The organism is Pseudomonas sp. 203-8 (assembly GCF_020708595.1).
Taxonomy (GTDB): Bacteria; Pseudomonadota; Gammaproteobacteria; order Pseudomonadales; family Pseudomonadaceae; genus Pseudomonas; species Pseudomonas aeruginosa.
This window is the reverse complement of the sequence record NZ_JAJFDF010000005.1, coordinates 1-222,811: the sequence shown is the minus strand read 5'-3', so window position 1 is coordinate 222,811 and position 222,811 is coordinate 1. Positions and strand designations below refer to the sequence as shown.

Annotated in this window: 207 protein-coding genes, 1 other RNA gene and 1 riboswitch (1 of these 209 cut by a window edge); of the genes, 129 read left to right on the top strand and 79 right to left on the bottom strand. The window is 66.3% G+C overall.

Annotation, left to right across the window (positions count from 1 at the left end; all coding sequences use genetic code 11):
• From gatB to gatC, 3 genes are all read right to left on the bottom strand, one after another.
• A protein-coding gene (gene gatB / locus LJF27_RS13660) for an Asp-tRNA(Asn)/Glu-tRNA(Gln) amidotransferase subunit GatB (RefSeq protein ID WP_324256097.1) crosses the window boundary here: on the bottom strand, positions 1-679 show its 5' portion. Its footprint begins 782 nt before the window's first position; 679 of the gene's 1,461 nt are visible here — the first part of the coding sequence; the start codon lies at positions 677-679; its stop codon lies beyond the left edge, outside the window.
• A gap of 91 nt (positions 680-770) precedes the next feature.
• Complete coding sequence (gene gatA / locus LJF27_RS13655) at positions 771-2,225, bottom strand: Asp-tRNA(Asn)/Glu-tRNA(Gln) amidotransferase subunit GatA (RefSeq protein ID WP_003112871.1); 1,455 nt, start codon at positions 2,223-2,225, stop codon at positions 771-773.
• A 12-nt stretch (positions 2,226-2,237) separates the two neighbouring features.
• Positions 2,238-2,528 (bottom strand): Asp-tRNA(Asn)/Glu-tRNA(Gln) amidotransferase subunit GatC, encoded by a 291-nt coding sequence (gene gatC / locus LJF27_RS13650; protein ID WP_003106543.1) that lies wholly within the window; start codon positions 2,526-2,528, stop codon positions 2,238-2,240.
• A 239-nt stretch (positions 2,529-2,767) separates the two neighbouring features.
• Between gatC and mreB the strand changes: the two genes are divergently transcribed.
• The 8 genes from mreB to tldD all read left to right on the top strand — a co-directional run bounded on the left by mreB (position 2,768) and on the right by tldD (position 13,744).
• Complete coding sequence (mreB, locus tag LJF27_RS13645; protein WP_003094393.1) at positions 2,768-3,805, top strand: rod shape-determining protein MreB; 1,038 nt, start codon at positions 2,768-2,770, stop codon at positions 3,803-3,805.
• Positions 3,806-3,836: 31 nt separating this feature from the next.
• Positions 3,837-4,877 carry a rod shape-determining protein MreC gene (mreC, locus tag LJF27_RS13640; protein ID WP_071534955.1) on the top strand — a complete coding sequence of 347 codons (1,041 nt, stop codon included), beginning with the start codon at positions 3,837-3,839 and terminating at the stop codon, positions 4,875-4,877.
• Positions 4,877-5,371: a rod shape-determining protein MreD gene (mreD, locus tag LJF27_RS13635; RefSeq protein ID WP_003094389.1), complete on the top strand. Its 495-nt coding sequence runs from the start codon at positions 4,877-4,879 to the stop codon at positions 5,369-5,371. Before mreC ends, mreD begins: the two co-directional genes overlap by 1 nt.
• A gap of 88 nt (positions 5,372-5,459) precedes the next feature.
• Entirely contained in the window at positions 5,460-6,065 is a 606-nt protein-coding gene (locus LJF27_RS13630; protein WP_003116221.1) for a Maf family protein, read from the top strand.
• Positions 6,066-6,098: 33 nt separating this feature from the next.
• Positions 6,099-7,556: a ribonuclease G gene (rng, locus tag LJF27_RS13625; RefSeq protein WP_003094386.1), complete on the top strand. Its 1,458-nt coding sequence runs from the start codon at positions 6,099-6,101 to the stop codon at positions 7,554-7,556.
• A gap of 14 nt (positions 7,557-7,570) precedes the next feature.
• The gene (locus tag LJF27_RS13620; protein ID WP_023116753.1) at positions 7,571-11,401 is read left to right on the top strand and encodes a YhdP family protein; all 3,831 of its coding nucleotides are present in this window, start codon (positions 7,571-7,573) and stop codon (positions 11,399-11,401) included.
• A 49-nt stretch (positions 11,402-11,450) separates the two neighbouring features.
• Positions 11,451-12,299 (top strand): carbon-nitrogen hydrolase family protein, encoded by an 849-nt coding sequence (locus LJF27_RS13615; protein ID WP_003112739.1) that lies wholly within the window; start codon positions 11,451-11,453, stop codon positions 12,297-12,299.
• Between the two features lie 2 nt (positions 12,300-12,301).
• Entirely contained in the window at positions 12,302-13,744 is a 1,443-nt protein-coding gene (tldD, locus tag LJF27_RS13610) for a metalloprotease TldD (RefSeq protein ID WP_003098866.1), read from the top strand.
• 30 nt (positions 13,745-13,774) lie between these two features.
• On the opposite strand, the gene yjgA is transcribed toward tldD, so the two are convergent.
• Positions 13,775-14,299, bottom strand: a complete 525-nt coding sequence (gene yjgA / locus LJF27_RS13605) for a ribosome biogenesis factor YjgA (protein ID WP_003094378.1) — start codon at positions 14,297-14,299, stop codon at positions 13,775-13,777.
• A 98-nt stretch (positions 14,300-14,397) separates the two neighbouring features.
• On the opposite strand from yjgA, the gene pmbA reads away from it, so the two are divergent.
• The 6 genes from pmbA (at position 14,398) to LJF27_RS13575 (ending at position 19,711) form a co-directional block, all read left to right on the top strand.
• Positions 14,398-15,747, top strand: coding sequence for a metalloprotease PmbA (gene pmbA / locus LJF27_RS13600; protein WP_003110024.1), 1,350 nt, complete (start codon positions 14,398-14,400; stop codon positions 15,745-15,747).
• Between the two features lie 147 nt (positions 15,748-15,894).
• Positions 15,895-16,290: a hypothetical protein gene (locus LJF27_RS13595; RefSeq protein WP_003094374.1), complete on the top strand. Its 396-nt coding sequence runs from the start codon at positions 15,895-15,897 to the stop codon at positions 16,288-16,290.
• The gene (gene fumC / locus LJF27_RS13590) at positions 16,283-17,659 is read left to right on the top strand and encodes a class II fumarate hydratase FumC (protein ID WP_003098863.1); all 1,377 of its coding nucleotides are present in this window, start codon (positions 16,283-16,285) and stop codon (positions 17,657-17,659) included. The genes LJF27_RS13595 and fumC overlap by 8 nt, the downstream gene beginning before the upstream one ends.
• A 27-nt stretch (positions 17,660-17,686) precedes the next feature.
• The gene (locus LJF27_RS13585) at positions 17,687-18,136 is read left to right on the top strand and encodes a hypothetical protein (protein WP_003094369.1); all 450 of its coding nucleotides are present in this window, start codon (positions 17,687-17,689) and stop codon (positions 18,134-18,136) included.
• 12 nt (positions 18,137-18,148) lie between these two features.
• Positions 18,149-18,760, top strand: a complete 612-nt coding sequence (locus LJF27_RS13580) for a superoxide dismutase (protein WP_003098862.1) — start codon at positions 18,149-18,151, stop codon at positions 18,758-18,760.
• 18 nt (positions 18,761-18,778) lie between these two features.
• A complete protein-coding gene (locus tag LJF27_RS13575; protein ID WP_003123303.1) occupies positions 18,779-19,711 on the top strand; it encodes a ZIP family metal transporter in 933 nt (310 codons plus the stop codon).
• Positions 19,712-19,807: 96 nt separating this feature from the next.
• Here LJF27_RS13575 and LJF27_RS13570 read toward each other — a convergent pair whose 3' ends face one another.
• From LJF27_RS13570 to kdsD, 10 genes are all read right to left on the bottom strand, one after another.
• The gene (locus LJF27_RS13570; RefSeq protein ID WP_003094362.1) at positions 19,808-20,080 is read right to left on the bottom strand and encodes an HPr family phosphocarrier protein; all 273 of its coding nucleotides are present in this window, start codon (positions 20,078-20,080) and stop codon (positions 19,808-19,810) included.
• Between the two features lie 29 nt (positions 20,081-20,109).
• Positions 20,110-20,970 (bottom strand): RNase adapter RapZ, encoded by an 861-nt coding sequence (rapZ, locus tag LJF27_RS13565; RefSeq protein ID WP_003094361.1) that lies wholly within the window; start codon positions 20,968-20,970, stop codon positions 20,110-20,112.
• Between the two features lies 1 nt (position 20,971).
• Positions 20,972-21,436: a PTS IIA-like nitrogen regulatory protein PtsN gene (gene ptsN / locus LJF27_RS13560; protein WP_003098853.1), complete on the bottom strand. Its 465-nt coding sequence runs from the start codon at positions 21,434-21,436 to the stop codon at positions 20,972-20,974.
• A gap of 13 nt (positions 21,437-21,449) precedes the next feature.
• Positions 21,450-21,758, bottom strand: a complete 309-nt coding sequence (gene hpf / locus LJF27_RS13555; protein WP_003094359.1) for a ribosome hibernation-promoting factor, HPF/YfiA family — start codon at positions 21,756-21,758, stop codon at positions 21,450-21,452.
• A 77-nt stretch (positions 21,759-21,835) separates the two neighbouring features.
• The gene (locus tag LJF27_RS13550) at positions 21,836-23,329 is read right to left on the bottom strand and encodes an RNA polymerase factor sigma-54 (RefSeq protein WP_003094357.1); all 1,494 of its coding nucleotides are present in this window, start codon (positions 23,327-23,329) and stop codon (positions 21,836-21,838) included.
• A gap of 225 nt (positions 23,330-23,554) precedes the next feature.
• Positions 23,555-24,280 carry an LPS export ABC transporter ATP-binding protein gene (gene lptB, locus LJF27_RS13545; protein ID WP_003094355.1) on the bottom strand — a complete coding sequence of 242 codons (726 nt, stop codon included), beginning with the start codon at positions 24,278-24,280 and terminating at the stop codon, positions 23,555-23,557.
• Positions 24,280-24,807 (bottom strand): lipopolysaccharide transport periplasmic protein LptA, encoded by a 528-nt coding sequence (gene lptA, locus LJF27_RS13540; RefSeq protein WP_003120916.1) that lies wholly within the window; start codon positions 24,805-24,807, stop codon positions 24,280-24,282. Before lptA ends, lptB begins: the two co-directional genes overlap by 1 nt.
• A complete protein-coding gene (lptC, locus tag LJF27_RS13535; protein WP_003094353.1) occupies positions 24,794-25,366 on the bottom strand; it encodes an LPS export ABC transporter periplasmic protein LptC in 573 nt (190 codons plus the stop codon). Before lptC ends, lptA begins: the two co-directional genes overlap by 14 nt.
• A gap of 8 nt (positions 25,367-25,374) precedes the next feature.
• The gene (locus LJF27_RS13530) at positions 25,375-25,914 is read right to left on the bottom strand and encodes a KdsC family phosphatase (protein ID WP_016253872.1); all 540 of its coding nucleotides are present in this window, start codon (positions 25,912-25,914) and stop codon (positions 25,375-25,377) included.
• Positions 25,914-26,894: an arabinose-5-phosphate isomerase KdsD gene (gene kdsD / locus LJF27_RS13525; RefSeq protein WP_003094347.1), complete on the bottom strand. Its 981-nt coding sequence runs from the start codon at positions 26,892-26,894 to the stop codon at positions 25,914-25,916. The genes LJF27_RS13530 and kdsD overlap by 1 nt, the downstream gene beginning before the upstream one ends.
• A gap of 413 nt (positions 26,895-27,307) precedes the next feature.
• Here kdsD and LJF27_RS13520 point away from each other — a divergent pair, with 413 nt between their 5' ends.
• The 10 genes from LJF27_RS13520 to hisC all read left to right on the top strand — a co-directional run bounded on the left by LJF27_RS13520 (position 27,308) and on the right by hisC (position 35,153).
• Positions 27,308-28,117: an ABC transporter ATP-binding protein gene (locus LJF27_RS13520; protein ID WP_003094343.1), complete on the top strand. Its 810-nt coding sequence runs from the start codon at positions 27,308-27,310 to the stop codon at positions 28,115-28,117.
• Entirely contained in the window at positions 28,117-28,914 is a 798-nt protein-coding gene (gene mlaE / locus LJF27_RS13515; protein WP_003094341.1) for a lipid asymmetry maintenance ABC transporter permease subunit MlaE, read from the top strand. The genes LJF27_RS13520 and mlaE overlap by 1 nt, the downstream gene beginning before the upstream one ends.
• The gene (gene mlaD, locus LJF27_RS13510) at positions 28,915-29,388 is read left to right on the top strand and encodes an outer membrane lipid asymmetry maintenance protein MlaD (protein WP_003094339.1); all 474 of its coding nucleotides are present in this window, start codon (positions 28,915-28,917) and stop codon (positions 29,386-29,388) included.
• Positions 29,389-29,399: 11 nt separating this feature from the next.
• A complete protein-coding gene (locus tag LJF27_RS13505) occupies positions 29,400-30,047 on the top strand; it encodes an MlaC/ttg2D family ABC transporter substrate-binding protein (protein ID WP_003094337.1) in 648 nt (215 codons plus the stop codon).
• A complete protein-coding gene (locus tag LJF27_RS13500) occupies positions 30,044-30,352 on the top strand; it encodes an STAS domain-containing protein (protein WP_003094335.1) in 309 nt (102 codons plus the stop codon). Before LJF27_RS13505 ends, LJF27_RS13500 begins: the two co-directional genes overlap by 4 nt.
• Before the next feature lie 116 nt (positions 30,353-30,468).
• Complete coding sequence (locus LJF27_RS13495) at positions 30,469-30,708, top strand: BolA family protein (RefSeq protein WP_003094334.1); 240 nt, start codon at positions 30,469-30,471, stop codon at positions 30,706-30,708.
• 20 nt (positions 30,709-30,728) lie between these two features.
• Positions 30,729-31,994 (top strand): UDP-N-acetylglucosamine 1-carboxyvinyltransferase, encoded by a 1,266-nt coding sequence (murA, locus tag LJF27_RS13490; protein ID WP_003094332.1) that lies wholly within the window; start codon positions 30,729-30,731, stop codon positions 31,992-31,994.
• Positions 31,995-32,011: 17 nt separating this feature from the next.
• On the top strand, positions 32,012-32,647 hold the full coding sequence (gene hisG / locus LJF27_RS13485; protein WP_003098837.1) for an ATP phosphoribosyltransferase: 636 nt from the start codon (positions 32,012-32,014) through the stop codon (positions 32,645-32,647).
• A 125-nt stretch (positions 32,648-32,772) separates the two neighbouring features.
• A complete protein-coding gene (gene hisD, locus LJF27_RS13480) occupies positions 32,773-34,095 on the top strand; it encodes a histidinol dehydrogenase (protein WP_003094326.1) in 1,323 nt (440 codons plus the stop codon).
• Between the two features lie 2 nt (positions 34,096-34,097).
• Positions 34,098-35,153, top strand: a complete 1,056-nt coding sequence (gene hisC / locus LJF27_RS13475; RefSeq protein WP_003098833.1) for a histidinol-phosphate transaminase — start codon at positions 34,098-34,100, stop codon at positions 35,151-35,153.
• A 42-nt stretch (positions 35,154-35,195) separates the two neighbouring features.
• Here hisC and algW read toward each other — a convergent pair whose 3' ends face one another.
• The gene (gene algW, locus LJF27_RS13470) at positions 35,196-36,365 is read right to left on the bottom strand and encodes a Do family serine endopeptidase AlgW (RefSeq protein ID WP_003098831.1); all 1,170 of its coding nucleotides are present in this window, start codon (positions 36,363-36,365) and stop codon (positions 35,196-35,198) included.
• Between the two features lie 116 nt (positions 36,366-36,481).
• Between algW and LJF27_RS13465 the strand changes: the two genes are divergently transcribed.
• Positions 36,482-37,240: a Nif3-like dinuclear metal center hexameric protein gene (locus LJF27_RS13465; protein ID WP_003094318.1), complete on the top strand. Its 759-nt coding sequence runs from the start codon at positions 36,482-36,484 to the stop codon at positions 37,238-37,240.
• Here the strand turns inward: LJF27_RS13465 and mltB are convergent.
• On the bottom strand, positions 37,227-38,330 hold the full coding sequence (gene mltB / locus LJF27_RS13460; RefSeq protein WP_003116214.1) for a lytic murein transglycosylase B: 1,104 nt from the start codon (positions 38,328-38,330) through the stop codon (positions 37,227-37,229). The genes LJF27_RS13465 and mltB overlap by 14 nt on opposite strands.
• A 343-nt stretch (positions 38,331-38,673) precedes the next feature.
• Here mltB and cysD point away from each other — a divergent pair, with 343 nt between their 5' ends.
• Together cysD and cysN are read left to right on the top strand one after the other, a co-directional pair.
• Positions 38,674-39,591, top strand: a complete 918-nt coding sequence (gene cysD / locus LJF27_RS13455; RefSeq protein ID WP_003094311.1) for a sulfate adenylyltransferase subunit CysD — start codon at positions 38,674-38,676, stop codon at positions 39,589-39,591.
• An 11-nt stretch (positions 39,592-39,602) separates the two neighbouring features.
• On the top strand, positions 39,603-41,504 hold the full coding sequence (gene cysN, locus LJF27_RS13450; protein ID WP_023116752.1) for a sulfate adenylyltransferase subunit CysN: 1,902 nt from the start codon (positions 39,603-39,605) through the stop codon (positions 41,502-41,504).
• Positions 41,505-41,577: 73 nt separating this feature from the next.
• On the opposite strand, the gene LJF27_RS13445 is transcribed toward cysN, so the two are convergent.
• Positions 41,578-42,024, bottom strand: a complete 447-nt coding sequence (locus LJF27_RS13445; RefSeq protein WP_003094304.1) for a YhcB family protein — start codon at positions 42,022-42,024, stop codon at positions 41,578-41,580.
• 144 nt (positions 42,025-42,168) lie between these two features.
• Between LJF27_RS13445 and LJF27_RS13440 the strand changes: the two genes are divergently transcribed.
• The 3 genes from LJF27_RS13440 (at position 42,169) to zapE (ending at position 45,401) form a co-directional block, all read left to right on the top strand.
• Positions 42,169-42,798 (top strand): alpha/beta hydrolase, encoded by a 630-nt coding sequence (locus tag LJF27_RS13440; protein ID WP_003098823.1) that lies wholly within the window; start codon positions 42,169-42,171, stop codon positions 42,796-42,798.
• A 67-nt stretch (positions 42,799-42,865) separates the two neighbouring features.
• Complete coding sequence (locus LJF27_RS13435) at positions 42,866-44,212, top strand: tryptophan--tRNA ligase (RefSeq protein WP_003098821.1); 1,347 nt, start codon at positions 42,866-42,868, stop codon at positions 44,210-44,212.
• 94 nt (positions 44,213-44,306) lie between these two features.
• On the top strand, positions 44,307-45,401 hold the full coding sequence (gene zapE, locus LJF27_RS13430; RefSeq protein ID WP_003094297.1) for a cell division protein ZapE: 1,095 nt from the start codon (positions 44,307-44,309) through the stop codon (positions 45,399-45,401).
• Positions 45,402-45,465: 64 nt separating this feature from the next.
• On the opposite strand, the gene LJF27_RS13425 is transcribed toward zapE, so the two are convergent.
• Both LJF27_RS13425 and LJF27_RS13420 read right to left on the bottom strand, forming a co-directional pair.
• On the bottom strand, positions 45,466-46,428 hold the full coding sequence (locus tag LJF27_RS13425) for a hypothetical protein (RefSeq protein ID WP_019726799.1): 963 nt from the start codon (positions 46,426-46,428) through the stop codon (positions 45,466-45,468).
• 158 nt (positions 46,429-46,586) lie between these two features.
• Positions 46,587-47,486: a GlxA family transcriptional regulator gene (locus LJF27_RS13420; protein ID WP_003120906.1), complete on the bottom strand. Its 900-nt coding sequence runs from the start codon at positions 47,484-47,486 to the stop codon at positions 46,587-46,589.
• Between the two features lie 253 nt (positions 47,487-47,739).
• Between LJF27_RS13420 and LJF27_RS13415 the strand changes: the two genes are divergently transcribed.
• On the top strand, positions 47,740-48,885 hold the full coding sequence (locus tag LJF27_RS13415) for an acyl-CoA dehydrogenase family protein (RefSeq protein ID WP_003120905.1): 1,146 nt from the start codon (positions 47,740-47,742) through the stop codon (positions 48,883-48,885).
• Between the two features lie 84 nt (positions 48,886-48,969).
• Here the strand turns inward: LJF27_RS13415 and LJF27_RS13410 are convergent, their stop codons facing one another.
• Positions 48,970-50,007 carry an NADP(H)-dependent aldo-keto reductase gene (locus LJF27_RS13410; RefSeq protein ID WP_003098813.1) on the bottom strand — a complete coding sequence of 346 codons (1,038 nt, stop codon included), beginning with the start codon at positions 50,005-50,007 and terminating at the stop codon, positions 48,970-48,972.
• A 245-nt stretch (positions 50,008-50,252) separates the two neighbouring features.
• On the opposite strand from LJF27_RS13410, the gene rplM reads away from it, so the two are divergent.
• From rplM to LJF27_RS13375, 7 genes are all read left to right on the top strand, one after another.
• Complete coding sequence (rplM, locus tag LJF27_RS13405) at positions 50,253-50,681, top strand: 50S ribosomal protein L13 (RefSeq protein ID WP_003094164.1); 429 nt, start codon at positions 50,253-50,255, stop codon at positions 50,679-50,681.
• Positions 50,682-50,695: 14 nt separating this feature from the next.
• Complete coding sequence (gene rpsI, locus LJF27_RS13400; protein ID WP_003098810.1) at positions 50,696-51,088, top strand: 30S ribosomal protein S9; 393 nt, start codon at positions 50,696-50,698, stop codon at positions 51,086-51,088.
• Positions 51,089-51,337: 249 nt separating this feature from the next.
• Positions 51,338-51,931: a ubiquinol-cytochrome c reductase iron-sulfur subunit gene (gene petA, locus LJF27_RS13395; protein ID WP_003100631.1), complete on the top strand. Its 594-nt coding sequence runs from the start codon at positions 51,338-51,340 to the stop codon at positions 51,929-51,931.
• A complete protein-coding gene (locus LJF27_RS13390) occupies positions 51,931-53,142 on the top strand; it encodes a cytochrome b (protein ID WP_003094159.1) in 1,212 nt (403 codons plus the stop codon). The genes petA and LJF27_RS13390 overlap by 1 nt, the downstream gene beginning before the upstream one ends.
• Positions 53,142-53,924, top strand: coding sequence for a cytochrome c1 (locus tag LJF27_RS13385; protein ID WP_003094157.1), 783 nt, complete (start codon positions 53,142-53,144; stop codon positions 53,922-53,924). Before LJF27_RS13390 ends, LJF27_RS13385 begins: the two co-directional genes overlap by 1 nt.
• Positions 53,925-54,009: 85 nt before the next feature.
• Complete coding sequence (locus LJF27_RS13380; RefSeq protein ID WP_003094155.1) at positions 54,010-54,627, top strand: glutathione S-transferase N-terminal domain-containing protein; 618 nt, start codon at positions 54,010-54,012, stop codon at positions 54,625-54,627.
• A gap of 11 nt (positions 54,628-54,638) precedes the next feature.
• Positions 54,639-55,046 carry a ClpXP protease specificity-enhancing factor gene (locus tag LJF27_RS13375; RefSeq protein ID WP_003094153.1) on the top strand — a complete coding sequence of 136 codons (408 nt, stop codon included), beginning with the start codon at positions 54,639-54,641 and terminating at the stop codon, positions 55,044-55,046.
• Between the two features lie 56 nt (positions 55,047-55,102).
• Here the strand turns inward: LJF27_RS13375 and LJF27_RS13370 are convergent, their stop codons facing one another.
• Genes LJF27_RS13370 through LJF27_RS13355 form a run of 4 tightly spaced genes read right to left on the bottom strand, consistent with a single transcriptional unit; the run spans position 55,103 to position 58,488 of the window.
• Positions 55,103-55,681: a BON domain-containing protein gene (locus LJF27_RS13370; RefSeq protein ID WP_023103498.1), complete on the bottom strand. Its 579-nt coding sequence runs from the start codon at positions 55,679-55,681 to the stop codon at positions 55,103-55,105.
• Positions 55,678-56,271 (bottom strand): phosphoheptose isomerase, encoded by a 594-nt coding sequence (locus LJF27_RS13365; RefSeq protein ID WP_003094149.1) that lies wholly within the window; start codon positions 56,269-56,271, stop codon positions 55,678-55,680. Before LJF27_RS13365 ends, LJF27_RS13370 begins: the two co-directional genes overlap by 4 nt.
• Positions 56,272-56,299: 28 nt before the next feature.
• Positions 56,300-56,677, bottom strand: coding sequence for a YraN family protein (locus LJF27_RS13360; protein ID WP_003110149.1), 378 nt, complete (start codon positions 56,675-56,677; stop codon positions 56,300-56,302).
• Positions 56,674-58,488, bottom strand: coding sequence for a penicillin-binding protein activator (locus tag LJF27_RS13355; RefSeq protein WP_012614522.1), 1,815 nt, complete (start codon positions 58,486-58,488; stop codon positions 56,674-56,676). Before LJF27_RS13355 ends, LJF27_RS13360 begins: the two co-directional genes overlap by 4 nt.
• Before the next feature lie 126 nt (positions 58,489-58,614).
• Between LJF27_RS13355 and rsmI the strand changes: the two genes are divergently transcribed.
• The 18 genes from rsmI to lpxC all read left to right on the top strand — a co-directional run bounded on the left by rsmI (position 58,615) and on the right by lpxC (position 77,921).
• Positions 58,615-59,463: a 16S rRNA (cytidine(1402)-2'-O)-methyltransferase gene (rsmI, locus tag LJF27_RS13350; protein WP_003120901.1), complete on the top strand. Its 849-nt coding sequence runs from the start codon at positions 58,615-58,617 to the stop codon at positions 59,461-59,463.
• A gap of 40 nt (positions 59,464-59,503) precedes the next feature.
• Positions 59,504-59,853, top strand: an RNA gene (gene rnpB, locus LJF27_RS13345) — RNase P RNA component class A.
• A 314-nt stretch (positions 59,854-60,167) separates the two neighbouring features.
• Entirely contained in the window at positions 60,168-60,623 is a 456-nt protein-coding gene (mraZ, locus tag LJF27_RS13340; protein WP_003103101.1) for a division/cell wall cluster transcriptional repressor MraZ, read from the top strand.
• A gap of 2 nt (positions 60,624-60,625) precedes the next feature.
• Positions 60,626-61,567: a 16S rRNA (cytosine(1402)-N(4))-methyltransferase RsmH gene (rsmH, locus tag LJF27_RS13335; RefSeq protein WP_004348010.1), complete on the top strand. Its 942-nt coding sequence runs from the start codon at positions 60,626-60,628 to the stop codon at positions 61,565-61,567.
• A complete protein-coding gene (gene ftsL / locus LJF27_RS13330) occupies positions 61,564-61,857 on the top strand; it encodes a cell division protein FtsL (RefSeq protein ID WP_003094142.1) in 294 nt (97 codons plus the stop codon). The genes rsmH and ftsL overlap by 4 nt, the downstream gene beginning before the upstream one ends.
• On the top strand, positions 61,854-63,593 hold the full coding sequence (ftsI, locus tag LJF27_RS13325; protein ID WP_003094139.1) for a peptidoglycan D,D-transpeptidase FtsI: 1,740 nt from the start codon (positions 61,854-61,856) through the stop codon (positions 63,591-63,593). The genes ftsL and ftsI overlap by 4 nt, the downstream gene beginning before the upstream one ends.
• Positions 63,593-65,056, top strand: coding sequence for a UDP-N-acetylmuramoyl-L-alanyl-D-glutamate--2,6-diaminopimelate ligase (locus LJF27_RS13320; RefSeq protein WP_003094133.1), 1,464 nt, complete (start codon positions 63,593-63,595; stop codon positions 65,054-65,056). The genes ftsI and LJF27_RS13320 overlap by 1 nt, the downstream gene beginning before the upstream one ends.
• A complete protein-coding gene (locus LJF27_RS13315; protein WP_004348012.1) occupies positions 65,049-66,425 on the top strand; it encodes a UDP-N-acetylmuramoyl-tripeptide--D-alanyl-D-alanine ligase in 1,377 nt (458 codons plus the stop codon). Before LJF27_RS13320 ends, LJF27_RS13315 begins: the two co-directional genes overlap by 8 nt.
• Complete coding sequence (mraY, locus tag LJF27_RS13310; RefSeq protein WP_003094129.1) at positions 66,425-67,507, top strand: phospho-N-acetylmuramoyl-pentapeptide-transferase; 1,083 nt, start codon at positions 66,425-66,427, stop codon at positions 67,505-67,507. The genes LJF27_RS13315 and mraY overlap by 1 nt, the downstream gene beginning before the upstream one ends.
• 13 nt (positions 67,508-67,520) lie before the next feature.
• The gene (gene murD / locus LJF27_RS13305; protein ID WP_003103104.1) at positions 67,521-68,867 is read left to right on the top strand and encodes a UDP-N-acetylmuramoyl-L-alanine--D-glutamate ligase; all 1,347 of its coding nucleotides are present in this window, start codon (positions 67,521-67,523) and stop codon (positions 68,865-68,867) included.
• Entirely contained in the window at positions 68,867-70,066 is a 1,200-nt protein-coding gene (gene ftsW, locus LJF27_RS13300) for a putative lipid II flippase FtsW (RefSeq protein ID WP_003094125.1), read from the top strand. The genes murD and ftsW overlap by 1 nt, the downstream gene beginning before the upstream one ends.
• Positions 70,056-71,129, top strand: coding sequence for an undecaprenyldiphospho-muramoylpentapeptide beta-N-acetylglucosaminyltransferase (murG, locus tag LJF27_RS13295; protein ID WP_003103107.1), 1,074 nt, complete (start codon positions 70,056-70,058; stop codon positions 71,127-71,129). The genes ftsW and murG overlap by 11 nt, the downstream gene beginning before the upstream one ends.
• On the top strand, positions 71,122-72,564 hold the full coding sequence (gene murC, locus LJF27_RS13290) for a UDP-N-acetylmuramate--L-alanine ligase (protein WP_023103497.1): 1,443 nt from the start codon (positions 71,122-71,124) through the stop codon (positions 72,562-72,564). The genes murG and murC overlap by 8 nt, the downstream gene beginning before the upstream one ends.
• Positions 72,561-73,520, top strand: coding sequence for a D-alanine--D-alanine ligase (locus LJF27_RS13285; RefSeq protein ID WP_004348014.1), 960 nt, complete (start codon positions 72,561-72,563; stop codon positions 73,518-73,520). The genes murC and LJF27_RS13285 overlap by 4 nt, the downstream gene beginning before the upstream one ends.
• A gap of 3 nt (positions 73,521-73,523) precedes the next feature.
• Positions 73,524-74,387, top strand: coding sequence for a cell division protein FtsQ/DivIB (locus LJF27_RS13280; protein WP_003094118.1), 864 nt, complete (start codon positions 73,524-73,526; stop codon positions 74,385-74,387).
• Between the two features lie 21 nt (positions 74,388-74,408).
• Complete coding sequence (gene ftsA / locus LJF27_RS13275; protein ID WP_003094115.1) at positions 74,409-75,662, top strand: cell division protein FtsA; 1,254 nt, start codon at positions 74,409-74,411, stop codon at positions 75,660-75,662.
• A 50-nt stretch (positions 75,663-75,712) separates the two neighbouring features.
• Complete coding sequence (gene ftsZ, locus LJF27_RS13270) at positions 75,713-76,897, top strand: cell division protein FtsZ (RefSeq protein ID WP_003094113.1); 1,185 nt, start codon at positions 75,713-75,715, stop codon at positions 76,895-76,897.
• A gap of 112 nt (positions 76,898-77,009) precedes the next feature.
• A complete protein-coding gene (gene lpxC, locus LJF27_RS13265) occupies positions 77,010-77,921 on the top strand; it encodes a UDP-3-O-acyl-N-acetylglucosamine deacetylase (RefSeq protein ID WP_003094111.1) in 912 nt (303 codons plus the stop codon).
• Between the two features lie 60 nt (positions 77,922-77,981).
• On the opposite strand, the gene LJF27_RS13260 is transcribed toward lpxC, so the two are convergent.
• On the bottom strand, positions 77,982-78,443 hold the full coding sequence (locus LJF27_RS13260; protein ID WP_023103496.1) for a DciA family protein: 462 nt from the start codon (positions 78,441-78,443) through the stop codon (positions 77,982-77,984).
• 80 nt (positions 78,444-78,523) lie between these two features.
• Between LJF27_RS13260 and LJF27_RS13255 the strand changes: the two genes are divergently transcribed.
• From LJF27_RS13255 to LJF27_RS13235, 5 genes are all read left to right on the top strand, one after another.
• Complete coding sequence (locus LJF27_RS13255) at positions 78,524-79,447, top strand: M23 family metallopeptidase (protein ID WP_003094103.1); 924 nt, start codon at positions 78,524-78,526, stop codon at positions 79,445-79,447.
• A gap of 133 nt (positions 79,448-79,580) precedes the next feature.
• A complete protein-coding gene (secA, locus tag LJF27_RS13250) occupies positions 79,581-82,331 on the top strand; it encodes a preprotein translocase subunit SecA (RefSeq protein ID WP_003112752.1) in 2,751 nt (916 codons plus the stop codon).
• A gap of 146 nt (positions 82,332-82,477) precedes the next feature.
• Entirely contained in the window at positions 82,478-83,695 is a 1,218-nt protein-coding gene (gene argJ / locus LJF27_RS13245) for a bifunctional glutamate N-acetyltransferase/amino-acid acetyltransferase ArgJ (RefSeq protein ID WP_003116204.1), read from the top strand.
• 120 nt (positions 83,696-83,815) lie between these two features.
• Entirely contained in the window at positions 83,816-84,451 is a 636-nt protein-coding gene (locus LJF27_RS13240; RefSeq protein ID WP_003116203.1) for a glutathione S-transferase family protein, read from the top strand.
• Positions 84,452-84,504: 53 nt separating this feature from the next.
• Entirely contained in the window at positions 84,505-85,452 is a 948-nt protein-coding gene (locus tag LJF27_RS13235) for a Nudix family hydrolase (RefSeq protein ID WP_003094090.1), read from the top strand.
• Positions 85,453-85,522: 70 nt separating this feature from the next.
• On the opposite strand, the gene LJF27_RS13230 is transcribed toward LJF27_RS13235, so the two are convergent.
• From LJF27_RS13230 to LJF27_RS13215, 4 genes are read right to left on the bottom strand one after another with little or no spacing between them, the layout of a single operon-like run.
• Positions 85,523-86,101, bottom strand: coding sequence for a cob(I)yrinic acid a,c-diamide adenosyltransferase (locus LJF27_RS13230; RefSeq protein WP_003106516.1), 579 nt, complete (start codon positions 86,099-86,101; stop codon positions 85,523-85,525).
• A gap of 4 nt (positions 86,102-86,105) precedes the next feature.
• Positions 86,106-88,202, bottom strand: coding sequence for a sensor histidine kinase (locus tag LJF27_RS13225; RefSeq protein WP_003106517.1), 2,097 nt, complete (start codon positions 88,200-88,202; stop codon positions 86,106-86,108).
• A gap of 50 nt (positions 88,203-88,252) precedes the next feature.
• Positions 88,253-89,164 (bottom strand): putative 2-dehydropantoate 2-reductase, encoded by a 912-nt coding sequence (locus tag LJF27_RS13220; RefSeq protein WP_003106518.1) that lies wholly within the window; start codon positions 89,162-89,164, stop codon positions 88,253-88,255.
• A 36-nt stretch (positions 89,165-89,200) separates the two neighbouring features.
• The gene (locus LJF27_RS13215; protein ID WP_003106524.1) at positions 89,201-90,301 is read right to left on the bottom strand and encodes a GGDEF domain-containing response regulator; all 1,101 of its coding nucleotides are present in this window, start codon (positions 90,299-90,301) and stop codon (positions 89,201-89,203) included.
• A gap of 103 nt (positions 90,302-90,404) precedes the next feature.
• On the opposite strand from LJF27_RS13215, the gene LJF27_RS13210 reads away from it, so the two are divergent.
• Together LJF27_RS13210 and LJF27_RS13205 are read left to right on the top strand one after the other, a co-directional pair.
• On the top strand, positions 90,405-90,884 hold the full coding sequence (locus tag LJF27_RS13210; RefSeq protein ID WP_003106526.1) for a YajQ family cyclic di-GMP-binding protein: 480 nt from the start codon (positions 90,405-90,407) through the stop codon (positions 90,882-90,884).
• Positions 90,885-91,116: 232 nt separating this feature from the next.
• Positions 91,117-91,953, top strand: a complete 837-nt coding sequence (locus LJF27_RS13205; RefSeq protein WP_003094078.1) for a mechanosensitive ion channel family protein — start codon at positions 91,117-91,119, stop codon at positions 91,951-91,953.
• Positions 91,954-92,008: 55 nt separating this feature from the next.
• Here LJF27_RS13205 and ampG read toward each other — a convergent pair whose 3' ends face one another.
• Both ampG and LJF27_RS13195 read right to left on the bottom strand, forming a co-directional pair.
• Complete coding sequence (ampG, locus tag LJF27_RS13200) at positions 92,009-93,793, bottom strand: MFS transporter AmpG (RefSeq protein WP_003116200.1); 1,785 nt, start codon at positions 93,791-93,793, stop codon at positions 92,009-92,011.
• Positions 93,794-93,835: 42 nt separating this feature from the next.
• A complete protein-coding gene (locus LJF27_RS13195; protein WP_003112757.1) occupies positions 93,836-94,219 on the bottom strand; it encodes an MGMT family protein in 384 nt (127 codons plus the stop codon).
• On the opposite strand from LJF27_RS13195, the gene LJF27_RS13190 reads away from it, so the two are divergent.
• Both LJF27_RS13190 and LJF27_RS13185 read left to right on the top strand, forming a co-directional pair.
• The gene (locus LJF27_RS13190; protein ID WP_003120893.1) at positions 94,218-95,219 is read left to right on the top strand and encodes a DUF481 domain-containing protein; all 1,002 of its coding nucleotides are present in this window, start codon (positions 94,218-94,220) and stop codon (positions 95,217-95,219) included. The two genes, LJF27_RS13195 and LJF27_RS13190, sit on opposite strands and share 2 nt — an antisense overlap.
• Before the next feature lie 114 nt (positions 95,220-95,333).
• Positions 95,334-96,341 (top strand): DUF481 domain-containing protein, encoded by a 1,008-nt coding sequence (locus LJF27_RS13185; RefSeq protein WP_003120892.1) that lies wholly within the window; start codon positions 95,334-95,336, stop codon positions 96,339-96,341.
• 58 nt (positions 96,342-96,399) lie between these two features.
• Here the strand turns inward: LJF27_RS13185 and LJF27_RS13180 are convergent, their stop codons facing one another.
• Positions 96,400-97,158, bottom strand: a complete 759-nt coding sequence (locus LJF27_RS13180) for an SDR family oxidoreductase (protein ID WP_003094072.1) — start codon at positions 97,156-97,158, stop codon at positions 96,400-96,402.
• Between the two features lie 108 nt (positions 97,159-97,266).
• Between LJF27_RS13180 and LJF27_RS13175 the strand changes: the two genes are divergently transcribed.
• The 4 genes from LJF27_RS13175 (at position 97,267) to groL (ending at position 100,722) form a co-directional block, all read left to right on the top strand.
• Positions 97,267-98,001: a HugZ family protein gene (locus LJF27_RS13175; protein WP_003112758.1), complete on the top strand. Its 735-nt coding sequence runs from the start codon at positions 97,267-97,269 to the stop codon at positions 97,999-98,001.
• 68 nt (positions 98,002-98,069) lie between these two features.
• On the top strand, positions 98,070-98,537 hold the full coding sequence (locus LJF27_RS13170) for an FxsA family protein (RefSeq protein WP_003094066.1): 468 nt from the start codon (positions 98,070-98,072) through the stop codon (positions 98,535-98,537).
• 197 nt (positions 98,538-98,734) lie between these two features.
• Complete coding sequence (locus LJF27_RS13165) at positions 98,735-99,028, top strand: co-chaperone GroES (RefSeq protein WP_003094064.1); 294 nt, start codon at positions 98,735-98,737, stop codon at positions 99,026-99,028.
• A 50-nt stretch (positions 99,029-99,078) separates the two neighbouring features.
• A complete protein-coding gene (groL, locus tag LJF27_RS13160) occupies positions 99,079-100,722 on the top strand; it encodes a chaperonin GroEL (protein WP_003094059.1) in 1,644 nt (547 codons plus the stop codon).
• 55 nt (positions 100,723-100,777) lie between these two features.
• Here groL and LJF27_RS13155 read toward each other — a convergent pair whose 3' ends face one another.
• A complete protein-coding gene (locus LJF27_RS13155) occupies positions 100,778-101,464 on the bottom strand; it encodes a ParB-like protein (RefSeq protein WP_003455476.1) in 687 nt (228 codons plus the stop codon).
• A 101-nt stretch (positions 101,465-101,565) separates the two neighbouring features.
• Positions 101,566-101,628, top strand: a riboswitch (Fluoride riboswitch).
• 64 nt (positions 101,629-101,692) lie between these two features.
• Here LJF27_RS13155 and crcB point away from each other — a divergent pair.
• Both crcB and LJF27_RS13145 read left to right on the top strand, forming a co-directional pair.
• The gene (gene crcB / locus LJF27_RS13150) at positions 101,693-102,076 is read left to right on the top strand and encodes a fluoride efflux transporter CrcB (RefSeq protein ID WP_003094051.1); all 384 of its coding nucleotides are present in this window, start codon (positions 101,693-101,695) and stop codon (positions 102,074-102,076) included.
• Between the two features lie 19 nt (positions 102,077-102,095).
• A complete protein-coding gene (locus LJF27_RS13145; RefSeq protein ID WP_003102669.1) occupies positions 102,096-102,425 on the top strand; it encodes a DUF190 domain-containing protein in 330 nt (109 codons plus the stop codon).
• Here the strand turns inward: LJF27_RS13145 and LJF27_RS13140 are convergent.
• A complete protein-coding gene (locus tag LJF27_RS13140; protein WP_003102666.1) occupies positions 102,368-103,162 on the bottom strand; it encodes a phosphatase PAP2 family protein in 795 nt (264 codons plus the stop codon). The two genes, LJF27_RS13145 and LJF27_RS13140, sit on opposite strands and share 58 nt — an antisense overlap.
• Before the next feature lie 216 nt (positions 103,163-103,378).
• Here LJF27_RS13140 and LJF27_RS13135 point away from each other — a divergent pair, with 216 nt between their 5' ends.
• From LJF27_RS13135 to LJF27_RS13115, 5 genes are all read left to right on the top strand, one after another.
• Positions 103,379-104,062, top strand: coding sequence for a response regulator transcription factor (locus tag LJF27_RS13135; protein WP_003094039.1), 684 nt, complete (start codon positions 103,379-103,381; stop codon positions 104,060-104,062).
• Positions 104,052-105,332: a sensor histidine kinase gene (locus LJF27_RS13130; protein WP_003094037.1), complete on the top strand. Its 1,281-nt coding sequence runs from the start codon at positions 104,052-104,054 to the stop codon at positions 105,330-105,332. The genes LJF27_RS13135 and LJF27_RS13130 overlap by 11 nt, the downstream gene beginning before the upstream one ends.
• A gap of 79 nt (positions 105,333-105,411) precedes the next feature.
• The gene (locus LJF27_RS13125) at positions 105,412-106,095 is read left to right on the top strand and encodes a class I SAM-dependent methyltransferase (RefSeq protein WP_003094031.1); all 684 of its coding nucleotides are present in this window, start codon (positions 105,412-105,414) and stop codon (positions 106,093-106,095) included.
• Positions 106,096-106,097: 2 nt separating this feature from the next.
• Positions 106,098-106,802 (top strand): lipopolysaccharide kinase InaA family protein, encoded by a 705-nt coding sequence (locus LJF27_RS13120; RefSeq protein WP_003120889.1) that lies wholly within the window; start codon positions 106,098-106,100, stop codon positions 106,800-106,802.
• Positions 106,799-107,041 carry a hypothetical protein gene (locus LJF27_RS13115; protein ID WP_003102660.1) on the top strand — a complete coding sequence of 81 codons (243 nt, stop codon included), beginning with the start codon at positions 106,799-106,801 and terminating at the stop codon, positions 107,039-107,041. Before LJF27_RS13120 ends, LJF27_RS13115 begins: the two co-directional genes overlap by 4 nt.
• A gap of 124 nt (positions 107,042-107,165) precedes the next feature.
• Here LJF27_RS13115 and pncB read toward each other — a convergent pair whose 3' ends face one another.
• The 7 genes from pncB to LJF27_RS13080 all read right to left on the bottom strand — a co-directional run bounded on the left by pncB (position 107,166) and on the right by LJF27_RS13080 (position 118,011).
• Entirely contained in the window at positions 107,166-108,362 is a 1,197-nt protein-coding gene (gene pncB / locus LJF27_RS13110) for a nicotinate phosphoribosyltransferase (RefSeq protein ID WP_019396388.1), read from the bottom strand.
• Positions 108,363-108,499: 137 nt separating this feature from the next.
• Complete coding sequence (mexW, locus tag LJF27_RS13105) at positions 108,500-111,556, bottom strand: multidrug efflux RND transporter permease subunit MexW (RefSeq protein ID WP_023116751.1); 3,057 nt, start codon at positions 111,554-111,556, stop codon at positions 108,500-108,502.
• Positions 111,557-111,606: 50 nt separating this feature from the next.
• Positions 111,607-112,737, bottom strand: a complete 1,131-nt coding sequence (gene mexV / locus LJF27_RS13100; protein ID WP_003116198.1) for a multidrug efflux RND transporter periplasmic adaptor subunit MexV — start codon at positions 112,735-112,737, stop codon at positions 111,607-111,609.
• A gap of 169 nt (positions 112,738-112,906) precedes the next feature.
• Positions 112,907-114,001, bottom strand: coding sequence for a DUF1513 domain-containing protein (locus LJF27_RS13095; RefSeq protein WP_023103495.1), 1,095 nt, complete (start codon positions 113,999-114,001; stop codon positions 112,907-112,909).
• A gap of 10 nt (positions 114,002-114,011) precedes the next feature.
• Positions 114,012-115,076, bottom strand: coding sequence for an imelysin family protein (locus tag LJF27_RS13090; protein WP_003102644.1), 1,065 nt, complete (start codon positions 115,074-115,076; stop codon positions 114,012-114,014).
• A gap of 9 nt (positions 115,077-115,085) precedes the next feature.
• Positions 115,086-116,507 carry a di-heme oxidoredictase family protein gene (locus LJF27_RS13085; RefSeq protein WP_003102642.1) on the bottom strand — a complete coding sequence of 474 codons (1,422 nt, stop codon included), beginning with the start codon at positions 116,505-116,507 and terminating at the stop codon, positions 115,086-115,088.
• Between the two features lie 163 nt (positions 116,508-116,670).
• Positions 116,671-118,011 carry an imelysin family protein gene (locus tag LJF27_RS13080; protein ID WP_003112765.1) on the bottom strand — a complete coding sequence of 447 codons (1,341 nt, stop codon included), beginning with the start codon at positions 118,009-118,011 and terminating at the stop codon, positions 116,671-116,673.
• Between the two features lie 193 nt (positions 118,012-118,204).
• On the opposite strand from LJF27_RS13080, the gene LJF27_RS13075 reads away from it, so the two are divergent.
• On the top strand, positions 118,205-118,777 hold the full coding sequence (locus LJF27_RS13075) for a LemA family protein (protein WP_003094011.1): 573 nt from the start codon (positions 118,205-118,207) through the stop codon (positions 118,775-118,777).
• A gap of 1 nt (position 118,778) precedes the next feature.
• Positions 118,779-119,681 carry a GIDE domain-containing protein gene (locus tag LJF27_RS13070; RefSeq protein ID WP_003120884.1) on the top strand — a complete coding sequence of 301 codons (903 nt, stop codon included), beginning with the start codon at positions 118,779-118,781 and terminating at the stop codon, positions 119,679-119,681.
• Here LJF27_RS13070 and bifA read toward each other — a convergent pair whose 3' ends face one another.
• The 4 genes from bifA to LJF27_RS13050 form a co-directional block, all read right to left on the bottom strand.
• Positions 119,682-121,745: a cyclic-di-GMP phosphodiesterase BifA gene (gene bifA / locus LJF27_RS13065; RefSeq protein WP_003094007.1), complete on the bottom strand. Its 2,064-nt coding sequence runs from the start codon at positions 121,743-121,745 to the stop codon at positions 119,682-119,684. It lies immediately after the preceding gene.
• 180 nt (positions 121,746-121,925) lie between these two features.
• A complete protein-coding gene (gene sodB, locus LJF27_RS13060; RefSeq protein ID WP_003094005.1) occupies positions 121,926-122,507 on the bottom strand; it encodes a superoxide dismutase [Fe] in 582 nt (193 codons plus the stop codon).
• A gap of 346 nt (positions 122,508-122,853) precedes the next feature.
• Positions 122,854-123,456 carry a LysE/ArgO family amino acid transporter gene (locus tag LJF27_RS13055; protein WP_003094003.1) on the bottom strand — a complete coding sequence of 201 codons (603 nt, stop codon included), beginning with the start codon at positions 123,454-123,456 and terminating at the stop codon, positions 122,854-122,856.
• 1 nt (position 123,457) lies between these two features.
• Positions 123,458-123,859, bottom strand: a complete 402-nt coding sequence (locus tag LJF27_RS13050) for an ACT domain-containing protein (protein ID WP_003103830.1) — start codon at positions 123,857-123,859, stop codon at positions 123,458-123,460.
• Positions 123,860-123,956: 97 nt separating this feature from the next.
• Between LJF27_RS13050 and LJF27_RS13045 the strand changes: the two genes are divergently transcribed.
• Positions 123,957-124,859, top strand: a complete 903-nt coding sequence (locus LJF27_RS13045; RefSeq protein ID WP_003120877.1) for a LysR family transcriptional regulator ArgP — start codon at positions 123,957-123,959, stop codon at positions 124,857-124,859.
• Here LJF27_RS13045 and LJF27_RS13040 read toward each other — a convergent pair whose 3' ends face one another.
• The gene (locus LJF27_RS13040; protein WP_003093996.1) at positions 124,860-125,918 is read right to left on the bottom strand and encodes a saccharopine dehydrogenase family protein; all 1,059 of its coding nucleotides are present in this window, start codon (positions 125,916-125,918) and stop codon (positions 124,860-124,862) included.
• A 184-nt stretch (positions 125,919-126,102) separates the two neighbouring features.
• On the opposite strand from LJF27_RS13040, the gene LJF27_RS13035 reads away from it, so the two are divergent.
• Positions 126,103-127,092, top strand: coding sequence for an NAD-dependent epimerase/dehydratase family protein (locus LJF27_RS13035; RefSeq protein ID WP_003103823.1), 990 nt, complete (start codon positions 126,103-126,105; stop codon positions 127,090-127,092).
• On the opposite strand, the gene LJF27_RS13030 is transcribed toward LJF27_RS13035, so the two are convergent.
• Positions 127,093-127,356, bottom strand: coding sequence for a hypothetical protein (locus LJF27_RS13030; RefSeq protein ID WP_003103821.1), 264 nt, complete (start codon positions 127,354-127,356; stop codon positions 127,093-127,095).
• A 290-nt stretch (positions 127,357-127,646) separates the two neighbouring features.
• Here LJF27_RS13030 and LJF27_RS13025 point away from each other — a divergent pair, with 290 nt between their 5' ends.
• From LJF27_RS13025 to LJF27_RS13010, 4 genes are all read left to right on the top strand, one after another.
• Complete coding sequence (locus tag LJF27_RS13025; protein ID WP_003093989.1) at positions 127,647-128,483, top strand: ATPase; 837 nt, start codon at positions 127,647-127,649, stop codon at positions 128,481-128,483.
• Positions 128,484-128,698: 215 nt separating this feature from the next.
• Positions 128,699-128,926: a ferrous iron transporter A gene (gene feoA / locus LJF27_RS13020; protein WP_003103819.1), complete on the top strand. Its 228-nt coding sequence runs from the start codon at positions 128,699-128,701 to the stop codon at positions 128,924-128,926.
• Positions 128,927-128,943: 17 nt separating this feature from the next.
• Positions 128,944-131,244, top strand: coding sequence for a Fe(2+) transporter permease subunit FeoB (gene feoB, locus LJF27_RS13015; protein WP_003103814.1), 2,301 nt, complete (start codon positions 128,944-128,946; stop codon positions 131,242-131,244).
• Positions 131,244-131,486 (top strand): FeoC-like transcriptional regulator, encoded by a 243-nt coding sequence (locus tag LJF27_RS13010; protein WP_003103812.1) that lies wholly within the window; start codon positions 131,244-131,246, stop codon positions 131,484-131,486. Before feoB ends, LJF27_RS13010 begins: the two co-directional genes overlap by 1 nt.
• 59 nt (positions 131,487-131,545) lie before the next feature.
• On the opposite strand, the gene LJF27_RS13005 is transcribed toward LJF27_RS13010, so the two are convergent.
• From LJF27_RS13005 to pyeR, 3 genes are read right to left on the bottom strand one after another with little or no spacing between them, the layout of a single operon-like run.
• On the bottom strand, positions 131,546-132,598 hold the full coding sequence (locus LJF27_RS13005; RefSeq protein WP_003103810.1) for an alkene reductase: 1,053 nt from the start codon (positions 132,596-132,598) through the stop codon (positions 131,546-131,548).
• A 36-nt stretch (positions 132,599-132,634) separates the two neighbouring features.
• Positions 132,635-133,801 carry an MFS transporter gene (locus LJF27_RS13000; RefSeq protein ID WP_003103801.1) on the bottom strand — a complete coding sequence of 389 codons (1,167 nt, stop codon included), beginning with the start codon at positions 133,799-133,801 and terminating at the stop codon, positions 132,635-132,637.
• Between the two features lie 48 nt (positions 133,802-133,849).
• Positions 133,850-134,152 (bottom strand): ArsR family transcriptional repressor PyeR, encoded by a 303-nt coding sequence (gene pyeR / locus LJF27_RS12995; protein ID WP_003093978.1) that lies wholly within the window; start codon positions 134,150-134,152, stop codon positions 133,850-133,852.
• 152 nt (positions 134,153-134,304) lie between these two features.
• Here pyeR and LJF27_RS12990 point away from each other — a divergent pair, with 152 nt between their 5' ends.
• Complete coding sequence (locus LJF27_RS12990) at positions 134,305-134,877, top strand: ACP phosphodiesterase (RefSeq protein WP_019396759.1); 573 nt, start codon at positions 134,305-134,307, stop codon at positions 134,875-134,877.
• A 149-nt stretch (positions 134,878-135,026) separates the two neighbouring features.
• Positions 135,027-135,887 carry a universal stress protein gene (locus LJF27_RS12985; protein WP_003093974.1) on the top strand — a complete coding sequence of 287 codons (861 nt, stop codon included), beginning with the start codon at positions 135,027-135,029 and terminating at the stop codon, positions 135,885-135,887.
• Here the strand turns inward: LJF27_RS12985 and olsA are convergent.
• Both olsA and olsB read right to left on the bottom strand, forming a co-directional pair.
• On the bottom strand, positions 135,884-136,660 hold the full coding sequence (olsA, locus tag LJF27_RS12980) for a lyso-ornithine lipid O-acyltransferase (protein ID WP_003112769.1): 777 nt from the start codon (positions 136,658-136,660) through the stop codon (positions 135,884-135,886). The genes LJF27_RS12985 and olsA overlap by 4 nt on opposite strands.
• Positions 136,660-137,415, bottom strand: coding sequence for an L-ornithine N(alpha)-acyltransferase (olsB, locus tag LJF27_RS12975; protein WP_003093970.1), 756 nt, complete (start codon positions 137,413-137,415; stop codon positions 136,660-136,662). Before olsB ends, olsA begins: the two co-directional genes overlap by 1 nt.
• 202 nt (positions 137,416-137,617) lie before the next feature.
• On the opposite strand from olsB, the gene LJF27_RS12970 reads away from it, so the two are divergent.
• From LJF27_RS12970 to LJF27_RS12895, 16 genes are all read left to right on the top strand, one after another.
• Positions 137,618-138,514 (top strand): acyl-CoA dehydrogenase family protein, encoded by an 897-nt coding sequence (locus LJF27_RS12970; protein WP_003093969.1) that lies wholly within the window; start codon positions 137,618-137,620, stop codon positions 138,512-138,514.
• Between the two features lie 84 nt (positions 138,515-138,598).
• Entirely contained in the window at positions 138,599-139,384 is a 786-nt protein-coding gene (locus LJF27_RS12965) for an MBL fold metallo-hydrolase (protein ID WP_003093967.1), read from the top strand.
• A gap of 67 nt (positions 139,385-139,451) precedes the next feature.
• Positions 139,452-140,567: a serine hydrolase domain-containing protein gene (locus tag LJF27_RS12960; protein ID WP_003101127.1), complete on the top strand. Its 1,116-nt coding sequence runs from the start codon at positions 139,452-139,454 to the stop codon at positions 140,565-140,567.
• The gene (locus LJF27_RS12955) at positions 140,564-140,899 is read left to right on the top strand and encodes a hypothetical protein (protein WP_003093963.1); all 336 of its coding nucleotides are present in this window, start codon (positions 140,564-140,566) and stop codon (positions 140,897-140,899) included. Before LJF27_RS12960 ends, LJF27_RS12955 begins: the two co-directional genes overlap by 4 nt.
• 60 nt (positions 140,900-140,959) lie before the next feature.
• Positions 140,960-141,550 carry a YceI family protein gene (locus LJF27_RS12950; RefSeq protein WP_003120867.1) on the top strand — a complete coding sequence of 197 codons (591 nt, stop codon included), beginning with the start codon at positions 140,960-140,962 and terminating at the stop codon, positions 141,548-141,550.
• Positions 141,551-141,714: 164 nt separating this feature from the next.
• On the top strand, positions 141,715-142,935 hold the full coding sequence (locus LJF27_RS12945) for a M20 aminoacylase family protein (RefSeq protein ID WP_023086628.1): 1,221 nt from the start codon (positions 141,715-141,717) through the stop codon (positions 142,933-142,935).
• Between the two features lie 37 nt (positions 142,936-142,972).
• Positions 142,973-144,292: a citrate-proton symporter gene (locus LJF27_RS12940; RefSeq protein WP_023116750.1), complete on the top strand. Its 1,320-nt coding sequence runs from the start codon at positions 142,973-142,975 to the stop codon at positions 144,290-144,292.
• On the top strand, positions 144,293-145,777 hold the full coding sequence (locus tag LJF27_RS12935) for an amidase (RefSeq protein WP_003123277.1): 1,485 nt from the start codon (positions 144,293-144,295) through the stop codon (positions 145,775-145,777).
• A 99-nt stretch (positions 145,778-145,876) separates the two neighbouring features.
• Positions 145,877-146,647: an IclR family transcriptional regulator gene (locus LJF27_RS12930; RefSeq protein WP_003120864.1), complete on the top strand. Its 771-nt coding sequence runs from the start codon at positions 145,877-145,879 to the stop codon at positions 146,645-146,647.
• 64 nt (positions 146,648-146,711) lie between these two features.
• Entirely contained in the window at positions 146,712-147,284 is a 573-nt protein-coding gene (locus tag LJF27_RS12925; RefSeq protein WP_003093949.1) for a YceI family protein, read from the top strand.
• Positions 147,285-147,358: 74 nt separating this feature from the next.
• A complete protein-coding gene (locus LJF27_RS12920; RefSeq protein ID WP_003120863.1) occupies positions 147,359-148,438 on the top strand; it encodes a phospholipase D-like domain-containing protein in 1,080 nt (359 codons plus the stop codon).
• A gap of 99 nt (positions 148,439-148,537) precedes the next feature.
• On the top strand, positions 148,538-149,818 hold the full coding sequence (locus LJF27_RS12915; protein ID WP_023116749.1) for an acyltransferase family protein: 1,281 nt from the start codon (positions 148,538-148,540) through the stop codon (positions 149,816-149,818).
• Positions 149,819-149,911: 93 nt separating this feature from the next.
• Positions 149,912-150,523: a DUF2846 domain-containing protein gene (locus tag LJF27_RS12910; RefSeq protein WP_003101143.1), complete on the top strand. Its 612-nt coding sequence runs from the start codon at positions 149,912-149,914 to the stop codon at positions 150,521-150,523.
• A 103-nt stretch (positions 150,524-150,626) separates the two neighbouring features.
• Entirely contained in the window at positions 150,627-151,211 is a 585-nt protein-coding gene (locus tag LJF27_RS12905; RefSeq protein WP_003120861.1) for a DJ-1/PfpI family protein, read from the top strand.
• A gap of 20 nt (positions 151,212-151,231) precedes the next feature.
• Positions 151,232-151,540 carry a ribbon-helix-helix domain-containing protein gene (locus LJF27_RS12900; RefSeq protein WP_003101146.1) on the top strand — a complete coding sequence of 103 codons (309 nt, stop codon included), beginning with the start codon at positions 151,232-151,234 and terminating at the stop codon, positions 151,538-151,540.
• A gap of 84 nt (positions 151,541-151,624) precedes the next feature.
• Positions 151,625-152,932, top strand: a complete 1,308-nt coding sequence (locus tag LJF27_RS12895) for an Nramp family divalent metal transporter (RefSeq protein WP_073637108.1) — start codon at positions 151,625-151,627, stop codon at positions 152,930-152,932.
• A gap of 96 nt (positions 152,933-153,028) precedes the next feature.
• Here the strand turns inward: LJF27_RS12895 and LJF27_RS12890 are convergent, their stop codons facing one another.
• Entirely contained in the window at positions 153,029-154,552 is a 1,524-nt protein-coding gene (locus LJF27_RS12890) for a fumarate hydratase (protein ID WP_003093938.1), read from the bottom strand.
• A 277-nt stretch (positions 154,553-154,829) separates the two neighbouring features.
• On the opposite strand from LJF27_RS12890, the gene LJF27_RS12885 reads away from it, so the two are divergent.
• The 3 genes from LJF27_RS12885 to LJF27_RS12875 all read left to right on the top strand — a co-directional run bounded on the left by LJF27_RS12885 (position 154,830) and on the right by LJF27_RS12875 (position 157,714).
• Positions 154,830-155,957: a GGDEF domain-containing protein gene (locus LJF27_RS12885; RefSeq protein WP_003101151.1), complete on the top strand. Its 1,128-nt coding sequence runs from the start codon at positions 154,830-154,832 to the stop codon at positions 155,955-155,957.
• The gene (locus tag LJF27_RS12880) at positions 155,950-156,876 is read left to right on the top strand and encodes an iron-sulfur-binding ferredoxin reductase (RefSeq protein ID WP_003101153.1); all 927 of its coding nucleotides are present in this window, start codon (positions 155,950-155,952) and stop codon (positions 156,874-156,876) included. The genes LJF27_RS12885 and LJF27_RS12880 overlap by 8 nt, the downstream gene beginning before the upstream one ends.
• 64 nt (positions 156,877-156,940) lie before the next feature.
• The gene (locus tag LJF27_RS12875; protein WP_003101155.1) at positions 156,941-157,714 is read left to right on the top strand and encodes an enoyl-CoA hydratase; all 774 of its coding nucleotides are present in this window, start codon (positions 156,941-156,943) and stop codon (positions 157,712-157,714) included.
• A gap of 522 nt (positions 157,715-158,236) precedes the next feature.
• Here LJF27_RS12875 and pyk read toward each other — a convergent pair.
• The 3 genes from pyk to LJF27_RS12860 all read right to left on the bottom strand — a co-directional run bounded on the left by pyk (position 158,237) and on the right by LJF27_RS12860 (position 161,576).
• The gene (pyk, locus tag LJF27_RS12870; protein ID WP_003093930.1) at positions 158,237-159,688 is read right to left on the bottom strand and encodes a pyruvate kinase; all 1,452 of its coding nucleotides are present in this window, start codon (positions 159,686-159,688) and stop codon (positions 158,237-158,239) included.
• Between the two features lie 82 nt (positions 159,689-159,770).
• A complete protein-coding gene (locus tag LJF27_RS12865) occupies positions 159,771-160,685 on the bottom strand; it encodes a universal stress protein (RefSeq protein WP_003093926.1) in 915 nt (304 codons plus the stop codon).
• A gap of 84 nt (positions 160,686-160,769) precedes the next feature.
• On the bottom strand, positions 160,770-161,576 hold the full coding sequence (locus LJF27_RS12860; RefSeq protein WP_003101159.1) for a tetratricopeptide repeat protein: 807 nt from the start codon (positions 161,574-161,576) through the stop codon (positions 160,770-160,772).
• Between the two features lie 93 nt (positions 161,577-161,669).
• On the opposite strand from LJF27_RS12860, the gene LJF27_RS12855 reads away from it, so the two are divergent.
• The 3 genes from LJF27_RS12855 to LJF27_RS12845 all read left to right on the top strand — a co-directional run bounded on the left by LJF27_RS12855 (position 161,670) and on the right by LJF27_RS12845 (position 162,998).
• Positions 161,670-162,053, top strand: coding sequence for a tetratricopeptide repeat protein (locus tag LJF27_RS12855; RefSeq protein ID WP_003120855.1), 384 nt, complete (start codon positions 161,670-161,672; stop codon positions 162,051-162,053).
• 102 nt (positions 162,054-162,155) lie between these two features.
• The gene (locus LJF27_RS12850; protein ID WP_003093901.1) at positions 162,156-162,578 is read left to right on the top strand and encodes a DUF4124 domain-containing protein; all 423 of its coding nucleotides are present in this window, start codon (positions 162,156-162,158) and stop codon (positions 162,576-162,578) included.
• 60 nt (positions 162,579-162,638) lie between these two features.
• Complete coding sequence (locus tag LJF27_RS12845; RefSeq protein WP_003093898.1) at positions 162,639-162,998, top strand: PilZ domain-containing protein; 360 nt, start codon at positions 162,639-162,641, stop codon at positions 162,996-162,998.
• A 4-nt stretch (positions 162,999-163,002) separates the two neighbouring features.
• On the opposite strand, the gene LJF27_RS12840 is transcribed toward LJF27_RS12845, so the two are convergent.
• Genes LJF27_RS12840 through LJF27_RS12810 form a run of 7 tightly spaced genes read right to left on the bottom strand, consistent with a single transcriptional unit; the run spans position 163,003 to position 170,704 of the window.
• Positions 163,003-164,334 (bottom strand): DUF58 domain-containing protein, encoded by a 1,332-nt coding sequence (locus LJF27_RS12840; protein WP_003112779.1) that lies wholly within the window; start codon positions 164,332-164,334, stop codon positions 163,003-163,005.
• A complete protein-coding gene (locus LJF27_RS12835; RefSeq protein ID WP_003112780.1) occupies positions 164,331-165,338 on the bottom strand; it encodes an AAA family ATPase in 1,008 nt (335 codons plus the stop codon). The genes LJF27_RS12840 and LJF27_RS12835 overlap by 4 nt, the downstream gene beginning before the upstream one ends.
• Positions 165,335-166,600: a DUF4350 domain-containing protein gene (locus tag LJF27_RS12830; RefSeq protein ID WP_023107780.1), complete on the bottom strand. Its 1,266-nt coding sequence runs from the start codon at positions 166,598-166,600 to the stop codon at positions 165,335-165,337. Before LJF27_RS12830 ends, LJF27_RS12835 begins: the two co-directional genes overlap by 4 nt.
• On the bottom strand, positions 166,597-168,168 hold the full coding sequence (locus tag LJF27_RS12825) for a DUF4129 domain-containing protein (RefSeq protein WP_023116747.1): 1,572 nt from the start codon (positions 168,166-168,168) through the stop codon (positions 166,597-166,599). The genes LJF27_RS12830 and LJF27_RS12825 overlap by 4 nt, the downstream gene beginning before the upstream one ends.
• Entirely contained in the window at positions 168,155-169,135 is a 981-nt protein-coding gene (locus LJF27_RS12820) for a stage II sporulation protein M (RefSeq protein ID WP_003093893.1), read from the bottom strand. The genes LJF27_RS12825 and LJF27_RS12820 overlap by 14 nt, the downstream gene beginning before the upstream one ends.
• Positions 169,132-169,929, bottom strand: coding sequence for an RDD family protein (locus LJF27_RS12815; RefSeq protein ID WP_003123273.1), 798 nt, complete (start codon positions 169,927-169,929; stop codon positions 169,132-169,134). The genes LJF27_RS12820 and LJF27_RS12815 overlap by 4 nt, the downstream gene beginning before the upstream one ends.
• A 37-nt stretch (positions 169,930-169,966) precedes the next feature.
• Positions 169,967-170,704: a hypothetical protein gene (locus LJF27_RS12810; RefSeq protein ID WP_003101171.1), complete on the bottom strand. Its 738-nt coding sequence runs from the start codon at positions 170,702-170,704 to the stop codon at positions 169,967-169,969.
• 224 nt (positions 170,705-170,928) lie between these two features.
• On the opposite strand from LJF27_RS12810, the gene sbcB reads away from it, so the two are divergent.
• Positions 170,929-172,371 (top strand): exodeoxyribonuclease I, encoded by a 1,443-nt coding sequence (gene sbcB / locus LJF27_RS12805; RefSeq protein ID WP_023116746.1) that lies wholly within the window; start codon positions 170,929-170,931, stop codon positions 172,369-172,371.
• An 84-nt stretch (positions 172,372-172,455) separates the two neighbouring features.
• On the opposite strand, the gene mvaT is transcribed toward sbcB, so the two are convergent.
• Positions 172,456-172,830: a histone-like nucleoid-structuring protein MvaT gene (gene mvaT / locus LJF27_RS12800; RefSeq protein ID WP_003093888.1), complete on the bottom strand. Its 375-nt coding sequence runs from the start codon at positions 172,828-172,830 to the stop codon at positions 172,456-172,458.
• A 259-nt stretch (positions 172,831-173,089) separates the two neighbouring features.
• Here mvaT and purU point away from each other — a divergent pair, with 259 nt between their 5' ends.
• Both purU and LJF27_RS12790 read left to right on the top strand, forming a co-directional pair.
• Positions 173,090-173,941, top strand: a complete 852-nt coding sequence (gene purU / locus LJF27_RS12795) for a formyltetrahydrofolate deformylase (protein ID WP_003101174.1) — start codon at positions 173,090-173,092, stop codon at positions 173,939-173,941.
• A 49-nt stretch (positions 173,942-173,990) separates the two neighbouring features.
• The gene (locus LJF27_RS12790) at positions 173,991-174,203 is read left to right on the top strand and encodes a hypothetical protein (protein ID WP_003101176.1); all 213 of its coding nucleotides are present in this window, start codon (positions 173,991-173,993) and stop codon (positions 174,201-174,203) included.
• On the opposite strand, the gene LJF27_RS12785 is transcribed toward LJF27_RS12790, so the two are convergent.
• The 5 genes from LJF27_RS12785 to pctA all read right to left on the bottom strand — a co-directional run bounded on the left by LJF27_RS12785 (position 174,178) and on the right by pctA (position 181,378).
• The gene (locus LJF27_RS12785; RefSeq protein ID WP_003120851.1) at positions 174,178-175,179 is read right to left on the bottom strand and encodes a lysylphosphatidylglycerol synthase transmembrane domain-containing protein; all 1,002 of its coding nucleotides are present in this window, start codon (positions 175,177-175,179) and stop codon (positions 174,178-174,180) included. The genes LJF27_RS12790 and LJF27_RS12785 overlap by 26 nt on opposite strands.
• The gene (locus LJF27_RS12780) at positions 175,176-175,937 is read right to left on the bottom strand and encodes a DUF2334 domain-containing protein (RefSeq protein ID WP_023116745.1); all 762 of its coding nucleotides are present in this window, start codon (positions 175,935-175,937) and stop codon (positions 175,176-175,178) included. The genes LJF27_RS12785 and LJF27_RS12780 overlap by 4 nt, the downstream gene beginning before the upstream one ends.
• Positions 175,930-177,045 (bottom strand): glycosyltransferase family 4 protein, encoded by a 1,116-nt coding sequence (locus LJF27_RS12775; protein WP_003110035.1) that lies wholly within the window; start codon positions 177,043-177,045, stop codon positions 175,930-175,932. The genes LJF27_RS12780 and LJF27_RS12775 overlap by 8 nt, the downstream gene beginning before the upstream one ends.
• A 317-nt stretch (positions 177,046-177,362) precedes the next feature.
• Positions 177,363-179,252 carry a methyl-accepting chemotaxis protein PctB gene (gene pctB, locus LJF27_RS12770; RefSeq protein WP_003148126.1) on the bottom strand — a complete coding sequence of 630 codons (1,890 nt, stop codon included), beginning with the start codon at positions 179,250-179,252 and terminating at the stop codon, positions 177,363-177,365.
• A gap of 236 nt (positions 179,253-179,488) precedes the next feature.
• Positions 179,489-181,378: a methyl-accepting chemotaxis protein PctA gene (pctA, locus tag LJF27_RS12765; RefSeq protein WP_003148125.1), complete on the bottom strand. Its 1,890-nt coding sequence runs from the start codon at positions 181,376-181,378 to the stop codon at positions 179,489-179,491.
• Between the two features lie 399 nt (positions 181,379-181,777).
• Here pctA and LJF27_RS12760 point away from each other — a divergent pair, with 399 nt between their 5' ends.
• Complete coding sequence (locus tag LJF27_RS12760; protein ID WP_003114975.1) at positions 181,778-183,268, top strand: helicase HerA-like C-terminal domain-containing protein; 1,491 nt, start codon at positions 181,778-181,780, stop codon at positions 183,266-183,268.
• 103 nt (positions 183,269-183,371) lie between these two features.
• Here the strand turns inward: LJF27_RS12760 and pctC are convergent, their stop codons facing one another.
• Positions 183,372-185,270, bottom strand: coding sequence for a methyl-accepting chemotaxis protein PctC (gene pctC / locus LJF27_RS12755; protein WP_025921213.1), 1,899 nt, complete (start codon positions 185,268-185,270; stop codon positions 183,372-183,374).
• A 189-nt stretch (positions 185,271-185,459) separates the two neighbouring features.
• Positions 185,460-185,678, bottom strand: a complete 219-nt coding sequence (gene flp / locus LJF27_RS12750) for a type 4b pilus Flp major pilin (RefSeq protein WP_023116742.1) — start codon at positions 185,676-185,678, stop codon at positions 185,460-185,462.
• Positions 185,679-186,086: 408 nt separating this feature from the next.
• On the opposite strand from flp, the gene rcpC reads away from it, so the two are divergent.
• From rcpC to tadG, 9 genes are read left to right on the top strand one after another with little or no spacing between them, the layout of a single operon-like run.
• On the top strand, positions 186,087-186,998 hold the full coding sequence (rcpC, locus tag LJF27_RS12745) for a type 4b pilus Flp biogenesis protein RcpC (RefSeq protein ID WP_003107382.1): 912 nt from the start codon (positions 186,087-186,089) through the stop codon (positions 186,996-186,998).
• 13 nt (positions 186,999-187,011) lie between these two features.
• Complete coding sequence (gene rcpA, locus LJF27_RS12740; RefSeq protein WP_003120842.1) at positions 187,012-188,262, top strand: type 4b pilus Flp secretin RcpA; 1,251 nt, start codon at positions 187,012-187,014, stop codon at positions 188,260-188,262.
• Between the two features lie 9 nt (positions 188,263-188,271).
• Complete coding sequence (gene tadZ / locus LJF27_RS12735; protein WP_003093855.1) at positions 188,272-189,456, top strand: type 4b pilus Flp biogenesis protein TadZ; 1,185 nt, start codon at positions 188,272-188,274, stop codon at positions 189,454-189,456.
• A complete protein-coding gene (tadA, locus tag LJF27_RS12730) occupies positions 189,453-190,718 on the top strand; it encodes a type 4b pilus Flp biogenesis ATPase TadA (RefSeq protein WP_003103953.1) in 1,266 nt (421 codons plus the stop codon). The genes tadZ and tadA overlap by 4 nt, the downstream gene beginning before the upstream one ends.
• Positions 190,715-191,599: a type 4b pilus Flp biogenesis protein TadB gene (gene tadB / locus LJF27_RS12725; RefSeq protein WP_003114981.1), complete on the top strand. Its 885-nt coding sequence runs from the start codon at positions 190,715-190,717 to the stop codon at positions 191,597-191,599. The genes tadA and tadB overlap by 4 nt, the downstream gene beginning before the upstream one ends.
• A 9-nt stretch (positions 191,600-191,608) precedes the next feature.
• Positions 191,609-192,520 (top strand): type 4b pilus Flp biogenesis protein TadC, encoded by a 912-nt coding sequence (gene tadC / locus LJF27_RS12720; protein WP_003103955.1) that lies wholly within the window; start codon positions 191,609-191,611, stop codon positions 192,518-192,520.
• A complete protein-coding gene (gene tadD, locus LJF27_RS12715; protein ID WP_016562303.1) occupies positions 192,517-193,254 on the top strand; it encodes a type 4b pilus Flp biogenesis protein TadD in 738 nt (245 codons plus the stop codon). The genes tadC and tadD overlap by 4 nt, the downstream gene beginning before the upstream one ends.
• 22 nt (positions 193,255-193,276) lie before the next feature.
• Complete coding sequence (locus LJF27_RS12710; RefSeq protein WP_003114983.1) at positions 193,277-193,561, top strand: DUF3613 domain-containing protein; 285 nt, start codon at positions 193,277-193,279, stop codon at positions 193,559-193,561.
• Between the two features lie 24 nt (positions 193,562-193,585).
• On the top strand, positions 193,586-195,256 hold the full coding sequence (tadG, locus tag LJF27_RS12705; RefSeq protein ID WP_003162060.1) for a type 4b pilus Flp biogenesis protein TadG: 1,671 nt from the start codon (positions 193,586-193,588) through the stop codon (positions 195,254-195,256).
• A 25-nt stretch (positions 195,257-195,281) separates the two neighbouring features.
• Here tadG and pprB read toward each other — a convergent pair whose 3' ends face one another.
• Both pprB and fppA read right to left on the bottom strand, forming a co-directional pair.
• Positions 195,282-196,109, bottom strand: coding sequence for a two-component response regulator PprB (gene pprB / locus LJF27_RS12700; protein ID WP_003103959.1), 828 nt, complete (start codon positions 196,107-196,109; stop codon positions 195,282-195,284).
• Positions 196,110-196,229: 120 nt separating this feature from the next.
• Positions 196,230-196,712, bottom strand: coding sequence for a type 4b pilus Flp prepilin peptidase (fppA, locus tag LJF27_RS12695; RefSeq protein ID WP_023116741.1), 483 nt, complete (start codon positions 196,710-196,712; stop codon positions 196,230-196,232).
• Between the two features lie 63 nt (positions 196,713-196,775).
• Between fppA and LJF27_RS12690 the strand changes: the two genes are divergently transcribed.
• Together LJF27_RS12690 and pprA are read left to right on the top strand one after the other, a co-directional pair.
• A complete protein-coding gene (locus LJF27_RS12690; protein WP_003120840.1) occupies positions 196,776-197,282 on the top strand; it encodes a TadE/TadG family type IV pilus assembly protein in 507 nt (168 codons plus the stop codon).
• Between the two features lie 9 nt (positions 197,283-197,291).
• A complete protein-coding gene (gene pprA, locus LJF27_RS12685; protein ID WP_023116740.1) occupies positions 197,292-200,063 on the top strand; it encodes a two-component system sensor histidine kinase PprA in 2,772 nt (923 codons plus the stop codon).
• A gap of 69 nt (positions 200,064-200,132) precedes the next feature.
• On the opposite strand, the gene LJF27_RS12680 is transcribed toward pprA, so the two are convergent.
• Both LJF27_RS12680 and LJF27_RS12675 read right to left on the bottom strand, forming a co-directional pair.
• Positions 200,133-201,602, bottom strand: coding sequence for an inorganic phosphate transporter (locus LJF27_RS12680; protein WP_003093821.1), 1,470 nt, complete (start codon positions 201,600-201,602; stop codon positions 200,133-200,135).
• A 143-nt stretch (positions 201,603-201,745) separates the two neighbouring features.
• Positions 201,746-201,997: a hypothetical protein gene (locus LJF27_RS12675; protein ID WP_003117142.1), complete on the bottom strand. Its 252-nt coding sequence runs from the start codon at positions 201,995-201,997 to the stop codon at positions 201,746-201,748.
• Positions 201,998-202,430: 433 nt separating this feature from the next.
• Here LJF27_RS12675 and LJF27_RS12670 point away from each other — a divergent pair, with 433 nt between their 5' ends.
• Positions 202,431-204,047: a methyl-accepting chemotaxis protein gene (locus tag LJF27_RS12670; RefSeq protein ID WP_003114989.1), complete on the top strand. Its 1,617-nt coding sequence runs from the start codon at positions 202,431-202,433 to the stop codon at positions 204,045-204,047.
• On the opposite strand, the gene chrA is transcribed toward LJF27_RS12670, so the two are convergent.
• Complete coding sequence (chrA, locus tag LJF27_RS12665) at positions 204,044-205,249, bottom strand: chromate efflux transporter (RefSeq protein WP_003114990.1); 1,206 nt, start codon at positions 205,247-205,249, stop codon at positions 204,044-204,046. The two genes, LJF27_RS12670 and chrA, sit on opposite strands and share 4 nt — an antisense overlap.
• A gap of 54 nt (positions 205,250-205,303) precedes the next feature.
• Positions 205,304-206,107, bottom strand: a complete 804-nt coding sequence (locus tag LJF27_RS12660; RefSeq protein WP_023116738.1) for an AraC family transcriptional regulator — start codon at positions 206,105-206,107, stop codon at positions 205,304-205,306.
• Between the two features lie 100 nt (positions 206,108-206,207).
• Between LJF27_RS12660 and LJF27_RS12655 the strand changes: the two genes are divergently transcribed.
• The 5 genes from LJF27_RS12655 to recD all read left to right on the top strand — a co-directional run bounded on the left by LJF27_RS12655 (position 206,208) and on the right by recD (position 217,346).
• Positions 206,208-207,098, top strand: coding sequence for a DMT family transporter (locus LJF27_RS12655; RefSeq protein WP_003093799.1), 891 nt, complete (start codon positions 206,208-206,210; stop codon positions 207,096-207,098).
• A 112-nt stretch (positions 207,099-207,210) separates the two neighbouring features.
• On the top strand, positions 207,211-207,894 hold the full coding sequence (locus LJF27_RS12650; protein ID WP_003110110.1) for a lipoate--protein ligase family protein: 684 nt from the start codon (positions 207,211-207,213) through the stop codon (positions 207,892-207,894).
• Positions 207,895-207,934: 40 nt separating this feature from the next.
• Positions 207,935-211,450, top strand: a complete 3,516-nt coding sequence (gene recC, locus LJF27_RS12645) for an exodeoxyribonuclease V subunit gamma (RefSeq protein ID WP_023116737.1) — start codon at positions 207,935-207,937, stop codon at positions 211,448-211,450.
• Positions 211,447-215,184: an exodeoxyribonuclease V subunit beta gene (recB, locus tag LJF27_RS12640; protein WP_023116736.1), complete on the top strand. Its 3,738-nt coding sequence runs from the start codon at positions 211,447-211,449 to the stop codon at positions 215,182-215,184. The genes recC and recB overlap by 4 nt, the downstream gene beginning before the upstream one ends.
• Positions 215,181-217,346: an exodeoxyribonuclease V subunit alpha gene (gene recD, locus LJF27_RS12635; protein ID WP_017001756.1), complete on the top strand. Its 2,166-nt coding sequence runs from the start codon at positions 215,181-215,183 to the stop codon at positions 217,344-217,346. The genes recB and recD overlap by 4 nt, the downstream gene beginning before the upstream one ends.
• A 21-nt stretch (positions 217,347-217,367) precedes the next feature.
• Here the strand turns inward: recD and LJF27_RS12630 are convergent, their stop codons facing one another.
• Both LJF27_RS12630 and LJF27_RS12625 read right to left on the bottom strand, forming a co-directional pair.
• Positions 217,368-221,003 carry an AAA family ATPase gene (locus LJF27_RS12630; RefSeq protein ID WP_023116735.1) on the bottom strand — a complete coding sequence of 1,212 codons (3,636 nt, stop codon included), beginning with the start codon at positions 221,001-221,003 and terminating at the stop codon, positions 217,368-217,370.
• An 8-nt stretch (positions 221,004-221,011) separates the two neighbouring features.
• Entirely contained in the window at positions 221,012-222,241 is a 1,230-nt protein-coding gene (locus LJF27_RS12625; protein WP_023116734.1) for an exonuclease SbcCD subunit D C-terminal domain-containing protein, read from the bottom strand.
• Positions 222,242-222,811 lie beyond the last annotated feature (570 nt).

The following is a 222,811-nucleotide window of genomic DNA, read 5'->3' as shown; positions in this document are numbered from 1 at the left end:
AGCGGAAGGAGTTGACGTTCTTGATCTCGGCGCGGGTGCCGAATTCGGCCTGGCCCTTCGGTCGTACCGAGACGTTGCAGTCGCAGCGCAGCGAGCCCTCGGCCATGTTGCCGTCGCAGATGCCCAGGTAGCGCACCAGGGCGTGGATCGCCTTGACGTAGGCCACGGCTTCCTTGGCGCTGCGGATGTCCGGCTCGGAAACGATCTCCAGCAACGGCGTGCCGGCGCGGTTCAGGTCGATGCCGCTCATGCCCTGGAAGTCTTCGTGCAGGCTCTTGCCGGCGTCCTCCTCCAGGTGCGCGCGGGTGATGCCGATGCGCTTGGTGGTGCCGTCTTCCAGGGTGATGTCGAGATGGCCCTTGCCGACGATGGGATGGTCCATCTGGCTGGTCTGGTAGCCCTTCGGCAGGTCGGGGTAGAAGTAGTTCTTGCGGGCGAACACGTTCTGCCGGTCGATCCGTGCGTCGATCGCCAGGCCGAACAGGCAGGCCATGCGTACGGCCTCCTCGTTGAGCACCGGCAGGGTGCCCGGCATGGCCAGGTCGACCAGGCTGGCTTGGGTATTCGGCGCGGCGCCGAAGGCGGTCGAGCTGCCGGAGAAGATCTTCGATTGGGTGGCGAGCTGTGCGTGGATTTCCAGCCCGATCACGGTTTCCCATTGCATGTGGTGTTCCTCAATCCTTCTGTGCCTGCGCAGTCCCGCTGCCGACCCTGCGGGTCGCCCTCTCCGCGCCGGGAGAGGGGAGGGGACTGCGTGGCGTTGCCATGGCTTAGAAGCCGGCCGGGGTGCGGGTGTGCCAGTCGCTGACCTGCTGGTACTGGTGCGCGACGTTGAGCAGGCGGCCTTCCTGGAAGTAGGGCGCGAGCAACTGGACACCCACCGGCAGGCCGTCGACGAAGCCGGCGGGCATGGACAGCCCCGGCAGGCCGGCGAGGTTGGCGGTGATGGTGTAGATGTCTTCCAGGTACTGGGAAACCGGGTCGTCGTTCTTCTCGCCGATCTTCCAGGCCGGGTTCGGCGTGGTCGGGCCGAGGATCACGTCCACTTCGGCAAAGGCGCTGACGAAGTCGTTCTTGATCAGCCGGCGAATCTTCTGAGCCTGCAGGTAATAGGCATCGTAGTAGCCGGCCGACAGTGCGTAGGTGCCGACCATGATGCGGTTCTTCACTTCGCTGCCGAAGCCTTCCGCGCGCGAGCGCTTGTACAGGTCTTCCAGGTTCTGCGGGGCGTCGCAACGATAGCCATAGCGCACGCCGTCGAAGCGCGACAGGTTGGAGGACGCCTCGGCCGGCGCGATCACGTAGTAGGCCGGGATGGCGTGCTGCATGTTCGGCAGGGAAATGTCCTTCACCGTGGCGCCGAGCGTCTTCAGCTCCTCGACCACGGCCAGCACCGCGTCGGCGATGCGGCTGTCGAGGCCGGCGCCGAAGTATTCCCGCGGCAGGCCGATGCGCAGGCCGCTAAGCGGCTTCTGCAGGGCGGCCAGGTAGTCGTCCACCGGCTGTTCGACGCTGGTCGAGTCCTTCGGGTCGAATCCGGCCATCACCCCCAGCATCAGCGCGCAGTCCTCGGCGGTGCGCGCCAGCGGGCCGCCCTGGTCGAGGCTGGAGGCGTAGGCGATCATGCCCCAGCGGGAAACCCGGCCGTAGGTTGGCTTGATCCCGGTGAGGTTGGTCAGCGCCGCCGGTTGGCGGATCGAGCCGCCAGTATCGGTGCCGGTGGCGGCCGGCAGCAGGCGCGCGGCGACTGCCGCGGCGGAACCGCCGGAGGAGCCGCCCGGCACGCGGTCGAGGCTCCAGGGGTTCTTCACCGCGCCGTAGTGGCTGGACTGGTTCGACGAGCCCATGGCGAATTCATCCATGTTCAGCTTGCCGAGGGTAACGGCGCCGGCGGCGGTGAGCTTCTCGACCACGGTGGCGTCGTAGGGCGAGACGAAGTTGTCGAGCATCTTCGAACCGCAGCTGGTGCGTACGCCCTGGGTGCAGAACAGGTCCTTGTGGGCGATCGGCGCGCCGAGCAGGGCGCCGTTCTCGCCGTTGGCGCGCCGTTCGTCGGCTGCCTTGGCCTGGGCGATGGCCAGGTCGTCGGTGATGCTGATGAAACTGTTGAGCTGGGGATCCAGCTGCCGGATGCGACCGAGCAGGGTGCGGGTCAGCTCTTCGGCGGAAAATTGCTTGTCGGCGAGGGCGCGGGCGATCTCGGCGAGGGTCAATTGATGCAGCATGTGTCCGCGTCCTTATGACTCGATGACTTTCGGAACCAGGTACAGACCTTCTTCCACGGCGGGGGCGATGGTCTGGTAGGCGTCGCGGTGATCGGTCTCGGTGACCGCGTCCGGGCGCAGGCGCTGGGTGGCTTCCAGCGGATGGGCGAGCGGTTCGACGCCGCTGGTGTCGACCGCCTGCATCTGGTCGATCAGGCCGAGGATGTTGTTCAGGGTCTCGGTGGTGCGCGGAAGATCGGCCTCGCTCAGGCCCAGGCGGGCGAGATGGGCGATTTTTTCCACGTCGGAGCGTTCAAGCGCCATCGGGAGTCTCCAGCAAAAGCGGCCTTGGAAGGGCGGCGGGGCGCCATGCGTTATATAAGGCAGGGAACGGATGCCGCGGTCGGCGGTCTAATTCCGCCTGGACGGGCCTTGTGGGGCCGGGAAAAGCCTGCAATTTAGCATATTGCCCGCCTTGCCCAAAATCCCCGTCGTTGTTAGAGTTTGCCGCACTTTTTTACCCGCGTATTTTTCACCCACGCTTCGCCTAGGGTTTCTTTCCCATGTTCAAAAAATTGCGTGGCATGTTTTCCAGCGATCTGTCGATCGACCTGGGTACTGCCAATACCCTTATTTATGTGCGCGAGCGCGGCATCGTCCTGAACGAACCGTCCGTGGTCGCCATTCGCAGCCATGGCAGCCAGAAGAGCGTCGTCGCCGTGGGCACCGAGGCCAAGCGCATGCTCGGCCGTACCCCGGGCAACATCGCCGCCATCCGTCCGATGAAAGACGGCGTGATCGCGGATTTCAGCGTCTGCGAGAAGATGCTGCAGTACTTCATCAACAAGGTCCACGAGAACAGCTTCCTGCAGCCCAGCCCACGCGTGCTGATCTGCGTGCCGTGCAAGTCCACCCAGGTTGAGCGCCGGGCCATCCGCGAATCCGCCCTGGGCGCCGGCGCCCGCGAGGTGTTCCTGATCGAAGAGCCGATGGCTGCCGCCATCGGCGCCGGCCTGCCGGTCGAGGAGGCCCGCGGCTCGATGGTCGTAGACATCGGCGGCGGCACTACCGAGATCGCCCTGATTTCCCTCAACGGTGTTGTCTACGCCGAATCCGTCCGCGTCGGCGGCGACCGCTTCGACGAAGCCATCGTCACCTACGTGCGCCGCAACTACGGCAGCCTGATCGGCGAATCCACCGCCGAGCGCATCAAGCAGGAGATCGGCACCGCCTTCCCGGGCGGCGACGTTCGCGAAGTCGACGTCCGCGGCCGCAACCTGGCCGAAGGCGTACCGCGCAGCTTCACCCTGAACTCCAACGAGGTCCTCGAGGCCCTGCAGGAGTCCCTGGCGACCATCGTCCAGGCGGTCAAGAGCGCCCTCGAGCAATCGCCGCCGGAGCTGGCCTCGGATATCGCCGAGCGCGGCCTGGTGTTGACCGGCGGTGGCGCGCTGCTGCGCGACCTGGACAAGCTGCTGGCACAGGAAACCGGCCTGCCGGTGATCGTCGCCGAGGAGCCGCTGACCTGCGTGGCTCGCGGCGGTGGCCGTGCGCTGGAGATGATGGACCGCCACTCCATGGACCTGCTCTCCACCGAGTAAGGTGGCGAGCATCGTCGCCTAGGAGCGGATCATCAAACCGCTATTCTCCAAAGGCCCGTCGCTGGGCGTTCGCCTGTTGGTGCTGGCCGTGCTGTCGGTCAGCCTGATGGTGGTGGACGCCCGGTTCGACTATCTGGAGCCCGTCCGTAGCAAGCTGGGGATGGTGCTCACGCCTTTCTACGGCCTGGCGGAAATGCCGGTGCGCGCCTGGGAAGGCGTGCGCGACCAGTTCAGCAGCCGTAGCGAGCTGATCGCCGAGAACGAACGCCTCAAGGCCGAGTCCCTGCTGATGCAGCGCCGGGTGCAGAAACTCGCCGCGCTCACCGAGCAGAACGTGCGCCTGCGCGAGCTGCTCAATTCCGCCGCGCTGGTCGACGACAAGGTACTGGTCAGCGAGCTGATCGGCGTCGATCCGAACCCCTTCACCCAACGCATCATGATCGACAAGGGCGAGAACGACGGCGTCTTCGTCGGCCAGCCGGTGCTCGATGCCAGCGGCCTGATGGGCCAGGTGGTCGAGGTGATGCCCTATACCGCGCGGGTCCTGCTGCTCACCGACACCACCCACAGTATCCCGGTGCAGGTCAATCGCAACGGCCTGCGCGCCATCGCCGTCGGCACCGGCAATCCCGAGCGCCTGGAATTGCGCTACGTCGCCGACACCGCCGACATCAAGGAAGGCGACCTACTGGTCAGCTCCGGCCTGGGGCAACGCTTCCCCGCCGGCTATCCGGTGGCCACGGTCAAGGAAGTGATCCACGATTCCGGCCAGCCGTTCGCCGTGGTGCGCGCGGTGCCGACCGCGAAGATGAACCGTAGCCGCTACGTGCTGCTGGTGTTCAGCGACAGCCGCACCCCGGAACAGCGCGCCAACGACGCCGCCGAGGCCCAGGAAGAGGCGGACAAGAAAGCCGCCGCCGGCGCCCAGGCGCCCCAGCCTGCCGCGCAACCGGCCGCCGCGCCGTCGCCGGCCACCCCGGCAGCCCAGGGCGCTGCGCAGCAGCCCGCCGCCGCGCCCGCGGCAGCTCCCACGCAGCCTGCCGCTCCGGCGGCCAACGGGGGGCGCCGCTGATGGCTCGCGCGACCCAGGGTTCGAACAATGTCTGGGTGATCTGGCTGAGCCTGCTGGTCGGGCTGGTGCTGGCCGTAGCGCCGATGCCTACCTTCACCGAGATCGGCCGCCCGCTGTGGCTGGCGATGCTGCTGACCTACTGGGTGTTGCTGCTGCCCGAGCGCGTCGGGATGGTCACCGCCTGGCTGCTCGGCCTGGCCCAGGATGTGCTCTACGGCAACCTGCTCGGGCAGAACGCGCTGATCCTCGGCCTGATCACCTTCCTCGTGCTGTCCCTGCACCAGCGCCTGCGCATGTTCCCGGCCTGGCAGCAGTGCCTGGTGCTGGTGGTGGTCTACGGCCTGGCGCAGCTGCTCCAGCTCTGGCTCAACGCCCTGACCGGCAATCGCCCGCCGACCCTGACCTTCCTGCTTCCGGCCCTGGTCAGCGCGCTGCTCTGGCCCTGGGTGTACGCCCTGCTGCAGTTCGTCCGTCTGCGTCTCAACGTGAGGTAGGTCCGCTTCGCAGCTATGCTGCGGCGGATACGTCATTCTTCGAAACGGGTGATCGGCGCATCGCCCGACGCGTTTCCCGGGAGCCTCCATGCCGTCGCTGTATCTCGCCTCCGCCTCGCCCCGTCGCCGTGAACTGCTGACCCAGATCGGCGTTCCGCTGTCCGTGCTCGCCACCGCTATCGACGAGTCCCCCTTGCCGAACGAAGCGCCCGCCGCCTACGTCGAGCGCCTGGCGCGCGGCAAGGCGGCCGCCGGGCTGGCTATGCTGGAAGGGCGCGGCGAGGACGGTTATGTCCTGGGCGCGGATACCTCGGTGGTGATCGACGGGCGAATTCTCGGCAAGCCCGTGGACCAGGCCGAGGGGCTGGCCATGCTGGCTGCGCTGTCCGGGCGCGAACACCAGGTTCTCACCGCCGTGGCCCTGGCCGCCGCTGGCGGCGTCGAGGCGCGGGTAGTGGAGTGCCGGGTGCGCTTCCGCCAGGTCGCCCCGGAAGAAGCGCTGCGCTACTGGCAGAGCGGCGAGCCGGCGGACAAGGCGGGCGGATATGCGATCCAGGGCCTCGGAGCGATATTCGTCAGCCGCATCGAAGGCAGTTACAGTGCGGTGGTCGGGCTGCCTTTGTGTGAAACTGCGGAACTGTTGAGGGAATTCGGCATCCCTTGCTGGCAGCCCGTGGGTGGCAACCCGCCGTAACGCCTAACGCGCCGAAATAAGGACAGTGGACGCATGAGCGAAGAGATCCTGATCAATATCACGCCGATGGAGTCGCGCGTGGCGGTGGTGGAAAACGGCGTCCTGCAGGAAGTGCATGTCGAACGCACCCAGCGGCGCGGCATCGTCGGCAATATCTACAAGGGGCGGGTGGTACGGGTACTGCCGGGGATGCAGGCGGCGTTCGTCGACATCGGCCTGGAACGTGCGGCGTTCATCCATGCCGCCGAGATATCCAATCGCGAAGGCAGTGCCGTGGAAAGCATCAGTGCCCTGGTCCATGAGGGGCAGGCGCTGGTGGTGCAGGTGACCAAGGATCCGATCGGCACCAAGGGCGCACGGCTGACCACCCACCTGTCGATTCCTTCGCGCTATCTGGTGTACATGCCGCGCACCAGCCATGTCGGGATATCCCTGCGGATCGAGGACGAAGTCGAGCGCGAGCGCCTGAAGAAGGTGGTGGCCGACTGCGTGGCGGCGGAAGGCATCGAGGGGCAGGGCGGCTTCATTCTGCGCACCGCTGCGGAAGGTGCGGGCGAGGACGAGATTCTCGCCGACATCCGCTACCTTCGCCGGCTATGGGACCAGATCGCCGCGCAGATCCAGACCGTCGGCGCGCCTTCGGTGATTTACGAAGACCTGTCCCTGGCGATCCGTACCCTGCGCGACCTGGTGAACCCGCGTATCGAGAAGATCCGCATCGACTCGCGAGAGAACTTCCAGAAGATCACTTCCTTCGTCGAAGAATTGATGCCGGAGATTTCCGATCGCCTCGAACACTACCCGGGCGAGCGACCGATCTTCGATCTCTACGGCGTCGAGGACGAAATCCAGAAAGCCCTGGAGCGCAAGGTACTGCTGAAGTCCGGCGGCTACCTGATCGTCGATCCGACCGAGGCGATGACCACCATCGACGTGAACACCGGCGCCTTCGTCGGCCATCGCAACCTCGAGGAAACCATCTTCAAGACCAACCTCGAGGCGGCCACCGCGATCGCCCGCCAGCTGCGCCTGCGCAACCTGGGCGGGATCATCATCATCGACTTCATCGACATGGAGGACGAGGAGCATCGCCGGCAGGTCCTGCGCACCCTGGAGAAGCAACTGGAGCGCGACCACGCGAAGACCAACATCATCGGCATCACCGAGTTGGGCCTGGTGCAGATGACCCGCAAGCGCACCCGCGAAAGCCTGGTGCAGATCCTCTGCGAGCCGTGCCCCTGCTGCCAGGGACGCGGCATGCTGAAGACTGCGGAAACCACCTGCTACGAGATTTTCCGTGAGATCCTCCGCGAGGCGCGTGCCTACCAGGCCGACTCCTACCTGGTGCTGGCCAACCAGAAGGTGGTGGACCGGCTGCTCGACGAGGAGTCGGGTAACGTCGCCGATCTCGAGGCGTTCATCGGCCGCACCATCAAGTTCCAGGTCGAGGCGATGTACTCGCAGGAGCAATATGACGTGGTCCTGCTCTGAGGCGTATGGCTGAAATGGCGGATGTGGGAAGCCTCGGAACGCGACTGCTACGGATCGTCCTGGGTCTGTGCGCCCTGGTACTGGTGCTGCTGGCGCTGTACGTCAGCCTTGGCCGGCAACTGGTGCCGCTGGTGGCCGAATACCGCCAGCAGCTGGAGGACGAAGCTGGCAAGCAACTCGGCATACCGGTGCGGATTGCCGAACTGACGGGCTCCTGGCGCGGCTTCGAGCCTCTGGTGGTAGCGCGCGACATTCAGGTCGGCGACGGCGAACAGAGTCTGCGCCTGGCGCGGGTGCGGCTGGCGCCAGACCTGCTCGGCAGCCTGCTGGCGCGCCAGGTGCGGATCGGCAGCCTGGAGCTGGAGGGACTCAAGCTGACCCTGCGCGAAGGCGAGGATGGCCAGTGGAGCCTGGATGGCCTGCCGCACAGTGACAAGCCCAGCGATCCCCGGAAACTCCTGCAATTCCTGCTGCAGACCCAACGCATCTCGCTGCTGGACAGTCAACTGGAGGTGGCGCCGCGGGGAAGCGCAGCGTTGTCGCTCAGCGCGGTCGGCGCGACCCTGCGCAGTTCATCGGTTGGTGGGCAGAGTCTCGATGCCCGCCTACAACTGCCGGATGGCCAACCCCTGGCGCTGCACGCCGAAGGGCGGATCGACAGTGAGGACTGGCCGCGCAGCAGCGCCAGGTTCTATCTCAGCCTGCCGCAGAGCGACTGGGCGCAATGGTTGCCGGCCGGTCTGACCCAGGAATGGACGATCGTCCGGGCCAAGGCCGGCGGCGACTTCTGGTTCGACTGGCGCGACGGCAAGGCGCAACGGCTGGTGGCACGGCTGCTGGCGCCGCAGTTGAAGGCGTCGTATGCCGCGCGCAAGCCGGTGGAAATCAACGACCTGGGCATGAACCTGTTCTTCGATCGCGAAGCGCAGGGCTGGAAGGTTCGGGTCGGCGACCTGGCGGCGAATTTCGGCGAGCAGCGCTGGGGCGAGGTGGAGTTGCTGTTGCGTCGCGTCCAGCAGAACAACGAGCCACACTGGAAGCTGCAGGCCGACCGCGTCGACCTGACGCCCCTGGTGCCGGCGATAGAAGCGCTGGCGCCGCTGCCGGACGCGGCGGCGGAGTGGGTGGCGGGCCTGAAGCCGAAGGGCATCCTGCACAACCTGAACGCCGATTTCTGGCCGCAGCGAGAGGTGCCCGAGCGGGTCAGCTACGCGACCAACCTGGAAAAGGTCGGTATCTCGGCGTTCCATGAGGTTCCGGCAGTGGAAAATGTCAGCGGCACCTTGACCGGCACCCTGGCTGGAGGCCAGCTCGACGCATCGGCGCAGGATTTCATGCTGCACCTGGCCAAGGTGTTTCCCGAGCCGTGGCGCTACCGCGAGGCTCGCACGCGGATGTTCTGGAGCCTGGACGACCGCGCCTTCACCCTCGGCAGCCACCTGATGCGGGTCGAGGGCGAGGAGGGCCGCCTGGCCGGCGACATGCTGATCCGCCTGATGCGCGATCCCGGCGCTGAAGACTACATGGACCTGCAGGTCGGCCTCAGCGACGGCGACGCGCGCTTCACCGCCAAGTACCTGCCGACCCAGTTGCCGGGAATGAACAAAAGCCTGGCGAACTGGTTGAAGACGGCGATCCGCAGTGGCCATGTCGAGCAGGGCTACTTCCAGTGGCAGGGCTCGCTGAACCGCGGCGCGGCGGCCGAAGCCCACGTCATGAACCTCTACTTCAAGGTCCGCGACGGCGAGCTGGCCTACCAGCCCGGCTGGCCCGTCCTGAGCAAAACGGTCGGCGAGGTGTTCGTCGAGGATTCCGGAGTCCGCGTGCTGGCCTCCAGCGGGAATCTGTTGAATTCCCGGGTCAGCGACGTCAAGGTCGACATTCCCCTCGGCCGTCCGGGACAGACGCCGCACCTGTATGTGGATGGGGCCGTCGACAGTAACCTGAAGGACGGCATCAAGCTGCTCCAGGAAGCGCCGATCCCGACCCGCAAGATCTTCGCCGGCTGGGAGGGCGATGGGCCCTTGCAGGGCCACCTGAAGCTGGATATTCCGCTGGACCACGACGAGGCCGGCAAGACCGGGGTGGTCGTGGATTTCTCCACCGTGGGCGCGACCCTGAAGATGCCCAGTCCGAAGCTGGATATGAGCGAAGTGAAGGGCGACTTCCGGTTCGACCTGGCCAAGGGCCTGAGCGCCCCGGCGGTGCAGGCCCGGGTGCTGGGCAACGAGGTACGCGGGCGGATCGTCGCCGAGGGGCGCGGCGATGCGCGCACGCGCTTGCTGCTCAACGGCCAGGTGGCGGTCAAGTCGCTGAGCGACTGGCTCGGCGCTGGCCAGCGTCCGTTGCCGGTCTCGGGACGCCTGCCGTTCCAGCTCAACCTGCTGCTGGATGGCAAGGACAGCCAGTTGCAGATCGATTCGGATCTCAAGGGCGCCGTCGTCGACCTGCCGGCGCCGTTCGGCAAGACGGCCGCCCAGGCGCGGCCGACCCAATGGCGGATGACCCTGGATGGCGCCGAACGGCGTTACTGGGCGCGTTACGACGGCCTCGCCAGCCTGGCCTATGCGGCCCCGGCGGACAAGCCGCTGAACGGACGCGGCGCCCTGCGCCTGGGCGGTGACCCGGCGTTGCTGCCCTCGGCACAGGGGCTGCGGGTGCGCGGGCGTTTGGCGGAACTGGACTGGGACGCCTGGCAGGCCACCCTGAAGCGCTACGGCAACGGCGACCAGGCCGCCAGTAGCGCTGCGGGCCTGCTGCGCGGCGCCGACCTGCGCATCGACAGCTTCAAGGGCTTCGGTCAGGAGCTGAAGAACCTGACCGTCGACCTGGCCCGCCAGGAGCGGGCCTGGCAACTGGTGCTGGTCAGCGACCTCGCATCGGGGCGCCTGGTCCTGCCGGATGCCAGGGGCGCGCCGATCGTGGTCGATCTGGACCGCCTGAACCTGCCGAAGTCGACCCTTCCCGACGAGAACAAGGTGGAGGATTCGGACCCGCTGGCCGCCGTCGATCCGCGCAGCCTGCCGGCGGTAGACGTGAAGATCGGCCAGGTCGCCCTCGGCGGCCAGCCGCTGGGCGCCTGGAGCCTGAAGGTACGGCCGGGCAGCAACGGCGTGGCGTTCAACGACCTGGACCTCGACCTGCGTGGCCTGCACGTCAACGGCAGCCTGCGTTGGGACGGCAGTCCGGGCAATACCCGCAGCACCTATCAGGGCCGGATCGAGGGCAAGAACCTGGCGGATGTGCTCAAGGCCTGGAATTTCGCGCCGAGTGCCACCAGCGAACGTTTCCGCATGGATATCAACGGCCAGTGGCCGGGATCGCCGGCCTACATGGCCCTGAAGCGCTTCAGCGGCAGCATGGATGCATCGCTGCGCAAGGGGCAGTTCGTCGAGGTCGAAGGCAGCGCCCAGGCGCTGCGAGTGTTTGGCCTGCTCAATTTCAACGCGATCAACCGCCGGCTGCGCCTGGATTTCTCGGACATCCTCGGCAAGGGACTGAGCTATGACCGGGTGAAGGGGGTTCTCTCCGCCACCGACGGCGTCTACGTCACCCGCGAGCCGCTGAAGCTGGAAGGACCGTCGAGCAACCTGGAGTTGAACGGTACCCTGGACCTGGCTCACGATCGGATCGACGCCAAGCTGCTGGTGACCTTGCCATTGACCAACAACCTGACCCTGGCGGCACTGATAGTTGGCGGTCCGGCGGTCGGCGGCGCGGTCTTCGTCGTCGACAAGTTGCTCGGCGACCGGGTCTCGCGCTTCGCCAGCGTGCAATACAGCGTCAAGGGCCCCTGGCAGGATCCGAAGATCAGCTTCGACAAGCCATTCGAGAAGCCCCGCTGAGCGGCGCCCGGTGCCGCGACGCGGCGCTTTCGTCCGCAAGGAGGAAACCATGTCCATTGCCGTGATCCAGATGGTCAGCCAGGACGACGTGACGGCCAACCTGGCCGCCGCCCGTCGCCTGCTGGAACAGGCCGCCGAGGGCGGGGCGCGGCTCGCCGTGCTACCGGAAAACTTCGCCGCCATGGGCCGGCGCGACCTGGCCGAACTGGGGCGCGCCGAGGCGCGGGGGAACGGGCCTATCCTGCCGTGGTTGAATTCCGCCGCTCGCGACCTCAGGTTGTGGATAGTCGCCGGAACGTTGCCGCTGCCGCCGGATGGGCAACCCGAGGCGAAGGCGAATGCCTGTTCGCTGCTGATCGACGAGCACGGAGAGCGGGTCGCCCGCTACGACAAGCTGCACCTGTTCGATGTGGATGTAGCCGATGCGCGGGGCCGCTATCGTGAATCCGACGACTATGCTTTCGGTCAGAAGATCGTGGTGGCGGATACGCCGGTCGGCCGCCTCGGCCTGACGGTCTGCTACGACCTGCGTTTTCCGGAGCTCTATACCGCCCTGCGCGAGGCCGGCGCGGAGCTGATCACGGCGCCGTCGGCGTTCACCGCGGTGACCGGCGCGGCGCACTGGCAGGTACTGGTCCGCGCCCGCGCCATCGAGACCCAGTGCTACCTGCTGGCGGCCGGACAGGGTGGCGTCCACCCACGGGGCCGGGAGACGTTCGGCCATTCGGCCATCGTCGATCCCTGGGGCCGGGTCCTGGCCGAGCGGCCGCAGGGCGAAGCGGTGCTGCTGGCGGTGCGCGACGCCGCAGAACAGGCGGATATCCGCCGGCGCATGCCGGTGGTGGCGCACAGACGATTTTTCCCGCCGGCCGAACCGCGGCCGGCGCGTACGGAGTGAATATGAGCGAGTTGTTGTCATCCGTCAGCCAGCAATTGCTGGCCCCCGGTGGTCTGGAACTGGACAGCCTGCCCGGCATTCTTCATGAACTGAACGGCCCGGGCATCGATGCCGCCGACCTGTATTTCCAGAGTCAGGTCTCCGAGTCGTGGATGCTCGAGGACGGCATCGTCAAGGAAGGCAGCTTCAATCTCGACCAGGGTGTCGGGGTACGCGCGCAGTCGGGCGAGAAGACCGGCTTCGCCTATAGCAATGCGATCACCGCCGAGGCGTTGAAACAGGCCGCGGTGGCGGCCCGTTCGATTTCCCGTGCGGGACAGAACGGCAGCGTGCAGGCGTTCAAGGCCGTGGTGCCGGCTCGCCTGTACGCCGGCGAGAACCCGTTGGACGTGCTCAGCCGTGCCGAGAAGGTCGAGTTGCTGAAGCAGATCGACGCCGCTACCCGTGCGCTCGATCCCCGCATCCAGCAGGTCACGGTGAGCATGGCCGGCGTCTGGGAGCAGATCCTGGTAGCGGCCAGCGACGGTTCTCTGGCCGCCGACATTCGTCCGCTGGTGCGTTTCAACGTCAGCGTGATCGTCGAACAGAACGGCCGACGCGAACGCGGCGGCCACGGCGGCGGCGGTCGCACCGACTATCGCTATTTCCTCCAGGAGGATCGCGCCATGGGCTACGCCCGCGAGGCCCTGCGCCAGGCACTGGTCAACCTCGAGGCGATTCCCGCGCCGGCCGGCACCCTGCCGGTGGTGATGGGCGCGGGTTGGTCCGGGGTCCTGCTCCACGAAGCGGTCGGCCACGGCCTGGAGGGCGACTTCAACCGCAAGGGCAGCTCCGCCTACAGCGGCCGGGTCGGCGAAAAGGTCGCCTCGAGCCTGTGCACCATCGTCGACGACGGCACCCTGGCCGGGCGTCGCGGCTCGCTGAGCGTGGATGACGAAGGCACGCCGAGCAACTGCAACGTGCTGATCGAGAACGGCGTGCTCAAGGGCTACATGCAGGACAAGCTCAACGCCCGCCTGATGGGCGTGGCGCGCACCGGTAACGGCCGCCGCGAGTCCTACGCGCACCTGCCGATGCCACGCATGACCAACACCTACATGCTGGCCGGCGAGAGCGATCCGCAGGAAATCATCGCCTCGGTGGAGAAGGGTATCTACTGCGCCAACCTCGGCGGTGGCCAGGTCGATATCACCAGCGGCAAGTTCGTGTTCTCCACCAGCGAGGCCTACCTGATCGAGAACGGCAGGATCACCACCCCGGTGAAAGGCGCCACCCTGATCGGCAACGGTCCGGAAGCGATGAGCCGGGTGTCCATGGTCGGCAACGACCTGGCCCTGGACAGTGGCGTGGGAACCTGCGGGAAGGACGGTCAGTCGGTGCCGGTCGGCGTCGGCCAGCCGACCCTGAAGATCGATGCGATCACCGTCGGCGGCACCGGCGCCTGAGGCATGGCCCGGGCGCCGGCGCGGCGAAACCTAGCGCAGGCCGCGCTTGGTTTCGTCCAGCTCGCGGATGTACTTGAACACTTTGCGTGCGGCGGCCGGCGGTTTGTTGTGCGCGGCCTCGTGCTGGGCGTGGCGGACCAGGCCGCGCAGGTGCTGGCGATCGCACTCGGGGAACTCCCCGACGAAGGCGTCGAGCGCTGCGTCGCCGCCGGCGATCAACTGGTCGCGCCAACGTTCGAGGGCATGGAAACGTTCGTTGTACTGGCGGGTGGAGGAGTCCACCTGGTCGATGAGGGCGACGATGGCGTCCACGTCCTGGTCGCGCATCAGTTTGCCGATGTACTGGATATGCCGTTTGCGGGCGATGTGCGCCTTGTGCTTCGGCGCCTCGAGCAGCGCCTTGCGTAGCGGGTCGGTGAGCGGCAGGCGCTCCAGCAACTGCGGTTGCAGGGTGGTCAGGCGCTCGCCGAGGTCCTGCAGGGCATGCAGCTCGCGTTTGATCTGCGACTTGCTCTTCTCTTCGAATTGCGAGTCGTCGTCGTGAAATTCAGCCATGGTGGTGGTCCAGTGGAAAACGCCGCCATGATAACGAGTCAGGGGCCGCTTGTCCGGCCCGGCCGCGTGGGCGGCCACGTCAACAGGAGAGTCAACAGATGAGTCTACATGCCGCGGCAGTCGGTCCCTCCGTGCTTCCGGACCTTCGCGAGCAGGTCGAGCAGATCATCGCCGAGGCCCGCCGCCAGGGCGCCAGTGCCTGCGAAGTGGCGGTGTCGCTGGAGCAGGGCCTGTCCACCAGCGTGCGCCAGGGCGAGGTGGAAACCGTCGAGTTCAACCGTGACCAAGGTTTCGGCATCACCCTCTACGCAGGCCAGCGCAAGGGCTCGGCGAGCACCTCGGCGACCGGCGAGGCGGCCATCCGCGAGACGGTGGCGGCGGCGCTGGCGATCGCCCGCCATACCTCCGAGGACGAATGCGCCGGTCTCGCCGATGCCGCGTTGATGGCCCGCGAGTTGCCCGAGCTGGACCTCTATCATCCATGGAGCCTGAGTCCCGAGCAGGCCGTGGAACGTGCCCTGGCTTGCGAGGCAGCGGCGTTCGCCGCCGACAAGCGGGTGACCAAGGCCGACGGCACCACCCTGAATACCCACCAGGGCTGCCGGGTATACGGTAACAGCCACGGTTTCATCGGTGGTTACGCCAGCACCCGGCACAGCCTCAGCTGCGTGATGATCGCCGAGGGCGAAGGACAGATGCAGCGTGACTATTGGTATGACGTCAACCGCCGTGGTGAGGCCTTGGCCAGCGCCGAGTCGATCGGCCGGCGCGCCGCCGAGCGCGCCGCCAGCCGACTGGGCGCGCGGCCGGTGCAGACCGCCGAAGTGCCGGTGCTGTTCGCTCCGGAAATCGCTGTTGGCCTGTTCGGCCATTTCCTCGGGGCGATCTCAGGCGGCAGCCTGTATCGCAAGTCATCCTTCCTCGAAGGCGCGCTGGGCCAGCGCCTGTTTCCCGAGTGGCTGAGCATCGACGAGCGGCCGCACTTGGTCGGCGCGCTCGGCAGCGCCAGCTTCGATAGCGACGGCCTGGCGACCTATGCCAAGCCATTCGTCGAGAACGGCGAGCTGGTGTCCTATGTCCTGGGCACCTATTCCGGGCGCAAGCTCGGCCTGCCGAGCACGGCCAACGCCGGCGGCGTGCATAACCTGTTCGTCAGCCATGGCGACGAGGACCAGGCCGCTCTCATACGCAGGATGGGGCGTGGCCTGCTGGTCACCGAGTTGATGGGGCAGGGCGTCAACCTGGTGACCGGCGATTATTCCCGCGGCGCCGCCGGCTACTGGGTCGAGAACGGCGAGATCCAGTTCCCGGTCCAGGAAGTCACCATCGCCGCCAACCTGCGCGACCTGTTCCGCCGTATCGTCGCGGTCGGCAAGGACATCGAACGGCGCGGCAACCTGCATACCGGTTCTGTACTGGTCGAGTCGATGATGGTGGCCGGGCGCTGAGGCCGGGTTTCCCTCTATAAAACGCCAGCGCTCGTCGCTGGCGTTTTCGTTTCCGCCTGTTCAATTGTCCGCCTCTATGGGGACCATGCTTGTCTTTTGCCAAGAAGAAAACAATAATCAATCTCATTATCGTCTGGTGAGGTTGCCATGTCCTTCGAGGCGCACGACCCGCAAGCATTGGATCACTGGTACTGGCTGGGCACGCAGATCCGCTGCGCGCTCGATCCCGACGAACCGCGCCTGCTCGACCAGTACCTCGGCGAGGCGCGCTATCTCGCCGGTTGGGAAGGTGTGGCCGCCTGGCCGCTGTTCGAGAAAGCCTACAACCTCCTGCTCGATACCGGTCGCGATCCGATATTGCCCTGGCACTGGCGCAGCCTCTGCCTCGACTACGCCTACCGGCCCCTCTGCGAACTTCAGCGACTGACCACCAACGGCAGCCAGCGACGCCGGCTGCGCCAGCTCTCCGTACGAATGGCCAGGCAGGACCTGGCGCCGTCGATGAGCTTCGATCACCCGCAACAAGGAAACCAAGATGACTGACACCCGCATCGAACGCGACAGCATGGGCGAACTGGCGGTCCCGGCGACCGCCCTCTATGGCGCCCAGACCCAGCGCGCGGTGAACAACTTCCCGGTCAGCGGCCAACGCATGCCCCAGGCCTTCGTCCGCGCCCTGCTGCTGGCCAAGGCCGCGGCGGCGCGGGCGAACGTCTCCCTGCAGCAACTGGATGCACCGATGGGCGAGGCGATCGCCGAGACCTGCCTGCAACTGCTGCAGGAGGACTTCATGCAGCATTTCCCGGTGGATGTGTTCCAGACCGGCTCCGGCACCAGTTCCAACATGAACGCCAACGAAGTGGTGGCGACCCTGGCCAGTCGTCGCCTGGGCGGCAAGGTCAATCCGAACGACCATGTGAACTGCGGGCAGAGCAGCAACGACATCATTCCCTCGACCATCCACATCAGTGCCGCCCTCGAGATCAGCGAACGCCTGCTGCCGGCGCTGCGCCACCTGGAGCAGACTATCCAGAGCAAGGCCGGCGAAGTGCATGCCTATGTGAAGACCGGCCGCACCCACCTGATGGATGCGATGCCGGTACGCATGAGCCAGGTGCTCGGTGGCTGGGCGCAGCAGGTGCGACAGGCCGGCGTGCACATCGAGAGCGTACTTCCTGCCTTGCAGCAGTTGGCACAGGGCGGCACCGCGGTGGGCACCGGGATCAACGCCCATCCGCGGTTCGCCGAACGTTTCAGCCAGGAGCTGAACGACCTGACCGGGTTGGCGTTCCGCCCCGGCGACGACTTCTTCGCCCTGATCGGTTCGCAGGACACCGCGGTCGCTGCGTCCGGCCAGTTGAAGACCCTGGCGGTGACCCTGATGAAGCTGGCCAACGACCTGCGCTGGATGAACTCCGGGCCGCTTGCCGGGCTCGGCGAGATCGAGCTGGAAGCGCTGCAACCAGGCTCCTCGATCATGCCCGGCAAGGTCAACCCGGTGATCCCGGAGGCCACCGCGATGGTCGCCGCCCAGGTGATCGGCAATGACGCCGCCATTGCCGTCGCTGGCCAATCGGGCAACTTCGAACTGAACGTGATGCTGCCGCTGGTGGCGGACAACCTGTTGCACAGCATCCAGTTGCTGGCCAACGTCAGCCGGCTGCTGGCGGACAAGGCCATCGCCAGCTTCAAGGTCAACCAGGGCAAGCTCAGCGAGGCGTTGGCGCGCAACCCGATCCTGGTCACTGCGCTGAACCCGATCATCGGCTACCAGAAGGCTGCGGAAATCGCCAAGCAGGCCTATCGCGAGGGACGGCCGATCATCGATGTGGCGCTGGAAAACACCGATCTGGACCGTGCGCGCCTGGAGGTGTTGCTGGATCCGGAAAAACTCACGGCTGGCGGCCTCTGAGGCCGCCCCACCACTGGAGGTACCGCCATGCGTCATTGGCAACGAACGATCGAACAGGGCAACCGCTGTTTCGTCACCGGCGCATTGATCGATGCGCGTGAGCACTACCTCCATGCCCTGGCCCTGGCCCAGGTGCTGCTGGAACGCTGGGGCGACGCCGACGAGGCGGTGATGGCGTTCGTGATTTCCCATCACAACCTGGCCGACTTGCACCTGCAACTGGAGCAACCGGAGGAGACCGCAGAATACCTGTGCGCCTGCCACGAGCGCCTGTTGCGGGTCAGCGCCGACCAGAAGCTGCCGCTGGCCCTGCGCCAGGCGGCCCAGCATCACAGCCGGCGCACCTATGTCGAACTGCTGTCGTTCATCGGCGAACACGGTGCCTATCCGCGCACCGAGCGCCTGCTCAAGGGACCGCCGAACGCGGAGGTCCGACCCGAGTTCCTCGCTCCGCCCCCCTCACTTCGCTATCACTGACGGAGAGTTTCCATGCCCCACGCCTTGCCGCCCTTGCCTTACGCCTACGATGCCCTGGAACCGCACATCGATGCGCTGACCATGGAGATCCACCACAGCAAGCACCACCAGACCTATGTGAACAACCTGAACGCCGCGCTGGAAGGCACGCCCTATGCCGAGCAGCCGGTGGAAAGTCTGCTGCGGCAACTGGCTGGTCTGCCGGAGAAGCTGCGCACCCCGGTTGTCAACAATGGCGGTGGGCATGCCAACCACTCGCTGTTCTGGACCGTGATGTCGCCCCAGGGCGGTGGCCGTCCCGATGGCGACCTGGGGCGGGCCATCGATGAGCAGCTCGGGGGCTTCGAGGCGTTCAAGGATGCGTTCACCAAGGCTGCGCTGACCCGCTTCGGCAGCGGCTGGGCCTGGCTCAGCGTGACTCCCCAGGGCAGCTTGCTGGTGGAGAGCAGCGGCAACCAGGACAGCCCGCTGATGAACGGCAATACGCCGATCCTCGGCCTGGACGTATGGGAGCATGCCTATTACCTGAAGTACCAGAACCGCCGCCCGGAATACATCGGCGCTTTCTACAACGTGATCGACTGGCGGGAGGTCGCGCGTCGCTATGCGCAAGCCCTGGCCTAGTGTTACCCGTGATGCGAGATGGCTGGCCGGCAGCCTGGCGGTGCGGCGATGAAGGCGTTGCTCCATGGCATCGCCGAAGGTAACGGGCGGACGCTGCGCAACCTGCTGGGCCTGCTGATCTTCATCGGCGGCGGCTACCTGCTCGGCCGCCACGCGCTGTTGCTGGCCGAACTCAACCTGCCGGCGCCCATCGTGCTGGCATTGAAAGGCGGCCTGCTCTGTGCCTTCGGTACCGCTCTCGGGGCGATGCCGGTGCTGGTGGTGAAGACCATGCCGGCGCGCCTGTCGGATGCGCTGCTGGGCTTCGGTGCCGGCGTGATGCTCTCGGCGACGGCCTTCTCGCTGATCATGCCGGCGCTATCCGCGGCCGGCGACCTCGGCTACTCGAAGTTCGGCGCGGGGTTCCTGGTCAGCTTCGGCCTGGCGGTCGGCGTGATGGGGCTGTTCATCCTCGGCCGGCTGATGCCGGACGTCCATCCCGGTTGCGAGGGCGCGCCACTGTCCGGTGGCATTCCCCCGCGCATCCTGCTGTTCGTCACGGCCATCGTCCTGCACAACATCCCCGAAGGCATGGCGGTTGGCGTGTCGGCCGGTGCCGGCCTGGACGAGGCGAACGGCCTCGCCCTGGGCATCGCTCTGCAGGATGTGCCGGAAGGTCTGGTGGTGGCGCTGGTGCTGGCCGGAGTCGGTATGTCGCGTTTCAAGGCGATGCTGGTCGGTGCCGCGTCGGGCCTGGTCGAGCCGCTGTTCGCGGTGCTCTGCGCCTGGCTGGTCGGCCTCTCCGCGCTGCTCCTGCCCTGGGGGCTGGCCGCCGCGGGGGGAGCGATGCTCTTCGTGGTCACCCACGAGATCATTCCCGAGTCCCACCGCCAGGGACATGCCGCCGAGGCTACGCTGGGCCTGGTGTTCGGTTTCTGCCTGATGATGGTGCTGGATACCGCGCTGGGCTAGGGGATTCATCCGACCCGAGCTGAATTGACGCCGGCCGCAATCGCCGGAAAGGAAAAGCCGCCAGTTGGCGGCTTTTTCGTTGTCGCTGGGAAGAGCCTACTCGCCCTCGTCGAACCTGTTGTTGATCAGTTCGACCAGCGCGTTCAACGCCTCGTCTTCCTGTTCGCCTTCGGTATGCAGGTGCAGGTTGGTGCCCTTGCCGGCAGCCAGCATCATCACGGCCATGATGCTCTTGCCGTCGACGCAGCTTTCAGGATTGCGGCCGACCCGGACCTGGCAAGGGTAGCGCCCCGCGACGCCGACGAACTTGGCCGCCGCGCGGGCGTGCAGACCGAGCTTGTTGATGATGGTGATCTCGAGGGCGGGCATCTTGGGGAGTCTGTCCTTCTTGTTATGGGCTAGCTGCTGAGATCGCGGTGGCGAATCTGCACGTTCTTCAGGGAATCCCTGAGTGCAGCGCCAATCCGCTCGGCGAGGTAGACCGAACGATGGTGCCCGCCGGTACAGCCTATCGCAACTGTTACATATGAGCGGTTACTGGCGGCGAAGCGCGGCAGCCATTTGTTCAGGTAGCCGACGATGTCCTGGTACATTTCCTCGACGTCCGGCTGGGCGGCCAGATACTCGCGGACTTCCGGCTCCAGCCCCGAATGATCGCGCAACTCGGGCTTCCAGTAGGGGTTCGGCAGGCAGCGCACATCGAACACCAGGTCGGCGTCGACTGGCATGCCGCGCTTGAAGCCAAAGGATTCGACGAGGAACGCGGTGCCGGGCTCCGGCTTGTTCAACAGGCGCAGTTTGATGGTGTCGCGCAGCTGATAGAGGTTGAGGCTGGTGGTGTCCAGCTTCAGGTCGGCGAGGTCGGCGATCGGTCCGAGCAATTGGCTCTCGTCGCCAATCGCCTCCGCCAGCGAACGGGTGTCGGTAGTCAGCGGGTGGCGCCGGCGGGTTTCCGAGAATCGTTTGAGCAGCGTCTCGTCGTCGGCGTCGAGATACAGCACATCGCAGTTGATGTGGTTGTCCCGCACTTCCTGCAACAGTTCGGGGAAGCGCTGCAACTGGCTGGGCAGGTTGCGGGCGTCGATCGACACCGCCACCTGTGGCTGCAGTAGCTCCGTGTGCAACAGGGCGCGCTGCGCCAGGTCGGGAAGCAGGCTGGCGGGAAGGTTGTCGATGCAATAGAAGCCGTTGTCTTCGAGGACGTTCAGGGCGGTGCTCTTGCCCGAGCCCGAGCGGCCACTGACGATGATCAGGCGCATGTCATTGCCCGTTCTGTACGTCTACCACGATCTGATAAAGCGCTTCGGCGGTGGGAGCGCTGCGCAGGCGGTCGCGTACGTCGGCACGGTCGAGCATGGCGGCGATCTGCCGGAGCAGTTCGAGATGTTCTTCGGTCGCGGCCTCCGGTACCAGCAGGACGAAGAGCAGGTCGACCGGCGCGCCGTCCAGCGCGTCGAAGTCCACGGGAGCATCCAGGTGCAGCACGGCGCTGATGGGGCTCTGGCAGCCAGACAGGCGGCAGTGCGGAATGGCGATGCCATTGCCGAAGCCGGTGGAACCGAGTTTTTCCCGGGCCACCAGGTTTTCGAAGATGGTCTGGGCGTCGAACTCCGGCAGCTCCCTGGCTACCAGGTTGGCGATTTGTTCGAGTACGCGTTTCTTGCTGCCGCCCGGCACGTTCACGAGGGAACGGCCGGGGGTCAGGATTTGCTCAAGTCGGATCATAGGGGAGGGGAGATCAGCGGGCGCCTACGCCTTGCTGCCGTTCGAGATACTTCTCTTTGTGTTTGATCAGTTGACGGTCGAGTTTGTCGATCAGCAGGTCGATGGCCGCGTACATGTCCTCATGTTCCGCATTGGCTACGATCTCGCCACCGGCGATGCGCAGGGTGGCTTCGATCTTCTGCTTCAGTTTCTCGACCTCCATGATCACCTGAACATTGGTGATCTTGTCGAAATGGCGCTCCAGACGGCTCAGTTTCTCGCCGACATAGTCGCGCAGGGCGTCGGTCACATCCAGTTGATGGCCACTGATGTTGACTTGCATACCGCGTTCTCCTTGTTGCCCGTGTGTAAGTGGCAGGTTAGCAACCTGCCTCCGGAACACCTTGGCGTGGATCAACGTCACACCAGTCGCTTGCGCTCGCTCGAAGGGGCTATGCCCAGGGATTCGCGGTATTTGGCGACGGTGCGGCGAGCCACTTGAATGCCCTGTGCCTCCAGTAAACCAGCGATCTTGCTGTCGCTCAATGGCTTTTTCGCATTTTCCGCGGCCACCAGTTTCTTGATGATCGCGCGGATCGCGGTGGACGAGCATTCCCCGCCTTCGGCGGTACTGACGTGACTTGAAAAGAAATATTTCAGCTCGAAAATGCCGCGCGGCGTATGCATGTATTTCTGCGTGGTGACCCGCGAAATGGTCGATTCGTGCATGCCCACCGCTTCGGCGATGTCGTGCAGGACCAGCGGCTTCATGGCTTCTTCGCCGTAGTCGAGGAAACCGCGCTGGTGCTCGACGATCTGGGTGGCGACCTTCATCAGCGTTTCGTTGCGGCTCTGCAGGCTCTTGATGAACCAGCGGGCTTCCTGCAACTGGTTGCGCATGAAGGTATTGTCGGCGCTGCTGTCGGCGCGGCGGACCATGCCGGCGTAGGTGGCGTTGACGCGCAGGCGTGGCATCGCCTCCTGGTTCAGCTCGACCAGCCAGCGCTCGTTGTCCTTGCGCACGATGACGTCGGGGACGATGTATTCGGCTTCGCTCGATTCGATCTGCGAACCGGGCCGGGGATGCAGGCACTGGATCAGCTCGATGACCTGGCGCAGTTCGTCTTCCTTGAGCTTCATGCGCCGCATCAATTGGCTGTAGTCGCGGCCGCCGAGCAGGTCGAGGTAGTCGGATACCAGGCGCAGCGCTTCGTTCAGCCAGGGCGTGGTGGACGGCAACTGGCGCAGTTGCAGCAGCAGGCACTCGCGCAGGTTGCGGGCGCCGATGCCGGCGGGTTCCAGTTGCTGGATGCGGCGCAGCACGACTTCCACTTCGTCGAGCTCGACGTCCAGTTCCGGATCGATGGCGGCGAGGATTTCTTCGAGGGACTCTTCGAGGTAGCCATCGTTGTTGATGCTATCGATGATGGTCACCGCGATCATCCGATCGGTGTCCGACATCGGTGCCAGGTTGACCTGCCAGAGCAGGTGGCTGTGCAGGCTCTCGCCGCTGCTGGTGCGCGCGGTGAAGTCCCATTCGTCATCGTCGTTGCTGGGCAGGCTGCTGGCGCTGGTCTGGTAGATGTCTTCCCAGGCGGTATCCACCGGCAACTCGCTGGGTATGCGTTCGCTCCACTGGTCGTCGTCGAGGCTTTCGACGCTGGGCGTGGCGCTTTCCTGGAGAGGGCTCTCCTGGGGCGCGCTGGCCGCCTGTTCGGCGCCATCGGCGAGAGGGTCGCTGTTGTCGAAATCGTCGCCGTCTTCCTGGCGTTCGAGCATGGGATTGGATTCCAGCGCTTCCTGGATTTCCTGCTGGAGGTCCAGGGTGGATAGCTGGAGGAGGCGTATGGCCTGTTGCAGCTGCGGCGTCATCGTCAGCTGCTGGCCCATCTTGAGGACTAGCGATGGTTTCATGGCTGAGGGCTTAGTACCTTATTCGCTGGTACCGGATGGCACCATCCACTACTACGGGTGCCGAGGTGGCGGCACCGCCAGGAAGCAAATTATATGCCTGAATTTTCGTACTTTGCCTAGGGTTGCTCTGAATAAATCATCCGCTCCAGGCGGCACTCGTGGTTGCGAAACCGCGGGCGAGCGGAACCGCTCCGGCGAGGCCGGAGGGCGCGCTAGGAGATTTCTTCAGAGGCGGAACTCGTGCCCCAGGTAGACTTCCTTGACCAGGTCGTTGGCGAGGATGCTCTCGGCATCCCCTTCCGCGATCAACTGCCCATCATTGACGATATACGCCGTTTCACAGATGTCCAGGGTCTCGCGGACGTTGTGGTCGGTGATGAGGATGCCGATACCCTTCGCCTTGAGGTGATGGATGATCTGCTTGATGTCGCCGACCGAGATCGGGTCCACGCCGGCGAAGGGCTCGTCGAGGAGGATGAATTTCGGCGCGCTGGCCAGGGCGCGGGCGATTTCCACCCGGCGTCGTTCGCCGCCGGACAGGCTCATGCCGAGGTTGTCGCGGATGTGGTGGATGTGGAATTCCTGCAGCAGGCCTTCCAGGGCTTCCTTGCGACCGTTGCGATCGAGGTCGCTGCGGGTCTCGAGGATCGCCATGATGTTGTCGGATACCGACAGCTTGCGGAAGATCGAGGCTTCCTGCGGCAGGTAGCCGATGCCGGCCCGGGCGCGCCCGTGCATCGGCAGGTGGGTGACGTTCTGCTCGTCGATGCGGACCACGCCCTGGTCGGCCTGGACCAGGCCGACGATCATGTAGAAGCAGGTGGTCTTGCCGGCACCGTTCGGACCGAGCAGGCCGACGATCTGCCCGCTATCGATGGACATGCTGACGTCGCGGACGACTTGCCGGCCTTTATAGCTTTTGGCCAGGTGCTGGGCTTTGAGCGTTGCCATTACTGGGCCTTTTTCTTCGGCTGGATGACCATGTCGATGCGCGGGCGCGGGCTGGTCACCTGGGAGCCGGTGGCACGACCCGCGTTGACGATCTGGCGCTGGGTGTCGTAGACGATCTTCTCGCCTTCGAAGGTGTTGCCTTCCTGGATCACCTTGGCCTGGTCGATCAGCACGACCCGGTTCTGCGTGACGAAGTACTGGATGGTCAGGCCATAGGCCTTGGTCACGTCCTTGTCCGGAGCGGGTTTCTGCTCGTAGTAGGCAGGCTTGCCGACCGAGGTCACGACCTCGATGTCGCCGTTCTTGTCCTGCTTCAGGGTCACGGTGTTGCCGGTCAGCTTGGTGCTGCCCTGGGTCACCACGACGTCGCCGCGGTAGACCGCGACGCCCTGCTTGTCGTCCAGTTCGGCGCTGTCGGCCTGGACGCGGATCGGTTGTTCGCGGTCCGAAGGCAGGGCCAAGGCCATGGAGCTGCCGAGGGCGGCAGTCAGACCGAAAATAAGGGGGAGGGTATTAACGAACCTCATGCTGACCTCTTACGTTGGACAGCAGGTGCATCCGGCTGTCTTTCAGATACGCTTTCATTCCAACAGCCGTCGTCACTCCATTGGCCGCGTCGATTTTAACGGCTTGCTCGGTCTGTGCATAATTCTTGTCGGGGAATACGGTCAGCCGAGTGGTGGTCAGGATGCTTGGTTGGCCCTTGGCATCGGTACGTGCGACGCGCACGTCGTCGATGAGTTCGACCTCCTTGCCTTTCGGTCCGACTTCGGCGCGGGCGCTCTGGATGTGCCAGGGTTGCACGTTGCCACGGAAGAGCAGCAGGTCGGGGGTGGTGACGAAAGTGATGTCCGTGGCTTTCTGGTGCTCCAGCTTCACCGCGGTCATCTCGTAGTCGAGGCTGCCGTCCTCCTGGTACTGGAGGCTATGGGCATTCTCGGCATAGTAGTCGATGGTGTTGTCCTGGCCGGGGCGGGTCGGCTGTTCGTTGAACAGCTCGAGCCCGACGTTCCAGTAGTAGCCCGCGACGATCAGCAACAGGGCGATCAGGGCGAGCAGCAGTTTCTGGCGTAGTGTCTTCGGCATGGTCGGCTCTACAGATAGGCGCCCTGGGCGGCTTCGAGCGTACCCTGGGCGCGCATGATCAGTTCGCAGAACTCGCGGGCGGCGCCTTCGCCGCCGCGGGCCGCGGTGACGCCATGGGCATGCTGGCGCACGAACGGGTCGGCACTGGCTACCGCCATGCCCAGGCCGACGCGGCGGATCACCGGCAGATCGGGCAGGTCGTCGCCAAGGTAGGCGACTTGCTCATAGCCTAGTCCGAGTTCGCCGAGAAGTTCGTCGAGGACGGCGAGCTTGTCTTCCCGGCCCTGATAGAGGTGCTGGATGCCCAGGTTGCGCGCGCGCCGTTCGACCACCGGAGTGTCGCGGCCGGTGATGATGGCGGTGCGCACGCCGGAGGCGATGAGCATCTTGATGCCATGTCCGTCCAGGGTGTTGAAGGTCTTGAGCTCGCTGCCGTCGACGAGGAAATACAGCTTGCCGTCGGTCAGCACGCCGTCGACGTCGAAGATCGCCAGGCGTATCCGGCGGGCCCGGACCGGGAGTTCCGCGGCCGAATGGGTATCGCTCATTACATCACTCCTGCGCGCAACAGGTCGTGCATGTTCAGGGCGCCGACCGGACGGTCGTCCGCGTCGACCACCACCAGTGCGCCGATCTTGTTGTCTTCCATGATCTTCAGGGCTTCCGCGGCGAGAATTTCGGCGCGGACGGTCTTGCCGTGGACGGTCATCACCTGGTCGATGGTGACCTGGCGGACGTCGATGCCCCGATCCAGGGCGCGACGCAGGTCGCCATCGGTGAAAATGCCGGCAAGCTTGCCGTGTTCGTCGAGCACTACGGTCATGCCCAGGCCCTTGCGGGTCATTTCCATCAGCGCGCCGGTCAGCGAGGTGCCGAGCAGCACCTGCGGCAGCCCTTCGCCCACGTGCATGACGTCTTCCACCTTCAGCAGCAGTCGGCGGCCCAGCGCACCGCCCGGGTGCGAGAAGGCGAAGTCTTCCGCGGTAAAGCCGCGAGCTTCGAGCAGGGCGATCGCCAGGGCGTCGCCGAGGACCAGGGTTACGGTGGTGGAGGAGGTCGGGGCCAGGTTCAGTGGACAGGCTTCCTGGCCGACACTGGCGTCCAGGTTCACTTCCGCAGCCTTGGCCAGGGGCGACTCGGGGTTGCCGGTCATGCTGATCAGGGTGATGCCCAGGCGCTTGATCAGAGGCAACAGGGTGACGATTTCGGCAGTCGAGCCGGAGTTGGACAGGGCGAGGACCACGTCGTCCTTGGTGATCATGCCCATGTCGCCGTGGCTGGCCTCGGCCGGATGCACGAAGAAGGAGGGGGTGCCGGTGCTGGCCAGGGTAGCGGCGATCTTCTTGCCGATGTGACCGGACTTGCCCATGCCGACGACGACGACCCGGCCCTTGCCGGCCAGCAGCAGCTCGCAGGCCTTGACGAAATCGTCGCCAATCCGCGCCAGCAGGCTGTCTACCGCGTCGCGCTCGAGGCCGATGGTGCGCTGGGCGGAATGGATGAAATCGAGGTTCTGGCTCATGTTCAACGAATGTGGCGCCTGGATTAAAGGCGGGATTATAACGGGAAAGCGTGTCCCGCTTACACCAGCCATGCTGTGAAGTCGGTCCGCATCCCCCGCGGCGCAATGTTGTATGGACTGCAATGCTCTGTTACGCCGCCGTTATCTGCACTCCGCGCTATGACTGCATAAATGTCGATATATTCGACGTCGACGCGATTTTTTTCTGTCCGTAGTGAACCTGAAGTGTGCGATATGTCCTAAAGGGCTGAGAGAACGCTCCGAACAAGCTGAATCCAAGCTGAACGGCACGGTGCCAGGCCTTGGGCCAGAACCCGCCGCAGTGCTATAGTCCGCGCCCATTCGACCCCTCCGGGATGCGTGCCTTTGCAACGGGGCAAGGCGTCCAGCATGGACGGGTCGCATCGCAAGGAGTCCTGATGAGCACCGATAGTGCCTACGCGGTCGAGTTGAAGGGCCTGACCTTCAAGCGCGGATCGCGGGCGATTTTCGACAACATCGATGTGCGTATCCCGCGCGGAAAGGTGACCGGCATCATGGGCCCGTCCGGTTGCGGCAAGACCACGTTGCTGCGGCTGATCGCCTCCCAGTTGCGTCCTTCGAAGGGGGAGGTCTGGGTCAACGGGCAGAACCTGCCGCAGCTTTCGCGCGGCGACCTGTTCGACATGCGCAAGCAGTTCGGCGTGCTGTTCCAGAGCGGGGCGCTGTTCACCGATCTCGACGTCTTCGAGAACGTCGCGTTTCCGCTGCGCGTGCATACCCAGCTGCCGGAAGAGATGATCCGCGACATCGTCCTGATGAAGCTTCAGGCCGTCGGCCTGCGCGGCGCCGTGGAACTGATGCCGGACGAGCTTTCCGGCGGCATGAAGCGCCGCGTCGCCCTGGCCCGGGCGATCGCCCTGGACCCGCAGATCCTGCTCTACGACGAGCCGTTCGTGGGGCAGGATCCGATCGCCATGGGCGTCCTGGTGCGCCTGATCCGCCTGCTCAATGATGCCCTCGGCATCACCAGCATCGTGGTTTCCCATGACCTGGCCGAGACCGCCAGCATCGCCGACTACATCTATATCGTCGGCGACGGCCGGGTACTTGGCCACGGGACGCCGGACGTCCTCAAGGAAACCGACGATCCTCGTATCCGCCAGTTCGTCAAGGGAATCCCGGATGGTCCCGTTCCGTTCCATTATCCGGCCCGCGACTACCGGGCCGACCTGCTGGGAGAGCGCTGATGCGTAGAGTCTCTCCCCTCGAACGTATCCGGCTGTTCGGCCGCGCCGGCCTGGACGTGGTCGCCGCGCTCGGCCGCTCGACCCTGTTCCTCGGCCACGCCCTGCTCGGCCGGCGCACGCCAGGCACCGGTTTGCACCTGCTGGTGAAGCAACTCTACTCGGTAGGCGTGCTGTCGCTGGCGATCATCGTCGTCTCGGGCCTGTTCATTGGCATGGTGCTGGCCCTGCAGGGCTACAACATCCTGATTTCCTATGGTTCCGAGCAGGCGGTCGGGCAGATGGTGGCCCTGACCCTGCTGCGCGAACTGGGGCCGGTGGTGACCGGCCTGCTGTTCGCCGGCCGTGCCGGCTCTGCGCTTACCGCGGAAATCGGCAACATGAAGGCCACCGAACAGCTTTCCAGCCTGGAAATGATCGGTGTCGACCCGCTCAAGTACATCGTCGCGCCGCGCCTGTGGGCCGGTTTCATCTCCATGCCGCTGCTCGCCGCGATCTTCAGCGTGGTCGGCATCTGGGGTGGGGCGATGGTCGCGGTCGACTGGCTGGGCGTATACGAGGGGTCGTTCTGGGCGAACATGCAGAACAGCGTGCAGTTCACCGAGGATGTGCTCAACGGCGTGATCAAAAGTATCGTATTCGCCTTCGTGGTGACCTGGATCGCGGTCTACCAAGGCTACGACTGCGAGCCGACCTCGGAAGGAATCAGCCGGGCGACGACCCGGACCGTGGTCTATGCCTCCCTGGCGGTGCTGGGGCTCGACTTCATTCTGACTGCTTTGATGTTTGGAGATTTCTGAATGCAAACCCGCACCCTGGAAATCGGTGTCGGCCTGTTCCTCCTGGCCGGCCTGCTGGCCCTGTTGCTGCTGGCCCTGCGGGTCAGCGGCCTGAGCGTGGGCAACGCCGGTGATACCTACAAGGTCTACGCCTACTTCGACAACATCGCCGGTGTTACCGTGCGCGGCAAGGTCACCCTGGCCGGCGTGACGATCGGCAAGGTGACGGCGGTCGACCTGGATCGCGACAGCTACACTGGTCGCGTGACCATGGAGATCAACCAGAACGTGAACAACCTGCCGGTCGATTCCACGGCGTCGATCCTGACCGCCGGCCTGCTGGGCGAGAAATACATCGGCATCAGCGTCGGCGGCGACGAGGACGTTCTGAAGGACGGCAGCACCATCCACGACACCCAGTCGGCGCTGGTGCTGGAAGACCTGATCGGCAAGTTCCTGCTGAACTCGGTTAACAAAGACGAAGCCAAAAAGTGAGGTTTTCTTCCATGCTGACTCTTCTGCGTCGCGGCCTGCTGGTGTTCCTGGCGGCTTTCCCGCTGCTTTCCATGGCGGCGCCGACCCCGCAACAGGTGGTGCAGGGCACGGTCGACGAACTGCTTTCCGACATCAAGGCCAACAAGGCCGCCTACAAGGCCGATCCGCAAAAGCTCTACGCCACTCTCGATCGTATCCTTGGGCCGGTGGTCGATGCCGAAGGCATCGCCAAGAGCGTGATGACCGTCAAGTACTCGCGCCAGGCCTCACCCGAGCAAATCAAGCGCTTCGAGGAAGTGTTCAAGAACAGCCTGATGCAGTTCTACGGCAACGCGCTGCTCGAATACGACAACCAGGACATCCGCGTGCTGCCTAGTTCGGCCAAGCCGAGCGACGATCGCGCCAGCGTCAACATGGAGATCCGTGACAGCAAGGGCACGGTCTATCCGGTCTCCTACACCATGACCAACCTGGCCGGTGGCTGGAAGGTCCGCAACGTGATCATCAACGGCATCAACATCGGCAAGCTGTTCCGCGACCAGTTCGCCGACACCATGCAGAAGAACCGCAACGACCTCGAGAAGACCATCGCCGGCTGGGGCGAGGTGGTCGCCAAGGCCAAGGAAACCGCGAAAGCGGAAGAGGCCGGGGCGAAATGAGCCAGGCCAGCCTGCGCGAAGGCGCGGCCGGCGAACTGCAGCTCGCCGGCGTGCTCGACTACAGCAGCGGGCCGGCGTTGCGCGAGCAGGGCGGTCGGCTGATTCGCGCCAGCCAGGCGGCGGAACTGGTCGTCGACTGCTCGGCGGTGGAGCGCTCCAGCAGCGTGGGCATTTCCCTGTTGCTGGCCTTCATGCGCGACGCACGCAAGGCCGGCAAGGTCCTGAGCGTCAGGGCGTTGCCGGACGACATGCGGGAGATTGCCAAGGTCAGCAGCCTTCTGGAGATCCTGCCTTTGCAGGAATGACCGGCCGGCGGAACGAGCGGCCCTCCGTCTGCGCGTCCCTTCCTGGGGTTCGCAGGCGGAGGGCTTTTTTGTATGATGGCCGACCGTGCGCGTAGGGCGCCCGATTGAGGTTGAGCATGCAGGCCGAAGACGTTAAGAGCCTTCTCCAGGAAAAACTCCCCGGCACCCAGGTGGAAGTCGAGGGCGAAGGGTGCAATTTCCAACTGAATCTGATCAGCGACGAACTGGCCGGCCAGAGCCCGGTCAAGCGTCAGCAGCAGGTCTACGCCCATTTGAACGCCTGGATCGCCGATGGCAGCATCCATGCCGTCACCATGAAATTCTTCAGCCGCGCCGCCTGGGCCGAGCGTTCCTGAGCCCACGGGGGATCATTGCAATGGATAAACTGATTATTACCGGCGGTAACCGCCTCGATGGCGAAATCCGCATTTCCGGCGCGAAGAACTCGGCGCTGCCGATCCTGGCCGCGACCCTGCTGGCCGATACTCCGGTCACCGTCTGCAACCTGCCGCACCTGCACGACATTACCACCATGATCGAACTGTTCGGCCGCATGGGCGTGCAGCCGATCATCGACGAGAAGCTCAACGTCGAAGTCGATGCCAGCAGCATCAAGACCCTGGTCGCGCCGTATGAACTGGTGAAGACCATGCGTGCCTCGATCCTGGTGCTGGGCCCGATGCTGGCGCGCTTCGGCGAGGCCGAAGTGGCCCTGCCGGGCGGTTGCGCGATCGGTTCGCGTCCGGTCGACCTGCATATCCGCGGTCTCGAGGCCATGGGCGCGCAGATCGAGGTCGAAGGCGGCTACATCAAGGCCAAGGCGCCGGCCGGCGGCCTGCGTGGCGGTCACTTCTTCTTCGATACCGTCAGCGTGACCGGCACCGAGAACCTGATGATGGCCGCCGCGCTGGCCAACGGCCGTACCGTGCTGCAGAACGCCGCTCGCGAGCCGGAGGTGGTCGACCTGGCCAACTGCCTGAACGCCATGGGCGCCAACGTCCAGGGCGCTGGCTCCGATACCATCGTCATCGAAGGCGTGAAGCGCCTCGGCGGTGCTCGCTACGACGTACTGCCCGACCGTATCGAGACCGGCACCTACCTGGTGGCCGCGGCCGCGACCGGTGGCCGGGTGAAGCTGAAGGATACCGACCCGACCATCCTCGAGGCGGTCCTGCAGAAGCTGGAAGAGGCCGGTGCCCACATCAGCACCGGCAGCAACTGGATCGAGCTGGACATGAAGGGCAACCGGCCGAAGGCGGTCAACGTGCGTACCGCGCCGTACCCGGCGTTCCCCACCGACATGCAGGCCCAGTTCATCTCCATGAACGCGGTAGCCGAAGGCACCGGCGCGGTCATCGAGACGGTCTTCGAGAACCGCTTCATGCATGTTTACGAAATGAACCGCATGGGCGCGCAAATCCTCGTCGAAGGCAACACCGCCATCGTCACCGGCGTACCCAAGCTCAAGGGCGCTCCGGTCATGGCGACCGACCTGCGCGCATCCGCGAGCCTGGTGATCGCCGGCCTGGTGGCCGAAGGCGACACCCTGATCGATCGCATCTACCACATCGACCGTGGCTACGAGTGCATCGAAGAGAAACTCCAGCTGCTCGGCGCCAAGATCCGCCGCGTACCGGGCTAGCGGAGGCTGTCGCGCAAATGCTGACCATCGCCTTGTCCAAGGGCCGGATTCTCGACGATACCCTGCCGCTGCTCGCAGCGGCGGGCATCGTACCGTCGGAGAACCCGGACAAGAGCCGCAAGCTGATCATCCCGACGTCCCTGTCCGATGTGCGCCTGCTCATCGTGCGCGCCACCGACGTGCCGACCTATGTCGAGCATGGCGCCGCCGATCTCGGCGTGGCCGGCAAGGACGTGCTGATGGAGTACGGCGGCCAGGGACTCTACGAACCGCTGGACCTGCGTATCGCCAACTGCAAGCTGATGACCGCCGGCGCCATTGGCGCGCCTGAACCCAAGGGACGCCTGCGGGTGGCCACCAAGTTCGTCAATGTCGCCAAGCGCTACTACGCCGAGCAGGGCCGCCAGGTCGACGTGATCAAGCTGTACGGCTCGATGGAGCTGGCGCCGCTGGTCGGTCTCGCCGACAAGATCATTGACGTCGTGGATACCGGCAATACCCTGCGCGCCAACGGCCTGGAGCCCCAGGAACTGATCGCCACGATCAGCTCGCGCCTGGTGGTCAACAAGGCCTCGATGAAGATGCAGCACGGTCGCATCCAGTCGCTGATCGATACCCTGCGCGACGCCGTCGAGGCGCGACACCGTCACTGATACCCGTGCGGCTCCGCGCCGCACCTGCCTATCCGTGTCATAGCCAAATTTTCTCGGGTGCCCGCACGGTGGGCTTGGTAGTCTAGCGGCGCCCGAGACAACGCCATCCATAAAAGAGGCTCGCTATGACCGCTCCCTTCGCTATCCGTCGACTCAATGCCGCTGATCCGGACTTCGGGCGTCATCTGGATCATCTGCTGAGCTGGGAAAGTGTCTCCGACGATTCGGTCAACCAGCGCGTCCTCGACATCATCGCCGCCGTACGCAGCCGTGGCGACGCCGCCGTGGTCGAGTTCACCCAGCGCTTCGACGGTCTCCAGGCCGCCTCGATGGCCGACCTGATCCTGCCGCGCGAGCGCCTGGAGCTGGCTCTCACACGTATCACCGTAGCCCAGCGCGAAGCCCTGGAAGTCGCCGCCGAGCGCGTGCGCAGCTACCACGAGAAGCAGAAGCAGGGTTCCTGGCGCTACACCGAGGCCGACGGCACGGTGCTCGGCCAGCAGGTCACCCCGCTGGACCGCGCCGGGCTCTATGTGCCGGGCGGCAAGGCGTCCTACCCGTCCTCGGTGCTGATGAATGCGATCCCGGCCAAGGTCGCCGGGGTGTCCGAAGTGGTCATGGTCGTACCGACCCCGCGCGGCGAGATCAACGAGATCGTCCTCGCCGCCGCCTGCATCGCCGGCGTCGACCGTGTCTTCACCATCGGCGGGGCACAGGCCGTGGCCGCGTTGGCCTACGGCACCGAAAGCGTGCCGCGGGTGGACAAGATCGTCGGCCCCGGCAACATCTACGTGGCCACCGCCAAGCGTCACGTGTTCGGCCAGGTCGGCATCGACATGATCGCCGGTCCCTCGGAAATCCTCGTGGTCTGCGACGGCCAGACCGATCCCGACTGGATCGCCATGGACCTGTTCTCCCAGGCCGAACACGACGAAGACGCCCAGTCGATCCTGGTCAGTCCGGACGCGGCGTTCCTGGACCGCGTCGCGGACAGCATCGCTCGCCTGCTGCCGACCATGGAGCGCGCCGAGATCATCCGCACCTCCCTGGAGGGGCGCGGCGCGCTGATCCAGGTCGCCGACCAGGCCCAGGCCTGTGCGGTCGCCAACCGCATCGCCCCGGAACACCTGGAGCTGTCGGTGGCCGATCCGGAAAGCTGGCTGCCGGAGATCCGCCATGCCGGCGCGATCTTCATGGGCCGCTACACTGCCGAGGCCCTGGGCGACTATTGCGCCGGCCCGAACCACGTGCTGCCGACCTCCGGTACCGCGCGTTTCTCTTCGCCGCTGGGGGTATATGACTTCCAGAAGCGTTCGTCGATCATCAACTGCTCGGCCGAGGGCGCTTCGGTCCTCGGTCGTACCGCCTCGGTGCTGGCTCGCGGCGAGTCGTTGACCGCCCACGCGCGTAGTGCCGAATACCGCATCCTCGACGAGAAGGAGGCCTGAGCATGAGCAAATTCTGGAGTCCCTTCGTCAAGGACCTGGTGCCTTATGTGCCGGGCGAGCAGCCGAAGCTGTCGCGGCTGGTCAAGCTGAACACCAACGAGAATCCCTACGGTCCGTCGCCACAGGCGCTCGCCGCGATGCAGGCGGAACTCAACGACGACCTGCGCCTGTATCCCGATCCCAACGGCGAGCGGTTGAAGCAGGCGGTCGCCGCGCACTACGGCGTACAGGCCAACCAGGTGTTCGTCGGCAACGGCTCCGACGAGGTGCTCGCGCACATTTTCCATGGCCTCTTCCAACACGACCTGCCGCTGCTGTTTCCGGACGTGACCTACAGCTTCTATCCGGTCTATTGCGGCCTGTACGGGATCGCGCACGAGAAGATCGCGCTGGATGAAAGGTTCCGCATCCGCGTCGAAGACTACGCGCGGCCCAACGGCGGAATCATCTTCCCCAATCCGAACGCGCCGACCGGCTGCCTGCTGCCGCTGGACGCCATCGAAGCGATGCTGAAGGCGTCGCCGGATTCGGTGGTGGTAGTCGACGAGGCCTATGTCGACTTCGGCGGCGAGAGCGCCATCGCCCTGGTCGATCGCTACCCGAACCTGCTGGTCACCCAGACGCTGTCCAAGTCGCGCTCCCTGGCCGGCCTGCGGGTCGGCCTGGCGGTCGGCCATGCCGATCTGGTCGAGGCGCTGGAGCGGATCAAGAACAGCTTCAATTCCTACCCGCTGGATCGCCTGGCGATCGCCGGCGCGGCGGCGGCTTTCGAGGACGACGCTTATTTCCGTCGGACCTGCCAGGCAGTGATCGATAGCCGCGAGGCGTTGAGCGCCTCTTTGCAGGCGCTGGGCTTCGAGGTACTACCGTCGGCCGCCAACTTCGTCTTCGCCCGTCATCCGCGGCACGATGCCGGGCAGATTGCCTCGACCCTGCGCGAGCAGGGAGTGATCGTCCGCCATTTCAAGCAGGCGCGGATCGACCAGTTCCTGCGTATCACCATCGGCAGTCCGGAGCAGAACCAGGCGCTACTGGACGCCCTGCACTTCCTCAAGTGATACGAAAACGGCGCCCGAGGGCGCCGTTTTCAATGGCGGGGATCACTCGCCGCCGTCCTGTTTCTGCTGTGGAGCCGGTGCCGGCGGCGGACGCAGGCCGACCTCGGCGGTCAGGTTGACCTTCTGTCCGTTGCGCAGCACCACGATGCTGATCTTCTGTCCCGGACGGGTGCGCGCCACCTGGTTCATCGAGCGGCGGCCGTCGCTGGCTTCCTGCTTGTCGATGGTCAGGATCACGTCGCCCGGCAGCAGGCCGCCGCGCGCCGCCGGGCCGTCGCGATAGACGCCGGCGACGACGATCCCGGCGGTTTCGCCGAGGCCCAGCGACTCCGCCAGTTCCGGGGTCAGCGCCTTGACCTCGACGCCGAGCCAGCCGCGGATCACCTGGCCGTGCTCGATGATCGACTGCATGACCTCCAGGGCCAGCTTGGTCGGGATGGCGAAGCCGATACCCTGGGAGCCGCCGGACTTGGAGAAGATCGCCGTGTTGATGCCGATCAGGTTGCCGGCAGCGTCCACCAGCGCGCCGCCGGAGTTGCCGGGGTTGATCGCCGCGTCGGTCTGGATGAAGTCTTCGTAGGTGTTCAGGCCGAGCTGGTTGCGTCCGGTGGCGCTGATGATGCCCATGGTCACGGTCTGGCCGACGCCGAACGGGTTGCCGATGGCGAGGCAGACGTCGCCGGTGCGAATGCCGTCGGAGCGGCCGAGGGTCATCGCCGGCAGGTTCTTAAGGTCGATCTTCAGCACGGCCAGGTCGGTTTCCGGGTCGCTGCCGACCAACTGGGCGATGGTTTCGCGGCCGTCGCGCAAGGCCACGATGATCTGGTCGGCGCCAGCGGTCACGTGGTTGTTGGTCAGCAGGTAGCCTTCCGCGCTCATGATCACCGCCGAGCCGAGGCTCGACTCCATGCGCTTCTGTTGCGGCAGGTTGTCGCCGAAGAAGCGGCGGAACATCGGGTCGTCGAACAGGGGGTGGGAGGGCTTGCTGACCATCTTGGTGGTGTACAGGTTGGCCACTGCCGGAGCCGCTCGACTCACCGCGTTGGCATAGGACACCGGGCCTTCCTGCAGGCGGCTGAGCAGAGGCGCCTGCTCGACGTGCACCTCCTGGCGTGGCAGGCCGACCAGCTCGGGGTTGTGCTGGATGATCAGCAGGGCCAGCAGCACGCCGACCAGCACGGGCCAGCCGAGGAAACGCAGGGCCTTGGGCATCGGGAAAATCCTTGGGGTTGCGAGGCCGAAAAGCGGCCGATAAGGTGGCGCCCATTATAGGGGGAAGCCGTCCATTAGAGGAGCGGCGCGCCCTGCCTGAATGAAGAGGAATTTGCATGGCTATCGCCCTGAGCACCCTGGTCGAAGAGGCCGACCGTTATCTGGATGCCGCGCGCATCCAGGACTACTGCCCGAACGGCCTGCAGGTCGAAGGCCGGCCGCAGGTGCGGCGGATCGTCAGCGGGGTCACTGCCAGCCAGGCGCTGCTGGATGCCGCCGTGGAGGCCGACGCCGACGTGGTGCTGGTGCATCACGGTTACTTCTGGAAGGGTGAGAACCCCTGCGTGGTCGGCATGAAGCAACGGCGCCTGAAGACCCTGCTGAACAACGATATCAGTCTGCTCGCTTACCACCTGCCGCTGGATCTGCATCCGGAGGTGGGCAACAACGTGCAGCTCGCCCGGCAGCTCGGCTTCGAAGTGGAAGGGCCGTTGGAGCCGGGCAACCCGCGTTCCATCGTCCTCCTCGGTTCGCTTGCCGAGCCGATGCAGCCTGCCGATTTCGCTCGGCATGTGCGCGATGCGCTGGGGCGTGAGCCGCTGCTGGTCGATGCCGGTCAGCCGATCCGGCGCATCGCCTGGTGCACCGGCGGCGCCCAGGGCTATATCGACCAGGCGATCGCCGCTGGCGTCGATGCCTACCTGACCGGCGAGGTTTCCGAGCAGACCGTGCACAGCGCGCGGGAGAACGGCATCAGCTTCATCGCCGCCGGACACCATGCCACCGAGCGCTACGGGGTACAGGCGCTGGGCGACTACCTGGGCAAGCGCTTCGCCATCGAGCACTTGTTCATCGACTGTCCTAATCCTGCCTGACGACGGAGCGGTGACGCACCCGGTCGACTTCCTTGCCCAGTTCCCAGACGGCCATCGCGTAGTGGGTGCTGTGGTTATAGCGGGTGATCACGTAGAAGTTCGGCAGGCCGTACCAGTACTGGTAGTTCCTGCCCATGTCCAGGCGCAGCAGGCTGGCTTGCCGGTGGCCGCCGAGCGGACCCTGCGGGCGTAATCCGGCGGAAGCGAGCACGTCCAGCGGGTACAGCGTCTTGAAGCCATCTTCCAGCGAGGGAGCCCGGCCACTGGCGGGAACCGCCACGCGATCGCCGCTGACCCAGCCGTGCTGCTTGAAATAGTTGGCGACGCTGCCGATGGCGTCACGCGGATTCCACAGGTCGATATGCCCATCGCCATCGAAGTCCACCGCGTACTTGGTGAATGAAGACGGCATGAACTGGCCGTAGCCCATGGCGCCGGCATAGGAACCGCGCAGGGCCAGCGGGTCGGTGCCTTCCTTGCGCGCCTGGAGGAGGAATTGCTCCAGTTCGCCGCTGAAGAATTCCGCGCGGCGAGGGTAGGAGAAGGACAGGGTGGACAGCGCATCGATGATCCGCGTCTTGCCCATCACACGCCCCCAGCGGGTTTCCACGCCGATGATGCCGACGATGATCTCCGGCGGCACGCCGTAGACGCGCGATGCCCGTTGCAGGTCGGTTTCGTATTGGTCCCAGAACAGCACGCCGTTCTGTACGTTGCCTGGCGTGACGAACTTCTTCCGGTAGCGCAGCCAGGCGCCGTTCGGTCCGCTGGGTGGGGTATAGGTCGGGGCTTGCCGGTCCATCAGGCGGATCACCCAGTCCAGGCGCTGGGTCTGGGCGAACAGATCGTGCAGTTGCTGGCGGTTGAAGCCGTGCTGGCTGACCATCCTGTCGATGAAGCGCTGTGCCGCCGGATTGTTCGCGTAATCGCCGCGCAGCGGCAGTATCGGTTGCACCGACTGGCGTACGGGGCGGGGTGAAATGACGGTGCGAGCCTGGGGTTTGGCGGCGGGTTTCGGTGGTGGCGTCGGTTCGCTGCTGCATGCTGAGACCAGAAGGAACAGGGGCAGGGCGAGGGCGGTACGGCGCATCTGGGGGCTTCTTGGCGGAATGACGATGCCCGCTATGCTAGCGCAGTGCCGCCGGCGTACAAGTCGAGCCGCCGAAAGGGGGCGGACCGTCTGCTCGCTGTCGCGGCGACGGCTTTGTCCGGTCCGGGACGATGCCGTCTCAGCTTTGTCCGCCCGGTCTGCGAAACGCCCCTGGAAAACCTCTCGACGCCAGTGTTTTCGCCGGCTGCGAGGCTGAGCGCTGATGGCTATATGGGTATATTTTTTCGGTATAAATGGCGAATCTTTTAGAGCCTTGCGCTGTGATAGAGTGCGCGTTCGTCTACGGCCCGACGGCCGTCCATAAGCAATTCCGTGAGTAGCCATGGTCGACAAACTGACGCACCTGAAACAGCTGGAGGCGGAAAGCATCCACATCATCCGCGAGGTGGCCGCCGAGTTCGATAACCCGGTGATGCTGTACTCGATCGGCAAGGATTCCGCGGTCATGCTGCACCTGGCCCGCAAGGCCTTCTTCCCCGGCAAGCTGCCCTTCCCGGTGATGCACGTGGACACCCGCTGGAAATTCCAGGAGATGTACAGGTTCCGCGATCGGATGGTCGAGGAAATGGGCCTGGACCTGATCACCCACGTCAACCCGGACGGCGTCGCCCAGGGCATCAACCCGTTCACCCACGGCAGCGCCAAGCACACCGACGTGATGAAGACCGAGGGACTCAAGCAGGCCCTGGACAAGTACGGTTTCGACGCTGCCTTCGGCGGCGCGCGCCGCGACGAGGAGAAGTCGCGGGCCAAGGAACGGGTCTATTCGTTCCGCGACAGCAAGCACCGCTGGGACCCGAAGAACCAGCGTCCCGAGTTGTGGAACATCTACAACGGCAAGGTGAAGAAGGGCGAGTCGATCCGCGTCTTCCCGCTGTCCAACTGGACCGAGCTGGACATCTGGCAATACATCTACCTGGAAGGCATCCCGATCGTCCCGCTGTACTTCGCCGCCGAGCGCGAGGTCATCGAGAAGAACGGCACGCTGATCATGATCGACGACGAGCGCATCCTCGAGCATCTCTCTGACGAAGAGAAAGCCCGCATCGAGAAGCGCATGGTGCGCTTCCGTACCCTCGGCTGCTACCCGCTCACCGGCGCGGTCGAGTCCAGCGCCACCACGCTGCCGGAAATCATCCAGGAAATGCTCCTGACGCGTACTTCCGAACGCCAGGGTCGGGTCATCGACCATGACCAGGCCGGTTCGATGGAAGAAAAGAAACGTCAGGGCTATTTCTGAGGATACGCAGCATGTCTCATCAATCCGATCTGATCAGCGAGGACATCCTCGCCTACCTGGGGCAGCACGAACGCAAGGAACTGCTGCGCTTCCTTACCTGCGGCAACGTCGATGACGGCAAGAGCACCCTGATCGGGCGCCTGCTGCACGACTCCAAGATGATCTACGAGGATCACCTGGAGGCCATCACCCGCGACTCGAAGAAAGTCGGCACCACGGGCGACGACGTCGACCTGGCGCTGCTGGTCGATGGCCTGCAGGCCGAGCGCGAGCAGGGCATCACTATCGATGTGGCGTACCGCTACTTCAGCACCGCCAAGCGCAAGTTCATCATCGCCGACACGCCCGGCCATGAGCAGTACACCCGCAACATGGCTACCGGTGCCTCGACCTGCGACCTGGCGATCATCCTGATCGATGCCCGCTACGGTGTGCAGACCCAAACCCGCCGGCACAGTTTCATCGCGTCCCTGCTGGGTATCCGGCATATCGTGGTCGCCATCAACAAGATGGACCTGAAGGACTTCGACCAGGGTGTCTTCGAACAGATCAAGGCCGACTACCTGGCCTTTGCCGAGAAGATCGGTCTGAAGACCAGTTCGCTGCACTTCGTGCCGATGTCGGCGCTCAAGGGCGACAACGTGGTCAACAAGTCCGAGCGTTCGCCCTGGTACGCCGGCCAGTCGCTGATGGAAATCCTCGAAACCGTCGAGATCGCCGCCGACCGCAACCTCGATGACATGCGCTTCCCGGTGCAGTACGTGAACCGGCCGAACCTGAACTTCCGCGGTTTCGCCGGCACCCTGGCCAGCGGCGTGGTGCGCAAGGGCGACGAAGTGGTGGCATTGCCGTCGGGCAAGGGCAGCAAGGTGAAATCCATCGTCACCTTCGAGGGCGAACTGGAGCAGGCCGGTCCCGGCCAGGCCGTCACCCTGACCCTGGAAGACGAGATCGACGTTTCCCGCGGCGACATGCTGGTGCATGCCGACAATCGCCCGCTGGTCACCGACGGCTTCGATGCCATGCTGGTGTGGATGGCCGAGGAGCCGATGCTTCCGGGCAAGAAGTACGATATCAAGCGCGCTACCAGCTATGTGCCGGGTTCGATTCCGAGCATCGTCCACAAGGTGGACGTGAATACTCTGGAGCGGACCCCGGGCAGCGAGCTGAAGCTGAACGAGATCGCCAGGGTCAAGGTCAGCCTGGACGCGCCCATCGCGCTCGATGGCTATGAGCAGAACCGCACCACCGGCGCCTTCATCGTCATCGATCGCCTGACCAACGGCACCGTTAGCGCCGGCATGATCATCTCCGCTCCGTCGGCGGCCCATGGCAGCAGCGCTCATCACAGTTCGAATGCCCATGTGACGCGCGAGGAGCGTGCCGGCCGCTTCGGCCAGCAGCCGGCGACCATACTGTTCAGCGGCCTCTCCGGCGCCGGCAAGAGCACCCTGGCCTACGCCGTGGAGCGCAAGCTGTTCGATATGGGCCGCGCGGTCTACGTGCTGGACGGGCAGAACCTGCGCCACGACCTGAACAAGGGGTTGCCGCAGGACCGCGCCGGACGCACCGAGAACTGGCTGCGCACCGCCCATGTCGCCAAGCAGTTCAACGAGGCCGGGTTGATCAGCCTCTGCGCCTTCGTCGCGCCGAGCGCGGAAGGGCGCGAGCAGGCCAGGGCGCTGATCGGCGCCGAGCGCCTGATCACCGTCTATGTGCAGGCGTCGCCGCAGGTTTGCCGCGAACGCGATCCACAGGGGCTGTATGCGGCGGGCGAGGACAATATCCCCGGCGAGTCCTTCCCCTACGACGTGCCGCTGGATGCCGACCTGGTGATCGATACCCAGGCGCTGAGCGTCGAGGACGGCGTGAAGCAGGTGCTCGACCTGTTGCGCGAGCGCCAGGCGATCTGATCGTCTCGCAGCCATGAAAAAGCCCCGCGGATGCGGGGCTTTTTCATGGGCGTCGGCAGGTTCGCGCAGCGCGTCAGTACTTGCCTTTCAGGCCGTAGGTGGCGTCGAGGGTGCCGGGGCTGTCCGGGCTTTTCGGCGCATAGTCCTTCGGCACTTCGCCGGAGGCCGGCGGAGTCAGGCGCTCGCGGCGCTCGGCCGGATAGGCCTCGTCGGCATGCAGCGCAGCCAGCAGGCGCTGGCGGGTCTGTTCGTCCAGGGCCAGGCGCTGGGCGCCGTCGGAGAGGTGCTCCTGCACGTCCTGGTAGCTCTGGGTCAGCTTCTTCACGAGGCTGGCGGTGGTGTTGAAATGGGTCACGACTTCGCGCTGATAGCTGTCGAAGCGGTCCTGCAGGTCGTCCATCTGGCGTTGCACCTTGTTCGGCGCGGCGTTGGGCAGCAGGCGGGCGATCAGAAAACCGATGGCGACCCCGGCGACCAGGGCGAGGGCCGGCAGCAGCCAGGCGGTGAGCGACTGTTCCACGCGAATCCTTCCTCTATAGACGGCTTTGCTTTACGTTAACGGCTTGAGTCCGAGCTGTATACCACGGCACGCGAGTAAGTGCCTGTGTCGCTTGGAGTAATCTGCTAGACGAGTCGACCCGAGCCGGGGTCACGGAGTTCCTGTTTGTCTACCCGCGAAATCCCTGTATCCATCGATGGCCCCTGCGGGCCGCTGGAAGCCCTGCACCTCGATCTGCCCGATGCCCGCGGCATCGCCCTGGTCTGCCATCCGCACCCGCTGTTCGCCGGCACCATGCAGAACAAGGTGGTCGCCACTCTGCAACGCAGCGCCCGCGATGCCGGCCTGGCGACCCTGCGTTTCAACTTCCGTGGCGTTGGCCAGAGCGCTGGCAGCTATGGCGAGGGGATCGGCGAGATCGACGACGCCGAGGCCGCCGCGCGCTGGTTGCTGGCACGCCATCCGGGGTTGCCGCTGACACTGATGGGCTTTTCCTTCGGCTCCTGCGTCGCCGGCAATCTGGCGGGGCGCCTGGAAGCGCAGGGCGTCGGGCTGGCGCGGCTGTTCATGATCGCGCCGCCGGTGGAACGCTTCGCGGTCAGCCTGCCTGCGCGTTGCCCGCTGACCGTGGTGCAGCCGGAGGACGACGACGTGGTCACGCCGGCCGCGGTATATGCCTGGAGCGAGTCCCTGGCACGACCGCACGAGCTGTTGCGGGTGGCAGAAAGCGGACATTTCTTCCATGGCAAGCTGATCGATCTGAAGGACCTGTTGCTGCCACGCCTGCAGGACTGACGTCGTCGCGCCGGCCCTGCTACCATCCGGCGCGCCATTCTTTTCTTTGCCTGACATCTGGTATCGCATGACTACTCGTATCCTGACCGGCATCACTCCTACCGGCACTCCGCACCTGGGCAACTACGCCGGCGCCATCCGCCCGGCGATCCTCGCCAGCCGTCGGAGCGACGTGGATTCGTTCTACTTCCTGGCGGACTACCACGCCTTGATCAAGTGCGACGATCCCGCTCGTATCCAGCGCTCGCGCCTGGAAATCGCCGCGACCTGGCTGGCCGGCGGCCTGGACGTCGAGCGTGCGACCTTCTACCGGCAGTCGGACATCCCCGAGATTCCCGAGCTGACCTGGTTGCTCACCTGCGTCAGTGCCAAGGGCCTGCTCAACCGCGCGCATGCCTACAAGGCCGCGGTGGACCGCAATGTCGAGGCCGGCGAAGACCCGGACGCCGGCGTGACCATGGGCCTCTACAGCTATCCGGTGCTGATGGCCGCGGACATCCTGATGTTCAACGCGCACAAGATCCCGGTTGGCCGCGACCAGGTGCAGCACGTGGAGATGGCCCGCGACATTGGCCAGCGTTTCAACCACCTGTTCGGCAACGGCCGCGAGTTCTTCGTCCTGCCCGAAGCGGTGATCGAGGAAAACGTCGCCACCCTGCCGGGCCTGGACGGGCGCAAGATGTCCAAGAGCTACGACAACACCATCCCGCTGTTCAGCCCGTCCAGGCAGCTCAAGGACGCCATCGCACGCATCGTCACCGACTCGCGCGCGCCGGGCGAGCCGAAAGACCCGGACAGTTCACACCTGTTCCTTCTTTACTCGGCCTTCGCCAGCGCCGAACAGGTCGCCGCGTTCCGCCAGGAACTGCTCGACGGCCTGGCCTGGGGCGAAGCCAAGCAGCGCCTGTTCCAGTTGCTCGACAACGAACTGGGCGAGGCTCGCGAGCGTTACCAGGCGCTGATCGCCAAGCCCGACGATATCGAGGACATTCTCCTCGCCGGCGCCGCCAAGGCGCGCCGCATCGCCACCCCATTCATCGCCGAGTTGCGCGAGGCAGTCGGCCTGCGCTCCCTGCGCGAGCCGCTGAAAAGTGCCGAGAGCGGCAAGAAGAAGGCCGCCAAGGCTGCGCGCCTGGTCAGCTTCCGCGACGACGACGGCAGCTTCCGCTTCCGCCTGCTGGACGCCGCCGGCGAACAGCTACTGCTGTCCCGCGCCTTCGCCGATGGCAAGGCCGCCGGTGCGGTGAGCAAGCGCCTGCTGGCTGGCGAGACTGCCGACCTGCGGGCCGAGGGCAATGCCTTTGGCCTGTGGCTGGATGGCGAGGCGGTGGCGCAGAGCCCGGCCTTCGCCGACGCCGCCGCCCGTGACGCCGCCATCGAGCGCACCCGCGAAGCGCTGGCACCACAGGAGTAGGCAGCCCCGGTACATCCTCGACGGATGGCCGATTGCCAAGAGACGGGGTCGTCGCTAAAGTGACGGCCCCGTTTTCGTTGCATTGCTACCGATCATGACGCCCCTTGAGCGCTACCAGGCCGATCTCCAACGCCCCGATTTCTTCCACGATGCCGCACAGGCCAATGCCGTGAAGCATCTGCAACGCCTCTACGATGACCTGGTCGCCGCCGACCACGCCAAGCCCGGCCTGTTCGGCAAGCTGCTCGGCAGGAAGTCCGGCGGGCCGGTGAAGGGCCTGTATTTCTGGGGCGGCGTCGGCCGTGGCAAGACCTACCTGGTGGACACTTTCTTCGAGTCGCTGCCGTTCGAGCAGAAGGTGCGCACGCACTTCCACCGCTTCATGAAGCGGGTGCACGAAGAACTGAAGACCCTCAAGGGCGAGAAGAACCCGCTGACCATCATCGGCAAGCGCTTCGCCGACGAGGCGCGGGTGATCTGTTTCGACGAGTTCTTCGTCTCCGACATCACCGACGCGATGATCCTCGCCACCCTGCTGGAAGAGCTGTTCAAGAACGGCGTGAGCCTGGTGGCGACCTCCAACATCGTGCCGGACGGCCTGTACAAGGACGGCCTGCAACGCGCCCGTTTCCTGCCGGCGATCGCCCTGCTCAAGGAGCATACCGAGATCGTCAACGTCGATAGCGGCGTCGACTATCGCCTGCGCGCGCTGGAGCAGGCCGAGCTGTTCCACTGGCCGCTCAGCGAACAGGTCGAGGAGGAGATGGCGCGCAGCTTCAAGGCCCTGACCCCGGACTGTGCCAAGGCCCAGCGCGACGAGGCGCTGATGATCGAGAACCGCGAGATCCGCGCGCGCCTGACCTGCGACGACGTGGCCTGGTTCGAATTCCGCGAGCTGTGCGACGGCCCGCGCAGCCAGAACGACTACATCGAGCTGGCGAAGATTTTCCACGCCGTGCTGATCTCCAACGTCGAGCAGATGGGCGTCACCAAGGACGACATGGCGCGGCGTTTCATCAACCTGGTGGATGAGTTCTACGACCGCAGCGTCAAGCTGATCATCTCCGCCGAGGTCGAGCTAAAGGATCTCTACAGCGGCGGCCGGCTGGAGTTCGAATTCCAGCGCACCCTCAGTCGTCTGCTGGAAATGCAGTCCCACGAATACCTGACGCGTCCGCACCGGCCCTGATCCGGGGCGGAAACGAGAAAGGGGTTGCCGATGGCAACCCCTTTTTTCATGGACGCGCGGCGTTTCAGCGTTGCGCGGTGTTCTGCTCGAAGCCGGCGAGGAGCTTCTTCGCATGGGCCACTTCGAGGGCTTCCATGGCGTTGATCGGCTTGATCGCCACGGCCTGCTTCAGTTGGGCGATGGCCTTCTCCCGCTCGTCGTCGCCGTATACGTAGGTCAGCGCGTTGGCGTACTCGTAGTGGCCGATCGGCAGGTCGTTGGCCTGGCGGAAGGAGCGGGCGAAGTACTGTTCCATCTTGTCGGCGCTGACCCCGTAGGTCATCTTGCCGACCAGCTTGCCGACCTTGCGGATCACTCCCGCCTCGTAGCCGCCGTAGAGCGCCAGGGCGAACGGCTGGTTGGGTTGCCTGGCCAGGAGGGCGTCCAGTTCCTTGGGGATTTCGCTGGTATAGCCGCGCTTGAGCACTACCGGTACCGATAGCTCCTCGGCCAGGCGCGCCTTGGCGTAGACGCTGCCGAACTGGGCGACGATATCGGCCTTGACCAGCGGGCCGGCCTGATTGGTGTAGTCGATGACCTCTTCGAGCAGGCGCTGTTTCTCCGCCTGGCCGGGAGCCAGGAACATGGCGTAGAGCACCTGGGCGAACATCGCCGGTACCTGGCCGCCGACTCCCAGGGCCAGTCCCTGCTCCTTGGCCTTGGCGTAGTCGCCGCGGAACAGAAGGCGCCAGACATCCTGCAGGCGCGCCGCATATTGTGCGGCCTCTTCCGGCTTGCCGGTGAAGCCGGTGCCGGCCTTCACGGTCTTTTCCAGGGCATCCGGATGGGCGGTCGCCATGTTCACCACCCAGTCGGCGTCCGGATAGGGATAGTCGCCGAAGCCGCGGGTCAGGCGCGGCCAGGCTTCCTTCAACTTGTCGCCTGGATAGTCATAGGCGCTCTGGTCGTAGGGGAAGGCTTTCCAGTTGTCGGCGGCCATAGCATTCATACCGAAGAGGGCCAGGAAGGCGAGCAGATAAAGGCGCATGGCAAAGGTCCGTTCTTGTCGTTGTTCGGAACGCCCGCGTCTGCGGCGGGCCTGCGGATTCATGAGAACCCGCGAAGGCCGACCTGGCTACCTATCCTAGGTTCTGTAGGGAAAGCGCCGGCGCCGATGCCGTTCGGGCAGGCCCGGCGATGTCCGGCTCAGCTTTCCTTCTGCATGAACTGGCGACGGTAATGGTGGGGAGAGAGTTCGGTGTGCTGGCGGAACAGGCGGGCGAAGAAGCTGGCGTCGTCGTAGCCGACCTCGTAGCTGATCGTCTTGATGCTCTTGCGCGTGCTCGAGAGCATGCCCTTGGCGGTCTCGATCCGCAGTCGCTGCAGGTAGTGCAGCGGCTTGTCGCCGGTAGCGGCCTGGAAGCGCCGCATGAAGTTGCGGATGCTCATGCCGTGGTCGCGGGCGACGTCCTCGAAACGGAACTTGTCGGCGAAGTGGTCTTCCAGCCATTGCTGGATCTGCAGGATCGTCGGGTCATGGTGCAGCTTCTGTCCGCCGAAGCCGATACGCCCTGGGGTGTAGCTGCGCTGTACTTCGTAGAGGGTATCCCGGGCCACCGCCTGGGCCACCGATCCGCCGCAGAAACGCTCGATCAGATAGATGTAGAGGTCGCAGGCGGAGGTGACGCCGCTGGCACAGAACAGGTCGTCGGCATCGGTCAGGTGCTTCTCCTGGTTGAGCAGCACGTTCGGGAAGCGTTCGGCGAATTCCCGATAGAAGCGCCAGTAGGTGGTCGCTTCCTTGCCATCCAGCAGGCCTGCCTGGGCCAGCCAGAAAACCCCGGTCGCCTCGCCGCAGAGGGCGGTTCCCTCGGCATGGCTGCGGCGCAACCAGGGAACGATTTGCGGATAGCGCCGTTCGAGCGCGTCGAAATCGCCCCAGAAGGCGGGCAGGACCACGATATCGCAGGCGGCGAGGGGACCGTCGACGGCGATGCTGTCGCCGCTGAAGCTGCGTACCGGCTGGCCGTCGGGGCTGAGGATGCGGGTGCGGAAGGCCGGCTGGAGACCGAGGCCCTGCTGCTTGCCGTGGCGCAGGCTGGCCATGTGGAAGAAGTCCTTGGCCTGCATCAGGGTCGAGGCGAAGACGCCGTCGATGGCGACGATGCCGACATGTTTCAGCACCGGAGCGGATTGAGCGCGCATGGATTTTTATCGTTGTTGTGAGTAAGGGAAAGCGGTCAAAAGGCGGCTGGATCGTCTTATTTTTTGGCGCAACTGTCCAGTGCGTCGGTCAGGGCATTTCCCTACAGTCGAAGACCTGCCGCGTGCAGCCAACCCGATCCCAGACCGTTTCCAGGTGACCACGATGATACCGAGAACCCTGTTCAGCTCCGACCACGAACTGTTTCGCGACAGCGTGCGCAAGTTCCTCGAACAGGAAGCCGTGCCTTTCCATCACCAATGGGAAAAGGATGGGCATGTCGACCGCGCGCTCTGGAACAAGGCCGGCGAGGCCGGAATGCTCTGTTCGCACCTGCCGGAAGAGTATGGCGGGATGGGCGCGGACTTCCTCTACAGCGCCGTGGTCATCGAAGAGATCGGTCGGGCCGGCCTGACCGGGATCGGTTTCTCCCTGCATTCGGACATCGCTGCACCCTACATCCTCCACTACGGCAGCGAGGCGCTGAAGCGCAAGTACCTGCCGAAGCTGGTATCCGGCGAGATGGTCGCGGCCATCGCCATGACCGAGCCGGGGGCCGGTTCCGACCTGCAAGGGGTGAAGACCACTGCGGTACTGGATGGCGACGAGTACGTCATCAATGGCTCGAAGACCTTCATCACCAACGGCTTCCTCGCCGACCTGGTGATCGTGGTGGCGAAGACCGATCCGAAGGCTGGCGCCAAGGGCATAAGCCTGTTCGTGGTCGAGGCGGGTACGCCGGGCTTCAGCAAGGGCAAGCGCCTGGAGAAGGTCGGGATGAAGGCCCAGGACACCTCCGAGCTGTTCTTCCAGGATGTGCGGATTCCCCGGGAGAACCTGCTCGGCAAGGACGGCCAGGGATTCATCTACCTGATGCAGGAGCTGCCGCAGGAGCGCCTGACCGTCGGTATCGGCGCGCTGGCGTCGGCCGAGGCGGCCCTGCAATGGACGCTCGACTACACTCGCGAGCGCAAGGCGTTCGGCAAGTCGGTGGCGGACTTCCAGAATACCCGCTTCAAGCTTGCCGAGATGGCTACCGAGATCCAGGTCGGCCGGGTCTTCGTCGATCGCTGTATGGAGCAGCATCTCCAGGGCAAGCTGGACGTACCCACCGCCGCCATGTGCAAGTACTGGACGACGGACCTGCAATGCAAGGTGCTCGACGAATGCGTGCAGTTGCACGGCGGCTACGGCTTCATGTGGGAATATCCGGTGGCGCGGGCCTGGGCCGATGCCCGGGTGCAGCGGATCTACGCCGGTACCAACGAGATCATGAAGGAGATCATCGCGCGGGCCCTGTGAGGCGCGCCTGGTCACCGGGAGGGGCGGACGACCGCATCGCGCGGTTGTCCGCCGAACCCGCGGCAGCGCCAGGCCCCTGGAGGCTCAGGGAGCCGGGTTCGGTTGCTCCCGGTGGATTGCATCGATACCGGCGAGCAATTCCTCGTCCAGCCTCAGGTCGACGCTGCCGAGATTGGTTTCCAGCTGTTCCAGCGAGGTGGCGCCGATGATGTTGCTGGTCACGAACGGCCGCGAGGTGACGTAGGCCAGTGCCATCTGCGCCGGTTCCATTCCATGTTCGCGGGCCAGCGCTACGTAGCGCGCGCAGGCCGCTTCCGCCTGCGGGTTGGTGTAGCGGGTGAAGCGGCTGTACAGACTGATGCGCGCGTTGGCCGGGCGGGCGCCGTCCGCGTACTTGCCGGAAAGCATGCCGAAGGCCATCGGCGAGTAGGCCAGCAGGCCGCACTGCTCGCGGATGGCGATTTCCGCCAGGCCCACCTCGAAGCTGCGGTTGAGCAGGTTGTAGGGGTTCTGGATCGATACCGCGCGCGGCCAGCCGCGCTCCTCGGCGAGCCTGAGGAAGGTCATGGTGCCCCAGGGCGTCTCGTTGGACAGGCCGATGTGGCGGATCTTGCCGGCGCGCACCTGCTCGTCGAGCACTTCCAGGGTTTCCTCCAGCGGTGTGAAGCTCTCTTCCTGGTGCTGGTAGCCGAGCTGGCCGAAGAAGTTGGTCCGCCGCTCCGGCCAGTGCAACTGGTAGAGGTCCAGCCAGTCTGTCTGCAGGCGCTCCAGGCTGGCATCGAGGGCGGCGACGATGTGCTGGCGGTTGAACTTGAGGTTGCCGTCGCGCACATGGCTGATGCCGTTGCCGGGGCCGGCGATCTTGCTGGCGAGGATCCAGTCGGCGCGGTCGCTGCTGCGGCGGAACCAGTTGCCGATGATGCGCTCGGTGCTGGCGTAGGTCTCGGCGCGGGGCGGCACCGGATACATTTCGGCGGTATCCATGAAATTGATCCCGGCGGCCTTGGCCCTGGCGATCTGGGCGAAGGCGTCCTGCTCGCTGTTCTGCTCGCCCCAGGTCATGGTGCCGAGGCAGAGGGCGCTGACTTTCAGATCGGTGCGGCCGAGCGGGCGATACTCCATGCGGGTGTCCTCGTGAAATTAAGTGGTTAATGCGGTTGTAAATTCTGGCGAAATCTGCATAATTCCGCAGCCTTTCATCGGTGGGGGATGCCAAGCCTGCCGATCGATGTATCTAGTCGTTACGGACGCACACCGACCCGAGCCCCAATTCGTGTCTGTTTTCGGCTGTCCTTGACTTGTCAAGGCAACCACTGTCCAGTAAGATTCGCCGTCTTATTTTCAGGCGGCCCCTGAGGCTATAACGAATGAAAACCTATACCGCGAAACCGGAAACTGTACAGCGCGACTGGTTCGTCGTCGACGCTGCCGGCCAGACCCTGGGTCGTCTGGCGACCGAAATTGCCCGCCGCCTGCGTGGCAAGCACAAGCCTGAGTACACTCCGCACGTTGACACCGGCGACTACATCGTCGTCATCAACGCCGAGCAGGTGCGTGTGACCGGTGCCAAGACCACCGACAAGATGTACTACCACCACTCCGGCTTCCCGGGCGGCATCAAGTCGATCAACTTCGAGAAGCTGATCGCCAAGGCCCCTGAGCGCGTCATCGAGACCGCTGTAAAAGGCATGCTGCCGAAGAACCCTCTGGGTCGCGATATGTATCGCAAGCTGAAGGTGTACAAGGGTGCCAGCCACCCGCACACCGCTCAGCAGCCCCAAGAACTGAAGATTTAACGGGATAGCTCATTATGTCGGCGACTCAAAATTACGGCACTGGCCGTCGTAAGACCGCTACCGCTCGCGTCTTCCTGCGTCCGGGTACTGGCAAGATTTCCATCAACAACCGTGGTCTCGATCAGTTCTTCGGTCGTGAAACCGCTCGCATGGTCGTGCGTCAGCCGCTCGAGCTGACCGAGACCGTCGAGAAGTTCGACATCTTCGTTACCGTCGTTGGCGGTGGCGTAAGCGGTCAGGCCGGTGCGATCCGTCACGGCATCACCCGTGCCCTGATCGAGTACGACGAAACCCTGCGTAGCTCGCTGCGCAAGGCCGGCTACGTGACTCGCGATGCCCGTGAAGTCGAGCGTAAGAAAGTCGGTCTGCGTAAAGCGCGTAAGCGTCCGCAGTACTCCAAGCGTTAATTCGACGCTTGCTGAAAAACGCCCACCTCTTCGGAGCTGGGCGTTTTTTTATGTCTACGCTTTAACTCTGCGGCAAGGTGTCGCATGGCCGAAGGGCGCGCCCTACAAGGGTTTCGGGCGTTTTGTGTCAGGCTATTACCTTGTCATCAAAGGGGGTTTTCTTTACCATTTGGCGAATTTTTTGCGCGGCTCGAATTTTTACTTAAAGGCCTGATTAGAACAGGTCTGAAGCTGATGGGAGACGACTGAATGAGTAATGACGGCGTGAATGCAGGCCGGCGTCGCTTCCTCGTCGCGGCCACCTCTGTGGTTGGCGCGGCGGGAGCGGTGGGTGCTGCGGTCCCGTTCGTAGGGTCATGGTTCCCCAGTGCCAAAGCCAAGGCTGCTGGCGCGCCGGTGCAGGTGAACGTGGGCAAGATCGATCCAGGTCAGCAGATCATCGCTGAATGGCGCGGCAAGCCTGTATTCATCGTGCACCGCACGAAGGAGATGCTGGACGCCCTGCCGAGCCTCGAAGGACAACTGGCCGACCCGGACTCCAAGGCCTCGGAGCAGCCGGAGTACGTCGATCCCAAGCTTCGCTCGATCAAGCCGGAACTGGCGGTGATCGTCGGCATCTGCACCCACTTGGGCTGCTCGCCGACCTTCCGTCCCGAAGTCGCCCCCGCCGACCTCGGTCCGGACTGGAAGGGCGGCTACTTCTGCCCTTGCCACGGCTCCCACTACGACCTCGCCGGTCGTGTCTACAAAGGCCAGCCAGCGCCGCTGAACCTGCCGATTCCGCCTTATACGTTCGATGCTGACGACGTCATCACCATCGGCGTGGACCAGGAGAAAGCCTGATGAACAAGTTCATGGCTTGGGTCGATGCGCGTTTTCCCGCGACCAAGATGTGGGAAGACCATCTGAGCAAGTACTACGCACCGAAGAACTTCAACTTCTGGTATTTCTTCGGCTCCCTGGCGCTGCTGGTGCTGGTCAACCAGATCCTCACCGGCATCTGGCTGACCATGAGCTTCACGCCGTCGGCCGAAGAGGCGTTCGCTTCCGTCGAATACATCATGCGCGATGTCGACTACGGCTGGATCATTCGCTACATGCACTCCACCGGTGCATCGGCGTTCTTCATCGTGGTCTACCTGCACATGTTCCGCGGCCTGCTCTACGGCTCCTATCAGAAGCCGCGCGAGCTGGTGTGGATCTTCGGCATGCTGATCTACCTGGCGCTGATGGCCGAGGCCTTCATGGGCTACCTGCTGCCTTGGGGTCAGATGTCCTACTGGGGCGCCCAGGTGATCATTTCCCTGTTCGGCGCGATTCCGGTGGTCGGCGAAGACCTGGCCCAGTGGATCCGCGGTGACTTCCTGATCTCCGGCATCACCCTGAACCGCTTCTTCGCCTTGCATGTGATCGCCCTGCCGATCGTCCTGCTCGGCCTGGTCGTGCTGCACATCCTGGCGCTGCACGAAGTCGGTTCGAACAACCCGGACGGCGTTGACATCAAGAAGAAGAAGGACGAGAACGGCGTACCGCTGGACGGCATCGCGTTCCATCCGTACTACACCGTGAAGGACATCGTCGGCGTGGTGGTGTTCCTGTTCATCTTCTGCACCGTGATCTTCTTCTTCCCGGAAATGGGCGGCTACTTCCTCGAGAAGCCCAACTTCGAGATGGCCAACCAGTTCAAGACCCCCGAGCACATCGCTCCGGTCTGGTACTTCACCCCGTTCTACGCGATCCTCCGCGCGGTTCCGGACAAGCTGATGGGCGTGGTGGCGATGGGTGCGGCGATCGCTGTGCTGTTCGTCCTGCCGTGGCTGGATCGCAGCCCGGTTCGCTCGATCCGCTACAAGGGCTGGCTGAGCAAGCTGTGGCTGGTGATCTTCGCGGTGTCCTTCGTGATCCTCGGCTACTACGGCGCCCAGGCTCCGAGCCCGCTGGGTACTACCCTGTCGCGCGTTTGCACCGTCCTGTATTTCGCCTTCTTCATCCTGATGCCGTTCTACACCCGGATGGAGAAGACCAAACCGGTTCCGGAAAGGGTGACTGGCTGATGAAAAAGCAATTCGCTGCACTGATTCTGGCGGTACTGCCAGTCCTGGGTTTCGCCGCTGGCGGCCATGGGCCGCAACTGGATCATGTCGATATCGACCTGACCGACAAGGCGGCCATGCAGGATGGCGCGCGTACCTTCGCCAACTACTGCATGGGCTGCCATAGCGCCAAGTTCCAGCGTTACGAGCGTGTCGCCACCGACCTGGGCATTCCTGCCGATCTGATGATGGAGAAGCTGGTGTTCACCGGCGCCAAGATCGGCGACCACATGGACATCGGCATGAAGCCGGCCGACGCCAAGACCTGGTTCGGCGCCGCTCCGCCGGATCTGACCCTGGTTGCCCGCGTACGCGGCACCGACTGGCTGTACAGCTACCTGCGCTCGTTCTACGAGGATCCCAAGCGTCCGTGGGGCGTGAACAACGTGATCTTCCCCAACGTCGGCATGCCGAACGTCCTGGCGCCCCTGCAGGGACGCCAGGTGATCGGCTGCAAGCAGGTACAGGTGGTCGAGGATGGCAAGAAGCAGTTCGATCCGTTGACCGGTACCCCGCTGACTCACGAAGCTTGTGACCAGTTGACCGTGGTGCCGAAGACCGGCGAGCTGAACGAAGCCCAGTTCGACGAGAAGGTCAAGAACCTGGTGACCTTCCTGGCCTATTCGGCCAACCCGAACAAGCTGGCCTCCGAGCGTATCGGTACCTACGTCCTGCTCTACCTGGCCTTCTTCTTCGTATTCGCCTATCTCCTCAAGCGCGAGTACTGGAAGGACGTGCACTAACCCGCACGTTGGTCTTCGAAGCGCGCGCCCTCCGGGGCGCGCGCGTCTTTTCACCTCCCACAAGTCGACCTGCGAGGAGGGCTCCATGGCTTCAATCAACAAGCTGACCTGCTATTCCGACCCTGCCGATCATTACTGCCATCGCATCCGCCTGGTCCTGGCCGAGAAGAACGTGGCGGTAGAGGTGATCGATATCGAGGCGGGCCGCTGTCCGCCGATGCTGGCGGAGGTCAACCCCTACGGCAGCGTACCGACCCTGGTCGATCGCGACCTGGCGCTGTACGAGCCGACGGTGGTCATGGAATACCTCGACGAACGCTATCCGCATCCGCCGCTGCTGCCCGATTATCCGGTGAAGCGTGCCAACAGCCGCCTGTTGATCCATCGTATCCAGCGGGACTGGTGTTCCCTGGTGGACCGGATCCTGGATGCGCGCAGCAAGGAGGCCGAGCGGGTCCAGGCGCGCAAGGAGTTGCGCGAGAGCCTGACCGGGGTTTCCCCGCTGTTCGCCGACAAGGCATATTTCCTCAGCGAGGATTTCAGCCTGGTGGATTGCTGCCTGTTGCCGATCCTCTGGCGTCTGCCGTTGCTGGGCATCGAGTTGCCGCGGCAGGCCAAGCCGTTGCTCGACTACATGGAGCGCGGATTCGCCCGGGAAAGCTTCCGGGCCAGCCTGTCTTCCGTTGAACGAGATATGCGTTAAGGAACATGAAGATGAATTCCAGCCGTCCCTATCTGGTCCGCGCGCTCTATGAATGGATCGTCGACAACGATTGCACGCCACATATCCTGGTGAACGCAGAGTTCGCCGGGGTAAAGGTGCCTCCGGGTTATGCCAGCGATGGGCAGATCGTGCTCAATGTCTCGCCCTCTGCCGTGCGGCATCTGCACATGGACAACGAGGCGGTCAGCTTCGAGGGGCGTTTCGGCGGCGTGGCGCAGAGCCTGTACATTCCAGCGCTGGCGGTAATGGCCATCTACGCCCGGGAAAACGGACAGGGCATGGTCTTCGATCTGGAGCAGCCGGGTCCGGTGGACGACGAGCCGGGCGATGACGATGGCGGACCGTCCGATGAGCCGCCGCGTCCCAGTGGCAGGCCATCCCTGAAGGTGGTCAAGTAAACGGCGAGCAATGAAAAAGGCGATCGAAGGATCGCCTTTTTTTCGTTCGCTGTTCTTCAGTTTATGTATTCGAACAGCTTGACGATCTTCTGCACCCCGTCGACGCCCTGGGCGACGCGGACAGCCTGGGCGGCTTCCTGCTGGTTGACCAGGCCCATCATGTAGACGATGCCGTTCTCGGTGACCACCTTGATCCGCGACGAGGGCACGTTGGGATCGCTGAGCATCTGGGTCTTCAGCTTGGTGGTGATCCAGGCGTCGTTGTTGCGGGCGAGCAGGGAGGAGGGCGAGGACACCTGCAGTTCGTTATGCACGTTCTTGACCTTCTGCACCGTGCGCGCGGCCTGTTCGGCCTTGCTCTTGAGGTCGGCGCGCGGGGTCTGGCCGGCGATCAGAACGATGCCGTTGTAGCTGACCACGACGATGTGAGAGTCCTTGTCCAGGGCCGGATCGGCCTTGGCGATGTTCACCGCGGCCTTGGTCTCGATCAGCGAGTCGTCGATCTTGCTGCCGATGGTTCGGGTCCCGCGATCGTCGTCGATCGGTTTGTCCCGGGTGGCGCTGAGGAAACTGCTGCAGCCTCCCAGGGCCAGGCTCAGGGCCAGGGTGGCGGCGACGAAGGCGGTACGGCTCATTCTTCACTCCCGAACAGTTGGCGGTCGATCAGGTCGCAGAGGCAGTGGATGGCCAGCAGGTGGACTTCCTGGATGCGTGCGGTGATCTTGGAAGGAACGCGGATCTCCACGTCTTCCGGCAGCAGCAGCGAAGCCATGCCGCCACCGTCGCGGCCGGTCAGGGCGACCACCAGCATCTCGCGGTCGTGGGCCGCCTGGATGGCCTGGATCACGTTGGCCGAATTGCCGCTGGTGGAAATCGCCAGCAGGACGTCGCCCGGCTGGCCCAGGGCGCGGATCTGCTTGGAGAAGACTTCGTTGTAGCTGTAGTCGTTGGCGATCGAGGTGATGGTCGAGCTGTCGGTGGTCAGGGCCACGGCCGGCAGGCTCGGACGTTCGCGCTCGAAGCGGTTGAGCAGTTCGGAGGAGAAGTGCTGGGCATCGCCGGCCGAGCCGCCATTGCCGCAGGAGAGGATCTTGCCCTCGTTGAGCAGCGCATTGACCATCACCAGGCTGGCTTGCTCGATATAGGGAGGCAGTACTTCCAGCGCCTGCTGCTTGGTCTCGATGCTGGCCTGGAAGAGCTGGCGGATACGGTGTTGCATGTCCATCGGTAATGACCTTCGGTGGGGCGGCTGATCAGGCGTCGAATGCGTTCTGAATCCAGTCCAGTCGCGGTGGTGATTGTCCGTCGCTGGTATCGACGGTGACCACATCGAAGCGACAGGGGCGTTTGGCCCAGCGCGCCTCCTGTTGCAGAAAAAGTTCGGCGGAGAGAATCAGGCGCTGCCGCTTGCGCGCGTCGATGCTCTCCAGGGCTCCGCCCCAGGCGCGATGCCGGCGGGAGCGGACTTCGACGAATACTACTGTATCGCCGTCGAGCATGACCAGATCGAGCTCTCCGCGGCGACAGGTCCAATTCTTGCCAAGTGTGGCAAGGCCCTGTCGCCGTAGATGGGCGCAGGCCAGTTCCTCGGCCTGGCGCCCCTTGTCCCGGGAGCTTTCCCTATCGGTCAAAAGCTGCTGGTCCCCAGCGGCTGGACCTGGCCATTGCGGAACTCGGCCCATTGCAACTGGCGTTCGATACGTTGGGTCGGATTCAGACTCAGGGTACCGGTCAGGCCGTCGATCTGCAGGCTCGGCACGGCCTTCAGTTCAGGCAGACGCGGAGCGAGGCGGTAGGCGTCGACGCCCATGGCGTAGAGGCGGCCCATGCTGCCGTTGGCCTGGGGCCATTGGGCGGCGACCTGCTGGCGGGTCGGGTCGCTGGGGTTGAGCAGCCACGGGGTCTCGCAGAAGCGGATGCCGTTGAGATCCTGGTCCTGGGTCGGGTTGTTGGTCCCGGTGTAGAGGTGCGAAGTGGCGTAGACCGGAAGGTCGCCGGCGTACTGGAAGGCCAGGGTCGGCTTGATCTGGCGGGCCTGCTGCGGGGTGGCGGCGAGGAACACGAAGTCGATGTCCTGGCGGCGCGACGGCTGGGTGGCGATCTGGCTGCCGAGGGCGCCCTGCAGGCGCTGGGCGCGGCCTTCGCTCTGGCGCAGTTGCAGCAGGTCGGCGATCTGTTGCGCCAGTTGTACCGGCTGGTCGACATGCTCGGCGGCGATCAGGCTGCCGCCCGCGGACTGCCAGCTCTGGCTGAAGGCGGCCAACACGCGGTCGCCCCATTCGCCGCGCGGCACCAGCGCCACGGCCCGGCGCATGCCGTCGCCCCAGGCCCGGCTGGCCACCGCGCGCGCTTCGTCCTCGGCGGCGAGGCCGAACTGGAACAGCTGCGCCGGGCCTTCCTGGCTGTTGTCGCTGTAGTTGAGTGCGAGGGTGGTGATCGGCAGTTGCTCGCGGCTAGCGAGTTGCTTGACCAGCGGCTTCTCCAGTGGACCGACGACCAGTTCGACGCCATCGGCCTGGGCCTGGCGGTAGAAGTCATCTAGCGAGCGCACCTGGGTACTGTCGTAGAGCTTGATCGAAGGAGGATTCTGGCCGGCCTGCTGGGCCTGGAAGTGGGCGGCGAGGAAGCCGTCCTGCAGGGCCCTGGCGACGTTGGCCAACTGCCCCTGCTGGGGTAGCAGGAGGGCGATGCGGGTCAGCGGCTGCTGGGACAGCGACTTGAGTTTCTCCAGCGCCGCCGGCAAGTGCTTGGCCGCCGGGTGCTCGGGGTTCTGCTGTTGCCAGCTCTCGATGCTGGCCTGCTGTTGCTGCAGGGTCGGCGAGGTCTTGGTGATGCGTGCCAGGGTCAGCCAGCCGCTGAGGTCGCCTTCGTTGGCGCTCGGTTGCAACTGGTCGACCGGCAGGCTGCTGACCAGGGTCCAGATCTTTTCCTGGTTCTCGATCACCGCCGGGCCCTCGAGCAGCGGTGCGAAGTAGATGCGCTCCTTGGCTGCGGCAAGGACCTGGCCGTCGGCGGCGAGGGCCTGGGCCTTGGCGCGCTGGGTACGAACCTGCTGGGTCACCGGCAGTTCGCTGAGATGCTGCATGCTCGGATGCTGCAATGCCTGCAGGGCGGCCTTGGGCTTGCTGCGGGCGAGGGCCAGTTCGGCGTTCAGGGTGCTGGCGAAGACCTGCTGGGCCGGCTTCAGGCTTTCCAGCGGAATCTGTCCCAGGATGGCGGTGGACCTGGCGAGGTCCTTCTGCTGGTAGGCAAGGTCCGCTGCCGAGAGGCGCAGCAGCGCCGCTTCCTCGGGCTTGCTCTGGCTGGCCTGTTGCAACAACTGCTCGATGCTGGCATTCGGCGTACGGGGAAGTTCGCCCAGTCCGGAATTGGACGAGGTCGCGCAGGCGGTCAGCAGACCGGCCAGGATCAGAGCAGAAAGCGGACGCAGGCAAGCGATCATATAGGGCTTCTCATGGCGCATTCACGAAGAGTCGCCGATTGTACCGGAGGCCCGCCTCGGGTGCGATGGCGGCACCCTGAATCGCGATACAATGCCGCCTTTTCAGATAGCTCCCGAGGTATTTTCGTGTCAGCAGGCACTCTGTTCGTAGTGGCGACCCCGATCGGCAATCTCGACGACATCAGCCCGCGCGCCCTGCGGGTGCTGCGGGAGGTGGCCCTGGTGGCTGCGGAGGATACCCGCCATTCGATCCGGCTGTTCCAGCACTTCGGCATCGAGACGCCATTGGCGGCCTGCCACGAGCACAACGAGCGCGAGGAGGGCGGGCGCTTCATCTCCCGGCTGCAGGGTGGGGAGGACGTCGCGCTGATCTCGGACGCCGGTACCCCGCTGATTTCCGATCCCGGCTTCCACCTGGTGCGCCAGGCACAGGCGCTGGGTATCCGGGTGGTCCCGGTGCCGGGCTCCTGCGCGCTGATCGCGGCGCTGTCGGCGGCGGGATTGCCGTCGGACCGGTTCATCTTCGAAGGTTTCCTGCCCGCCAAGGCTGCGGGACGACGCAGCCGCCTCCAGGCGGTACAGGAAGAGCCGCGCACGCTGATTTTCTACGAGGCGCCCCATCGTCTGCTGGAAAGCCTGGCGGACATGCGCGACGTGTTCGGCGGGGAGCGCCGTGCGGTGCTGGCGCGGGAGCTGAGCAAGACCTTCGAGACCATTCGCAGCCTGCCGTTGGCCGAACTGCACGATTGGGTCGCGTCGGACAGCAACCAGCAGCGCGGCGAGTGCGTTGTGCTGGTGGCGGGGTGGCAGGCGCCGGAAGGCGAGGAGTCGATCGGTGCGGAGGCGCTCAGGGTGCTCGACCTGCTGCTTGCCGAGCTGCCGTTGAAGAAAGCCGCGGCGCTGGCGGCGGAAATTACCGGGGTGCGAAAAAACCTTTTGTATCAACAGGCTTTGCAACGCCAAGGGAAGAGTTGAGCTTGTTCTTCGCGCCTGCTCCCGCTAACCTTGTCGGCGGAGAGTCGATTGGACAGTCGCTGTCGCGCAATAGCGCGGTGGAGGAAAGTCCGGGCTCCATAGGGCAGAGTGCCAGGTAACGCCTGGGAGGCGCGAGCCTACGGAAAGTGCCACAGAAAATAACCGCCTAAGCGCAACAGCGCCGGTAAGGGTGAAAAGGTGCGGTAAGAGCGCACCGCACGGCTGGCAACAGTGCGTGGCTAGGTAAACCCCACTCGGAGCAAGACCAAATAGGAATCCATTGGCGCGGCCCGCGTTGGATTCGGGTAGGTCGCTTGAGGCGTACAGTGATGTGCGTCCCAGAGGAATGGCTGTCCTCGACAGAACCCGGCTTATAGATCGACTCTCCCACTTCTTCCCACTCTCTTCGCTTTTTCCCGGTTTTATCCGTCCGTCGCAAAAGCGAAAAGCCGCAACTCTTGATAAATCACTTTAAGTTCGAAGGCTAAGACTTTGGACTTATTGTGTTTTGTCATCTCTTTTACTTCTAAAAGCGCTCCGCAACCTTCCAAAAGCACGCTAAATCTCCGTCCTGTAAGGATTTTTCACTTCTGACGCGCCTTGACGGTGGGGAGTGTGGATTTCTATAGTGTGCAGAAGTGGTATGAAGTGGGTAAAAGTGGGATCAATTGGCATGGAAAGCCAACCACAGGGGAAGCGCTGACGTGTTTCGCGGAGCTAATGCCATAAGTCTCGACGCCAAAGGGCGCCTCGCGATGCCGAGTCGGTATCGTGACGAGCTCGTTTCGCGTTGTGCCGGCCAGCTCATTGTCACTATCGACGCAGTCGACCCCTGCCTCACCGTTTACCCCTTGCCCGAATGGGAACTGATCGAAGCCAAGCTGCGCGAGCTGCCTTCTTTGCGAGAAGAAACGCGGCGCCTGCAGCGGCTGCTGATCGGTAATGCCGTCGATCTGGAACTGGACGGAAACGGGCGTTTCCTGATTCCGCCGCGCCTGCGCGAGTACGCCAAGCTGGACAAGCGGGCGATGCTGGTGGGGCAACTGAACAAGTTTCAGTTGTGGGATGAGGATGCCTGGAACGCCATGGCTGAAGCCGACCTGGCGGCAATCAAACAACCCGGTGGGCTGCCGGACGAACTACGCGACCTGATCCTTTGACTATGAATGCCACCTACCGCCATATCACCGTTCTGCTCGAGGAGGCCGTTTCCGCACTGGCCCCGCGGGAGGACGGCTGCTATCTGGACGGTACCTTCGGAAGAGGGGGCCATAGTCGAGCCTTGCTCGAGAAACTGGGCGCCGGGGGACGCCTGCTCGGATTCGACAAAGATCCCCAGGCCATCCAGACAGGAAAAGCATTGGCGGCCGAAGACGGCCGCTTCGTCATTGTGCAGCGCTCGTTCGCCGAACTGGGCGATGAGGTGCGCGCACGCGGTCTCGAAGGGCGGGTCGATGGCGTCCTGCTCGACCTTGGCGTGTCGTCGCCGCAACTCGACGATCCCGAGCGCGGCTTCAGCTTCCTCAACGATGGTCCGCTGGACATGCGCATGAATCCCGGCCAGGGCATCAGCGCAGCGGAGTTCATCGCCAATGCCGCCGAAGAGGAAATCGCCCGGGTTTTCAAGGAATATGGCGAAGAGCGCTTCGCCAAGCGGATGGCTCGCGCCATCGTGCAGCGCCGCCAGGAGCGGCCGTTCGAACGAACTGCCGATCTCGCCGAAGTGATCACGGTTGCCAACCCCGCCTGGGAGAAGGGCAAGAATCCGGCGACCCGCGCATTCCAGGGCCTGCGCATCCATGTGAACAATGAGCTGGGCGATCTCGAGCGTGGCCTTGACGCCGCGCTCGAATCGCTGGCCGTCGGCGGCCGGCTGGTGGTGATCAGTTTCCATTCCCTGGAAGACCGCATCGTCAAGCTGTTCATGCGCAAGCACGCCAAGGGCGAGGCGGACAACTTGCCGCGCGACCTGCCGATCCGTTCCAAGGTCTTCGAGCCGCGCCTGAAGCTGCTGGGCAAGCCGCAGTACGCTTCGGAAGAAGAACTCAAGGCCAACCCGCGCTCGCGCAGCGCGGTCATGCGCGTGGCGGAGAAGCTGAGATGAGCCGTCTCTTCGTCAAGCGCCTGCCTACCGGCAGCTTTCTCATGTTGCTGCTTTATATAGGTCTGCTGCTCTCGGCGATTGCCGTGGCCTACAGCACCTACTGGAACCGGCAACTGCTCAACTCGCTGTATTCCGAGCTGAGCGTGCGCGACAAGGCGCAGGCCGAGTGGGGCCGGTTGATTCTCGAGCAGAGCACCTGGACCGCCCATAGCCGCATCGAAAGCCTGGCGGTGGAACAGTTGCGCATGCGCGTTCCCGACCCGGCCGAGGTCAGGATGGTGGCGCCATGAAACTGAATTATTTCCAGGGCGCCCTCTACCCATGGCGGTTCTGCGTGATCGTCGGCCTGCTGCTGGCGATGGTCGGCGCCATCGTCTGGCGAATCGTCGACCTGCACGTGATCGACCATGACTTCCTCAAGGGCCAGGGCGACGCGCGTAGCGTGCGGCATATCGCCATCCCTGCGCACCGGGGCCTGATCACTGACCGCAACGGCGAACCGCTGGCGGTGAGCACCCCGGTCACCACCCTGTGGGCCAACCCCAAGGAGCTGATGACCGCCAAGGAACGCTGGCCGCAACTGGCGGCGGCGCTCGGGCAGGATACCAAGCTGTTCGCCGACCGCATCGAGCAGAACGCCGAGCGCGAGTTCATCTATCTGGTCCGTGGGCTGACCCCGGAGCAGGGCGAAGGCGTGATCGCCCTGAAGGTGCCCGGCGTGTACTCCATCGAGGAGTTTCGGCGTTTCTACCCGGCTGGCGAAGTGGTGGCCCATGCGGTCGGCTTTACCGATGTCGACGACCGCGGTCGCGAAGGTATCGAGCTGGCTTTCGACGAATGGCTGGCCGGCGTGCCGGGCAAGCGCCAGGTGCTCAAGGATCGCCGTGGCCGCGTGATCAAGGACGTGCAGGTCACCAAGAATGCCAAACCGGGCAAGACCCTTGCGCTGTCCATCGACCTGCGCCTGCAGTACCTGGCTCATCGCGAACTGCGCAACGCTCTGCTGGAAAACGGCGCCAAGGCCGGCAGCTTGGTGATCATGGACGTGAAGACCGGGGAGATCCTGGCCATGACCAACCAGCCCACCTACAACCCGAACAATCGTCGTAACCTGCAGCCGGCGGCCATGCGCAACCGGGCGATGATCGACGTGTTCGAGCCGGGCTCGACGGTCAAGCCGTTCTCGATGAGCGCGGCGCTGGCCAGCGGGCGCTGGAAACCCAGCGATATCGTCGACGTCTACCCGGGCACCCTGCAGATCGGCCGCTACACCATTCGCGACGTATCGCGCAATTCGCGGCAACTCGATCTCACCGGCATCCTGATCAAGTCGAGCAACGTCGGCATCAGCAAGATCGCCTTCGACATCGGCGCCGAATCCATCTACTCGGTCATGCAACAGGTCGGCCTTGGGCAGGACACGGGGTTGGGCTTCCCCGGCGAGCGCGTCGGCAACCTGCCCAACCACCGCAAGTGGCCGAAGGCGGAAACCGCGACCCTAGCCTACGGCTACGGTCTCTCGGTAACCGCGATCCAGTTGGCGCATGCCTATGCGGCCCTGGCCAACGACGGCAAGAGCGTGCCGCTGAGCATGACCCGAGTCGACCGCGTGCCGGATGGCGTGCAGGTGATCTCGCCTGAAGTGGCTTCCACCGTGCAGGGCATGCTGCAACAAGTGGTCGAGGCCCAGGGCGGGGTGTTCCGCGCCCAGGTGCCGGGTTACCACGCCGCCGGCAAGAGCGGGACCGCGCGCAAGGTCTCGGTCGGCACCAAGGGCTACCGGGAAAACGCCTATCGCTCGCTGTTCGCCGGTTTCGCCCCGGCCACCGATCCGCGCATCGCGATGGTCGTGGTGATCGACGAGCCGAGCAAGGCGGGCTACTTCGGCGGCCTGGTGTCGGCGCCGGTGTTCAGCAAGGTCATGGCTGGCGCGCTGCGCCTGATGAACGTGCCGCCGGATAACCTGCCGACGGCCACCGAACAGCAGCAGGTCAATGCTGCGCCCGCAAAAGGAGGGCGTGGCTGATGCCTATGAGCCTGAACCAACTGTTTCCCCAGGCCGAGCGCGATCTGCTGATCCGCGAGCTGACCCTGGATAGCCGCGGCGTTCGTCCGGGCGACCTGTTCCTGGCGGTGCCGGGCGGGCGCCAGGATGGTCGTGCGCACATCGCCGATGCCCTGGCCAAGGGCGCGGCTGCCGTGGCTTACGAGGCGGAAGGCGCCGGAGAGTTGCCGCCCAGCGATGCGCCGCTGATCGCGGTGAAGGGGCTGGCCGCGCAACTGTCGGCGGTCGCCGGGCGTTTCTACGGCGAGCCGAGCCGCGGGCTGGACCTGATCGGCGTCACCGGCACCAACGGCAAGACCAGCGTCAGCCAACTGGTGGCCCAGGCCCTGGATCTGCTCGGCGAGCGCTGCGGCATCGTCGGCACCCTCGGCACCGGTTTCTACGGCGCCCTGGAGAGCGGCCGGCACACCACGCCGGACCCGCTCGCGGTGCAGGCCACGCTGGCCACGCTGAAGCAGGCTGGCGCCCGCGCGGTAGCGATGGAAGTGTCTTCCCACGGCCTCGACCAGGGCCGCGTGGCGGCGCTCGGTTTCGATATCGCGGTGTTCACCAATCTGTCCCGCGACCACCTCGACTATCACGGTTCGATGGAAGCCTATGCCGCCGCCAAGGCCAAGCTGTTCGCCTGGCCGGGCCTGCGCTGCCGGGTGATCAACCTGGACGACGATTTCGGCCGTCGACTGGCCGGCGAGGAGCAGGACTCGGAGCTGATCACCTACAGCCTCACCGACAGCTCGGCGTTCCTCTATTGCCGCGAAGCGCGCTTCGGCGACGCCGGCATCGAGGCGGCGCTGGTCACTCCGCACGGCGAGGGCCTGCTGCGCAGCCCGTTGCTCGGCCGCTTCAACCTGAGCAACCTGCTGGCGGCGGTCGGTGCGTTGCTTGGCCTGGGTTATCCCCTGGGCGATATCCTCCGCACCTTGCCGCAACTGCAGGGGCCGGTCGGCCGCATGCAGCGCCTGGGAGGCGGCGACAAGCCGCTGGTGGTGGTGGACTACGCGCATACTCCCGACGCCCTGGAAAAAGTCCTGGAGGCCCTGCGTCCGCACGCGGCCGCGCGCCTGCTGTGCCTGTTCGGCTGCGGTGGCGATCGCGATGCCGGCAAGCGTCCGCTGATGGCTGCGATCGCCGAACGCCTGGCGGATGGGGTGCTGGTCACCGACGACAACCCGCGCACCGAGGCCAGTGCGGCGATCATCGCCGATATCCGCAAAGGCTTCGCTGCCGCTGACAAGGTTACCTTCCTGCCGTCGCGCGGTGAGGCGATCGCCCATCTGATCGCTTCCGCTGCGGTGGATGACGTGGTGCTCCTGGCTGGCAAGGGTCACGAGGATTATCAGGAGATCGACGGCGTACGCCATCCGTTCTCCGACATCGAGCAGGCCGAGCGCGCCCTGGCCGCCTGGGAGGTGCCGCATGCTTGAGCCTCTTCGCCTCAGCCAGTTGACGGTCGCGCTGGACGCCCGCCTGATCGGCGAGGACGCCGTCTTTTCGGCGGTTTCCACCGACAGTCGCGCCATCGGGCCCGGCCAACTGTTCATTGCCCTGAGTGGGCCGCGTTTCGACGGCCACGACTATCTCGCCGAGGTTGCCGCCAAGGGCGCGGTGGCTGCGCTGGTGGAGCGCGAAGTCGCCGACGCGCCCCTGCCGCAATTGCTGGTGCGCGATACCCGTGCGGCCCTGGGGCGACTGGGCGCGCTGAACCGGCGCAAGTTCACCGGCCCGCTGGCGGCCATGACGGGCTCCAGCGGCAAGACCACGGTCAAGGAGATGCTCGCCAGCATCCTGCGTACCCAGGCCGGCGATGCCGAGTCGGTGCTGGCTACCCGTGGCAATCTGAACAACGACCTCGGCGTACCGCTGACCCTGCTGCAACTGGCGCCGCAGCACCGTAGCGCAGTGATCGAACTGGGCGCCTCGCGCATCGGCGAGATCGCCTACACGGTTGAGCTGACCCGCCCGCACGTGGCGATCATCACCAATGCCGGAACCGCCCATGTCGGCGAGTTCGGCGGACCGGAGAAGATCGTCGAGGCGAAGGGCGAGATACTCGAAGGGCTGGCCGCCGACGGCACCGCCGTGCTGAACCTGGACGACAAGGCCTTCGACACCTGGAAGGCCCGTGCCAGCGGCCGTCCGTTGCTGACTTTCTCCCTCGACCGGCCCCAGGCCGATTTCCGCGCCGCCGATCTGCAGCGCGATGCGCGCGGCTGCATGGGCTTCAGGCTGCAGGGCGTAGCGGGTGAAGCGCAGGTCCAGCTCAACCTGCTGGGGCGGCACAATGTCGCCAATGCCCTGGCTGCCGCCGCTGCCGCCCATGCACTGGGCGTACCGCTGGGTGGGATCGTCGCCGGGCTGCAGGCGCTGCAGCCGGTCAAGGGCCGCGCGGTAGCGCAACTGACCGCCAGCGGGCTGCGTGTGATAGACGACAGCTACAACGCCAACCCCGCGTCAATGCTGGCGGCGATTGATATACTGAGCGGCTTTTCCGGGCGCACCGTCCTGGTCCTCGGAGACATGGGCGAACTCGGTTCCTGGGCCGAGCAGGCCCACCGCGAGGTGGGCGCCTACGCCGCTGGCAAGGTGTCCGCGCTCTATGCGGTCGGACCGCTGATGGCCCACGCCGTACAGGCGTTCGGCGCCACGGGCCGGCACTTCGCCGACCAGGCCAGCCTGATCGGGGCGCTGGCCACCGAACAACCGACAACCACCATTTTGATCAAGGGTTCCCGCAGTGCGGCGATGGACAAAGTCGTCGCGGCGCTGTGCGGTTCCTCCGAGGAGAGTCACTAATGCTCCTGCTGCTGGCCGAATACCTGCAACAGTTCTACAAGGGCTTCGGCGTCTTCCAGTACCTGACCCTGCGCGGCATTCTCAGCGTGCTCACCGCGCTGTCGCTGTCGCTGTGGCTGGGGCCCTGGATGATCCGTACCTTGCAGATCCGCCAGATCGGCCAGGCCGTGCGCAACGACGGTCCGCAGTCGCACCTGTCGAAGAAGGGCACCCCGACCATGGGCGGCGCCCTGATCCTTACCGCCATAGCCATCAGCACGCTGCTGTGGGCGGATCTTTCCAACCGCTACGTGTGGGTAGTGCTGGTCGTTACCCTGCTGTTCGGTGCCATCGGCTGGGTGGACGACTACCGCAAGGTGATCGAGAAGAACTCCCGTGGCCTGCCGAGCCGCTGGAAGTACTTCTGGCAGTCGGTGTTCGGCATCGGCGCCGCCGTGTTCCTCTACATGACTGCCGAAACCCCGATCGAGACCACCCTGATCGTGCCGATGCTGAAGAGCGTCGAGATCCAGTTGGGCATCTTCTTCGTGGTCCTGACTTACTTCGTCATCGTCGGTTCGAGCAATGCAGTGAACCTCACCGACGGTCTCGACGGCCTGGCGATCATGCCGACGGTAATGGTTGCCGGCGCGCTGGGCATCTTCTGCTACCTGTCGGGCAACGTGAAGTTCGCCGAGTACCTGTTGATTCCCAACGTACCGGGCGCCGGCGAGCTGATCGTGTTCTGCGCCGCGCTGGTCGGCGCCGGCCTCGGCTTCCTCTGGTTCAACACCTATCCGGCGCAGGTCTTCATGGGCGACGTCGGCGCGTTGGCGCTGGGCGCCGCGCTGGGCACCATCGCGGTGATCGTGCGCCAGGAAATCGTGCTGTTCATCATGGGTGGGGTGTTCGTCATGGAAACCCTCTCGGTGATGATCCAGGTCGCTTCCTTCAAGCTGACCGGACGCCGCGTCTTCCGCATGGCGCCGATCCATCACCATTTCGAACTGAAAGGCTGGCCGGAGCCGCGCGTGATCGTGCGCTTCTGGATCATCACCGTGATCCTGGTGCTGATCGGCCTCGCCACCTTGAAGCTGCGTTGAGGACGAAGAGAGCATGAGCCTGATCGCCTCCGACCACTTCCGCATCGTTGTCGGCCTCGGCAAGAGCGGCATGTCCCTGGTGCGCTACCTGGCGCGCCGCGGCTTGCCTTTCGCCGTGGTCGATACCCGAGAGAACCCGCCGGAGCTGGCCACCCTGCGTGCCCAGTATCCGCAGGTGGAAGTGCGTTGCGGCGAACTCGACGCCGAGTTCCTCTGCTCCGCCCGCGAACTCTACGTCAGCCCCGGCTTGTCGCTGCGCACCCCCGCGCTGGTACAGGCCGCCGCGAAAGGCGTGCGCATCTCCGGTGACATCGATCTCTTCGCCCGCGAGGCGAAGGCCCCGATCGTCGCCATCACCGGTTCCAACGCGAAGAGCACCGTGACCACCCTGGTGGGCGAAATGGCGGTGGCCGCGGACAAGCGTGTCGCCGTCGGCGGCAACCTCGGCACCCCGGCGCTCGACCTGCTGGCCGACGACATCGAGCTGTACGTGTTGGAGCTGTCGAGCTTCCAGCTGGAAACCTGCGATCGCCTCAACGCCGAGGTGGCGACCGTGCTGAACGTCAGCGAAGACCATATGGATCGCTACGACGGCATGGCTGACTACCACCTGGCCAAGCACCGGATCTTCCGCGGTGCCCGCCAGGTCGTGGTGAATCGCGCCGATGCCCTGACCCGACCGCTGATCGCCGATACCGTGCCGTGCTGGTCGTTCGGCCTGAACAAGCCGGACTTCAAGGCTTTCGGCCTGATCGAGGAAGACGGCCAGAAGTGGCTGGCGTTCCAGTTCGACAAGCTGCTGCCGGTTGGCGAACTGAAGATCCGTGGCGCCCACAACTATTCCAACGCGCTCGCCGCGCTGGCGCTGGGCCATGCGGTCGGCCTGCCGTTCGACGCCATGCTCGGCGCGCTGAAGGCGTTTTCCGGCCTGGCTCATCGCTGCCAGTGGGTACGCGAGCGGCAGGGCGTGAGCTACTACGACGATTCCAAGGCCACCAACGTCGGCGCCGCCCTGGCGGCGATCGAGGGGCTGGGTGCCGACATCGACGGCAAGCTGGTGCTGCTCGCCGGCGGAGACGGCAAGGGCGCCGATTTCCATGACCTGCGCGAGCCGGTCGCGCGCTTCTGCCGGGCGGTGGTACTGCTTGGCCGTGACGCCGGGCTGATTGCCCAGGCACTGGGCAACGCGGTACCGCTGGTGCGCGTCGCAACGCTGGACGAAGCAGTCCGGCAGGCCGCCGAGCTGGCCCGCGAAGGCGATGCGGTGCTGTTGTCGCCGGCCTGCGCGAGCCTGGACATGTTCAAGAACTTCGAAGAACGCGGACGCCTGTTCGCCAAAGCCGTAGAGGAGCTAGCGTGATGCTGTCGGTGTTGCGCCCCTTCCCGTCGCCGCTGTTGAGCCGGCACGGCATCGACCTGGACTTCCCGCTGCTGGCGGGTTGCCTGGCGCTGCTCGGCCTCGGCCTGGTGATGGTGACTTCCGCCTCTTCCGAGGTGGCGGCGGCGCAGTCGGGCAACCCGCTGTACTTCTCCGTCCGTCACCTGATCTACCTGGTGATCGGCCTGATTTCCTGCGGCCTGACCATGATGGTCCCGATGGCCACCTGGCAGCGTTGGGGCTGGAAGCTGTTGCTGGTCGCCTTCGGCCTGCTGGTGCTGGTGATCACCCCCGGTATCGGCCGCGAGGTGAACGGCTCGATGCGCTGGATCGGCTTCGGCCTGTTCAACATCCAGCCTTCGGAGATCGCCAAGGTCTGCGTGGTGATCTTCATGGCCGGCTACCTGATCCGCCGCCAGCAGGAGGTCCGGGAAAGCTGGATGGGCTTCTTCAAGCCCTTCGTGGTGTTGCTGCCGATGGCCGGCCTGCTGCTGCGCGAGCCGGACTTCGGCGCCACCGTGGTAATGATGGGCGCTGCCGCGGCCATGCTGTTCCTCGGCGGGGTGGGGCTGTTCCGCTTCGGCCTGATGGTGCTGCTGGCGGTCGGCGCGGTGGTCCTGCTGATCCAGACCCAGCCCTACCGGATGGCACGCCTGACCAACTTCACCGACCCCTGGGCCGACCAGTTCGGCGCCGGCTATCAGTTGAGCCAGGCGCTGATCGCCTTCGGCCGCGGCGGCTGGTTGGGCATGGGACTGGGCAACAGCATCCAGAAGCAGTTCTACCTGCCGGAGGCGCACACCGACTTCGTCTTCGCCGTGCTTGCAGAGGAGCTGGGCATCGTCGGCGCCCTGGCGACCGTCGCCCTGTTCGTGTTCGTCAGCCTGCGCGCGCTGTACATCGGCATCTGGGCCGAGCAGGCCAAGCAGTTCTTCTCCGCCTACGTGGCCTACGGCCTGGCCTTCCTCTGGATCGGCCAGTTCCTGATCAACATCGGGGTGAACGTCGGCCTGCTGCCGACCAAGGGCCTGACCCTGCCGTTCCTCAGCTACGGCGGCAGTTCGCTGGTGATCTGCTGTGCCTGTCTGGGGATGTTGCTGCGCATCGAATGGGAACGGCGAACCCACCTGGGTAGCGAGGAATATGAGTTCAACGAAGAGGACTTTGCCGATGAAAGGTAATGTCCTGATCATGGCGGGTGGCACCGGCGGACACGTGTTCCCGGCGCTCGCCTGTGCGCGGGAGTTCCAGGCGCGCGGCTATGCCGTGCACTGGCTGGGGACGCCGCGCGGCATCGAGAATGACCTGGTACCCAAGGCCGGCCTGCCGTTGCACCTGATTCAGGTCAGCGGGCTGCGCGGCAAGGGCCTGAAGTCGCTGGTCAAGGCGCCGCTGGAACTGCTCAAGTCGCTGTTCCAGGCGCTGCGGGTGATCCGCCAGCTGAGGCCGGTCTGCGTGCTCGGCCTGGGTGGCTATGTCACCGGCCCGGGCGGCCTGGCTGCGCGCCTCAACGGCGTGCCGCTGGTGATCCACGAGCAGAACGCCGTGGCCGGCACCGCCAACCGCAGCCTGGCGCCGATCGCCAGGCGCGTCTGCGAGGCATTCCCGGATACCTTCCCGGCCAGTGACAAGCGTCTGACCACCGGCAATCCGGTGCGCGGCGAGCTATTCCTCGACGCGCACGCCCGCGCGCCGCTGACCGGCCGTCGGGTCAATCTGCTGGTGCTCGGCGGCAGCCTTGGCGCGGAACCGCTGAACAAGCTGTTGCCAGAGGCCCTGGCGCAGGTGCCGCTGGAAATCCGTCCGGCAATCCGCCATCAGGCCGGTCGTCAGCATGCCGAGATTACCGCCGAGCGTTATCGCACAGTGGCGGTCGAAGCGGACGTCGCGCCCTTCATCAGCGACATGGCCGCGGCCTATGCCTGGGCCGACCTGGTGATCTGTCGCGCCGGCGCGCTGACCGTCAGCGAGCTGACGGCGGCGGGATTGCCCGCCTTCCTGGTGCCGTTGCCTCACGCGATCGACGATCACCAGACCCGCAATGCCGAATTCCTGGTACGCAGCGGCGCCGGCCGCCTGCTGCCGCAAAAGTCTACCGGCGCGGCCGAACTGGCCGCGCAGCTGTCCGAGGTCCTGATGCATCCCGAAACCCTGCGCTCCATGGCAGACCAGGCACGCAGCCTGGCGAAACCCGAGGCTACCCGGACGGTGGTCGATGCCTGCCTGGAGGTGGCCCGTGGTTAAAGAACCGAATGGCGTCACCCGGACCATGCGCCGTATCCGCCGCATCCATTTCGTCGGCATCGGCGGCGCCGGTATGTGCGGGATCGCCGAAGTGCTGCTGAACCTCGGCTACGAGGTATCCGGCTCGGACCTCAAGGCCTCGGCGGTGACCGAGCGCCTGGAGAAGTTCGGCGCGCAGATCTTCATCGGCCACCAGGCGGAAAACGCCGACGGCGCCGACGTGCTGGTGGTGTCCAGTGCCATCAACCGGGCCAACCCGGAAGTGGCATCGGCCCTGGAACGGCGGATTCCGGTGGTGCCGCGTGCGGAGATGCTCGCCGAGCTGATGCGCTACCGGCACGGCATCGCGGTAGCCGGCACCCACGGCAAGACCACCACTACCAGCCTGATCTCCTCGGTGTTCGCCGCCGGCGGCCTGGACCCGACCTTCGTCATCGGCGGCCGGCTGAACGCCGCCGGGACCAACGCCCAGCTCGGCGCCAGCCGCTACCTGGTGGCCGAGGCCGACGAGAGCGACGCCAGCTTCCTGCACCTGCAACCGATGGTCGCGGTGGTCACCAATATCGACGCCGACCACATGGCGACCTACGGCGGCGACTTCAACAAGCTGAAGAAGACCTTCGTCGAGTTCCTCCACAACCTGCCGTTCTACGGACTGGCGGTGATGTGCGTGGATGATCCGGTTGTGCGTGAGATCCTCCCGCAGATCGCCCGCCCGACCGTGACCTACGGCCTCAGCGAAGACGCCGACGTGCGCGCGATCAACATCCGCCAGGAAGGCATGCGCACCTGGTTCACCGTGTTGCGCCCGGAGCGCGAGCCGCTGGACGTCTCGGTGAACATGCCCGGCCTGCACAACGTGCTGAATTCCCTGGCGACCATCGTCATCGCTACCGACGAGGGCATCTCCGACGAAGCCATCGTCCAGGGGCTGTCCGGCTTCCAGGGCGTAGGCCGGCGCTTCCAGGTCTACGGCGAGCTGCAGGTCGAGGGTGGCAGCGTGATGCTGGTGGACGATTACGGCCACCATCCGCGCGAAGTCGCCGCGGTGATCAAGGCGATCCGTGGCGGTTGGCCGGAGCGTCGCCTGGTGATGGTCTACCAGCCGCATCGCTATACCCGTACCCGCGACCTGTACGAAGACTTCGTGCAGGTGCTGGGCGAAGCCAACGTGCTGCTGTTGATGGAGGTCTATCCGGCCGGCGAAGAGCCGATCCCGGGAGCCGACAGCCGCCAGCTGTGCCACAGCATCCGCCAGCGCGGCCAGCTTGACCCGATCTACTTCGAGCGCGACGCCGACCTGGCGCCGCTGGTCAAGCCGCTGCTGCGCGCTGGCGACATCCTGCTTTGCCAGGGCGCTGGCGATGTCGGCGGCCTGGCCCCGCAACTGATCAAGAACCCGCTGTTCGCCGGCAAGGGAGGGAAGGGCGCATGAACCTTTGCCTCGATAGCCTGCTGAACGGCACCCAGGATCCCAAGGCGTTCGGCCGTGTCGCCGTGCTGTTCGGCGGCAAGAGCGCCGAGCGCGAGGTGTCGCTGAAGTCCGGCGCGATGGTCCTGCAATCCCTGCTGGCCGCCGGGGTCGATGCCTTCGGCATCGATGTCGGCGAAGACCTGCTGCAACGCCTGGTCGAGGAGAAGATCGACCGTGCCTTCATCATTCTCCACGGTCGTGGCGGCGAGGATGGCAGCATGCAGGGCCTGCTCGAGTGCGCGGGCATTCCCTACACCGGCAGCGGCGTGCTGGCCTCGGCGCTGGCGATGGACAAGCTGCGGACCAAGCGGGTCTGGCTCAGCCTCGGCCTGCCGACCCCGGACTACGCGGTGCTGGCCAGCGAGGATGACTGCCGCGAAGCGGCGCAGCGACTGGGTTTCCCGCTGATCGTCAAGCCGGCTCACGAAGGCTCGAGCATCGGCATGGCCAAGGTCGGCGGGCTCGACGAATTGATCGCGGCGTGGCGCGAAGCGGCCCGCTACGACTCGCAGGTGCTGGTCGAGCAGTGGATCAGCGGCCCGGAATTCACCGTGGCGACCTTGCGCGGGCAGGTGCTGCCGGCGATCCGCCTGGGCACGCCGCACACCTTCTACGACTACGACGCCAAGTACCTGGCCAGCGATACCCGCTACCAGGTGCCCTGCGGTCTCGACGAGGCCAAGGAACGCGAGCTGAAGGAACTCACCGCGCGCGCCTGCGACGCCCTGGGCATCCAGGGTTGGGGGCGGGCGGACGTGATGCAGGACGCCAAAGGGCGTTTCTGGCTGCTTGAAGTCAACACCGCACCGGGCATGACCGACCACAGCCTGGTGCCTATGGCCGCGCGGGCCGCCGGCCTGGATTTCCAGCAACTGGTGCTGGCGATCCTGGCCGATAGCCGCGAGGCGAGGGGATAAGCCATGAATGGCGTACTGCTCCGTCATCAGCAACCCGGTGGACTCGGCCGCGCTCCGCGCAAGCCGATGCCGCGCGGCGCCAGCCGTCTGGTGGCCAAGGAACCGCTGAGCGTGCGCCTGCCGAAAGCCGACTTCAGTTTCCTCAAGTACCTGGCCTGGCCGCTGTTGCTGGCCGTTCTCGGCTATGGCGCCTATCGCGGCGCCGAGTACATCCTGCCGTACGCCGACCGGCCGATCGCCAAGGTCAGTGTCGAGGGCGACCTCAGCTACATCAGCCAGCGCGCGGTGCAGCAGCGGATCTCCCCGTACCTGGCGGCGAGCTTCTTCACCATCGACCTGGCGGGCATGCGCGGGCAACTGGAACAGATGCCCTGGATCGCCCACGCCGAGGTGCGCCGGGTGTGGCCGGACCAGGTGGTGATCCGCCTGGACGAGCAACTGCCGATCGCGCGGTGGGGCGACGAAGCGCTGCTGAACAACCAGGGACAGGCTTTTACGCCAAAGGAACTGGCGAATTATGAACATCTGCCCCGCTTGCATGGTCCACAGCGGGCGCAACAGCAGGTGATGCAGCAATACCAGTTGCTCAGCCAGTTGCTGCGTCCCCTCGGGTTCTCCATCGCCCGCCTGGAAATGAGCGATCGCGGCGGTTGGGCGCTGACCACGGCCCAGGGCGTCGAGATCCAGATCGGGCGCGACCACGTGGTAGACAAGATTCGCCGCTTCGTAAGCATCTACGACAAGGCACTCAAAGATCAGATTTCGAACATTGCGCGGATCGACCTGCGTTACCCCAACGGCCTCGCCGTTGCGTGGCGCGAGCCGGTCACGCCCGCGACGGTGGCCACGGCCAGCGCCGTGCAGTGAGTTGAGGAGACAGTAATAACCATGGCAAGCGTGCAGAGCGGCAAGATGATCGTCGGCCTCGACATCGGTACCTCCAAGGTGGTGGCGCTGGTGGGCGAGGTGACGGCCGATGGCCAGCTGGAGGTCGTTGGCATCGGTACTCATCCGTCCCGCGGCCTGAAGAAGGGCGTGGTGGTGAACATCGAGTCCACCGTGCAGTCGATCCAGCGCGCCATCGACGAGGCCCAGCAGATGGCCGGTTGCCGTATCCACTCGGCGTTCGTCGGCATCGCCGGCAACCACATCCGCAGCCTCAATTCCCACGGCATCGTGGCGATCCGCGATCGCGAGGTGAACCCGGCGGATATCGAACGGGTACTGGATGCCGCCCAGGCGGTGGCGATCCCGGCGGACCAGCGGGTGCTGCATACCCTGGCCCAGGATTACGTGATCGATAACCAGGAAGGCGTGCGCGAGCCGCTGGGCATGTCCGGGGTGCGCCTGGAAGCCAAGGTGCACGTGGTGACCTGCGCGGTGAATGCTTCGCAGAACATCGAGAAGTGCGTGCGCCGCTGCGGCCTCGAGGTCGACGACATCATCCTCGAGCAGTTGGCCTCGGCCTATTCGGTGCTGACCGAGGACGAGAAGGAACTGGGCGTGTGCCTGGTGGATATCGGCGGCGGCACCACCGATATCGCGATCTTCACCGAAGGCGCGATCCGCCATACCGCGGTGATCCCGATCGCCGGCGACCAGGTCACCAATGACATCGCCATGGCCCTGCGTACGCCGACCCAGTACGCGGAAGAGATCAAGATCCGCTACGCCTGCGCCCTGGCCAAGCTGGCCGGTGCCGGCGAGACCATCAAGGTGCCCAGCGTCGGCGACCGGCCGCCGCGCGAACTGTCGCGCCAGGCCCTGGCCGAAGTGGTCGAGCCTCGTTACGACGAGCTGTTCACCCTGGTCCAGGCCGAGCTGCGCCGCAGCGGCTACGAGGACCTGATCCCGGCAGGGATCGTCCTCACCGGCGGCACCTCGAAGATGGAAGGCGCGGTCGAGCTGGCCGAGGAAATCTTCCACATGCCGGTACGCCTCGGCGTGCCGTATAGCGTGAAGGGCCTCACCGACGTGGTGCGCAACCCGATCTATTCGACGGGCGTCGGCCTGCTGATGTACGGACTGCAGAAGCAGTCCGATGGCATGTCGATGTCTGTGTCAGGCAGCAGCTACAGCAGCGACGAACCCAAGGCACCTGTCCTGGAGCGGCTCAAACGCTGGGTCCAGGGCAATTTCTGATTCAACGCGGTAACAGTAGGCGACAAAACTAGAAAGGAAGGAGAGGGGAAATGTTTGAACTGGTCGATAACATCGCACAAACCGCCGTCATAAAAGTGATCGGTGTAGGTGGTGGTGGCGGCAACGCCGTCAATCACATGGCCAAGAACAACGTCGAGGGCGTCGAGTTCATCTGCGCCAACACCGACGCACAAGCGCTGAAGAACATCGCGGCGCGCACCGTTCTGCAACTCGGCCCGGGCGTCACCAAGGGGCTGGGTGCCGGCGCCAATCCGGAAGTCGGTCGTCAGGCGGCTCTGGAAGATCGCGAGCGCATTTCCGAAGTGCTGGAAGGCGCCGACATGGTCTTCATCACCACCGGCATGGGTGGCGGCACCGGTACCGGCGCCGCGCCGATCATCGCCGAAGTGGCGAAGGAAATGGGCATCCTCACCGTCGCGGTGGTGACCCGCCCGTTCCCGTTCGAAGGTCGCAAGCGCATGCAGATCGCCGACGAGGGCATCCGCGCGCTGGCCGAGAGCGTCGATTCGCTGATCACCATCCCGAACGAGAAGCTGCTGACCATCCTCGGCAAGGACGCCAGCCTGCTGGCCGCCTTCGCCAAGGCCGATGACGTGCTGGCCGGTGCCGTGCGCGGTATCTCCGACATCATCAAGCGTCCGGGCATGATCAACGTCGACTTCGCCGACGTGAAGACCGTCATGAGCGAAATGGGCATGGCGATGATGGGTACCGGCTGCGCCAGCGGTCCGAACCGTGCCCGCGAGGCCACCGAGGCGGCAATCCGCAACCCGCTGCTGGAAGACGTCAACCTGCAGGGCGCGCGCGGCATCCTGGTGAACATCACCGCGGGTCCGGACCTGTCCCTGGGCGAGTACTCCGATGTCGGCAACATCATCGAACAGTTCGCTTCCGAGCACGCCACTGTGAAGGTGGGCACCGTGATCGACGCGGACATGCGCGATGAGCTGCACGTCACCGTAGTCGCCACCGGCCTGGGCGCGCGCCTGGAGAAACCGGTGAAGGTCGTCGACAACACCGTGCAGGGCAGTGCAGCCCAGGCAGCCGCTCCGGCCCAGCGCGAGCAGCAGTCGGTGAACTACCGCGACCTCGACCGTCCTACCGTGATGCGCAACCAGTCTCACGGCAGCGCGGCGACCGCGGCCAAGCTGAACCCGCAGGATGACCTGGATTACCTGGATATCCCGGCGTTCCTGCGTCGTCAGGCCGATTGAAGTAATTAATCAGGAGTAGAGATGTGATTGGTGTTCAGCAAAGGCCGGTTCTGCTATCATCGCCGGCCATTGTTGAAAACAGTTCGCAGTCAGCGCTTAAGCGGCCAAAGCCATGATCAAACAACGCACCTTGAAGAACATCATCCGGGCTACTGGCGTCGGTCTGCACTCGGGGGAAAAGGTTTACCTGACCCTGAAACCGGCGCCGGTGGACACCGGTATCGTGTTCTGCCGCACCGACCTGGATCCGGTCGTGGAAATCCCGGCCCGGGCCGAGAACGTCGGCGAAACCACCATGTCGACCACCCTGGTCAAGGGTGACGTCAAAGTGGATACGGTGGAGCACCTGCTCTCGGCCATGGCCGGCCTGGGTATCGACAACGCCTACGTCGAGCTGTCCGCTTCGGAAGTGCCGATCATGGATGGCAGCGCTGGTCCGTTCGTATTCCTGATCCAGTCCGCCGGATTGCAAGAGCAGGAAGCTGCCAAGAAGTTCATCCGCATCAAGCGCGAAGTCAGCGTGGAAGAGGGCGACAAGCGCGCCGTCTTCGTTCCGTTCGACGGCTTCAAGGTCAGCTTCGAGATCGATTTCGATCATCCGGTCTTCCGTGGTCGCACCCAGCAGGCCTCGGTCGATTTCTCCAGTACTTCCTTCGTCAAGGAGGTCAGCCGCGCCCGTACCTTCGGGTTCATGCGCGACATCGAGTACCTGCGTTCGCAGAACCTGGCACTCGGCGGTAGCGTGGAGAACGCGATCGTGGTCGACGAGAACCGCGTGCTCAACGAAGACGGCCTGCGTTACGAGGACGAGTTCGTCAAGCACAAGATCCTGGATGCCATCGGCGACCTGTATCTGCTCGGCAACAGTCTTATCGGCGAGTTCCGTGGCTTCAAGTCCGGCCATGCCCTGAACAACCAACTGCTGCGTACGTTGATCGCAGACAAGGATGCTTGGGAAGTGGTGACCTTCGAAGACGCGCGTACCGCGCCTATTTCCTATATGCGCCCGGCGGCGGCAGTGTAGGAAAACTCTCCTTTCCATATTTGGAGGCCACCTCAGGGTGGCCTCTTTTTATTTCGGGATTTATTCTTGCCGGCTTTTCTCGGCGCGGCTTGCCAACCGCTCGAGCGCTTCCCGCAGGCGTGGATTGCCGACGATCTCGGCGGATTCGCGAAGGTTTTCCGCCGCGACGGCAGACAGGTTCAAGCTGCGACGTGCCGCACGTTGTGTGGACGTGGTGGGTTGCACCTTGAAAAGGATTTTCGCTAAGTTCGCGAATTCTTCGAAAGCCTGCAGCTGCCGCTGCAGGCGCCGCTGCTGATAGCGCAGGCGTGTGGCCCAGTGGCCATCGGTGACGATCAGCAGCAGGCAACCGCCGCGCCACGAAGCCACATGGCAGTACGGGCGCGCCGCCGGTTGCAACTGGCTTTCCAGCAGTTGCTGCAGGCGGCAGATGCGCTGGGCTTCGGCGAACAGCATCTGCAGCGGCCTGGCCTGGCGCAGCAACTGGGTCGATGCCTGGGCGGGCAAGGGACGAAAAGACATGGCGGGAAGCCTGGGGGTTACTGAGTCGGAATGGTAGCAGAAAGCGTTTCGCTACTGCCGGCCCGTATGAAGGATAAGTCATGCACATCATTTTTCTGAGCCGGCACCATGGGGCCGCTCGCTCCGTCCATCTGCAGCCGCGGTTGCTGATGCTGGCCGGGGCCTGCGTGGTCGGTGCCAGCCTGTTGGCCGGGGGCTTCATGGGCGCCTGGCTGTTCCGCGCGCCGGCTCCGGTGGCCGGCATCGAAGTCGATGCCGCGCTGCAGGCGCAGAGCGCCGAGATCAGCAGCGCCCGCGAGGACGCGCAGCGGCAGATGGACGCACTGAGCGTGCATCTCGGCGAACTGCAGGCGCGCCTGGTTCGGCTGGATGCCCTCGGCGAACGTCTCACCGAGCTGGCCGACGTCGACCCCGACGAGTTCGACTTCTCCCTGAGCGTCGGCCAGGGTGGCGTCGACGAACCGCTGGAGGGCAGCGCCTATGCCCCGCCGTCGTTCATGGCGACGCTAGACGAACTGGCGGCACGCCTGGATACCCGCGAGCAGCAGCTCGAGGTGCTGGAGCAACTGCTCGCCGACAAGCACATCAGCCAGTCGACCTACCTGGCCGGCCAGCCGGTGCGCCAGGGCTACATCTCCTCGCCGTTCGGGCGCCGGGTCAATCCGGTGAGCGGCCGCCTGAGCATGCACAAGGGCATCGACTTCGCCGCGCCGGCCGGCAGCGACGTGGTGGCCGTGGCGGCGGGGGTGGTGACCTGGTCCGGGCGCAAGAACGGCTATGGCAACGTGGTCGAGGTCGGGCACGCCGATGGCTACACCACGTTGTATGCCCATAACCAGAAGAACCTGGTCGAGGTCGGTGACCTGGTCAAGCGCGGCCAGGTGCTGGCCAAGGTCGGCAGCACCGGACGCTCCACCGGCTACCACGTACATTTCGAAGTGATGAAGGATGGCCGGGTAATGAATCCGCAAAGCTTCATCGCACGCGCGTCTGTTTCCGAGTGAGCGACGCGCATTGATCTGCTGTACTTTTCTCATACCCGTTTCCGGGTAGAATGTTCCCTTTCATGCCGTTGATCGGCACGGGCCGCCGGATGGGTGAGCCTTCCATTCCCCACGTGTGGATGACCAAGTCGATATGTTTGCGCCTTTGTTGAAGAAACTCTTTGGAAGCAAGAACGAGCGTGATGTAAAGCGCATGGCCAAGGCTGTACAGGCCATCAATGCGCTCGAGCCCCAGATGGTGGCGCTCTCCGACGAGCAGTTGAAGGCGAAAACGGCTGAATTCCAGCAGCGCTACGCCAAGGGCGAAACGCTCGACCAATTGCTGCCCGAAGCCTTCGCCGTGGTTCGCGAGGCTGGCAAGCGGGTGATGGGCATGCGCCACTTCGATGTCCAGCTGATCGGTGGCATGACCCTGCACGACGGCAAGATCGCCGAAATGCGTACCGGCGAGGGCAAGACCCTGGTGGGCACCCTGCCGGTCTACCTCAACGCGCTGTCCGGCAAGGGCGTGCACGTGGTCACGGTGAACGACTACCTGGCGCGCCGCGACGCCAACTGGATGCGCCCGCTGTACGAGTTCCTCGGCCTCAGCGTCGGCGTGGTCACTCCCTTCCAGCCGCCGGAAGACAAGCGCGCCGCCTACGCCGCCGACATCACCTACGGCACCAACAACGAATTCGGCTTCGATTACCTGCGCGACAACATGGCCTTCAGCCTGGACGACAAGTTCCAGCGCGAGCTGAACTTCGCCGTGGTCGACGAAGTGGACTCGATCCTCATCGACGAGGCGCGTACCCCGCTGATCATCTCCGGCCAGGCCGAAGACAGCTCCGAGCTGTACATCAAGATCAACAAGCTGATCCCGCGTCTCAAGCGCCAGGTCGAAGAGGTCGAGGGCAAGCCGACCGAGGAAGGCCACTACAGCATCGACGAGAAGACCCGCCAGGTCGAACTCAACGAGCAGGGCCACCAGTTCATCGAGGACCTGCTGAGCCAGAACGGCCTGCTCGGCGAAGGCGAGAGCCTCTACTCGGCGCACAACCTGAGCCTGCTGACCCACGTTTACGCAGCGCTGCGCGCGCACACCCTGTTCCACCGCAACGTCGAGTACATCGTCCAGGGCGACCAGATCCTCCTGATCGACGAGCACACCGGCCGCACCATGCCTGGCCGTCGCCTGTCCGAGGGCCTGCACCAGGCCATCGAGGCGAAGGAAGGCCTGCCGATCCAGGCCGAGAGCCAGACCCTGGCCTCCACCACCTTCCAGAACTATTTCCGCCTGTACAACAAGCTGGCCGGCATGACCGGCACCGCCGATACCGAGGCCTTCGAGTTCCGCCAGATCTACGGTCTCGACGTGGTGGTGATCCCGACCCACCGGCCGATCGCGCGCAAGGACTTCAACGACCTGGTCTACCTGACCCAGGAAGAGAAGTACGCGGCGATCATCACCGACATCAAGCAGTGCCAGGCCCTCGGCCGGCCGATCCTGGTCGGCACCGCGTCGATCGAGAGTTCCGAGTACGTTTCCAAGCTGTTGCAAGAGGCAGGCATCGAGCACAAGGTGCTCAACGCCAAGTACCACGAGAAGGAAGCCGAGATCATCGCCCAGGCTGGCGCGCCCGGCTCGGTGACCATCGCCACCAACATGGCCGGCCGCGGTACCGACATCCTCCTCGGCGGCAACTGGGAAGTCGAAGTCGCGGCCCTGGAGAACCCCACCGAGGAGCAGATCGCCCAGATCAAGGCCGAATGGCAGAAGCGCCACCAGCAGGTGATCGAGGCGGGCGGCCTGCACGTGATCGCCTCCGAGCGCCACGAATCCCGCCGGATCGACAACCAGTTGCGCGGCCGTGCCGGTCGTCAGGGCGACCCGGGTTCCAGCCGCTTCTACCTGTCGCTGGAAGACAACCTGATGCGGATCTTCGCCTCCGACCGGGTGAAGAACTTCATGAAGGCGCTGGGCATGCAGTCCGGCGAGGCGATCGAGCACCGCATGGTGACCAACGCCATCGAGAAGGCCCAGCGCAAGGTCGAAGGGCGCAACTTCGACATCCGCAAGCAACTGCTGGAATTCGATGACGTAGCCAACGAGCAGCGCAAGGTGATCTACCACATGCGCAATACCCTGCTGTCGGCAGAGGACGTGGGCGAGACCATCAAGGAATTCCGCGAGGAAACCCTCAGCGCCACCATCAACCAGCACATTCCGCCGCAGTCGCTGCCCGAGCAGTGGGACATCGAAGGCCTGGAGGCTGCGCTGTACAGCGACTTCGCCGTGCGCCTGCCGATCCAGCAGTGGCTGGACGAAGACGACAAGCTGTACGAGGAAACCCTGCGTAGCAAGATCCTCGAGCAGATCGTCGCCGCCTACTACGAGAAGGAAGAGCTGGCCGGCGCCGAAGCCCTGCGCGCCTTCGAGAAGCAGATGCTGCTGCGGGTGCTGGACGACCTGTGGAAGGACCACCTGTCGACCATGGACCACCTGCGGCACGGCATCCACCTGCGTGGCTACGCGCAGAAGAATCCGAAGCAGGAATACAAGCGCGAGTCCTTCACCCTGTTCCAGGAGCTGCTGGACTCGATCAAGCGCGACACCATCCGCGTGCTGTCCCACGTCCAGGTCCGTCGCGAAGACCCGGCCGAAGAGGAGGCCCGCCTGCGTCGCGAGGCGGAGGAACTGGCCAAGCGCATGCAGTTCCAGCACGCCGAGGCTCCCTCGATGGAGCAGGCCGTGGCCGGCGAGGAAGAAGAGCTTCCCGAGGGCCCGGCTCCGGTCGTGCCGCTCGAGCCTGTGCGCAACGAGCAGAAGATCGGCCGCAACGAGCCTTGCCCGTGCGGTTCCGGCAAGAAATACAAGCACTGCCACGGGCAGCTGGACTAAGCTTCCCGCCTGGTTCACCAACGCCGCGACCGGTCCTGCCGCTCGCGGCGTTTGTTCGAATTGGCGCCAGCCCGGCGCCGATGCGTTTTCCGTCACGCCGTCGCGGACGGCATCGAGTCCACTGTTTGGTAAAGGAGCGCGTTCCCATGGCTGTCGGTCTTGGCCCCCTGTCCACCCTGCACCCGGTCCCCGGTTTCGAACTCGGCATCGCTTCCGCCGGCATCAAGCGACCGGGGCGCAAAGACGTGGTGGTCATGCGCTGCGCCGAAGGCTCCAGCGTGGCCGGGGTGTTCACCCTGAACGCGTTCTGTGCCGCGCCGGTGACCCTGGCCAAACAGCGTTTCCTCGGTGAGGTGCGCTACCTGCTGACCAATACCGGCAACGCCAACGCCGGTACCGGCGAGGCCGGCCTCGCCGCCGCTGCGCAAACCTGCGCCAAGCTCGCCGAACTGGCCGGGGTCGCCGAGACTTCGGTGCTGCCATATTCCACCGGGGTGATCGGCGAGCCCCTGCCGGTGGCCAAGATCGAGGCGGCGTTGCCTGCGGCCCTGGCCGACCTGGCCGAGGACCACTGGGCCGAAGCTGCCGCGGGGATCATGACCACCGATACCCTGCCCAAGGGCGCCAGCCGCCAGTTCGTGCACGATGGCGTGACCGTGACCGTCACCGGGATCAGCAAGGGCGCCGGGATGATCAAGCCGAACATGGCGACCATGCTCGGTTATATCGCCACCGACGCCAAGGTCGCCCAGGGCGTGCTGCAGGATCTGTTGCGCGACGCCGCCAACAAGTCCTTCAACCGCATCACCATCGACGGCGATACCTCCACCAACGACTGCTGCATGCTGATCGCCACCGGTCGCGCGGCGCTGCCGGAAGTCACCCAGGCCAGCGGCGCGCTGTTCGCCGCGTTGAAGCAAGCGGTACTGGAGGTTTCCATGGAGCTGGCCCAGGCCATCGTTCGCGACGGCGAGGGCGCGACCAAGTTCGTCACTGTTCAGGTCAACGGCGGCGCCACCCACCAGGAGTGCCTGGATGTCGGCTATGCCGTGGCCCACTCGCCGCTGATCAAGACCGCGCTGTTCGCCTCCGACCCGAACTGGGGACGCATTCTCGCCGCGGTCGGACGTGCCGGCGTGGCCAATCTGGACGTGAGCAAGATCGACGTGTTCCTTGGCGACGTCTGTATCGCCAGCCGTGGCGGCCGGGCGGCCAGTTACACCGAGGAACAGGGCGCGGCGGTGATGGCCCAGGCCGAGATCGGCATCCGCATCGAACTGGGACGCGGCACCTGCAGCGAGACCATCTGGACCACCGACCTGTCCCACGAATACGTGAAGATCAACGCAGAGTACCGCACCTGAAGCCAGGCATTCCGATCCTTCATCGATGGATGAAAATCGGGAATTTGCCATCGGTCCGTGCGCCTCTTAAGTTCTCTGGTGCATGGCCGTCCGCGTCGGGCGGCCGAAGAGGAGAGGCGCATGGCCCTGACCATCGTGATTGGCAATCGCAATGACTCGTCCTGGTCGCTGCGGGGCTGGCTGGCCCTGCGCATGAGCGGGGCGGCGTTCGACGAGATCCTCGTCCCGCTGGGGCGGCCCGATACCCGGGAGCGGATCCTGCAATATTCGCCGACCGGCAAGGTGCCCTTGCTGAAAAGCGAGGATGGCGACATCTGGGATTCCCTGGCCATCGCCGAGTACCTCGCCGAGCGCTTCCCCGAGGCCCACCTGTGGCCGCGCGGCGAGGCGGCGCGGGCGCTGGCCCGTTCGGTTTGCGCGGAAATGCACAGCGGTTTCGCCGCGTTGCGCGGCGAGCTGCCGATGGACCTGCGGCGCCAGCAGCCATTGGTGGAATTGTCCGAGGCGACACGACAGGATATTCAACGTATCTGCGAAGCCTGGGCGGATTGCCGGCGGCGCTTCGGCCAGGACGGTCCGTTCCTGTTCGGCCACGCCAGCCTGGCGGATGCGTTCTACGCACCGGTGGCGGCGCGTTTCCGCAGTTATGCGGTGGAGTTGCCGGATATCGCCCGGACCTATGTCGAGACGATTTATCAGTGGCCTGCGTTCCGCGCCTGGTACGACGCGGCATTGCGCGAGCAGGCCGGTAGTTGATGGCCGTCCGCCGCTTCCGGCGGTGCGTGACGGCAGTAGCGAGGAGATGATCCGTGAAACGAGTACATGTCGCCGCGGCCGTGATTCGTGGCTCCGATGGCCGGGTGCTGATCGCCCGGCGGCCGGAAGACAAGCACCAGGGCGGCCTGTGGGAGTTTCCCGGGGGCAAGGTGGAGGACGGCGAGCCGGTGCGCGCGGCGTTGGCCCGTGAGCTGGAAGAGGAACTGGGCATCCGTGTCGAGCGGGCCCGGCCGCTGATCCAGGTCCGGCACGACTATGCCGACAAGCACGTCCTGCTCGATGTCTGGGAGGTCGACGGGTTTTCCGGCGAAGCCCACGGCGCCGAGGGCCAACCGCTGGCCTGGGTGGAGCCGCGCGAGCTGGCCGACTACGAGTTCCCCGCCGCCAACGCGCCGATCGTCCAGGCCGCGCGCCTGCCGGCGCACTACCTGATCACCCCGGACGGATTGGAGCCGGGCGAGCTGATCAGCGGCGTACGCAAGGCGGTGGAGGCGGGCATCCGCCTGATCCAGTTGCGCGCGCCGAACATGTTCAGTCCCGAATACCGCGATCTCGCCATCGATATCCAGGGACTCTGCGCCGGCAAGGCGCAACTGATGCTGAAAGGCCCGCTGGAGTGGCTGGGCGACTTCCCGGCTGCCGGTTGGCACCTGACCTCCGCTCAACTGCGCAAATACGCCAGCGCCGGTCGGCCGTTCCCCGAAGGGCGCCTGCTGGCCGCCTCCTGCCACGACGCGGATGAACTGGCCCTGGCTGCCTCGATGGGAGTGGAGTTCGTCACTCTTTCGCCGGTACAGCCGACCGAGAGCCATCCCGGCGAGCCGGCGCTGGGTTGGGACAAGGCCGCCGAACTGATCGCCGGCTTCAACCAGCCGGTCTACCTGCTGGGTGGCCTCGGTCCGCAGCAAGCCGAGCAGGCTTGGGAGCATGGAGCCCAAGGCGTGGCGGGTATCCGTGCGTTCTGGCCGGGCGGCCTTTGACGGTGGAATGAAGAAAAAAGGAGGCTTCGGCCTCCTTTTTTTCGTCTCGATGCCGAGCCCTCGCTCGCCGTCAGTCCGGTTTTGCCGCCGCCTCCCAGAGAATCTCCGCCACGCCCTGGCGCCGGGCGATGGCGCGGGCGGCGACGAACAGCAGGTCGGAGAGCCGGTTCAGGTAGCACAGGCCGACGCCCTCCAGCGTTTCCTCCTGGTCCAGCGCCTGGCAGCGCCGTTCGGCACTGCGCGCCAGGCTGCGGCAGACATGGGCCTGGGCGACCAGGCGGGAACCGCCGGGGAGGATGAAATTCTTCAGCGGGCCCAGCTCGTCGTTCCAGCGGTCGATGCAGCTTTCCAGGCGTGCCACTTCCGTCTCGTCCAGGGCCCGATACTCCGGCATCGCCAGCTCCCCGCCGAGGTCGAACAGGCGGTGTTGCACCGGCGCCAGCGCCTGGACGATCTCCTCCAGGCCGGGATGTGCGCCACGCGCTTCCAGCAGCTCGGCAAGGAGCAGGCCCAACTGGCTGTTCAATTCGTCCACCGCGCCGATCGCCTCGATGCGTGGATGGCTCTTGGGCACCCGGCGTCCGCCGGCCAGGCCGGTCTCGCCGCGGTCGCCGGTACGGGTGTAGATCTTCGACAATCGATTGCCCATGGATTCAACCTTCCTCTTCGTCGCCCCGCCGCAGGCTGCTACCGGGTTGCGGCAGAGCGGGCGGCAGGGCCTTGGCTTGTGCGGGGGCGACCGCTTCGGAGCTTTCCAGCGGCAGGCGGATGCTGAAGCAGGTGCCGCGGCCCAGTTCCGAGCGTACTTCCATCTGGCCCTTGTGATTGTTGGTGATGATGAAATACGAGACGGACAGGCCGAGACCGGTGCCCTGGCCGACTTCCTTGGTGGTGAAGAACGGCTCGAAGATACGCTTGCGCACCAGTTCGGGCATGCCGCTGCCGTTGTCTTCCACCTGGACTTCCGCCCAGGGCGGCGTCAGGCGCGTGCGCAGGACGATCCGGCCCTGTTCGCCTTCCTCTTCGTCGTCGCGCTGGTGGATGGCCTGGGCGGCGTTCTTCAGCAGGTTGAGCAGGACCTGCTCGACCTCGTTGGCGATCACCGGCACCGGGCCGAGGTTGGGGTCGAACTCGTGGACGATCTGCAACGACTTGAAGTCGAAGCCTTCGGCCAGGTCGAAGTCGTTACCGGCGATTTCCACCGCCTGTTCGAGCAGTGCGGGCAGTTCGCAAGCGGTCATCTGCCGGTGGCTGCGGCGGCTGAAGGCGAGCATGTGGGTGACGATCTTCGCTGCCCGCGAGCCGGCGTGCTGGATGCCTTCCAGCAGGCGCGGGATGTCGCGGCCGTCGAGGTAGTGATTGATGTCTTCCAGCGGCACTCCGACCTCGGCCGCCAGCTCGACGTTCTTCGCCAGCTCCGGGGACAGGCGCCGCTTGATGTTCTGCACGTTGTGCAGGATCGCGCCGAGCGGGTTGTTGATCTCGTGGGCCATGCCGGCGGCGAGGCTGCCGACCGAGAGCATCTTCTCCGATTGCACCATCACTTCTTCCAGGCTCAGCCGCTGGGTGATGTCGTCGATGCGGATCACCGCGCCGCGGCCGGTGCCGCCCATCAGCGGGTAGAAGGTCAGGGCGTAGTGGCGTGGCGTGTCGATCAGCGCCCAGGTGACCCGTTCGACACGCTCCACGCTGTGCTTCTCGGCAGCCCGGGTGAGCTGCGGAAGGAACGGCTTGAGCGAGGGAAAGGCGAGGAACACCGGCTGGTTGACCGCATCGTCCAGGCTGGTGCCGGAAAGCTGGCTGGCCTCCTGGTTCCACTGCGTGACGTAGAGTTGCTCGTCCACCGCGATCAGCGCCGAAGGCATGGAGTCGATGATGCTGTTGAGGTAGTGCTGGAAACCGGTGAGCTTCTTCTCGATCTTGCTGCGCACCTGCACTTCCAGTTCCAGCTTGCGGTTCGAGCGGCGGGTTTCCTCGGCCAGGCTCTGGGCCTGCTCGACCGCTTCCTGGGCATCGTCGCGGGCGCGCTTGAGCTGCTGCTCGCGGGCCTCGATGCGGGTCAGCATGGTGTTGAACGCGTCGGCCAGGCGGCCGATCTCGTCGCCGTTGCCGCGCTGGGCGCGGAGGGCGTAGTTCTCCTCGCGGGTGACCTGCCGCGACAGTTCCTCGAGATCGCGGATCGGCCGGGTGATCAGGCGGCGTATCTGCTGCGCCACCAGCAGCCAGAGCAGCACGCTGACGCCGAGGATCGCCAGGCTGGCGGTGAGGGTTCCGGTGTAGAACGCGCTCGGCAGTTCACCGCTGGCCACCAGCAGCAGGTAGCCGGGGCGGGCGTTTTCCTGGGGCAGTTCGATCAGCGCGTTGAGGCGGTACTCGCCGCGCCTCCAGTGCTCCAGGCGGTCCAGGCGGGCCGGCAGCTTGAGGGTGTCGCCGCGTTGCAGGTCGGCCAGCATCAGCCCATTGCTGTCGTACAGGGCCGCGGCGCGCAACGGCTGGTAATCGTTGAGCTGGCGCAGCAGGACCTCGGCGGTCTGCGGCGAACTGAGTGCCGGCTGGCTGAGCGCCGGGTTGGCGATCAGCCGGCCGATGGTCTGCATCGCCTGGGGGGCGACGCTCTCCTGGGAAATCCAGTAGGCGGCGCTGATGAACGCCAGGTTGGCCACCAGCAGCACGGTAGCCAGCAGGATCAGCAGGGCGGCGAGCAGTTTCTGCCCTACGGGCAGGTTGTCGAGGCGCTGGCGCAGGTTCATGGGCTCTGGCGGTCCGCGGCGAAAAGGAATGGCGGGCAGGGTAACGCGCTTTAGCGGTCGGGCAAACCGCGCTGGCGCAGATGGGCCTGGAGGCGGGCGAGCAAGGTTCCCAGGCGCGGCAGCGGTAGTCCCAGGCGCTGCCCGTGCTGGCAGGCGTAGCCGAGCAGGTAGCCGATTTCCGTGCGCCGGCCGCGGGTGACGTCCTGATGCATCGAGGAATAGTTGGCCGCGGTGGCGTCGATCACCGCCCGGACATCCTCCAGCAGGCTCCTGGCGGCGGCGTCGTAGCCGCTGGCGTGGAGCAACTGGCCGAGCTCGTCGCAAAGCGCGGCGATCTCTTCCGGGTGCTGCCGCAGGCCGCCGTTGCGGCAATCGTGGAGGACGGTCAGCGGGTTGATCGCGCAGTTCAGGGCCAGCTTGCGCCACAGCCGTTCGAGGATGTCGTCGCTCCAGCTGTGCGGGATCCCGGCCTGGGACAGCTGCGTCAGCCAGGCGGGGGCGTTTGTGTCGCGCGGATCGCCGAGCCAGGTGTGCCCCCGGCCGGCGAAGACCACGCGGAAATCGCCATCGCGGAACGCGCCTTCGGTGCTGGAGGCGAACAGGCAGCGGCTGCGCGGCAGGCGGGCGGCGACCGCCTGCTGGCTGCCCAGGCCGTTCTGCAGCAACAGCAGTTCGGCGTTGCCGGCCAGGCGATGGGCCACGCTGGAGGCGGCTTCCTCCGCGTCGTAGGCCTTGCAGGCCAGCAGCAGGCGCTGGATGGGTTGCCCGCCGTCCGGGGTTTCCGCGGCGATCGGGTAGAGGCTGGCCTGGCCGTCTTCCACCAGGCTCAGTCCGCCGGCCTGTTGGTAGCGGCGCAGGCGCTGGCGGTCGCGCAGGATCAGGCGGACGGGCAGGCCGGCGCGCCCGAGGCGCGCGGCCCAGAGGCTGCCGAGGCTACCGGCGCCGAGGATATGCCAGGTCATGGTGGCTACTGCGAATGGCTGACGATAGGGCGAAGTCTAGCGCAGTGCCGGTAGCCGGCAGGTTGCGATCCTGCCGCTGGCATAGGCATCGGGCAACAGGGCCTCGGTGCGCTGCAGCAGTTCGTCGATGCCCAGCGGCAATGCCCCGCTGTCGAGGCCGAGCATGGCGATGCCGGCTTTCAGGCTGATGAAGCCTTCGCTGGTCTTGAAGGCCTTCAGGTTGAGCCCGTCGTGCAGCCGCTTGAAGCTGCTCGACGAGCATTCGTGCAGGTCCTCCACCAGGGTGATCAGGGCGAAATGCTGCTCGTCCAGGCGCACCAGCACATCCAGCGGCCGGACCAGCTGTTGCAGGCGCCTGGCCACGCCGAGCAGCAGCTCGCGATGGAAGGCCTCGCCGTGCCGCTGGCGCAGGACCGGTGCCTCGGGCATGCCGACCAGCAGGTAGCACAACGCTCCACCGCGGGTTTCCACCTGGCGCAGGCTGTCGGCCAGCTTCTGTCGCAGGTAGCGGGGATTGCCGAGGCCGGTGAGGGTATCCACCAGGTTGCGTTCTTCCATCCGCGCGATGTTTTCGGTGAGCAGGCGGTTTTCCACCAGCAACCGTTGCAGGGTGTTGCACAGGCGGTCGGCTGCGTAGATGCGCGGCACCAGTTGCTCGTTCATCGCGGCCTTGCTGACGAAGTCGTCGACGCCGCGGTCGAAGGCCTCGCCGAGGACGTTCTCGCCTTCCTTGCCGGTGAGCAGGACGATGTAGGTGTAGTGGTTGATGCTTTCGTCCAGTTGGCGGACCCGGGCGGTCAGTTCCAGGCCGTCCATCTCCGGCATCAGCCAGTCGGCCAGGAGCACGCTGACCGGGCGTTGTTCGAGCTGCTGCAGGGCCTCGCTGGCGCTGCTGGCGAAGCGGATGTCCTGGTAGCCGGCCTGGCTGAGGGCGCGGCCGATCATGGCGCTGGAAAACTTGGCGTCGTCGACGACCAGGATGCTGAGATCGGGGTTGGGCATGAACGGACTCGAGAAGAGGATGGGCGCCGGTACGCTGCCGGCAAGGGCCCGGTTCGTCGCGGGAGGCCGGGTCCCGGCCGCGGTCGCGCGCGCCATCGGGAAGAAATCGTCGGTCTCCGCCACACCGGCGGGCATTCGCTCGCGAGGGCTCGGTTATAATGGGCGGGCATTTTTTACCGTCAAGCCAGGCGCGGTTCCGTCTGTGAACCCTGTCGCGCCGTCCATCTGGAGAGATGACATGCCTTCGTTCGACGTGGTGTCCGAACTGGACAAACACGAGTTGACCAACGCCGTGGACAACGCCATCAAGGAACTGGATCGCCGTTTCGACCTGAAAGGCAAATGCAGTTTCGAAGCCAAGGACAAGTCGGTGACCCTCACCGCCGAAGCCGATTTCATGCTCGAGCAGATGCTCGACATCCTGCGTTCCAACCTGGTCAAGCGCAAGGTCGACAGCCAGTGCATGGAGATCAAGGATGCCTACCCGTCGGGCAAGGTGGTCAAGCAGGACGTCAACTTCCGCGAGGGCATCGACAAGGATCTGGCGAAGAAGATCGTTGGTCTGATCAAGGAGCGCAAGCTCAAGGTCCAGGCCGCCATCCAGGGCGAGCAGGTGCGCGTCACCGGCAAGAAGCGTGACGATCTGCAGGAGGCCATCGCCCTGCTGCGCGGCGAATCGCTCGGCATGCCGTTGCAGTTCACCAACTTCCGCGATTGACGAGGTTTTTCGGAACCTCTCGCCATCCCGGGCATCGCAATAGGGAGTAGCGCCGCCGCGACCTCTCCCGCGTTGTCCGCCCCTGTCGGCGCAGCGTCGGTTCGTCCGCGCTGCGCCGATTCGTATCCAGGCCCGGAAACGTCGCCCCACGGCGTCCGGGCAGGAATCTGCAAGCCCGTCCCGTTTCCGTTGCGGAAGGGAGGGGTGTTTTTTCGAGAAATGGAGGTAATGCATGGAATTGAACTACGACCGACTGGTGCAGCAGACCGAGTCCTGGCTGCCGATCGTGCTGGAGTACAGCGGCAAGGTCGCCCTGGCGCTGCTGACCCTGGCGATCGGCTGGTGGCTGATCAACACCCTGACCGGCCGGGTCGGCGGCCTGCTCGCCAGGCGCAGCGTCGACCGCACCCTGCAAGGCTTCGTCGGCAGCCTGGTGAGCATCGTCCTGAAGATCCTGCTGGTGGTCAGCGTGGCTTCCATGATCGGCATCCAGACCACCAGCTTCGTCGCCGCCATCGGCGCCGCCGGCCTGGCCATCGGCCTGGCCCTGCAGGGCAGCCTGGCTAACTTCGCCGGCGGCGTGCTGATCCTGCTGTTCCGCCCGTTCAAGGTCGGCGACTGGATCGAGGCACAGGGCGTGGCCGGCACCGTGGATTCGATCCTGATCTTCCACACCGTGCTGCGTAGCGGCGACAACAAGCGGATCATCGTGCCCAACGGGGCGCTGTCCAACGGAACGGTGACCAACTACTCCGCCGAGCCGCTGCGCAAGGTGATCTTCGACGTCGGCATCGACTACGACGCCGATCTGAAGAATGCGCAGAACATTCTCCTGGCCATGGCCGACGATCCGCGGGTTCTGAAGGACCCGGCACCGGTGGCGGTGGTTTCCAATCTCGGCGAAAGCGCGATTACCCTGTCCCTGCGGGTCTGGGTGAAGAACGCCGACTACTGGGACGTGATGTTCATGTTCAACGAAAAGGCCCGCGACGCGCTGGGCAAGGAAGGTATCGGCATTCCCTTCCCGCAGCGGGTGGTCAAGGTTGTGCAGGGCGCGATGGCCGACTGAGGTCCGTGCGATCCACGAAAAAGGCCGGCGAATGCCGGCCTTTTTCATTCTCGCCTCAGTGCTGCTCGGCGTTCTGGTGTCCCGGCGCCGGCGTCTCGCTGGACGGCGCGCGGCGCAGCCACAACCAGCCGATCAGCAGCAGGGTGGGAATGCCCATCACCGCGGTGACGTAGAAGAAGTGCTCGTAGCCGAGGCTCTCGACCATGGTTCCGGAGTAGCCGCCGATGAAGCGCGGCAGCAGGAGCATGGTCGAGCTGAGCATGGCGTACTGGGTGGCGGAGAACTTCAGGTTGGTCAGGCTCGACAGGTAGGCGACGAAGGCCGAGGCGGCGAGGCCGCCGCTGAAGTTGTCGAGGGTGATGGTCATCACCAGCATCAGCACGTGCGGCTCGAGCGCCATCACCAGGCTGATCACGTTATGGCTGGGCAGGGCCTCGGCGTGCAGCGGGCCGAGCTGGGCGAGCATGGCGAACAGCAGGTTGGTGGCAGCCGAAGCGGCACCGCCGATGAACAGGATGGAGAGGATGCTGAAGCGGGCGATCAGCACCCCGCCGGCGGCGGCGCCGATCAGGGTCATGAGTACGCCGAAGACCTTGCTGACACTGGCGATGACTTCCTTGGAGAAGCCCATGTCGATGTAGAAGACCCCGGCCATCACCCCCATCACCGTGTCCGACAGGCGATAGGTGGAGATCAGGCCGAGCAGCAGCAGGGCCTGCCAGCGATAGCGCTGGACGAACTCGGTGATCGGCGTCAGCACCGGGGCCATCAGCAGGCGTCCGGGTGCCGACAGGCAGGACGCGGCGATCAGCAGGAACAGCGTGCCGCGCGGCCAGGCGCCGGAGTAGTAGGCGCGGCACATGGCGGTGACGGTGACGAGGAGGATGATCAGCACCATCACCGAGACCGCCTGGTGGACGAAATCGAACAGCGGCACTTCCTTGCCGCGCGCCGCCACCAGCAGCGGCCTGCGCACGGTGGCGAGCAGTTCGCGGACCGGGCGGATCTGCTGGCGTCCCCACGGCGACAGGCAGATCCCCATGAGCAGCGCGTAGAGGCCGGCGCGCGGCCAGGCGCGGTCGAGGAGGGCGGTGATCATCGCCGGCAGCGAGATCAGCAGGATCAGCAGCAGGAGCACCGAGAGCAGTTGGTGGTTGAAGTCGAAACGCGACGGGTTGACGTGGATCGGCACGTCCACCGCCGGCTCGCGGATCAGCAGGCTGGTGACCAGCCCAGGCAGGATCAGCAGGGCGAACAACGCATAGGTCAGGCCCCAGGCCGACTGGCTGTAGTTGAGGCTGGTGGAGCCGAACCATTCGGCGAGAATCAGCGCGCCGGCGCTGGCCAGCAGGATCGCTGCGCGGTAGCCGGTCATGTAGCAGGCAGCGAGGGCGGCCTGGCGGCTATCCTCGGCGATTTCCAGGCGGTAGGCGTCGATCGCGATGTCCTGGGTGGCGGAGGCGAACGCCACCAGCAGGGCCAGGCCGATCAGCCAGGGCAGGTGACTCTGCGGATTGCACAGGGCCATGCCGAGCAGTCCCAGGGCGATCAGCACCTGCGAGAACACCAGCCAGGAACGGCGCCGGCCGAGACGGCCGACGAAGGGCAGGCGCCACTGGTCGAGCATCGGCGACCAGACCCACTTGAAGGCGTACACCAGCCCCAGCCAACTGGCGAAACCGATGGTATCCCGCGCCACGCCGGCTTCGCGCAGCCACACCGACAGGGTGTTGAACACCAGCATGGTCGGCAGGCCGGCGGCGAAGCCGAGCAGCAGGAGGGCCAGGCTGGCGGGAGACTTGTAGGCGACCAGGGCCTCTCGCCAGGATTGCTGAGTCATGGGGTAACCGTTCCGCAAAAAATAACGCGCACTCTAACCGCTCTACTTCGCTGTAAGCCAGCCATGCCGACGTATGTCCACCCTGTCGTTGTGCAGGAGAACGCCTTCCTCGCGCAAGCGTGCGCGTTGTTCGCGACCGCCGGGACTGTCCGCCGGCAGGCTGATGCGACCGCCGGCGCCGAGAACCCGATGCCAGGGCAGGCGGGTATCCACCGGCAACTGGCTGAGCGTCCTGCCGACCCAGCGGGCGGCGCGGCCTAGGCCGGCCAGTTCGGCCAGTTGCCCGTAGCTGACCACCTGCCCCGGCGGCACCTGCGCCAGCACCAGGTACAGGGCCTCGCGGCGCGCCTGGGCACTTGCCGGGTCGCTGCCGGCCCATGCATGCTCATCGGTTTTCCCTTTCCTGTCCGCCTTGTGAACGCCCATGTCGCTCAGAGCCCTCTGTTCAATCGTCGTGATGCTCCTGGCCGGCCCCGCGCTGGCCGACACCGTATGGCTGGACAACGGCGACCGCCTGTCCGGCGAGATCGTGCTGATGGACGGCGGCAAGCTGGCGCTGAAGACCCGTTATGCCGGCCAGGTGCTGATCGATTGGAAGGATATCGACACCATCAGTTCCGACAAACCCCTGCTGATCAAGCAGCAGGGCGTATCCGGGCAGCGTAGCCGAACCCTGGAGGCGGCGGGCAAGGGCATGGTGCGGATCGTCGATGGCGGCAGCCATACCGTCCCGCTGGCCAGTATTCGCCAGATGGTGCCGCCGCGACCGCTGGTGGAGGACCTGGTCTGGGAGGGCAATCTCGACGTCAAGCTGGATAGCAAGCGCAACGACAGCGACAAGGACGAATGGAAGCTCAAGGGCGATACCCGGCTTCGCCACGGTGCCTGGCGCCACGTGCTGGCGGGGGAAGTGGAGCGGGAAAAGAAGGACGGGCGCAAGGTCGAGGACAACTGGGAGCTGGACTACGACCTCGATCGCTTCTTCGACGAACACTGGTTCTGGCGCGGCAGCTATTCGCAGAAGCACGATGCGATCGACAACCTGGAGCGCCAGAGCGCGCTGGGAACCGGCCCCGGCTACCAGTTCTGGGACGACGAACTCGGGCGTTTCGACCTGGTCGCCGAGATCAGTCGCTGGCAACTGGAGTGGCGCGATCAGCCGCGCGAGGATTTCACCTCCTATTCGCTGGAGTGGGACTACAAGCGGCTGCTCGCCGGCACCCGGCTGGAGCTGTACAGCAAGGGGACCGTGCTGGTTCCCGGCATCGAGCGGATCGACTACCTGCTCGACAGCGAATACGGCCTGCGCTATCGCCTGAACAGTTGGGCGCGTCTTTCGTTCCTCTATGAACTGGACCAGTTGCGCACCGAGGGGGGCACCCAGTCCGACCGGCATTACCTGATCGGGGTCGGCGTCGGCTGGTGACGCGGCTCACCTTTCGGTCGATCCGGCTGAACTTTACCGCCCGTGCCCCGGTCCTTGCTCTGCCGCCCGGCATTTGGATAATGCCGGCCTCTTCGAACCCAACTCAGTTGATTTGTGCTCATGTTGTCGAGAATCCTGCTGTGCCTCGCTGCCCTTGCAAGTTCCACCTCTGCCCTTGCCGATACGGTCTGGATGAAGAACGGTGACCGCCTTACCGGCAAGATCACCCTGTTCGACGGCGGCAAGCTGCTGCTGAAGACCGACTATGGCGGCGACATCACGCTCAAGTGGGACAAGATCTCCACCTTCGAGAGCGAGCAGAACCTGCTGGTCAAGCAGGATGCCGAGACTGGCGAGCACTCCAAGGGCATCAAGGCCGCCGGGCCGGGCCAGGTGACCCTGGTCAACGGCGAGCCGAAGACCGTGGAGCTGGCCAGCATCCAGCAGATGATGCCGCCCAAGCCGATCCTCCAGGACTGGGTATGGAACGGCAACGTCGATTTCTCGCTGGACCGCAAGCAGGCCGAGAACGATGTGTCCGACTACGACATCGATTTCAAGACCAACGCCCGCCACGGACTCTGGCGCCACAACGTGCAGGGCGAGTACAACCGCGAGAAGAAGAACGGCCAGGTCAGCACCGACAATTATTCCGGCCAGTACGCGCTGGACCGCTTCATCGACGACCACTGGTTCTGGCAGGGCCAGGTCGCCTACAAGCGCGACATGATCGAGGACCTGGCGAAGAAGCGTACCGTCGGTACCGGCCCCGGCTACCAGTTCTGGGACAACGAGCTGGGCGCGTTCTCCATCGCCACCCTGGTCAACCGCAACGACTACGAGTTCGCCGATGGCGAGAAGGAGCACTTCTATTCGTCGAGCTTCAAGTGGGACTACAACCGCTACCTGCTGGCCAAGCAGTTCGAGCTGTTCACCAACGGCGAGGTCAGCAAGCCGCTGCAATCCGGCCTGGACTACGAGCTGCAGACCGAGGCGGGGATCCGCTACAAGCTGACCAGCTGGGCTTCGCTGAGCATGAAGGCGGAATGGGACAAGTTCAGCGGCAACGACGGCAACGTCAACCAGCGCCGCTATACCTTCGGCCTCGGGGTCGGCTGGTAAGCCGGCCTGCACGAAAAAGCCCCGCGATAGCGGGGCTTTTTCCTTGCGGGGCCGGGGCCTACAGGCGCAGGCCGCCGTCCAGTTCGAGAACGCGGCCGGTGTAGTAGTCGTTCTCGAAGATGTAGGCCACCGAGTGGGCGATCTCCACCGGCTTGCCCATACGCTTGAGGGGGATGCCGGCGGTCATCTTCTCCAGCGCCTCGGGTTTCATCCCGGCGGTCATCTCGGTCTCGATGAAGCCCGGCGCCACGCCGGCCACGCGGATGCCGTAGCGCGCCAGTTCCTTCGCCCAGACCACGGTATCCGCGGCCACCCCGGCCTTGGCTGCCGAGTAGTTGGCCTGGCCCATGTTGCCGGCGCGGGAGATCGAGGAAATGTTGACGATCGCGCCTTCGTTCTTCAGCTCGATCATCTTCGCCGCCACTTCGCGGGTGCAGAGGAACACACCGGTGAGGTTGACGTCGATCACCGATTGCCATTGGGCCAGGCTCATCTTGCTCAACTGGCCGTCCTTGACCTTGATGGTCAGGCCGTCGCGGAGGATGCCGGCGTTGTTGACCAGGCCGTTGATCGCGCCGAAGTCGCTGGCGACCTGGGCCACCATGTGGGTAACCTGTTCCTCGTCCGCCACGTTGCACACGTAGGCGCGAGCGTCGCCGCCGGCGGCCTTGCAGGCAGCGACGGCTTCGTCGAGACGTTCGCGGTTGAGATCGACCAGGGCCAGCCTGGCGCCCTTGCCGGCGAGATATTCGCCCATTGCCCGGCCGAGCCCCTGGCAGCCGCCGGTGATGATGATGACCTTGTCTTTCAATTGCATTGCTTGGAACCCCACGAGCAGTTTCTGGAAGCGGACCTTGCCGGCACCTGCGAACGCACTTTGATATGCCCGTCCGTTTACGACGGATTCTATGCAAGGAGTCATAAATTGAGCGTTGAAGCTGCAAAGAATGCCCGAGAATTGCTGCTCAAGGAATACCGTGCGGTCCTTTCCACCCACTCGAAGAAATGGCCGGGCTTTCCTTTCGGCTCGGTGGTTCCCTATTGCCTGGATGCCGAAGGCCGGCCGCTGATCCTGATCAGCCGGATCGCCCAGCACACCCACAACCTGCAGGCGGACCCGCGCTGCTCGATGCTGGTAGGCGAGCGCGGCGCCGAGGATATCCAGGCTGTCGGCCGCCTCACCCTGCTGGCCGAGGCGCGGCAATTGGCGGAGGAGGAGGTCGCCGCGGCGGCCGAGCGTTACTACCGCTATTTCCCCGAGTCCGCCGACTACCATCGGGTCCACGATTTCGACTTCTGGGTGCTGCAGCCGGTCCAGTGGCGTTTCATCGGCGGTTTCGGCGCGATCCACTGGCTGGCCGCCGAGCGCGTGCCGCTGGCCAATCCGTTCGCCGGAGAAGCCGAGCGCGGCATGGTCGAGCACATGAACAGCGACCACGCCGCCGCCATCGCCCACTATGTGGAACTGGCCGGACTGCCGGCGCATGCCGCGGCGCAGCTGGCGGGAATTGATACAGAAGGTTTCCACCTGCGCATCGGCCAGGGCCTGCACTGGCTGCCGTTCCCCGCCGCCTGTGGCAACCCCGGGGCCGTGCGCCAGGCGCTGGTGCAATTGGCCAGGGCCGAGCGCTGGCCTACCGTCGAGCCGGAGCAGGGTTGAATTCTTCCCCGGCTGGCGCCAACTACTGGTGGTACCGGGGGCAAACGGGCCCCGCCAAGGACTCTGAAATGCGCGCTTTCCTCTTTCTGCTGTTGCTCTTCCCGCTGGTCGAGCTGGCCGTCCTGATCAAGGTCGGCAGTGTCATCGGGGTCGGCTGGACCCTGTTCCTGATCGTCGCCAGCGCCTTCATCGGTGCTGCATTGTTGCGCGTGGCCGGCGTGGCCACCGCCTGGCGCGCCCGCGAACGACTGGCCCGTGGCGAACTGCCGGAGCAGGAAATGCTCGAAGGCCTGTTGATCGCCGTCGGCGGCGGCCTGCTGATGCTGCCGGGTTTCATCAGCGACATCTTCGGCATCCTCTGCCTGATTCCTTTCACCCGTCGCCTGATGCTCGGCGGCCTGCGCCGCCGCGTCGAACAGCAGGCGCTGCGCCGGCGCGCCTTCGCCGACGACCTGAACGCCCGCTACGGACAGGGTCCGTCGCGGCCGAACGTCATCGAGGGCGAGTACGAGCGCCGCGACGATTCGCGCAACTGAAAAAAAAAATTTCACTGCATGCCCTTGAAATGGCTTGTGGCGACCTTATGTAACGGTCACCGCAAGGTCCCTGCCACAAGGGCAGGCTGTCTTACGCGGCTCGCGCGTCGAGTCGCAACCCGGCAACGCCGGCTTCAACAAAACCCGCCGGACTTCGATCCGGCCGTTGGAAACCACTGTTTGGGAGAGTTACGACTATGAAGCTTCGTCCTCTGCATGATCGCGTCGTTATCCGTCGCAGCGAGGAAGAGACCAAGACCGCAGGCGGCATCGTGCTGCCGGGTTCCGCCGCCGAGAAGCCGAACCGCGGTGAAGTGGTAGCCGTAGGTACCGGTCGTGTACTGGACAACGGCGAAGTGCGCGCTCTGGCAGTGAAGGTGGGCGACAAGGTGGTCTTCGGGCCTTACTCCGGCAGCAACGCCATCAAGGTCGATGGCGAGGAACTGCTGGTGATGGGCGAGTCCGAAATCCTCGCCGTCCTGGAAGACTGATCGGTCTCACCACTCCGTTTTCACCGAATTCGATTTAGAGGAAAGAGAACATGGCTGCCAAAGAAGTTAAGTTCGGCGATTCCGCTCGCAAGAAAATGCTGGTCGGCGTGAACGTGCTGGCCGATGCCGTCAAGGCCACCCTCGGCCCGAAAGGCCGCAACGTGGTTCTGGACAAGTCCTTCGGCGCTCCGACCATCACCAAGGACGGCGTTTCCGTCGCCAAGGAAATCGAGCTGAAAGACAAGTTCGAGAACATGGGCGCGCAACTGGTGAAAGACGTTGCCTCCAAGGCCAACGACGCTGCCGGTGACGGCACCACCACCGCGACCGTCCTGGCCCAGGCCATCGTCAACGAAGGCCTGAAGGCCGTTGCCGCCGGCATGAACCCGATGGACCTGAAGCGTGGCATCGACAAGGCCACCGTGGCCATCGTCGCCCAGCTGAAAGAGCTGGCCAAGCCCTGCGCCGACACCAAGGCCATCGCCCAGGTAGGCACCATCTCCGCCAACTCCGACGAGTCCATCGGCCAGATCATTGCCGAAGCCATGGAAAAAGTCGGTAAAGAAGGCGTGATCACCGTCGAGGAAGGCTCGGGCCTGGAAAACGAACTGTCCGTCGTCGAAGGCATGCAGTTCGATCGCGGCTACCTGTCCCCCTACTTCGTGAACAAGCCGGACACCATGGCTGCCGAGCTGGATAGCCCGCTGCTGCTGCTGGTCGACAAGAAGATCTCCAACATCCGCGAAATGCTGCCGGTGCTGGAAGCCGTCGCCAAGGCCGGCCGTCCGCTGCTGATCGTCGCCGAGGACGTCGAGGGCGAAGCCCTGGCCACCCTGGTGGTGAACAACATGCGTGGCATCGTCAAGGTCGCGGCTGTCAAGGCTCCGGGCTTCGGCGATCGCCGCAAGGCCATGCTGCAGGACATCGCCATCCTCACCGGCGGTACCGTGATCAGCGAAGAAGTCGGCCTGAGCCTGGAAGGCGCTACCCTGGAGCACCTGGGCAACGCCAAGCGCGTCGTGATCAACAAGGAAAACACCACCATCATCGATGGCGCCGGTGTGCAGGCTGATATCGAAGCCCGCGTCCTGCAGATCCGCAAGCAGATCGAGGAAACCACTTCCGACTACGACCGCGAGAAGCTGCAAGAGCGCCTGGCCAAGCTGGCCGGCGGTGTTGCCGTGATCAAGGTAGGCGCTGCCACCGAAGTCGAGATGAAAGAGAAGAAAGCCCGCGTCGAAGACGCCCTGCACGCTACCCGTGCAGCGGTGGAAGAGGGCGTGGTTCCCGGCGGCGGCGTAGCCCTGGTTCGTGCCCTGCAAGCCATCGAAGGCCTGAAGGGTGACAACGAGGAGCAGAACGTCGGTATCGCCCTGCTGCGTCGCGCCGTCGAATCGCCGCTGCGCCAGATCGTGGCCAACGCCGGCGACGAGCCGAGCGTAGTGGTCGACAAGGTCAAGCAGGGTTCCGGCAACTACGGCTTCAACGCTGCTACCGGCGTGTACGGCGACATGATCGAGATGGGCATCCTGGACCCGGCCAAGGTCACTCGTTCCGCTCTGCAGGCTGCGGCCTCCATCGGCGGTCTGATGATCACCACCGAAGCCATGGTTGCCGAGATCGTGGAAGACAAGCCGGCCATGGGCGGCATGCCTGACATGGGCGGCATGGGCGGCATGGGCGGCATGATGTAAGCCGACCGGCCCCTGTGGTTGGAAAAGCCCCGCTTCGGCGGGGCTTTTTTATTCCTCAGTGCGGGCAGTCCTGGCGGTAGCCCGGCAGCTCCCTTGCCGCCGGTTCGCAGGCCAGGCGCAGTGCCTGCTTCAGGTCGTCGGGCAGAGTGGCGCGGCTGATCGGCCGCCAGTGCATGCGTTCGCCGAAATAGCGCGCCCAGTGGAATTCGATGAAATAGCTCTGCCGATCCTTGTCGAAGGCGTTCTCGTCCTCGGCGTAGCCGGCCAGGGCGCGGTAGGGATCGTCGCCAAGCCCGGCGAGAGCGTTCGGCAGGGCCTCGGGCGGGATCTCCGCGCCACGCGCATCGTGCAGCCAGACCCAGTGGTTTTCCTGCATCTTCTCCCAGAAGTCGCTGGCCTGGGGTAGCCGGCCGATCACCTTCACCGGCACGCCCTGTTTCGGGTCCAGGCGCCAGAGCGCGCTACTCAGGTGATGGCGATCGGTGAGGTAGAAGCGGCCGCCGGGGCCGATCACCACCGGAATCTCCTTCTTGCGCAAGTAGCGCTCGAGAGCCTTGGGCTTCTTCCCGGCGAGCTTGGCCTGGTCATCCTCGACCTGCAGCAGGCCGACATTCTGCTGGGTCGGGTGGAGAGCCGCGAGCGGCAGCTCGCACCAGCTACCGACGGAGGTTTGCGGCGAGCAATCCTCGGCCTGGGCGGTGGCGGACAGGAACAGGCAACAAAGCAGCAGGACTGGGCGCATGGGGGCTCCGGCGAAGGAAGGGGAAAGGTTCCCTAGACTGGCACGCTTCGGGCGATCCGGCGTACTCCGGCCTTTGATAGGTGCCTCGCTTTGTGCCAATCTTGCCGACAGGAGATGGCATTCCTCCTTCAACCGCCCCTGGGGCTGATGATGCCTACGCATGAACCTGGAAAGGCGCGTAGGTGCTCGCCTGCCGCCTGTCCGAATCGCTCCTACAAGGACAGGACTATGTGGAAATCCATTCTCGCCATCGCCCTCGGCGCCGCCCTGGGGGCGTTGCTGCGCTGGTTCCTCGGGCTCAAGCTGAACAGCCTGCTGCCCAGCATTCCCCCCGGCACGCTGCTGGCCAACCTGGTCGGCGGCTATGTCATCGGCGCGGCGATTGCCTATTTCGCCCAGGCGCCGGGCATCGCTCCGGAATGGCGGCTACTGATCATCACCGGGTTCTGCGGCGGCCTGACCACTTTCTCCACCTTTTCCGCCGAGGTCGTCAGCCTGCTTCAGGAGGGCCGCCTGGGCTGGGCCGCCGGGGCCATCGCGACGCACGTCAGCGGCTCGTTGCTGATGACCCTGCTGGGGTTGTTCTCGATGAACTGGATGCTGGGCAAATAGCGCAGCGGGAGGACCGACCATGCAAGGCTATCAACTGACCTTCATCACCCAGCAGGGGCGCCGCCACCAGGGCCAGCCGATCTGCGACTGGCTGCTGGAAGAGGCGCGCCGCCTGGGCGTGCGCGGTGCCACCGCGCTGGCTGCCAGCGAAGGCTTCGGCCAGAGCGGCCGGCTGCATTCGATGCACTTCTTCGAGCTGGCCGACCAGCCGCAGGAAATCCTCATGGCGGTCGATCCCGAGCAGTCAGAACGGCTGTTCGAGTCGATCCGCCAGGCCGGCGTGCGGCTGTTCTACATGAAGGTGCCCATCGAGTTCGGCGTGCTGGGAGCGGACGAATCGACTTCCTGAACGCGGTTTTCGTCGGCGCCGCCGTTGCGCTGTCCCCGCGTCTCCGGTCGGTAGAGCATCAGGCGGTACAGGCCGAGGCAGATCAGCCAGTCGAACAGCATCGTCCACAGGTTGTGCGAGAGGAAGTGCGCACCTTGCAGCATGCGCGACAGCGATAGCAGACAGCCCATGGCGAAGGCGAAGGCCAGGGCGTAGCGCGCCAGCCTGGGCTTGCGGTCGCGCAGGGCGAAGAACAGCGCGAACAGGACGAATCCGGACGATGCGTGCCCGCCCGGCCAGCAGCGTCCGGGGTGCTCGGTCGGCGGCCGTGGGCTGAGCAGCGAACTATAGGTTTCCTCGCCGCCGAACTGCGCCAGGCTCCAGGGGCACTGCACGGCGGTGAGCGCCTTGAGCGGAGTGACTATGCTGGCTGCAAGGCTCATGGCGAGGAACACATAGGCCAGCGGCCTGCTCAGTGCGCGCCATGGCCGGTGGAACAGTCCGGCGATGGAGACCAGCAGGCCGAGGACGCTGATGGCGATCACCAGTTGCTTGACCCGGTCGTGCAGGATGTTCTCCAGGAACCAACTGTGCCGGCCGATGAAGCCGGCGCCCGGGTCGTACATCAGGTTGGCCAGGGCGAGGTCGAGGGTCACCGGCTCGAAGGCCAGCAGCAGTGCCGCCAGGCCCAGCGGCAGGGCGAGGAACAGCCAGGGGTTGAATGGACGGGAAGGGGAATGGACGGCGGCCTGGGTCATGCGATCTCCAACGCTGGCGTTGACGTTCTCTTGACTTCGACGCTGGTTAAATCCACCGCCGGGGTTCGTGCGCATCCGCAAAGCCGCTATGATCGGCGGCCATGGAAGACGCCATGCAGTCTCTGGTGGCGAGCGTAGAGCCGGTGTGAATCGCCGGTGAAGAATCCGTAAATGCGCGAGAGGCGCTCAATCGGTCTTCCTGCGAAGGAGTGGGACATGCGAATACTGGTGGTCGAAGACAACCGCGACATCCTGGCCAACCTGGCCGATTACCTGTCGCTCAAGGGCTATACCGTGGATTGCGCGCAGGACGGGCTGTCCGGCCTGCACCTGGCGGCCACCGAGCACTACGACCTGATCGTGCTCGACGTGATGCTGCCGGGAATCGACGGCTATGCCCTGTGCCGGCGCCTGCGCGAAGACGCACGGCGCGACACCCCGGTGATCATGCTCACCGCCCGCGACCAGTTGGACGATCGCCTGCAGGGGTTTCGTTCCGGAGCCGACGATTACCTGGTCAAGCCCTTCGCCCTTTCCGAACTTTCCGCACGCATCGAGGCGGTGCTGCGTCGCGCCCAGGGTGGCGGCCGCCGCGAGCTGAGCGTGGCCGATCTCAGCTATGACCTGGACACCCTGGAGGTCAAGCGCGCGGGCAAGTCGCTCAAGCTCAACCCGATCGGCCTCAAGCTGCTCGCAGTGCTGATGCAGAAGAGCCCCCATGTGGTGCGCCGGGATGCCCTGGAAGAAGCGGTCTGGGGCGACGACTGCCCGGACAGTGACAGCCTGCGCAGCCACGTCCATCAACTCCGTCAGGTGATCGACAAGCCATTCTCCGTGGCCTTGCTGCATACGGTGCATGGCGTCGGCTACCGCCTGGCGGAGGAGCCGAATGGAGTATAAGCAGAGCCTCGCCCGCCGGATCGTCATCGCCTTCATGCTGATGACGGTCGCCGTGGGGGGACTGTTCTCCGCCGGCATCGTCGGCGTGGTCCACATCATCGAGGAGCGCCTGATTTCCCGCGACCTGGGCGGCGAGCTGGAGCGCATCCTGCGCGACGACCTGGCCCAGGGACGCAACCCGGTGCTCGATCCCGGCATGCGCTTCTTCATCAGCGACGGCCAGGGCTCCTACGCCATGCCGCCGGCGCTGGACCAACTGGATGTCGGTTTCCACGAAGTGTTCGAGGGCGACTTGTCGTTCCATGCGCTGGTGCGCGACATCGATGGTCGCCGCTTCGTCCTGCTGCAGGACCAGAGCGATTTCGAAGCGCGCGAGCAGGTGCTCTACGCCTCGGTGCTGACCGGCTACGTGCTGAGCATCGCCCTGGCCGGCCTGCTTGGCTGGATGCTCGCGCGCAAGGTGATGGAGCCGGTGGTGCGCCTGGCGCGCCAGGTGCGGCATCGCGAACAGTTGCTCGGTCTGGCGCCGCCGTTGGCGCCGGACTACGCCAACGACGAGGTCGGCGAGCTGGCCGCTTCCTTCGACGAGACCCTTGGCCGCCTGCGCGACGCGCTCAAGCGCGAGCAATTGTTCACCAGCGACGTCAGTCATGAGTTGCGTACGCCGTTGATGGTCATCGCCACCTCATGCGAACTGCTGGCCGAAGAACCCAGCCTCGGCCCGCGCGCCCGTGGCCAACTGGAGCGGATGACCAAGGCCACCGAGGAGATGCGCGACCTGGTGCAAACCTTCCTGTTGCTGGCGCGTGCGCAGAAGGGCGAGGAAAGCCTGGCGCCCCACGGTAGCCTGGAGAGCATCGCCGACGACCTGGTCCAGGTCTGGCGCGAACAGGTCGAGGCGCGAGGACTGACCCTGCACTACCGCAACGAAGGCGCCTGCGCCGGCCAGTTCAACGCGCCGCTGCTGCGCGCGGTGATGGGCAACCTGTTGCGCAACGCGACCCACTACACCGATGCCGGGAGCATCACGCTGACCCTCGACGAGCATGGTTTCAGCGTCGAGGACACCGGGGCGGGCGTCCCGGAAGAACAACGCGAACGCATTTTCATGCCCTTCGTTCGCGGCAGTTCCAGCTCCGGGCGCGGCGAAGGCCTTGGCCTCGGGCTCTCGCTGGTGAAGCGGATCTGCGCGGCCGAGGGCTGGAGCGTAACCCTCAGCGCGGTGGAGCCGCACGGCTGCCGGTTCGAAGTTTTACTCGATGTTGCTTGACGAAAAATTCACCACCCCTTGACCCGAGCTTGACGGCTGGATTCATACCGTTCGTCTCATGAATCCTGGAGTTCCCGTCATGAACAATCCGCCTGTCGACCTCGACTTTTCTCACAAGTATGATCGCGAGCATGCTGAGGCCTACCTGAAGAAGCATCAGGACGGCCTCGCCCGGAAACTTTCCCACCGGCGCGACGTCCAACTCGCCCGGCACGCGCTGAAGCTCGCGGGGCAGCCCAACCTGGTGCTCGACCTGCCCTGCGGCGCCGGACGCTTCTGGCCGCTGCTGGCGGAAAAGGACAACCGGGTGATCATCGGCGCCGACAATTCCGCGGACATGCTGGCGGTCGCCTGCGCCGGCCAGCCGGACGGTGTAGTGAAACGGGTACGGCCCTTGCAGACTTCCGCTTTCGCCATCGACCTGCCGGACAGCTCGGTGGACAATATCTTCTGCATGCGGCTGCTCCACCACATCGGCGAGGCGGACGATCGACGCGTCCTGCTCCGCGAGTTTCACCGGGTCACGCGGGACAGCGTGATTCTTTCCCTCTGGGTCGATGGCAATTTCAAGGCCTGGAAGCGTAGGCGCATGGAGGCACGGCGGGTAGCGAACGGGGAACAGACCGGCTACCAGAACCGCTTCGTGTTACCAGCCGAAACGGTCGAGCGCGAGTTCCGCGACGCCGGCTTCGTCGTCCAGAAGCATCTCGATTTCATCCCGCTGTATCACATGTGGCGGGTCTATATCTTGCGAAAGGAATAACGATGGCTCCCGATCTGGCATCCCTGCAACGTATCTCCGGCGACTCCGCCATCGACCAGTGGTTGCAGGTACCCGGCAGCTGGGTCGAGGAGCCCAACGAGCGGCGCGGCGGGGCGAGCGGCGTGCAGCGGGTGTACACCGGCGATGGACGGCTGCTCTATCGCAAGCAGCAGACCGGCCACGTCTACCGCGACTGGCAGCGCCCTTTCGGCTATCCCACCGCCATGCGCGAGCGCGATGCGCTACGGGCCTTCGAGTCGCTCGGTATACGCGTGCCGCGCCTGATCTATTCCGGCTGCCGCAAGGTCGACGGGCAATGGCAGGCGCTGCTGGTGACCGAAGCCCTGGAGGGTTTCTCCAGCCTCGACGAGTGCTATGCGCGCGGTGACCAGGACCGCTGGGGCGAAGCGAAGCACCAAAGAATTCTGCAACAAATCGGCGCTACCATTGCCCGGATGAATCTCGCCCACTGGCAGCACGGTTGTCTCTATCCGAAGCACATCTTCGTCCGCGTCGAGGGTGAGGCCATCGAAGTAGCGCTGATCGACCTGGAGAAGAGCCGCCGCCGCCTTACGGTGAACAAGGCGTCCCAGCACGACCTGAAGCAGTTGAAGCGCCGTTCGTCGTGGACTGGCGCGCAGTGGCAAGCCTTCATCTATGGTTACCAGACGGCGTTTGGCAGCGCCATCAAAGGGTTGCAGACATGAAATTAGAAATCACTCGAGGTTTGTTGCTGGTCGGCGCTCTCGCCGTGGCTACAGCCGCGGCTGCCGCCTGGCACGAACCCGCGCCGAACGTGGTGCAGATGAGCGGCGGTCATGAGTACTGCCCGACGCCTTCGGCGCTCAAGGCCGAGCGGCCGACGCGCCAGGAGGTCCAGCCGAACAAGGACATCCTGCTGCTGATGTTCGGTCTTTCCCAGGGGGGAGCCAGCCTGTCGCGCTGAGTCTCCTTGTCGAAAAAGCCCCGCCTTGGCGGGGCTTTTTCATGGGCGATGAGATCGTCGGAGGCATGGGCCGAATAAGGACCAGGCCTCATGCGCCACCCTGCCGCAGCGCGCCAGGCTTGCCCTAGGCGACCTGGAACACGTGCTTGAGGTAGTGGATGAAGTCAGGGTCCCGGCATTGCGCCTTGCCGGACGTATCGGAGATCTTCGCCACCGGATGGCCGTTGCAGGCGCTCATCTTCACCACGATGTTCATCGGCTCGACGCCCGGCAGGTCGCAGGTGAAATGCGTGCCTATGCCGAAGCTGACGTTGATCCGGCCCTGCAGCGCGCGATAGATCTTCAGGGCCCGCGGCAGGTCGAGGCCGTCGGAGAACACCAGGGTCTTGGTCAGCGGGTCGATGCCCAGCTTGAGGTAGTGGGCGATGGTCTTTTCCGCCCACAGCAATGGGTCGCCCGAGTCGTGGCGGAGGCCGTCGAAGAGCTTGGCGAAATAGAGGTCGAAGTCGCGCAGGAAGGCATCGGTGGTGATGCAGTCGGTCAGCGCGATGCCGAGCAGCCCACGGTATTCGCGGACCCAGCAGTCCAACGCGGCACTCTGGCTGTCGATCAGGCGCGGACCGAGCTGCTGGTGGGCCATCAGCCATTCGTGGGCCATGGTGCCGAGGGGCTTGAGGTCGAGCTTGCGTGCCAGGTGGACGTTGCTGGTGCCGACGAAGCAGCCCGGAAAGTCCTCCTTCAGACCGCTCACCACCGCCTCGTGGACCCGATAGGAGAAGCGGCGGCGGGTACCGAAGTCGGCCATCTTGAAGCCGGCCAGTTCCTCGGCGCTGGCCTCCCGGCGCAGCCAATCGAACTTTTCCTGCAGGCGTTCGCGCGCCTGCTCGACGGTGGCGGCCGGGTAGCGGGCGCGGTTGCGCACCTCGCTGATCATCGCCAGCAGCGGCACTTCGAAGAGGATCACGTGCAGCCAGGGACCTTTCAGGCGCAGGAAGAATTCGTCGTTCTCGATGCCGGTCTGCACGTAGCGCGGGTTGAAGCGGAACAACCCGAGGAAGCGGATGAAGTCCGGCGCCAGGAAGGGAATCCGTTCGAGGAAGGCCAGTTGCTCGTCGCTGATCGCCAGGCCCGCCAGGTATTCCAGCTGTTCGCGGATGGCCGGCAGGTATAGGCGCAGGTCTTCCTGGTTGCGGCAGCGGAACTCCCACTCCACCTCGGCGTTGGGATAGTTGTGCAGCACCGCCTGCATCATGGTCAGCTTGTAGAAGTCGGTATCCAGCAGGTTCTGCACGATACGTTCGGAAAAAGCGCTCTCGGCCATGCTCGTCTCACCACTGCGTTTCAGCGGGCAGTCTACTGGAGGCGGCTGCCGGCGGACATAGGATCGCGCCCGGAGGGCTGTGGGATGGGGCGACAGCGCCGGCGGACAGCGCTGTTGTCGCTGTCCGCCGTTTCCGATCAGTGTGCGTTGGCCGCTTGCGTCACGCCTGGCGGGGCATCCGGCCTGGCCACCAGGGTGTAGATGCACGGCAGGACGAACAGGGTGAAGAGGGTGCCCACCGACATGCCGGTCGCGATCACGATGCCGATGTCGAAGCGACTGACCGCCCCGGCGCCGGTGGCGAGGATCAGCGGGATCACCCCGAGCACCATAGCCGCGGTGGTCATCAGTACTGGCCGCAGGCGGATCGCGGCGGCCTGCTCGATGGCCTCGCGACGCCCCAGCCCCTGTTCGTGGCGCAACTGGTTGGCGAACTCGACGATCAGGATGCCGTGTTTGCTGATCAGGCCGATCAGTGTCACCAGGCCGACCTGGGTATAGATGTTCAGGCTCGACACGCCGAGGAACAGCGGTATCAGCGCACCGCAGATCGACAGCGGCACGGTGACCATGATCACCAGCGGATCGCGGAAGCTTTCGAACTGTGCGGCGAGGACCAGGAAGATGATCGCCAGGGCCAGTCCGAAGGTGACCAGCAATGCGCTGCCTTCCTGCACGTATTGCCGGGAAGCGCCGGCGTAGTCGACGGCGAAGCCACGCGGGGCTTCCTCGCGGGCGATCTGCTGAACCGTCTCGATGGCCTCGCCCATGCTGACGATGGGGAAGCCGGAGATGATCGCCGAGTTGAGCTGCTGGAACTGGTTCAGTTGCCGTGGCCGTGCCCGTTCGTGGGTCTCGATCAGGGTCGAGAGGGCGACCAGTGGGCCGTTGCGGCTCTTCACGTAGTAGCTGCCGAGCCAGCCGGGATTGTCGCGATAGGGGCGTTCGACCTGGGCGATGACCTTGTAGCTGCGCCCGTCGATGGTGAAGCGGTTGATCTCGCCCTCGCCGAGCAGGCTGGCCAGCGCCACCCCCAGGTCCTGCATGGAGACGCCCATCTGCGCGGCCTTCTCGCGGTCGATGTCGACCACCAGCTCGGGTTTGTCGAACGCCAGGTCGAGATCGAGGAAGGCGAACTTGCCGGACTCGCTGGCGCGCTGCTTCACCCGTTGCGCCACTTGCAGCAGCGACTCGTAGTCGTTGGCGGTGTTGAGCACGAACTGGAATGGCAGGCCCTCGCCGGTGCCCGGTAGCGACGGCAGGTTGAAGGCGAAGATCTGCACGCCGGGAATCTCGTTGAGCTTCGCCTGCACCGCATGGAGCAATTCCATCTGGCTCTTTTCGCGTTCGTCCCAGGGCTTGAGCAGCATGCCGCCGATGCCGGTCTGGACGCCGTTGTAGCCGTTGATCTGGAACGCCGAGTAATACTCCGGGAAGCTGCGGAAGATGCCTTCGAACTCGGCGGTGTAGCGATTCAGGTAGTCGAGGTTGGCGGTCTGCGGCGAGTTGGTCATGAGGAACACGATGCCCTGGTCCTCTTCCGGCGCCAGCTCCTTCTTGGTGAACATCAGCAGTACCGGGATCAGCGCCAGTACCAGCACGGCGAACACCAGGACCACCGGACGGGTGTCCAGGGTGCCGTGAAGGGCGCGCTGGTAGCGTCGCTTCAGGCCCTCGAAGATCAGGTCGAGGCGATGCGCCAGGCCCGAGGGATTCTCCTCGTGGCGCAGCAGGCGCGAGCACATCATCGGCGACAGGGTCAGGGCGACGATCCCGGAAATGATCACCGCGCCGGCCAGGGTGAAGGCGAACTCCTTGAACAGGGCGCCGGTGAGGCCGGTGAGGAAACCGATCGGCGCGTAGACCGCGGCGAGGGTGATGGTCATGCTGACCACCGGTACGGCGATCTCCCGCGCGCCCTCCAGGGCGGCCTCGAAGGGCGGCTTGCCCTCCTCGATGTGGCGGTGGATGTTTTCCACCACCACGATCGCGTCGTCCACCACCAGCCCGATGGCCAGGACCATCGCCAGCAGGGTCAGCAGGTTGATCGAGTAGCCCATGGCCTGCATGAAGAACAATACGCCGATCATCGACAGCGGAATGGTCACCACCGGGATCAGTACCGAACGGAACGCGCCGAGGAACAGGAACACCACCACGATGACGATCAGCACCGCCTCGCCGAGGGTCTTCACCACTTCATCGATGGAGGCCTGAATGAAGCGCGTGGCGTCGTAGGCGATGGACACCTTGAGGTTGGGCGGCAATTGCTCTTCCAGTTCGGGCATCTTCGCCCGCACTTCCTTGATCACGTCCAGCGGGTTGGCGCTGGGCGTGCCCTTGATGCCGATGTAGACCGAGGGAATCCCATTGAACGAACTGATCGCGTCGTAGCTGGCGGCGCCCAGTTCGACCCGTGCGACATCACCCATCAGCACCCGGCGGTCGCCGTCGGTCTTCACCGGGATGGCGGCGAAGGCCTGGGGCGACTTGAGGTCGGTGGAAGCATTGACGCTGGTGACCACCAACTGGCCCTTCACCTCGCCGGCGGCGGCGAGGAAGTTGTACTGCTGCACCGCCTGGTTGATCTCGCCGGCGGTGACGCCGAACGCGGCCATCTTCACCGGGTCCAGCCACAGGCGCATGGCGAACACCTGGTTGCCGAGGATCTCCGCCTCGGCGATACCGGGCAGGGTCGCCAGCTTGGGCTGGATCACCCGCGACAGGTAGTCGGTGATCTGCGGGTTGTTCATCTGCTCGCTGTAGAAGCTGATGTACATCAGCGCCGAGGCGTCCGCGGCCTCCTTCTGCAGCACCGGGTCCTCGGCGTCCGGCGGCAGCTGGCTCTTCACTTCGTTGGACTTGGCCAGCAGCTCGGTGACCAGGCGATCGGTATTGGCGCCGATCCGCGCGTAGATGGAGATGGTCGAATAGTTCTGCCGGCTCACCGAGGTCATGTAGTCGATGCCTTCGGCGCTGGCCAGGCTCTGCTGCAGCGGCTGGGTGATGTAGCCCTGGATGGTTTCCGCGTTGGCTCCGGCGTAGAGCGTGGTCACCGTGATCAGCGCGTTCTCCATTTGCGGATACTCGCGGATCACCAGCTTGCTGAAGGCCTGCATGCCGAGCAGGACGATCAGCAGGCTGACCACGCTCGCCAGGACCGGACGACGGATGAACGGATCGGTAAAAGCCATGTTTCAGTCCCTTGGCAAGCCTTCCGCCACGGAGTGGGAAGGCGCGCGACTCAGTGCTCTTGCTGGAGGTCCCGCTCGGCGACGATGGCCACCGCGGCGCCGTTGTCGAGCTTCAGTTGCCCGGAAGTCACTACCTGCTCGCCGCCCTCAAGGCCTTCGAGCACCACCGCCAGGCCTTCGCGGCGTTCGCCGATCCTGACGAAGCGGCGCTCGACGACCTGTTGCGGCTGGCCCTTGTCATCCTTCGACACCTGGCCCTGCTCGTCCTTCTTCTGCCCGACGACGTAGATCGAGTCGCCGTAGAGGGTGAAGGTGATCGCCGTCTCCGGCACCACGACGCGTTGTTCCTCGCCAGGCAACATCACCTCGAGGTTGGCGAACATGCCCGGCAGCAGCTTGCCGTCCGGGTTCTCCAGGGCAGCGCGGACCTGCAGGTTGCGGGTCTCGTTGTCGACCTTGGGGTTGATGGCGGCGATCTCGGCGTCGAACACCTGGCCGGGGTAGGCGGCGACCCGGACCTTCACCAGCTGGCCGCGGCTGAGCAGGGGGAAGTCCTGCTCGGGCAGGTGGAAATCCAGGAGCAGGGTGGAAAGGTCCTGCAAGGTGGCGATCGGCGTCCCGGGCGAGACGTAGTCGCCGACGTCCACCTGGCGGATGCCGATGGTCCCGGCGAAGGGCGCGAGCACGCGCTTCTTCGCCAGCGCCGCCTTCAGCTCGGCGACGGTGGCGCTGGTCTTGGCCCACTGCGCGGCGAGACGATCGAATTCGCTTTTCGAGATGGCCTTGCTGCCGATCAGTTCGCGGCCGCGCTGGTACTCGGCCCTGGCCAGGCCGAGATCGGCCTCGGCAGTGCGCAGGGTGGCTTCCTCGACGTCGCTTTCCAACTGGATCAGCGGTTGGTCCAGCTTCACCTGGTCGCCGGAAAGGAACAGTACGTCGCGTACCGTGCCGGAGACTTCGGCGGTGAGGGTCACGCCCTGGAATGCCTTGAGGCTGCCGATGGCTGGCAGGCGGCTCTGCCAGGGACGCTTTTCGGCCAGGCTGGCGGTCACGCTGATCGGCGGTTTCGGTGCGCTGAAAAGGGCGATCTGCTGACGGATGGAGTAGACCTTGTAGCCGGCGAGAATCGCCACCACGGCGATCACCGCGGCGAGCATGATCAACATGCGGCGGAGCAACATAATCCTGGTCCCTGGTATGCCGAGAGCGCCCCGTTTCGGGGCGAATCCGACACATTACGTGCAGCTTTCAAGGCTTGTCAAAGCACAGGATTGGCGAAAGATTTCAAGCGTGTTGCAGGTCGCTTCCGACTTTCGCGGACCGGTATGGCGAGAGGTTGACGCCGCGCTCTCAGGCCAGGTGCAGGTGGTTGTCCCAGAGGCCGGAAGGCAGCTCCAGCGGTTGCGCGGCGATGCGCTCGCCCTGGCAGTCGTAGAAGCGGCAACGGCCCTGTCCGGACGTGACGACGAAGCCGTTCTTCACCGCGCCCACGCCGGCGCAGTCCGGCAACGGCGCGTCGAGGCGTACGGCACCGCTGTCCAGGTCCCAGATGAAGAAACGGTTGCCGCGCGGGGCGGTCAGGGCCACCAGGCGCAGGTCGTCGTGGATCGCCACGCTGGCGGTGTACTGGGCCATCGCCAGGCGCTGCTCCTCGGCCACCGGGAAGGCTTCGAAGGGACGGCCGGGGCGCTTGATCGCCAGCAGGTCGGCATGTTCGTGGGCATCGCCCATGAACTGCTGGCCGGCGACGATGGTGCCGTCGCGACCGATCGCCAGGTGGCGGACGCTGTTCATCTGCTGCGCCAGGGTTTCCTTGGACAGCAGGTTGCCGTCGCGGCGCATCAGCACCAGGCTGGGCTCCATGGCGTCGAGGTTCATCTCGACCCGGCTTTCCGCCTCGGTACGAATGCCGCCATTGGCCACTACCAGGGTCTCGCCGTCGGGCATCCAGGAAACCTGGTGCGGCCCGAGGCCGTGGGTGGAGATCTCGCCGCTGTGCTGCAGTCGCTCGCCGTCGAAACGGTAGACGCCGAGCACGCCGCGACCGGGATTGGTAGTGTCGTTCTCGGTGGCGTAGAGCCACTCGCCGCTCTGGTGGAACACGCCGTGGCCGTAGAAGTGGCGGTCTTTCTGCGAGACCAGGGTCTGCAGCAGGCGACCGTCGTTCAGGTCGATCAGGTAGCTTTCGGTGCCTGGCCGGCGGGCGACGAACAGCGCCAGCGGCAGGCTCGGGTGCTGGACGATGTCGTGGCAGCGCTGGGCCACGCGGGTGGCGAACTGGCACTTGCCGTCCAGGCGGTAGCCCACCGCGTAATGCTGGCCATCGGCGTCGTCGCGCGCCGATAGCACCAGCGGTTGGCTACCCAGGCGGCTGAAGCTCCAGCCGCCGAAGGACAAGGCGCCGAGCAGCAGGCTGCCCAGGCCGATCACATGACGTCGCAGCATGGTGCCGACCTCAGTCGCCATCGTTGGCGTTGAAGCCCAGTTGCACGCCGAGGGCGCGGGCCAGGTCGCCTTCGTGCAGGCGGTGGACCACGTTCAGGCTGTCATAGAGGGCGTTGAGCTGGTTGCGCCCGTCTTCGCTGGCGAGCAGTTCGGAGAGCGGTTTCTGTTCCAGCGCCGCCAGCTTCGCGTGGCTGTCGGCGTAGGCGGCGTCGATCTTGCCGGCCAGGTCCTTCTGTTCGGCCGGCAGCAGGGTCTTCAGGCCCTTGCCGTCGATACCTTCCCAGAGCGCCTGGGCGCCGCTCAGGCTGGCGTCCAGGCTGGCCAGCGAGGCGTTGCTGCGCCAGGCCTCGGCCTGGTAGGGCTGGGGAATGCCCTTGCTCTGCCGGCCCAGCGGAGTACCGAGTTTCTTCTTCAGCATGTCCAGGGCGGTGACCTGGACCCGCAGCAGCTCGGCGATCGCCTCGTGGGCGTCGGCGTAGCGGTCGTTGGGGAACTTGCTCATCTGGGTGAGCATGCCGCCGTCGTTCTTCCAGCGCGCCAGGATGTCCTGGGCCAGTTGCTGCTGGTGGGTGCCGATGGCTTCCAGCAACGGGCAATAGCGGGCCTTGGTGGCGGCGTCGGCGAGGTCGATCTTGCTGTCGAAGAGGATGTATTCGTAGGCGGAGAGCCCCTGCACCACCACGCTGGCCTTGGCCAGGGCCGCGGCGTCGACCTGCGGGTTGTTCTTCAGCAACTGTTCGACCTGGCGCCCGACCAGGTCCTTCTTGTCCGGCCAGAACTGCACCTGCCAGGCGCGGTTGCCCTCGGCCAGCGGGCCGATCAGCAGCGGTTGCAGCTCGGCCCAGGCCTTCTGCGCGGCGTGGAACGCGTCGCGGGCCTTGGCCAGGTCTTCCTTGCCCTGGCAGTAGGCCAGGGCGCTGCTGGCCAAGGCCTGGTCGGCCTCCACCCAGCGGCTGTAGGTCGGCAGGATCACCTGTTGCGCCAGGGCGGCACTGGTGACGGCCTGCGGGTCTTGCGGCGAGCAGGCGCCGAGGGCGATGGCGAGGCTGGTCAAGAGCAGTCGTGGGCGGAACATGTGGGCTCCTCAGAGTGAATTCAGGAAGGCCAGCAGGGCGCTGCGCTGGTCGGCGTCGAAGCCGAGCACGTGCCGCTTGGCCGCTTCGGCTTCGCCGCCGTGCCAGAGGATCGCCTCCAGCAGATTGCGGGCGCGCCCGTCGTGGAGGAACTGGGTGTGGCCGTTGACCGTTTCGGTCAGGCCGATGCCCCATAGCGGCGGGGTTCGCCAGTCCCGCCCGCTGGCGAGAAATTCCGGGCGATTGTCCGCCAAGCCGTCGCCCATGTCATGCAGCAACAGGTCGGAATAGGGACGAATCCGCTGGTTGGCCAGCTCCGGCTCGCTGGCGTCGGAACCGGTAGTGAAGGCGGGAACGTGGCAGGCCACGCAGTTGGCCTGGGCGAACAGACGCTTGCCGGCCAGCACCTGCGGGTCGTCCACCTTGCGCCGCGCCGGGACCGCCAGGTTGCGGCTGTAGAACAGCACCTGGGCGAAGATGTTGTCGCTGACTTCCGGCTCGCCGCCGTCGGGCGCCCGGCGGCACTCGACCTGGGCGGCGCTGCAGTCGTCGTGGGGCAGCAGGCTGCTGGTCAGGCCCATGTCGTTGGCGAAGGCGTGCGCGTTCTGCTGCGGGATATCCGGCTGGCCGGCCTTCCAGCCGAAGCGGCCGAGCGCGGTGCGCTGCCGCGCGGCATCCCAGACCTGGTTGGCGCGCCCGCGGATACCGTCGCCGTTGCGGTCGTCCGGATCGGCATTGGCCAGGATCGCCTCTTCGGGAATCGCCTCGAGCAGGCCGAGCCCGATCATCGGCGGGGCGACGCGGGCGGAAAACATCGTCTGCGGATGCATCGGCCCATAGCCGAGCTGGCTGATACGCAGGATCGGCTTGCGCAGTTCGACCTCGGTGCCGTCCTCGAACCTCACCTTCAGCGGCTCGTAGTCCACCCGCACCTTGCCTTCCGGGGCGACGCCGGGAATGCCGACGTCCTGCAACTGGCCACCGTAGGTCGGCTCGGGAATCACCCCCTGGTGCAACAGGGTCTTGCCGTCCGCAGGGCCGGCCGGGATCGACAGGCGTACCAGCATCGACACCGCGCTGACCGCGTCCGCTCCCGGCGGGTGGCCGCGGCCGTCCTTCACATGGCAGTTCTGGCAGGCGTTGGTATTGAACAGCGGCCCCAGACCATCGCGCGCGGTGGTGGAGGAAGGGGCGATGACCCAGGGGTTGCGGAAGAAACTGTTGCCCACGCTGAAGTCCAGGCGCCGGCTCGGGGCGAGGTTGGCGGAGGGCAGGGAGAAGGCGTTGCGGTCGCTTTGCAGCACCGTGGTCGCGCCCCCGGACAGGTGTTCGCCGGGCTCGGCGCGCAGCGGTTCGTCGTCGGCGCCGCATCCGCCCAGAAGGAGCGCCGTCAGGAGACAGGCAAGCGGCATGGAAGGTGACGGCAACGACATCGGCGAACATCCCGGGACTGCGTGGAAACAGCCCGCAAGCTTACCAGTTGGGGCTAATCAAAATAAGAGGGATTTGCGTTTGTAAAGGCCCGCGAAGACCGCTTTCGAGGCCCTGAAACGCAGCGTGCGGCCATGGGCCGCACGCTGTTGGCACAGGAAGGAATCAGAACTCGTGGTCGGCGTTGTCCGGCTTCAGGTCCTGGATACCCAGCTTGCCAGCGGCCTGCTCGATGGCGCCGGTCTGCTTGACCAGGGCGGCGATGGCGTCGCGGATCTTCTGCTGGCCGTCCTTGTTGTCCGGAGCGATCATCTGGTCAAAGTGCACGCCATCCTTCTCGGCGCTGTCGACGATGGCCTGCAGCTTGGCCTCGGTGTCGGCCAGGTCGGCCTTCAGGGTGTCGTTGGCGGCGGCGTCGGCCTTGGCGACCAGGTCGGCCAGGCTCGGGCCCTTGACCACGCTGCCGTCGATGCGCTTGTACTCGCCGAGGTAGATGTTGCGGATGCTCTTGCCGTTGAAGAACAGGGTGTGGTGGGTGTCGTCGCTGAAGCAGTCGTGCTCGTCTTCGGTGGAGTTGGCCTCCAGCGCGACCTTCATGCGCTCGCCGGCCAGTTCGCCGAGGGACAGGCTGCCCATGCCGAAGAACATCTTGCGCAGGCCGGTATCCACCGGTTCGGCTTCCAGCTTGGCGCGGTAGTTGTCGGCGACGCCGGCTTTCCACTGTCCGGCCATGTATTCGAGGTCGCTGACCAGCAGGTCGGTGACGGCCTTCAGGTAGGCGGCGCGACGGTCGCAATGGCCGCCGGTGCAGTCCTTGCCCTGGGCATAGTCGGTGGCGGGACGGTTGCCGGCGCCCGGACCGGTGCCGTTCAGGTCCTGGCCCCAGAGGAGGAACTCGATGGCGTGGTAGCCGGTGGCGACGTTGGCTTCGGAACCGCCCAGCTCGTTCAGGCTGGCCAGTTTCTCGCCGGTGATTTCCTTGACGTCGATCTTGTCTTCGCCGACCTGGATCTCGGTGTTGGCGACGATGTTGGCGGTGGCGCCAGGGTTGCCCAGGGCGTGCTGGTAGTCCTTGGCGACATAGTCGATCAGGCCTTCGTCCAGCGGCCAGGCGTTAACCTGTCCTTCCCAGTCGTCGATGATCGCGTTGCCGAAGCGGAAGGCTTCGCTCTGGGAGTAGGGGGTACGTGCGGCAAACCAGGCTTCCTTGGCGGCTTTCAGGGTCTCCGCGTCAGGCTTGGCGAGGAACGCGTCGATGGCTTTCTGCAGGTCCTTGGCGGTGCTCAGGGCGTCGGCGAAGGTGGCTTCGGCGAGGTCCGCGTAGTTCTTGATCACTGCCTTGGCGGCGGCCTCGTCGACCTTGGCGGCCGGGGCGGCGGCGGGCGCGGCGGGCTGCGTGCTGGCCGCCGGTGTTGCGGGCGCTTCGGCTTTCTTGTCGTCGCCGCAGCCGGCGAGGGAGATGGCGAGGGCCAGCAGACTGGCGGTGGCCAGGGGCATACGAGTCATGGCGGATTCCTTTGCTTTATTGGTGGCGTGCCGAAGCGGCGTGCGCTTGTCGGAAACACCCGCGAGGGCGTTAAAAAACTGCCACATAATGCGAAAGATTTGCATTTTTGAAAAGGGCGCAGCGTGATCGCCGTCGTGCCTGGACATGTCGGGCGCAGCTAGAATGCCAGCATATTCTTCCGGAGCTCCGTCCATGAGTCTGACCGCTATCGCTTTCTGGGTTGTCCTGCTGCTGCTCGCCGGCTACGCGGTGGTGCTCTACAACGGCCTGGTACGGCTGAAGCACGCCGTGGGCAAGGCCTGGGCCAACATCGACGTGCTCCTCAAGCAGCGCCATGACGAGCTGCCGAAGCTGGTCGAGGCCTGCAAGCAATACATGCAGCACGAGCGCGCCACCCTGGAGCGGGTCATCGCCGCCCGCAACGCCGTCGCCAGCGCCCGCGAGCGCGCCGACGTGAATGCCCTGGGCAAGGCCGAGAGCGGCCTGCGCGCCGGCCTGGGGCAGCTCTTCGCGCTGGCCGAGAACTACCCGCAGCTCAAGGCCAACGAAAGTTTCCAGTTCCTTTCCCAGCGCATCAGCGGCCTGGAGAACGGGATCGCCGATCGCCGCGAGCTGTACAACGAGGCGGTGAACCTGAACAACGTGCGCATCGAGCAATTTCCCGACCTGCTGATCGCTCGTGTCGCTGGCTTCAAGGCCGCCGAGCTGTTGCAGTTCAGCGAGGCGGAGAAGGCCGACGTCGATCTCAAGGCCCTGTTCGGCTGAGATGGACTTCGACCTGCGCTGGCTGTTCATCGCCGCCAGCCTGGGGCTCTGCGCCTGGGCCGGCTGGCAGTTCGTGCACCGCCTTGCCCGGGCGCGTCTGCTCGGCGACGTACCGACCTCGCGGATCCGTTCGGCGGCGCAGGGTTTCGTCGAACTCTACGGGGTGCTCGAGGAGGGCCCGGAAGGCCCGCTGCAGGCTCCCTTGACCGGCAAGCCGTGCCTGTGGTGGCGCTACCGCATCGAAGTCGAGGAAAAGCGCAGTGGCCGCGAGAAGGCCTGGCGCACCGTCGACAAAGGTGCCAGCGAGTCGCCATTCGGCTTGCGCGATGCCACCGATGCCTGCCTGGTCGACCCACGCGGCGCCGAGGTGCGACCCTTGACCCAGCAGCGCTGGGAGGCTTTTCGCGAAGCACCGATCGATACCCTGCGACTGCTGGAGAGCTTCGGCACCCTGGTCGGCGGAGAGCGGCTCTACCGCTACACCGAGGAGCGCCTGCATGCCGGCGAGCCGCTCTATGCGCTGGGCGAATTCCGCAGCAGCGGTGGCGGTCGCCAGGGACTCGATGCCGAACGGGCGCAGGGTGCGGTGATCCGTGAATGGAAGGGCGATTTCCACGGGCTGCTGGCGCGCTTCGACAGCGACGGCAACGGCGAGCTGGACGAGCGCGAATGGAACCGGGTGCGCCTGGCGGCACGGCTGGAGGCCGAGGATCGGCATCGGGCAAGCAGCGCCGCGCCGACCCGCCACCGGCTCGGCAAGCCGGGGGAGGCGCATCCCTTCATTCTCTCCAGCCAGGGCGAGGACGATCTCGCCGTGCAACTGCGCCGCCAGGCGGCGGGGGCCGCGTTGCTCTGCCTGGGCAGCGCGCTATTGGCGGGCTGGCTGTTCAGCCGCCTGTTCTGATCAGGGCCGTTCGCTGCTGGTGGCCTGGCTCAGGCGTCGCGCCTGCTTGAGGTACTGGGTCAGTTCCCTGGCCGGCAGCGGCTTGCTGTACAGGTAGCCCTGACCTTCGTTGCAACCTTCGGCGATGATGTACGCCTCCTGCTCGGCGGTTTCCACGCCCTCGGCGATCACCTGCATGCCCAGGCTCTTGCCGAGCTGGATGATGGCGCGAACGATGGTCGCGTCGTCCTCGTCCTGCAGCAGGTCCTGGACGAAACTCTTGTCGATCTTGATCTTGTCCAGCGGCAGGCTCTTCAGGTAGCTCAGCGAGGAATAGCCGGTGCCGAAATCGTCGATGGCGATCAGCGCGCCGGCGCGGCGCAGGCTGAGGAGGTGCTGGGCGGCAGTGGAGATGTCCTCCATCAGGCCGGTCTCGGTGACTTCCAGCTCCAGGCTGCGCGCCGGCAGGCGGTAGACCTGCAGCAGGTTGCTGACCACCCGTGGCAGGGCGTTGTGGTGGAGCTGCACGGTGGAAAGATTGACCGCCATGCGCAGGTCGTCGAAGCCCTGGTCGTGCCATTCGCGCAACTGCCGGCAGGCCTGGTCGAGCACCCACTCGCCGATGCTGAAGATGCTGCCGTTCTGTTCCGCCAGCGGGATGAACAGGTCCGGCGGGACGAAGCCGTGCAACGGATGTTGCCAGCGCAGCAGCGCCTCGACGCCGACCACGCGGTGGTCGCGGTAGTCCACCTGCGGCTGGTAGACGAGGTGCAGCTCGTGGCGCTGCAGGGCGTCGCGCAGGTCCTTTTCCAGTTCCCGGCGGCGACGCATTTCGCTGTCCACGCTGGCGATGTAGAACTGGTAGCGGTTGCGCGAGCGGGTCTTGGCCAGGGTCATGGTCTGCTCGGCCTTCTGCAGCAGTTTCTCTGTGGTCTCGCCGTCCTCGGGGAACAGGGTGATACCGATGGTGGCGCGCAGGCGCACCTCGTGCTGGTCGATCTCGAACGGCGCTTCCAGGCCGTCGAGGATGCTCTGCGCCAGTTCGGCCGCCTCGTAGGGTTGCTCGATGTCGGCCTGGACCAGGGCGAACTGGTCGCCGCCCAGGCGCGCCAGCGAACCGAGCCGCGCGCTGTGCCCGCGCAGGCGGTCGGCGAGGGCGATCAGCAGCTGGTCGCCGAGCTGGTAGGTGTACTGCTCGTTGATCCCCTTGAAATCGTCGAGGCCCAGGCACAGCACTGCCACCCGGCGCTGCTGGCGGCCGGCGCCGTCGAGGATCTGGTCGAGTTGCTGTTGCAGCAACTGGCGGTTCGGCAGGCCGGTGAGGAAGTCGTACTGGGAAATGCGCAGCAGGTTGTCCTCGGCCTCGCGACGCAGGTGGCTGTTGCTTTCGATCGAGGCGAGCAACTGGTTGGCGGTGGTCACCCAGAGCCCCAGCTCGTTGCGTTCGTGCCCCTTGAGCAGCGGCAACTGGTGCTGGCTGGGGCGGTCGGGATTGATGCTGACCAGGTGCTCGATGATCTTCGACAGCGGCTTGGTCAGCATCCAGTGGTAGACCAGGAACAGCACCAGGCCCATGGCCAGGGCGCGGAGAATGCCGGAGATGAAGATGATTTCCGAAGTGGTGACGAAGTTCTCGCCGTAGGGCGCGGTGTCCAGGGTGATCTTCAGGTCGCCGTAGTATTCGCTATAGGGCGGGCGGCCGATCAGTCGAATGCTGAAGGTGCGTTCCTGGCCGAGGATCGGGTCGGTCAGCCAGCGCGTCGGCAGGTCCAGCAGCGGCCTGGATTTCTCCGCCAGCATCGGCTCGCCGGGATGGCCGATGCTCGCCTGGCGCACCGCCTCGTGCTGGAACAGGCCTTCGAGGACCTGCATCGCCATTTCCCGGTCGAGGCTGTAGACCGCCTGGGTGGAAGGGTCGCGGACCATCGCGAGGATGCGTTGGGCGTCGCTGCTCACCGCCTGCTTGGCCTTGTAGGCGTCGAAGACGATCTGCGCGCAACTGAGCACTACGCCAACGGCTAGCGCCGCCAGTAGCACGACACGCAGCAGCTTGAGCGAGAGGCTGTGTCGGGAGTCCAGTTTCAAGGGGCCTTCCTTGTTCGTCGCCAGGGCGAAAGACAAGCCGGTAGGAAGAGCTTGTTTACCTCAAGAGGCTATCACGAGCGAAGGTCTACCAGTTCCTGAGGGTAGACGATGGCTCCTCGACCGCAGATTAAAACGAAAAAGCCCGGCGAATGCCGGGCTTTTTCGTGGTTCTGATCAGACTCAGGCAGCGAAATTCTTCGCTACGAAGTCCCAGTTGACCAGGTTCCAGAACGCCTCGACGTACTTCGGACGCAGGTTGCGGTAGTCGATGTAGTAGGCGTGTTCCCAGACGTCGCAGGTCAGCAGCGGGGTGTCGCCGCTGGTCAGCGGGTTGCCGGCACCGATGGTGCTGGCCAGGGCCAAGGAGCCGTCGGCCTTCTTCACCAGCCAGCCCCAGCCGGAACCGAAGGTGCCGACGGAAGTCTTGGTGAACTCTTCCTTGAACTTGTCGAAGGAGCCGAAGGCGGCGTTGATGGCGTCGGCCAGGGCGCCGGTGGGCTGGCCACCGCCGTTCGGGCTCAGGCAGTTCCAGTAGAAGGTGTGGTTCCACACCTGGGCGGCGTTGTTGAAGATGCCGCCGGAGGAGCTCTTGACGATCTCTTCGAGGCTCTTGCCTTCGAACTCGGTGCCCGGGATCAGGTTGTTCAGGTTCACCACGTAGGTGTTGTGGTGCTTGTCGTGGTGGTATTCCAGGGTTTCTGCGGAAATGTGCGGCTCAAGGGCGTTCTTTTCGTAAGGCAGCGGCGGCAATTCGAAAGCCATGGTGTCTCTCCTATTCTTCCTCAGGTCAGGACTGGCGCGGCTAGCGCGCGACCGGTTCACGGGGCCGGTCCGATGCCTGTCCGGGAGCCCGTCCTGGATCCCCGGGGGGACGTTCGGCGGAGCGCTCCGGAAAGGGCGCCGGGTGCGACTCGGAGCCTAGGCTCCCAGTGCCGCGAACTCCGGATCATAGCACCCGTGTCGGGGCATATCCACGCAGCAACTGTAGGGGCAAAGGCCGGCGGCGGCGCGCTGCGACGGGCTTCTGCAAGCTCGCCGGCGAACACCGCCACATTCTCTCTGGACTGCCTGGTGGCGCGAGGGTTCGCTCGGGAAGACAGAAACCGCGTTATCCCCGGAACAGCAGTTGCGCGGCCATGCCCAGCATCATGGCCGCCACCATCAGGTCGAGCAGGCGCCAGGTGGCCGGGCGCGCCAGCCAGGGGGCCAGCCACGCCGCGCCGAGGGCGAGGGCGAAGAACCACATCAGCGAGGCGCTGGCCGCGCCGAGGGCATAGGCGCCCGGCGCGGCCTGCTGGGCGCCGAGCGAACCGATCAGAAGTACGGTATCGAGATAGACGTGGGGGTTGAGCAGGGTGACCGCCAGTGCCGCCAGAAGCACCGCCTTGCGCGAGCGTGGCCCGGTTTCCGCTGCGTTGCCGAGAGCGTCCGGGCGCAAGGCGCGAAGCAGCGCCTTGAGCCCGTACCAGGTCAGGAAGGCGATCCCGCCCCAGCGGGCGATGGCCAGCAGCGTCGGGTTTTCCAGCAGCAGCTTGGCCAGGCCGAACACGCCGAGGCTGACCAGCACCGCGTCGCAGAATACGCAGAGCGCGGCCACCGAGAGGTGATGCTCGCGGCGCAGGCTCTGCGCGAGAACGAAGGCATTCTGCGCGCCGATGGCGATGATCAGGCCGGCAGCCACCAGGATGCCGTTGAGATAGCTCTGCCACATGTCAGTGTGCCTCCGCCGCCAGCCGCTGGAGCACGGCGAGGGCGCGCCGGCCCTCGTCGCGGGCGACGAACAGGTGGTCGTGGAAATAGCCGGCCATCACGTTGCAACTGATCCCGGCTTCGGCCAGCGCCGTGGCGAAGGCGGCGGTCAGGCCCACCGCCGCCAACGAGGAGTGCACCGTCAGGGTGATCCAGGCCGCCACGTATTCGTAGGGCAGGCCCAGGCGTTCGGCCTGCCGGCGTTCGAGCACCAGGGTCAGGCCCTCGCGCTCGCGGAAGCTGGCGAGCGGCTCGGCGCCGTTCGGCAGCGCGCCAGCGGCGCAGGTACAGAACACATAGTCGCCGGGATTGAGTTCGGGAGTGAGCGTGCGCAGCAGGGTGCGCAGCGAGGTTTCGCCAGCCATGGTCGGTCCGCGTCGGGTGGATCGGAAAAGTGCTGGCGAGTGTGGCCGCGGGCGGTTTATAAGGAAAACGAATCCTGCTGATCTCTCATTAGGAAAACTGATTTTGTTCGACTACAAGTTGCTCGCCGCGCTGGCCGCAGTGGTGGAGCAGGGCGGTTTCGAGCGCGCCGCACAGGCGCTGGGGCTGTCGCAATCGGCGGTATCGCAGCGGATCAAGCTGCTCGAGGCGCGGGTCGGCCAGCCGGTCCTGGTGCGCGAGACGCCGCCGCATCCCACCGATCTCGGGCGCCGCCTGCTCAACCATGTGCAGCAGGTGCGGCTGCTGGAGGGCGACCTGCAGCGCTGGGTGCCGAACCTGGATGAAGGCGGTGCCCCGGAACGCCTGCGCATCGCTCTCAACGCCGATAGCCTGGCGACCTGGTGGGCCGCCGCGGTGGGCGATTTCTGCGCCGAGCGGCGGGTGCTGCTGGACCTTGTGGTGGAGGACCAGGAGGTCGGGCTCAAGCGCATGCGCGCGGGCGAAGTGGCGGGCTGCGTCTGCGGTAGCGCGCGGCCGGTGGCCGGCGCGCGTTCGCTGCTGCTCGGAGCCATGCGTTATCGCGGCCTGGCCAGCCCGGATTTCATTGCCCGGCACTTTCCCCGCGGGGTCGAGGCGGCCGCCCTGGCCGGCGTGCCGGCGATCGTGTTCGGCCCGGACGACCTGCTGCAACACCGCTTTCTCAAGGACCTCGGCGTCGAGGGCGGTTTCATCCACCACCTCTGCCCGTCCTCGGAAGGTTTCGTCCGCCTCACCGCCGGCGGTCTCGGCTGGGGCCTGGTGCCGGAGCGCCAGGTGCAAGGCGAGCTGGCGCGCGGCGAACTGGTCGAGCTGCTGCCCGGCCAGGTCATCGACGTACCGTTGTACTGGCACTACTGGCGCAACGGCGGCGAACTGCTCGCGTCGCTCACCGAGCACCTGCTCGCCCGCGCCGGCGACGGCTTGGTGCGGGTGTCAGGCTGATCAGCCGATGACGGTGATTCGTCCGGAGCCGGGCAACGATTCGACGCAGCGCGCGCCGAGCAACCGCGATGGCGTGAAGTAGCCGCCGGGACCCTGGTAGTCCAGCAGGTGGCGCACTGCCAGGAGCACGCCGTGCAGGGTCAGGTCGTACACGTTGGCCGTCTCCAGGCGCGCCGTGCGGCGTTCGCCGCGGGCGTTGCGCGCCTCGCCCCAGACCCAGGTGCGCAGGCGCTCGCGGGCCGCCTGGTCGGGGCCGGCGATGCGTTTGTCGACCTGCCCCTTGAGCCAGTCCTGGACCCGTTGCCGACCGAGCAGCGGACGCAGCGGGTCGATCAGGCGCATGCCCAGGGCCAGCAGCGGCGGCGCCGGCAGGTAGACCTCGATGTCCGGGATGCCGGTGCTGTAGTAGGCGGTGGCCACGTCGCCCCAGGGAATCGTCACGGCGTGCCGCAGGCCGCGGCCGAAATCGATGTCGCGGCGCTTGTAGCCCAGCGGCACGTCGCGCAGGCGGCCATTCTCGCGGATCTTGCCGCCGAACTTGAGGCCTTCGACGCTGGTCTTCGCGGTTCCCGTCGAAAGCCCGCTGCCGGTGTCGAAGCCCAGCGCCAGCCGTTGCGCGTCCGGCAGCGCCTCCTTCAGGCAGGCAGCCAGGCAATCGGTGGGGATCACATCGAAGCCGACGCCCGGGCAGACCACGATGCCGGCCTCGCGGGCCTCGGCGTCGCCGGCGTGGGCCTGCTCGAACACCGCGATCTCTCCAGTGATATCCACGTAGTGGGTGCCGGCGGCGCGGCAGGCGGCGATCATCGGCGTGCTGGTGGCAGAGAACGGACCGGCGCAATGGGCCACCACCTTCACCTGGTCCAGGGCTTCGCGGCAGGCCTGCGGATCCCCCAGGTCGAAGACCCGGCACTCCAGCCCGAGCTGGCTGCCGAGCGCGTGCAGGGCGGCCGGGTTGCGTCCGCCGAGGAGCGGCGTCAGGCCCTCGCGCTGCGCCTGTTCAGCGACCAGCCGGCCGGTGTAGCCGTTGGCGCCGTAGATCATCCAGTGACTGGCCATGGTGCGTCTCCCAGCGTGCAGGTGGCTTTCAGGTTAGACCTTGTAGCGCGCAGCGCCGCTTCTGTCGCCCAACGCAAGTCGTGCCGGCGGCCCGCAAGGTCGTTGTTCTGGCATGCTGTGCCAGTGGTGGCGCGGCTCCGGGTTGCTAGAGTCGCGGCACAAGAAGAACAACGGGAGAAACGCAATGCGGATTCTGGTAACGGGGGCGACGGGCTTCATCGGCGGGCGTTTCGCTCGCTTCGCCCTGGAGCAGGGCCTGTCGGTACGGGTCAGCGGTCGTCGTGCGGACGCGGTGGAACATCTGGTGGCGCGGGGCGCCGAGTTCGTTCCCGGCGACCTCGCCGACCCGGCGCTGGTCCTGCGCCTCTGCGAGGATGTCGAGGCGGTGGTGCATTGTGCCGGCGCGGTCGGAGTCTGGGGACCGCGCGAACGCTTCCTGGCGGCCAACGTCGGGCTTGCCGAGAGCGTCGTCGAGGCCTGCATGCGGCAAAAGGTGCGGCGCCTGGTGCATCTGTCGTCGCCGTCGATCTATTTCGACGGGCGCGACCACCTGGACCTGAACGAAGAGTACGTACCCCGGCGTTTTTCCGACCATTACGGGGCGACCAAGTACCAGGCCGAGCAACTGGTGCTCAGCGCCCGCGACCTGGGCCTGGAAGTGTTGGCGCTGCGTCCGCGCTTCGTGGTCGGCGCCGGCGACACCAGCATCTTCCCGCGAATGATCCAGGCCCACCGCAAGGGACGCCTGCGGATCCTCGGCAACGGCCTGAACCGGGTCGACTTCACCAGCGTGCACAATCTCAACGACGCGCTGTTCAGTTGCCTGCTGGCCGGCGAGCCGGCGCTGGGCAAGGTCTACAACATCAGCAACGGGCAGCCGGTACCGTTCTGGGATGCGGTCAACTACGTGATGCGCCAGCTCGACCTGCCGCCGGTCGGCGGTCACCTGCCGTATGCCGTCGGCTATGGCCTGGCGGCGCTCAACGAAGGCGTCTGCCGGATCCTGCCGGGGCGCCCGGAGCCGGTGCTGTTCCGCCTGGGCATGGCGGTGATGGCGAAGAACTTCACCCTGGACATCAACCGCGCCCGCGAATACCTCGACTACGACCCGCGGGTCAGCCTGTGGACCGCGCTTGACGAGTTCTGCGCCTGGTGGCGCGCCCAGGGACTCTGATCAGCCGCGCAACGGGCCGGCGTATTGTCGGCTCGGCGCCTGCGCGGGCAACAGGGAAGGTTCCGCCGGCGGCAGCGCGACCCCGCTGAGCCTGCCGAGGCGCTGTCCCAGCTCCCGCGTCGTCGCATCGCCGGAGCGGGCGCAGGCCGCCTGCATCGCGGCGATCGCATCGCGTTGCTGGAAGTGGATATCCAGCGCCTGTTCCTCGCGTAGGCGTCGGCGCACGGCGCGCATGCAATCCAGCAAGGATTTGTTCAACTCCATGCATCCTCCGGCTCTCGAATCTGCCCGGCAATGCCCAGGCAAGCGACGTGCCATGCGGGCCGCGGACCAGCGCCGGCGTGCGGGGCGGGGAACCGCTGGCGGCCTGCGGCGGTCTGTGCCGGACAACGTTCGCTCCGTCTTGGGGCGCACGGCTTCGCGGTGGAGCGCCCCGGTCCGGCAATTTGCTTCGAGCAGACGCTGAAGGGGCGGGGCCGAACCGATATAATGCGCCATTCGGCCCTTTCTCCAGGCCTCCGGCAGGATGCCGTTCCCCTTCACAGGTTTTCACCATGCGTAACGATGCTTTCGACGAACTCGACGATGTGCCCAGCCTGACCACCGATGCTGCCGACCGTGATGAATTCGGCCACCACCCGCGGCACGTCTACGAACCGGAGCAGCGCCGGGTCGTCGACACCAAGGAGCGCCGTCCGGCCTCTACCGGCCCGCTCTGGGCTCTGCTCGGGGCGATGCTGATCGCCCTCGCCGGGGTGGGTTGGTGGAGCCACCAGCAAATCAGCCTGATGGAACAGCAGTTGGTGGCGACCCAGGAAAGCTTCGTAAGGATCAGCGAGGAAGCCGCCGGGCGCCTCGACGACATTCGCGGCAAGGTGGTCGCCAGCGAGTCCAGCGTCACCAGCGAACGCGAGGCTCTGCGCCTGCAGGTCAAGCAACTGCAGGAGAAACTCGGCAGCCAGGAACGCCAGCAGGCCGATGTGAGCAACCAGTTCGGCGGCCAGGGCAAACGCCTCGACCAACTGGCCAGCGATCTCAAGGCCCAGCAGGAAAGCGCGGCGCAACTGGTCGCGCAACTGGACGGCAAGCTGCAGACACTGGCCGCCGAACAGGAGAAGCTGAAAGCCCTGCAGGTCGAACTGGGCAAGACCAACGAGCAACTCAAGGCCCTCGGCGGCGATGTCGCGGCGCTGAAGAAGCAGGGCAACCCGAGCCAGACGATCAAGGGTATCCAGGATGACCTGCTGGTATTGCGCAGCCAGCTCGACAACCGCCCGGCCCAGGGCGGCAATACCGCCGAGTTCGACGCCTTCCGCACCCAGGTGATGCGCAACATCAACACCCTCCAGGCCCAGGTGCAGAACCTGCAGCAGCAGCTCAATACCCGCTGACCCCTTGCGCCGCCAGCCGCCCGTCGCACCGGGCGCTGGCGGCGACAGTTCGCCGCGCCCGGCGAAAATCCCCGCTTCCATTGCTCTGGATCAGCGAATCCGCTGCTCCTCCACTCCGATACTGCGTCCTTAAGCGAGCCTTAAGTGAGAGTCGTTTAGATTCTCGGTCACCGGCCAGGGAGGCCATTGGTCCCTTCCTCTGCCTGGAATCCGCCATGAGCGCACTGCAACCGTCCCGTTCCTACCGCATCACCGGTTATTCCCCCGCCATCAGCAACGGCTATCGCCAACGCCTGTTCTCCATGGGGCTTCTGCCCGGCGCGGCGCTGCGCGTGGTGCGCATCGCCCCGCTGGGCGACCCGATCCAGGTCGAGACCCGCCAGACCAGCCTGGCGCTGCGGCGCAAGGACCTCGCCCTGCTGACCCTCGTCCCGCTCGACTGACCCCGCCCGGAATCCCCATGACCGCATTGACCCTCGGCCTGATCGGCAATCCCAACTCCGGCAAGACCACCCTGTTCAACCAGCTCACCGGCTCGCGCCAGCGGGTCGGCAACTGGGCCGGCGTCACCGTGGAGCGCAAGGAGGGTGCGTTCCATACCGTCCGTCACGCGGTACGCTTGGTCGACCTGCCCGGCACCTATTCGTTGACCAGCGTTTCCGCCCAGGCCTCGCTGGACGAGCAGATCGCCTGCCGCTACATCGCCAGCGGCGAAGTGGACGTGCTGGTCAACGTGGTGGATGCGGCGAACCTGGAGCGCAACCTGTACCTCACGGTGCAACTGCGGGAGATGGGCATCCCCTGCATCGTCGCGCTGAACATGCTCGACATCGCCCGTAGCCAGCGCATCCGCATCGATATCGACGGTCTGGCGCGGCGTCTCGGCTGCCCGGTGGTGCCGCTGGTATCCACCCGCGCCGATGGCATCGACGAACTGAAGGCGGCCATCGACTCCCTACAGCTCCCGCAGGCGGCGCTGGCGGTGGATTACCCACCGGCCATCCAGGCGCAGGTCGGCTACCTTCTGGAAACGCGCGCTCCGGCGGCCTCGGCCATCGAGCCGCGCTGGCTGGCGTTGCAGGCGCTGGAAGGCGACATCTTCAACGGCCCGGCGCTGGGCTTGCCGCCCGCCACCCTGGAACAGGCGCGCCAGGGCTGCGGCGAGGAGCCCGAGCTGGCGATCGTCGATGCGCGCTACCGACTGATCGGCGAGATCTGTGCGGCGGTCTGCGACCACCAGCAGGCTCAGCCGCACCGGCTGACCCAATGGCTCGACCGGGTCGTCCTGAATCGCTGGCTGGGTCTGCCGATCTTCCTGCTGGTGATGTACCTGATGTTCTTCTTCGCCATCAACATCGGCGGGGCGCTACAGCCGATCTTCGACAAGGGCTCGTCGGCGATCTTCATCGACGGCATCCAGTGGCTGGGTATCCGCTTCGGCCTGCCCGATTGGCTCACGGTGTTCCTCGCCCAGGGCATCGGTGGCGGGGTCAACACGGTGTTGCCGCTGGTGCCGCAGATCGGCTTGATGTACCTGTTCCTCTCGCTGCTCGAGGATTCCGGCTACATGGCACGCGCGGCCTTCGTCATGGACCGCCTGATGCAGGCGCTGGGCCTGCCGGGCAAGTCGTTCGTGCCGCTGATCGTCGGTTTCGGCTGCAACGTACCGTCGATCATGGGCGCGCGGACCCTGGACGCGCAGCGCGAGCGGCTGATTACCATCATGATGGCGCCGTTCATGTCCTGCGGCGCGCGCCTGGCGATCTTCGCCGTATTCGCCGGGGCCTTCTTCGGCCAGGGCGGCGCGCTGGTGATCTTCTCCCTGTACCTGCTCGGCATCGTCGTGGCGATCCTCACCGGGCTGTTGCTCAAGCACACCTTGATGCGCGGCGAGGCCTCGCCGTTCGTCATGGAACTGCCGCTGTACCATGTGCCACACCTTAAGAGCCTGCTGCTGCAGACCTGGTCGCGCCTGCGCGGCTTCGTGGTGCGGGCCGGCAAGGTGATCATCCTGGTCAGCCTGGTGATCGGCGGCCTGAACAGCATCACCCTCGACGGCAAGCCGGTGCAGGGCGACATCGGCCATTCCGCGCTGGCCAGCGTCAGCCAGCGTCTCACTCCGCTGCTGGCGCCGCTCGGGGTGCAGCCGGACAACTGGCAGGCCACCGTCGGCCTGGTCACCGGGGCGATGGCCAAGGAAGTGGTGGTCGGCACCCTGAACACCCTCTACACCGCCGAGCAGATCCAGGGCGAGGCCTTCGACTACGAAGGCTACGACCTGCCCGGGCAACTGCGCGAGGCCCTGGTCGAGACCTGGGACGGCCTGGTCGATACCTTCAGCCTCAGCGTGCTGGCCAACCCGGTGGAGGCGAGCATGGCCGACGGCGACATGGAGACCGGCTCGATGGGCACCATGGCGAGCAAGTTCGGCAGCCCCATCGCGGCCTACAGCTATCTGGTCTTCGTCCTGCTCTACGTGCCCTGCGTGACCGCCATGGGCGCGATCGCCCGGGAAAGCAGCAAGGGCTGGATGGCTTTCTCGGTGCTCTGGGGGCTGAACGTCGCCTACTCGCTGGCGACCCTCTGCTACCAGGTCGCCACCTTCGCCGCGCACCCCGAGCGTAGCGTCCTGACCATCGCCGTGGTGCTGCTCTTCAACCTGATCCTGATGACCTGCCTGCGTCTGTTCGGCCGTGAGCAGGTACTGCAACTGCCAGGCCGAATGGCCGATGCCCCGAGCGGGCAGGGAGGATGTCACTGATGGCGACACTCATGCAGCTCCGCGCCGCCCTGGAAGACGGCCAGGCGCGTGGGCTGAAACAGCTCAGCCGCCAGGTGGACGCGCCGCCGGCGCTGGTGGAGGCGATCCTGGAGCGGCTGATCGCGCTCGGCAAGGTCGAGCGGGTGGCTGCGCAAAGCTCGGGCGGTTGCGGCGGCGGTTGCAAGGGCTGCGCCCAGCGCGATCCGTGCGCGGAGCCGGAGCCGTATTTCCGCCTGCGCTAGACGGGCAAAGCACAGAGCCCGCCACGACAAGCGTGGCGGGCTCTTCCTGGCTGGCGCGATCAGGCCAGGGTCGGATAGTCCAGGTAGCCTTCAGTACCGCCGGTATAGAAGGTTTCCGGGCGCGGCGGGTTCAGTTCGGCGCCCTGGCGCAGGCGTTCGACCAGGTCCGGGTTGGCGATGAAGGGGACGCCGAAGGCCACCGCATCGGCGTCGCCCTTGGCCAGGATGGCGTTGGCGCTGTCGAGGGTGAACTGCTCGTTGGCGATGTAGGGTCCGCCGAAGGCTTTCTTCAGGGCTACGCCGATGCTGTCGTCGGCCTGCGCTTCGCGGGCGCAGATGAAGGCGATGCCGCGCTTGCCCAGCTCACGGGCGACATGGCTGAAGGTTTCCAGGCGGTTGGAATCGCCCATGTCGTGGGAGTCGGCACGCGGCGCCAGGTGTACGCCGACGCGCTGGGCGCCCCATACGGAGATCGCCGCGTCGGTGACCTCCAGCAGCAGGCGCGCGCGGTTCTCGATGGAGCCGCCGTAGCGGTCGGTGCGCTTGTTGGTGCTGTCCTGGAGGAACTGGTCGAGCAGGTAGCCGTTGGCGCCGTGGATCTCCACGCCGTCGAAGCCGGCGGCCTTGGCCCGCTCGGCGCCCTGGCGGTAGGCCTCGACGATGTCGGCGATCTCCTCGGTGTCCAGCGCGCGCGGGGTGACGTAGGGACGCTTCGGGCGCACCAGGCTGACGTGCCCCTCGGCGGCGATGGCGCTCGGCGCCACCGGCAGCTCGCCATTCAGGTAGAGCGGATCGGAAATCCGCCCGACGTGCCAGAGTTGCAGGAAGATGCGCCCGCCGGCGGCGTGCACCGCCTTGGTCACGTTGCTCCAGCCACGGACCTGGTCATCGGACCAGATGCCGGGGGTGTCGGGGTAGCCCACGCCCATCGGCGTGACCGCGGTGGCCTCGCTGAGGATCAGGCCGGCATCGGCGCGCTGGGCGTAGTACTCGGCCATCAGGGCGTTGGGCACGCGGCCTTCATCGGCGCGGCAGCGGGTCAGCGGCGCCATGACGATGCGGTTGGGCAGCTCGAGGTCGCCGAGCACGATGGGATCGAACAGAGTAGCCATGGAACATCCTCCACTAGGGAATAGACGGACAGGGGATCAATCGAGGACCGGCTGCGCCTGGGCGCGGCCGTTTCCGGAAAAGGCGATCAGGGTGGCCAGCAGCGCCAGCGCGGCCAGCGCGGCGGCGGCCAGCGGCACGCGGGTCAGGCCCAGGCCGTGGTCGATGACGCTGCCGCCGACCCAGGCGCCGAGCGCGTTGCCGACGTTGAAGGCGCCGATGTTCAGGGTCGCCACCAGGTTCGGCGCGGCATGCCCGACGCGGACCACGTTGACCTGCAGCGCGGGCACCGCGGCGAAGGCGGCGGCGGCCCAGAAGAACAGGGTGATTTCCGCCGGCAGCAGGGCCTGGCTGGTCCAGCTGAACAGCGCCGAGACCAGCGCCATGGCGGCGAACACCGCGGCCATGGTGGTGCCCAGGCGCCAGTCGGCGAGGCGGCCGCCGATCACGTTGCCGACGGTCAGGCCGACGCCGATCAGCAGCAGGGTCCAGGTCACGCCGCGCGGGCTGACCCCGGTGACTTCGCCGAGCAGCGGCGCGACGTAGGTGAACAGGGCGAACATCGAGGCGGCGAACAGCACGGTGGTGCCCAGGGCCAGCCACAGCGACGGGTTCTTCAGCGCGGACATTTCCTGGCGCAGGTCGACCTTCTCTTCCTCGCGGTCGTTTGGCAGCACCCTGGCCAGGCCGACGAAGGCGACCACGCCGATCAGGGTCACCACCCAGAAGGTCGCGCGCCAGCCGGCTTCCTGGCCGAGCGCGGTACCCAGCGGCACGCCGAGCACGTTGGCCAGGGTCAGGCCGGTGAACATCAGGGCCACGGCGGAAGCGCGGCGGTTCGGCGCCACCAGGCTGGCGGCGACCACCGAGCCGATGCCGAAGAAGGCGCCATGGCAGAGCGCGGTGACGATCCGCGCCAGCATCAGCAGGCCGTAGTTGGCGGCCACCGCGCAGAGCAGGTTGCCGACGATGAAGATGCCCATCAGCGCGAGCAGGGCTTTCTTGCGTTCCAGGCGGGCGGTGGCCATGGCCATCAACGGGGCGCCGAAGGCCACGGCGAAGGCGTAGCCGCTGATCAGCCAGCCGGCGCTGGGAATGGATACCCGCAGGTCGCCGGCGACCTGCGGCAGCAGGCCCATGATGACGAATTCGGTGGTACCGATGGCAAAGGCGGATAAAGCGAGGACGAGAAGAGACGCCGGCATCGGTCGAGCTCCTGGACTGCGAGGTGGTGGGGTGGAAGCGAGTGCTGCTTACAGCTCGTCGCCGAGTTGGTCGAGGAAGGCCTGGATGGTCTCCTCGTTGCGCTTGAAGAAATTCCACTGGCCGACCCGGCGGCTGGTCACCAGACCGGCGCGTTGCAGGGTGGCGAGGTGTACCGACACGGTGGACTGGGAGAGACCGGTACGCTGGTCGAACTTGCCGGCGCAGACGCCGATCTCGAACGGGTGGTCCTGCTCGACGAAGTACTTCTCCGGTTCCTTCAGCCAGCGCAGCATGTCGCGTCGCACCGGGTGGGAGAGAGCCTTGATGATTTCGTCGATGTCCAGTGGCATGGCGGTGGTCCGTTGGCCGTCCATATCGGGTTGGGACGAACTATATATCGGTGTGGGACGATATGGGGATCGATTGCGACGATAGTCGCTATCGACAGGGCTGATGACGATGATCGAAACGACCGTTCCGTCCCTGGGGTAAGCTAGCCCGCATGAACTACCTCGCGCATCTCCACCTCGGCGGCCCGCAACCGGCCCAACTGCTCGGCAGCCTGTACGGCGACTTCGTCAAGGGCCGCCTGCAGGGACAATGGCCGGGCGAGATCGAGCGGGCCATCCAGTTGCACCGGCGCATCGACGCCTTCACCGACAGCCATCCACTGGTGCATGCGGCCAAGCGGCGCTTCCCGCTGGAGCGCCGGCGTTTCGCCGGCGTCCTGCTGGACGTGTTCTTCGACCACTGCCTGGCGCGCGACTGGAACGACTACGCCGACGAACCGCTGCCGCAGTTCGTCGAGCGGGTCTACGGCACCCTGCGCACCGCCTCGCTGCTGCCGGAGCGCCTGGCGCGCATCGCGCCGCGGATGGCGGCCCAGGACTGGTTGGGCAGCTACCGCGAGTTCGCGGTCTTGCGCGAAGTGCTGGGCGGTATGTCGCGGAGGCTGTCGCGACCGCACCTGCTGGACGGTTCCTGGGAAGAACTGGCCCAGCGCTACGATGACCTGAGCGCGGATTTCCGCGCCTTCTACCCGCAACTCCAGGCTTTCGCCCTGAGCCAGCGCTGAGCCTGGCGCAGCGGCCATTGGCCCGGTCGGCGGAATCACCTATCAATTGTTTCAGTCCGAAGCATCCGCTTGATGCACATCAACCGGCAGCGGTCGCGTCGATCGTTCAATGGGGCCGACGTTCAACGCTCTGCCAATGGAGGTGGAAGATGAAACGAATCCTGGTGGCGACCGACCTGTCCTCGCGTTCCGAGCTGGCGGTCATGCGCGCCGCGGCGCTGGCCAAGGCGAGGAATGCCGAACTGACCGTGCTGAACGTGCTCGACGACGACCAGCCGCCGGTGCTGATCGCGCCGCAACGGCTGGCCATCGCCAACCTGCTGGAAGTGAACGGACAGGCCCTGAAGGAGCGCCTCGGCGTCGAGTCCAAGGCGATCGTGCGGGTCGGCGATCCGGTGGTGGTGATCAACGCGGTGGCCGAGGAGATCGGCGCCGACCTGCTGGTGATGGGCGCGCACCGGCACACGCCGCTGCGCGACCTGTTCATCGGCACCACCCTGGAGCGGGTGGTACGCAATGCGAAGATCCCGGTGCTGCGCGCGGCCGGTGCGCCGGAAGAGGAGTACCGCCGGGTGCTGCTGGCGCTGGACTTCTCGCCGACCTCGACGCGCGCGGTGCAGATGGCCGGCCAGCTCGGCTTCCTCGACGCCGCCAGCCTTACCGCGCTGCATGCCTTCGAGCCGTTCGCCAAGGGCATGATGCGTTATTCGGGGATCAAGGAAGACCGCGTCGAGCATTACGTCGACCAGGAGGAACTCAAGGCCAACGTCGAGCTGCGCGACTACGTCGCCGGCCTGGGGCTGGGCCGCGAGGACATCCAGTTGCGCGTCGGCGAAGGCTTGCCGATCAACGTGATCATGACCGAGGTACGCCGCCAGGCGCCGCAGTTGACGGTGCTCGGCACCCAGGGCCTGACCGGCTTCCGCCGCGCGCTGATCGGCAGCGTGGCCGAGGCGGCCCTCGGCGACCTGCCGTGCGACGTGCTGGCGGTGCCGCCCAAGCGCGACTAGGCGGCGCGCCGGGTTTGCGTAGGGGCGGCAGTGCCGAACAGCGCCAGGCGCACCGCCTGCTGGGCCTGGCGGGCCAGTTCGGCGCGGTCCAGGCCCTGGCTGGGGATCGGTTCCAGCAGCTGGATATGCACGCTGCCGCGCTCGCCGCGCAGCAGGCGGCCGAGGTGGCTGAGCAAGTCGTCGTCGCCGATGAACGGCGCCTGCGCATCGGGCACGCCGTCGCGGCGGTAGCTGATCGCCACCGGCTGCACCGCCACGCCGGCTTCCAGGGCGCTGGCCATCAGGCGACCGTGGAAGGTGCGCAGGCTTTCGCCGTTGGTGGTGGTGCCTTCCGGGAAGATCAGCAGGTTGCGCCCACGGTGCAGTTGTTCGGCCAAGCGCTGGTTGATCAGCCGGCTGTCGCCCGAGCCGCGGCGGATGAACAGGGTGCCGGCCTTTTCCGCCAGCCAGCCGGCCAGCGGCCAGGCACGCACCTCGGCCTTGGACAGGAAGGTCAGCGGCGCCAGGGCGCCGAGCAGCGGGATATCGGTCCAGGACACATGGTTGGCTACCCACAGCATGGGTTGCCGGGGCGCTTCGCCGCTGACCCTGACCTCGAAGGGCAGGGCCGCGCAGAGGCGCGCCAGCCACCAGCGGGTCAGGCGCTGGCGCAGCGGCGTGACGTCGGCGCCGGGCAGCCGCTCGCGCAGGCTGACCCAAGCGGCTAGGCCCAGTCCGAGCGCGACCAGCCCGAGCAGGCGTGCGCTGCGCAGCAGCAGGCGCAGCCGCGCCATCAGACCGCTGCCTTGAAGTGGCGGGCGTAGCGCGGGCAGAGTTCGTCGCGCTTGAGCAGGATGAACACGTCGGCGACCTGGAAATCCGGGTCCCAGCAAGGCTCGCCGCAGATCTTGGCGCCCAGGCGCATGTAGGCCTTGAGCAGCGGCGGCAGCTCGGCGGTGAGGTTTTCCGGGACGTCCAGCGGCGGCAGCGGGTTCTTCGGCTCGGCCTGCAGGTAGTCGGTGCACAGGTAGCGTTCGCGCAGCCGCTGCATCACCGCCTTGGCCTGCATACCGCCGTCGCGCATGGGAATGCTGGCGCAGCCCATCAGGTAGCGGTAGCCGCCCTCGTTGAGGACCTCGGCGAGTTCGCCCCAGAGTACCGCGATGGTGGCGCCGTTGCGGTATTCGGGAGCGACGCAGGTGCGGCCGATCTCCAGGACCGGGCCGTGCAGGGCGTCGAGGCCGGAGAGGTGGAACTCCTCTTCGCTGTAGAAGCGCCCGAGGCGTTCGGCGGCGCGATGGTCGAGCAGCCGGGTGGTGGCCACCAGGGCGCCGCTGTCGAGGTCGCGGACGCCGATGTGCGCGCAGTGACGGTCGTAGTCGTCGCGGTCGAGGCCGTCTTCGGCGCCTTCGAGCTTGGCGTCGAACTCGGCGCTGAATACGCGGTAGCGCAGGGCCTGGGCCTCGCGCAGGGCGCGGGCGCCGTTCAGGCGCTCGGCCTTCAGGCGGCGTCCGGCGACGGGTTCGCGGGTAATGGCGGTCTGGGTCATGCCTGGGCCTCCTTGGGCCGGCGCCGCGGGTTGCGGCCGCTCGGCTTTGTTGTGCAAGCTCAGGCTAGGAAGGCGCGGTGTCACCCCTGTGACAGGGGCGTGATGCTTGTATGACATTGTCGCCGGATGTAACGCGCCGTTGTTCAACGCTGGCACCCTCGGCAGGATGCCGGTTCCGACACATTCCACACTGGAGTCCGCCATGTCCTGGCAACGCTTGCTCGGCCCGCTCGACCGCCTGCCCACCGAAGGCTCCCTGGAAGACTGGCACGCCGCCGCCCTGGCGCGCGCCGACGGTCTTGGCACCCTGGAGCGGGCGGTGCTCGGCGGACGATTGGCCGCGAGTCCGGGCCTGGCCTTCCTCGCCGGCTACCAGGCGGCCCTGCGCGCGCTCTGGCCGGCGGCGCCGGAAGGTCTCGGCGCGCTGTGCGTGACCGAGAAGCGCAGCGTGCGCCCGGCGGACCTGCAGACCCGCCTGGAGGGGCTGGTCCTGCATGGACAAAAGGATTTCGTCACCGCTGGCGACAGCGCCTCCTGGTGGCTGGTGGCCGCCCGCGACGAGGCACCGGGGCAGCCGCCGCGACTGTCGATGACGGTGGTCCTGGCCGGCGCCCCGGGGGCGCGCCTGGAGGCGTTGCCGGCGCTGCCGCTGATGCCGGATGTGCCGCATTCCCGCCTGTTGCTCGACGGTGCCCATTGCGAGCGCCTGCCCGGCGATGGTTGGGACGACTACGTCAGGCCGTTCCGCCTGCTGGAGGATGTCCATGTGCTGGCGGCGCTGGTCGGCTGGCTCTATGGGGTCGGCCATGAATGCGGCTGGCCCTCGCCGCTGCTGCTGCGCCTGGCCGGCATCCTCGGCGGCTGCGCCGAGGTCGCGCGGCATCCGGTCGCCTGCGTCGGCACCCAGGCGGTACTGGCTGGGCTGTTCGAACAGTTCTCGGCGCTGGAGGGGCAACTGGATGCCGCCTTCGCCGCCAACGCCTCGACCTGGGAGGCATTGTGGCAACGCGATCGCGGCTTGCTGGCGATTGCCAACGGGGCCCGCAAAGTTCGCCTGGAGAAGGCCTTGACCCGCCTCGGGCTTGACCCAGGTCAGTGAGGCGCCGCGCCGCAGGCGCTTACCCTGCGCAGCATCCGGCGAGGAATGCTCCTCGGCGCCTGCACAGAGTAGATTTCACCGACCATGCGACGCGAACCGATCGTGCTGTTCGACAACGGCAGCCACCAGTGCCTGTGTTTCGATGACCTCGTCAGCGGCGAAGGGGTCCAGTCCAACCAGTTCCTGATCGTCGACAACGGCCAGTACCTGCTGCTCGATCCCGGCGGCGACCTGACCTACACGCCGCTCTCGCTGGAGTTGTCGAAACGCTTTCCGCTGCAGGAGCTGGACTACATCTTCGCTTCGCACCAGGACCCGGACATCATCGCCGCCCTCGACAAGTGGCTGCTGCACACCCGCGCCCGGGTGATCTGCTCCAAGCTGTGGGCGCGCTTCCTGCCGCACCTGACGGCCAACTACCTGGCGGTCAGCCATGGCATCAACACCTACGACCGGGTCATGCCGTTGCCCGACCGCGGCCAGGCGATCGCTCTCGGCGACTGCTCGTTGAAGGCGATCCCCGCGCATTTCCTGCATTCGGTGGGCAACTTCCAGCTCTACGACCCGGTGAGCAAGATCCTTTTCTCGGGCGATATGGGCGCCTCGCTGGTGGACGACGCGGCGCCGGTCAGCGATTTCGCCGCGCATATCCAGTACATGGACGGATTCCATCGCCGCTACATGGCGGCGAACAAGATCTGCCGCCTGTGGGCGCGGATGGTCCGGGACATGGATGTGGAGATGATCGTGCCGCAACACGGGCGGCCCTTCGTCGGCAAGGAAATGATCAGCGCCTTCCTCTACTGGATCGAGAACCTCGAGTGCGGCATCGACCTGCTCGGCCCGGACGACTACCGCATGCCAGGCTGAGTCCGCGCTTCCTGGCGTCATCGAGGCCATGCTAGGGTTGCCCCTCGACCGTCGAGAGGGCCCGCCGATGCCCGCTTTGCCGTTGTCCCGCCGCGCCCTCGCCGCGCTGGCCCTGGTATTCGCCCTCCCTGCCCTGGCCGAAGACTGGCCCGACACCGACTGGCCCCGTGCCCAACAGCCCGCGGGGCCGGCGCTGGAGGCATTCGAGCGCTATGCCTTCGGTCGTCGCGACGATGTTCGTCGCAAAGGCATCCGCACCGACGCGGTAGTGGTGATCCGCGACGGTCGCCTGGTCTATGAGCGCTACGCCGGCCCGAGCCGTGCAGAGACCCCGCACCTTACCTGGTCGGTGAGCAAGAGCCTGCTCGCCACGCTGCTTGGCGTCGCCGAGGGCGAAGGGCGCTTCCAGCTCGACGACCCGGTGGCGCGCTACTACCCGCCGTTCGCCCGTCATCCCGAGGTGACGTTGCGCCACCTGCTGAACTGGTCTTCCGGGCTGGACTGGCAGGAGGACTACGAGTTCGCGCCGTTGAAGTCCTCCGTGGTGGCGATGCTCTACACCCGTGGGCGTGACGACATGGCCGGCTTCGTCGCCGAAACCCCGCAGGCCCGGCCGCCGGGCCGGCGTTTCCGCTACTCCAGCGGCGACAGCAACGTGCTGGCGGCGGCCCTCCACGGCATGCTCGGCGCGGACTATGCCGAGTACCCCTGGCGCGCGCTGTTCGAGCCGCTGGGCATCCGTTCGGCGGTATGGGAGCGAGACGCCGCCGGCACGTTCGTCGGCTCGTCGTACGTCTACATGAGCGCCCGCGACCTGGCGCGCGTCGGCCTGCTGATGCAGCGCCACGGGCGCTGGCGCGAGCGGCAACTGCTGCCGCTGGCATGGGTCGAGTTCAACCTGACGCCCTTCGCCCGCTACCGGCCGAGCGCGGAAGAGGAGGGCGAGGCGGTGCCGGGCGGCCAGTGGTGGTTGAACCGTGCGGTGAAAGGCGCGCCGGCGCCCTGGCCGGACGTCGCCGAGACCGCCTTCGCCGCGCTCGGCCACTGGGGCCAGGCGCTCTACGTGCTGCCCGAGGAGAAGCTGGTGATCGTGCGCTACGCCGACGACCGCGACGGGCGTTTCCGCCACAACGAATTCCTGCGCCTGGCACAGGCGGCGTTCGCCGGGGAGGCGCGGCCATGATCCGTCGCCATCCCTTGCTCTTCCTGTTCGTCCTGGGGCTGCTCGCTGCCCTCGCGTGGGCCTGGCAGAACCGCATCCACCTGGCGGCCTTTCCCGCCATCATCGGCGCCTACACGGCCAAGGAGTACTGCTCCTGCCGCTACGTGATGGGGAACTCCGCGGACTATTGCCGGGCCTATACCCAACAGTACGTGCCGATCAGCGGCTTCTTCGACGACGAAGCCCGCCGCCGGGTGACCGCCCGCGGCCTCGGCAGTACGCAGACGGCCGCCTGGCTGGGCCCGCGCGAGGGATGCCGGCTCATGCCCGAGGCGGACAGGCTGCCGGACTGACCGGCGGCGCATGTCGGGGCGCGGGGCGAGGGACGGCGCCGGCCCGAAGCCGGAGGTGGAATGCCTGTTGTATTGTGTGTCCTGTTATTGCTCCTCAGCCCGCTGCTGTCGGCGGCGGAATGGCAACTGGAGCCGGATTACTCGCGGATCAGCTTCGTTTCCGTGAAACGCGCGAAGATGGCCGAGGTGCAGCGCTTCGATCGTCTCAGCGGCCAGATCGACAAGCAGGGCGTCGCGCGCATCGTGGTGCCGCTGGGCACCCTGGACAGCGGCCTGGCCCTGCGCGACGAGCGAATGAAGGACAACTTCTTCGAAACCTCGCGCTTCCCCGAGGCCACCGTGGAGAGCCGCCTGGACATGGCCGGCTTCGACGACCTGCGGGTCGGCCAGTCGCGGGTCGAGAAGCTCGACTTCACCCTCGACCTGCACGGCCAGCAGCGCCGCCTGAAGGCCGACGTGCTGGTCACCCGCCAGGGCGAAGGGCTGGTCCAGGTGGCGACCCTGGAGCCGGTGCTGCTGAAGCTGCTCGACTTCGACCTGGAAGAGAAGCTCAAGCCCTTGAAGGAGATGGCCAATATTCCCTCGATCACTCCCGAGGTACCGGTGTTCGCCGTGCTGAACTTCCGCGAAGTGCCGCCGGAACAGTTCTGACGTACCGGCGGAGGGCGGCGCGGGCCTTGGGTTCCACCCAGTGGAACCGCCTTCCGTTGTCCTTCGCCGCGTGCCGCGCTTAGCTGTGACCACGCCCGGCCGGTCTTGCGTCCGGGCCTCCCGCCAACAAGACCGGAGCGCAATCCGGCCAGAGGAGAGACGGCATGGCTCGACATCGACACATCGTGGCCTGGCTCGAGGAGGTCGCCGGCGACCTGCGTAGCCTGCGCCAGGACATCCACGCCCATCCCGAACTGGGCTTCGAGGAGCGACGCACCGCCGCGCTGGTCGCCGAATGCCTGCGCGGCTGGGGCTACGAAGTGCACGAAGGGATCGGCCGCACCGGCGTGGTCGGCGTCCTCCGCCAGGGCGACGGTACGCGGCGGCTCGGCCTGCGAGCGGACATGGATGCGCTGCCGATCGTCGAGGCCACGGGGCTCGGCTACAGCAGCTGCCACGGCGGGCGCATGCACGCCTGCGGCCACGACGGACACACCGCGATGCTGCTCGGCGCGGCACGCTACCTGGCGGCGACGCGGCGTTTCGACGGCACCCTGGTACTGATCTTCCAGCCCGCCGAGGAAGGCCAGGGCGGCGCCGAGGCGATGCTCGCCGACGGGCTGCTGGAGCGCTTTCCCTGCGATGCGCTGTTCGGCATGCACAACATGCCGGGACTGGAGGCCGGGCACCTGGGCTTCCGCGCGGGACCGATGATGGCTTCCCAGGACCTGCTGAGCGTCACCCTGGAGGGCGTCGGTGGACACGGTTCGATGCCGCACCTGAGCGTCGATCCGTTGCTCGCCGCGTCGAGCGCGGTGATGGCCCTGCAGAGCGTGGTGGCGCGCAACGTCGATCCGCAGAAGGCCGCGGTGGTCACGGTCGGCGCATTGCAGGCCGGCGAGGCGGCCAACGTCATACCCCAGCGCGCCGTGCTGCGCCTGAGCCTGCGGGCGCTCGACGGCCAGGTGCGCGAGCAGGTGCTGCAGCGGGTTCGCCAGATCATCGAGTTGCAGGCCGCCAGCTATGGGTGCCAGGCCAGCATCGAGCACTACCCGGCCTATCCGGTGCTGGTCAACAGCGTCGAGGAAACCGAGTTCGCCCGCCAGGTCGGGGTCGAGCTGGCCGGCGCGGAGCAGGTCGACGGCGACACGCCGAAGCTGATGGGCAGCGAGGACTTCGCCTGGATGCTACAGCGCTGCCCCGGCAGCTACCTGTTCATCGGCAACGGCAGAGGACGGCCGATGGTGCACAACCCGGCCTATGACTTCAACGACGACATCCTGGTCCGGGGCGCGGCCTATTGGGGCGCGCTCGCCGAGACCTGGCTGGCCGCCCCCGCGGCGTCCGGCCTTCGACTGACTGCCGCCAATAACGGCGCGGCCTGAGCCGCGCCGGCATTCCCCCGGTTACCAGGAGATTCCCATGCACGCTTGCCCGAGCGGTACCTCGCGTACCCGCCAGGTGGCGGCTGCCGTGATCGGCAACGCCCTGGAGTGGTACGACTTCATCGTCTACGGCTTCCTTTCCAGCCTGATCGCCAGGCTGTTCTTCCCTTCCGGCGACGAGTACACCTCGCTGTTGATGGCCCTGGCCACCTTCGGTGTCGGTTTCTTCATGCGTCCGGTCGGTGGGGTCCTGCTCGGCCTGTATGCCGACCGCAGGGGACGCAAGGCGGCGATGCAACTGATCATCCTGCTGATGACGCTGTCCATCGCGATGATCGCCTTCGCCCCGACCTACGCGGCGATCGGCGTCGGCGCACCGTTGCTGATCGTGATCGCGCGAATGCTGCAGGGTTTCGCCACCGGCGGCGAGTACGCCAGCGCCACGGCTTTCCTGGTGGAAAGCGCGCCGCCGCACCGGCGCGGTCTCTACGGTTCCTGGCAATTGTTCGGCCAGTGCCTGGCGGTGTTCGCCGGTGCGGGGATGGGCGCGCTGGTCACCCATTGCCTGGACGCCGAGTCCCTGGAGAGCTGGGGCTGGCGGGTGCCGTTCCTGTTCGGTCTGCTGATCGGTCCGGTGGGATTGTGGATCCGCCGCTACATGGGCGAGACCGAGGCCTTCCTCGAAGCCATCCGGGAGCCCGACGAGCGCCAGGGGCTGCTCGGCGTGCTGCGCGAATACCGGCGCAGCGTGCTGGTGAGCATGGGCCTGACGGTGATCGGCACGGTGTCCTTCTACGTGGTGCTGGTGAATATGCCGACCTTCGCCCACAAGCAGTTGGGCCTGCCGCTGGACGAGGTGTTCATGGTGCAGATGGCTGCGGTGGCGCTGATGACCCTGGTGATCCCGTTGGCTGGGGGACTCTCCGACCGGGTCGGGCGGCGCCCGGTGCTGCTGGTCGCGACCCTGGCCTTCATGCTCATGGTCTATCCGCTGTTCGCCTGGGTCGCCGCGGCGCCGAGCCTGGGGCGCCTGCTGCTGATGCAACTGTTGCTGTGCACGGCGATCGGCGGCTTCTTCGGCCCGGCGCCGACCGCGGTGGCCGAGCAGTTTCCGGTGCGGGTGCGTTCCACCGGCCTGGCGGTGGCGTATAACCTGGCGGTGATGCTGTTCGGCGGTTTCGCTCCGTTCATCGTCACCTGGCTCACCGAGGTCGGCGGCTCGCCAGTGGCGCCGGCGTTCTACGTGCTCGGCGCGGCCTTCCTCGGGCTGCTCGCCACCCTCTATCTGCGGGAGGGCGCGACGCCCGCCCCGCGCCCCCGTGAACCGGCCCTGGGCAAGCCGGCAAGGAGTCTGTGAATGAGCGCCACCCGCCATCGAAGCGACGGCCACGAGGAAATCGTCGCGCTTGACGCGCTGCCGCTGTCCGCGGCGATCCGCCGACGCGAACTGTCCTGCCGCGAGGTCATGCAGGCCTACCTGGCGCAGATCGAACGGTTCAACCCGCGGGTCAACGCCATCGTCTCGCTGCAGGCGGAAAGCCGCCTGCTCGCCCAGGCCGACGAGCGCGACCGGCAACTGGCGCGCGGCGAATGGCTGGGCTGGATGCACGGCATGCCGCAGGCGATCAAGGACCTCGCCGCCACCTCCGGCATTCCTACCACCCTGGGTTCGCCGCTGTTCGCCGGGCAGGTGCCGGAGCACGACGCCATCGTCGTCGAGCGGGTGAAGAGCAGCGGTGCGATCGTCATCGGCAAGACCAACGTACCGGAGTTCGGGCTCGGCTCGCAGACCTACAACCCGCTGTTCGGCACCACCCGCAATGCCTACGATCCGGCGCGGATCGCCGGCGGCAGCAGCGGTGGGGCGGCGGTGGCGCTGGCGCTGCGCATGCTGCCGGTGGCCGACGGCAGCGACATGATGGGTTCGCTGCGCAACCCCGCCGCCTACAACAACGTCTACGGCTTCCGCCCGTCCCAGGGACGGGTGCCGCACGGCCCGCAAGCGGAACTGTTCGTCCAGCAACTGGCCACCGAAGGCCCGATGGGGCGCAGCGTGGCGGACCTGGCCCGGCTGCTGGCCACCCAGGCCGGCTACGATCCGCGCTGTCCGCTGTCGTTGCGCGACGATCCGCGCAGGTTCGCCGACGACCTCGGGCGCGATTTCCGCGGAGCCCGGCTCGGCTGGCTCGGCGACTACGCCGGCTACCTGCCGATGGAGGAGGGCGTGCTGGAGCTTTGCGAAGCCGCGCTGGGCGATTTCGCCGAGCTGGGCTGCGACGTCGAGGCGTGCCTGCCGGACTATCCCCTGGAGCGCCTGTGGCGCACCTGGCTGGTCCATCGCCAGTGGCTGGTGCAGGGCTCGCTTGGCGAGCTTTACGCCGATCCCGCACGGCGCGTCCGGCTCAAGCCGGAGGCGCAGTGGGAAGTGGAGTCCGGGCTCGGCCTCGGCGCCACCGAGGTCTATCGCGCCTCGCTGGATCGCAGCGACTGGTATCGGGCGCTGGCGCGTCTGTTCGAACGTTACGATTTCCTCTTGCTGCCCAGCGCCCAGGTGTTTCCTTTCGATGCAGAAACGGCGTGGCCGCGGCAGGTCGCCGGGCGGCCGATGGACACCTATCACCGCTGGATGGAGGTGGTGATCGGCCCGACCCTGGCCGGTTTGCCGGCGATCAGCGTACCGATCGGCTTCGGCGCGGCGGGCCTGCCGATGGGATTGCAGATAATCGGCCCGGCGCAGGCCGACCTGGCGGTGCTGCAACTGGCCCATGCCCACGAGGGCCTGACCCGTTGGGTCAGCCGCCGTCCGCCGGCGATGCTCGAGGCTCCAGGGGGCATCGACTAGGCCGCGGAGCAATGCTGGCGTATTCGCAGATTCTTCCTACATGACCTGGGCCTGCATCTTGCTTTGCCATAACGGTCTGTCGACGGTGGAGGTGTCGTCATGCCGGAAAGAGAAGAGGCGGGAACCGTGCGTTCGGTGGAGCGGGCGCTGGCGATCCTCGATCTGCTGGGCCAGCACCAGGCGCTGGGGCTCGAGGAACTGCATTACCTGACCGAACTGCCCAAGGCCACGGTGTCGCGGCTGCTGCATACCCTGCTGGAGCAGGGCTGGCTGTACCGCGGCTTGACCGACCGGCGCTACCGGCTGCGTTCCACCCGCCTCTACGGTGACGCCGCCGAGCGCTTCCGCTGCCAGATGGTGGAGCGTTCCGCGCCGCTGCTGGTGGAGTTGAGCGAGCGCACCGGGCTGGTCGCCGATTTGTCGATTCTCGACGGCGACCGCCTGCTGGTGGCGGAAAGCTCGGTGCCCGGCGTCCTGCGCAAGCGCTACCCGGCCAACCGGCTGGTGGTCGGCCAGCACGCCAGCCTGTTCCATTCGGCCATGGGCAAGGCCTGCCTGGGCGAACTGGCAGACAGCGAGGTGCGCCGCCTGGCGCGCCAGCACCAGGTAGACGAGGACCTCTGGTTGCGCACCCGCGAGCAGGCCCACGGCCAGGGCTACGGCGAGCGTACCGAGGGACACTGGGAGTATCCGGTGCGCCTGCCGTTCCTGATCCGCGCGGTGGCCTTGCCGGTACGCGCCCAGGGTCGCCTGCTCGGCAGCGTGGCGCTGCACTGGCCGCGCGACCAGGATTGCGTCGAACGGGTGCGCCGCCGGCACCTGGGAACCCTGGCCGATACCGTCAGTCAGTTGCAGCACGCGCTCGACTGACGCGGGAGTTTGCCTGCTCCCAGGCGGCCGGTTTAAGGTGGCGCCGGACGCAAAGGGAGCCCGCATGCACAAGTTGATCTGCCTCGGCCTGGCCCTCCTGGCCTTGCCGGTCCAGGCCGCCTGGTACCTGGACTACGAGTCGTCGCGACTCAGTTTCATCTCCACCAAGAACGCTACCCTTTCGGAAGTCGGCCGCTTCCTGGTCATGCACGGCAAGGTCGACGACAAGGGGCAGGCGCGCCTGCGCGTCGAGCTGGACTCGGTGAGCACCGACATCCCGCTGCGCGACGAACGCATCCGCGAGCATCTGTTCGAGACCAAGCGCTTCGCCGAGGCGGAGATCACCGCCCAGCTCGACCTGGCGCCGATCGTCGAGCTGGCCGACGGCGTGCAACTGGAAATGCGCCAGCCGGTGACCGTCAGCCTGCATGGCAAGCGCAAGAGCTACGCCAGCGACCTGTTGGTGACCCGCCTGGACGAGCATCGCTTCCAGGTGGTGACCCTGTCGCCGCTGGTGCTGGACGCCGCCGACTTCGACCTCGCCCCCGGCATCGAGACCCTGCGCAAGCTGGCCGGCGCCGGCAGTATCGGGCTTTCGGTGCCGGTCGGCGCCGTGCTGATCTTCACTTCGCGGTGAGCGGCCCGGTCTTTCCCTGGCGCAGCGACAACCGCTTCGCCCTGCTCAATGACGGCGTGCGGTTCTTCCCGCGCATGCTGCTGGCCATCGAGGCGGCGCAGCGGAGCATCGAGCTGGAGCTGTACCTGGTGGAAGACGGGCATTGCGCCGAACTGTTTCTCGTCGCCCTGCTGGATGCCCGCCGCCGGGGCGTCGCCGTGCGCTGCCTGTTCGACGGCTTCGGCTGCCTCGGCCTGGGCAGCGCCTGGATCCAGCGCCTGCGCGAGGCCGGCGGCGAACTGCGGCTGTACAACCCGCTGCGCTGGAAGCTGACTGGCGGCAATCTCTACCGCGACCATCGCAAGCTGCTGCTGGTGGACGGGCGCCTCGGTTATGTCGGCGGCGCCGGGATCACCGACGAATTCTGGGAACCGGTCAGCGACGTCAGCGCCTGGCGCGAGGTGATGGTCGAGATGGACGGCCCGGTGGTGGCGGACTGGGCGGCGCTGTTCGAGCGGCAATGGCTGGCCTGTCTCGAAGAGAAAGCCTGGAAGCCCCGCGAGGGCATGACCCTTACCCGCCTTCCGCCGCAGCCGGGGGCGGCCCGTGGGTTGGGCCGGGTGGCCTACGCCGACGCCCGCCAGCACCGCGACATCCTGCAATCGCTGGTCCGCGCGCTGAACGGCTCGCGCCGACGGATCTGGCTGGCGACGCCGTACTTCCTGCCGACCTGGAAGGTTCGCCGGGCCCTGCGCAAGGCCGCCCAGCGCGGCGTGGAGGTGCGCCTGCTGCTGGCCGGGCGGCTCACCGACCACGCCCCGGTGCGCTATGCCGGGCAGCGCTACTACCCGCGCCTGCTGCGCGCCGGCGTGCGCATCCACGAATACCAGCCGCGCTTCCTGCACCTGAAGATGGTCATGGTCGACGATTGGGTGAGCGTCGGCTCCTGCAACTTCGATCATTGGAATCTACGCTTCAACCTCGACGCCAATCTCGAGGCCCTCGACCCGGACTTCACCAATGAGGCGGCGGCGAGCCTGCTGGCGGACTTCGCCGACAGCCGCGAGGTGACCCTGGCGATGTGGCGCGCGCGACCCCTGTGGATGCGCCTGCACCAGCGCCTGTGGGGTTGGCTTGACCGGGTAGTGGTGAATTTCCTCGACCGCCGGCGCTAGGGAGCGGCCGTTCGTAGCCGCTGGCCGGCCCGGTGAAACTTGCCGGGGAGCTTGCGGGTCTACCCCGGACCGCCCATTACAATGACAAAGGAGAGATGCGTGGCAACGCCCGACTCCAAGGAACGTTTCATCGGACTGGAATGGTTGCGCTTCCTGCTCGGCCTGTACGTGGTGGTGTACCACACCCTGCATACCTATCCGAAAGAGCAGAAGTTTCCCGATCTCGACGAACTGACCAGCCTGGGGTTCTTCGCCACCAGTACCTTCTTCGTGCTTTCCGGCTTCCTCCTGGCCCATGTCTACGCACGCAGCGGCCGGTTGCGCGAAAGCGCCCGCAGCTTCTGGACCAAGCGACTGTCCAATCTCTATCCGCTGCACCTGTTCTCCCTGCTGCTGTCGATCCTGGTGTTGCTGGCCCTCAGCCACCTGGGAATCGGTCCCGAGCTGGACAAGGCCACCCCGCGCTTCGTCATCTACGACACCAACGAAGTGCTCGGCCGCACCCACCCGGAACTCTTCCTGCACTGGATGAGCAACACCGAACTGTTCGTCAACAGCATCCTGCAGATCCTCCTGCTGCAGGCCTGGAATCCCTATTACCTGACCTTCAACGCGCCGTTGTGGTCGCTGTCGACGCTGATGTTCTTCTACCTGGCGTTTCCCTTCGTCGCCCCGCGGCTGATGCGCAGCCGGCACAAGTGGAAGGTGCTGGCGCTGGTCTGGCTGGTCTACCTGATCCCGCCGGCGCTGGTGGTGGCCAGCGAGAGCTACGGGATCCCCTGGACCGGCCTGCTGCACCGCAATCCGTTGCTGCGCCTGCCGGAATTCCTTGGCGGCATCCTGGCCTACGGGTTGTTCCGCGGCTACCGTGACCGTGGCATGGTGCCGGGACGCGGCCTGCTGGCCGCGCTGGTGGCGCTGGTGGTGGCGGCCTTCCTGGTGGCCGACTACCTGTTCACCCAGGGCGCCAAACATTGGTACTTCCTGCTGCACAACGGCCTGCTGCTGCCGGCCCAGTTGCTGCTGGTGTGCCTTTGCGCGCTGCCCGCCGACCCGAAGAGCGCTTTCGTCCGCCACTGGTCGCCGCGCCTGGGGGCCGCCTCGCTGTCGCTGTTCGCCCTGCATGTGCCGATGTTCACCCTGTTCTCCCGTAGCGAGCGCCTTATCGCCGTGCCGGGGCGTTGTCTCGACGACTGGCGCGCCTGCACCGAGGCGGCGGCCGCGCTGCCATCGTCGCTGCTCTACTACCCGCTGTTCCTGGTCCTGCTGGTGGCGTTCTGCGTGCTGTTCCAGGAGCGCGGCGTGGTGCCGGTGCGCAAGTGGCTGGTGCGCCGGCTGATGCCGGCGCCGGCGCTGGCCAAGGTGCCGCGCCCGGCCTGAGGCCGTTCTCCCGGAGAACCGGACTTTCGACGGGTGGCAGGCCCGGCCCGGCTGGTTATGCTGCGCGGATAACCATAAGAAGAGGGATGGAGCATGCTGCGCAGCCTGTCGCTGGCCCTGTCGATCGTCGCGAGCCTGGTCGGCTGCAGCACGCCCGGCGCGTTCTTCGGTGCGGTGGACGGACCGGCCTTCGTCGCCCATCCGAGCGCCGATGCCAGCCACGCCACCGTCTACCTCTACCGTCCGCGGAGCCAGTGGGCGGACGAGGAACTCGAGGCGCCGGGGATCTTCCTCAACAACGAACTGATCGGCAGCCTGCCGAGCAACGGCTACCTGGCGTTCGAGTTCGAGACCGGCAGCTACAAGCTGGAAATGCGCCGGCCGCTGGCGGGCAGCTTCTGGACCCTGTTCGCCGACGGTCCGATGGATTTCACCCGCATCGCCAGCTTCATGCTCGAGGCCAGGGCCGGCTCGGTCTACTACCTGCGCTACGACGAACTCAACCCGCCACCGAAGAGCGAGCACCCGGCGGGTGAGGGCGATGGCCCGCTGCAATTGGTGGCGGCCGATCTCGGCGCTGCGGAAATCGGCGCTACCCACCAGGTCCAGGAGCCCATGCAGTTCGCCGCCAGCGGCTACCGGAAACGCGTGCAGCGCTCGTTCTGGGAAGGCGTCGGGCGGGCCCTGGACAAGATCGGCATCTGAACCCGGCACGCGTGTAGTAACCGTCTATTACCCGCGTCCCCCTGCGGATTGGCTACCTTAGGTGCATCCCCGGTATGACCGGGCCCTGCCCGAAGGAGTGCGCGTGATGGCTGCGAAGAAGATCCTGATGCTGGTCGGCGACTATGCCGAAGACTACGAAACCATGGTCCCGTTCCAGGCCCTGCAGATGGTGGGCCACCAGGTGCATGCGGTGTGTCCGGACAAGCGGGCCGGGCAAAGCGTGCGCACCGCCATCCACGATTTCGAAGGCGACCAGACCTACAGCGAGAAGCCGGGCCACAACTTCACCCTCAATGCCGACTTTGCCCAGGCCCGCGCCGAGGATTACGATGCCCTGCTGATCCCCGGCGGCCGCGCGCCCGAATACCTGCGCCTGAACGAGCAGGTGCTGGCTCTGGTGCGTGACTTCGATGCCGCGCGCAAGCCGATCGCCGCGGTCTGCCATGGCGCCCAACTGCTGGCCGCCGCCGGCGTTCTGCAAGGGCGGGCGTGCAGCGCCTATCCGGCCTGCGCCCCGGAGGTGCGGCTGGCCGGCGGCGAGTACGTCGACCTTCCGCCGGACCAGGCCCACGTCGACGGCCACCTGGTCACCGCTCCGGCCTGGCCGGCGCATCCGGCGTGGCTGGCGCGCTTCCTCGAGGCGCTCGGCACCCGCATCAGCCACTGAGACCCAGGAGACCCCCGCGCATGTGCGAACTCTATGTGAAAGCCGATCCGATCCTCTATGAATCGCGCTCGCGTTCCTTGCGCATCCGCGGGGTGGTGACCACCCTGCGCCTGGAGAACCAGTTCTGGGACATCCTCCGGGAAATCGCCGAAGGCGAGGGCCTGAGCACCAACCAGTTGATCACCAATCTCTACGAGGAAGTGATGGACTATCGCGGCGAGGTGCTCAACTTCGCCTCCTTCCTGCGTGTCAGTTGCACCCGCTACCTGGCGCAGCGGCGCGAGAAAGTCGCCGAGCTGAGCCTGGTCGGCCAGCGCGCCCAGGCCTGAGGCGAGGGAAGACGCGACCGGGGTGAAACGTTTAGGCTGGTCGCACTTCCTCCCCCGATCCGGCGTCGCCTCGTGAAATACTCCCTGCCCACCACGGCCACCGCGCCGTTCTGTCCCTCGGCGGTCAGCCACAGCGTGGCGGTGCCGGCCGACGCCTCGCCGCTGCGCAAGCTGGCGCTGTTCATCGGCCCCGGCCTGCTGGTCTCGGTCGGCTACATGGACCCCGGCAACTGGGCCACCGCCATCGAGGCGGGCTCGCGCTTCGGCTACGCGCTGCTGTTCGTAGTGGTGCTGGCGAGCTTTTCCGGGATGCTCCTGCAAAGCCTCTGTTCGCGCCTGGGCATCGCCACCGGCCGCGACCTCGCGCAGCTCTCCCGGGAGCGCTACCGCCCTGGCGTGGCGCGTGGCCAATGGCTGCTGGCGGAACTGTCGATCGTCGCTACCGACCTTGCCGAGGTGCTCGGCGCGGCGCTGGCCTTCCACCTGCTGCTGGGAGTCTCGATTACCACCGGGGTGGTCCTCACCGCCTTCGATACCCTGATCGTGCTGGCCCTGCAGGGCGCCAACTTCCGCCGCCTGGAGGCCATAGTGCTGGGGCTGATCGCGACCATCGGCGCGTGTTTCTTCGTCGAACTGGTGCTGATCGGCCCCTACTGGCCGGATGTCGCCGCCGGCTTGCGGCCGTCCTGGGACACCCTGAGCAGCCAGGAGCCGCTGTACCTGGCGATCGGCATCCTCGGCGCGACGGTGATGCCGCACAACCTCTACCTGCATTCGTCCGTGGTGCAGACCCGGGTCAGCGGCGACGACGCGGCGAGCAAACGCTCGGCGATCCGCTTTTCCCGGCTCGACACCATCGGCTCGCTGTCCCTGGCGCTGCTGGTCAATGCGGCGATCCTGATCCTCGCCGCCGCGGCTTTCCACGGCAGCGGCCATACCGAGGTGGTGGAGATCCAGGACGCCTACCACCTGCTCGACCCGTTGGTGGGAGGCGCCCTGGCCAGCTTCCTGTTCGGCTTCGCCCTGCTGGCGGCGGGGCAGAGCTCGACCTTCACCGGCACCATTGCCGGGCAGGTGGTGATGGAGGGTTTCCTCCGGGCGAAGATTCCCTGCTGGCAGCGGCGCCTGATCACCCGCGGCCTGGCCCTGGTGCCGGCCTTGATCGGCGTGCTCTGGCTGGGCGAAGGCGCGGTAGGCAAGCTGCTGGTGCTCAGCCAGGTGGTGCTCAGCCTGCAATTGCCGTTCGCCCTGTGGCCGCTGATTCGCTTCAGCAGCGACCGGGGCCTCATGGGGGAGTTCGTCAACCCGCGCTGGGTCAGCGCGCTGGCCTGGTCGTTGTTCGGCCTGATCTCGGCGGCGAACCTGACCCTGCTGTATTTCTGGTTCGGCTGAACCAAGGCGCCTGCGGCGCTGCCAGCCCAGGCTCCGGCCAGTGGCCGTACGAAAAAGCCCGGCGCGGGGCCGGGCTTTTTCAGGGACGGAGCAGGCTTACTTGACCTCGACCGCCAGGCTTTCGGCGATCTTCTTCTGCCAGACCGCCGGGCCGGTGATGTGCACCGACTCGCCGTTGGTGTCAACCGCGACGGTGACCGGCATGTCCTTCACCTCGAACTCGTAGATCGCTTCCATGCCCAGTTCGGCGAAGGCCAGCACCTTGGACTTCTTGATCGCCTGGGCGACCAGGTAGGCGGCGCCGCCGACGGCCATCAGGTATACCGCCTTGTTGTCCTTGATCGCCTCGATGGCGATGGGACCGCGCTCGGACTTGCCGATCATGCCCAGCAGGCCGGTCTGTTCGAGGATCTGGCGGGTGAACTTGTCCATCCGGGTGGCGGTGGTGGGACCGGCCGGGCCGACCACCTCGTCGCCGACCGGATCGACCGGGCCGACGTAATAGATGAAGCGGCCTTTCAGGTCCACCGGCAGCGTTTCGCCCTTGTTCAGCATGTCGACCATGCGCTTGTGCGCGGCGTCGCGGCCGGTGAGCATCTTGCCGTTGAGCAGCAGGGTCTCGCCCGGTTTCCAGCTTTGCACCTCTTCCGGGGTGATCTTGTCCAGGTCGACGCGGCGCGCGGACGGGCCGGCTTCCCAGACGATCTCCGGGTAGGCGTCGAGCGACGGCGCTTCCAGTTCGGCGGGGCCGGAGCCGTCGAGCACGAAGTGGGCGTGGCGGGTCGCGGCGCAGTTGGGGATCATGCACACCGGCAGCGAGGCGGCGTGGGTCGGGTAGTCCATGATCTTGACGTCGAGCACGGTGGTCAGGCCGCCCAGGCCCTGGGCACCGATGCCCAGCTGGTTGACCTTCTCGAACAGCTCCAGGCGCAGTTCCTCGATGCGGTTCTGCGGGCCGCGGGCCTTCAGTTCGTGGATGTCGATCGGGTCCATGAGGACCTCCTTCGCCATCACCGCTGCTTTCTCCGCGGTACCGCCGATGCCGATGCCGAGCATGCCCGGCGGGCACCAGCCGGCGCCCATGGTCGGTACGGTCTTCAGCACCCAGTCGACGATCGAGTCGGACGGGTTGAGCATGGCCATCTTCGACTTGTTCTCCGAGCCGCCGCCCTTGGCCGCGACATCGACCTCGACCTTGTCGCCGGGAACGATGGAGTAGTGGATCACCGCCGGCGTGTTGTCCTTGGTGTTCTTCCGCGCGCCGGCCGGGTCGGCCAGGATCGAGGCGCGCAGGACGTTCTCCGGCAGGTTGTAGGCGCGGCGCACGCCTTCGTTGATCATATCGTCGACGCTCATGGTAGCGCCGTCCCAGCGCACGTCCATGCCGACCCGGACGAACACGGTGACGATCCCGGTGTCCTGGCAGATCGGGCGGTGGCCGGTGGCGCACATGCGCGAGTTGATCAGGATCTGCGCCATGGAGTCGCGGGCAGCCGGCGATTCTTCGCGCAGGTAGGCCTCATGCATGGCCTGGATGAAATCGACCGGGTGGTAGTAGGAGATGAACTGCAGGGCATCGGCGACGCTCTGGATCAGGTCGTCTTGCTTGATCACGGCCATGGAGCACGGTCCTCTTCAGGCGGGTAATTCGGATGCGGGGCAGGGTCACGGAGCCGGCCGCAGCCGAGGAGCGCGCCGGTCAGGCACCGGCGCAAAAAAGGCGCGACAGTATAGCCGTTCCGGCGAGACGGGCGCACGCGCCGACGATCAGACCTTGGTCGGCCAGCCGGCTGGTCGGCCGATAAATCCGCGGTCCGCTAGCTGGCAGTTCGTTCGACTAGGCAACCCGCAGGGGGCAGGGTACATTGCGGCCAGGTGCCATTACGGGACGGAGCCCATGCGCACAGACAAGCCTCCTCTGAAACAGCGTGCGCTGCAAAAGCTCTTGCTCCGCCGGTTCGGCATGGCCGCAGGCACCTACCTGCTCGGCCTGGTCCTGCTCTGGCTGGCGCTACTCAGCGGCTTCTACCGCGCAGCGCCGACCACCGCGGCGGCCAGCACCACCCTGGTGGTGGCTTGCCAACTGGCCTTCCTCTGGCTGTTCGCCAGCGGACGCAACCTGCGTTACGCCGATCCCAGCCTGACCGAGCCGCAGGTGCTGGTGGCGATCGCCTGGCTGACCTATTTCCTCTACCACGTCGACAGCCTGCGCGGCACCTTCATGGTGTTCTACGTGCTGGCCCTGCTGTTCGGTGTGTTCCAACTGCCGCCGCGGGTCTTCGCCCGCTGTGCGGCGCTGGCGTTCATCGCTTTTTCCGGCATCTACCTGGTAGAGGCCTTGCAGCAGCGTCTCGAGCTACCGGGCCGGGCTGCATTGCAGGTGCTCGTGATGTTCATCGTAATGGTCTGGCTGAGCCTGTTCGCCAGCTACATACAGGCGATGCGGCAACGCATGCGCCAGCGCCGCTATGCCTTGCAGGCGCACCAGGACACGCTGCGCGGCATGATGCGCCAACTGGAAGACCTGGTGGCCACCGACGAACTCACCGGTCTGTTCAACCGCCGGCATTTCATGCGCATGGCCAGCCGGGCGCTGGAAGACCTGCTGCCGAACCGGCAGCACGGCCTGGCGCTGATCGACCTCGATCACTTCAAGCGGATCAACGACCGCCACGGCCACGCCGCCGGCGATCGGGTCCTGCAGACCTTCGCCGCGGTGGCGCGTTCCTGTCTGCGCGATGGCGACGTCCTGGCCCGTTACGGCGGCGAGGAGTTCGTCCTGCTGCTGCCCCACGCCGACGCGGAACAGCTGGAAAGCTGTTGCGAGCGCCTGCGCCTGGCGTTCCAACAGGCGGAACCGGTCGGGGTCACGGTGGATACCCTGAGCCTTTCGGTGGGCATGACCCTGCTGTATGCCGACGACGATCTCGACGAGGCCTTGCAGCGGGCCGACCAGGCGCTCTACCGTGCCAAGCGCGGCGGACGAAACCGCTGCGACGCCACCTGGGAGGTCACCAGTGCCTGACATACGGGTCGGCGAGCGACGCCTTGCCGTCGCCGCCGGCAGCAACCTGCTGGATGCGCTGCTCGCCGGTGGCATCGCCGTGCCCCATAGCTGCCGCGCCGGCAGTTGCCACGCCTGCCTGGTGCATTGCCTGCAGGGCGAGGTGGACGACACCCTCCCGGAGGCGCTCGATCCGGCACGGCGCGAAGCGGGCTGGCGGCTGGCCTGTCAGTGCCGGGTGCTCGGCGACCTCGTGTTGCAGCCTTTCGATCCTGAGCGCGACGGGCTGCCGGCCAGGGTCGTAGCCTGCCACTGGCTGGGCGATGTGCTGCGCCTGCGCCTGGAGCCGGAGCGGCCCTTGCGCTATCGCGCCGGGCAGCACCTGCTGCTGTGGAGCGACGATGGCGTGGCGCGTCCCTATTCGCTGGCCAGCCTGCCTCACGAGGACCCATGGCTGGAGTTCCACATCGACTGTAGCGCTCCCGGCGCGTTCTGCGACCGCGCCCGGCGCCTGGCGCCTGGCGCGCTCCTGCGTCTGGGCGAGTTGCGCGGCGGGGCGTTGCGCTACGAGCCGGACTGGCAGGAGCGACCGCTGTTGCTGATGGCCGCCGGTACCGGGCTGGCGCCGCTCTGGGGGATACTTCGCGAGGCCTTGCGCGCGGAACACCAGGCGCCGATCCAGTTGCTGCACCTGGCGCGCGACCACTACCTGGCGAGCGAGTTGGCGGAGTTGGCCGGGCGTCATCCGCAAGTGCGCGTCAACCTGGTGTCGGCGGCGCAGTTGCCCTCTGCCTTGGCCGATCTCCGCCTTGTTCCGCGGCGCAGCATGGCCTTACTCTGCGGCCAACCCGCCAGCGTCGAACGCTTCGCCCGGCATCTCTACCTGGCCGGCGTACCGCGTAGCCAGACCCTGGCGGACCTGTTCCTGCCCCACGCCTGACGCGGCGCGGTGGCGGTGCCTTGCAGCCATTGCCGCGGCCCTGCGCCGCATCCCTGGAGTGACGATGAGCGAGCTGATTCGGGTCGAACGCGAAGCGGGGCTGCTGACCCTGCGCCTGGACCGCCAGGACAAGAAGAACGCGCTGACCCGCGCGATGTACAGTCGGATGGCCGAGGCGCTGCTGGAGGCGCAGGCCGATACGGCTGTGCGGGTAGTGCTGATCACTGGCGGCGATGCCTGCTTCACCAGCGGCAACGACATCCTCGACTTCCTCGAGCAACCGCCATCCCTGCGCGACAGCCCGGTCGGCCGCTTCATGAGCGCCCTGCTGGAATTCCCCAAGCCGGTGATCGCCGCGGTGAACGGACCGGCGGTGGGTATCGGCACCACCCTGCTGCTGCATTGCGACCTGGTCTTCGTCGGTCGCAATGCGCGATTGAAGATGCCGTTCGTCAACCTCGGCCTGACACCGGAGTTCGGCTCGAGCCTGATCCTGCCGCGCATGCTCGGTCATGCCAGGGCTGCGGAATTGCTGATGCTCGGCCAGGACTTCAGCGGCGAGCAGGCGGCGGCCTGGGGCCTGGCCAATGCGGCGCTGGAGGATGGCGCCACGGTGCTGGAGCACGCCCGCGATGCGGCCCGGCGCTTCCTGCACCTGGCGCCCTCGGCGGTAGTGGAGAGCAAGCGCCTGATGAAAGCGCCGTTTATCGAGGAGCTTCGCCGGGTGATCGCCGAGGAAGGCGATATCTTCAGTACCCGACTGCGCTCGCCCGAGGCGATCGAGGCGCTCAGCGCCTTCATGCACCGGCGCCAGCCGGATTTCTCCAGGTTCGCCTGAGCACACCGCTGTTGGGCCAGCGGAGCGACGATCCGTAGGGCGGATAACGCCCCAGGCGTTATTCGCCGCGATGCGGCTGAAACGGCGGATAACCGCGTAGCGGTTATTCGCCCTACACCAGGTTGGGCTAGCGGAGCGCCGGTCCGTAGGGCGGATAACGCCCTAGGCGTTATTCGCCGCGATGCGGCTGAAACGGCGGATAACCGCGTAGCGGTTATTCGCCCTACACCACGTTGGGCCAGCGGAGCGCCGGTCCGTAGGGCGGATAACGCCCTAGGCGTTATTCGCCGCGATGCGGCTGAAACGGCGGATAACCGCGTAGCGGTTATTCGCCCTACCCCACGTTGGGCCAGCGGGGCTCCGGTCCGTAGGGCGGATAACGCCATAGGCGTTATTCGCCGTGAGGCGTCTGAAATGGCGGATAACCGCGTGGCGGTTATTCGCCCTACACCACGTTGAGTTAGCGGAGCGCCGGTCCGTAGGGCGGATAACGCCGCGGGCGTTATCCGCCGCGACGTGCGCTTATACCAGCAGGTCGCCGACGTGCAGCACCTTCATGGTGTTGGTGCCGCCCTGGGCGGTGTAGCTGTCGCCCTTGGTCAGGATAACCCAGTCGCCCTTGGTCACCACGCCGCGCTTGAGCAACTCGTCGACCGCGGCCTGGCTGACCTTCTCCGCCGGCAGCGCCGCCGGGTCGAAGGGGATGGTTTCCACGCCGCGGAACATCGCCACGCGAGCCTGAGTCTCGCGGTGCGGGGAGTAGGCGTAGATCGGTACCGACGAGCGGATGCGCGACATGATCAGCGGGGTGAAGCCGCTTTCGGTCAGGCAGATGATCGCCTTGATCCCCGGGAAGTGGTTGGCCGTGTACATCGACGCCAGGGCGATGCTCTCGTCGCAGCGGTCGAAAGTCTGGCCGAGGCGATGGCTGGATTTCTGGCTGGTCGGGTGCTTCTCGGCGCCCTGGCAGACGCGGGCCATGGCTTTCACCGCTTCCACCGGGTACTCGCCGGCGGCGCTTTCCGCCGAGAGCATCACCGCGTCGGTGTAGTCGAGCACGGCGTTGGCCACGTCGGAGACTTCCGCGCGGGTCGGCATCGGGCTGTGGATCATCGACTCCATCATCTGGGTCGCGGTGATCACCACTTTATTGTTGCGGCGGGCGTGCAGGATGATCTTCTTCTGGATGCCGACCAGCTCGGCATCGCCGATTTCCACGCCGAGGTCGCCACGGGCCACCATTACCGCGTCGCTGGCACGAATCAGGCCGTCGAGTGCGTCGTCGTCGGCGACCGCCTCGGCGCGCTCGATCTTGGCTACCAGCCAGGCCTTGCCTCCGGCCTCGGTGAGCAGGCGGCGGGCGTATTCCATGTCCTTGGCGTCGCGCGGGAAGGAAACGGCCACGTAGTCCAGGTCCATGTCCGCGGCCAGCTTGATGTCGGCCTTGTCCTTGTCGGTCAGCGCCGGCGCGGTGAGACCGCCGCCGCGGCGGTTGATGCCCTTGTGGTCGGACAGCGGGCCGCCGATCAGCACCCGGCAGCGCAGTTCGTCGGCGGCGACTTCCTCGACCACCATCACCACCCGGCCGTCGTCCAGCAGCAGTTCATCGCCGACCCCGCAGTCCTTCACCAGGTCCGGGTAGTCGATGCCGACCACTTCCTGGGTACCGGCGTCGCGGGCGTGGCTGGTGGAGAAGCGGAACTTGTCGCCGACCTGCAATTCGATGCGCTTGTTGGCGAACTTGGCGATGCGGATCTTCGGTCCTTGCAGGTCGCCGAGCAGGGCGACGAAGCGGCCGTGCTTGGCCGCCAGTTCGCGCACCAGCCTGGCGCGGGCGCGGTGTTCATCGGGGGTGCCGTGGGAGAAGTTGAGGCGGGCGACGTCGATCCCGGCCAGGATCAGTTGCTCCAGCACTTCCGGGGAATTGCTGGCTGGGCCGAGGGTGGCGACGATTTTGGTGCGGCGAACGGACATGCAAAGGACTCCTTGGATAACGCTGGCGTGCAGGCTACCACCGGCGAGGCTCGGCGGCGACTGCGGAGTCATACTATCTGCATCAGATGTCATTTGTCGGTTTGAGCACCAGCAGGTCGCATTCCACCTCCTCCAGGACGCGTTCGGCGGTCTGCCCGATCAGTGCGTTGTCCAGGTGCCCCCGGGCGACCGCGCCCATCAGCAGCAGGTCGATGTCGTTGGCCCGGACGAAGTCGGGGATCGCCTGCTCGGCATAGCCGGCCAGCAGGTGGCGGCGCTCCGCGGCGATCTCCGGGTAGGCTGCCAGCAGGTCGTCGAAGGCCTGGCGGTGACGCTCCTCATGTTGCAGCACGAAACGCTCGTAGCCGGCGAGCATTTCCGCGTCGAACAGCAGGCTGCGCGGCATCGCCGCGTGGGTATGCAGGTAGTCGGCGCGCAGCCCCAGGCTGGCTTCGAGCTGGCGGGCGGCGGCGATCAGCCGGTGATCGAGGGCGGCCGGCTTGTCGCTGGCATGCAGCGGGTCGAGCGCCGCGCACAGGCGCTGGCCGCGCCAGGCGTCGTGATGGACCAGCCAGAGCGGCTGCGGGCAGTGGCGGATCAATTGCCAGTCGCTGTTGCCCAGTAGCAGGCGGCGCAGCAGGTTGTGCTTGCGGGTGCTCTTGAGGACCAGGTCGGGCCGGGTTTCGCCGACCCGTTGCAGGACCATCCGGTCCAGCGGCTTGCCCCACTGGGCCTCGACCTGAGTGCGGATGCCGGCCTGCTGCAGCGGCATGGAAAGCTGCTCCAGCCAGGTGACCCGTTCGTCCAGGTAAAGGTCGCGGGCACGCTGCAGCGAGTGACTGTCGAAGAACAGCCCGCCGTCCAGCGCCGGGTTGAAGTCGCACAGCAGCAACTCGACGCTGGCACCGCTGCGTTCGGCGATCCACTGGGCACGGGTAAGGGCCGGCTGTTCGTCGCTGCTCGGGTCGACGACCACCAGCAGGTTATGCAGGTTCATGGCAACGCTCCTGGCATTGGGCGGGAATGCCATTGCAGACCAGGCGCCGCGACGGGCGCTTGATCTGGGTCAGTCCGGCGGGGATCAGCGAGGTTGCACGTTGAGCGCCTGGTCGAGGTGCCGGCCGGCCTTGTTCGACAATTCGCCTTCAGGATAGTCGAGCAACTGGCGACGCAGGTATTCGATGGCCTTGTCGCGGTTCGGGTGCGGGTTGTCCGGCGCCAGGTACATCAGGCCGAGCTGGTAGAGGGCTTTTTCCTTTATACCGGCAGGAATCGCCGGATCGTTGACCGCCAGCAGGTAGAGCTCGGCGGCTTCGTCGACCCGATCCTTGAGCACCGCGCGGCGCGACAGCAGGGTCATGTCCGGGTCGAGGCTGGTCTTGTAGAGATCGAGGTTCTGCTGTGGCTTCCAGGTGGCGAGCAATTCGCGAGCGCTCTTCTGCACCGGCTCCCTGGCCCGCTGGCGCATTGCCAGCAGGCGCGCCTGGGCATGCTCGGCGGCGTGGGTGCCGGGGAACTCGCGGACCACGCGCTGGAAGTAGTCGGTGGCCTTGGCGTCGTCGCGCTGGTCGTTGTAGCGGCTCATGTAGATCAGGCCGATCTGGTACAGCGAGATACCGCGCACCTCGGCGCTGTAGCGGCGATTGTCGTAGCCGGTGAGGTAGAGCTTTTCCGCCTCGGCGCTCCTGTTGTCGCGGATCGCCATGGCGCTGTAGGTCAGCAGGTCGCCTTCCTCCTCGATGGCGGCGGTCATGCGGTTGCTCTTCATCTGCTTGTATTCGGCGACTTCGCCAGTGGTCACCTGGGCGACGAACAGCGGCGTGGTCGGCGAGCAGGCGGCCAGCAGCGACAGCAACGGGAGCAGGACGAGACGGCGGGCGAAGCGCATGGCATCTCCTTGGCGCCAGGGCGAGGGGCATCCCAGTCTAGTCAGACCCTTCAGTCACGCCAATACGCGCCGATACAGTTCCCAACGGAGGATATGCCTATGCGAAGCTTGATCGTTGCCTGCCTGGCGCTGAGTGCCACCGGTTGTAACAGCTGGTCGCTGAACAGCGACCTGAACGGGGCCTACCGCGCCTACGACAAAGGCGATTGCGCACAGGTGATGCTCGACCTGTCGCGGGCCGAACGGCGGATTCGCGCGCGGCCCTACCTGCAGCCGGAAATCTCGCTGCTGCGCGGCCAGTGCCTGGAACGCCAGAGCCTGTTCGTCGACGCGGCGCAGACCTACCACTTCATCATCGCCCGTTACCCCACCAGCGAATATGCCTACCGTGCCAAGGCGCGGCTGGAGACGTTGCGCCAGCTGGGCCGGCTGAGCGAGACGCCGGCCTCGGCCAGCGCCGTGCCGACCCGCCTGTAGGCGGCCGGGAGGGATTGGACGGGCGTTCAGGCTGACCGTCGGTCGCATGGGACACCGGTCTATCCGGTAAGCTTCGCCCTGGATTTCACGGAGGAGGTTCGCATGCGTGCCCTGTGGTTCTGTGTCGCCCTGATGCCCGTGCTGGCGCAGGCGGACATCTATCGCTGGACCGATGCCCAGGGCAAGGTACACTTCTCCGCCACGCCACCGGCCGGCGCGCAACGCGTCGAAGTCAGGCCGCAGGTGGTGGAACGTGACGCCGCGACCCGCCAGCGCGAGCAGCGCACCCAGGAGTATTTCGATGCTCGTCGCGAGGAACGCACCGCCGCCGCCGAACGTGCCGGCCAGCGCCAGGCTGCGCTGGCCGAGGAATGCGGGCGCTTGCGGCAACAGTTGTCCCAGCTCGAACGCGGCGGCCGCTTCTATCGGCAGGACGCCGGCGGCGGGCCGGTTTATCTGAGCGATGCCGAGCTGGACGCCATTCGTCGCGAACTGGCCTCGCGGGAGTCCGAACGCTGCCGCTGAGCTTGTTCCCCGAGCGCCGGCATCGTCATACTGGACTGCAAATCATAGCGAAATGCCATTATGGGTCTTCAACGACATATCCAGCGCCATCAGTTGCCCAGCTACCTGAAGGTGTTCAATCGCATCACCGATAAGCCGATGGGCTACATCGGCAACGTCTCCGAGGACGGCCTGCTGCTGATCAGCCAATTGCCGATGCTGGTCGGCGCGCGTTTCGAACTGCGCCTGAAGGTTCCGGGACTGGGCGGTCGCCCGCAATGCATCGATTTTTCCGCCGACTGCCGGTGGACCTGCGAGGACGTCACGCCCGGTCATTTCGATTCCGGCTTCCATCTGCTGGCGCCGCCCGCCGAATTCCTCGAACTGGTGGAGGCGCTGCGCCGCTACTTCAGCTTCCCCCGCCAGCCGCAGTCGGTCTGATCCGTCAAAGCACGCCGGCGCGCTTCCAGCCCAGGTAGCGGCTGATCAGCTCCGGCCCGAGTTCGCTGGGACGCGCATCGAGCACTGGCACGCCGTGGGCCGCGAGCTTCTCGTGGAGGCCGTTGCGCGCATTCAGGTAGTCGATGGTGCCGGTGTAGGCGAGCGCCTGCTCGTAGCGGGCGACCGGCTCGTGGCGCAGGGTGTCGAGCACTTCCTCGCGCAGGCTGGCGACCAGCACCCGGTGCTGGCGGCCCAGGCGTTTCACCGCGCCGAGCAGTTCTTCGTCGTCCTCGTCGCGCAGGTTGGTTACCAGAATCACCAGGGCCCGCCGCCGCTGGCGGGACAGCACCGCCTGCACGGCTTCCGGGAAATCGGCGGGACGCTGGCTGGTCTGCAGGTCGTAGACGGTGTTGAGCAGCGCGCCGAGCTGGGCGCTGCCCTTGCCCGGCGGGAGATGCCGGCGGTCGTCGCCGGCGAAGGTCATGGCGCCCACCGCGTCGCCCTGGCGCAGGGCCACGTAGGCCAGCAGCAGGCTGGCGTTGAGGGCATGGTCGAAGTGCGACAGGTCGCCGTCCTGGCTGCGCATGCGGCGGCCGCAGTCGAGCAGGAAGAGGATCTGCTGGTCGCGTTCGTCCTGGTATTCGCGGGCGATCGGCGTGCGTTTGCGAGCGGTGGCCTTCCAGTCGATCTGGCGCAGGGTGTCGCCGTCGCGGAATTCGCGCAACTGGTGGAACTCCAGGCCGAGGCCGCGGCGCTGGCCGCCGCGTACGCCGATCTGGTTGAGCCAGTGGTCGACCGCCATCAGTTCGGCGCCGTAGAGGCGGGCGAAGTCCGGGTAGACGCGGGTCTCGCCGCGTGCTTCCAGGTAGCGGCGCTGCCGCCACAGGCGCAGCGGGCTGGGCAGTTCCAGCTCGCAGCGGGGAAACACGAAGTGACCGCGGTTGAGCGGCCGCACCCGGTAGCCGACCTCGGTGCTTTCGCCCGGGCGCAGTTCGACCTCCTGCGGCAGGTACTCGAAATCCATGCCGGCCGGCAGGTGATCGAACAGGGTCAGGCGAACCGGACGCCGATAGGTGTGCTGCAGATGCAGGCGCACTTCGCTCCAGCGCCCCAGCGGCAGGTTGCCGCTGAGCTGGCGGCTCAGCTTCGGCACCGCCTGGCGGCGCGCCCACAGGGCGTCCAGCAGGCCGAGCAGGAGCAGCGCGGCGAGCGCCGCCCACCAGAATGTATGCAGTTGCGCAGGCAACCGCTGGCCGAGCGCCGACAGGCTGCCCAGGCCGATGGCCAGCAGCAGGAGCGCGGCGAACAGCGCCAGCAGGGCGCGCGATGGCTTCATACGCGGGGGGCCGGTACCTGGTCGAGCAACTGTTGCAGGACCTGGTCCACCGACAGCCCCTCGATGTCCAGCTCCGGAGACAGCCGGACCCGATGGCGCAGGACCGCCAGGGCACAGCCCTTGATGTCGTCCGGCACCACGAACTCGCCGCCGCGCAGCAGCGCCCGCGCCCGGCCGCAACGGACCAGGGCGATCGACGCGCGAGGTCCGGCGCCGAGGGCCAGGCCCGGCCAGTTGCGGGTGGTGCGGGCCAGGCGCACGGCATAGTCGAGGACCTGGTCGTCGATCGGCAGGTCGCTGGCGATCCGCTGCAGGGCGAGAACGTCCTTGTCCTTCAGCAGCGGCCGCAGGTTGGCTACGTCGAGCATGTCGCTGCGCGCGGAGCGGGTCACCTGGCGCACCAGGGTCTGTTCCTCGGCTTCGGCCGGGTAATCGATGCGCAGCTTGAGCATGAAGCGGTCGAGTTCGGCTTCCGGCAGCGGATAGGTGCCTTCCTGCTCGATCGGGTTCTGCGTCGCCAGCACCATGAACGGCTGCGGCACCGGCAGGGCGCGTCCTTCCAGGGTGACCTGGCGCTCCTGCATCACTTCCAGCAGGGCGGCCTGGGTCTTGGCCGGCGCGCGGTTGATCTCGTCCGCCAGCAGCAGGTGGGTGAACACCGGCCCCTTGCGCAGCTTGAACTGCTCGCTGGCGAGGTCGTATACGGCGTGGCCGGTGACGTCGCTGGGCATCAGGTCGGGGGTGAACTGGATGCGCGCGAAGCCGCCGTCGAAGCAGCGCGCCAGGGCGCGTACCAGCAGGGTCTTGCCGAGCCCCGGCACGCCTTCCACCAGCACGTGACCGCCGGCGAGCAACGCGGTGAGCACGTCGTCGATCACTGCGCCCTGGCCGATCAGGGCTTTCTGCAGTTCGGTGCGCAGGGCCTGGGCCAGCTGGCTGGCGCGCTGGCGCTGGAGCGCCGGGTTGGGCGCGGTGCTCGGTTGTTCGGGCGTCTGTTCGCTCATAGGGCATTCCTGAGGCTTTGCAGGTGGGCGACCTGGCGGGTGAAGTCGGCAGCGGAAAGGCGCTGCGCCGGATATGGGCGCATGGCCTGGCTGATGGCGCTGGGTGGCAGGCGGGTCATGCGCCCGAGGATCTGCCATTGCTCGGCGACGCCGAGCTGTTCGAAACCGGGGTGGCGACGCCGCGCCCTGCGCAGGATGTCGCGTTGCAGACCGTGCAGCAAGGCGACGTGGCCGCGCTGGCGGAGGAGGAAGTCGGCGCCGGCGCGCAGGTGTTCCTCCAGTTGCCGGCGCGAACGGCTGGCCACCGGCTGCAAGGGACCCTGGCGCAGCCCTGCGCGCCACAGGCCGGCGAGCAACAGCAGCAGCGCTGCCGCCAGGGCCTCGGGGAAGTGGCGGGCGAGCAGGGTGGCGAGGCTGTCGCGTTCGGCGCGGTAGAGCAGGGTCACCTGGTTGTCCTGGGTCAGGTACCAGAGCAGCCAGGCGTTGTCGTACTGCTCGATGTTGCGGTTCTGCCAGATCCAGGCGTCGGTGAGCACCGTGACCAGGCCCTTGCCGTGCTGCATCTGCAACAGGTGGGTGGCGTCGCCGCTGTTGGCCCAGGCGTAGGCGTGGTTCTGCGGATCGTAGAGGTGGTAGTCGGGATCGAAGCCGATGTAGGCCGGCGAGCGCTCGTTTTCCAGGTACAGGCGGGTCAGTGCGGAATAGTCCGGCACGCTGTCGGCGGGCTCTTCTTCCTCGCCGGCGGTGTCCTCCGGCGGCGCTTCGGTCGCGTGGTCGTCGACGCTACCTTCGTCGGCGTCGGCGGTTTCCTCGCTGGCCCGGTCCTGGCTGTCGTCGAAGTCCTCGGTCAGGTACTGGCGGATATCCAGGCTGTCGAGCAGCAGGTCGCCGCTCTTCTTCTCGTCCTCGTCCCACAGGCGTTCGGCGATCAGCACCAGGTGCCCGCCCTGCTCGCTCCATTGCAGCAGGCGGCGAGCCTGGCCGGGAGTCATGCCGGAGCGGCTGCCGAGCAGGAGCAGGGTATGCCCGGAGGGCGGCAGCTCCTTGAGGACCTCAAGGCCGTCGGCGCGGCTCACCGTGACCCCCTGCTTGCGCAGGAACAGTTCGGCGGCCAGGTAGGGATTGCGCCGGGCCTCCGGCGATGGGCCGAGGTCGATCGTCTCCGTATAGGGTTGCAGGCGGCTGGCCAGGAAGATCGCCAGCAGCCCGGCCAGCAGCAGGAGCACGGCCAGCAGCAGGAAGCGCGCGCGCCGGCTCATCATGGCTTGGCTCCCGCGGCGAAAAGGCTGCGCCAGCCGTCGCAGAGGCGCTGGCGAGCGTCGTCGGCCGGCAGCCGGTGGCCGTAGGCGAGCGCCTGCCATTGGGCGGTCAGCAGTTGGCTGTAGTGCAGCAGCGGCCGTTGTTGCTCCAGTCCTTCGACCAGGCGCAGGACCTCGCCCTCGGTATGGGAGCCCTTCAACGGCAGGCGGTAGTCATGCAGCAGTCGGCTGAGCAGCCCGCGGTAGAGCAGGCCGAGGGCTTCCCGTGGTTTCTCGTTCCAGAGCCGTTCGGCGTTGCCGGCGATGTCGTCGGGCAGGCTTTCCGGACTGAGATCGAGGCCGAACATCACCGTCGGCGCTTCGCGGCGGGCCCGTTGCGGCAAGCCCAGGTTGCCGACGAACAGGCGCAGCCATTCACGGTAGCGCCAGACCAGCAGGAACACCGCGCTGAACAGCAGCGCCCAGAGCAGCACTTCGATGACCTGCGCCGCGTGACGGAACGGCACCCAGTTGGCCAGGGCCTCGAAGAATGCCTTGAGCCGCTCTTCGTCCTCCTTGCGGCTGTCCTTTTTCTCGGTCTTGTCGCCGAAGCGCCAGCCCGTAACGGTCTCGCTGTTCTTGAACGGCGCGCCGTCGACGATCGCCCGGATCTGCTTGCCGGCCTGTTCGCTGTTGAGTTTCTGCCGCAGCAGGCGGGCCTGCTCGGGCGGCCGCTCGGCTTCGCCGGCGCTGGTGGCGGCCGCCGGCTCGGCGTAGGCGGAAGGGGCGGGCAGCCAGGCCAGCGAAGCGGCCAGGCCGAGCAGCAGGACATAGGCGCTGCCGACCAGACGCTGGCGCAGGCGGCGGAACACCAGCTCGATGTCCCAGGCCTCCAGTTCGGTGCGCCGGTTCAGGTAGAGGGTGAAGCCGCAGGCCACGTAGATCGGCTCCCAGACTACCAGCACCAGGACGTAGAGCAGGTTCGACAGGTGCTCCAGCCAGAGCCACTCGCCGGCTTCCGGGTCGAGCAGGCTCTGCCAGTTCCAGTCGATCTCGTTCTGCGCCGGGATCAGCAGGTAGAGAAGCATGGCGAAGCCGGCCCAGAGCGCCATTTCCAGGTGCACGCCGACCACGGTCAGCCAGGTCGCGCCGCCGGCGTTGCGCTGGGACAATACGATCAGGCGCTGGCTGCGGGGCTCCCCGGCGAGCCCTTCCAGTTGCAGGACCGGCAGGTCGAAGCTGCGCGTCGGACTGAAGCGGCGCCACAGCAGGCTGGCCGGCAACTGCTTCCTCAGCAGGGCGGGATAGGCGCGCAGGGCCTGCCTCAGGGTTGGCGTATCGCCGAACAGGGCGTACGAGAGAATGTACAGCGGCAGCCGTTCGAAGGCCGGCTTGAGCCACCAGAAGATCAGGATCGCCAGGGTCGGATGCTGCCACAGCAGGAGGCTGAGCACGGCGAACAGCGGCAGGGTCAGCAACGCCCAGCTGCCCATCAGCAGGCGCGCATGGCGATGCGCCAGGAGGATGCCGAGGTCGAGCGCTTCCCAGGCGCTGCGCGGGCGGATCGCCACGCTGGCGTCAGTCAGGCGCATGGCGGCTCCGTCCGGCGAACAGGAAGTAGCTGCCGACCAGCAGCCAGAGGACCGCGCCGACCGCGTACTTCACCCGCGGCTCGAAATGACTGATGGAAGACCAATAGGCCTCGGTGAAGGCCGCCAGCAGCAACAGCACGATCACCCCGGCGATCAGTTGCACGCTGCGCCGGGCGGCCAGCCGCAGGGCTTCGCCGCGGGTCAGGCGACCTGGCGCGAGCAGCGCCCAGCCGAGCTTGAGGCCGGCGGCGCCGGCGAAGGTGATGGCGGTCAGTTCGAACGCGCCGTGGCCGATGACGAACGGCCAGAAGGTCTGCACGTAGCCGATCTGCGTCAGGTGGCCGGCCACCGAACCGATCATCAGGCCATTGAACAGCAGGAAGAACAGGCTGCCGAGTCCCAGCAGCACGCCGCTGGCGAAGGTCTGAAAGGCGATGCCGATGTTGTTCATGATGTAGAAGCCGAACATTTCCCAGTCGTCGCTGGTGTCGCGTGCCCCCAACGGACCCAGGCGGGTGGTTTCCGGGGCGTACATAGACTCCATCTCGCTGACCTTGTCCGGGCTGACCACGCTGTAGATCAGGTCGGGAAAGTGATAGACCAGCAGCCCCATGAGCAGGGCGCTGCCGTAGAACAGCAGGCTGGCCACGGCGATGCTGCGCCATTCCTCGCGGACCAGGCGCGGCAGGCCGGCGAGCAGGAAGCCGAGGATGCGGCTGCCGAGGTGGCTGCGGTGCCGGTAGAACTGCTGGTGGCCGCGCATCGCCAGTTGCTGCAACTGGTCGATCAGGTGACTGCTGTAGCCGCGCTCCTGGGCCAGCGCCAGTTGCTGGCAGAGGCGCCGGTAATCGGCGGCGAAGTCGTCGCTGGAGCCTTCCAGCTTCTTGCCTTTCTCGAGGAAGGCGAGGCGTTTGTCGAAGCGTTGCCAGGCGGCCTGGTGGCGCTGTTCGAAGAGGCTCTGTTTCATGCGCTCTCCTGACGCAGGCCGAGAAAGCCGCGGGCGATGCCGTTGATCTCGGCCTGGGCGCGTACCGGCTCGACGCCCAGCGGTTCGGCGAGAATGCCCGCCAGTTCCTCGCGGCGTGCCGAGGAAAGCGCCGCGCCGCGTTCGGCGAAACCGAGGAAGGCGCGCTGTTCTTCCAGGCTCATGGGGAAGGGCGGCAGTTGCGGCTCGACGTCAGGCAGGCTGGGCCGGCTCAGTTCGGGTTCGCGGTAGACCACCAGGGTGCCGGCGGCGATGTCGCCCAGGCGCTTGAAGGCCGGATGGTTCAGGCAACAGAGCAGACCGAGGGCGTAGCCGAAGGGCAGGATGTCGGCGAAGCGCAGCAGGTTGCGCAGCAGCGACGCGGCCCAGCCCACCGGAGTGCCGTCGTCGTGGACGACGCGCAGTCCCATCATCTGCTTGCCGGGCGAGCGGCCCTGGTTGAGCACCTCGAAGAGGACCATGTACCACCAGGTCATGATGAAGGTCAGCAGCAGGCCGAGGCCGGCGCCGAGCTTGCCGAGGAACGCCAGGCCGAGCATCAGCACCAGCATGATCAGGCCGCGGATGCAGAGGTCGATGGTATAGGCCAGGGCCCGGGGGACGACGCCGGCGGGACGCAGGAGCAGGTCGATGCCTTCCGGCGTTTCCACGTGGTAGTGGGTGTCGAGGACCTCGGCGCCTGGCCGGGAGGCGGGCGCGACGAGGCGAGCGGCTGCGTTCGGTGGCATCGGGGGGCCGTGTCGGGGAAAGTCAGATGCTAGCCAGCGTGGCGTCATCAGGCAACCGGGCCGCCGCGACGGCCCGGTCTGCACCTCAGTTGCCCAGTGGGCGAACGCCGAAGATGGTGCGGTAGAGAATACCCATGGAGACGACGAACAGCGGGCCGGTCCAGATCAGGCCGATGAACAGCGGGATCATGCTCACCAGCATCAGCAGGCTCAGCACCAGCAGCAGGCCGAACACCTTGAACCAGTGGCGGCTGATGGCCTTGCGCGAGGTTTCCAGGGCCTGCCAGGGCGTCAGGCCGCGCTCGGCCACCAGCGGCAGGGCGAGCATGTAGGCGACGCTCAGGTAGAGACCGGGGATGATCAGCAGGAAGAAGCCGACGTAGACCATCAGCATCATCAGCAGGCCGGTGAGCAGCAGCGGCACCAGCATGCCGAAGTAGTTGAACATTTCGTTGAAGGTCGCCGGCTGGTCGGCGGCGCGGCGGATGCCGATCATGGTCAGGCCGGTGAAGAACGGGTAGCCCACCGCCGTGGCGACCAGGCTGGCGATCATCTGGCCGACCGCGAAGGCGATGGGATCGGCCTCGCTCATCAGGCCGATACCGCCGAAGAGCAGGGTGAGGATGAAGGTGATGGTCTGGATCACCACGCTGTAGACCACGAAGGCGCCGATCAGGATGCCTTTGACGCCCTTGATCTTGGCCCAGGCTTCGCTGATCACGTCGCCGATGCGGAAGTCGTAGTCGCCGATGACCGGCGGCACCGCCTGGGTCGGTTGCAGGGCGCTGGCGGGGGTGGCGTAGGGATTGCTGGTGTCGTTCATGGTGCTGTCCTTGTCAGTGAAACGGGCATCCGTGCGAGCGGAATGCTAGCGAGGGCGGAGGGGACAACGCAAGGTTCGGATGGCAGATATGCGCACTGACGCGCCCTGGCGGGCCGTGCCTACGGCGCTTTCCGTGAGTTCGTTGGAAAACCTGGAAATCCCCGAAGTGGGTCGCGAGCTTCGCGGCAGTCACTGGTAGACTGCCCGGTGCCGCCAGAAAGGGAATGACCGTGAACGCGAGTATTTTTTGGTACGACTACGAAACCACCGGCATCGACCCTCGCCGCGACCGGCCGTTGCAGATCGCCGGGATCCGCACGGACGAGGCGCTGAACGAGATCGGCGAGCCGATGAACCTGTATTGCCGTCCCAGCGACGATATCCTGCCCCACCCTATGGCTTGCCTGATCACCGGCATCACTCCCCAGCGGCTGGCCGAGCGGGGGCTGTCCGAGGCCGACTTCATGACCCGGGTACACGGCCAGCTGGCGCAGCCGGCGACCTGCGTGGCCGGCTACAACTCCCTGCGCTTCGACGACGAAGTGACGCGCTACAGCCTGTACCGCAACTTCTTCGATCCCTACGCCCGCGAGTGGCAAGGCGGCAATAGCCGCTGGGACCTGATCGACATGGTCCGTACCGCCTATGCCCTGCGCCCGGAGGGCATCCAGTGGCCGCAGCTGGACGGCCGGCTGTCGCTGAAGCTGGAAATGCTCACCGCGGCGAACGGCCTGGAGCATGGGCAGGCCCACGACGCGCTTTCCGATGTCCGCGCCACCATTGCCCTGGCCCGCCTGATCCGTCAGCGCCAGCCGCGCCTGTACGATTACCTCTACCAGTTGCGCAGCAAGCACAAGGTGCTCGACCAGGTACGCCTGCTGCAGCCGCTGGTGCATGTCTCCGGACGCTTTTCCGCGGAGCGCCATTTCCTCTCGGTGGCCCTGCCGCTGGCCTGGCACCCGCGCAACCGCAATGCTCTGATCGTCTGCGACCTCTGCGCCGATCCCGCGCCGCTGCTGGAGTTGTCGGCCGAGGACTTGCGCAGGCGCCTGTATACCCGTCGCGACGAACTGGCCGAGGGCGAGTTGCCGGTGCCGCTGAAGCAGATCCAGGTCAACCGTTGCCCGGTGGTGGCGCCGCTGTCGGTATTGCGCGCCGAGGATCGCCAGCGAACCGGCATCGAACTCGATGAGTGCCAGCAAAAAGCCGAGCTGTTGCGCCAGCATCAAACCGTCTGGGCGGACAAACTGACAGCGCTATATGGCGAAGAAAGTTTCTCCGCCAGCGACGACCCCGAGCAACAGTTGTATGACGGATTTATTGGCGATCGGGATCGACGCCTTTGTGAACAGCTGCGCCTTGCCGAACCGGAGCAATTGGCCAAAGAACAATGGCCCTTCGACGATGCCCGTTTGCAGGAGTTGTTCTTCCGCTATCGTGCGCGAAATTTCCCGGAAACTTTAAATGTGGCCGAGCGCCAACAATGGGAAAGCTTCTGCCGCAATCGTTTGTCCCATGAAGAATACGGCGCACCGAATACTTTGCCGGCCTTCGAGGCGGCGCTGGAGGCTTGTCGGCAAGAGCAGGGCGGCACATTGCCGGCGGTACTTGCGGCCTGGCGCGATTACGCCGCGGAACTGCGTCAACGCTATTCGCTGGAGACTTGAGGGCGCAGGCAGAGGAGCCGATACAATCCGGCGGAAATGAAAAACGCCAGCACTGGGCTGGCGTTCTTCGTGGAACTGACTGGTTTAGCCGAGCAGGGTGGCCCAGCTCTCGACGGCCTCGGGGCCCCACTTGGCTTTCCACTCTTTCAAAGTCTTGTGGTTGCCGCCCTTGGTCTCGATGACTTCGCCGGTGTGCGGGTTCTTGTACTGCTTGACCTTGCGCGCGCGCTTGCCGGCAGGCGCCTTGGCGGTGCGGGTGCTCTTGCCGATCTTGGCGTCCGGATCGAGCAGGGAAATCACGTCACGCAGGGACTTCTGGTAAGTGCCCATCAGCGTGCGCAGCTTCTCTTCGAATTCCAGTTCTTTTTTCAGTTTGTCGTCTTGTTCCAGGGACTTCAGGCGCTCCTGAAGTTCCTTGATGGCTTCTTCCGTGGCGCGATATTCGTTGATCAGGGACATGTCAGGTACCTTGTCTGTGCTGAGTGGCGGTGGCGGGCATGTAAGTAGATTCAATAATAGTCAGGGCGAAACTGTAAGTAAACCGCGATGAAAACTTTTCTCGATGAAATTCAAAGTAATTAATTCCGCATCGGGATTGCCCTGTTGTGCGGGTTTATTCTCTCGCGCAACAGCCTGTCGAAAGACCTTCGCCGAGGCTGAACTTTTCCCGCCATGCCGCTAGAATGGCGGCCTTTCGCGATGTTTCTGGAGTATACCCATGCGCACTTTTCGGCTGGTGATCGCCTGTCCCGACGGGGTCGGGATCGTTGCCAAGGTGAGTAACTTCCTGGCCACCTACAATGGCTGGATCACCGAAGCCAGCCATCATTCCGACAACGATAACGGCTGGTTCTTCATGCGCCACGAGATCCGTGCCGACTCTCTGCCGTTCGACCTGGATGGCTTCCGCCAGGCTTTCGCCCCGATCGCCCGCGAATTCTCCATGGAATGGCGGATCACCGATTCCGAGGTGAAGAAGCGCGTGGTGCTGATGGCCAGCAAGGAGTCCCATTGCCTGGCCGATCTGCTGCACCGCTGGCACAGCGGCGAACTGGACTGCGAGATTCCCTGCGTGATCGCCAACCACGACGACCTGCGCAGCATGGTCGAGTGGCACGGCATCCCGTATTTCCACGTTCCCGTCGATCCGCAGGACAAGCAGCCGGCCTTCGATGAAGTTTCCCGGCTGATCGACGAACATGGCGCCGACTGCATCGTCCTGGCTCGCTACATGCAGATCCTGCCGCCGGACCTGTGCCGCAAGTACGCCCACCAGGTGATCAACATCCACCACAGCTTCCTGCCGTCCTTCATCGGCGCCAAGCCGTATCACCAGGCGTCGAAGCGCGGGGTCAAGCTGATCGGCGCGACCAGCCATTACGTGACCGAAGAACTGGATGCCGGTCCGATCATCGAGCAGGACGTGGTGCGGGTCACTCACCGCGACAACGTCGAAGACATGGTGCGGCTGGGCAAGGATGTGGAAAAACTGGTGCTCGCGCGCGGACTGCGCTATCACCTGGAAGACCGCGTACTGGTACACGGCAACAAGACGGTGGTGTTCGACTGAGTCGGCTTCCCTGGAATGCCGGCCAGGGCCGGCACCCGGAGGAACGAACATGAGCGATCCCAGGTCGGCGGGCACCGCCAGCCCGCCACCGACCCTCGGCGAGGGTTGCACAAGCCGTTACGACATCGACGCCCTCGGCGACGAGGACGGAACCGAGTTTCCCGGCGCGGCCGAACTCTGGCGGCGTATCCAGGAGAGCGCCAGCGAGACGGGCGAGGCTGACGCCGAGGATACGCTCAGGAAGAAGCCTCGCGACTGCTGATCAGCTTCTTCAGCAGCGGGCGTCCGGCGAGCACTGCGAACACCGGGCCGCCGGCGACGAGGTAGAAATAGAAGGTCACCGCTCGCCAGATGACGATGGCCGCCGCCGCCGTCGACTTGCCGATCATGGGGGCCAGCAGGGCCGCCGAGGTCAGCTCGGTGCCGCCGGCGCCGCCGGGGATCAGCGAGAGCTGTCCGGCGCTGAGCGAGACCATCTGGATCAGGAAGGTCCAGGCCCACTGGATATCCACTCCCAGGCCGCGCAGGGTCAGATCGAGCACGCTGAAGCGCAGTAGCCAGTGCGTACTGCTGAGAAGGAAGACCGCCAGCAGGCGTCGTTTCGGCAGGCGCAGGCTGTCGTGCAGGGCAATGCGGAAATGCAGGATCTTGCGGCCCCAGTGCAGGCGCTTGCGCGATGACACGCCGAGCCGCGCCAGAACCCGCCCGTTGAAGCGGATCACCTGGTGCAGGTAGCGGATCAGCATTACCGCGCCGACGAACAGGCCGACCAGGAATACCGCGCTGAAGATCAGGCTCGATTCCATGTTCGGGCTCAGCGAATGGCTGAGGGCATAGATCAGGATCGCGCCGAGGGCGCAGAGGAAGAACGTCAGGTCGGCCAACTGGTCGACCGCGAACACCGCGCTGGTCTGTGCCGGGCGCAGGCCGCGCCGGGCCAGCAGCGCCATCAGGGTCAACGGCCCGCCGCTGCCGCCCGGAGTGGCGCAGAAAGCGAATTCGCTGGCCATGATGATGCCGACGCTCTGCAATTGCCCGAGCTTGCCGGCGCGCCCGGCGAGCAGCAGGCGCAGGCGCAGGCCGTTGATGAACCAGCAGACCACGATCATGCCGAACATCAGCAGCAGACTGTCCAGCGGGAAGGCGCGCAAGCGCGGGAACATGTCGCTGCCGCCGAGCACCAGCGGAATCAGCGAGGCACCGATCAAACCGAACAGCAGTAACCAGCCTCGACTCATGCCGCGCGGTCCAGGGCGAGGTGGCGCTCCAGCCAGTCGATCTTGGTCAACGGCTGGCGCCCCTCGGACAGCAGGATGCGCAGGGTACGCAGCCAGTATTCGCGGGAAAAGCGATGGCGCATGTCGACCGGATGGAGTCCGAGACGGATCACCGGCGCTGCGCGCCAGGCCCGGCGGCGCTGCTCGCTGAGCGCCCAGGAGAGGCCGCGACGCCAGGCACTGCGCGCGCTCCAGACCAGGCCGGGGGCCTCGATCGGTTGCAGGTGGGGAAGCAGATACAGGTTGGACGGGTCGCTGGTGTAGCGCAGCCCGCTCTCGCCGAGCGCCTGGCGGGTGCCGGCGCTCATCAGCCAGGCCGGCGCGACGAAACCGTGCAGCGGCCATCCGCGGCGGCGGAACAGCTCGATGCCGGCGGCCAGGCGGGCCTTGGCCTCGGCGTGGTCGAGGGCATAGAACTCTCCCTCCCAGGTGTAGATGCGACGCATGAAGTATTGCCCTGGAGTACGCGGTGGTGGGGCGTCATCGTAGTGATAGAAGCCGTGGAGAGCCAGTTCGTCACCCCGGGTTACCCGCCGCGAGAGCAGTTTGCAGAACTTTTCGTCGGCTTCCAGCGGGTTGCGATGGTGGAAGTCGGGCACTACCAGCCAGGTCATGGGGACCTCACCGAGCGCGTCCACGGCCTCGACGAAGGGCCGGTAGTCCGGCCAGGTTTCCGGGGCCACGTCGTGCAACACCAGCAGCAGGCTGCGTTCAGCCATAGCGCGGGAACCTCGCCTCGCTGTCGCCGAGTACCGCGTGGTAGTGCAGGAGCAGACCGGCGACCACCGCGTCCCAGGCATGCTGGCGCTCGACGTGACGGCGGGCGCGCTGGCCACGAAGCTCGACGTCGTGGCTGAACAGTTCGCGCACCGCGCAGGCCATGGCGTCGCCGTTGTTCGGTGCGCAGAGCACGCCGCAACGCTCCGGGACTATTTCCGCCAGTGCCCCGGCGCGCACCGCCACCACCGGAATGCCGCTGGCCATCGCTTCGAGTGCGACCAGGCCGAAGGTCTCCTGGTCACCGGCGTGCAGCAGCGCGTCGCTGCTCGCCAGCAGGCGGGCGACTTCGCGGCTGTCGCAGAAATGGTCGACCACGCTGGTGTTGCGCGGAACCCGGGTCGGCATGTTGGAACCCACCAGCAACAGGTGATAGCCGTCGCCGAGGCGCTGGATGGCGTCGAGCAGTACCGGCAGGTTCTTTTCCCGCGAACCGCGCCCTGCGAACACCAGCAGGCGGGTTTCCTCGTCCAGGCCGAGTTCCTGGCGCAGCCCCGGATCGCGGTTGCTCGGATGGAAGGTGACCAGGTCGACGCCCAGCGGTTGTACATGCACGTCGGCGACGCCCAGGCGCATCAGCTTTTCCGCCATCACCCGGCTGGGGGCCAGGACCCGGTCGAAGTGGCCGTACAGCTTGCTGACGTAGTTGTCCGCGTTGGTGCCGAGCCAGGCGCCCATGCGATTGCTCACCAGCAGCGGCAGGTCGGAGTGGTAGAAACCGATCACCGGCACGTCCAGCCGACGCCGTGCGTCGAGCGCCGCCCAGGCGGTGAGGTAGGGGTCGCCGACCTCGATCAGGTCCGGTTGCAGATTGCGCAGCACCTTGCGCCAGGGGCCGCGACGGAGAGGGAAGCGGTAGCCATTGCCGAATGGCAGCGGCGGCGCCGGCACCTCGTGGATGCCGTTCGCCTGGCGATAGCCGGCGCCGGGAACCAGCACGCTGTGGCGAATGCCGGGATAGTGCCAGAGATGGCGATGCTTGGCTTCGAGATAGGTGCGTACCCCCCCGCTGGCAGGCGCGTAGAACATGGTCATATCGGCGATGTGCACGATGGGCCTTCCTCCGTTGAGCTTGTTCCTTCTGCCACTCAGTGGACCACCGGCGCCGGCAGTCGTTCGAACGGTGTGCGGGAGCCATGGGTAGCTTCAAGTCTAGGAAAGAAAGCGCGAGCCGGCGCGTTCGGGGCAGCCAGCGCGGGAATAGGTCGCAGAGGGAGCGGGCGGAGAGGAAGGCATGCCTCGGGAGGCATCCTGGCAGGATAAGGGTGAACAACGCCGTTGGCGTTGTTCACCCTACGAATGGCCGGGGGCAGGGCGGATAGCCGCGGCGCGATTATCCGCCGGTTCGGCTACGGCTCGGGCAGTGCTCAGATCTTGAAGCTGTCCACCAGCTGGCGCAGGCGCCCGGCCTGGGTTTCCAGCTCGCCGCAGGCGCGCAGGGTGGCCTGGAGGTTCTCCACGCCTTCCTGGTTGAGGGTGTTGATCTCGGTGATGTCCATGTTCAGCGAATCGACCACCGCGGTCTGCTCCTCGGTGGCGGTGGCCACCGACTGGTTCATCCCGTCGATCTCGGCGATCCGTCCGGTGACGCTGCTCAGGCGTTCGCCGGCACGGTTGGCGATCTCCACGCTTTCAAGGCTGTAGCGCTGACTCTCGGTCATGGTACTGACCGCTTCCTGGGCGCCGATCTGCAGTTCCTCGATCATCTTCTGGATCTGCTGGGCAGACTCCTGGGCGCGGTGGGCCAGGTTGCGCACCTCGTCGGCGACCACTGCGAAGCCGCGTCCGGCTTCGCCGGCGCGCGCGGCTTCGATGGCGGCGTTGAGGGCGAGCAGGTTGGTCTGCTCGGAGATGCCCTTGATCACTTCGAGGATCTGGCCGATGTTCACCGTGCGGCTGTTGAGGGCCTCGATGTTGGCGCAGGAGGCGCTGATCTTCTCGGAAAGCTCGTTCATCGCGCGGATGGTCTGCTCGACCACCTGTTTGCCGTCCTCGGCCTGGTGGTTGGCGTCGGACGCATGGTGCGAGGCATCGGCGGCGTTGCGGGCGATTTCCTGGGCGGCGGCGCCGAGTTCGTTGATCGCCGCGGCGACGCTGTTGGTGCGGTTGGACTGCTCGTCGGAGTTGGCCATCGAGGAGTTCGAGGCGTTCACCACCAGTTGCGCCACGTCGTGCAGTTGGCGAGCGGTGCCGGCGACCTCGCGGATCGATTCGTGGATACGCTCGACGAAGCGGTTGAAGGAAATGGCCAGGGCCCCGAACTCATCGTTGCTGGTGACCTTCAGGCGCTTGGTCAGGTCGCCTTCGCCCTGGGCGATGTCCTGCATGGCGCGGCCCATGTCGGTGAGCGGCTGCATCAGTACGCGGATCAGCATGCCGAGGAGGAGGACGATGGCGACCACCGCGATCAGCGCGGCGACGATCGCCGAGGTACGCAGCTTGGTGAGCATGGCATAGGCCTTGTCCTTGTCCACCGAGATGCCGATGTACCAGTCCAGGCCGGACAGGCCCTTGACCGGAGAGAAACTGAGGATCCGGGTGTTGCCGTGCAGCTCGGCCTCGCTGAAGCCGCTGCCGATCTTCGGCGTGTTGCGTGGGTAGACGTCGCTGAGGCTCTTCATGACCTGGTCCTTGTCCGGATGGACGAGGATCTTGCCGTCGCCGCTGACCAGGAAGGCGTAGCCCATGCCGCCGAAGTCCAGCGAGTTGATGATCTTCACCACCGTCTGCAGGCTGAGGTCGCCGCCGACCACGCCGAATGGCTGGCCGCCCTGGCGCGCCGGGCTGGCGATGGTCAGTACCAGCTCGTGGATGGCCGGCTCCATGTAGGGTTCGGTGAGGGTGGTCTGGCCGGCGCTGGTGGCGGCGTTGTACCAGGGGCGGCGGCGCGGGTCGTAGTCGGCCGGCAGGTCGCTGGTGGGACGCGCGGTGTAGGTGCCGTCGGTCTGCCCCAGGTAGGTGAAGAGGAAGGTCGAGCCCAGCAGCGGCTGTTCCAGCAGGGCCTGGGTGGTCTCCGGGCTGTGGTCGCGGGCCAGGGTCTGGGCCAGGTTCTCGATCAGCAGGATGCGCCCGCTCAGCCAGTTCTGCACGTTGCTGGCGGTGATCTCGCCCATTTCGTGCAGGTAGTCCTCCAGGTCCTCGCGGATCGAGGCACGCTGCAGGGAGTCGTTGTAGAGGGTGAACAGGGAGAAGGTCGCGATCACCACCAGCGCGGCGGCGAGCAGGATCTTGTGGCTGAACTTGAGACTTTTGATCATGGTTTCTTGCATCCGGGAGGCGCGGGCGCGCTGTCGTGAACAGCCCCAGTTGGATCGCAACTGCAAGGCTTGCCGTGTCTGTCGGCGGCAAGTCCGGAAGCTTTAGCGCAACGGATGAATGGTTTCACCGAATGCGACCTGGAGAATGAAAAAAAGCGCCCGTGGGCGCTTTTCGTCGGCAGGGCGGATAACCGCATCGCGGTTGTCCGCCGGTTCGGCGACGAGACCGGCCGGTCTCAGATCTTGAAGCTGTCCACCAGTTGGCGCAGGCGCCCGGCCTGGGTTTCCAGCTCGCCACAGGCGCGCAGGGTGGCCTGGAGGTTCTCCACGCCTTCCTGGTTGAGGGTGTTGATCTCGGTGATGTCCATGTTCAGCGAGTCGACCACCGCGGTCTGCTCCTCGGTGGCGGTGGCCACCGACTGGTTCATCCCGTCGATCTCGCCGATCCGCCGGGTCACGCTGCTCAGGCTTTCGCCGGCACGGTTGGCGATCTCCACGCTCTCCAGGCTGTAGCGCTGGCTCTCGGTCATGGTGGCCACCGCCTCGCGGGCGCCGACTTGCAGCTCTTCGATCATCTTCTGGATCTGCTGGGCCGACTCCTGGGCGCGATGGGCCAGGTTGCGCACCTCGTCGGCGACCACTGCGAAGCCGCGTCCGGCCTCGCCGGCGCGCGCGGCTTCGATGGCGGCGTTGAGGGCGAGCAGGTTGGTCTGCTCGGAGATGCCCTTGATCACTTCGAGGATCTGGCCGATGTTCACCGTGCGGCTGTTGAGGGCCTCGATGTTGGCGCAGGAGGCGCTGATCTTCTCGGAAAGCTCGTTCATCGCGCGGATGGTCTGCTCGACCACCTGTTTGCCGTCCTCGGCCTGGTGGTTGGCGTCGGACGCATGGTGCGAGGCATCGGCGGCGTTGCGGGCGATTTCCTGGGCGGCGGCGCCGAGTTCGTTGATCGCCGCGGCGACGCTGTTGGTGCGGTTGGACTGCTCGTCGGAGTTGGCCATCGAAGAGTTCGAGGCGTTCACCACCAGTTGCGAGACGTCGTGCAGTTTGTGCGCGGTCCCGGCGACTTCCCGGATCGAGCGATGGATACGCTCGACGAACTGGTTGAAGGCATCGCCGAGCACTCCGAATTCATCGCGGCTGGTCACGGCGAGGCGCTTGGTCAGGTCGCCCTCGCCCTGGGCGATGTCCTGCATGGCACGGCCCATCAGGTGCAGCGGCTGCATCAGCAGGCGGATCAGCAGGCCGAGCAGGACCAGGATGGCGACGATGGAGATCAGCGCGGCGGCGATGGCCGAGACGCGGAACTTGCTGAGCATGGCGTAGGCCTTGTCCTTGTCGATGGACAGCGCCAGGTACCAGGTCACCGAAGGCAGGCCCTTGATAGGGGTAAAGGCGAGGATGCGGGTATGCCCGTGCAATTCGGCCTCGCTGAAACCGGTGGCGATCTTCGGCGTGTTCTGCGGGTAGACCTCGCTCAGGGTCTTCATCACCTGCTCTTTGTCCGGGTGCACCAGGATCTTGCCGTCGCCGCTGACCAGGAAGGCGTAGCCCATGCCGCTGAAGTCCAGCGAATTGATGATCTGCACCAGGGTCTTCAGGCTGAGGTCGCCGCCTACCACGCCGAGGGTGTTGCCAGCGGCCTTCACCGGTGTCGCCGCGGTGATGATCAATTCCTGGGTGGCGGCGTCGACGTAGGGTTCGGTCAGGGTCAGGCCGCCGGCCGCCACGGCGTCCTTGTACCAGGGCCGGCTGCGCGGATCGTAGCCGGCCGGCATCGGGCTGTCCGGACGCATGGTGAAGACGCCGTCCTGCTGGCCGAGGTAGGTGAAGCTGAAGGTCGAGGTCAGGGCCGGCTGTTCGAGCAGGGCGCTGACGGTTTCCGGGCTGTGGTCGCGGGCCAGGGTCTGGGCGGTCTGCTCGACCAGCAGCAGACGGCCGCCGAGCCAGTTCTGAATGTTGCTGGAAGTCACGTCACCCATTTCCCGCAGGTAGCTTTCGAGGTCCTCGCGGATCGCGTTGCGCTGCAGGTAATCGTTGTAGAGGGTGAACAGTGCGAAAGCGGCGAACACCACGAGGGAGGCCGCGAGGAGGATCTTGTGGCTGAACTTCAGACTTTTGATCATGTTGTATTGCGTCCAGGAGTATGTAGCGCCAGTCTTTGACCAGACCCCTGCGACCGTTCCGCGGGCGCAGGAGCTTTCCGTACGCCTTGCAGCGTCGGGCGGGTCGCGCGGGTGGGTAGTCCGTCGACCCAGGCACGGCCTTGTGCCACGAAGCCACGGTTCCCTGGGTGGCTCCGAAGAATGCGTGATACGGATACGATGGCGATTTTTCCTGTCTCAGCAAGGCCCGAAGGTCTTCGCTGAAGCTGGACGGCCAGATCGGGTCGATGCGCTGGCCCGACGCCCTTCGCGGGAACCCGCGCATATTGGTACGCGGGTTCCGCTGGAAGCCCCGTTGCACAAGGGCTTTCCCTTACTGTCGGCACAGCGTGCCGGAGCTTTAGTCCCGAGGATGAATGGATGTCGCAAGCGAATGAGTTGTTGATCGGCGCTGGCCCCGATGGCCAGCCGGTAGGACAGGCCTGGCGCCTGGCCAACCGTCATGGATTGATCGCCGGCGCCACCGGTACCGGCAAGACGGTGACCTTGCAGCACCTCGCCGAATCCTTCAGCGATGCCGGTGTCGCGGTGTTCGCCGCCGACATCAAGGGCGACCTGTGCGGCATCGCCGCGCCGGGCAACCCGCAGGGCAAGGTCGCCGAACGTATCGCCAGCATGCCGTGGCTGAACTACCAGCCGAAGGCCTACCCGACCACGCTCTGGGACATCGCCGGGAAGACCGGCCACCCGTTGCGCACCACCATCAGCGAGATGGGCCCGCTGCTGCTGGCCAACCTCCTGGAGTTGACCGATAGCCAGCAGGCCGCGCTGTTCGCCGCCTTCCAGGTGGCCGACCGGGAAGGCCTGCTGCTGCTCGACCTGAAGGACCTGAAGGCGCTGCTCAACCATCTGAAGGACAATCCGGAAATCCTTGGCGAGGACCGGGCGCTGTTCACTGGCGCTTCCGGGCAGGCGCTGCTGCGCCGCCTGGCCACTCTGGAGCAGCAGGGCGCCGAGGCCTTCTTCGGCGAGCCTGCCCTGCAACTGGAAGACATCCTCCGCCCCGAGCCGGACGGGCGCGGGCGCATCCACCTGCTCGACGCCAGCCGCCTGGTGCACGAGGCGCCGAAGGTCTACGCGACTTTCCTGCTCTGGCTGTTGGCCGAGCTGTTCGAGCAACTGCCGGAGCGCGGCGATGCCGACAAGCCGGTGCTGGCACTGTTCTTCGACGAGGCCCACTTGCTGTTCAACGGCACGCCGAAAGCCTTGCGCGACCGCCTGGAACAGGTGGTCCGGCTGATCCGCTCGAAAGGCGTCGGGGTGTACTTCGTCACCCAGTCGCCGGGCGACCTGCCGGACGATGTCCTGGCCCAGCTCGGCCTGCGTATCCAGCATGGCCTGCGCGCCTTCACCGCCAAGGAGCAGAAATCGCTGCGCGCGGTGGCCGACGGTTTCCGCCCGAACCCGGCGTTCGACACCCTGGGGGTGCTGACCGAACTGGGTATCGGCGAGGCGTTGGTCGGCACCCTGGAGGAAAAGGGCACGCCGGCCATGGTCCAGCGCGTCGCGGTGGCGCCGCCCTATTCGCGGATCGGCCCGCTGAGCGACAGCGAGCGCGCTGAACTGGTCCAGCGGTCGCCGTTGAAGGGTCGCTACGACCAGCCGATCGATCGCGAGTCGGCCTACGAGGTGCTGGCGAACAAGGCGGGCGCCAAGCCCGAGGTCCAGGGCCAGGCGACTGCTCAGCAGGAAAGCTCGTCCGGCGTCGGCGGCATGGCCGGGCAGATTCTCGGCAGCCTGCTGTCCAATTCGACGGTGAAGAGCGCCATGCGCCAGGCGGCCAACCAGTTGAGCCGGGAGCTGGTGCGTGGCCTGCTCGGCTCGTTGATGGGCGGGAAGAAGCGGCGCTGAGCGCCAGGCCATGAAAAAGGCGCCCGCGGGCGCCTTTTTCATGGGGGCTGGATGATCGCCGGCTAACCGCTTCGCGGTTAGCCGGCCTGTGGGACGGACGGGCTCAGATCTTGAAGCTGTCCACCAGGTGCCGCAGGCGCCCGGCCTGGGTTTCCAGCTCGCCGCAGGCGCGCAGGGTGGCCTGGAGGTTCTCCACGCCTTCCTGGTTGAGGGTGTTGATCTCGGTGATGTCCATGTTCAGCGAGTCGACCACCGCGGTCTGTTCCTCGGTGGCAGTGGCCACCGACTGGTTCATGCTGTCGATCTCGCCGATCCGGCTGGTCACGCTACCCAGGCGTTCGCCGGCACGGTTGGCGATCTCCACGCTCTCCAGGCTGTAACGCTGGCTTTCGGTCATGGTGGCCACCGCCTCGCGGGCGCCGACTTGCAGCTCTTCGATCATCTTCTGGATCTGCTGGGCCGACTCCTGGGCACGGTGGGCCAGGTTGCGCACCTCGTCGGCGACCACCGCGAAGCCGCGTCCGGCCTCGCCGGCGCGCGCGGCTTCGATGGCGGCGTTGAGGGCGAGCAGGTTGGTCTGCTCGGAGATGCCCTTGATCACTTCGAGGATCTGGCCGATGTTCACCGTGCGGCTGTTGAGGGCCTCGATGTTGGCACAGGAGGCGCTGATCTTCTCGGAAAGCTCGTTCATCGCGCGGATGGTCTGCTCGACCACCTGCTTGCCGTCTTCGGCCTGGTGGTTGGCGTCGGAGGCGTGGTGCGAGGCATCGGCGGCGTTGCGGGCGATTTCCTGGGCGGCGGCGCCGAGTTCGTTGATCGCTGCTGCGACGCTGTTGGTGCGGTTGGACTGCTCGTCGGAGTTGGCCATCGAGGAGTTCGAGGCGTTCACCACCAGTTGCGCCACATCGTGCAGTTGGCGAGCGGTCCCGGCGACCTCGCGGATCGATTCGTGGATACGCTCGACGAAGCGGTTGAAGGCATTGGCCAACGTACCGAATTCATCGTTGCTGGTGACCTTCAGGCGCTTGGTCAGGTCGCCTTCGCCCTGGGCGATGTCCTGCATGGCGCGGCCCATGTCGGTGAGCGGTTGCATCAGTACGCGGATCAGCATGCCGAGGAGAAGCATGATGCCGACCACCGCGATTAGCGTGGCGACGATCGCCGAAGTGCGGAATTCGCTGAGCATCGAATAGGCGGTGTCGCGGTCGAGGACCAGGGCGACGTACCAGGTCACGCCGGGCAGTCCCTTCACCGGGGTGAAGGAAACGAACTGGCTGCGACCGTCGAGTTCCACCTCGTGGACCCCGGGGACGATGTTCGGTGCGCCTTTGGGATAGACTTCGGCGAGGGTCTTCAGGACCAGCCCGGAGTCGGGGTGGAGGAGGATCTTGCCGGCGTCGCTGACCAGGAAGGCGTAGCCGGCACCGTCGAACTTCAGGGAATTGAGGATCGCGGTCAGGGTCTCCAGCTTCATGTCGCCGGCGGCGACGCCCAGCAGTTGACCGGCGTGCCGCACCGGCAGCGACATGGCGAGGATCTGCTCGCCGGTGCCGGCATCGACGAAAGGTTCGGTGACGATCAGCCGGTCGGCCGCCAGCGCGTCCTTGTACCAGGCGCGGGTACGTGGGTCGTAACCTTCCGGCATGGCGTCGTAGGGGCGCATGGTGAAGGTGCCGCTGGCCGCCTCGCCAAGATAGACCGACGCGAAATTGCGGCTGAAGACGGGCTGTTCCAGTTGCCTTGCGATATTCGCCTCGTCGGGCTGGTCGAGCAGCGCCAGTTGCGAGGCCAGGCCTTCCACCAGGTGCATGCGGCCTTCCAGCCAGCTCTGGATGTTGCTGGCGGTCAGGGTGCCGATTTCCCCGAGGTAGTTTTCCGTGTCCGTGCGCACGGCCTCGCGCTGTCGGTAATCGTTGTAGAGGATGAAGCAGCTGAAGGCGAAAACTACCACCAGCGCGGCGGCGAGAAGGATTTTCTTGGCAAACGACAGCGAGCGAAGCATGAGCGATGCGTCCTGGCAAAAGCCTCAAGAAGGGCGGGGAGCCCAGGCCACCAGGTAGGGAGCTTGCGGGGGAAAGCCATGATCCAGCGCCTGAACGGCAGGCTTTGTAGCACAGTGCCATTACAAAGGCAAAATAGTGGCGCCATGAAAATGGCGCCACTATGGGAAGCGACCGGGAAAGCGCTCGCGTCAGTTCGCTGTCGGAGACAGCCCGCCGACTTTTTCGCCGACTCCGTCGAAGAAGGCTTTCAGCCCGCCGACGATACCACTGTCCGTGGGACTCAATACGGCAATCAGAGCCACCGCGATCAAACCTGCGATAACCGCGTATTCGATGGCATTTGCCCCTTCTTCGTCCGCCAGGAATGCGCGAAGTTTGCAATACACGAGCAGAGTCAGGTTCTTCATTCTTGTTTGCTCCTCGAACGCGGCAATCACCGAGACAGAGCCCTGCCTCCACGCTGAGGCTAGGCCGATGATGGCGTTTTGCAACAACTAAATGGCATTAGTAGGAGTGGATTAGTCGCAAGGTTATATGGCGAGTTACAAGGCTTGGACTACATCTAATGACAAATTGACATTGATTATCCCAAGTCTAGATTCAGGCCTATCGCCGCATGGTCGAAGTTATGAACTTTGGTTCTTGAATAACGACTGTCTCCAGTCGATAACCCAATGTACCTGCCATGGAAAGCCAGTCCCGGAGTATGGCCATGACACGGACAGCAAGACGCCACTTTTTCTTTTTCGTTCATCGGCGATCGCCGGTGATTTTCCGTTCATCGACCTGTCCGGACGCATAGCAGGGGTCTGCCCATGAATAGCAAGGTGCTGATGGCCCTGGCCGGCCTGCTGCTGCTCGGTGCGGTGTTGCTCGGATACCTCGGCGTATCCATCGGCCGCGCGCCATCGAACGCGCACGCTCCATCCGTGGCGCCGGCTTCGGCGACGGTGGACGCTTCGCTGGAAAAGCTCGAACGCAAGCCGGTGCTGGTGGCCAGTCGCGATCTCCCGGCGCTGGCGGTGATCGGCAAGGACGACCTGAGCGTCGAGCTGTTGCGGACCGCACCGGTCGGTAGCTACGACAGGCCCGAGGCGTTGCTCGGCAAGCGGGTCTGGGTCGCGGTGCCGGCCGGCAGCATTCTTTCCGCCGCGACCCTCGAACCCGGCGGTCCGCTGGCCCGGACCATCCGTCCGGACGAGCGGGCGATGGCGATTGCTGTGGACGAAGTGGTCGGCGGCGGCGGCTTCGTCCTGCCCGGCGACTATGTCGACGTGATGCTCTTCGTGCGTGACGAGCGGGACGGCGAATCGACCCCGCTGGCGCAACTGGTGTTGCCCGGCGTCCGGGTACTGACCTACGGCGAGCGGATCGCCGTGGGCAGCGATGGACAGGACCGCTCGAACCAGGAAAAGGACCCGCGTCCGCCGCGTACCGCGGTGCTGGCGGTACCGGAGGACGGCGTGGCGCGGCTGATGCTGGCGAGCCAGGCCGGTTCGCTGCGCCTGGCCATCCGCAGCAAGGACGAAGAACTCTACCGCAGGGAGCAGGAAGGCGCGCTACTGCAAGCGTCGCTGGGCGCGCCGAGCGCGGCGCTGAGTCTCGACCAACTGCTGGAGCGCCGCAAACCGACGGCGCCGAGCGTGCGCAGCGCGGCTCCGCGCGTGCCGGTGGCCAACGGGGTCACGGTCTACCGTGGCAGCGCCATGACCCATGAAGTGCCTTGAGGGGAGCCGGCATATGCATCGGAGCACCGGGATAGGCGTGTCGCGCTGGCTGGGAGGGCTGCTGGGGGTGGCGTTGGCGCTGCCGGCACTGGCTTTGCCGCAGGGCTGCATCGAGTTGCTGGCGCAGGCGCCGCGGGTCGACGTCGTCCAGGGACAACAGCGTGACCTGCGCCTGGCGGTGCCGATCGAACGGCTGGCCATCGGCGATCCGAAGATCGCCGACGTACAGTTGCTGGATCGTCGCGGCTTCCTGGTCACCGGCAAGGAACAGGGCTCCACCAGCCTGCTGATCTGGACCGGCTGCAGTCCCGAGCCGTTGCGCAGCCTGGTGGAGGTCGAGGGACGCGGTAGCGTCGATACCCGCGGTGCTCCAGCGTTCACCGTCGGCGCCGTGGAGGAGCTGCCGAACCAGGTGCAGACCGATATCCGCTTCGTCGAGGTCAGCCGCAGCAAGCTGAAGCAGGCCAGCACCTCGTTCGTCCGCCGCGGCGGCAACCTCTGGGTGCTCGGTGCGCCGGGCAGCCTCGGCGATATCAAGGTCAATGCCGACGGCAGCGGCCTGGGCGGCACCTTCGGCACCGGCAGCTCGGGATTCAACCTGATCTTCGGCGGCGGCAAGTGGTTGAGCTTCATGAATGCCCTGGAGGGCAGCGGCTTCGCCTATACCCTGGCGCGCCCGAGCCTGGTGGCGATGAGCGGGCAGAGCGCGTCGTTCCTCGCCGGCGGCGAGTTTCCGATCCCGGTGCCGAACGGCACCAACGACAACGTCACCATCGAATACAAGGAGTTCGGCATCCGCCTGACCCTCACCCCGACGGTGATGAACAACCGCCGCATTGCTCTCAAGGTGGCGCCGGAGGTCAGCGAACTGGACTACAGCGCCGGCATCCAGAGCGGCGGGGTGGCGGTGCCGGCGCTGCGCGTCCGGCGCACCGACACCAGCGTGATGCTGGCCGACGGCGAGAGTTTCGTGATCAGCGGGCTGACCAGCAGCAACTCGGTGAGCAACGTCGACAAGTTTCCCTGGCTGGGCGACATCCCGATCCTCGGTGCGTTCTTCCGCTCGACCAAGCTGGACAAGGACGACCGCGAGCTGCTGATGATCGTCACCCCGCACCTGGTCCAGCCGCTGGCCGCCGACGCACAGTTGCCGGACCTGCCCGGCGAGGGCCTGCGGCACTACGATCCGGGGTTCTCGCGCCTGTACTTCCTCGAGCGCGGCGAGTACGACGGCCAGCAGAACGACACCGGTCTGTCGGATTAGGAGGCGCGCATGAACCAGAACTTCGTGGCGCTGACCCAGCATCCCGGCGAACTCGACTGGTTGCAGAACAGCCTGGCGTCCGCCGGCCAGGTGGTTCCGGCAGGCAGCGCCAGCCTGGAGGAGCTGCTGGCGCTGCTCGACGTCACCGCCGCCGGGGTGCTGTTCATCAGCCTCGGCAAAAGCAACCTGGTGTCCCAGGGTGCGCTGGTCGAGGGATTGGTATCGGCGCGGCCGATGCTCTCGGTGGTGGCCATCGGCGACGGCCTGGACAACCAGTTGGTGCTGGCGGCGATGCGCGCCGGCGCGCGCGACTTCATCACCTACGGCGCCCGCGCCAGCGAGCTGACCGGGCTGATCCGGCGCCTCGGCGGACGCCTGCCCAGCGTGCCGGTGAGCGCGGCGCGCCAGGGCGAGCTGCTGACCCTGGTCAGCGCCCGACCGGACGCCGACGGCGCCTTCGTCGCCTTGCACCTGGCCAAGGCGTTGCAGGAGCAGACGCCGAACCAGGTCCTGCTGCTGGACGTCGGCCAGCCCACCGGCGAGGCGCTGGCGATCCTCGGCCTGGACTCGGCCTTCACCTTCAGCGATGCCTTGCGCAACCTGCGGCGCCTCGACCAGACCCTGATCGACAGCGCCTTCACCCGCCTCGACAGCGGCCTGCGGATACTCAGTCTGACCGACGAGCCCGGCGTGCTGGAGCGAGTCACCACCGCCGAACTCTATCTGTTGCTGGGCAACCTGCGCGGGGCGTTCAGCCATGTGGTGGTCAACCTCACCGGGCTGCCCGAGGGCGAGCTGAGCAACCAGTTGCTGGTGCAGGCCAACCGCGTGCTGTGGATGGTCGACCAGAGCGTGCCGTCCTGCAAGAAGGGCCTGGAGCGCCTGCGCCGCCTGCGCGAGCGCAACCTGCCGTTGCCCTCCATCGAGTTGCTGATCGAGCGCTACCTGCCCAATGTGGCGCCGGACCAGCAGGCCCTAAGCCGGATGTTCGACCTCGATCTGTTCGGTGTCCTGCCGTTGTCCCCGGAATCGCGCCTGCGCGCGAAGAACCTCGGCAAGAGCCTGTTCGAGGTGGCGCCGCGCGACCCATTGGCGGCCAAGCTGCGGCAACTGGCGGACAGCCTGTGCGTGACACGCGGCGAGCGCCGTTCGCTGCTGTCCTGGCTCGGCCGGGCCAAGGCGGCGCTGCTATGAGCACGGGATTCGGCGCGCGTCCTGACGGCGGTGCCTTCCACTCCCGCCAGGAGCAGGACATCCAGGCGCTGAAGCTGCGCCTGCACCGCTACATCATCGACGAGATCGACGAAGACGGCATGAACCTGCTGGAGGGCGCGCGCTCCGCCGTGGTCCAGTACGTCTCGGAAAAGGTCTGCGAATACGGCTCGCGCCATCAACTGGCGATCTCCCGCTACGAACTGGACCGCCTGGCCGAAGAGGTGGTCGACGAACTCACCGGCTTCGGCCCGCTGGAGATCCTCCTGCGCGATCCCGGCGTCTCGGAAATCCTCGTCAACGGGCCGGGCCGGGTGTTCGTCGAGCGGGAAGGGCGGCTCTACCAGAGCGACCTGCGCTTCATCGACGACCACCATGTGCTGCGGGTGATCCAGCGTATCCTCGCGCCCCTCGGCCGACGCCTGGACGAGTCCAGCCCGATGGTCGACGCGCGCCTGCCGGACGGCAGCCGGGTCAACGCGATCATTCCCCCGGTGGCGCTGGACGGGCCGTGCATCTCGATCCGCAAGTTCAGCCAGGAGCTGCTGCGCAGTGCCGACCTGCTGGCCTACCAGAGCGTCGACGAAGCCTTGCTCGAGTTCCTCCGCCAGGCGGTCTCGCGCCGCTGCAACATCCTCATCAGTGGCGGCACCGGCACCGGCAAGACCACCTTGCTCAACGTCATCAGCGGCTTCATCGACGAACGCGAGCGGATCGTCACCATCGAGGACACCGCCGAGCTGCAACTCGGCCACGACCACGTGGTGCGCCTGGAGACCCGTCCGCCGAACGCCGAGGGCTACGGCGAGGTGACCGCCCGCGACCTGATCCGCAACGCCCTGCGGATGCGCCCGGACCGGATCATCCTCGGCGAGATCCGCGGCGTCGAGGTGCTCGACGTGCTGCAGGCGATGAACACCGGCCACGACGGCTCGATGAGCACGGTGCACGCCAACTCGGCGATGGATTCGCTGCTGCGCATGGAGATGCTGGTCGGCCTGACCGGCAACAGGCTGCCGGAGCAGACCTTGCGCCTGATGATCTGCGCCGCGCTGGACGTGGTGGTGCAGATCACCCGCCTGGCCAGCGGTCGGCGTTGCATCAGCGAAGTGCTGGAGGTGCTGGAGGTGCGCGACGGCGTGTACGTCACCAATACCCTGTTCAGTCTCGACCGGCGCGGTAGCGGGCAGTTCGTCCGCCAGGCCGCGCCGGTCGGGCAGAAATTCCGCCAGGCGCTGCTGTGAACGGCGCGCAACTGCTGGTGCTGTTCAGCGGCGTGCTGGCTTTCGCCGCGCTGGCCCTGGCGTTCATGGGCTGGCGCGCCGGGCGCAACGAACTGGTGGTTGAACGGCTGCTGGGACGCCAGGAGGCGGTCGCGGTGCGGCCGCGCAGCAGTCACTGGCTGGCTCGCCAGATGCGTCGCGCCGGTATCCAGCGCCCGCGCCCGTGGTTGTTCGGGGCGGCAGTGCTCGCGCTGCTGCTGGTCTGGAGCGGATTGGGCCTGTTCGGCACCATCGGCGCGCTAGGCGGCCTGCTACTGGCGGCGCTGTCCTGCCGCGTCGCCCTGGGCATGCTCTACCAGCGCCGCCTGAAGCGAATGATCCGGCAGATGCCGCGTTTCCTCGACCAGGTAGTGCGCAGCCTGCACGCCGGGCGCACGCTGGGCGACGCGCTGATGCAGGCAGTGGAGAATGCCGAGGAGCCGCTGCGCGACATCTTCACCCTGGCGCGCAACCACGTGCTTCTCGGCATCCACCTGCCGGAGGCGTTGCAGGAAGTCGCCGAACTCTACGAGGTTGAGGAGCTGCGCATCCTCGCCCTGGGCGTCTCGGTCAACCACCGTTATGGCGGCAATACCAGCGACCTGCTGGACAGCATCGTCAAGCTCATCCACGAGCGCGAGAAGCTCAGCCGGCAGTTGCACGCGATGACCGGCGAGACACGGATCAGCGCCTATGTCCTGGCCGGCGTGCCGAGCGCCCTGGGCGGCTACATCCTGGCGAGCAACCCGGGCTATCTGCTGAACATGTGGGCCGACGGCACCGGGCGTTTCCTGCTCCTGGCCTCGCTCGGGCTGCAACTGCTCGGCTGCTATGCGCTGTGGCGCATGCTCAAGAGCGTCTAGGAGGTGGCCATGCAGGCACAGTGGCTGATTTTCGCGGCGCTCCTGATGGCGGTCGGCGGTGCCTTGTTGCTGTTGCTCCAGGCGCGCAACGGCAGCCGCGAGCAGCGCCTGATCGAGAGGCGCCTGGGAGCGCTGGCCAACCCTGGCGGCTCGACCAGGTGGCTGGCCGGCATGACCGAGCGGATGGACGACAGCTTCTGGGTGCGGCGCCTGCAACTGATGGACAGCGAGGCCCGCCAGTTGCTGCAACAGGCCGGCTGGCACGAGAGTCGCTACCGGACCCTGTACCTGATCTCGGTGTTCCTCACGCCGCTGCTGTTCGTTCTCCTGGTCTTGCTGGTCAAGCTGCTGCGCGCCGAGAGCGAGGCGTCCTACGCGGTGCCGCTGCTGTTCGCCGCCGGCATCGGTTTCCTCCTGCCCAAGCAGGTGCTCAAGCACTTCGCCAAGGCGCGCCGGGCGCTGATCGCCGACGAGATGATCCTGTTCGTGCAACTGATCCGCATCCTCTTCGACGCCGGCCTGACCGTGGAGCAGACGCTGCGCGTGGTCTGCCTGGAAGGCCGCGGGATCACCCCGCAACTGGCCCGCGAGCTGGACCTGGCGCTGACCCGTGCCGACAACGGCATCGACCTGGCGGAAGAGCTGGAGGCGCTTGCCCGGCGCCTGCAGGTGGACCCGCTGAACGACTGCTGCGGCGTGCTACGGCAGATGTTGCGCCAGGGCGGCAGTGCGCGCAGCACCCTGCTGACGCTCAAGCAACTGTTCGAAGACCGGCGCCTGACCACCTTGCAGGAACGCATCGGCAAGCTGTCGGCGAAGATGAGCCTGGTGATGATGGTGCTGCTGTTCCCGGCGCTGCTGATCGTCCTCGCCGGTCCGGGCGTCATTGCCATCACCAAGGCCTTGGGAGGACTGGGATGAAAGCACTGATCGGCATCGGCCTGTGCGCCGCCCTGCTCGGCGGTTGCGCCGCGCTGCCGGGGCGGGACGGCCCACGGGAGTGTTCGCAGCAGCTCGGCCAGGAGCAGGAACTGCAGATGAACATGGTCCGCGACATGATCCGCGAGGGCCGCCTGCATGCGGCCCTGGCCAACCTGGAAAGCATGCCGCCGGGGTTGCTCGACGTGCGCGAGGAAAGGGCGCTGATCCTGCGCCGGATCGGCGACCCGCGGGCCAGGGCCGAGTACCAGGCCCTGCTGGAAACCTGCAAGGCACCCGAGGCGCACCACGGCCTCGGCCTGCTCGCCCTGCGCAATGGCGACAGCGCCCGGGCGGTCCTCGAGCTGCGCGAGGCGGCGCGCCTGCGGCCGACCGAGAGCCGCTTCCGCAACGACCTGGGGGTCGCCCTGCTCAAGCGCGGCGACCGTGTCGGCGCGCGCTTCGAATTCATCACTGCGCTGGAGTTGCAGCAGGGTGGCAAGCTGCCGGCGACCAACCTGCTCGGCCTGCTGTACCTGCAAGGCGACCGGGAAGATGCGCAGCGCCTGATCGAGCGTTTGCAGCTGAATGCCCGGGACATCCGCGCGGCCGAGGCGCGGGCGCGCAGCTGGGGTGCCGTACCGACACCCGGCGCGGCGCCGGCAAGCGACGACCCGCTGGCGGAACTGCCGGCGGAGGCGAATATGCATACCGCGATGGCCAACGAGGCGCCCTGAGCCGGCGCCGGAGAGGTGAACCATGCACGAGCGAATCCTGTTCGGCGTCTTGCTGCTCCTGTCCGGCACGGCCTGGGCCGCGGACACGCCGGCGGTCCGTCCTGCCGCGCCAGCGACGGCCGAACCGCAGACCGCCACCCGCGCCTGGCTGGCCATCCAGGCGAGCGGCCGGGCCGCCAGCCCGGTTCGGCAAAGCGCGACCGCCGCCGAGCGCCAGCGTGCCTACCAGCGCTACCTGAAAAGCTATGAGCACGAGATTCCCGAGTACCTGCTGGAAGATCGCGGCTTCGGCGAGAGCAAGAACTGACGGTTCCTGGCGGAGGGGCAGGGCATGAACGGATGGCCTGCAAGACAGCGCGGGGCGATCGGCATCCTGGCGGCGACCACCCTGCTGCTGGCCTTGATCTGCCTGTTGCTGGTGGTGGATACCGGGCGGCTCTACCTGGAGCAGCGCAACCTGCAGCGAGTGGCGGACGTGGCGGCGCTGGAGAGTGCCTCCCAGGGAGCCTTGTGCGGCGACCAGAGTTCTGCCCAGGCGACGTCTTTCGCCAAGGCCAGCGCGATGCTCAACGGGTTCGATGCGGACGCCGCCGGCTCCAGCCTGTCGGCGGAAGTCGGCGGCGTGCTGAGTGCCGGCGGCCTGCGCAGTTTCATAGCCAGCGCGTCGAACGCGGCTGCCGCCAACGAGGCGGTGCATGTCGAGGTGACCAAGAGCGTTCCCGGCAGCCTGGTCGCCAACCTCGGGGGACTGTTCGGCGGCGGCAATGCCAACGTCGATCTCCGCGCAGAGGCCGTGGCGCGACGCCTGCCGAACGCCACGATTTCCGCAGGCACGGGGCTGGCGAGCGTGAACAGTGGCCAATCGGCGTTGCTCAACCCCATCCTGAGCGGATTGCTGGGCACCCAGATCGATCTCTCCGCGGCGGCCTACAACGGTATCGCCGACGCGAAGCTCAGTGTGCTGGACATTCTCGGCGCGGATGGAATGGGCTTGATCGGGGTCGATACCAGCCTGGGGACCATCGAACAGTTGTTGAATACCAACGTCGGCTTGCAGCAGGTACTCGCCGCCAGCGTGAACGTCCTGGCGAAGAACGGCGTAGCCTCGGTCGAGGCCCTGAGAACGCAATTGGTGGGGGTAAAGTCGGCCACGTTGAAACTGGGAGACCTGCTGGGGCTGAGCGCCGGCGAGGTGAACAGCATGTCGCAGCTGGATACGGCGATCAATGCGCTGGATCTCATCATGGCGGTTGCCCAGGTCGCCAACAAGAATTCCGCGGTCGCCGTGAACCTGGGTATCCCTGGATTGGCCAATGCACGGCTCACGGTCGTAGAGCCGAAGAGGATCGTCTCCGGGCCGCCAGGGCAGGATGAGAGCGGTGCCTGGCGCACGGAGGTGCGCCAGTCCCAGGTACGACTTACGGCGGACATCGATTCCGGGTTCCTGTCCATTCTCGCCACCACGAAACTGCAACTGGCCATCGAAGGCGCGTCGGGAGCCGTCTGGCTGAAAAGCATGGCCTGTACCCGCCCGGATACCGCGTTGGACTTCGGTTGGAGAAGCAGCGGAGCGACGATAAAGATCGGCAGTCCGGCCAACATCGATCAGGTCGGCTCGATTCTGGTGCTTGGCGGCTTGGTGCGATTGGATCTCAAGCTCGATACCTCGATCGCCGGCAGCTCGGGCGATACGCGATTCAACGTGAAAGCCGACGGTTCCGATCTCGTCCAGAGCCGCAGGTTGCCGGAAAGCGGCTTTCTCGCCAGTACCCTGAAAACCAGCATCAACGTCAATCCCGTGGTGCTCGGACTGTGCTTGCCTTTGCTGTGCGGCTCGACGGCGCTCACCGACCTCATCGTGAATTCCGTGGTGGCACCTCTGGTCGATGGGCTGCTGACGCCGATCCTGAATCTGGTCCTGCCCTTGCTGGGGGTACAACTTGGATACATCGACGCGGAGATTCTGAAGGTCGATGTCGGCAGGGCGGAACTGCTGATCTAGCAGGCCCGCCGGGCCATCGCGCCTGTCAGTGCACCACCGCTCCGCTGCCCTGCTGCATCGCCGCAGGCGACAGGGCCAGCGCCAGCTGTGTGCGGTTGTGCATATGCATCAGGCGCAGCACCTGGGAGACGTACAGCTTCACCGTGTTCTCGGTGATGCCCAGCTCGTAGGCTATCTGGTAGTTGGTCAGGCCCTTGCTCACCAGCCGCGCCACCGCCTGCTGGCGGGGCGACAGCTTGCCGAACAGCGGATTGCTCGGGGACACCTGGCTTTCCGCGACCGACGCCGGCGGCGCGGACGGCTGGCTGTCTTCGCTCTTGAGGGCACTCGGCTGGCTGTTGCCGTGTACCTCGTACTTGATCTTGTGGATGTCGCGGTAGATCGAGTTCAGCGATTCGGCGAGGTATTCCAGGCGCTGGTTGACGTGGCTCAGGCTCAACTGGCTGCGGACGCGCTCGTGCAGGCGGTTCTCCAGGCGTTCGAGGCCATGCAGCAGTTCCTGCGGCGCCACCGGTTTCTGGTAGTAGTCGGCGGCGCCGACCCGCATGGCCTCGATCACTTCCTGGCGGCCATCGTGACCGGTGAGGATGATCGATTCGAAGAACCTGCCGTTGCCGGCGACTTCCTTGAGGCTCTCGATCAGGCGGATACCGTTGTCCTGCCCCAGGTAGAGGTCGCAGATGACCAGGCCGATGTTCGGGTCGGCCTGGAAGCTGGCGATCGCCGACTCTCGGTGGGTGCTGGTTACGCAACGGTAGCCACTGTTTTCCAGCAGTTCGCGGAGTTCCGAGGTCACCTGGGGTTCATCATCGATGATCAAGACGCTGAAATGCCGCGAGGCCGGTTTGTCCATGGTCATACGCTCCATTTGCTTATTTTGTTTTTAACAGGGGACGTGCATTGGAATGCAGCCATACCGAATGGTATTAGCCATAAGCATATAGTCGCTAAGTGAGGTCTTCCGCAAGTTTACTCAGATAATTTTACTGATAATCAGATGTGCCAAAAGGCCGGCGCTCATGGCGAATATAAAAGGGAATGACTTGTTTTTTGACGGTGCCCTTCGAAGGCGAACTTCTTCATCCATTGCGGACTTTTCTACCGAACGTTTGAATAACTTTACGAGGATGAATAGCGCGATGCACAGCAGGCAGCCGAAGGCCAGGCTATAGAGCACCGTAAGTGGGTCGCTGGCCAGCCCCAGTGCGGCCAGGTACTTGACGTCGGCAGCGCCGAGCCTGCCGAGAAGGTAGCCGGGAAGGCTGAGGCAGACGCCTATAAAAAGTGCGGTCATTGCCATATTAACCGTAGCACCGGTCAGGCTTGACTCTTTCACATATAAATAAACAAAGGAAATAAGAAATCCGCCCAGGATAAGCCAGTTGGAGACGCGCAAACGTTTGATGTCCTGATATCCGCAAACGCTTGCCCACAAGGCCAGTGCTAATTGCTCCATCCTGTTCTTCAGCCTTTTTTCGACATCTGGATTAATACCTTTTCAGTAACGTTGGCGGAGCGAATGACGACTAGTATTAAGGATGCGGATCGGGGATGTCAGCTCATGCTCGGAAAAGCTTCCCGGCGACGCCAGCACGGCGCCGTCGCCATCGAATTCACAGCGATCTTCCTGCTGTTTTTCGCGCTGGTCTACGGTCTGATCAGCTACAGCATTCCTTTGCTCATGTTGCAGTCGTTCAACGATGCCGCTGCCGTGGGGGCCCGTGCGGCGATCGCTGTCGATCCCTCCGATGCGGGCTACGAGAGCCTCGCCGAAGCCCGTGCCAGGGACGAGTTGCTCGCGCGCCTGGACTGGATGCCGGCGGCCTGGCGGGCGAACCTCCAGCCCTGTGCCGGCAATGGCCAGTACGCCGACTACGTCAGCGCCACGTCGCGGATCGAGGTCTGCGTGCAGTACCCGTACGGCGATCCGGGCAAGGCGATCATCCCCGTGCTGAGCTTCCCCGGCATCGGCGCGATTCCCAACCTGCCGCAGACGCTGAAGGCGAGTGCCAACCTGTTGCTGTGAGGTGGTCGCATGTTCGAATTTTCCCGCTCGTCGTCCGCCGAGGCCGAGAGGCCGGAACCCTTTTCGCAGGAAGGCCCCGCCCTCTGGAGCGCTTCGCTGAGGAGTTGGGACCTGTGTTTCGAGATGGACGAACAGGACCGCGTGATCCGGGTCGGCGGGCGGCAGGCGTATCGTCTGCAGTGCGCCCATGGGCTTGGCGAACAGCCGCGGCCTTTCGCCGAGTATCTGGAGCGGCGCGCCCCCGGTGCGCCGACGCTGGCCGGCCTGCGCCGGGGCGAGCGTCTCGACCTGACGCTGCGCAGCGATGCCGCCGCGCCATTGACCTGTCGTTTCCAGCCGATGCAGCCGCTCGACGGCCTGGGACGCTCGCTGCTGCTGGGCATGGACATCTCCGACCTCAACTGGCAGTCGGACAGCCAGCAGCACCAGTTGCAGAGCCTGAGCCTGGGCAAGCTGATCCTTTCGCGTCTGCGCCATGTCTCCCACGGGCACCTGGCGGAGGCGGTCCAGGAGATTCTCGAATCGCTCTCCGGCGCGTTCCAGATGCAGGCTATCGCCCTGCTGCTGGGCGACGGCAAGGGCTTCTGCACGGTCTTCGCCAGTCATGTACGGCCTGGCAGCGACAGTTTGCTGCGACCGACCCTGCAACTCGCCGACGACGATCTGCGCGAAGGGGCGGGCGCGCGCTTGCTACGCCGTGGCGAAGGCGCCTCGACGCTGCTCCGGCAGATCGGCGAGGACGCGCTCTACCTGGTGCCGGCGACGATGCGCGGTGGCCGCCTGGGGGCGTTGCTGGTGCGGCCGATGTCGCTGGAGCAGCTCGCCCAGGGGCCCGCGCCGCAGGACTGGCAATACCTCGCGGAACTGCTGGCGAACCAGGTGGCGGACCGCTGCGAACTCCACGAGCAGCACGACAGTTCGCGCAAGCTGGGGCTGTTGCAGGAGATGATCGGCGGCGGCTGGTGGCGTTACTGGGCGGAGCAGGAACTCTTCGAACTGGCGCCGGCCTTGCACGACAGCCTGGGGTTGACCGGCGAGTATCGTCGGGTGCCGCTGGAACACCTGCAGGGCCTGCTGCAACCGGCGGACGCCGACGAGCTCGGCCTGCGCCTGCGTGCCAGCCTGCGCAGCGGCCAGGCGCTGGCCCAGGACCTTTGCCTGCGTCAGCCGGATAGCCGCGGCGAGCGCCGCTGGCTGCGCATCGAGGGCCGGCCGCTGGGACGCGGCAGCGCGCTGGGGCTGTCCGGCGTGCTACTCGACATCAGCGAAGGCCGGCGCCAGGAGGAACGGGCACAGGCGGCCCACGCGCGGTTGCGCAGCCTGATCGACAGTGCGCCGGTGGTGATCTATGTCCAGCGGGTCGAGCAGGGGCACCTGGTGCCGGAGTTCTACAGCGAAAGCGCGAGCAACCTGCTCGGTCTCGACCTGCAGGGACAGAGTTGGCAGGCGCTCGCCGAGCGGGTGCATCCGGATGATCTGGAGGCCTTTTTCGCCCGCGGCCGCGAGCTGCTTCGCGAAGGCCGGGTGAAGACCCGCTATCGCCTCGCCGATGGCCAGGGCAACTGGCACTGGCTCTACGACGAAGCCAAGCTGCTGCGCGATGCCCAGGGCCTGCCCAGCGAGGCGGTGGGCCTGTGGCTGGACGTGACCGAGCAGCACCTGGCGGCACAGCGTATCGCCGAGAGCGAGGAACGCTACCGGGTCCTGGTGGAGGATTCGCCGGCGCTGATCTGTCGCTATACCGCCGACCTGGTGCTGACCTACGTGAACCGGACCTTCGCCGATAGCCTCGCGACCAGCCCGGAGCGCCTGGTCGGTCGCCGGCTCGACGAGTGGCTGGCGGCGGAAGACGCCAGCGCCTTGCGCGCGCGTCTGCTGGGTTCGCCGCGGGAGGGCGCCAGCGAGGTGCCGGAACTGCGCTTCAACCTGCCGGGGCAACGTTTTCTCTGGCTGGTGTGGGCCGAGCGACCGTTGTTCGACGCCCGGGGCGAATTGTGCGAGGTACAGGCGGTGGGACGCGACAACACGCCGGTGCGTCGGGCCCAGCAGCAACTGGCGCAAGGCGCCAAGATGGCCAGCCTGGGGGAGATGGTCAGCGGCCTCGCCCACGAGGTGAAGCAGCCGCTGCACGTGCTGCGCATGACCCTCTTCAACATGCGCCAGCGGATGAACAGCGTCGGCCTCGACGGCGACTACCTGGGCGAGAAACTGGAGCGCATGGATGCCCAGGTCCTGCGCGTCGACCGCCTGGTCAGCCACCTCGGCGTGTTCAGCCGCAAGTCGGCGCTGGAGGCGCTGCCGTTCGACCCCTATACCGCCTTCGAAGGCGCCCTGGGCCTGCTCGGCGAGGGGCTGCGTCAGCACGCCATCGAGGTGGAGTGCCCGGCGCCGACGCAGCGGATGGTGGTACGAGGGCAGGCGGACCAGCTGGAACAGGTGATCATCAACCTGCTCGCCAACGCCCGCGATGCTCTGCTCGGCAATCTTGGCCTGGCCAGCCGGCGCATTCGCCTGGAGCAGGTGGCCTGCCGCGAACCGGGCTGGGTCGAATTGCACGTGCACGACAACGGCGGCGGGATCGAACCGCTCCTGCTGGAGCGGATATTCGAACCCTTCTTCACCACCAAGGTGGAGGGCAAGGGTACCGGCCTGGGTCTCTCGGTCAGCCACGATCTGGTGCGCAACATGGGCGGTAGCCTGACGGCGGCCAACCAGGGGGAGGGCGCGTTGTTCGTGGTTCGCTTGCCGCTGGCGGCGCTGCCCGCCGAGGCGGGCGGATGACGTCGGTGGGAGCGCGGCAAAAAAAACGCCTGCGGACAAGCAGGCGTTTTTTTCAACCGGCGAGGCGGCTCAGATGAATTGCGAGGCCAGCCAGAACAGGCCGGCGGACAGCGCCATCGAAGTTGGCAGGGTGAGCACCCAGGCCATCAGGATGTTGCGCACGGTGCCGCCGTGCAGGCCGCTTTTGTTCGCCACCATGGTCCCGGCCACGCCGGAGGACAGTACATGGGTGGTGGACACCGGCAGGCTGTAGATGTTGGCCATGCCGATGGCGGCGGCGGCGGTGATCTGCGCGCTCATGCCCTGGGCGTAGGTCATGCCCTGCTTGCCGATCTTCTCGCCGACGGTGAGCACTACGCGCTTCCAGCCGACCATGGTGCCGATGCCGAGAGCCAGGGCCACCGCGATGATGACCCAGAACGGCGCGTATTCGGTGGTCGCGGTCAGGTCCTTGCGTAGCTTCTCGAGGTCGGCCTTCTCCCGCGCCGGCAGGTCGGACAGCTTGCCGACCTTCTTCGCGGTGTCGTCCAGGCACAGCAGGTAGCGACGCACCTGCACGCGCTCGTCGGCGTCCAGGTCGTTGTAGCTGGGCACGCCGCGCAGGTCGCGGAGCAGCGCGTTGATGGTCGGCTCGGTCTGTTTCGGATCGCAGCGGTAGAACTGCGGCATCTCGCTGCCATTGCTCTTGCCTAGGGCCAGCATGTCGCCGAGGGTATCGGTGTGGCGCTGGTAGAACTGACTGAGGTGCAGGGCGGCGTCGCGGGTGCGCTCGATCTGGTAGGTGGTGCTGTTCAGGTCGAGGACGAACTTGGCCGGGACGATGCCGATCAGTACCAGCATGATCAGGCCGATACCCTTCTGGCCGTCGTTGGAGCCATGGACGAAGCTTACCGCCATGGCGGAAAGCACCAGCACCAGGCGGTTCCAGAACGGCGGGTGCTTCTTCTCGTCGAGTTCGCGACGGGTTTCCGGGGTCTTGTGCATCTTCGACAGCGGACGCCACCACTTCAGTCCGAGCAGGACCAACGCGGCGACCATGAAGCCGGCCAGCGGCGAGAAGATCAGCGACAGGCCGATGTCGATCGCCTTCTGCCAGTTGATCCCTTCGGCCAGCGGCACGTCGGTGATCAGCGCATTGGCCAGGCCGACGCCGAGGATCGAGCCGATCAGGGTGTGCGAGCTGGAGGCCGGGATGCCGAAGTACCAGGTGCCGAGGTTCCAGGCGATGGCGGCGGCGAGCAGGGAGAAGACCATCGCCAGGCCATGGCCGGTGTTCACGTTGATCAGCAGCTCCACCGGCAGCAGGTGAACGATGGCGTAGGCTACGCCGACACCGCCGAGCAGCACGCCGAGGAAGTTGAACACACCGGAGAGCATCACCGCCCGGTAGGGGGACATCGCTTTGGTGTAGATGACGGTGGCCACCGCGTTGGCAGTGTCGTGGAAGCCGTTGATGAACTCGAAGGTGAGGACGAAGGCCAGGGCCAGCACCAGGCTGATACCCACCCAGGCATCGAGCCCGCTGAAAAGATCGAACATGTGAGAAACCGGTCAGAGACGGGGCGGCGATTATGCCAGATGCGTTTTTATCCGTCTGGAACTCCGGAAGGTTGCCATTGTCGCGGGCAACGCCCCGTCGCATCGGGCTTTGCGGGAAAAACGAAACAGATTGAAACGCTTCGTTATCCGTCGCTCTCCTGTCGGTTGGAGGTAAATGGAATGGGGTTCGCTGCTTCCTGCCCGGCCTTGAGACGCTCTTCTTCGATCTTCTGCAGTTCTCTGTCGAACGCCTGCTCCTGAACGGTTGGGCGTTTGCGCCAGGGCTTGCGGTCGGGTTCCGGCTGGGCGGCATAAAGCGTCACTTCGCCGCCGTACACGTCCTTGTAACGCTGTTCCTCGCGCGCCAGCGCGGCACGCAATTCGTCTTTCGTCACGGGTGGTCCTGAGTCCAAAAAGAGCGGGCCCGATAGCGACCAGGCTGGGCGGAAGCGGGGTCCGGCCAGCGCCGGTTGGGAGTCTAGTCGACCGCTACCGGCTGTAAATGGGCGCGGAATTATAACGTGGGCTCCGGGCTTGTCATACGGTGTCGGCCGACGGACGGCAGGACGGAAGTTCTTCGAGCGTCCCCTGGAAATGCGGCGAAGCCCCCATGGATCAAGGCCTGGCCGACGCGTCCGGGGTGTTCTCCGCCTTTCGTCGCGGCCTGCGCTAGTCGAATGCCAGCCATTGGCCATACCACTAAGGAACGATGGCGGCGCTTCCGGGGGCGGGCTACAAACCGGACTACAAGTCAAATAAAGAAGCCCCGCCGTCGCCCGTCCGACCCCAGGGTCATGACGCAACGCCCCGGAGGCCGGAGATTTACTCATGCAGCCCGCTCGTTCCCGCATCCTCTTCGTCTGCCTGTTGCAGAGCCTGGCCCTGGTTCTCCTGCTGGTCGGCGCCCGGCATGGCTGGCTGCCGCTGTACCTGGCCCTGCCGCTCGGCGTGGCGCTGCTCTGGTTGCCCTGGCTGCTTCCCGGCAACCGCACGGCGGTGGCGACCGTCGGCGAGCCCGACATCGCCCGGCTGGCTCGCGACCTGTCCCATAACACCAGCCAGAACGCCTTGTCGGCCGCCGGCGTGGCGTTCTCGGTGAAGCGCCTGGCGGAGAAGCTGCAATCCCAGCTCGACGCCGCCGAACAGATCGTCGGCAGCGCCGAAGTGATGATCCACACCGAGCGCGCCACCTCCAATCTGGCGCGCCAGGCCATGGACGCCGCCACCCGGGCGCGCGCCGGCAGCGACGAAGGCCAGGTGCTGCTGGCCTCGACCATCGAGCGCATGCATCGGCTCAGCGAGCGGATGGGCGCCAGCCGCGAGGCGATCGAGGCGCTGAACCAGCGCAGCGAGGACATCCAGCGGGTCACCCTGGTGATCCAGGGCATCGCCAGCCAGACCAACCTGCTGGCCCTCAACGCGGCCATCGAGGCGGCCCGCGCCGGCGAGCATGGGCGCGGCTTCGCGGTGGTTGCCGAAGAGGTGCGCGGCCTGGCCGGACGTACCGCCGAGGCCACCGAGGAAGTCGGCCAGATGGTCGCCGAGATCCAGCGCCAGACCAGCGAGGTGGTCGAGCAGATCCGCCAGCTTTCCGAAGAGTTGGGGGAAGGGGTCGGCCAGGTCGAGCTGACCGGTCGGCAACTGGAAGGCATTGCCGAACTGGCGGCCGGGGTGGAAAGCCAGATTACCGAGATCGCCCAGGGCGCCGAGATCAACCGCAGCCAACTCGCCAGCCTGTTCGCCGCGGTCGAGCAGGTGCGCGGCGACCTCAGCGCCAGCGAGGAACAGACCCTGCGCCTCGGCGAAGCTGCCAGCCAGTTGGAGAACCAGGCCGAGGTGATCAGCGAGCGCCTCGCCGAGGTCAGCCTGGACGCCTACCACCAGTCGGTCTACGACCTCGCCCGGGAGGGCGCGGCGGCTATCGCCGCTCGCTTCGAGGAGGACGTGCGCAGCGGGCGCATCGACCTCGACGACCTGTTCGACCGCAGCTACCAGCCGTTGCCCAATACCCAGCCGACCAAGTACCGGACCCGCTTCGACAGCTACACCGACCAGGTCCTGCCGGGCATCCAGGAGCAGTTGCTGGAGCGCAACCGCAACCTGGTATTCGCCATCGCCTGTACCCCCGAAGGCTACGTGCCCACCCACAATCGCGCCTTCGCCCATCCGCCCAGCGGCGACCCGCAGACGGACGCGTTGCGCAGCCGCAGCAAGCGCCTGTTCAACGACCGCACCGGGATTCGCTGCGGCAGCCACCAGCAGCCGCTGTTGCTACAGACCTACACCCGTGACACCGGCGAGCTGATGCACGATCTTTCGGTGCCGATCTTCGTCCACGGCAAGCACTGGGGCGGCCTGCGCCTCGGCTACCGGCCGGAGGGCGCGGAGCCGGGCAAGGCGGCCGCGCCGACGGCGCAGGGGCTGAGCCTGGCCTTGAACGGCTAGCCGGCTGTGGCGATCAGGCCGCCGGCCACGGCGCAGGCGAGCACCACTTGCCAGGGCGGCGTCTTCCAGGCGAGCAGGGCCAGCAGGGCGAAGAGCAGCAGGGCGAAGTCGGCCGGGCGCAGGATGCCTTCGGTCCAGAGCGGCTGGTACAGCGCCGCCAGCAGCAGGCCGACCACCGCCGCGTTGACCCCGGCCAGCGTTGCCCGTACCCGGCGTTCGTGGCGCAGGCGTTCCCAGAATGGCAAGGCACCGGCGACCAGCAGGAACGACGGCAGGAAGATCGCCAGCAGGCACAGCAGCGCGCCGCTCCAGCCGTTCGGCGCCGGGCCCGAGGCTGCGCCGAGGAACGCGGCGAAGGTGAAGAGCGGGCCCGGTACCGCCTGGGCGGCCGCGTAGCCGGCGAGGAAGGTATCGCCGTCGACCCAGCCCTTGGGTACCACTTCCGCCTGCAGCAGCGGCAGCACCACATGGCCACCGCCGAATACCAGCGAGCCAGCCCGGTAGAACGCATCGAGCAGGCGCAGCCAGTGTTCCGGCCAGAGGCGCGCGGCTAGCGGCAGGCAGACCAGCAGCACGGCGAACAGGGTGAGGAACAGCAGCGCGCCGCGGTAGCCAATGTCGATCGGCAGCCGCTCGTGGCCTTCCACTGCTTCCGTTTTCAACAGGGCGAGGCCGGCCAGGCCGGCACCGGCGATCACCGCGACTTGGGTCCAGGCAGTGGGCCAGGCCAGCACGCTCGCGCAGGACAGCGCCATCAGCGTCAGGCGCGGGCGATCCGGGCACAGGCTGCGTCCCATGCCCCAGACCGCCTGGGCCACCACCGCCACCGCGGCGATCTTCAGGCCATGCAGCACGCCCTCGGGCAACAGCGCGCCCCAGCGTCCCAGGCCGAGAGCGAAGAGCACCAGTAGCAACGCCGAGGGCAGGGTGAAACCGAGCCAGGCGGCGAGGGCGCCGGGATAGCCGGCGCGGGCCAGGCCGAGGGCCATGCCGACCTGGCTGCTGGCGGGGCCGGGAAGGAACTGGCAGAGGGCGACCAGGTCGGCGTAGCTGCTTTCGCTCAGCCAGCCGCGGCGGCGGACGAACTCGTCGCGGAAATAGCCGAGGTGGGCGATGGGCCCGCCGAAGGCGCTGCAGCCCAGCTTGAGGAAGGCGAGGAACACCGCGAGGGCGGTGTCGGGATGGCGGCTGGCGGTTGGCATGCGAACTCCGGATGGTGGCTGCTGCGAGCATAGCCGCAACGCATGCACGGCGGGTTACAGCATCGGCATGTCCTGGGCGCGGCTGGCCAGGCGGTATTGTTCCGGTGTGGTGCCGGCCAGCCGGCGGAACATCGAGATGAACGCCGAGGGGCTGCTGTAGCCGAGGTCGAAGGCGATCTGCTGGATCCCCCTGCCGGCTTCCAGCGCCTCGATGGCCGCGAGGAAGCGCAGGCGTTGGCGCCATTCGCCGAAGGTCATGCCCAGTTCGCGCTGGCAGTGCCGGGCCAGGGTTCGCTCGGTGCTGTGCACCTGCTGCGCCCATTGCGCCAGCGAGCGGTTGTCGCCCGGCTCGGCCTGCAGTGCGTCGAGCACCTCGTGCAGCGCCGGGGTACGGCCGTAGGGCAGGTAGTCGTCGTGGGGCTGGGCGCATTCCAGCTGGTCCATGACGACCCGGGCCAGGCGCAGGTCCTGCGCCGAGGTCGGCAGGTTGACCCCGCGCTCGGCGAAGTCCGAGAGGATCGCCTTGAGGATCGCGCTGATCGCCAGGGTGCAAGGTGTCGCCGGCAGGCGTCGTGACAGTTCGGCGGAGAGGTACAGCGAGCGGTAGACGATGGCCTGGCTGTTGTAGCAGCTGTGCACCCGCTCCGGTGGTATCCATACCGCGTATTGCGGAGGCGAGAGGAAGCGCTGGCCGTCGATCTCCAGCTGCATCACGCCATGGGCTGCATAGTTGAGCTGGCCCCAGGCGTGGGTGTGCGGCGGCGAATGGGTGTCGGCGCCGAACTCGTCATAGCGGAAATAGACGTCGAAAGACTGCCCCTGGAGATCGGGAAGGCGCAGCAAGGTGGTGGTCGACATGTCCGAACCTACGGGTGGTTTGTCTGGAATTCATTATACGTCTGTATTCGGACTGGCTCAGAATGGCCGCGTATTCCTTTTTCATAGTGCGGAACCTCCCATGCAATACCTGTTTCCCCTGCTGGCCGTGTTCATCTGGGCCGGCAACACCGTCGTCAACAAGCTCGCCGTGGGGATCATCCAGCCCGCCGAGATCGGTTTCTTCCGCTGGCTGCTGGTCGGCCTGGCGCTGACGCCCTTCATGCTCGGCCCGGTGCTGCGCAACCGCCGCTACATCCTCGCCAACCTCGGCAAGTTCGTGGTCCTCGGCCTGCTCGGCATGGCCGTCTACCAGAGCCTGGCCTACTACGCGGCAGCGCTGACCAGCGCCACCAACATGGGCATCATCCTGTCGCTGATGCCCCTGATGTCGCTGGGCCTGGCCAGCAGCATCCTGGCCCACCGGCTGAACGCCGGGGCGCTGCTCGGCGCGCTGGTGTCGCTGGCCGGCGTGGTGCTGGTGATCTCCCAGGGCCATCTCGGCGCTTTGCTGGAGCATGGAGTGAATCTCGGCGACGCGATGATGATCGTCGCCACCCTGGCCTATGCGGTGTACAGCGTGCTGCTGAAGAAATGGAGCCTGAAGCTGCCGGCCATGCAACTGCTCTACCTGCAGGTGCTGGTGGCGATCCTCGCCCTGCTGCCGCTGTACCTGCTGTCGCCGCGCACCGGCCTGAACGCCGCCAACCTGCCGCTGGTGCTGTACGCCGCGCTGTTCGCCTCGATCGTCGCCGCGCTGGCCTGGATGCACGGTGTCGCCCGTCTCGGGCCGAGCCGGATGGCGCTGTTCTTCAACCTGCTGCCGATCATCACCGCCTGCATCGCCACCCTGGTGCTCGGCGAGCGCCTGACCGTCCATCACCTGGTCGGCGGCGCGCTGACCCTGGCCGGGGTCCTGCTGGCCGAGTTCTGGCAGCGCCGCCCGGCCCGTCTGCGCTCGGCAACCTGCTGATTTCCCGGCAACTTCCTCGCGATTACGGCGCACGGAGGCGCCGCCACTGGCTATCATAGGCAGCGCTCCCCGCGTGGGAGCCGAGCCGTGCCAGCCTGGAAGAGGAAGAATCGTGGTCGAAGTGTTTTCCGTGCAGGATGGGCTGGACGCCGAGCGCGCCCTGCTCGACGAGGTGTGTGGCGGTGCCCGCGAGCATGGCCTGTTGCTCTGGCAGCCCTGCGATCGGGCGCTGGTCATGCCGCGCCGGATGGAGCGCCTGGAAGGATTCGCGCCGGCCAGCGCAGCGGTCGCCGAACGCGGCTGGCCGGTGCTGCTGCGCGATACCGGCGGCGAGCCGGTGCCGCAATCGCCGGGCGTGCTGAACATCGCCCTGTCCTATGCGCTGGGGCCCGGCGACAACGAGCAGACCCGTATCGAAACCGCCTACCTGCGGCTGTGCCAGCCGATCTGCGACTGGCTCCGCGAGCGCGGCCTGGACGCCGGCGTGGGCGCCGTGGCCGGTTCCTTCTGCGACGGCCGCTACAATGTCACCCTGGATGGGCGCAAGCTCGCCGGGACCGCGCAACGCTGGCGGCGCAACGGCGCCGGCCGGCCGGTGGTGCTGGCGCACGCGGCGCTGCTGGTCGGCGCCGAGCGCGAGGAGATGGTCGAGGTGGTCAACACCTTCACCCGCCGTTGCGCCAGTGCCCCGGATTGCCAGGCGGACAGCCATCTCGGCCTGAGCGAGCGCTGGAGCGATTTCCGCATGGCCGACAGCCTCGAACTGGAACGACGCTTCGTCGCCGCCCGATCCTGACCTCTTTCGCCAGAGCCTTGCGCCAGGAATAGCCGTACCGATGCCAGAACCCTTGGGAACCACCGCCCTCACGCCCGGATTCATGATCGTCCACGGCAATCGCCTGGACGACCTGCGCGACCTCGCCGTTTCCTGGATGCGCCGCTATCCGCTGGCGCCGCTGGAAAGCGAGCGGGTCCTGGTGCACAGCAACGGCATCGCCCAATGGTTGAAGCTGGCATTGGCCGAAGATCCCCGCGAGGACGGCGGCGGCGGTGGCGGCATCGCCGCGGCGCTGGAGGTGCAGTTGCCGGCGCAGTTCCTCTGGCAGGCCTATCGCGCGGTGCTGGGCCGCGAAAGCATTCCCGAGGTTTCCGAACTGGACAAGGCGCCGCTGACCTGGCGCCTGATGCGTCTGCTTCCCGGATTGCTGGAGCGTCCCGAGTTCCGCACCCTGCAACGTTTCCTCGCCGACGATGCCGACCTGCGCAAGCGTCATCAACTGGCCGAGCGCCTGGCCGACCTGTTCGACCAGTACCAGGTCTATCGCGGCGACTGGCTCGACGATTGGAGCCAGGGCCGCGACCAGTTGCGCACGGCGAACGGGCAGGCGCGCCCGCTCGGTGCCGACGAGCGCTGGCAGGCCGAATTGTGGCGCGCGCTGCTCGCCGACGTCGGTGCCGATAGCCTGGCCCGCAGCCGCTCCGGCGTGCACCGGCGCTTCATCGAGGCGCTGCGCTTCGCCAGCGCGGCGCCGCGCGCGTTGCCGCGACGAGTAGTGGTGTTCGGGATTTCCTCGATGCCGGCGCAGACCCTCGAGGCGCTGGCCGCCCTGGCCAGGTTCAGCCAGGTGCTGCTCTGCGTGCACAACCCCTGTCGCCACCACTGGGCTGACATCGTCGCCGACAAGGACCTGTTGCGCCACGAGTACCGCCGCCAGCAGCGCCGCGCCGGCGTCCCCGCCGACCTCGACGAGGACCGCCAGCACCAGCATGCCCAGCCGTTGCTGGCGGCCTGGGGCAAGCAGGGCCGCGACTACATCAACCTGCTCGACAGCTACGACGACCCGGACAGCTATCGGAACCTGTTCGGCGAGGTCAACGGCGGGCGCATCGACCTGTTCAGCGAGGAGGCCCCGCACGGGCTGCTCGGCCAGTTGCAGGACGATATCCTCGAACTGCGCCCGTTGGCGGAAACCCGCGAGCACTGGCCGCCGGTGGCGCCGCGGAGCGACGCCTCGATCCGCTTCCATGTGGCCCACAGCGCGCAGCGCGAAGTGGAGATCCTCCACGACCAGTTGCTCGCCCGCTTCAACGCCGATCCGAGCCTGAAGCCGCGCGACGTGATCGTCATGGTCCCCGACATCAACGCCTACGCACCGCACATCGAGGCGGTGTTCGGCCAGGTGCCGCGCGACGACCAGCGCTTCATTCCCTATACCCTGGCCGACCAGGGACAGCGCGGTCGCGAGCCGCTGCTGATCGCTCTGGAGCACCTGCTGAAACTGCCCGACAGCCGTTTCGCCGTGAGCGAGATCCTCGACCTGCTGGACGTCCCGGCATTGCGCCGGCGTTTCGGCGTCGACGAGGCCGACCTGGCGACCCTGCACCGCTGGATCGAAGGCGCCGGCGTGCGCTGGGGGCTGGATGCCGCGCAGCGCGAGCGTCTCGGCCTGCCAGCGGGACTGGAGGGCAACAGTTGGCGCTTCGGTCTGCGGCGCATGCTGCTCGGCTACGCGGTCGGCGAAGGCGCGGCCCTGCAAGGCATCCAGCCCTACGATGAGGTCGGTGGCCTGGACGCCGCCCTGGCAGGCCCGCTGGCTGTGCTGCTGGAGCGCCTCGAGGTGGCCTACGCGGAGCTGGCCGAACCGGCCACCCCGGCGCAGTGGGGCGAGCGCCTGCAGGCCCTGCTCACGGTGTTCTTCGAGGCCCACGACGAGCGCGACGAACTGCTCCTCACCCAGCTCCTGCAACTGCTCGAGCGCTGGCAGGAACACTGCGCCTGTGCGGCTTTCGCCGAGCCGCTGCCGATCAGCGTGATACGCGAGGCCTGGCTCGGCGGCCTGGACCAGGGCGGCCTGAACCAGCGCTTCCTGGCTGGCGCGGTGAGTTTCTGCACGTTGATGCCGATGCGCGCGATCCCGTTCCGGCTGGTCTGCCTGCTTGGCATGAACGATGGCGACTACCCCCGCCAGCAGTCGCCGCTGGATTTCGACCTGATGCGCAACGACTACCGCCCCGGCGACCGCTCGAGGCGCGAGGACGACCGCTACCTGCTGCTCGAGGCGCTGCTCTCGGCGCGCGAGCAGCTCTACGTGAGCTGGGTGGGGCGGAGTATCCGCGACAATGGCGAGCGGCCGCCCTCGGTGCTGATCGGCCAGTTGCGCGATCACCTGGCGGCCGGCTGGCGCCTGGACCCGGACGGCGACGGCGAGGCGCTGCTGCGTGCCCTGACCCAGGAGCATCCGCTGCAGCCGTTCAGCCGCCGGTATTTTCACGATGCGCCGGAGCAGGGCGTCGATGGCCTGTTCACCTACGCCCGCGAGTGGCGCGAGGTCCATCGCGAGGACGAGATCGGCGTTCCCGACGCCGAAGCGCCCCTGGCGCCGCTGGAGCTGGAGGGCGCGCTGGGGCTGCGAGCGCTGGCGGAGTTCCTCGCCAACCCGGTGAATGCGTTCTTCCAGCAGCGGCTCAAGGTGCGTTTCGACGACGAGCAATTGACCGGCAACGACGAAGAGCCTTTCGAACTGGACGCGCTGGACAACTGGAAGCTGCAATTCGAGCTGACCGAACGCATGAAGCGCTGGGTCGAGCGGGACTGGGATGCCGAGGGCCTGCCGGCGCAGTTGCAGGCCCAGGTCGAGCGACTGCGGCGACAGGGTCGCCTGCCGCTGGCGGCGTTCGGCGAGTTCTCCGCGCGCCATTTGCTGCAACCGCTGCCCGACCTGCTCTGGCGCTACCGCCAGGAAATCGAGCGCTGGCCGGAGGCGGTCGAGCAGCAGCAGGAGTTGCGCCATCGCCATCCGTCCGGGCTGGAGCTGGAGGACTGGCTCGGCGGCTTGCGTCGCGACGCTTCCGGGCGCCTGGCGCGCCTGCAGTTGCTCAGCGGCAAGCTCCATGAAGGGCGCGGCTTCAAGTGGCACAGCCTGGTGCGCCACTGGTTGCAGCACCTCGCCCTGCAACGTCTAGGCCAGCCGGTGAGCAGCGTGCTGGTGAGCCAGACCGGCACCCTGGAGATTCCGCCGTTACCGAGCGAGCGTGCCGGCGAGTACCTCGACCAGTTGATCGACGCCTGGCGCCAGGGCATGCGCCAGCCGTTGCCGCTGGCCTGCCGGACCGCTTTCGCCTGGCTCGCCAGTGGTGGCGCCGCAGAGCCCGAGAAAGCCATGCGCGAGGCGCGCAAGCGCTACGAGGGAGGCTTCGGCATGGGGGGCGAGGTGGACGCCTCGCCGGCGCTGGCTCGGGTCTATCCGGACTTCGACCGGCTGCTCGCCAGCGGTGAGTTCGCGCACTGGGCCGAGCAGCTCTACGCGCCGCTGCTGGCTGCCCTGGGACGTGGCGCGGAGGAGCAGGCATGAGCCAGCAGCAGATGCCCGTGGCCCTCGATCCGCTGGACTTCCCGTTGCACGGCAGCCGCCTGATCGAGGCCAGCGCCGGTACCGGCAAGACGTTCACCATCGCCCTGCTATACGTACGTCTGGTCCTCGACCATGGCGGCGAGAACGCTTTCGGCCGGCCGCTGAGCCCGCCGGAAATCCTCGTGGTGACCTTCACCGATGCGGCGACCCAGGAACTCCGCGAGCGTATCCGCAGCCGCCTGGGCGAAGCGGCGCGTTGTTTCGCCGAGCCGCAGGAGCGCCACGACGGCCTGCTGGTCGCGTTGCGCCAGCAGTATCCCGCCGAGCGCTGGCCGGGCTGCGCGCGCCTGCTGCGCCTGGCCGCGGAGTGGATGGACGAGGCCGCGGTATCGACCATCCACAGTTGGTGCTACCGGATGCTGCGCGAGCACGCCTTCGACAGCGGCAGCCTGTTCACCCAGAACCTGGAAACCGACCAGAGCGAATTGCTCGCCGAAGTGGTACGGGACTACTGGCGGCGTAACTTCTACGGCCTGACGGCTCCGGCGGCGCAAGCCGTGGCCAGTTGCTACAGCGGGCCGGAGACGCTGGGCAAGGCCTTGCAGCCGCTGCTGGCGCGGCAGGACGCCGACTTCCGCTACGCCGACCAGGCGCTGAGTGCGCCCGAGTCACTGGCAGCCTTGCTGGAGCAGGGCGGCGACTGGTATCGCCAGCTCGACCAACTGGACGCGCAGGCCCGCGCCGCCTGGCGCGCAGCGCGCGTCGAACTGGAAGCGCTGCTGCGCGACCTGCGTCCCTACCTGAACGGCAACAGCTATCGCGGCAAGGACAGCGACGAGACCTTCGACGCCTGGCTGCAAGCGTTGGCGGACTGGAGCGAGGGCGGCGAGCAGCCGGCCAACCTCGGCAAGTTCGGCCAGACCCGGATCAAGCTCACCGCCAAGCGCGTGGCGCCCGAGCATGCCGCGCTAAGGGCCATCGACGCCTGGACCGCGCATCAGGAAGAGCGTCCCGATCTCGCTCCCCACCTGTTGTTGCACGCGTTGGGCGAAGTCGGGCACGAACTGGAGATCGAGAAGCAGCGGCGTGCCGAGATCGGCTTCGACGACCTGCTCAGCCGCCTCGACCGCGCCTTGCAGGGGCCTGGTGGCGAGCGCCTGGCGCAATTGATCCGCGAGCAGTTCCCGGTGGCGCTGATCGACGAGTTCCAGGATACCGACCCGGTGCAGTACCGGATCTTCGAGCGCATCTACCGGATCGCCGCCGATCCCGACGAGCCCCAGGCGCGGGAAACCGGCCTGTTCATGATCGGCGACCCCAAGCAGGCGATCTACGCCTTCCGCGGTGCCGACATCCATACCTACCTGCGCGCCCGCGAGGCCACTCGCGGGCGGCATTACACCCTTGGCAAGAACTTCCGCTCGACCGCCGCCATGGTGGCGGCCGCCAACCGCTGCTTCGCCTTCGCCGAAGAGCACCCGCGCGGCGCCTTCCGTTTCGCCCGCGAGGGGCTGGAAAACCCGGTGCCGTTCCATGCGGTGGACGCCCAGGGGCGCGCCGAACGTTTGTTGATCGACGGTGCCGAGGCGCCAGCGATGACGTTCTGGAACCTTGATGTCGAAGCCGGCGTGCTCGGCTCCGCGGCGTATCGCCAGGAAATGGCCGAGCGCAGCGCCAGCGCCATCCGCCGCTGGCTGAGCCTGGCCGACCTGGGCCGCGCCGGCTTCGCCGACGAGCAGGGCGGCTGGCGGGCGTTGCGCCCGGCGGATATTGCCATCCTCGTCCGCGGTCGCGCCGAGGCCGAGGCGATCCGTAGCGCGTTGGCGGCGCGGCGTCTGGCCAGCGTCTACCTGTCCGACCGCGACTCGGTGTTCGACAGCCAGGAGGCCATCGACCTGCTGCACTGGCTGCGCGCCTGCGCCGATCCCGGTGCCGATACGCTGCTGCGGGTCGCCCTGGCTACCCGCAGCCTGCACCTGGACTGGGCGACCCTGGAACGATTGAACCAGGACGAACTGTTCTGGGAACGGATGGTCCTGCGCTTCCGCGACTATCGCCGGTCCTGGCAGGCCCAGGGCGTATTGCCGATGCTGCGGCGCCTGCTCGCCGACTTCGAACTGCCGGCGCGCCTGCTGCGGCATGCCGATGGCGAGCGCAGCCTGACCAACCTGCTGCACCTGGCCGAGTGGCTGCAGCGCGCGGCGGTGGAGCTGGACGGTGAGCACGCGCTGATCCGCCATCTGGCCGAGCAGGTGCAGAGTCCGGGGAGCGAAGAGATCCTCCGCCTGGAAAGCGACGCCGACCTGATCAAGGTGGTGACCATCCACAAGTCCAAGGGGCTGGAATACCCCTTGGTGCTGCTGCCCTTCATCTGCAGCTGGAGGGAGCTGGACGGCAACAGCGGCGCGCCGGCGAGTTTCCACGAGGATGGCGCTGCAGGGCGGGTCATCGAGCTGGCGCGGCGCAAGGAGCAGGCTGCGCGGGCCTACGAGCAGGCCAACGACGAGCGCCTCGGCGAAGACATGCGCCTGCTCTACGTGGCCCTGACCCGCGCCCGCCATTCGGTGTGGCTGGGCATCGCGCCGCTGGTGGCGAGCAACAGCAAGTCGCCGGAGTTGCACAAGGGGGCCCTGGGCTACCTGCTTGCCGGCGGCGCGACCATCGGCAGCGATGGCCTCGGACAATGCCTCGCCGCGTTGCGCGGCGAGAGCCGGGAGATTGTCGTCGAGCCGGCCCCCGAGGCGGACGCCGAACGCTATGTCGCAGGGCGCGGCCAGGGCCTTGGGCAGGCCCGCGAAACCCGCCGCAGCAGCCGCGAGAAGTGGTGGGTCGCCAGCTATTCCGGCCTGCAATTGCAGGCCTCCGCCGGGCTGGACGATGACGAGGCGTTGGAGAGCGACGAATCGCAGGAGCCGATCAGCGCCGAGGAAGCCACCTTCCACGAAGAAGGCCGTTCCGCCGAACAGCCGCCGGTCGCGCACGCCAGCGAGATGCGCGACGACCTGCATCGCTTCCCGCGCGGACCGGCTCCCGGCACCTTCCTCCACGGGCTGCTCGAATGGGCCGGCCGCGAAGGCTTCGAGGTGGCGCGCGCCGATGCCCAGCGGCGCCGCGAACTGGTCGCGCGACGCTGCGACCTGCGGGGCTGGAAGGACTGGGCCGAACCGCTCGACCTGTGGCTGGAACAGTATCTCGCCGAACCGCTGCGCTGGCCCGGTGGCGAAACCAGCCTGGCCGGGCTGGTCGCCTACCAGGTGGAAATGGAGTTCTGGTTCGCCACCCACCAGGTCCAGGCCGAGGCGATCGACGCCCTGGTCCGGCGCCATACCCTCGGCGGCGCGGCGCGTCCGGCGCTGGCGCCGACCCTGCTGAACGGCATGTTCAAGGGCTTCGTCGACCTGGTCTTCGAGCACCAGGGGCGTTTCTACGTGGCCGACTACAAGTCCAACTGGCTGGGCGCCGACGATGGCGCCTACAGCCCGGAAGCGATGACCGCCGCGGTGCTGGAGAACCGTTATGACCTGCAGTACGTGTTGTACCTGCTGGCCCTGCACCGGCAGTTGAAGGCGCGCCTGCCCGACTACGACTACGACCGCCACATGGGCGGCGCCGTGTACCTGTTCCTCCGCGGCGCCCGCGCGGCGACCCAGGGCCTGCACTTCGAGCGCCCGCCGCGGGAACTGATCGAACGCCTGGACGCGCTGTTCAGCGGCCAGCCGGGAGCCGAGCGATGAATCCGACCCTCAAGCAACTGGCCGGCGAAGTCCGCGATGGCCGCGACGACCAGGTAGCGCAACCGCTGGCGGCACGCCACGACCTGCTGCGCCAGCTCGACCTGTGGGTGGCGCGCGGCTGGCTACGGGCGCTGGACCGGGCGTTCGTCGCCTTCCTCGTCGAGTTGCAGCCGCAGGCCGATCCCCGGGTGCTGCTGGCGGCGGCGCTGACCAGCCACCAACTGGGCCACGGTCACGTCTGCCTGGACCTGGAGGCGACCCTCGGCGCGCCCGACGCGGCACTGTCGCTGCCGCCGGAAGGCGACGAAGGCCGCGATGTGCTGTTGCCGTCGCAACTACTGCACGGCGTGCGCCTCGACGCCTGGCGCGAGGCCCTGGCGGCGTCACCGCTGGTGGAGGTGGTCGACGAGCGCCCAGGCGATCCCGAGCCGAGCGAGACGGCGACCTCGCCGCTGGTGCTTTGCGCCCAGCGTCTCTACCTGCGTCGTTATTGGCGGCACGAGTTGGAGATCGCCCTGGCCCTGCGCGAGCGCCTGGGTCGGCAGGCGCCCCTGGCCGCAGACCTGGCGCCGCGCCTGGCCGCGCTATTCGCGCAGGCGCCTACGGAAGACGGCCAGCGCGTCACCGACTGGCAGAAGCTGGCCTGCGCCCTGGCGGCTCGCGGCTATTTCAGCCTGATCACCGGCGGTCCCGGTACCGGCAAGACCACCACCGTGGTGCGCCTGCTCGGTCTGCTCCAGGCACCGGCGGCAGCCGCCGGCCAGCCGCTGCGCATCCGCCTCGCGGCGCCCACCGGCAAGGCCGCGGCGCGTCTCTCCGAATCCATCGGCCAGCAGGTCCGGGCCCTGCCGCTGGCGGAAGACGTGTTGCAGGCGATCCCCGCCGAGGTCACTACCCTGCACCGTCTGCTTGGCAGCCGTCCGGATACCCGGCACTTCCGCCACCACCGGGACAACCCTTTGGCGCTGGACGTGCTGGTGGTGGATGAGGCCTCGATGATCGACCTGGAAATGATGGCCAGCCTGCTCGATGCGCTACCGCCGCAGGCGCGCCTGATCCTGCTCGGCGACAAGGACCAGTTGGCCTCGGTAGAGGCCGGCGCGGTGCTCGGCGATCTCTGCCGGGATGCCGAGGAGGGCTGGTACAGCGCCGAGACCCGCGCCTGGTTGCAGCGGGTCAGCGGCGAAACCTGGCAGGGCTTGCGCGAAGGTTCGGCGCAGGCGCATCCGCTGGCGCAACAGACCGTCATGCTGCGGCATTCCCGGCGCTTCGGCGCGAGCAGCGGGATCGGGCGCCTGGCGCGGTTGGTCAACCGGCAACAGGCCGGCGACGCGCGCGCGCTGCTGGACAGTCCGCCCGCCGACCTCTTCGACCTGCGCCTGCGCGGGGAGCGCGATGCAGCCTTCGCCCGGCTGTTCGTCGACGGTCATCCGCAGGCGCCGGGCACGCCGTACGGCTACCGGCACTACCTGCAACGCCTGGCCGAGGGCCGCCCGGCCGCCGGACTGGCGCTGGAGGATGGCGCCTGGGAGCGCTGGGCGCAGTCGGTACTGACGGCTTTCGACGCCTTCCGCCTGCTCTGCGCGCTGCGCCGCGGCCCATGGGGCGTGGAAGGACTGAACCAGCGGGTAGCGGCAGAACTGCTGCGCCTTGGCCTGATCGAGGCCGATCACGGCTGGTACGAGGGGCGGCCGGTACTGGTGACGCGCAACGACTACAGCCTGGGGCTGATGAACGGCGATATCGGCATCGCCCTGCGCCTGCCCGAGCGCAACGACGACGGCAGCCTGCGCTTCGCGCTGCGCGTGGCCTTCCCGCGCAACGACGGTAGCGGCGGCGTGCGCTTCGTCCTGCCGAGCCGCCTGGTCGAGGTGGACACCGTGTTCGCCATGACCGTGCACAAGTCGCAGGGTTCGGAGTTCGCCCATACCGCGCTGGTCCTGCCGGACGCGCTGAACCCGGTGCTGACCAAGGAGCTGGTGTACACCGGTATCACCCGCGCCCGCGACTGGTTCAGCCTGGTGGAAAGCCTGCCCGGGGTGTTCGAGGAAGCAGTGCGGCGCAAGGTGCGCCGGCTCAGCGGGCTGATGCTGCATCTGCGGCCGGAAAGGGAAGAGCAGCCGCCGCATGCTCCGGGTGAACAGACCGAGCTGCCGTTCTGACGTGCCGCCTGGGCGGTCGGCTCAGCCGACCACCTTCAGGCTGCTCATGCCGTTGCCCTCGCGCTGGACCCGCACCTGGACCGGGATCCGTTCGTGCATTTCCTGGACGTGGGAAATCACCGCCACCTTGCGCCCCTGGGCCTGCAGGTTGTCCAGGGCATCCATCGCCAGTTGCAGGGATTCCGGGTCGAGGCTGCCGAAGCCTTCGTCGATGAACAGCGACTCGATGCGCAGCTTGCTCGATGCCATCGAGGCCAGGCCGAGCGCCAGGGCCAGGGAAATCAGGAAGGTCTCGCCGCCGGAGAGCGAATACACCGAGCGCAGTTCGTCGCCCATCTCGGTGTCCACCACCAGCAGGCCCAGTTCGCTGCCGCCGCGCTGCAGGCGGTAGCGCCGCGCCAACTGGCGCAACTGCACGTTGCTGTGCTGCACCAGCAGGTCGAGGTTGTAGCCCTGGGCGATGCGGCGGAACTTGTCGCCGCTGGACGAACCGATCAGTTCGTTCAGGCGGCCCCATCTGCGGAACTCGGCGCGGGCTCGCTCCAGTTCGGCAAGCAGCGCCTGGCTCTGCTCGCGGCGCTGGTTGTCGGCCTGCAACTGGCTGTAGGTATCCAGGTAGGCCTGTTCGCTGGCGGCCAGGCGTTCGCGCTGTTGCCGCAGGTTGTCTTCCAGCGCCTCGCGGTCGGTTTCCGGCCGCTGCCGGCGATGCTGGAGCAGTTGCGCCTGGCGCTCTGCTTCCAGCGTCTGCTGGCGGGTGATCTCCTCTTGCAGTCGCTGCAATTGCTCCCGCCATTGCGTCGCCTGTTCCTCGGAAAGGCCGAGCAGGGCGTCGAGGCGGCTGTCGTCGAGGTTGTCCTGGCGTTCGCGCCAGGCCTGCCAGTCGGCCTGAAGGCGCTGGAACTCATCCTGTTGGCGCTGCCGTTGCTGCTGCAGGTGTTCCAGGGCTTCGGCGAGTCGCAGTTGTTCCTCGCGCAGCGAATCCAGGGGCGCCTGGAGCGTCTCGACGGCGCTCTGCGCCGCTTGCGCGGCGTGTTCCAGCGATAGTTGCCAATCCTGGGCGCAGGCGTGTTGGCCCAGGTGAGCGCCGAGGCGTCCGTTCAGCTCGGCGAGTTCCGCCTGGGCCCTTTCCTCTGCCTGGCGGGCTTCGTTGCGTTGCTCGTCGCTTTGCTTCAGTTGCCAGCTCGTTTCATCGCAGCGCTGCTTGAGCTCCTGCAGATGCTGTTCGATCTGCTGAAGCCGCGCCTGTTGCTGCCGGCGTTGCTCGATGGACTCGCCGAGGGCCTGGAAAGTCCGCAGCGGATCTGTCTGCCAGCGCTGCCAGTGCTCGTCGGAGAGCAATGGACGCAATTGCTGGCTGTCCTCCTCGACCTGCTGCTGCAAATGTTCGTAGCGCTGCCGTTGTTCCGTCAGCGCCTGCTGGCGCTGTTGCAGGATCGTCTCGGCGGCCCGCAGTTCCTGCTGCAATTGCTGGGTCTGGCGCTGGCGGGCGATCAGCCGGTCGAAGTCTCGTTGGCACTGCTGGCGCTGCCCTGCCAGGTCGTCCAGGCGTTGTGCCAGCCACTCCAACTGTGCGGACGGCTGCAGGAGTCGCAGTTCTTCCGGCAGCGTCCATTGGTCCAGTTGCCGATCGAGCGCGGCCAGTTGGCCAGTCAGTTCCTGCTGCTCCTGGCGACTCTGGTTGAGTCTTTCCCGCTGGCTGGAATAGCCCTCGCGCAGACCGACCAGGGTCTGTCGCAGCCGCTCGAGGGACTGCTCGGCGCGGACCTGCTCCTGGTCGTCGTGTTCACCGAGGGCGGCGAGCAGTTGCTCGGAATGGTGATAGGGATGCTCCTGGCTGCCGCAGACCGGGCAGGCCTCGCCGTCCACCAGGCCGGCGCGCAGTTGCTCGACGCTGGCGCTGCGGGCCAGACGTTGGCGCTGGAGCAACTCGCGGGTGACCTGCAGGGCCTGCTCCGCCGCCTTCACCTCCTCGGCGCATTGGCTGCCTTGTCGTTTCAGGTCGAGCAATGCCTGCTCCTGCTCGACCATACGCTGGTCGAGTTCGCCCAGGCGTCGAGCCAGACCGGCGCGTTGGTCGAGGACCTGTTGCCATTCCTTGTGGAGCGCTTGTTGTCGTTCCAGGCTATCGGTCTGCCGGCGCAATTCGACCAGGCGTGCCGCCAGGTCGTCCGGCTCGCTGCCATGGAGGGCGGTCCATTGCGCCTGCAAGCGTTCGAGCGGTTCCCCGGCGTGGGCCAGGGATTTTTCCAGCTCGGGGAGCTGCGCCTGGCTTTCGAGCGCGCGCTGGCGACGTTGCACGAAGGCGGCGAGCTGGCCCTGATGGGTCACCCAGGCGTCGCCGAGCGCGGCGAGAGCCTGGCTGTCGCGCAATGCCGCCTGCAGTTGCGCCTGTTCCGCGACATGGCGCTGCTGCTCCATATCCAGTTGCCGAGCGGCGTCGCTTTGCTGGGCGTGGCGCTGGTTCGATTGCCGATGGAGTTCCTGTCGCTCGGCCAGCGTTCGCTCCAGGCGCCTGGCCTCGCTCTCCAGCTGGAAAGCCTCGCGCAACGGCGCCTGGGCCTGACGCAGATGGTTGTCGGCCTGGGCCTGGCGCTCGCGCGCCTCCTGCAAGCGGGCCCGCAATCCTTGCAAGCGCTCGGCGCCCGCGGCTTGCTGCTCGGTGCGCTGCCGCTGCTGCTGCTCGGAGTGCCGGAGTTCCTGCTCGAGTTGCTTCAGGCGTTCGATCAGTCCGCGAACCGGAGCCAGGCGCTCCAGCCATTGCAGGGTTTCCCGCTCCGTCGCCAGGGCGTCCCAGGCCTGCCTGGCCTCGGCCAGTTGGCCTTGTGCGTGCTCGCAGGATTGCAGCAGCCGCTGCTCCTCGGTGAACCATTGTTGCTGGCCTTCCAGACGTTGCAGTGCCTGTTGCTCCTGGAGACGCGCCTGGGCGTGGGATTCCAGCGCCGCCTCGAGCCCGGCCCGGGCCTGCTCGGCCAGGGGCAGGCTGCCTTCCAGGCGTTGCTCGAGTTGCTTGCGCTGCTCGTCGGCCTGGCTGGCGCGCTGATAGGCGGCTTTGCTCAATTGGCTGTACAGGCCGGTGTCGGTGAGTTTCTCCAGCAATGCGCCGCGGTCGTTGTCGCTGGCCTTGAGGAAGGCGCTGAATTCGCTCTGGGCCAGCAGCACGGCGCGAGTGAACTGGGCGAAATTGAGGCCGAGCTTCTGCTCCAGCTGTTCGCGGAACTCGCTTTTCTTGTTCGCTGCCAGCATTTGCTGGGTCTCCAGGTCCTGGAGGCTCTGCTGACTCTTTTGCAAGGCGCCGTCCGCCTTGTCCCGGGAGCGCCGGGTTTCCCAGCGGGCGCGATAGCGGTGGCCGTCGATGCCGACGAAATCCACTTCGGCGTAGCCGCTGGCGCAACCGCGGCGCAGCAGGTTGCGTTCGTCGTTGCTGGACAGCTCGTTCCGGCCATCGGGAACCTTGCTGCTGGCCGAAGTGCTTTCCAGCCGCGGCGTGCTGCCGAACAGGGCCAGGCACAGGGCGTCCAGCACGGTGCTCTTGCCGGCGCCGGTCGGACCGGTGATGGCGAACAGGCCGGCGCTGGACAGCGGTTCGCGGGTGAAGTCGATTTCCTGCTCGCCAGCGAGGGAGGCGAGGTTCTTCAGGCGGATGGCGAGAATCTTCATGGAACGGCTTATTTCCCCGGGGGCTCTTCGGTGGCCAGTTCGACGCTTTGCAGCAGGCAGGCGAAGTCATCCAGCGCCTGCGCATCCGGGCCGGAGCCATAGGCGCTTTCCCAGGCGCGGCTGAACAGTTCCTGGGGGTTGAGTTGGTCGAGCCCGAGCAGCGGCGCCTGCTCTTCGTCGCGGCGCTGGTACTCGCTGGCGATGCGCACCAGACGGCAAGCCTTGCCCAGCAGGGCGCTCTCGACCTGCTGGCGCAGGTCTGGTTGCGGCTGATCCAGCATGACGCGGACCTCCAGCCAGGGCCGCTGTTCGTTCAGCAGGTCGGCCTCGGCCAGTTCGCCGATTCGATCGAGCACCTCGCCAAGAGGCGCGGGGCCGATGCGCAACAGTTCCACCGCGCGTGGCACCGGGAGACTCTGTACATCCTTCAGGCGCTCACCTTCCAGGGTGACGAGGAGGACCTGGTGGCGATAGTTCACTTCGGCGAAGGACAGCGGCAGCGGCGAGCCGCTATAGCGAATGCGCTCCTGTCCGGCGACTTTCTGTGGCTTGTGCAGATGACCGAGGGCTACGTAGGCGATCTGCTCCGGAAACAGGCTGGCGGGCAGCGCTTCGACGTTGCCGATGATCAGGTTTCGCTCGGAGTCTTCGGAAACCGAGCCGCCGGCCATGTGTGCGTGGCTGACGGCGACCAGTGCCTGTCCCGGCGTGCGACGGGCTTGCGCGGCGGCAACCAGGCGTTCGTGCACCTGGCGGATACCGGCCAGGTAATCGTCGCCGAGCCCGCCTCCGGTGACTTCGGCGGGACGCAGGAAGGGCAGGGCCAGGCACCAGGCGGCGACCTGGCCATCCGCGTCGTGCAGGGGCAGCAGCAGGCGATCGCTATCGAGGCTTTCGTCTATCCAGCCGATCCGGCCAATGGCATGGGCGTTCAGTCGTTTCATCAGCGGAGCGGGCAGTTCGATGCGCGCGCCGGAGTCGTGGTTGCCTGCGATCATCACGATCTCCAGCCGCGGCAGCCGCCGATGGGCGCTGACGATGAAGTCGTAGAGGCGCTCCTGGGCTTTGAGCGGTGGATTGATCGTGTCGAAGATATCGCCCGCGATCAGCAGGACATCGGCGCGCTGCTCTTCCAGCTGGCGCAGCAGCCAGTCGAGGAAGCGCGCGTGTTCATGATCGCGGTCCTGGCCGTGCAGGGTCTGACCCAGGTGCCAGTCGGAGGTATGTATGAGGCGCATGGAACACTCGTCGAAAGCGGCGGAGCCGTGGCTCGCATTCCTTATATGAGGCAACAGAAGGAGAGGGCGGGGCAAGCCAGCCTATAAAGGAGGAATGGAGCGTCCTCTGGGCTTCCTGACCTTTGGGTTAAAAAGTTTCAAATAAGTGTTGACGCCAGTTTCTATCTCCCTATAATGCGCACCACTCCCGGCGACGACGAAGAGTAAATGCTTGAAAATCAAGTATTTACGGATTCTCTCCCGGGGGTGGTGAAGCGCTCCGGCAGGTTGTTCGCCGCAGCGGTTCGGTCCCGAAAGGGGCTCGAAACGAAGCTTCATCGAGGTGCTTGACAGCGAATTTGAACGCTGTAGAATGCGCCTCCCGCTGATCGGAAGATGGTTTGAAGGTCGGCGCAAGCGGTTGAGTAGAAAAGAAAATTTTCGAAAATAACGCTTGACGGAACGAGAGGTTGCTGTAGAATGCGCGGCCTCGGTTGAGACGAAAGCCTTGACCAACTGCTCTTTAACAAGTCGAATCAAGCAATTCGTGTGGGTGCTTGTGATGTAAGACTGGTGATCGCAAGATTATCA

What these genes read in the sequence shown, in the direction of transcription:
- LJF27_RS12660 (WP_023116738.1), bottom strand. Translation starts at nt 206,107, where the DNA reads ATGTCGACCACCACCTTGCTGCGCCTTCCCGATCTCCAGGGGCAGTCT.
- LJF27_RS13165 (WP_003094064.1), top strand. Translation starts at nt 98,735, where the DNA reads ATGAAGCTTCGTCCTCTGCATGATCGCGTCGTTATCCGTCGCAGCGAG.
- LJF27_RS13320 (WP_003094133.1), top strand. Translation starts at nt 63,593, where the DNA reads ATGCCTATGAGCCTGAACCAACTGTTTCCCCAGGCCGAGCGCGATCTG.
- purU (WP_003101174.1), top strand. Translation starts at nt 173,090, where the DNA reads ATGCGCACTTTTCGGCTGGTGATCGCCTGTCCCGACGGGGTCGGGATC.
- LJF27_RS12845 (WP_003093898.1), top strand. Translation starts at nt 162,639, where the DNA reads ATGGGTCTTCAACGACATATCCAGCGCCATCAGTTGCCCAGCTACCTG.
- hisD (WP_003094326.1), top strand. Translation starts at nt 32,773, where the DNA reads ATGACCGCTCCCTTCGCTATCCGTCGACTCAATGCCGCTGATCCGGAC.
- LJF27_RS13205 (WP_003094078.1), top strand. Translation starts at nt 91,117, where the DNA reads ATGGAATTGAACTACGACCGACTGGTGCAGCAGACCGAGTCCTGGCTG.
- ftsA (WP_003094115.1), top strand. Translation starts at nt 74,409, where the DNA reads ATGGCAAGCGTGCAGAGCGGCAAGATGATCGTCGGCCTCGACATCGGT.
- feoA (WP_003103819.1), top strand. Translation starts at nt 128,699, where the DNA reads ATGAGCGCACTGCAACCGTCCCGTTCCTACCGCATCACCGGTTATTCC.
- LJF27_RS13550 (WP_003094357.1), bottom strand. Translation starts at nt 23,329, where the DNA reads ATGAAACCATCGCTAGTCCTCAAGATGGGCCAGCAGCTGACGATGACG.
- lptC (WP_003094353.1), bottom strand. Translation starts at nt 25,366, where the DNA reads ATGCCGAAGACACTACGCCAGAAACTGCTGCTCGCCCTGATCGCCCTG.
- LJF27_RS13435 (WP_003098821.1), top strand. Translation starts at nt 42,866, where the DNA reads ATGACTACTCGTATCCTGACCGGCATCACTCCTACCGGCACTCCGCAC.
- tadD (WP_016562303.1), top strand. Translation starts at nt 192,517, where the DNA reads ATGAAAGCACTGATCGGCATCGGCCTGTGCGCCGCCCTGCTCGGCGGT.
- LJF27_RS12900 (WP_003101146.1), top strand. Translation starts at nt 151,232, where the DNA reads ATGTGCGAACTCTATGTGAAAGCCGATCCGATCCTCTATGAATCGCGC.
- algW (WP_003098831.1), bottom strand. Translation starts at nt 36,365, where the DNA reads ATGCCCAAGGCCCTGCGTTTCCTCGGCTGGCCCGTGCTGGTCGGCGTG.
- tadA (WP_003103953.1), top strand. Translation starts at nt 189,453, where the DNA reads ATGAGCACGGGATTCGGCGCGCGTCCTGACGGCGGTGCCTTCCACTCC.
- mreD (WP_003094389.1), top strand. Translation starts at nt 4,877, where the DNA reads ATGGCTCGCGCGACCCAGGGTTCGAACAATGTCTGGGTGATCTGGCTG.
- LJF27_RS12815 (WP_003123273.1), bottom strand. Translation starts at nt 169,929, where the DNA reads ATGACGCCACGCTGGCTAGCATCTGACTTTCCCCGACACGGCCCCCCG.
- LJF27_RS12965 (WP_003093967.1), top strand. Translation starts at nt 138,599, where the DNA reads ATGCGACGCGAACCGATCGTGCTGTTCGACAACGGCAGCCACCAGTGC.
- LJF27_RS13530 (WP_016253872.1), bottom strand. Translation starts at nt 25,914, where the DNA reads ATGAGCGATACCCATTCGGCCGCGGAACTCCCGGTCCGGGCCCGCCGG.
- pyk (WP_003093930.1), bottom strand. Translation starts at nt 159,688, where the DNA reads ATGTCCGTTCGCCGCACCAAAATCGTCGCCACCCTCGGCCCAGCCAGC.
- rcpC (WP_003107382.1), top strand. Translation starts at nt 186,087, where the DNA reads ATGAATAGCAAGGTGCTGATGGCCCTGGCCGGCCTGCTGCTGCTCGGT.
- sbcB (WP_023116746.1), top strand. Translation starts at nt 170,929, where the DNA reads ATGACCGTGAACGCGAGTATTTTTTGGTACGACTACGAAACCACCGGC.
- LJF27_RS13230 (WP_003106516.1), bottom strand. Translation starts at nt 86,101, where the DNA reads ATGGGCAATCGATTGTCGAAGATCTACACCCGTACCGGCGACCGCGGC.
- secA (WP_003112752.1), top strand. Translation starts at nt 79,581, where the DNA reads ATGTTTGCGCCTTTGTTGAAGAAACTCTTTGGAAGCAAGAACGAGCGT.
- zapE (WP_003094297.1), top strand. Translation starts at nt 44,307, where the DNA reads ATGACGCCCCTTGAGCGCTACCAGGCCGATCTCCAACGCCCCGATTTC.
- LJF27_RS13225 (WP_003106517.1), bottom strand. Translation starts at nt 88,202, where the DNA reads ATGAACCTGCGCCAGCGCCTCGACAACCTGCCCGTAGGGCAGAAACTG.
- LJF27_RS13620 (WP_023116753.1), top strand. Translation starts at nt 7,571, where the DNA reads ATGGCGGATGTGGGAAGCCTCGGAACGCGACTGCTACGGATCGTCCTG.
- LJF27_RS12835 (WP_003112780.1), bottom strand. Translation starts at nt 165,338, where the DNA reads ATGAGCGAACAGACGCCCGAACAACCGAGCACCGCGCCCAACCCGGCG.
- LJF27_RS13070 (WP_003120884.1), top strand. Translation starts at nt 118,779, where the DNA reads ATGGACTTCGACCTGCGCTGGCTGTTCATCGCCGCCAGCCTGGGGCTC.
- ampG (WP_003116200.1), bottom strand. Translation starts at nt 93,793, where the DNA reads ATGACTCAGCAATCCTGGCGAGAGGCCCTGGTCGCCTACAAGTCTCCC.
- LJF27_RS13195 (WP_003112757.1), bottom strand. Translation starts at nt 94,219, where the DNA reads ATGGGCGTTCACAAGGCGGACAGGAAAGGGAAAACCGATGAGCATGCA.
- lpxC (WP_003094111.1), top strand. Translation starts at nt 77,010, where the DNA reads ATGATCAAACAACGCACCTTGAAGAACATCATCCGGGCTACTGGCGTC.
- LJF27_RS13130 (WP_003094037.1), top strand. Translation starts at nt 104,052, where the DNA reads ATGGAGTATAAGCAGAGCCTCGCCCGCCGGATCGTCATCGCCTTCATG.
- pncB (WP_019396388.1), bottom strand. Translation starts at nt 108,362, where the DNA reads ATGGCCGAGAGCGCTTTTTCCGAACGTATCGTGCAGAACCTGCTGGAT.
- crcB (WP_003094051.1), top strand. Translation starts at nt 101,693, where the DNA reads ATGTGGAAATCCATTCTCGCCATCGCCCTCGGCGCCGCCCTGGGGGCG.
- LJF27_RS13500 (WP_003094335.1), top strand. Translation starts at nt 30,044, where the DNA reads ATGAGCCAGGCCAGCCTGCGCGAAGGCGCGGCCGGCGAACTGCAGCTC.
- LJF27_RS13410 (WP_003098813.1), bottom strand. Translation starts at nt 50,007, where the DNA reads ATGGAGTATCGCCCGCTCGGCCGCACCGATCTGAAAGTCAGCGCCCTC.
- argJ (WP_003116204.1), top strand. Translation starts at nt 82,478, where the DNA reads ATGGCTGTCGGTCTTGGCCCCCTGTCCACCCTGCACCCGGTCCCCGGT.
- LJF27_RS13390 (WP_003094159.1), top strand. Translation starts at nt 51,931, where the DNA reads ATGAACAAGTTCATGGCTTGGGTCGATGCGCGTTTTCCCGCGACCAAG.
- mraY (WP_003094129.1), top strand. Translation starts at nt 66,425, where the DNA reads ATGCTCCTGCTGCTGGCCGAATACCTGCAACAGTTCTACAAGGGCTTC.
- fumC (WP_003098863.1), top strand. Translation starts at nt 16,283, where the DNA reads ATGACTGACACCCGCATCGAACGCGACAGCATGGGCGAACTGGCGGTC.
- ftsZ (WP_003094113.1), top strand. Translation starts at nt 75,713, where the DNA reads ATGTTTGAACTGGTCGATAACATCGCACAAACCGCCGTCATAAAAGTG.
- olsB (WP_003093970.1), bottom strand. Translation starts at nt 137,415, where the DNA reads ATGACCCAGACCGCCATTACCCGCGAACCCGTCGCCGGACGCCGCCTG.
- rplM (WP_003094164.1), top strand. Translation starts at nt 50,253, where the DNA reads ATGAAAACCTATACCGCGAAACCGGAAACTGTACAGCGCGACTGGTTC.
- LJF27_RS13365 (WP_003094149.1), bottom strand. Translation starts at nt 56,271, where the DNA reads ATGGACATGCAACACCGTATCCGCCAGCTCTTCCAGGCCAGCATCGAG.
- LJF27_RS13355 (WP_012614522.1), bottom strand. Translation starts at nt 58,488, where the DNA reads ATGATCGCTTGCCTGCGTCCGCTTTCTGCTCTGATCCTGGCCGGTCTG.
- groL (WP_003094059.1), top strand. Translation starts at nt 99,079, where the DNA reads ATGGCTGCCAAAGAAGTTAAGTTCGGCGATTCCGCTCGCAAGAAAATG.
- LJF27_RS13420 (WP_003120906.1), bottom strand. Translation starts at nt 47,486, where the DNA reads ATGGCCAGCCTGCGCCACGGCAAGCAGCAGGGCCTCGGTCTCCAGCCG.
- chrA (WP_003114990.1), bottom strand. Translation starts at nt 205,249, where the DNA reads ATGCCAACCGCCAGCCGCCATCCCGACACCGCCCTCGCGGTGTTCCTC.
- LJF27_RS13380 (WP_003094155.1), top strand. Translation starts at nt 54,010, where the DNA reads ATGGCTTCAATCAACAAGCTGACCTGCTATTCCGACCCTGCCGATCAT.
- lptA (WP_003120916.1), bottom strand. Translation starts at nt 24,807, where the DNA reads ATGAGGTTCGTTAATACCCTCCCCCTTATTTTCGGTCTGACTGCCGCC.
- mltB (WP_003116214.1), bottom strand. Translation starts at nt 38,330, where the DNA reads ATGCGCCGTACCGCCCTCGCCCTGCCCCTGTTCCTTCTGGTCTCAGCA.
- LJF27_RS12810 (WP_003101171.1), bottom strand. Translation starts at nt 170,704, where the DNA reads ATGAACGACACCAGCAATCCCTACGCCACCCCCGCCAGCGCCCTGCAA.
- LJF27_RS13585 (WP_003094369.1), top strand. Translation starts at nt 17,687, where the DNA reads ATGCGTCATTGGCAACGAACGATCGAACAGGGCAACCGCTGTTTCGTC.
- LJF27_RS12780 (WP_023116745.1), bottom strand. Translation starts at nt 175,937, where the DNA reads ATGGCTGAACGCAGCCTGCTGCTGGTGTTGCACGACGTGGCCCCGGAA.
- LJF27_RS13170 (WP_003094066.1), top strand. Translation starts at nt 98,070, where the DNA reads ATGCGCGCTTTCCTCTTTCTGCTGTTGCTCTTCCCGCTGGTCGAGCTG.
- LJF27_RS13075 (WP_003094011.1), top strand. Translation starts at nt 118,205, where the DNA reads ATGAGTCTGACCGCTATCGCTTTCTGGGTTGTCCTGCTGCTGCTCGCC.
- LJF27_RS13005 (WP_003103810.1), bottom strand. Translation starts at nt 132,598, where the DNA reads ATGGCTACTCTGTTCGATCCCATCGTGCTCGGCGACCTCGAGCTGCCC.
- LJF27_RS13055 (WP_003094003.1), bottom strand. Translation starts at nt 123,456, where the DNA reads ATGTGGCAGAGCTATCTCAACGGCATCCTGGTGGCTGCCGGCCTGATC.
- LJF27_RS13630 (WP_003116221.1), top strand. Translation starts at nt 5,460, where the DNA reads ATGCCGTCGCTGTATCTCGCCTCCGCCTCGCCCCGTCGCCGTGAACTG.
- pctA (WP_003148125.1), bottom strand. Translation starts at nt 181,378, where the DNA reads ATGATCAAAAGTCTGAAGTTCAGCCACAAGATCCTCCTCGCGGCCTCC.
- LJF27_RS12910 (WP_003101143.1), top strand. Translation starts at nt 149,912, where the DNA reads ATGCTGCGCAGCCTGTCGCTGGCCCTGTCGATCGTCGCGAGCCTGGTC.
- yjgA (WP_003094378.1), bottom strand. Translation starts at nt 14,299, where the DNA reads ATGGCTGAATTTCACGACGACGACTCGCAATTCGAAGAGAAGAGCAAG.
- LJF27_RS12875 (WP_003101155.1), top strand. Translation starts at nt 156,941, where the DNA reads ATGAGCGAGCTGATTCGGGTCGAACGCGAAGCGGGGCTGCTGACCCTG.
- LJF27_RS13580 (WP_003098862.1), top strand. Translation starts at nt 18,149, where the DNA reads ATGCCCCACGCCTTGCCGCCCTTGCCTTACGCCTACGATGCCCTGGAA.
- LJF27_RS13615 (WP_003112739.1), top strand. Translation starts at nt 11,451, where the DNA reads ATGTCCATTGCCGTGATCCAGATGGTCAGCCAGGACGACGTGACGGCC.
- tadZ (WP_003093855.1), top strand. Translation starts at nt 188,272, where the DNA reads ATGAACCAGAACTTCGTGGCGCTGACCCAGCATCCCGGCGAACTCGAC.
- LJF27_RS13210 (WP_003106526.1), top strand. Translation starts at nt 90,405, where the DNA reads ATGCCTTCGTTCGACGTGGTGTCCGAACTGGACAAACACGAGTTGACC.
- mexV (WP_003116198.1), bottom strand. Translation starts at nt 112,737, where the DNA reads ATGTTGCTCCGCCGCATGTTGATCATGCTCGCCGCGGTGATCGCCGTG.
- pprB (WP_003103959.1), bottom strand. Translation starts at nt 196,109, where the DNA reads ATGGACAAACCGGCCTCGCGGCATTTCAGCGTCTTGATCATCGATGAT.
- LJF27_RS13220 (WP_003106518.1), bottom strand. Translation starts at nt 89,164, where the DNA reads ATGACCTGGCATATCCTCGGCGCCGGTAGCCTCGGCAGCCTCTGGGCC.
- mreB (WP_003094393.1), top strand. Translation starts at nt 2,768, where the DNA reads ATGTTCAAAAAATTGCGTGGCATGTTTTCCAGCGATCTGTCGATCGAC.
- LJF27_RS12935 (WP_003123277.1), top strand. Translation starts at nt 144,293, where the DNA reads ATGAGCGCCACCCGCCATCGAAGCGACGGCCACGAGGAAATCGTCGCG.
- LJF27_RS13240 (WP_003116203.1), top strand. Translation starts at nt 83,816, where the DNA reads ATGGCCCTGACCATCGTGATTGGCAATCGCAATGACTCGTCCTGGTCG.
- LJF27_RS13035 (WP_003103823.1), top strand. Translation starts at nt 126,103, where the DNA reads ATGCGGATTCTGGTAACGGGGGCGACGGGCTTCATCGGCGGGCGTTTC.
- LJF27_RS13050 (WP_003103830.1), bottom strand. Translation starts at nt 123,859, where the DNA reads ATGGCTGGCGAAACCTCGCTGCGCACCCTGCTGCGCACGCTCACTCCC.
- LJF27_RS12865 (WP_003093926.1), bottom strand. Translation starts at nt 160,685, where the DNA reads ATGAACCTGCATAACCTGCTGGTGGTCGTCGACCCGAGCAGCGACGAA.
- LJF27_RS13095 (WP_023103495.1), bottom strand. Translation starts at nt 114,001, where the DNA reads ATGCTGCGACGTCATGTGATCGGCCTGGGCAGCCTGCTGCTCGGCGCC.
- LJF27_RS13140 (WP_003102666.1), bottom strand. Translation starts at nt 103,162, where the DNA reads ATGACCCAGGCCGCCGTCCATTCCCCTTCCCGTCCATTCAACCCCTGG.
- recC (WP_023116737.1), top strand. Translation starts at nt 207,935, where the DNA reads ATGCCAGAACCCTTGGGAACCACCGCCCTCACGCCCGGATTCATGATC.
- LJF27_RS13285 (WP_004348014.1), top strand. Translation starts at nt 72,561, where the DNA reads ATGAACCTTTGCCTCGATAGCCTGCTGAACGGCACCCAGGATCCCAAG.
- rsmH (WP_004348010.1), top strand. Translation starts at nt 60,626, where the DNA reads ATGAATGCCACCTACCGCCATATCACCGTTCTGCTCGAGGAGGCCGTT.
- LJF27_RS12920 (WP_003120863.1), top strand. Translation starts at nt 147,359, where the DNA reads ATGCTGCTGGCCATCGAGGCGGCGCAGCGGAGCATCGAGCTGGAGCTG.
- LJF27_RS12970 (WP_003093969.1), top strand. Translation starts at nt 137,618, where the DNA reads ATGTCCTGGCAACGCTTGCTCGGCCCGCTCGACCGCCTGCCCACCGAA.
- mlaD (WP_003094339.1), top strand. Translation starts at nt 28,915, where the DNA reads ATGCAAACCCGCACCCTGGAAATCGGTGTCGGCCTGTTCCTCCTGGCC.
- hisG (WP_003098837.1), top strand. Translation starts at nt 32,012, where the DNA reads ATGCTGACCATCGCCTTGTCCAAGGGCCGGATTCTCGACGATACCCTG.
- ptsN (WP_003098853.1), bottom strand. Translation starts at nt 21,436, where the DNA reads ATGATCCGACTTGAGCAAATCCTGACCCCCGGCCGTTCCCTCGTGAAC.
- LJF27_RS12830 (WP_023107780.1), bottom strand. Translation starts at nt 166,600, where the DNA reads ATGATGAGCCGGCGCGCGCGCTTCCTGCTGCTGGCCGTGCTCCTGCTG.
- LJF27_RS12670 (WP_003114989.1), top strand. Translation starts at nt 202,431, where the DNA reads ATGCAGCCCGCTCGTTCCCGCATCCTCTTCGTCTGCCTGTTGCAGAGC.
- rng (WP_003094386.1), top strand. Translation starts at nt 6,099, where the DNA reads ATGAGCGAAGAGATCCTGATCAATATCACGCCGATGGAGTCGCGCGTG.
- LJF27_RS12840 (WP_003112779.1), bottom strand. Translation starts at nt 164,334, where the DNA reads ATGAAGCCATCGCGCGCCCTGCTGGCGCTGTTCGCCGCGCTCCTGCTG.
- LJF27_RS13000 (WP_003103801.1), bottom strand. Translation starts at nt 133,801, where the DNA reads ATGCCGGCGTCTCTTCTCGTCCTCGCTTTATCCGCCTTTGCCATCGGT.
- tadC (WP_003103955.1), top strand. Translation starts at nt 191,609, where the DNA reads ATGCAGGCACAGTGGCTGATTTTCGCGGCGCTCCTGATGGCGGTCGGC.
- LJF27_RS13495 (WP_003094334.1), top strand. Translation starts at nt 30,469, where the DNA reads ATGCAGGCCGAAGACGTTAAGAGCCTTCTCCAGGAAAAACTCCCCGGC.
- LJF27_RS12950 (WP_003120867.1), top strand. Translation starts at nt 140,960, where the DNA reads ATGCCTGTTGTATTGTGTGTCCTGTTATTGCTCCTCAGCCCGCTGCTG.
- LJF27_RS13425 (WP_019726799.1), bottom strand. Translation starts at nt 46,428, where the DNA reads ATGCGCCTTTATCTGCTCGCCTTCCTGGCCCTCTTCGGTATGAATGCT.
- lptB (WP_003094355.1), bottom strand. Translation starts at nt 24,280, where the DNA reads ATGGCAACGCTCAAAGCCCAGCACCTGGCCAAAAGCTATAAAGGCCGG.
- hisC (WP_003098833.1), top strand. Translation starts at nt 34,098, where the DNA reads ATGAGCAAATTCTGGAGTCCCTTCGTCAAGGACCTGGTGCCTTATGTG.
- recB (WP_023116736.1), top strand. Translation starts at nt 211,447, where the DNA reads ATGAGCCAGCAGCAGATGCCCGTGGCCCTCGATCCGCTGGACTTCCCG.
- olsA (WP_003112769.1), bottom strand. Translation starts at nt 136,660, where the DNA reads ATGGCGCGGCTGCGCCTGCTGCTGCGCAGCGCACGCCTGCTCGGGCTG.
- LJF27_RS13370 (WP_023103498.1), bottom strand. Translation starts at nt 55,681, where the DNA reads ATGAGCCGTACCGCCTTCGTCGCCGCCACCCTGGCCCTGAGCCTGGCC.
- LJF27_RS13260 (WP_023103496.1), bottom strand. Translation starts at nt 78,443, where the DNA reads ATGTCTTTTCGTCCCTTGCCCGCCCAGGCATCGACCCAGTTGCTGCGC.
- LJF27_RS13090 (WP_003102644.1), bottom strand. Translation starts at nt 115,076, where the DNA reads ATGTTCCGCCCACGACTGCTCTTGACCAGCCTCGCCATCGCCCTCGGC.
- LJF27_RS13375 (WP_003094153.1), top strand. Translation starts at nt 54,639, where the DNA reads ATGAATTCCAGCCGTCCCTATCTGGTCCGCGCGCTCTATGAATGGATC.
- murG (WP_003103107.1), top strand. Translation starts at nt 70,056, where the DNA reads ATGAAAGGTAATGTCCTGATCATGGCGGGTGGCACCGGCGGACACGTG.
- LJF27_RS13520 (WP_003094343.1), top strand. Translation starts at nt 27,308, where the DNA reads ATGAGCACCGATAGTGCCTACGCGGTCGAGTTGAAGGGCCTGACCTTC.
- pctB (WP_003148126.1), bottom strand. Translation starts at nt 179,252, where the DNA reads ATGATCAAAAGTCTCAAGTTCAGCCACAAGATCCTGCTCGCCGCCGCG.
- LJF27_RS12930 (WP_003120864.1), top strand. Translation starts at nt 145,877, where the DNA reads ATGCCGGAAAGAGAAGAGGCGGGAACCGTGCGTTCGGTGGAGCGGGCG.
- feoB (WP_003103814.1), top strand. Translation starts at nt 128,944, where the DNA reads ATGACCGCATTGACCCTCGGCCTGATCGGCAATCCCAACTCCGGCAAG.
- LJF27_RS13145 (WP_003102669.1), top strand. Translation starts at nt 102,096, where the DNA reads ATGCAAGGCTATCAACTGACCTTCATCACCCAGCAGGGGCGCCGCCAC.
- LJF27_RS12945 (WP_023086628.1), top strand. Translation starts at nt 141,715, where the DNA reads ATGGCTCGACATCGACACATCGTGGCCTGGCTCGAGGAGGTCGCCGGC.
- fppA (WP_023116741.1), bottom strand. Translation starts at nt 196,712, where the DNA reads ATGGAGCAATTAGCACTGGCCTTGTGGGCAAGCGTTTGCGGATATCAG.
- LJF27_RS12925 (WP_003093949.1), top strand. Translation starts at nt 146,712, where the DNA reads ATGCACAAGTTGATCTGCCTCGGCCTGGCCCTCCTGGCCTTGCCGGTC.
- LJF27_RS12760 (WP_003114975.1), top strand. Translation starts at nt 181,778, where the DNA reads ATGTCGCAAGCGAATGAGTTGTTGATCGGCGCTGGCCCCGATGGCCAG.
- gatC (WP_003106543.1), bottom strand. Translation starts at nt 2,528, where the DNA reads ATGGCGCTTGAACGCTCCGACGTGGAAAAAATCGCCCATCTCGCCCGC.
- LJF27_RS13085 (WP_003102642.1), bottom strand. Translation starts at nt 116,507, where the DNA reads ATGTCGTTGCCGTCACCTTCCATGCCGCTTGCCTGTCTCCTGACGGCG.
- LJF27_RS12855 (WP_003120855.1), top strand. Translation starts at nt 161,670, where the DNA reads ATGCCTATGCGAAGCTTGATCGTTGCCTGCCTGGCGCTGAGTGCCACC.
- LJF27_RS12690 (WP_003120840.1), top strand. Translation starts at nt 196,776, where the DNA reads ATGACGACTAGTATTAAGGATGCGGATCGGGGATGTCAGCTCATGCTC.
- LJF27_RS13080 (WP_003112765.1), bottom strand. Translation starts at nt 118,011, where the DNA reads ATGACTCGTATGCCCCTGGCCACCGCCAGTCTGCTGGCCCTCGCCATC.
- cysD (WP_003094311.1), top strand. Translation starts at nt 38,674, where the DNA reads ATGGTCGACAAACTGACGCACCTGAAACAGCTGGAGGCGGAAAGCATC.
- LJF27_RS12710 (WP_003114983.1), top strand. Translation starts at nt 193,277, where the DNA reads ATGCACGAGCGAATCCTGTTCGGCGTCTTGCTGCTCCTGTCCGGCACG.
- LJF27_RS13575 (WP_003123303.1), top strand. Translation starts at nt 18,779, where the DNA reads ATGGCTGGCCGGCAGCCTGGCGGTGCGGCGATGAAGGCGTTGCTCCAT.
- rapZ (WP_003094361.1), bottom strand. Translation starts at nt 20,970, where the DNA reads ATGCGCCTGATCATCGTCAGTGGCCGCTCGGGCTCGGGCAAGAGCACC.
- LJF27_RS12850 (WP_003093901.1), top strand. Translation starts at nt 162,156, where the DNA reads ATGCGTGCCCTGTGGTTCTGTGTCGCCCTGATGCCCGTGCTGGCGCAG.
- LJF27_RS13595 (WP_003094374.1), top strand. Translation starts at nt 15,895, where the DNA reads ATGTCCTTCGAGGCGCACGACCCGCAAGCATTGGATCACTGGTACTGG.
- flp (WP_023116742.1), bottom strand. Translation starts at nt 185,678, where the DNA reads ATGAAGAACCTGACTCTGCTCGTGTATTGCAAACTTCGCGCATTCCTG.
- LJF27_RS13385 (WP_003094157.1), top strand. Translation starts at nt 53,142, where the DNA reads ATGAAAAAGCAATTCGCTGCACTGATTCTGGCGGTACTGCCAGTCCTG.
- mexW (WP_023116751.1), bottom strand. Translation starts at nt 111,556, where the DNA reads ATGGCTTTTACCGATCCGTTCATCCGTCGTCCGGTCCTGGCGAGCGTG.
- LJF27_RS13010 (WP_003103812.1), top strand. Translation starts at nt 131,244, where the DNA reads ATGGCGACACTCATGCAGCTCCGCGCCGCCCTGGAAGACGGCCAGGCG.
- LJF27_RS13135 (WP_003094039.1), top strand. Translation starts at nt 103,379, where the DNA reads ATGCGAATACTGGTGGTCGAAGACAACCGCGACATCCTGGCCAACCTG.
- LJF27_RS13280 (WP_003094118.1), top strand. Translation starts at nt 73,524, where the DNA reads ATGAATGGCGTACTGCTCCGTCATCAGCAACCCGGTGGACTCGGCCGC.
- mlaE (WP_003094341.1), top strand. Translation starts at nt 28,117, where the DNA reads ATGCGTAGAGTCTCTCCCCTCGAACGTATCCGGCTGTTCGGCCGCGCC.
- LJF27_RS13465 (WP_003094318.1), top strand. Translation starts at nt 36,482, where the DNA reads ATGGCTATCGCCCTGAGCACCCTGGTCGAAGAGGCCGACCGTTATCTG.
- rcpA (WP_003120842.1), top strand. Translation starts at nt 187,012, where the DNA reads ATGCATCGGAGCACCGGGATAGGCGTGTCGCGCTGGCTGGGAGGGCTG.
- LJF27_RS12890 (WP_003093938.1), bottom strand. Translation starts at nt 154,552, where the DNA reads ATGGCCGTGATCAAGCAAGACGACCTGATCCAGAGCGTCGCCGATGCC.
- LJF27_RS13570 (WP_003094362.1), bottom strand. Translation starts at nt 20,080, where the DNA reads ATGCCCGCCCTCGAGATCACCATCATCAACAAGCTCGGTCTGCACGCC.
- sodB (WP_003094005.1), bottom strand. Translation starts at nt 122,507, where the DNA reads ATGGCTTTCGAATTGCCGCCGCTGCCTTACGAAAAGAACGCCCTTGAG.
- LJF27_RS13040 (WP_003093996.1), bottom strand. Translation starts at nt 125,918, where the DNA reads ATGGCCAGTCACTGGATGATCTACGGCGCCAACGGCTACACCGGCCGG.
- LJF27_RS12955 (WP_003093963.1), top strand. Translation starts at nt 140,564, where the DNA reads ATGATCCGTCGCCATCCCTTGCTCTTCCTGTTCGTCCTGGGGCTGCTC.
- ftsI (WP_003094139.1), top strand. Translation starts at nt 61,854, where the DNA reads ATGAAACTGAATTATTTCCAGGGCGCCCTCTACCCATGGCGGTTCTGC.
- cysN (WP_023116752.1), top strand. Translation starts at nt 39,603, where the DNA reads ATGTCTCATCAATCCGATCTGATCAGCGAGGACATCCTCGCCTACCTG.
- LJF27_RS13505 (WP_003094337.1), top strand. Translation starts at nt 29,400, where the DNA reads ATGCTGACTCTTCTGCGTCGCGGCCTGCTGGTGTTCCTGGCGGCTTTC.
- LJF27_RS12990 (WP_019396759.1), top strand. Translation starts at nt 134,305, where the DNA reads ATGAACTACCTCGCGCATCTCCACCTCGGCGGCCCGCAACCGGCCCAA.
- LJF27_RS13025 (WP_003093989.1), top strand. Translation starts at nt 127,647, where the DNA reads ATGCGTAACGATGCTTTCGACGAACTCGACGATGTGCCCAGCCTGACC.
- LJF27_RS12655 (WP_003093799.1), top strand. Translation starts at nt 206,208, where the DNA reads ATGCAATACCTGTTTCCCCTGCTGGCCGTGTTCATCTGGGCCGGCAAC.
- LJF27_RS13180 (WP_003094072.1), bottom strand. Translation starts at nt 97,158, where the DNA reads ATGCAATTGAAAGACAAGGTCATCATCATCACCGGCGGCTGCCAGGGG.
- LJF27_RS13115 (WP_003102660.1), top strand. Translation starts at nt 106,799, where the DNA reads ATGAAATTAGAAATCACTCGAGGTTTGTTGCTGGTCGGCGCTCTCGCC.
- mvaT (WP_003093888.1), bottom strand. Translation starts at nt 172,830, where the DNA reads ATGTCCCTGATCAACGAATATCGCGCCACGGAAGAAGCCATCAAGGAA.
- LJF27_RS13120 (WP_003120889.1), top strand. Translation starts at nt 106,098, where the DNA reads ATGGCTCCCGATCTGGCATCCCTGCAACGTATCTCCGGCGACTCCGCC.
- LJF27_RS12820 (WP_003093893.1), bottom strand. Translation starts at nt 169,135, where the DNA reads ATGAAACAGAGCCTCTTCGAACAGCGCCACCAGGCCGCCTGGCAACGC.
- LJF27_RS12960 (WP_003101127.1), top strand. Translation starts at nt 139,452, where the DNA reads ATGCCCGCTTTGCCGTTGTCCCGCCGCGCCCTCGCCGCGCTGGCCCTG.
- ftsL (WP_003094142.1), top strand. Translation starts at nt 61,564, where the DNA reads ATGAGCCGTCTCTTCGTCAAGCGCCTGCCTACCGGCAGCTTTCTCATG.
- murA (WP_003094332.1), top strand. Translation starts at nt 30,729, where the DNA reads ATGGATAAACTGATTATTACCGGCGGTAACCGCCTCGATGGCGAAATC.
- murD (WP_003103104.1), top strand. Translation starts at nt 67,521, where the DNA reads ATGAGCCTGATCGCCTCCGACCACTTCCGCATCGTTGTCGGCCTCGGC.
- LJF27_RS12940 (WP_023116750.1), top strand. Translation starts at nt 142,973, where the DNA reads ATGCACGCTTGCCCGAGCGGTACCTCGCGTACCCGCCAGGTGGCGGCT.
- hpf (WP_003094359.1), bottom strand. Translation starts at nt 21,758, where the DNA reads ATGCAAGTCAACATCAGTGGCCATCAACTGGATGTGACCGACGCCCTG.
- LJF27_RS13030 (WP_003103821.1), bottom strand. Translation starts at nt 127,356, where the DNA reads ATGGAGTTGAACAAATCCTTGCTGGATTGCATGCGCGCCGTGCGCCGA.
- rpsI (WP_003098810.1), top strand. Translation starts at nt 50,696, where the DNA reads ATGTCGGCGACTCAAAATTACGGCACTGGCCGTCGTAAGACCGCTACC.
- pprA (WP_023116740.1), top strand. Translation starts at nt 197,292, where the DNA reads ATGTTCGAATTTTCCCGCTCGTCGTCCGCCGAGGCCGAGAGGCCGGAA.
- LJF27_RS13125 (WP_003094031.1), top strand. Translation starts at nt 105,412, where the DNA reads ATGAACAATCCGCCTGTCGACCTCGACTTTTCTCACAAGTATGATCGC.
- LJF27_RS12680 (WP_003093821.1), bottom strand. Translation starts at nt 201,602, where the DNA reads ATGTTCGATCTTTTCAGCGGGCTCGATGCCTGGGTGGGTATCAGCCTG.
- LJF27_RS13215 (WP_003106524.1), bottom strand. Translation starts at nt 90,301, where the DNA reads ATGCCCGCCGGTGTGGCGGAGACCGACGATTTCTTCCCGATGGCGCGC.
- LJF27_RS12825 (WP_023116747.1), bottom strand. Translation starts at nt 168,168, where the DNA reads ATGCGCCTGACTGACGCCAGCGTGGCGATCCGCCCGCGCAGCGCCTGG.
- tadG (WP_003162060.1), top strand. Translation starts at nt 193,586, where the DNA reads ATGAACGGATGGCCTGCAAGACAGCGCGGGGCGATCGGCATCCTGGCG.
- LJF27_RS13155 (WP_003455476.1), bottom strand. Translation starts at nt 101,464, where the DNA reads ATGCGCCCAGTCCTGCTGCTTTGTTGCCTGTTCCTGTCCGCCACCGCC.
- LJF27_RS12860 (WP_003101159.1), bottom strand. Translation starts at nt 161,576, where the DNA reads ATGCGCTTCGCCCGCCGTCTCGTCCTGCTCCCGTTGCTGTCGCTGCTG.
- LJF27_RS13315 (WP_004348012.1), top strand. Translation starts at nt 65,049, where the DNA reads ATGCTTGAGCCTCTTCGCCTCAGCCAGTTGACGGTCGCGCTGGACGCC.
- LJF27_RS12785 (WP_003120851.1), bottom strand. Translation starts at nt 175,179, where the DNA reads ATGAGTCGAGGCTGGTTACTGCTGTTCGGTTTGATCGGTGCCTCGCTG.
- LJF27_RS12985 (WP_003093974.1), top strand. Translation starts at nt 135,027, where the DNA reads ATGAAACGAATCCTGGTGGCGACCGACCTGTCCTCGCGTTCCGAGCTG.
- LJF27_RS13255 (WP_003094103.1), top strand. Translation starts at nt 78,524, where the DNA reads ATGCACATCATTTTTCTGAGCCGGCACCATGGGGCCGCTCGCTCCGTC.
- LJF27_RS13190 (WP_003120893.1), top strand. Translation starts at nt 94,218, where the DNA reads ATGTCGCTCAGAGCCCTCTGTTCAATCGTCGTGATGCTCCTGGCCGGC.
- pctC (WP_025921213.1), bottom strand. Translation starts at nt 185,270, where the DNA reads ATGCTTCGCTCGCTGTCGTTTGCCAAGAAAATCCTTCTCGCCGCCGCG.
- tldD (WP_003098866.1), top strand. Translation starts at nt 12,302, where the DNA reads ATGAGCGAGTTGTTGTCATCCGTCAGCCAGCAATTGCTGGCCCCCGGT.
- gatA (WP_003112871.1), bottom strand. Translation starts at nt 2,225, where the DNA reads ATGCTGCATCAATTGACCCTCGCCGAGATCGCCCGCGCCCTCGCCGAC.
- ftsW (WP_003094125.1), top strand. Translation starts at nt 68,867, where the DNA reads ATGCTGTCGGTGTTGCGCCCCTTCCCGTCGCCGCTGTTGAGCCGGCAC.
- LJF27_RS12630 (WP_023116735.1), bottom strand. Translation starts at nt 221,003, where the DNA reads ATGAAGATTCTCGCCATCCGCCTGAAGAACCTCGCCTCCCTCGCTGGC.
- LJF27_RS12885 (WP_003101151.1), top strand. Translation starts at nt 154,830, where the DNA reads ATGCGCACAGACAAGCCTCCTCTGAAACAGCGTGCGCTGCAAAAGCTC.
- LJF27_RS12790 (WP_003101176.1), top strand. Translation starts at nt 173,991, where the DNA reads ATGAGCGATCCCAGGTCGGCGGGCACCGCCAGCCCGCCACCGACCCTC.
- recD (WP_017001756.1), top strand. Translation starts at nt 215,181, where the DNA reads ATGAATCCGACCCTCAAGCAACTGGCCGGCGAAGTCCGCGATGGCCGC.
- LJF27_RS12625 (WP_023116734.1), bottom strand. Translation starts at nt 222,241, where the DNA reads ATGCGCCTCATACATACCTCCGACTGGCACCTGGGTCAGACCCTGCAC.
- pmbA (WP_003110024.1), top strand. Translation starts at nt 14,398, where the DNA reads ATGAGTCTACATGCCGCGGCAGTCGGTCCCTCCGTGCTTCCGGACCTT.
- petA (WP_003100631.1), top strand. Translation starts at nt 51,338, where the DNA reads ATGAGTAATGACGGCGTGAATGCAGGCCGGCGTCGCTTCCTCGTCGCG.
- pyeR (WP_003093978.1), bottom strand. Translation starts at nt 134,152, where the DNA reads ATGCCACTGGACATCGACGAAATCATCAAGGCTCTCTCCCACCCGGTG.